The sequence below is a fragment of the Agromyces sp. NPDC052230 genome (genome assembly GCF_040679595.1).
Taxonomy (GTDB): Bacteria; Actinomycetota; Actinomycetes; order Actinomycetales; family Microbacteriaceae; genus Agromyces.
In genome coordinates, this window is the sequence record NZ_JBFAVC010000001.1 from 113387 (window position 1) to 334985 (window position 221599).

The 221599-nt window shown below is 71.1% G+C and carries 225 protein-coding genes (2 of these 225 cut by a window edge); 114 read left to right on the forward strand and 111 right to left on the reverse strand.

The window, feature by feature from the left end; translation table 11 throughout:
* From AB0K73_RS00520 to AB0K73_RS00535, 4 genes are all read left to right on the forward strand, one after another.
* A protein-coding gene (locus AB0K73_RS00520; protein WP_364774743.1) for an aminotransferase crosses the window boundary here: on the forward strand, window positions 1-250 show its 3' portion. The gene continues 2678 nt to the left of window position 1, outside the view; 250 of the gene's 2928 nt are visible here — the last part of the coding sequence; the start codon falls outside the window, past its left edge; its stop codon occupies window positions 248-250.
* 203 nt (window positions 251-453) lie between these two features.
* Window positions 454-1530 carry a hypothetical protein gene (locus AB0K73_RS00525; RefSeq protein WP_360511144.1) on the forward strand — a complete coding sequence of 359 codons (1077 nt, stop codon included), beginning with the start codon at window positions 454-456 and terminating at the stop codon, window positions 1528-1530.
* Window positions 1527-2252 (forward strand): alpha/beta family hydrolase, encoded by a 726-nt coding sequence (locus AB0K73_RS00530; protein ID WP_360511143.1) that lies wholly within the window; start codon window positions 1527-1529, stop codon window positions 2250-2252. Before AB0K73_RS00525 ends, AB0K73_RS00530 begins: the two co-directional genes overlap by 4 nt.
* Window positions 2253-2364: 112 nt before the next feature.
* The gene (locus AB0K73_RS00535; protein ID WP_360511142.1) at window positions 2365-3996 is read left to right on the forward strand and encodes a molybdopterin-dependent oxidoreductase; all 1632 of its coding nucleotides are present in this window, start codon (window positions 2365-2367) and stop codon (window positions 3994-3996) included.
* Between the two features lie 34 nt (window positions 3997-4030).
* Here AB0K73_RS00535 and AB0K73_RS00540 read toward each other — a convergent pair whose 3' ends face one another.
* Window positions 4031-4402, reverse strand: coding sequence for an HNH endonuclease signature motif containing protein (locus AB0K73_RS00540; protein WP_360511141.1), 372 nt, complete (start codon window positions 4400-4402; stop codon window positions 4031-4033).
* Between the two features lie 134 nt (window positions 4403-4536).
* Between AB0K73_RS00540 and AB0K73_RS00545 the strand changes: the two genes are divergently transcribed.
* Window positions 4537-5007: a TM2 domain-containing protein gene (locus AB0K73_RS00545; RefSeq protein ID WP_360511140.1), complete on the forward strand. Its 471-nt coding sequence runs from the start codon at window positions 4537-4539 to the stop codon at window positions 5005-5007.
* Window positions 5008-5014: 7 nt separating this feature from the next.
* Here the strand turns inward: AB0K73_RS00545 and AB0K73_RS00550 are convergent, their stop codons facing one another.
* Together AB0K73_RS00550 and AB0K73_RS00555 are read right to left on the reverse strand one after the other, a co-directional pair.
* A complete protein-coding gene (locus AB0K73_RS00550; protein WP_360511139.1) occupies window positions 5015-6787 on the reverse strand; it encodes an amidase in 1773 nt (590 codons plus the stop codon).
* Between the two features lie 139 nt (window positions 6788-6926).
* Window positions 6927-7967, reverse strand: coding sequence for an agmatine deiminase family protein (locus AB0K73_RS00555; protein WP_360511138.1), 1041 nt, complete (start codon window positions 7965-7967; stop codon window positions 6927-6929).
* 78 nt (window positions 7968-8045) lie between these two features.
* On the opposite strand from AB0K73_RS00555, the gene AB0K73_RS00560 reads away from it, so the two are divergent.
* Both AB0K73_RS00560 and AB0K73_RS00565 read left to right on the forward strand, forming a co-directional pair.
* Window positions 8046-8726: a TetR family transcriptional regulator C-terminal domain-containing protein gene (locus AB0K73_RS00560; protein WP_360511137.1), complete on the forward strand. Its 681-nt coding sequence runs from the start codon at window positions 8046-8048 to the stop codon at window positions 8724-8726.
* Window positions 8727-8777: 51 nt separating this feature from the next.
* Window positions 8778-12452, forward strand: a complete 3675-nt coding sequence (locus AB0K73_RS00565) for a TM0106 family RecB-like putative nuclease (RefSeq protein ID WP_360511136.1) — start codon at window positions 8778-8780, stop codon at window positions 12450-12452.
* Here AB0K73_RS00565 and AB0K73_RS00570 read toward each other — a convergent pair.
* Window positions 12442-12876, reverse strand: coding sequence for a YdeI/OmpD-associated family protein (locus AB0K73_RS00570; RefSeq protein WP_360511135.1), 435 nt, complete (start codon window positions 12874-12876; stop codon window positions 12442-12444). The genes AB0K73_RS00565 and AB0K73_RS00570 overlap by 11 nt on opposite strands.
* Window positions 12877-12985: 109 nt before the next feature.
* Here AB0K73_RS00570 and AB0K73_RS00575 point away from each other — a divergent pair, with 109 nt between their 5' ends.
* A complete protein-coding gene (locus AB0K73_RS00575; protein WP_360511317.1) occupies window positions 12986-13219 on the forward strand; it encodes a glutaredoxin domain-containing protein in 234 nt (77 codons plus the stop codon).
* A 16-nt stretch (window positions 13220-13235) separates the two neighbouring features.
* Here the strand turns inward: AB0K73_RS00575 and AB0K73_RS00580 are convergent, their stop codons facing one another.
* Window positions 13236-14234: an LLM class F420-dependent oxidoreductase gene (locus tag AB0K73_RS00580; RefSeq protein WP_360511134.1), complete on the reverse strand. Its 999-nt coding sequence runs from the start codon at window positions 14232-14234 to the stop codon at window positions 13236-13238.
* 133 nt (window positions 14235-14367) lie between these two features.
* Between AB0K73_RS00580 and AB0K73_RS00585 the strand changes: the two genes are divergently transcribed.
* Window positions 14368-14772: a hypothetical protein gene (locus tag AB0K73_RS00585; RefSeq protein ID WP_360511133.1), complete on the forward strand. Its 405-nt coding sequence runs from the start codon at window positions 14368-14370 to the stop codon at window positions 14770-14772.
* Between the two features lie 71 nt (window positions 14773-14843).
* On the opposite strand, the gene AB0K73_RS00590 is transcribed toward AB0K73_RS00585, so the two are convergent.
* The gene (locus AB0K73_RS00590; RefSeq protein ID WP_360511132.1) at window positions 14844-16028 is read right to left on the reverse strand and encodes a hypothetical protein; all 1185 of its coding nucleotides are present in this window, start codon (window positions 16026-16028) and stop codon (window positions 14844-14846) included.
* A gap of 82 nt (window positions 16029-16110) precedes the next feature.
* The gene (locus AB0K73_RS00595) at window positions 16111-16524 is read right to left on the reverse strand and encodes a BBE domain-containing protein (protein WP_360511131.1); all 414 of its coding nucleotides are present in this window, start codon (window positions 16522-16524) and stop codon (window positions 16111-16113) included.
* 156 nt (window positions 16525-16680) lie between these two features.
* On the opposite strand from AB0K73_RS00595, the gene AB0K73_RS00600 reads away from it, so the two are divergent.
* Window positions 16681-17730: an LLM class flavin-dependent oxidoreductase gene (locus AB0K73_RS00600; RefSeq protein ID WP_360511130.1), complete on the forward strand. Its 1050-nt coding sequence runs from the start codon at window positions 16681-16683 to the stop codon at window positions 17728-17730.
* 70 nt (window positions 17731-17800) lie between these two features.
* Here the strand turns inward: AB0K73_RS00600 and AB0K73_RS00605 are convergent, their stop codons facing one another.
* A complete protein-coding gene (locus AB0K73_RS00605; RefSeq protein WP_360511129.1) occupies window positions 17801-18217 on the reverse strand; it encodes a transferase in 417 nt (138 codons plus the stop codon).
* 273 nt (window positions 18218-18490) lie between these two features.
* Here AB0K73_RS00605 and AB0K73_RS00610 point away from each other — a divergent pair, with 273 nt between their 5' ends.
* From AB0K73_RS00610 to AB0K73_RS00620, 3 genes are all read left to right on the forward strand, one after another.
* A complete protein-coding gene (locus AB0K73_RS00610; RefSeq protein WP_360511128.1) occupies window positions 18491-19792 on the forward strand; it encodes a nucleotide disphospho-sugar-binding domain-containing protein in 1302 nt (433 codons plus the stop codon).
* An 84-nt stretch (window positions 19793-19876) separates the two neighbouring features.
* Window positions 19877-21601: an ATP-binding cassette domain-containing protein gene (locus tag AB0K73_RS00615; protein WP_360511127.1), complete on the forward strand. Its 1725-nt coding sequence runs from the start codon at window positions 19877-19879 to the stop codon at window positions 21599-21601.
* Window positions 21598-22443 carry an energy-coupling factor transporter transmembrane component T gene (locus AB0K73_RS00620; protein WP_360511126.1) on the forward strand — a complete coding sequence of 282 codons (846 nt, stop codon included), beginning with the start codon at window positions 21598-21600 and terminating at the stop codon, window positions 22441-22443. Before AB0K73_RS00615 ends, AB0K73_RS00620 begins: the two co-directional genes overlap by 4 nt.
* 49 nt (window positions 22444-22492) lie before the next feature.
* Here AB0K73_RS00620 and AB0K73_RS00625 read toward each other — a convergent pair whose 3' ends face one another.
* Window positions 22493-23452, reverse strand: coding sequence for an FKBP-type peptidyl-prolyl cis-trans isomerase (locus tag AB0K73_RS00625; RefSeq protein ID WP_360511125.1), 960 nt, complete (start codon window positions 23450-23452; stop codon window positions 22493-22495).
* Between the two features lie 110 nt (window positions 23453-23562).
* Between AB0K73_RS00625 and AB0K73_RS00630 the strand changes: the two genes are divergently transcribed.
* A complete protein-coding gene (locus AB0K73_RS00630; protein WP_360511124.1) occupies window positions 23563-24387 on the forward strand; it encodes a methyltransferase domain-containing protein in 825 nt (274 codons plus the stop codon).
* Here AB0K73_RS00630 and AB0K73_RS00635 read toward each other — a convergent pair.
* Window positions 24353-25243 carry a sulfurtransferase gene (locus tag AB0K73_RS00635; protein WP_360511123.1) on the reverse strand — a complete coding sequence of 297 codons (891 nt, stop codon included), beginning with the start codon at window positions 25241-25243 and terminating at the stop codon, window positions 24353-24355. The two genes, AB0K73_RS00630 and AB0K73_RS00635, sit on opposite strands and share 35 nt — an antisense overlap.
* A gap of 184 nt (window positions 25244-25427) precedes the next feature.
* Between AB0K73_RS00635 and AB0K73_RS00640 the strand changes: the two genes are divergently transcribed.
* The 10 genes from AB0K73_RS00640 (at window position 25428) to mnhG (ending at window position 37024) form a co-directional block, all read left to right on the forward strand.
* Window positions 25428-26627: an ABC transporter substrate-binding protein gene (locus tag AB0K73_RS00640; protein WP_360511122.1), complete on the forward strand. Its 1200-nt coding sequence runs from the start codon at window positions 25428-25430 to the stop codon at window positions 26625-26627.
* Between the two features lie 43 nt (window positions 26628-26670).
* Window positions 26671-27507 (forward strand): branched-chain amino acid ABC transporter permease, encoded by an 837-nt coding sequence (locus AB0K73_RS00645; RefSeq protein ID WP_360511121.1) that lies wholly within the window; start codon window positions 26671-26673, stop codon window positions 27505-27507.
* Between the two features lies 1 nt (window position 27508).
* Window positions 27509-29530 carry a branched-chain amino acid ABC transporter ATP-binding protein/permease gene (locus tag AB0K73_RS00650; protein WP_360511120.1) on the forward strand — a complete coding sequence of 674 codons (2022 nt, stop codon included), beginning with the start codon at window positions 27509-27511 and terminating at the stop codon, window positions 29528-29530.
* Window positions 29527-30231, forward strand: coding sequence for an ABC transporter ATP-binding protein (locus AB0K73_RS00655; protein ID WP_360511119.1), 705 nt, complete (start codon window positions 29527-29529; stop codon window positions 30229-30231). The genes AB0K73_RS00650 and AB0K73_RS00655 overlap by 4 nt, the downstream gene beginning before the upstream one ends.
* Window positions 30232-30393: 162 nt before the next feature.
* Window positions 30394-33426 (forward strand): Na+/H+ antiporter subunit A, encoded by a 3033-nt coding sequence (locus AB0K73_RS00660; RefSeq protein ID WP_360511118.1) that lies wholly within the window; start codon window positions 30394-30396, stop codon window positions 33424-33426.
* Window positions 33423-33974: an NADH-quinone oxidoreductase subunit K gene (locus AB0K73_RS00665; protein ID WP_360511117.1), complete on the forward strand. Its 552-nt coding sequence runs from the start codon at window positions 33423-33425 to the stop codon at window positions 33972-33974. Before AB0K73_RS00660 ends, AB0K73_RS00665 begins: the two co-directional genes overlap by 4 nt.
* On the forward strand, window positions 33971-35587 hold the full coding sequence (locus AB0K73_RS00670) for a Na+/H+ antiporter subunit D (protein WP_360511116.1): 1617 nt from the start codon (window positions 33971-33973) through the stop codon (window positions 35585-35587). The genes AB0K73_RS00665 and AB0K73_RS00670 overlap by 4 nt, the downstream gene beginning before the upstream one ends.
* Window positions 35584-36396, forward strand: a complete 813-nt coding sequence (locus AB0K73_RS00675) for a Na+/H+ antiporter subunit E (protein ID WP_360511115.1) — start codon at window positions 35584-35586, stop codon at window positions 36394-36396. Before AB0K73_RS00670 ends, AB0K73_RS00675 begins: the two co-directional genes overlap by 4 nt.
* The gene (locus AB0K73_RS00680) at window positions 36393-36665 is read left to right on the forward strand and encodes a monovalent cation/H+ antiporter complex subunit F (RefSeq protein ID WP_360511114.1); all 273 of its coding nucleotides are present in this window, start codon (window positions 36393-36395) and stop codon (window positions 36663-36665) included. The genes AB0K73_RS00675 and AB0K73_RS00680 overlap by 4 nt, the downstream gene beginning before the upstream one ends.
* Window positions 36662-37024 carry a monovalent cation/H(+) antiporter subunit G gene (gene mnhG / locus AB0K73_RS00685; RefSeq protein ID WP_360511113.1) on the forward strand — a complete coding sequence of 121 codons (363 nt, stop codon included), beginning with the start codon at window positions 36662-36664 and terminating at the stop codon, window positions 37022-37024. The genes AB0K73_RS00680 and mnhG overlap by 4 nt, the downstream gene beginning before the upstream one ends.
* 27 nt (window positions 37025-37051) lie before the next feature.
* Here mnhG and AB0K73_RS00690 read toward each other — a convergent pair whose 3' ends face one another.
* The 6 genes from AB0K73_RS00690 to paaA all read right to left on the reverse strand — a co-directional run bounded on the left by AB0K73_RS00690 (window position 37052) and on the right by paaA (window position 41832).
* Window positions 37052-37837, reverse strand: a complete 786-nt coding sequence (locus AB0K73_RS00690; protein ID WP_360511112.1) for an enoyl-CoA hydratase-related protein — start codon at window positions 37835-37837, stop codon at window positions 37052-37054.
* A gap of 108 nt (window positions 37838-37945) precedes the next feature.
* Complete coding sequence (paaE, locus tag AB0K73_RS00695; protein ID WP_360511111.1) at window positions 37946-39160, reverse strand: 1,2-phenylacetyl-CoA epoxidase subunit PaaE; 1215 nt, start codon at window positions 39158-39160, stop codon at window positions 37946-37948.
* Window positions 39160-39657: a 1,2-phenylacetyl-CoA epoxidase subunit PaaD gene (paaD, locus tag AB0K73_RS00700; RefSeq protein ID WP_360511315.1), complete on the reverse strand. Its 498-nt coding sequence runs from the start codon at window positions 39655-39657 to the stop codon at window positions 39160-39162. The genes paaE and paaD overlap by 1 nt, the downstream gene beginning before the upstream one ends.
* A gap of 38 nt (window positions 39658-39695) precedes the next feature.
* Complete coding sequence (gene paaC / locus AB0K73_RS00705; protein WP_360511110.1) at window positions 39696-40553, reverse strand: 1,2-phenylacetyl-CoA epoxidase subunit PaaC; 858 nt, start codon at window positions 40551-40553, stop codon at window positions 39696-39698.
* Window positions 40550-40855: a 1,2-phenylacetyl-CoA epoxidase subunit PaaB gene (gene paaB, locus AB0K73_RS00710; protein ID WP_360511109.1), complete on the reverse strand. Its 306-nt coding sequence runs from the start codon at window positions 40853-40855 to the stop codon at window positions 40550-40552. The genes paaC and paaB overlap by 4 nt, the downstream gene beginning before the upstream one ends.
* Window positions 40855-41832, reverse strand: a complete 978-nt coding sequence (paaA, locus tag AB0K73_RS00715) for a 1,2-phenylacetyl-CoA epoxidase subunit PaaA (RefSeq protein ID WP_360511108.1) — start codon at window positions 41830-41832, stop codon at window positions 40855-40857. The genes paaB and paaA overlap by 1 nt, the downstream gene beginning before the upstream one ends.
* Before the next feature lie 131 nt (window positions 41833-41963).
* Here paaA and paaI point away from each other — a divergent pair, with 131 nt between their 5' ends.
* A complete protein-coding gene (gene paaI / locus AB0K73_RS00720; RefSeq protein ID WP_360511107.1) occupies window positions 41964-42440 on the forward strand; it encodes a hydroxyphenylacetyl-CoA thioesterase PaaI in 477 nt (158 codons plus the stop codon).
* 134 nt (window positions 42441-42574) lie between these two features.
* Window positions 42575-43831 (forward strand): phenylacetate--CoA ligase PaaK, encoded by a 1257-nt coding sequence (gene paaK, locus AB0K73_RS00725; RefSeq protein WP_360511313.1) that lies wholly within the window; start codon window positions 42575-42577, stop codon window positions 43829-43831.
* A gap of 174 nt (window positions 43832-44005) precedes the next feature.
* Here the strand turns inward: paaK and AB0K73_RS00730 are convergent, their stop codons facing one another.
* The 6 genes from AB0K73_RS00730 to AB0K73_RS00755 all read right to left on the reverse strand — a co-directional run bounded on the left by AB0K73_RS00730 (window position 44006) and on the right by AB0K73_RS00755 (window position 52729).
* On the reverse strand, window positions 44006-45049 hold the full coding sequence (locus AB0K73_RS00730; protein WP_360511106.1) for an alcohol dehydrogenase catalytic domain-containing protein: 1044 nt from the start codon (window positions 45047-45049) through the stop codon (window positions 44006-44008).
* 72 nt (window positions 45050-45121) lie between these two features.
* Window positions 45122-47182 carry a hydantoinase B/oxoprolinase family protein gene (locus AB0K73_RS00735; RefSeq protein WP_360511105.1) on the reverse strand — a complete coding sequence of 687 codons (2061 nt, stop codon included), beginning with the start codon at window positions 47180-47182 and terminating at the stop codon, window positions 45122-45124.
* Window positions 47179-49338, reverse strand: a complete 2160-nt coding sequence (locus AB0K73_RS00740; RefSeq protein WP_360511104.1) for a hydantoinase/oxoprolinase family protein — start codon at window positions 49336-49338, stop codon at window positions 47179-47181. Before AB0K73_RS00740 ends, AB0K73_RS00735 begins: the two co-directional genes overlap by 4 nt.
* A gap of 81 nt (window positions 49339-49419) precedes the next feature.
* On the reverse strand, window positions 49420-50268 hold the full coding sequence (locus tag AB0K73_RS00745) for a uroporphyrinogen decarboxylase family protein (protein WP_360511103.1): 849 nt from the start codon (window positions 50266-50268) through the stop codon (window positions 49420-49422).
* Window positions 50265-50603, reverse strand: coding sequence for an acetone carboxylase subunit gamma (locus AB0K73_RS00750; RefSeq protein ID WP_360511102.1), 339 nt, complete (start codon window positions 50601-50603; stop codon window positions 50265-50267). The genes AB0K73_RS00745 and AB0K73_RS00750 overlap by 4 nt, the downstream gene beginning before the upstream one ends.
* Window positions 50600-52729: a hydantoinase/oxoprolinase family protein gene (locus AB0K73_RS00755; protein ID WP_360511311.1), complete on the reverse strand. Its 2130-nt coding sequence runs from the start codon at window positions 52727-52729 to the stop codon at window positions 50600-50602. The genes AB0K73_RS00750 and AB0K73_RS00755 overlap by 4 nt, the downstream gene beginning before the upstream one ends.
* A 238-nt stretch (window positions 52730-52967) precedes the next feature.
* Between AB0K73_RS00755 and AB0K73_RS00760 the strand changes: the two genes are divergently transcribed.
* From AB0K73_RS00760 to AB0K73_RS00785, 6 genes are read left to right on the forward strand one after another with little or no spacing between them, the layout of a single operon-like run.
* Window positions 52968-54299 (forward strand): hypothetical protein, encoded by a 1332-nt coding sequence (locus AB0K73_RS00760; protein ID WP_360511101.1) that lies wholly within the window; start codon window positions 52968-52970, stop codon window positions 54297-54299.
* The gene (locus AB0K73_RS00765; protein WP_360511100.1) at window positions 54296-54889 is read left to right on the forward strand and encodes a TetR/AcrR family transcriptional regulator; all 594 of its coding nucleotides are present in this window, start codon (window positions 54296-54298) and stop codon (window positions 54887-54889) included. Before AB0K73_RS00760 ends, AB0K73_RS00765 begins: the two co-directional genes overlap by 4 nt.
* On the forward strand, window positions 54886-55101 hold the full coding sequence (locus AB0K73_RS00770) for an OB-fold domain-containing protein (RefSeq protein WP_360511099.1): 216 nt from the start codon (window positions 54886-54888) through the stop codon (window positions 55099-55101). Before AB0K73_RS00765 ends, AB0K73_RS00770 begins: the two co-directional genes overlap by 4 nt.
* Complete coding sequence (locus AB0K73_RS00775) at window positions 55098-56243, forward strand: thiolase family protein (RefSeq protein ID WP_360511098.1); 1146 nt, start codon at window positions 55098-55100, stop codon at window positions 56241-56243. The genes AB0K73_RS00770 and AB0K73_RS00775 overlap by 4 nt, the downstream gene beginning before the upstream one ends.
* A complete protein-coding gene (locus tag AB0K73_RS00780; RefSeq protein WP_360511097.1) occupies window positions 56240-56683 on the forward strand; it encodes a PaaI family thioesterase in 444 nt (147 codons plus the stop codon). The genes AB0K73_RS00775 and AB0K73_RS00780 overlap by 4 nt, the downstream gene beginning before the upstream one ends.
* A 7-nt stretch (window positions 56684-56690) precedes the next feature.
* Window positions 56691-57320, forward strand: a complete 630-nt coding sequence (locus AB0K73_RS00785; protein ID WP_360511096.1) for a TetR/AcrR family transcriptional regulator — start codon at window positions 56691-56693, stop codon at window positions 57318-57320.
* Between the two features lie 54 nt (window positions 57321-57374).
* Here the strand turns inward: AB0K73_RS00785 and AB0K73_RS00790 are convergent, their stop codons facing one another.
* Window positions 57375-57938 (reverse strand): carboxymuconolactone decarboxylase family protein, encoded by a 564-nt coding sequence (locus tag AB0K73_RS00790; RefSeq protein WP_360511095.1) that lies wholly within the window; start codon window positions 57936-57938, stop codon window positions 57375-57377.
* Between the two features lie 120 nt (window positions 57939-58058).
* Here AB0K73_RS00790 and AB0K73_RS00795 point away from each other — a divergent pair, with 120 nt between their 5' ends.
* Window positions 58059-58685 (forward strand): CGNR zinc finger domain-containing protein, encoded by a 627-nt coding sequence (locus tag AB0K73_RS00795; protein ID WP_360511094.1) that lies wholly within the window; start codon window positions 58059-58061, stop codon window positions 58683-58685.
* 6 nt (window positions 58686-58691) lie between these two features.
* On the opposite strand, the gene AB0K73_RS00800 is transcribed toward AB0K73_RS00795, so the two are convergent.
* The 4 genes from AB0K73_RS00800 to AB0K73_RS00815 are packed head-to-tail and all read right to left on the reverse strand — an operon-like array spanning window position 58692 to window position 61015.
* Window positions 58692-59456 (reverse strand): ABC transporter permease, encoded by a 765-nt coding sequence (locus tag AB0K73_RS00800; protein WP_360511093.1) that lies wholly within the window; start codon window positions 59454-59456, stop codon window positions 58692-58694.
* Window positions 59453-60193 carry an ABC transporter ATP-binding protein gene (locus AB0K73_RS00805; RefSeq protein ID WP_360511092.1) on the reverse strand — a complete coding sequence of 247 codons (741 nt, stop codon included), beginning with the start codon at window positions 60191-60193 and terminating at the stop codon, window positions 59453-59455. The genes AB0K73_RS00800 and AB0K73_RS00805 overlap by 4 nt, the downstream gene beginning before the upstream one ends.
* Window positions 60186-60764, reverse strand: a complete 579-nt coding sequence (locus AB0K73_RS00810; RefSeq protein WP_360511091.1) for a helix-turn-helix domain-containing protein — start codon at window positions 60762-60764, stop codon at window positions 60186-60188. The genes AB0K73_RS00805 and AB0K73_RS00810 overlap by 8 nt, the downstream gene beginning before the upstream one ends.
* 32 nt (window positions 60765-60796) lie before the next feature.
* A complete protein-coding gene (locus AB0K73_RS00815) occupies window positions 60797-61015 on the reverse strand; it encodes a hypothetical protein (RefSeq protein ID WP_360511090.1) in 219 nt (72 codons plus the stop codon).
* A 114-nt stretch (window positions 61016-61129) separates the two neighbouring features.
* Between AB0K73_RS00815 and AB0K73_RS00820 the strand changes: the two genes are divergently transcribed.
* Entirely contained in the window at window positions 61130-62203 is a 1074-nt protein-coding gene (locus AB0K73_RS00820) for an LLM class flavin-dependent oxidoreductase (protein WP_360511089.1), read from the forward strand.
* Window positions 62204-62290: 87 nt separating this feature from the next.
* Here AB0K73_RS00820 and mftF read toward each other — a convergent pair whose 3' ends face one another.
* The 13 genes from mftF to mftA all read right to left on the reverse strand — a co-directional run bounded on the left by mftF (window position 62291) and on the right by mftA (window position 73955).
* Entirely contained in the window at window positions 62291-63688 is a 1398-nt protein-coding gene (mftF, locus tag AB0K73_RS00825; RefSeq protein ID WP_360511088.1) for a mycofactocin biosynthesis glycosyltransferase MftF, read from the reverse strand.
* A complete protein-coding gene (gene mftE / locus AB0K73_RS00830) occupies window positions 63685-64431 on the reverse strand; it encodes a mycofactocin biosynthesis peptidyl-dipeptidase MftE (RefSeq protein ID WP_360511087.1) in 747 nt (248 codons plus the stop codon). Before mftE ends, mftF begins: the two co-directional genes overlap by 4 nt.
* 9 nt (window positions 64432-64440) lie before the next feature.
* Window positions 64441-65742, reverse strand: coding sequence for a pre-mycofactocin synthase MftD (gene mftD, locus AB0K73_RS00835; protein ID WP_360511086.1), 1302 nt, complete (start codon window positions 65740-65742; stop codon window positions 64441-64443).
* Between the two features lie 76 nt (window positions 65743-65818).
* Window positions 65819-66736, reverse strand: coding sequence for a VWA domain-containing protein (locus AB0K73_RS00840; protein WP_360511085.1), 918 nt, complete (start codon window positions 66734-66736; stop codon window positions 65819-65821).
* A gap of 69 nt (window positions 66737-66805) precedes the next feature.
* The gene (locus AB0K73_RS00845) at window positions 66806-67741 is read right to left on the reverse strand and encodes a MoxR family ATPase (protein WP_360511084.1); all 936 of its coding nucleotides are present in this window, start codon (window positions 67739-67741) and stop codon (window positions 66806-66808) included.
* Between the two features lie 12 nt (window positions 67742-67753).
* A complete protein-coding gene (locus AB0K73_RS00850) occupies window positions 67754-68590 on the reverse strand; it encodes a mycofactocin-coupled SDR family oxidoreductase (protein WP_360511083.1) in 837 nt (278 codons plus the stop codon).
* A 27-nt stretch (window positions 68591-68617) separates the two neighbouring features.
* Window positions 68618-69451: a mycofactocin-coupled SDR family oxidoreductase gene (locus tag AB0K73_RS00855; RefSeq protein ID WP_360511082.1), complete on the reverse strand. Its 834-nt coding sequence runs from the start codon at window positions 69449-69451 to the stop codon at window positions 68618-68620.
* A gap of 75 nt (window positions 69452-69526) precedes the next feature.
* Entirely contained in the window at window positions 69527-70351 is an 825-nt protein-coding gene (locus AB0K73_RS00860) for a mycofactocin-coupled SDR family oxidoreductase (protein ID WP_360511081.1), read from the reverse strand.
* A gap of 30 nt (window positions 70352-70381) precedes the next feature.
* Entirely contained in the window at window positions 70382-71197 is an 816-nt protein-coding gene (locus AB0K73_RS00865; protein WP_360511080.1) for a mycofactocin-coupled SDR family oxidoreductase, read from the reverse strand.
* Between the two features lie 56 nt (window positions 71198-71253).
* Complete coding sequence (locus tag AB0K73_RS00870; RefSeq protein ID WP_360511079.1) at window positions 71254-72114, reverse strand: mycofactocin-coupled SDR family oxidoreductase; 861 nt, start codon at window positions 72112-72114, stop codon at window positions 71254-71256.
* Window positions 72115-72212: 98 nt separating this feature from the next.
* Window positions 72213-73535 (reverse strand): mycofactocin radical SAM maturase, encoded by a 1323-nt coding sequence (mftC, locus tag AB0K73_RS00875; RefSeq protein WP_360511078.1) that lies wholly within the window; start codon window positions 73533-73535, stop codon window positions 72213-72215.
* Complete coding sequence (gene mftB, locus AB0K73_RS00880; protein ID WP_360511077.1) at window positions 73532-73807, reverse strand: mycofactocin biosynthesis chaperone MftB; 276 nt, start codon at window positions 73805-73807, stop codon at window positions 73532-73534. Before mftB ends, mftC begins: the two co-directional genes overlap by 4 nt.
* A gap of 37 nt (window positions 73808-73844) precedes the next feature.
* Window positions 73845-73955 (reverse strand): mycofactocin precursor MftA, encoded by a 111-nt coding sequence (mftA, locus tag AB0K73_RS00885; RefSeq protein WP_360511076.1) that lies wholly within the window; start codon window positions 73953-73955, stop codon window positions 73845-73847.
* A 97-nt stretch (window positions 73956-74052) separates the two neighbouring features.
* On the opposite strand from mftA, the gene mftR reads away from it, so the two are divergent.
* The 5 genes from mftR (at window position 74053) to AB0K73_RS00910 (ending at window position 79341) form a co-directional block, all read left to right on the forward strand.
* The gene (mftR, locus tag AB0K73_RS00890; RefSeq protein WP_364774748.1) at window positions 74053-74694 is read left to right on the forward strand and encodes a mycofactocin system transcriptional regulator; all 642 of its coding nucleotides are present in this window, start codon (window positions 74053-74055) and stop codon (window positions 74692-74694) included.
* A 4-nt stretch (window positions 74695-74698) separates the two neighbouring features.
* Complete coding sequence (locus tag AB0K73_RS00895) at window positions 74699-76387, forward strand: GMC family oxidoreductase N-terminal domain-containing protein (protein WP_360511074.1); 1689 nt, start codon at window positions 74699-74701, stop codon at window positions 76385-76387.
* A gap of 54 nt (window positions 76388-76441) precedes the next feature.
* Window positions 76442-76702, forward strand: a complete 261-nt coding sequence (locus AB0K73_RS00900) for a CopG family transcriptional regulator (protein ID WP_360511073.1) — start codon at window positions 76442-76444, stop codon at window positions 76700-76702.
* Complete coding sequence (locus AB0K73_RS00905) at window positions 76702-77112, forward strand: type II toxin-antitoxin system VapC family toxin (RefSeq protein ID WP_360511072.1); 411 nt, start codon at window positions 76702-76704, stop codon at window positions 77110-77112. The genes AB0K73_RS00900 and AB0K73_RS00905 overlap by 1 nt, the downstream gene beginning before the upstream one ends.
* Window positions 77113-77238: 126 nt before the next feature.
* Entirely contained in the window at window positions 77239-79341 is a 2103-nt protein-coding gene (locus AB0K73_RS00910) for a RecQ family ATP-dependent DNA helicase (RefSeq protein WP_360511071.1), read from the forward strand.
* Between the two features lie 49 nt (window positions 79342-79390).
* On the opposite strand, the gene AB0K73_RS00915 is transcribed toward AB0K73_RS00910, so the two are convergent.
* From AB0K73_RS00915 to AB0K73_RS00935, 5 genes are read right to left on the reverse strand one after another with little or no spacing between them, the layout of a single operon-like run.
* A complete protein-coding gene (locus AB0K73_RS00915; RefSeq protein WP_360511070.1) occupies window positions 79391-79786 on the reverse strand; it encodes a RidA family protein in 396 nt (131 codons plus the stop codon).
* An 11-nt stretch (window positions 79787-79797) separates the two neighbouring features.
* Window positions 79798-81894 carry a phenylacetic acid degradation bifunctional protein PaaZ gene (gene paaZ / locus AB0K73_RS00920; RefSeq protein ID WP_360511069.1) on the reverse strand — a complete coding sequence of 699 codons (2097 nt, stop codon included), beginning with the start codon at window positions 81892-81894 and terminating at the stop codon, window positions 79798-79800.
* A gap of 60 nt (window positions 81895-81954) precedes the next feature.
* The gene (locus AB0K73_RS00925) at window positions 81955-82851 is read right to left on the reverse strand and encodes a 3-hydroxyacyl-CoA dehydrogenase family protein (RefSeq protein ID WP_360511068.1); all 897 of its coding nucleotides are present in this window, start codon (window positions 82849-82851) and stop codon (window positions 81955-81957) included.
* On the reverse strand, window positions 82848-83642 hold the full coding sequence (locus AB0K73_RS00930; protein ID WP_360511067.1) for an enoyl-CoA hydratase/isomerase family protein: 795 nt from the start codon (window positions 83640-83642) through the stop codon (window positions 82848-82850). The genes AB0K73_RS00925 and AB0K73_RS00930 overlap by 4 nt, the downstream gene beginning before the upstream one ends.
* Window positions 83642-84841, reverse strand: coding sequence for an acetyl-CoA C-acyltransferase (locus tag AB0K73_RS00935; protein WP_360511066.1), 1200 nt, complete (start codon window positions 84839-84841; stop codon window positions 83642-83644). Before AB0K73_RS00935 ends, AB0K73_RS00930 begins: the two co-directional genes overlap by 1 nt.
* Before the next feature lie 248 nt (window positions 84842-85089).
* On the opposite strand from AB0K73_RS00935, the gene rhuM reads away from it, so the two are divergent.
* A complete protein-coding gene (rhuM, locus tag AB0K73_RS00940; protein WP_360511065.1) occupies window positions 85090-86031 on the forward strand; it encodes a RhuM family protein in 942 nt (313 codons plus the stop codon).
* Window positions 86032-86134: 103 nt separating this feature from the next.
* On the opposite strand, the gene AB0K73_RS00945 is transcribed toward rhuM, so the two are convergent.
* Window positions 86135-86512: a hypothetical protein gene (locus AB0K73_RS00945; RefSeq protein ID WP_360511064.1), complete on the reverse strand. Its 378-nt coding sequence runs from the start codon at window positions 86510-86512 to the stop codon at window positions 86135-86137.
* A 189-nt stretch (window positions 86513-86701) separates the two neighbouring features.
* Here AB0K73_RS00945 and AB0K73_RS00950 point away from each other — a divergent pair, with 189 nt between their 5' ends.
* Entirely contained in the window at window positions 86702-86824 is a 123-nt protein-coding gene (locus AB0K73_RS00950; RefSeq protein WP_360511063.1) for a hypothetical protein, read from the forward strand.
* Window positions 86825-86906: 82 nt separating this feature from the next.
* Here the strand turns inward: AB0K73_RS00950 and AB0K73_RS00955 are convergent, their stop codons facing one another.
* On the reverse strand, window positions 86907-88847 hold the full coding sequence (locus tag AB0K73_RS00955) for a DEAD/DEAH box helicase (protein ID WP_360511062.1): 1941 nt from the start codon (window positions 88845-88847) through the stop codon (window positions 86907-86909).
* Window positions 88848-89767: 920 nt separating this feature from the next.
* Between AB0K73_RS00955 and AB0K73_RS00960 the strand changes: the two genes are divergently transcribed.
* Window positions 89768-90781 (forward strand): alpha/beta hydrolase, encoded by a 1014-nt coding sequence (locus AB0K73_RS00960; protein ID WP_360511061.1) that lies wholly within the window; start codon window positions 89768-89770, stop codon window positions 90779-90781.
* Between the two features lie 25 nt (window positions 90782-90806).
* Here the strand turns inward: AB0K73_RS00960 and AB0K73_RS00965 are convergent, their stop codons facing one another.
* Both AB0K73_RS00965 and AB0K73_RS00970 read right to left on the reverse strand, forming a co-directional pair.
* A complete protein-coding gene (locus tag AB0K73_RS00965; RefSeq protein WP_360511060.1) occupies window positions 90807-91736 on the reverse strand; it encodes an NAD-dependent epimerase/dehydratase family protein in 930 nt (309 codons plus the stop codon).
* Window positions 91733-92389: a MerR family transcriptional regulator gene (locus AB0K73_RS00970; RefSeq protein WP_360511059.1), complete on the reverse strand. Its 657-nt coding sequence runs from the start codon at window positions 92387-92389 to the stop codon at window positions 91733-91735. The genes AB0K73_RS00965 and AB0K73_RS00970 overlap by 4 nt, the downstream gene beginning before the upstream one ends.
* Before the next feature lie 165 nt (window positions 92390-92554).
* Between AB0K73_RS00970 and AB0K73_RS00975 the strand changes: the two genes are divergently transcribed.
* Window positions 92555-93559 carry a YihY/virulence factor BrkB family protein gene (locus AB0K73_RS00975; RefSeq protein ID WP_360511058.1) on the forward strand — a complete coding sequence of 335 codons (1005 nt, stop codon included), beginning with the start codon at window positions 92555-92557 and terminating at the stop codon, window positions 93557-93559.
* A gap of 19 nt (window positions 93560-93578) precedes the next feature.
* Here AB0K73_RS00975 and AB0K73_RS00980 read toward each other — a convergent pair whose 3' ends face one another.
* Both AB0K73_RS00980 and AB0K73_RS00985 read right to left on the reverse strand, forming a co-directional pair.
* Window positions 93579-93746, reverse strand: a complete 168-nt coding sequence (locus AB0K73_RS00980; RefSeq protein WP_360511057.1) for a methionine/alanine import family NSS transporter small subunit — start codon at window positions 93744-93746, stop codon at window positions 93579-93581.
* Window positions 93743-95359, reverse strand: coding sequence for a sodium-dependent transporter (locus tag AB0K73_RS00985; protein WP_360511056.1), 1617 nt, complete (start codon window positions 95357-95359; stop codon window positions 93743-93745). The genes AB0K73_RS00980 and AB0K73_RS00985 overlap by 4 nt, the downstream gene beginning before the upstream one ends.
* Window positions 95360-95520: 161 nt before the next feature.
* Between AB0K73_RS00985 and AB0K73_RS00990 the strand changes: the two genes are divergently transcribed.
* From AB0K73_RS00990 to AB0K73_RS01000, 3 genes are all read left to right on the forward strand, one after another.
* The gene (locus AB0K73_RS00990; protein ID WP_360511055.1) at window positions 95521-96759 is read left to right on the forward strand and encodes a histidine kinase; all 1239 of its coding nucleotides are present in this window, start codon (window positions 95521-95523) and stop codon (window positions 96757-96759) included.
* Window positions 96756-97427: a response regulator transcription factor gene (locus AB0K73_RS00995; RefSeq protein WP_360511054.1), complete on the forward strand. Its 672-nt coding sequence runs from the start codon at window positions 96756-96758 to the stop codon at window positions 97425-97427. The genes AB0K73_RS00990 and AB0K73_RS00995 overlap by 4 nt, the downstream gene beginning before the upstream one ends.
* Window positions 97428-97541: 114 nt before the next feature.
* Window positions 97542-98945, forward strand: a complete 1404-nt coding sequence (locus tag AB0K73_RS01000; protein WP_360511053.1) for an acyltransferase — start codon at window positions 97542-97544, stop codon at window positions 98943-98945.
* Between the two features lie 10 nt (window positions 98946-98955).
* On the opposite strand, the gene AB0K73_RS01005 is transcribed toward AB0K73_RS01000, so the two are convergent.
* Together AB0K73_RS01005 and AB0K73_RS01010 are read right to left on the reverse strand one after the other, a co-directional pair.
* Window positions 98956-99900: an NADP-dependent oxidoreductase gene (locus AB0K73_RS01005; protein ID WP_360511052.1), complete on the reverse strand. Its 945-nt coding sequence runs from the start codon at window positions 99898-99900 to the stop codon at window positions 98956-98958.
* A gap of 84 nt (window positions 99901-99984) precedes the next feature.
* A complete protein-coding gene (locus tag AB0K73_RS01010) occupies window positions 99985-100764 on the reverse strand; it encodes an IclR family transcriptional regulator (protein ID WP_360511051.1) in 780 nt (259 codons plus the stop codon).
* Between the two features lie 111 nt (window positions 100765-100875).
* Between AB0K73_RS01010 and hutH the strand changes: the two genes are divergently transcribed.
* The 5 genes from hutH (at window position 100876) to AB0K73_RS01035 (ending at window position 107878) form a co-directional block, all read left to right on the forward strand.
* The gene (gene hutH / locus AB0K73_RS01015; RefSeq protein WP_360511050.1) at window positions 100876-102450 is read left to right on the forward strand and encodes a histidine ammonia-lyase; all 1575 of its coding nucleotides are present in this window, start codon (window positions 100876-100878) and stop codon (window positions 102448-102450) included.
* Window positions 102451-102654: 204 nt separating this feature from the next.
* The gene (locus AB0K73_RS01020) at window positions 102655-104088 is read left to right on the forward strand and encodes a M23 family metallopeptidase (RefSeq protein ID WP_360511049.1); all 1434 of its coding nucleotides are present in this window, start codon (window positions 102655-102657) and stop codon (window positions 104086-104088) included.
* 145 nt (window positions 104089-104233) lie between these two features.
* On the forward strand, window positions 104234-105937 hold the full coding sequence (gene hutU, locus AB0K73_RS01025) for a urocanate hydratase (protein WP_360511048.1): 1704 nt from the start codon (window positions 104234-104236) through the stop codon (window positions 105935-105937).
* The gene (gene hutI / locus AB0K73_RS01030) at window positions 105934-107196 is read left to right on the forward strand and encodes an imidazolonepropionase (RefSeq protein WP_360511047.1); all 1263 of its coding nucleotides are present in this window, start codon (window positions 105934-105936) and stop codon (window positions 107194-107196) included. Before hutU ends, hutI begins: the two co-directional genes overlap by 4 nt.
* Before the next feature lie 52 nt (window positions 107197-107248).
* On the forward strand, window positions 107249-107878 hold the full coding sequence (locus AB0K73_RS01035) for a hypothetical protein (RefSeq protein ID WP_360511046.1): 630 nt from the start codon (window positions 107249-107251) through the stop codon (window positions 107876-107878).
* Window positions 107879-107889: 11 nt separating this feature from the next.
* Here AB0K73_RS01035 and AB0K73_RS01040 read toward each other — a convergent pair whose 3' ends face one another.
* The 4 genes from AB0K73_RS01040 to AB0K73_RS01055 all read right to left on the reverse strand — a co-directional run bounded on the left by AB0K73_RS01040 (window position 107890) and on the right by AB0K73_RS01055 (window position 110032).
* A complete protein-coding gene (locus tag AB0K73_RS01040) occupies window positions 107890-108186 on the reverse strand; it encodes a DUF503 domain-containing protein (protein ID WP_360511045.1) in 297 nt (98 codons plus the stop codon).
* Window positions 108187-108348: 162 nt separating this feature from the next.
* The gene (locus tag AB0K73_RS01045; RefSeq protein ID WP_360511044.1) at window positions 108349-108636 is read right to left on the reverse strand and encodes a DUF6510 family protein; all 288 of its coding nucleotides are present in this window, start codon (window positions 108634-108636) and stop codon (window positions 108349-108351) included.
* Window positions 108636-109445 carry a ferredoxin reductase gene (locus tag AB0K73_RS01050; protein WP_360511043.1) on the reverse strand — a complete coding sequence of 270 codons (810 nt, stop codon included), beginning with the start codon at window positions 109443-109445 and terminating at the stop codon, window positions 108636-108638. Before AB0K73_RS01050 ends, AB0K73_RS01045 begins: the two co-directional genes overlap by 1 nt.
* Window positions 109442-110032, reverse strand: coding sequence for a sulfite oxidase-like oxidoreductase (locus AB0K73_RS01055; RefSeq protein WP_360511042.1), 591 nt, complete (start codon window positions 110030-110032; stop codon window positions 109442-109444). The genes AB0K73_RS01050 and AB0K73_RS01055 overlap by 4 nt, the downstream gene beginning before the upstream one ends.
* A gap of 91 nt (window positions 110033-110123) precedes the next feature.
* Between AB0K73_RS01055 and glp (AB0K73_RS01060) the strand changes: the two genes are divergently transcribed.
* Both glp (AB0K73_RS01060) and AB0K73_RS01065 read left to right on the forward strand, forming a co-directional pair.
* Complete coding sequence (gene glp, locus AB0K73_RS01060) at window positions 110124-111380, forward strand: gephyrin-like molybdotransferase Glp (RefSeq protein WP_360511041.1); 1257 nt, start codon at window positions 110124-110126, stop codon at window positions 111378-111380.
* A complete protein-coding gene (locus AB0K73_RS01065) occupies window positions 111377-112243 on the forward strand; it encodes an NTP transferase domain-containing protein (RefSeq protein WP_360511040.1) in 867 nt (288 codons plus the stop codon). The genes glp (AB0K73_RS01060) and AB0K73_RS01065 overlap by 4 nt, the downstream gene beginning before the upstream one ends.
* A 30-nt stretch (window positions 112244-112273) precedes the next feature.
* Here AB0K73_RS01065 and AB0K73_RS01070 read toward each other — a convergent pair whose 3' ends face one another.
* Window positions 112274-113491, reverse strand: coding sequence for an MFS transporter (locus tag AB0K73_RS01070; RefSeq protein ID WP_360511039.1), 1218 nt, complete (start codon window positions 113489-113491; stop codon window positions 112274-112276).
* 296 nt (window positions 113492-113787) lie between these two features.
* Here AB0K73_RS01070 and AB0K73_RS01075 point away from each other — a divergent pair, with 296 nt between their 5' ends.
* The 6 genes from AB0K73_RS01075 to AB0K73_RS01100 all read left to right on the forward strand — a co-directional run bounded on the left by AB0K73_RS01075 (window position 113788) and on the right by AB0K73_RS01100 (window position 122012).
* Window positions 113788-117471, forward strand: coding sequence for a nitrate reductase subunit alpha (locus tag AB0K73_RS01075; RefSeq protein ID WP_360511309.1), 3684 nt, complete (start codon window positions 113788-113790; stop codon window positions 117469-117471).
* Window positions 117471-119147, forward strand: a complete 1677-nt coding sequence (gene narH / locus AB0K73_RS01080; RefSeq protein WP_360511038.1) for a nitrate reductase subunit beta — start codon at window positions 117471-117473, stop codon at window positions 119145-119147. The genes AB0K73_RS01075 and narH overlap by 1 nt, the downstream gene beginning before the upstream one ends.
* Complete coding sequence (narJ, locus tag AB0K73_RS01085; protein WP_360511037.1) at window positions 119144-119854, forward strand: nitrate reductase molybdenum cofactor assembly chaperone; 711 nt, start codon at window positions 119144-119146, stop codon at window positions 119852-119854. The genes narH and narJ overlap by 4 nt, the downstream gene beginning before the upstream one ends.
* Entirely contained in the window at window positions 119854-120618 is a 765-nt protein-coding gene (narI, locus tag AB0K73_RS01090) for a respiratory nitrate reductase subunit gamma (RefSeq protein WP_360511036.1), read from the forward strand. Before narJ ends, narI begins: the two co-directional genes overlap by 1 nt.
* A 73-nt stretch (window positions 120619-120691) precedes the next feature.
* A complete protein-coding gene (gene moaA / locus AB0K73_RS01095) occupies window positions 120692-121759 on the forward strand; it encodes a GTP 3',8-cyclase MoaA (RefSeq protein WP_360511035.1) in 1068 nt (355 codons plus the stop codon).
* Window position 121760: 1 nt separating this feature from the next.
* Entirely contained in the window at window positions 121761-122012 is a 252-nt protein-coding gene (locus tag AB0K73_RS01100) for a MoaD/ThiS family protein (protein ID WP_360511034.1), read from the forward strand.
* A 382-nt stretch (window positions 122013-122394) separates the two neighbouring features.
* Here the strand turns inward: AB0K73_RS01100 and AB0K73_RS01105 are convergent, their stop codons facing one another.
* The 6 genes from AB0K73_RS01105 to AB0K73_RS01130 all read right to left on the reverse strand — a co-directional run bounded on the left by AB0K73_RS01105 (window position 122395) and on the right by AB0K73_RS01130 (window position 127670).
* Window positions 122395-122814 (reverse strand): molybdenum cofactor biosynthesis protein MoaE, encoded by a 420-nt coding sequence (locus AB0K73_RS01105; protein WP_360511033.1) that lies wholly within the window; start codon window positions 122812-122814, stop codon window positions 122395-122397.
* The gene (gene moaCB / locus AB0K73_RS01110) at window positions 122807-123841 is read right to left on the reverse strand and encodes a bifunctional molybdenum cofactor biosynthesis protein MoaC/MoaB (RefSeq protein ID WP_360511032.1); all 1035 of its coding nucleotides are present in this window, start codon (window positions 123839-123841) and stop codon (window positions 122807-122809) included. The genes AB0K73_RS01105 and moaCB overlap by 8 nt, the downstream gene beginning before the upstream one ends.
* Window positions 123838-125040, reverse strand: coding sequence for a gephyrin-like molybdotransferase Glp (gene glp / locus AB0K73_RS01115; protein ID WP_360511031.1), 1203 nt, complete (start codon window positions 125038-125040; stop codon window positions 123838-123840). Before glp (AB0K73_RS01115) ends, moaCB begins: the two co-directional genes overlap by 4 nt.
* Window positions 125040-126152 carry a ThiF family adenylyltransferase gene (locus tag AB0K73_RS01120; protein ID WP_360511030.1) on the reverse strand — a complete coding sequence of 371 codons (1113 nt, stop codon included), beginning with the start codon at window positions 126150-126152 and terminating at the stop codon, window positions 125040-125042. The genes glp (AB0K73_RS01115) and AB0K73_RS01120 overlap by 1 nt, the downstream gene beginning before the upstream one ends.
* 70 nt (window positions 126153-126222) lie before the next feature.
* A complete protein-coding gene (locus tag AB0K73_RS01125) occupies window positions 126223-126879 on the reverse strand; it encodes an SRPBCC family protein (protein ID WP_360511029.1) in 657 nt (218 codons plus the stop codon).
* A gap of 83 nt (window positions 126880-126962) precedes the next feature.
* Window positions 126963-127670 (reverse strand): hypothetical protein, encoded by a 708-nt coding sequence (locus AB0K73_RS01130; protein ID WP_360511028.1) that lies wholly within the window; start codon window positions 127668-127670, stop codon window positions 126963-126965.
* Between the two features lie 128 nt (window positions 127671-127798).
* On the opposite strand from AB0K73_RS01130, the gene AB0K73_RS01135 reads away from it, so the two are divergent.
* From AB0K73_RS01135 to AB0K73_RS01150, 4 genes are all read left to right on the forward strand, one after another.
* Window positions 127799-128215 carry a helix-turn-helix transcriptional regulator gene (locus AB0K73_RS01135; RefSeq protein ID WP_360511027.1) on the forward strand — a complete coding sequence of 139 codons (417 nt, stop codon included), beginning with the start codon at window positions 127799-127801 and terminating at the stop codon, window positions 128213-128215.
* Window positions 128212-129009 carry a molybdate ABC transporter substrate-binding protein gene (gene modA, locus AB0K73_RS01140; RefSeq protein WP_360511026.1) on the forward strand — a complete coding sequence of 266 codons (798 nt, stop codon included), beginning with the start codon at window positions 128212-128214 and terminating at the stop codon, window positions 129007-129009. Before AB0K73_RS01135 ends, modA begins: the two co-directional genes overlap by 4 nt.
* Window positions 129010-129083: 74 nt before the next feature.
* Complete coding sequence (locus tag AB0K73_RS01145; RefSeq protein WP_360511307.1) at window positions 129084-129848, forward strand: ABC transporter permease; 765 nt, start codon at window positions 129084-129086, stop codon at window positions 129846-129848.
* 23 nt (window positions 129849-129871) lie between these two features.
* Window positions 129872-130588, forward strand: a complete 717-nt coding sequence (locus tag AB0K73_RS01150; protein ID WP_360511025.1) for an ATP-binding cassette domain-containing protein — start codon at window positions 129872-129874, stop codon at window positions 130586-130588.
* A gap of 82 nt (window positions 130589-130670) precedes the next feature.
* Here AB0K73_RS01150 and AB0K73_RS01155 read toward each other — a convergent pair whose 3' ends face one another.
* The 5 genes from AB0K73_RS01155 to AB0K73_RS01175 form a co-directional block, all read right to left on the reverse strand.
* Window positions 130671-131156 carry a histidine phosphatase family protein gene (locus AB0K73_RS01155; RefSeq protein ID WP_360511024.1) on the reverse strand — a complete coding sequence of 162 codons (486 nt, stop codon included), beginning with the start codon at window positions 131154-131156 and terminating at the stop codon, window positions 130671-130673.
* Window positions 131157-131172: 16 nt separating this feature from the next.
* Complete coding sequence (locus tag AB0K73_RS01160; protein WP_360511305.1) at window positions 131173-132093, reverse strand: arginase family protein; 921 nt, start codon at window positions 132091-132093, stop codon at window positions 131173-131175.
* A gap of 20 nt (window positions 132094-132113) precedes the next feature.
* A complete protein-coding gene (locus AB0K73_RS01165; protein ID WP_360511023.1) occupies window positions 132114-132653 on the reverse strand; it encodes a GNAT family protein in 540 nt (179 codons plus the stop codon).
* A 106-nt stretch (window positions 132654-132759) separates the two neighbouring features.
* Window positions 132760-133746, reverse strand: a complete 987-nt coding sequence (locus AB0K73_RS01170; protein ID WP_360511022.1) for an NAD-dependent epimerase/dehydratase family protein — start codon at window positions 133744-133746, stop codon at window positions 132760-132762.
* A 61-nt stretch (window positions 133747-133807) separates the two neighbouring features.
* Window positions 133808-136660 (reverse strand): cation-translocating P-type ATPase, encoded by a 2853-nt coding sequence (locus tag AB0K73_RS01175; protein ID WP_360511021.1) that lies wholly within the window; start codon window positions 136658-136660, stop codon window positions 133808-133810.
* Between the two features lie 348 nt (window positions 136661-137008).
* Here AB0K73_RS01175 and AB0K73_RS01180 point away from each other — a divergent pair, with 348 nt between their 5' ends.
* Together AB0K73_RS01180 and AB0K73_RS01185 are read left to right on the forward strand one after the other, a co-directional pair.
* Window positions 137009-139075, forward strand: a complete 2067-nt coding sequence (locus AB0K73_RS01180; protein ID WP_360511303.1) for a heavy metal translocating P-type ATPase — start codon at window positions 137009-137011, stop codon at window positions 139073-139075.
* A 124-nt stretch (window positions 139076-139199) separates the two neighbouring features.
* Window positions 139200-139568: a nuclear transport factor 2 family protein gene (locus tag AB0K73_RS01185; RefSeq protein ID WP_360511020.1), complete on the forward strand. Its 369-nt coding sequence runs from the start codon at window positions 139200-139202 to the stop codon at window positions 139566-139568.
* Window positions 139569-139586: 18 nt separating this feature from the next.
* Here AB0K73_RS01185 and AB0K73_RS01190 read toward each other — a convergent pair whose 3' ends face one another.
* A complete protein-coding gene (locus tag AB0K73_RS01190; RefSeq protein ID WP_360511019.1) occupies window positions 139587-139730 on the reverse strand; it encodes a hypothetical protein in 144 nt (47 codons plus the stop codon).
* A gap of 171 nt (window positions 139731-139901) precedes the next feature.
* Between AB0K73_RS01190 and AB0K73_RS01195 the strand changes: the two genes are divergently transcribed.
* Window positions 139902-140339 carry a YciI family protein gene (locus tag AB0K73_RS01195; protein ID WP_360511018.1) on the forward strand — a complete coding sequence of 146 codons (438 nt, stop codon included), beginning with the start codon at window positions 139902-139904 and terminating at the stop codon, window positions 140337-140339.
* The gene (locus AB0K73_RS01200) at window positions 140339-141646 is read left to right on the forward strand and encodes an RNA polymerase sigma factor (protein ID WP_360511301.1); all 1308 of its coding nucleotides are present in this window, start codon (window positions 140339-140341) and stop codon (window positions 141644-141646) included. The genes AB0K73_RS01195 and AB0K73_RS01200 overlap by 1 nt, the downstream gene beginning before the upstream one ends.
* Here the strand turns inward: AB0K73_RS01200 and AB0K73_RS01205 are convergent.
* Entirely contained in the window at window positions 141643-144786 is a 3144-nt protein-coding gene (locus AB0K73_RS01205) for an efflux RND transporter permease subunit (RefSeq protein WP_360511017.1), read from the reverse strand. The genes AB0K73_RS01200 and AB0K73_RS01205 overlap by 4 nt on opposite strands.
* A gap of 125 nt (window positions 144787-144911) precedes the next feature.
* On the opposite strand from AB0K73_RS01205, the gene AB0K73_RS01210 reads away from it, so the two are divergent.
* A complete protein-coding gene (locus AB0K73_RS01210) occupies window positions 144912-145901 on the forward strand; it encodes a hypothetical protein (protein ID WP_360511016.1) in 990 nt (329 codons plus the stop codon).
* Between the two features lie 98 nt (window positions 145902-145999).
* Window positions 146000-146995, forward strand: coding sequence for a hypothetical protein (locus AB0K73_RS01215; RefSeq protein ID WP_360511015.1), 996 nt, complete (start codon window positions 146000-146002; stop codon window positions 146993-146995).
* A 170-nt stretch (window positions 146996-147165) separates the two neighbouring features.
* Here AB0K73_RS01215 and AB0K73_RS01220 read toward each other — a convergent pair whose 3' ends face one another.
* Entirely contained in the window at window positions 147166-148605 is a 1440-nt protein-coding gene (locus AB0K73_RS01220; RefSeq protein ID WP_360511014.1) for a PLP-dependent aminotransferase family protein, read from the reverse strand.
* A 61-nt stretch (window positions 148606-148666) separates the two neighbouring features.
* Between AB0K73_RS01220 and AB0K73_RS01225 the strand changes: the two genes are divergently transcribed.
* The gene (locus tag AB0K73_RS01225) at window positions 148667-149392 is read left to right on the forward strand and encodes a hypothetical protein (RefSeq protein WP_360511013.1); all 726 of its coding nucleotides are present in this window, start codon (window positions 148667-148669) and stop codon (window positions 149390-149392) included.
* A gap of 54 nt (window positions 149393-149446) precedes the next feature.
* On the opposite strand, the gene AB0K73_RS01230 is transcribed toward AB0K73_RS01225, so the two are convergent.
* On the reverse strand, window positions 149447-150205 hold the full coding sequence (locus AB0K73_RS01230; RefSeq protein ID WP_360511012.1) for a MerR family transcriptional regulator: 759 nt from the start codon (window positions 150203-150205) through the stop codon (window positions 149447-149449).
* A gap of 276 nt (window positions 150206-150481) precedes the next feature.
* Here AB0K73_RS01230 and AB0K73_RS01235 point away from each other — a divergent pair, with 276 nt between their 5' ends.
* The 5 genes from AB0K73_RS01235 to crcB all read left to right on the forward strand — a co-directional run bounded on the left by AB0K73_RS01235 (window position 150482) and on the right by crcB (window position 153514).
* A complete protein-coding gene (locus AB0K73_RS01235; protein WP_360511011.1) occupies window positions 150482-151438 on the forward strand; it encodes a DUF4097 family beta strand repeat-containing protein in 957 nt (318 codons plus the stop codon).
* Window positions 151435-152061, forward strand: a complete 627-nt coding sequence (locus AB0K73_RS01240) for a PadR family transcriptional regulator (protein ID WP_360511010.1) — start codon at window positions 151435-151437, stop codon at window positions 152059-152061. The genes AB0K73_RS01235 and AB0K73_RS01240 overlap by 4 nt, the downstream gene beginning before the upstream one ends.
* 131 nt (window positions 152062-152192) lie before the next feature.
* The gene (locus AB0K73_RS01245) at window positions 152193-152708 is read left to right on the forward strand and encodes a GNAT family N-acetyltransferase (RefSeq protein ID WP_360511009.1); all 516 of its coding nucleotides are present in this window, start codon (window positions 152193-152195) and stop codon (window positions 152706-152708) included.
* 9 nt (window positions 152709-152717) lie between these two features.
* Window positions 152718-153137: a CrcB family protein gene (locus AB0K73_RS01250; RefSeq protein ID WP_360511008.1), complete on the forward strand. Its 420-nt coding sequence runs from the start codon at window positions 152718-152720 to the stop codon at window positions 153135-153137.
* Entirely contained in the window at window positions 153134-153514 is a 381-nt protein-coding gene (crcB, locus tag AB0K73_RS01255; RefSeq protein ID WP_360511007.1) for a fluoride efflux transporter CrcB, read from the forward strand. The genes AB0K73_RS01250 and crcB overlap by 4 nt, the downstream gene beginning before the upstream one ends.
* A gap of 67 nt (window positions 153515-153581) precedes the next feature.
* Here crcB and AB0K73_RS01260 read toward each other — a convergent pair whose 3' ends face one another.
* The 4 genes from AB0K73_RS01260 to AB0K73_RS01275 all read right to left on the reverse strand — a co-directional run bounded on the left by AB0K73_RS01260 (window position 153582) and on the right by AB0K73_RS01275 (window position 156805).
* Window positions 153582-154847 carry a Dyp-type peroxidase gene (locus AB0K73_RS01260; RefSeq protein ID WP_360511006.1) on the reverse strand — a complete coding sequence of 422 codons (1266 nt, stop codon included), beginning with the start codon at window positions 154845-154847 and terminating at the stop codon, window positions 153582-153584.
* Window positions 154847-155383, reverse strand: coding sequence for a copper chaperone PCu(A)C (locus tag AB0K73_RS01265; RefSeq protein WP_360511005.1), 537 nt, complete (start codon window positions 155381-155383; stop codon window positions 154847-154849). Before AB0K73_RS01265 ends, AB0K73_RS01260 begins: the two co-directional genes overlap by 1 nt.
* A gap of 22 nt (window positions 155384-155405) precedes the next feature.
* Complete coding sequence (locus AB0K73_RS01270) at window positions 155406-156053, reverse strand: copper resistance CopC family protein (RefSeq protein WP_360511004.1); 648 nt, start codon at window positions 156051-156053, stop codon at window positions 155406-155408.
* A gap of 119 nt (window positions 156054-156172) precedes the next feature.
* The gene (locus AB0K73_RS01275) at window positions 156173-156805 is read right to left on the reverse strand and encodes a hypothetical protein (RefSeq protein WP_360511003.1); all 633 of its coding nucleotides are present in this window, start codon (window positions 156803-156805) and stop codon (window positions 156173-156175) included.
* Window positions 156806-156824: 19 nt separating this feature from the next.
* On the opposite strand from AB0K73_RS01275, the gene AB0K73_RS01280 reads away from it, so the two are divergent.
* From AB0K73_RS01280 to AB0K73_RS01290, 3 genes are read left to right on the forward strand one after another with little or no spacing between them, the layout of a single operon-like run.
* Complete coding sequence (locus AB0K73_RS01280; RefSeq protein ID WP_360511002.1) at window positions 156825-157229, forward strand: metalloregulator ArsR/SmtB family transcription factor; 405 nt, start codon at window positions 156825-156827, stop codon at window positions 157227-157229.
* A 2-nt stretch (window positions 157230-157231) separates the two neighbouring features.
* Window positions 157232-157621: a VOC family protein gene (locus tag AB0K73_RS01285; RefSeq protein WP_360511001.1), complete on the forward strand. Its 390-nt coding sequence runs from the start codon at window positions 157232-157234 to the stop codon at window positions 157619-157621.
* A gap of 25 nt (window positions 157622-157646) precedes the next feature.
* Entirely contained in the window at window positions 157647-158075 is a 429-nt protein-coding gene (locus AB0K73_RS01290; protein ID WP_360511000.1) for a DUF1801 domain-containing protein, read from the forward strand.
* A 34-nt stretch (window positions 158076-158109) separates the two neighbouring features.
* Here AB0K73_RS01290 and AB0K73_RS01295 read toward each other — a convergent pair whose 3' ends face one another.
* Window positions 158110-159285 (reverse strand): NAD(P)-binding domain-containing protein, encoded by a 1176-nt coding sequence (locus tag AB0K73_RS01295; protein ID WP_360510999.1) that lies wholly within the window; start codon window positions 159283-159285, stop codon window positions 158110-158112.
* Window positions 159286-159483: 198 nt separating this feature from the next.
* Here AB0K73_RS01295 and AB0K73_RS01300 point away from each other — a divergent pair, with 198 nt between their 5' ends.
* Complete coding sequence (locus tag AB0K73_RS01300; protein WP_360510998.1) at window positions 159484-159687, forward strand: DUF3073 domain-containing protein; 204 nt, start codon at window positions 159484-159486, stop codon at window positions 159685-159687.
* Here the strand turns inward: AB0K73_RS01300 and AB0K73_RS01305 are convergent.
* Genes AB0K73_RS01305 through purM form a run of 3 tightly spaced genes read right to left on the reverse strand, consistent with a single transcriptional unit; the run spans window position 159662 to window position 162231 of the window.
* Window positions 159662-160336 (reverse strand): hypothetical protein, encoded by a 675-nt coding sequence (locus AB0K73_RS01305; RefSeq protein ID WP_360510997.1) that lies wholly within the window; start codon window positions 160334-160336, stop codon window positions 159662-159664. The two genes, AB0K73_RS01300 and AB0K73_RS01305, sit on opposite strands and share 26 nt — an antisense overlap.
* Before the next feature lie 27 nt (window positions 160337-160363).
* Entirely contained in the window at window positions 160364-161119 is a 756-nt protein-coding gene (locus tag AB0K73_RS01310) for an LLM class flavin-dependent oxidoreductase (protein ID WP_360510996.1), read from the reverse strand.
* A gap of 5 nt (window positions 161120-161124) precedes the next feature.
* Window positions 161125-162231 (reverse strand): phosphoribosylformylglycinamidine cyclo-ligase, encoded by a 1107-nt coding sequence (purM, locus tag AB0K73_RS01315; protein ID WP_360510995.1) that lies wholly within the window; start codon window positions 162229-162231, stop codon window positions 161125-161127.
* Window positions 162232-162300: 69 nt separating this feature from the next.
* Between purM and AB0K73_RS01320 the strand changes: the two genes are divergently transcribed.
* Window positions 162301-162909, forward strand: a complete 609-nt coding sequence (locus tag AB0K73_RS01320) for a zinc-binding alcohol dehydrogenase (RefSeq protein ID WP_360510994.1) — start codon at window positions 162301-162303, stop codon at window positions 162907-162909.
* Between the two features lie 37 nt (window positions 162910-162946).
* Here the strand turns inward: AB0K73_RS01320 and AB0K73_RS01325 are convergent, their stop codons facing one another.
* On the reverse strand, window positions 162947-164320 hold the full coding sequence (locus AB0K73_RS01325) for an acyltransferase (protein ID WP_360510993.1): 1374 nt from the start codon (window positions 164318-164320) through the stop codon (window positions 162947-162949).
* 15 nt (window positions 164321-164335) lie between these two features.
* Here AB0K73_RS01325 and AB0K73_RS01330 point away from each other — a divergent pair, with 15 nt between their 5' ends.
* Window positions 164336-164770 (forward strand): hotdog fold thioesterase, encoded by a 435-nt coding sequence (locus AB0K73_RS01330; protein WP_360510992.1) that lies wholly within the window; start codon window positions 164336-164338, stop codon window positions 164768-164770.
* A 29-nt stretch (window positions 164771-164799) separates the two neighbouring features.
* Window positions 164800-165531 (forward strand): glutamine amidotransferase, encoded by a 732-nt coding sequence (locus AB0K73_RS01335; RefSeq protein ID WP_360510991.1) that lies wholly within the window; start codon window positions 164800-164802, stop codon window positions 165529-165531.
* A gap of 51 nt (window positions 165532-165582) precedes the next feature.
* Here AB0K73_RS01335 and AB0K73_RS01340 read toward each other — a convergent pair whose 3' ends face one another.
* Complete coding sequence (locus AB0K73_RS01340; protein ID WP_360510990.1) at window positions 165583-166161, reverse strand: TetR family transcriptional regulator; 579 nt, start codon at window positions 166159-166161, stop codon at window positions 165583-165585.
* A gap of 71 nt (window positions 166162-166232) precedes the next feature.
* On the opposite strand from AB0K73_RS01340, the gene AB0K73_RS01345 reads away from it, so the two are divergent.
* From AB0K73_RS01345 to AB0K73_RS01355, 3 genes are all read left to right on the forward strand, one after another.
* Window positions 166233-167627, forward strand: a complete 1395-nt coding sequence (locus tag AB0K73_RS01345; RefSeq protein WP_360510989.1) for an MFS transporter — start codon at window positions 166233-166235, stop codon at window positions 167625-167627.
* A gap of 143 nt (window positions 167628-167770) precedes the next feature.
* The gene (purF, locus tag AB0K73_RS01350) at window positions 167771-169228 is read left to right on the forward strand and encodes an amidophosphoribosyltransferase (RefSeq protein WP_360510988.1); all 1458 of its coding nucleotides are present in this window, start codon (window positions 167771-167773) and stop codon (window positions 169226-169228) included.
* Between the two features lie 49 nt (window positions 169229-169277).
* Entirely contained in the window at window positions 169278-170168 is an 891-nt protein-coding gene (locus tag AB0K73_RS01355; RefSeq protein WP_360510987.1) for an alpha/beta hydrolase, read from the forward strand.
* A 66-nt stretch (window positions 170169-170234) separates the two neighbouring features.
* Here AB0K73_RS01355 and AB0K73_RS01360 read toward each other — a convergent pair whose 3' ends face one another.
* The 3 genes from AB0K73_RS01360 to AB0K73_RS01370 are packed head-to-tail and all read right to left on the reverse strand — an operon-like array spanning window position 170235 to window position 171561.
* Complete coding sequence (locus AB0K73_RS01360; RefSeq protein WP_360510986.1) at window positions 170235-170696, reverse strand: hypothetical protein; 462 nt, start codon at window positions 170694-170696, stop codon at window positions 170235-170237.
* A 47-nt stretch (window positions 170697-170743) separates the two neighbouring features.
* Window positions 170744-171130 (reverse strand): hypothetical protein, encoded by a 387-nt coding sequence (locus AB0K73_RS01365; protein ID WP_360510985.1) that lies wholly within the window; start codon window positions 171128-171130, stop codon window positions 170744-170746.
* 26 nt (window positions 171131-171156) lie between these two features.
* A complete protein-coding gene (locus AB0K73_RS01370) occupies window positions 171157-171561 on the reverse strand; it encodes a sterol carrier family protein (protein WP_360510984.1) in 405 nt (134 codons plus the stop codon).
* A gap of 90 nt (window positions 171562-171651) precedes the next feature.
* Between AB0K73_RS01370 and AB0K73_RS01375 the strand changes: the two genes are divergently transcribed.
* Genes AB0K73_RS01375 through AB0K73_RS01385 form a run of 3 tightly spaced genes read left to right on the forward strand, consistent with a single transcriptional unit; the run spans window position 171652 to window position 174386 of the window.
* On the forward strand, window positions 171652-172104 hold the full coding sequence (locus tag AB0K73_RS01375) for a hypothetical protein (RefSeq protein ID WP_360510983.1): 453 nt from the start codon (window positions 171652-171654) through the stop codon (window positions 172102-172104).
* Between the two features lie 9 nt (window positions 172105-172113).
* A complete protein-coding gene (purD, locus tag AB0K73_RS01380) occupies window positions 172114-173427 on the forward strand; it encodes a phosphoribosylamine--glycine ligase (protein ID WP_360510982.1) in 1314 nt (437 codons plus the stop codon).
* 11 nt (window positions 173428-173438) lie between these two features.
* Window positions 173439-174386 carry a phosphoribosylaminoimidazolesuccinocarboxamide synthase gene (locus AB0K73_RS01385; RefSeq protein WP_360510981.1) on the forward strand — a complete coding sequence of 316 codons (948 nt, stop codon included), beginning with the start codon at window positions 173439-173441 and terminating at the stop codon, window positions 174384-174386.
* 40 nt (window positions 174387-174426) lie between these two features.
* Here AB0K73_RS01385 and AB0K73_RS01390 read toward each other — a convergent pair whose 3' ends face one another.
* A complete protein-coding gene (locus tag AB0K73_RS01390) occupies window positions 174427-175245 on the reverse strand; it encodes an SGNH/GDSL hydrolase family protein (RefSeq protein WP_360510980.1) in 819 nt (272 codons plus the stop codon).
* 134 nt (window positions 175246-175379) lie between these two features.
* Here AB0K73_RS01390 and AB0K73_RS01395 point away from each other — a divergent pair, with 134 nt between their 5' ends.
* Window positions 175380-176222 carry a VOC family protein gene (locus AB0K73_RS01395; protein ID WP_360511299.1) on the forward strand — a complete coding sequence of 281 codons (843 nt, stop codon included), beginning with the start codon at window positions 175380-175382 and terminating at the stop codon, window positions 176220-176222.
* A 128-nt stretch (window positions 176223-176350) separates the two neighbouring features.
* Here AB0K73_RS01395 and AB0K73_RS01400 read toward each other — a convergent pair whose 3' ends face one another.
* The gene (locus AB0K73_RS01400; protein WP_360510979.1) at window positions 176351-177004 is read right to left on the reverse strand and encodes a TetR/AcrR family transcriptional regulator; all 654 of its coding nucleotides are present in this window, start codon (window positions 177002-177004) and stop codon (window positions 176351-176353) included.
* 70 nt (window positions 177005-177074) lie between these two features.
* Between AB0K73_RS01400 and kynA the strand changes: the two genes are divergently transcribed.
* From kynA to AB0K73_RS01450, 10 genes are all read left to right on the forward strand, one after another.
* Window positions 177075-177953, forward strand: coding sequence for a tryptophan 2,3-dioxygenase (gene kynA / locus AB0K73_RS01405; protein WP_360510978.1), 879 nt, complete (start codon window positions 177075-177077; stop codon window positions 177951-177953).
* Between the two features lie 3 nt (window positions 177954-177956).
* Window positions 177957-179006: a hypothetical protein gene (locus AB0K73_RS01410; protein ID WP_360510977.1), complete on the forward strand. Its 1050-nt coding sequence runs from the start codon at window positions 177957-177959 to the stop codon at window positions 179004-179006.
* 32 nt (window positions 179007-179038) lie between these two features.
* The gene (locus AB0K73_RS01415; protein WP_360511297.1) at window positions 179039-180262 is read left to right on the forward strand and encodes an aminotransferase class V-fold PLP-dependent enzyme; all 1224 of its coding nucleotides are present in this window, start codon (window positions 179039-179041) and stop codon (window positions 180260-180262) included.
* A gap of 111 nt (window positions 180263-180373) precedes the next feature.
* Window positions 180374-180907: a hypothetical protein gene (locus AB0K73_RS01420; RefSeq protein ID WP_360510976.1), complete on the forward strand. Its 534-nt coding sequence runs from the start codon at window positions 180374-180376 to the stop codon at window positions 180905-180907.
* Window positions 180904-181185, forward strand: a complete 282-nt coding sequence (locus AB0K73_RS01425; RefSeq protein WP_360510975.1) for a hypothetical protein — start codon at window positions 180904-180906, stop codon at window positions 181183-181185. Before AB0K73_RS01420 ends, AB0K73_RS01425 begins: the two co-directional genes overlap by 4 nt.
* 1 nt (window position 181186) lies before the next feature.
* Window positions 181187-181537: a hypothetical protein gene (locus tag AB0K73_RS01430; protein ID WP_360510974.1), complete on the forward strand. Its 351-nt coding sequence runs from the start codon at window positions 181187-181189 to the stop codon at window positions 181535-181537.
* A gap of 10 nt (window positions 181538-181547) precedes the next feature.
* On the forward strand, window positions 181548-182840 hold the full coding sequence (locus AB0K73_RS01435) for an MFS transporter (RefSeq protein WP_360510973.1): 1293 nt from the start codon (window positions 181548-181550) through the stop codon (window positions 182838-182840).
* Window positions 182841-182994: 154 nt separating this feature from the next.
* Complete coding sequence (locus AB0K73_RS01440) at window positions 182995-183738, forward strand: hypothetical protein (protein ID WP_360510972.1); 744 nt, start codon at window positions 182995-182997, stop codon at window positions 183736-183738.
* Between the two features lie 60 nt (window positions 183739-183798).
* Window positions 183799-185604 (forward strand): ATP-binding protein, encoded by a 1806-nt coding sequence (locus AB0K73_RS01445; RefSeq protein WP_360510971.1) that lies wholly within the window; start codon window positions 183799-183801, stop codon window positions 185602-185604.
* A complete protein-coding gene (locus AB0K73_RS01450; protein ID WP_360510970.1) occupies window positions 185601-186230 on the forward strand; it encodes a response regulator transcription factor in 630 nt (209 codons plus the stop codon). The genes AB0K73_RS01445 and AB0K73_RS01450 overlap by 4 nt, the downstream gene beginning before the upstream one ends.
* 31 nt (window positions 186231-186261) lie before the next feature.
* Here AB0K73_RS01450 and AB0K73_RS01455 read toward each other — a convergent pair whose 3' ends face one another.
* On the reverse strand, window positions 186262-187566 hold the full coding sequence (locus AB0K73_RS01455) for a wax ester/triacylglycerol synthase domain-containing protein (protein WP_360510969.1): 1305 nt from the start codon (window positions 187564-187566) through the stop codon (window positions 186262-186264).
* Window positions 187567-187654: 88 nt separating this feature from the next.
* Here AB0K73_RS01455 and purS point away from each other — a divergent pair, with 88 nt between their 5' ends.
* From purS to lhgO, 4 genes are all read left to right on the forward strand, one after another.
* Window positions 187655-187990: a phosphoribosylformylglycinamidine synthase subunit PurS gene (gene purS, locus AB0K73_RS01460; RefSeq protein ID WP_360510968.1), complete on the forward strand. Its 336-nt coding sequence runs from the start codon at window positions 187655-187657 to the stop codon at window positions 187988-187990.
* A 10-nt stretch (window positions 187991-188000) separates the two neighbouring features.
* Window positions 188001-188699 carry a phosphoribosylformylglycinamidine synthase subunit PurQ gene (gene purQ / locus AB0K73_RS01465; RefSeq protein WP_360510967.1) on the forward strand — a complete coding sequence of 233 codons (699 nt, stop codon included), beginning with the start codon at window positions 188001-188003 and terminating at the stop codon, window positions 188697-188699.
* Between the two features lie 74 nt (window positions 188700-188773).
* On the forward strand, window positions 188774-190123 hold the full coding sequence (locus AB0K73_RS01470; RefSeq protein ID WP_360510966.1) for a DUF2254 domain-containing protein: 1350 nt from the start codon (window positions 188774-188776) through the stop codon (window positions 190121-190123).
* A gap of 12 nt (window positions 190124-190135) precedes the next feature.
* Complete coding sequence (lhgO, locus tag AB0K73_RS01475; RefSeq protein ID WP_360510965.1) at window positions 190136-191347, forward strand: L-2-hydroxyglutarate oxidase; 1212 nt, start codon at window positions 190136-190138, stop codon at window positions 191345-191347.
* A 60-nt stretch (window positions 191348-191407) separates the two neighbouring features.
* Here the strand turns inward: lhgO and AB0K73_RS01480 are convergent, their stop codons facing one another.
* Together AB0K73_RS01480 and AB0K73_RS01485 are read right to left on the reverse strand one after the other, a co-directional pair.
* Window positions 191408-192868, reverse strand: a complete 1461-nt coding sequence (locus tag AB0K73_RS01480; RefSeq protein ID WP_360510964.1) for a catalase — start codon at window positions 192866-192868, stop codon at window positions 191408-191410.
* Between the two features lie 99 nt (window positions 192869-192967).
* Entirely contained in the window at window positions 192968-193450 is a 483-nt protein-coding gene (locus tag AB0K73_RS01485) for a Fur family transcriptional regulator (RefSeq protein WP_360510963.1), read from the reverse strand.
* 81 nt (window positions 193451-193531) lie between these two features.
* Between AB0K73_RS01485 and AB0K73_RS01490 the strand changes: the two genes are divergently transcribed.
* The 5 genes from AB0K73_RS01490 (at window position 193532) to AB0K73_RS01510 (ending at window position 199679) form a co-directional block, all read left to right on the forward strand.
* A complete protein-coding gene (locus AB0K73_RS01490) occupies window positions 193532-194032 on the forward strand; it encodes a tetratricopeptide repeat protein (protein WP_360510962.1) in 501 nt (166 codons plus the stop codon).
* Between the two features lie 176 nt (window positions 194033-194208).
* Window positions 194209-194670 carry a DUF3817 domain-containing protein gene (locus AB0K73_RS01495; RefSeq protein ID WP_360510961.1) on the forward strand — a complete coding sequence of 154 codons (462 nt, stop codon included), beginning with the start codon at window positions 194209-194211 and terminating at the stop codon, window positions 194668-194670.
* Window positions 194671-194905: 235 nt separating this feature from the next.
* Window positions 194906-196729: an ATP-binding protein gene (locus tag AB0K73_RS01500; RefSeq protein ID WP_360510960.1), complete on the forward strand. Its 1824-nt coding sequence runs from the start codon at window positions 194906-194908 to the stop codon at window positions 196727-196729.
* A gap of 162 nt (window positions 196730-196891) precedes the next feature.
* The gene (purL, locus tag AB0K73_RS01505; RefSeq protein ID WP_360511295.1) at window positions 196892-199168 is read left to right on the forward strand and encodes a phosphoribosylformylglycinamidine synthase subunit PurL; all 2277 of its coding nucleotides are present in this window, start codon (window positions 196892-196894) and stop codon (window positions 199166-199168) included.
* A 7-nt stretch (window positions 199169-199175) separates the two neighbouring features.
* Window positions 199176-199679, forward strand: coding sequence for an NUDIX domain-containing protein (locus AB0K73_RS01510; RefSeq protein WP_360510959.1), 504 nt, complete (start codon window positions 199176-199178; stop codon window positions 199677-199679).
* Window positions 199680-199755: 76 nt separating this feature from the next.
* On the opposite strand, the gene AB0K73_RS01515 is transcribed toward AB0K73_RS01510, so the two are convergent.
* The 14 genes from AB0K73_RS01515 to AB0K73_RS01580 form a co-directional block, all read right to left on the reverse strand.
* Window positions 199756-200289 (reverse strand): hypothetical protein, encoded by a 534-nt coding sequence (locus tag AB0K73_RS01515; RefSeq protein WP_360510958.1) that lies wholly within the window; start codon window positions 200287-200289, stop codon window positions 199756-199758.
* Window positions 200286-200705, reverse strand: a complete 420-nt coding sequence (locus tag AB0K73_RS01520; protein ID WP_360510957.1) for a pilus assembly protein CpaE — start codon at window positions 200703-200705, stop codon at window positions 200286-200288. Before AB0K73_RS01520 ends, AB0K73_RS01515 begins: the two co-directional genes overlap by 4 nt.
* A 10-nt stretch (window positions 200706-200715) precedes the next feature.
* Entirely contained in the window at window positions 200716-201873 is a 1158-nt protein-coding gene (locus AB0K73_RS01525; protein ID WP_360510956.1) for an alcohol dehydrogenase catalytic domain-containing protein, read from the reverse strand.
* Between the two features lie 12 nt (window positions 201874-201885).
* The gene (locus AB0K73_RS01530; protein WP_360510955.1) at window positions 201886-202029 is read right to left on the reverse strand and encodes a hypothetical protein; all 144 of its coding nucleotides are present in this window, start codon (window positions 202027-202029) and stop codon (window positions 201886-201888) included.
* Between the two features lie 393 nt (window positions 202030-202422).
* Window positions 202423-202617 (reverse strand): hypothetical protein, encoded by a 195-nt coding sequence (locus AB0K73_RS01535; protein WP_360510954.1) that lies wholly within the window; start codon window positions 202615-202617, stop codon window positions 202423-202425.
* Window positions 202614-203534, reverse strand: coding sequence for an SDR family NAD(P)-dependent oxidoreductase (locus tag AB0K73_RS01540; RefSeq protein ID WP_360510953.1), 921 nt, complete (start codon window positions 203532-203534; stop codon window positions 202614-202616). Before AB0K73_RS01540 ends, AB0K73_RS01535 begins: the two co-directional genes overlap by 4 nt.
* Window positions 203531-203860: a chorismate mutase gene (locus tag AB0K73_RS01545; protein ID WP_360510952.1), complete on the reverse strand. Its 330-nt coding sequence runs from the start codon at window positions 203858-203860 to the stop codon at window positions 203531-203533. Before AB0K73_RS01545 ends, AB0K73_RS01540 begins: the two co-directional genes overlap by 4 nt.
* Window positions 203861-203913: 53 nt before the next feature.
* Window positions 203914-205233 (reverse strand): FtsX-like permease family protein, encoded by a 1320-nt coding sequence (locus AB0K73_RS01550; RefSeq protein WP_360510951.1) that lies wholly within the window; start codon window positions 205231-205233, stop codon window positions 203914-203916.
* Complete coding sequence (locus AB0K73_RS01555; protein ID WP_360510950.1) at window positions 205230-205922, reverse strand: ABC transporter ATP-binding protein; 693 nt, start codon at window positions 205920-205922, stop codon at window positions 205230-205232. The genes AB0K73_RS01550 and AB0K73_RS01555 overlap by 4 nt, the downstream gene beginning before the upstream one ends.
* Window positions 205923-206066: 144 nt before the next feature.
* Entirely contained in the window at window positions 206067-206834 is a 768-nt protein-coding gene (locus tag AB0K73_RS01560) for a hypothetical protein (RefSeq protein ID WP_360510949.1), read from the reverse strand.
* Window positions 206831-207739, reverse strand: a complete 909-nt coding sequence (locus tag AB0K73_RS01565) for an ABC transporter ATP-binding protein (RefSeq protein WP_360510948.1) — start codon at window positions 207737-207739, stop codon at window positions 206831-206833. Before AB0K73_RS01565 ends, AB0K73_RS01560 begins: the two co-directional genes overlap by 4 nt.
* Window positions 207736-208095, reverse strand: coding sequence for a GntR family transcriptional regulator (locus tag AB0K73_RS01570; protein ID WP_360511293.1), 360 nt, complete (start codon window positions 208093-208095; stop codon window positions 207736-207738). Before AB0K73_RS01570 ends, AB0K73_RS01565 begins: the two co-directional genes overlap by 4 nt.
* A 122-nt stretch (window positions 208096-208217) precedes the next feature.
* Window positions 208218-209129, reverse strand: coding sequence for a DMT family transporter (locus AB0K73_RS01575; protein WP_360511291.1), 912 nt, complete (start codon window positions 209127-209129; stop codon window positions 208218-208220).
* Window positions 209130-209340: 211 nt separating this feature from the next.
* A complete protein-coding gene (locus AB0K73_RS01580) occupies window positions 209341-210135 on the reverse strand; it encodes a zinc permease (protein WP_360510947.1) in 795 nt (264 codons plus the stop codon).
* 95 nt (window positions 210136-210230) lie between these two features.
* On the opposite strand from AB0K73_RS01580, the gene lpdA reads away from it, so the two are divergent.
* Window positions 210231-211631 (forward strand): dihydrolipoyl dehydrogenase, encoded by a 1401-nt coding sequence (gene lpdA / locus AB0K73_RS01585; RefSeq protein ID WP_360510946.1) that lies wholly within the window; start codon window positions 210231-210233, stop codon window positions 211629-211631.
* A 123-nt stretch (window positions 211632-211754) separates the two neighbouring features.
* Here lpdA and AB0K73_RS01590 read toward each other — a convergent pair whose 3' ends face one another.
* A complete protein-coding gene (locus tag AB0K73_RS01590) occupies window positions 211755-213368 on the reverse strand; it encodes a cation acetate symporter (protein WP_360510945.1) in 1614 nt (537 codons plus the stop codon).
* Entirely contained in the window at window positions 213368-213745 is a 378-nt protein-coding gene (locus tag AB0K73_RS01595) for a DUF485 domain-containing protein (RefSeq protein ID WP_360510944.1), read from the reverse strand. Before AB0K73_RS01595 ends, AB0K73_RS01590 begins: the two co-directional genes overlap by 1 nt.
* Window positions 213746-213926: 181 nt before the next feature.
* Between AB0K73_RS01595 and AB0K73_RS01600 the strand changes: the two genes are divergently transcribed.
* From AB0K73_RS01600 to AB0K73_RS01615, 4 genes are read left to right on the forward strand one after another with little or no spacing between them, the layout of a single operon-like run.
* The gene (locus AB0K73_RS01600; protein ID WP_360510943.1) at window positions 213927-215144 is read left to right on the forward strand and encodes a histidine kinase; all 1218 of its coding nucleotides are present in this window, start codon (window positions 213927-213929) and stop codon (window positions 215142-215144) included.
* Window positions 215141-215884 carry a LytTR family DNA-binding domain-containing protein gene (locus tag AB0K73_RS01605; protein WP_360510942.1) on the forward strand — a complete coding sequence of 248 codons (744 nt, stop codon included), beginning with the start codon at window positions 215141-215143 and terminating at the stop codon, window positions 215882-215884. Before AB0K73_RS01600 ends, AB0K73_RS01605 begins: the two co-directional genes overlap by 4 nt.
* Complete coding sequence (locus tag AB0K73_RS01610) at window positions 215881-216291, forward strand: DUF485 domain-containing protein (RefSeq protein WP_360510941.1); 411 nt, start codon at window positions 215881-215883, stop codon at window positions 216289-216291. Before AB0K73_RS01605 ends, AB0K73_RS01610 begins: the two co-directional genes overlap by 4 nt.
* Window positions 216288-217766: a cation acetate symporter gene (locus AB0K73_RS01615; RefSeq protein WP_360510940.1), complete on the forward strand. Its 1479-nt coding sequence runs from the start codon at window positions 216288-216290 to the stop codon at window positions 217764-217766. Before AB0K73_RS01610 ends, AB0K73_RS01615 begins: the two co-directional genes overlap by 4 nt.
* A gap of 4 nt (window positions 217767-217770) precedes the next feature.
* On the opposite strand, the gene AB0K73_RS01620 is transcribed toward AB0K73_RS01615, so the two are convergent.
* Window positions 217771-218436 (reverse strand): GNAT family protein, encoded by a 666-nt coding sequence (locus AB0K73_RS01620; RefSeq protein WP_360510939.1) that lies wholly within the window; start codon window positions 218434-218436, stop codon window positions 217771-217773.
* A 96-nt stretch (window positions 218437-218532) separates the two neighbouring features.
* On the opposite strand from AB0K73_RS01620, the gene AB0K73_RS01625 reads away from it, so the two are divergent.
* Entirely contained in the window at window positions 218533-218754 is a 222-nt protein-coding gene (locus AB0K73_RS01625; RefSeq protein WP_360510938.1) for a hypothetical protein, read from the forward strand.
* 12 nt (window positions 218755-218766) lie between these two features.
* Here the strand turns inward: AB0K73_RS01625 and AB0K73_RS01630 are convergent, their stop codons facing one another.
* The 3 genes in view from AB0K73_RS01630 to AB0K73_RS01640 are tightly spaced (each overlapping or abutting the next) and all read right to left on the reverse strand, a layout consistent with a single transcriptional unit that may run on beyond the window.
* Window positions 218767-219969, reverse strand: a complete 1203-nt coding sequence (locus AB0K73_RS01630) for an MFS transporter (RefSeq protein ID WP_360510937.1) — start codon at window positions 219967-219969, stop codon at window positions 218767-218769.
* Window positions 219969-221228, reverse strand: coding sequence for a 2-hydroxyacyl-CoA dehydratase family protein (locus tag AB0K73_RS01635; protein WP_360510936.1), 1260 nt, complete (start codon window positions 221226-221228; stop codon window positions 219969-219971). Before AB0K73_RS01635 ends, AB0K73_RS01630 begins: the two co-directional genes overlap by 1 nt.
* A protein-coding gene (locus AB0K73_RS01640; RefSeq protein ID WP_360510935.1) for a 2-hydroxyacyl-CoA dehydratase family protein crosses the window boundary here: on the reverse strand, window positions 221225-221599 show its end. It continues 816 nt past the right edge of the window; the window shows 375 of its 1191 coding nt (coding positions 817-1191); its start codon lies off the right edge, out of view — the gene reads right to left on this strand; it ends in the stop codon at window positions 221225-221227. Before AB0K73_RS01640 ends, AB0K73_RS01635 begins: the two co-directional genes overlap by 4 nt.

The window sequence follows — 221599 nt, forward strand, 5'->3', positions numbered from 1 at the left end:
GCTCATCGGCACCGTGCACGGACTGGGGCTGTACCTCGGGGTCGAGTTCGTACGCGACCGCGAGACCCTCGAGCCCGCGACCGAGGAGACCGCCGCGATCTGCAACCGGCTGCTCGAGCTCGGCGTCATCATGCAGCCGACCGGCGACCACCAGAACGTGCTGAAGACGAAGCCGCCGCTGTGCCTCGCTCGCGAGTCGGCCGACTTCTTCGTCGACATGCTCGACCGGGTGCTCGTCGAGGGCTGGTAGGCCCGGGCCCGATAGGGCACCCCCACGAGCCTGTCAAGTGAACAATCGCTGGGAATCAGTCAGAACGGGTGGGCGGGAACCGGGTCCACTCCCTATGCTGGGCGCCATCGGCCCTGATGGGTCGAGATCGGCGGGTCCGTGAAGGATATGCCCACATCCTCCACGGACCCGCTCCCTGCCCTCCGCGCTCCTAGACTGAGCCCGTGCTCATCGCCGTCATCCTGGTCGCGATCGTTCCGGCGTTCCTCATCCTCGGGCTCGGGATCGTGGCGCGCGCCGTCGCCGCGCAACGCGTGAGCGGGCGCATCGTGCAGTACGCACCCGAGCGCGGGTCGACGGTGCTGCGCGACGCGCTGCTCATGGGTGCCGACCGGCGGGCGGCATCCGCTGCCCTCATCGACCTCGCGGTGAAACGCAAGGTGCGGCTCCTCGCCGGCGGACGCTCGAAGCGCGAGCCCATCGGCGCCGAGCTCGTGCCCGGGGCGACGTTCGCCCTCGAGGAACTCGAGCTGCTCGAGGCGCTGTTCGGTCCCGACCACACCCACAGCCGGGTGCGGCGGTTCTCGGCAGACCGGCGCGCCCTCGCGGCACGACTTCGCGCGGTGGTGTCCGATGCCGAGCACGCCCTCGCACGCGACGGACTCATCGCCGAACGCCGCACCACGTGGCCCGGGATGACGCTCACGGTGCTCGCCTACCTCGGCATGTTCGTCGAGGCGCTGCTCATCGTCGTGACCCTCGTCAACGCCGACTGGCCTGCCCTCGTCGCCACCCTCATCGCGCTTGCAGCCACGATCGCGACCATCGTCGTGACGCCGTCGTCGTGGCGGCGATTCCTGCCGGCCGCGCGCCCGAGGCGGGAGCATCTCGACGGACTCCGTCAGTACCTCGCGCTCGCCGAGACCGAGCGGATGCGCGTGCTCCAGTCGCCGAGCGGCGCCGAGCTGCGGGCGACGGATGCCTCGACCACGCGCTCCGCCGCCGACCTCGCGACCGAGCCGGTGGCGCGATTCCACCTGCACGAACGGCTGCTGCCGTATGCGGTGCTGTTCGGGCTCGAGCGCGAGTGGATGGCGCAGCTCCGCCTCGAGCACGAAGCGCTCGAGCGCAGCAACCTCGACACGCTCATGGATGCCATCGACGTCACCGCCGACGTCGCGCTCGCCCTCGACGCGGCGGGTGGCGCCGTGGAGCTCGTCGCCGCCGTCGGCGACCTCTTCGACGCGGGCGGCGCCGTACTCGAGGGCGTCGGAAACCTCTTCGATGCGTTCAGCTCATGACCGACGAACAGCGGCAGGCGGGGGAGCCGCGGCGGGCCGACGAGCAGCGGATCACCGTCGACGTCGACGGCACGCCCGTCTCGGGGGTGTACGCCCGGCCCGCGGATGCCGCGGCCACGATCGTCGTCGCACACGGCGCGGGTGCCGGCATGGAGCACCCGTTCATGTCGGGATTCACGCGGGCGATGGACGCGCTCGGGTTCGCAACCCTGCGCTTCAACTTCCCGTACCGGGAGGCCGGACGCCGGTTCCCCGACCGACCGCCCGTGGCGATCGCGACCTGGCGCGCCGTGATGGCTGCCGCCACGGCTCGCGCCGCCGCGGCCGGCTCACCCGATGAGCCCATCTGGGCCTCGGGCAAGTCCTTCGGCGGCCGCATGGCGTCGATGGCCGTCGCCGACGGAATGCCCGCGGCGGGCCTCATCTACCTCGGGTACCCGTTGCACCCCCCCGGCAGGCCCGAGAAGGCGCGCGACGAGCACCTTGTGGGGGTCACCGTGCCGATGCTCTTCCTGCAGGGGCGCAACGACCCGTTCGCGATCCCGAACGAGCAGCTCGACGAGGTCGTGGCGCGCATCGGGCCGACGGCGACGCTGCAGTGGGTGGAGAACGCGAACCACTCGTTCGAGGTGAAGGGCGCGAAGCGTCCGGCCGCGGAGGTCGGTGCGGGGCTCGCCGCGCCGGTCGCGGCGTTCCTCGTGGCGCAGACGCCCGCCGGGTGACCCGGCGCCGCTCAGCGGCCCACGGGTGAAGGACGGTGCCGAGTCCTTACGGTCTGAGGAACTCGTTTCCGACCGTGGGCTGAGGCGCTCGCGACGCGCGTAGCCTGAACACATGAGCGAGGCGAACGGGCGCGCACGCCCATGGATGATGCCCGCCGCGGCGGGTGTGGCATCCGTCGCCTTCGGGACCGGCGTCGGCGAGCTGTCGGCGGCGCTGCTCGCACCGGCCTCGAGTCCCTTCGTCGTCGTCGGCGCGCTCCTCATCGACCTCGCGCCGTCGTGGGCGAAGGATGCCGCGATCGCGCTCTTCGGCACCGCCGACAAGGCCGCCCTGCTCGTCGGCATCGGCCTCGTGCTGCTCACCGTCGCGGGCGCTGCCGGGGTACTCGAGGTGCGCCGTCCGCCGTTCGGGCGCCTGCTGATCGCGCTCCTCGGCGCCGTCGGCGTGCTCGCGGCCGTGACCCGCGCGAATGCGACGATGCTCGCCTTCGCCCCGCCCGCGATCGCGGCCATCGCCGCCGTGCTCGCGCTGCAGCTCCTGCTGCGACGAGTGCCCGTGGCGCCGCTCGAGCGCGTGCCGAGTCGCAGGACGAACGACGCGACACGCGGGGCCGACGCCGGCGGGTCGCCCGATGCATCCTTCGACTCGAGAAGCGGAGCCGCGGACACCGCCGCGACGGTCGACCGGCGCCGCTTCCTCGGCTGGGCGGGCGGCGCCGTCGCGCTCGGCGCGATCGCCGCCATCGGTGGTTACGCGTTGCAGGCGGGCTCCCGCGCGGTCACCGCGATCCGCGACACCATCACGCTGCCCCGTGCCGCCGCCGCCGCGGAGGTGCCCGGCACGGCCGAGCTCGGCATCGACGGCCTCGCGCCCGTGATCACCCCGAACGCGCAGTTCTACCGCATCGACACGGCGCTCGCGGTGCCGGCGGTCGACCCTGAGAGCTGGGCCCTCCGCATCCACGGGATGGTCGAGCGCGAGGTCACCATCACGTGGGAGGAACTGCTGGCCCTCCCCCTCGAGGAGAGCGTGACGACGCTCGCCTGCGTCTCGAACGAGGTCGGCGGCGGCCTCATCGGCAACGCGGTGTGGCTCGGCCATCCCATCCGCGAAGTGCTCGCACGCGCGGCACCGAGCGCCGACGCCGACATGGTGCTCTCGCGCAGTGTCGACGGCTTCACGGCGTCCACGCCGCTCGCCGTGCTCCAGGACGACCGCAACGCGATCCTCGCGGTCGGCATGAACGGCGAGCCGTTGCCGGCCGAGCACGGGTTCCCGGTGCGGATGGTGGTGCCCGGACTGTACGGTTACGTCTCCGCGACGAAGTGGGTGGTCGATCTCGAGGTCACGCGCTTCGACCGCGCGACCGCCTACTGGACCGACCGGGGCTGGAGCGAGCGCGGCCCCATCAAGCTCTCGTCGCGCATCGACGTGCCCCGCCGTGGCCAGTCGCTGAGCGCCGGCCCGATCACGGTCGCGGGCGTGGCCTGGCACCAGCACGTCGGCATCGAGCGCGTCGAGGTGCAGGTCGATGACGGCGCGTGGGAGCCCACCACCCTCGCCACCGCGATCTCGGTCGACACGTGGGTGCAGTGGCGCTACGAGTGGGACGCGACATCCGGGACCCACACGCTGCGGGTGCGAGCCGTGAGCGCCGACGGCGAGGTGCAGACGGCCGACGTGCAGGGTGTCGTGCCCGACGGCGCGACGGGGCTGCACGAGCGCAGCGTGAGGGTCGGCTGACGCGCCGGGACTCGCGGGAACGAGCGTCCGCTCCTCAGGACGTCGCGGCACCCGGCGGGGCGAAGCGCGCGGCGAGCTCGAGTGCGATCTCGCGGTACCGGAGCAGGAAGGCGCGCTCGTCGAGCCGCTTGTGCCGCAGCCACGTGGTGACCTCGTCGTTGCACTTGCTCGCGTTGCACGACGCGCACGCGGGCACGACGTTCTCGAGTGTGTACCGACCCCCGCGCGAGATCGGCAGCACGCAGTCGCGCTGCAGCAGACCCCCGGTCGCGCCGCAGTAGGCGCAGCCGCTCCACTCCGCGGTGAGCGCCGCCCACTGCGCGTCGCTGAGGTCGTGCGAGACGCGCGCCATGCGACGCTTGCGCCGCCGCGCGTACACCGCCGAGCGGGAACGACTGACCGCCATGGCGGCAGACTAGCCCCCACGACCTGCGGAACCGGATCAGAGCCTCGGCGTGCTCGGATGCCGCGGCGGGACCTTCGACCCATCGCGAACGTCGGAGCGTCGCGCACACTGGGCGGGTCGAGGAGGTAACCGTCATGACCGCGTACCCGCCCGAAGATCCGAACCGACCACCCGCCTACCAGCCGCCCGCCGGTGCGCCCGTGCCGCCAAGGACGACGGGCACGGGATCGACCGAACCGTCGCCTCGCTCCTTCATCGCCACGTGGATGTTCGCCTGGCTCCTCGGGTTCTTCGGTGTCGACCGCTTCTACCTGGGCAAGATCGGCACCGGCATCCTGAAGCTGCTCACCATCGGCGGGCTCGGCATCTGGTGGCTCATCGACCTCATCCTCACGCTCGCCGGCGTGCAGCGCGACAAGGAGGAGCGCCTGCTTCCCGACTACGAGCAGCACAAGATGATCGCCTGGATCATCACGGCCGCCGGATTCGGGCTGTGGCTCCTGACTTCCACCATCTCCACCGCATTCGGCGGACTCTGGGACAACATGGGCCCCATGATGCCGGGCTGGGACTGGCAGGACTGGCAGGACTGGCGGAACGACTGACCCGACGTCAGTCGAGCCGGGGCGTACGCGGCGGCTCCGCGCGCCGCCGGCCGGTCGCCTCGAACGCGGCGGCGAGCACCAGGAGGGCCGTGTCGTCGTAGGCGCGTCCGGCGAACGTGAGGCCAACGGGCATCCGGATGTCCCGCAAGAGCCCCATGGGCACGGTCACGGTCGGGATGCCGAGGTGCCGCGGCACGAGGTTGCCGTTCGCGACCCACACGCCGTTGCGCCAGCCGAGGTCGGCGGAGGCGGGGTTCACGTCCATGTCGGCCGGCGCGACGTCCGCGACCGCGGGGAAGACGACCGCATCCAGGCCGAGTGCGTCCATCCACTCCTCGAGGTCGATGCGGCGGGTCTCCTCGAGTCCGCGCAGCCCCGACTCGAGCTCGGGCATACCCGCCCACGTCGCCCCGGGGTGCGACCGAACCCACTCGGGGTAGGCCGCGATGTCGTCGTCGAATCCGGAGTAGCGGTCGACCACGCCCTCGGGCCGCGGGAAGATGCGCGACCCGTCGACCTCGACGAGCGAATGCAGCGCCGGGTCGCCGTTCGCCTGCAGGAAGTCCTCCCAGGCCCACGCCGACAGGTCGAGGATCTCGCGCTTCAGGTACTCGGGGCTGACGAGCCCGCGCGTCGCGATCGTGGGCGCCCCGGGCCGGTCGCCCTCGTAGTTCGACACGACCGGGAAGTCGACCTCGATCACCTCGGCGCCCGCGGTCTCGAGGTCGCGCCGGGCGGCCTCCCAGAGCTCGATGACGGATGCCCGCGTCTCGATGCGCTGCCCGGTGGATCCGCCGATCCCCGGGGTGCGTCCCGGCTCGGCCGTTCCCGCATCCGGGTCGGCGTTGACGTACATGCGGGGGACGCCGAACCGCCTGCCGGCGAGCGCCCCGCGTGCTGCGACCGCCCCGCGTCCGGCCGCGGCCGCCCCGGCCGGATCGTCGCCGGGGAGCAATCCGACGTACGACGTCGGCCGCACCGACGATGCGGCCGGGATCTCGACCCACCGCTGCACGCGCCAGAAGTCGCCCCGGGTCTCGGGGTCGTCGGCGACGATGACGTCGAGCACCTCGAGCAGGTCGGCCATGGTGCGGGTGTGCGGCACGACCACGTCCATGGTCGGCACGAGCGGCCAGTTGCCGCGCACCGAGATGACACCCCTCGAGGGGGTGTACGCGCAGAGCGCGTTGTTCGACGCGGGCGCACGTCCGCTCGACCAGGTCTCCTCACCGAGACCGAACGCGGCGAACGACGCCGCGGTCGCGGTGCCCGATCCGTTCGACGACCCCGAGCCGAACGCGGCGGTGAGGTAGTCGGCGTTGTACGGGCTCTCGGCGCGGCCGTACAGGCCACGCTGCATGCCGCCGTTCGCCATGGGCGGCATGTTCGTGAGCCCGATGAGCACGGCGCCGGCGGCCCGGAGGCGCTCGATCGTGAACGCGTCGCACTGGGCGACGAGGTGCTCGAACGCGGGGGAGCCGGCCGCGGCGGTGAGGCCCCGCGAGAGGTAACTGTCCTTGGCGGTGTAGGGGATTCCGTCGAGTGGGCCGAGCGTCTCACCCCGGGCGCGGCGCTCGTCCGAGGCACGGGCGTCGGCCAGCGCCTCGGGGTTTCGCACGACGACGGCGTTGAGCGCCGTGGTTGTTCCCGGGGCGTCGTACGCGTCGATGCGTGCGAGGTACGCCTCGACGAGCTCGACCGCGGTCGTGCGCCGCTCCTCGAGCGCGCGTCGCAGTTCGGCCACGGATGCCTCGACCACGTCGAACCCCGAGCTGCTCATCGCCCGCCCCCGGCCATCCGACGTGCAGGAGATTGCCTCATTCGCAGGACGGTCGCGGGGGCTGTCGTCCTGCGAATCGGACGTCCTCCTGCGGACTGCAGGCGGAAGAGGGAGGCGAGCTGGGAATCGACTGCATCGCTCATCGCGCCGCCTCCACACGGGGCTGCTGCTGCGTGATGCAGTGGATACCGCCGCCACGCGCGAGGATCGGCCGGGCGTCGACGGTCACGACCTCGCGCCCCGGGTAGGCGGCCGCGAGCAGGTCGCGCGCCGCGGCATCCGCTCGCTCGTCGCCGTACCCGCACGCGATCACGCCGCCGTTCACGACGACGTGGTTCACGTAGTTCCAGTCGACGAAGCCCTCGTCGTCGCGCAGCTGCGCGGGCGCGGGCAGGTCGACGATCTCGAAGCGGCGGCCCGCGGCATCCGTCGCTTCCGACAGGAACGCCCGCAACTCGCGCATCACGACGTGATCGGGGTGCTCGGGATTCGGCTGCTCGTGCAGGAGCAGCGTGCCCGGCGACGCGATGGTCGCCACCATGTCGACGTGGCCGCGCGTGCCGAGGTCCTCGTAGTCGCGGGTCAGGCCGCGGGGGAGCCAGACGACCGTCGTCGCGCCGATCGTGCGGGCGAGCTCGGCCTCGACGCGAGCACTGTCGGCGTGGGGGTTGCGGCCGGGGTCGAGCTGCACGGTCTCGGTGACGAGCACGGTGCCCTCGCCGTCGGCGTGGATCGCGCCACCCTCGTTGACGAGCACCGACGACACGAGCTCGGCGCCCGCGGCATCCGTCACGAAACGGCCGATCTCGCGGTCGTTCGCCCACGACGCCCACTTCGGCGCCCCCCAGCCGTTGAAGATCCAGTCGACGCCGCCGAGCACGCCTGGGCGTTCGTCGTCGACGACGAACGTTGGGCCCATGTCGCGCATCCAGTAGTCGTCGAGCGGCGCCTCGAGTTGCTCGATGTCGGCCGAGAGCATGCGGCGGGCGCGATCGCGCTCGACCGGGTCGATCACCATCGTCACGGGCTCGAACCGGGCGACGGCGTGCGCGACGGCCGTCCATGCGGCGTACGCCTCCTCGGGCGACGCGGCGTCGTCGCCGAGCGTCAGACCCGGGCGGGGGAACGCCATCCACGTGCGCTCGTGCGGCGCGGTCTCTGCTGGCATGCGCCACGACATGGCCACCTCCTGTGCGGGTTACGGATGCTGCGGCATCCGTTCGACTATTATTGATCATACGATCAACAAGAGGTGCGGATGTCAAGAGCGCAGCCCCGGCCGTCGGCCCGCAAGTCGCCCACCGAGCGCGCCGTCGAGATCACGGATGCCGCGCGCGTCCTCGCCCTCGAACACGGGCTCACCGCCGTGACCCTGCGGAGCGTCGCCGCCCGAGTGGGCGTGACCCCGGCGCTCGTCGCCCACTACGAGCCGAGCATGGACGCGCTCCTCGCCGCCACCTTCACGACGATCGTCTCGGCCGAGATCGACGAGGTCGAACGGCTCATCGGCGACGCGCCGACGCCGACGGCGCGCCTCGCCGCCCTCATCGACACGCTCCTCGACGGCACGCGCGACGACGTGACCGTCGTGTGGGTCGAGGCGTGGGCACTCGGACGGCGCAACGAGGTGCTCGCGGCATCGGTGCGCGCGCAGATGGACGCCTGGCAGGCCGTCGTGCAGGGCATCGTCGAGGCGGGTGTCGCGGGCGGGGAGTTCCAGGCGACGGATGCCGCGGCCGTCGCCTGGCAGGTCCTCGGCATGATCGACGGGCTCAACGCGCTGGCGCTCGTGCGCTGGGGGGATGCGGCAGCACGCGGTTCGCTGATCGGGGCGGCCGTCGAGGGGATGCTCGGGCTCGCGCGCGGTGCGCTCGCGGCCGCACGGGCAGCCGAGCCCGCGGCCGGGCGCGTGGTCGAGGCATCCGATCGCGGCCGATGATGTCGGATGCTCGGGCTACGGTGAAGAACTGAGGCGACGGGAGGAAGCCGAATGTACCTGGTCGACGGCACCGTCGTCACGAGCGCGAGTGACCTGAAGAAGGCCTCCGACTGCGAGTTCGCGTTCCTGCGCGAGCTCGACGTGAAGCTCGGCCGCGACACGCTCTTCGAGCCCGTCGCCGACCCCATGCTCGAGCGGGCGGGCCGCCTCGGCGACGAACACGAGCTCCGTGTGCTCGCGTCGTACCGCGAGCGTTTCGGCGCGGGCGTGGCCGAGATCGAGCGACCCGACCTGCGCGACGCCGACCAGGTGGCCGAGGCGGTCGCCGCGACACTGGCGGCCTTCGAGTCGGGCGCACCCGTGGTGTTCCAGGCGACGTTCGTCGACGACGGCTTCGTCGGGTTCGCCGACTTCATCGTGCGCCAGCCCGACGGCCGCTACCTCGTGCAGGACTCGAAGCTCGCCCGCCGTGCCCGCGTCACGGCGCTGCTGCAGCTCGCCGCCTACGCGACGCAGCTCGATCGGCTCGGCATCCCCCGCGCCGACACCGTCGAGCTGCTGCTCGGCGACGGCACCACGAGCTCGCACCGGCTCGACGACATCGAGCCCGTCTACCTGTTGCGGCGAGCGCGCCTCGAGCAGATCGTGGCCGACCGCGTCGCCGACGACGGCCCGGTTCGGTGGGGCGACCCGCGCTACACGCTCGACGGCCGGTGCCCCACGTGCGACCTCGAGGTGCAGGCCCACCGCGACCCACTCCTCGTCGCCGGCATGCGCACGACGCAGCGCGTGCACCTCTTCGAGGCGGGCATCGCGACGATCGACGAGTTCGCCGCCTCTGAAGGCCCGATCGACGGCATCCTCGAAGCCACGCTCGACGGCCTGCGGCTGCAGGCGAAGCTGCAACTCGCCGCCGAGGCGGCCACCGCCGCGGCCGAGGCGGCCGGGCAGCTCACTCCCGACGACCCGCCGCTGCCGCCGCCCGTCGTCGTCCGCGAACCCGGCGCGCTCGCCGCCATCCCGACACCCGACGCCGGCGACCTCTTCTTCGACTTCGAGGGCGACCCCCTCTACACCGAGGGGCCGGCCACCGACTGGGGGCTCGATTACCTCTTCGGCATGATCGACACCGACGAGCAGTTCACGCCGCTCTGGGCGCACAGCTTCGCGGAGGAGCGCGAGGCGCTCGTGCGCTTCCTCGAACTCGTGAAGCTGCGTCGGGCGGCGCACCCCGACATGCACATCTACCATTACGCGAGCTACGAACGCACGCACCTCACGTCGATCGCAGCGCGCCACAGCGTCGGCGAGGCCGAGGTCGATCAGCTGCTCGCCGACGGCGTGCTCGTCGACCTCTATCCGGTCGTGAAGCGCGCGGCGCGGGTGGGCAGCCGGTCGTATTCCATCAAGAAGCTCGAGCCGCTCTACATGGGCGACGAACTGCGTCAGGCCGACGTGAAGTCGGGCGGGGATTCGATCCTCGAATACGTGCGGGCACGCGAGCTCCTCGCGACCGGCAGCGTCGACCCCGCCACGGGCCTGGCCGGTGCCGCCGCTGCGCAGCACGTGCTCGACGACCTCGCCGAGTACAACCGCTACGACTGCGTCTCGACGCTGCGGCTGCGCGACTGGCTCCTCGACATCGCGCGTCGCGAGCACATCGAGCCGGTGCCGGCACTGCTCCTCGCCGAGCCCACGGGCAAGCAGTACGGGGCGAGCCCCCTTGCGGTGCAGCTGCAACGGATCGCCGGCCCGGCAGACGACCCCGAGCGAGACGCCGACCACACGGCGCTCGCCCTCGCGGCCGCCGCGATCGACTACCACGACCGCGAGTCGAAGACGTTCTGGTGGGGCCACTTCTTCCGCGTGGAGCAGCCGCTCGAGGCATGGGAGGACCACCGCGACGTGCTCGTCGTCGACCCCGCGCGCACCGTCGTGCTGCAGGACTGGTACCGCGACGGGCGGCAGCAGTTCGACCGCCGCGAGCTCCTGCTGCGCGGCCGCATCGCGCCGGGCTCGAAGTTCAGCCCCGGAGCCGACGTCTTCGTGCTCTACGAGTGGCCGGCACCGTTCCCCTCGAACTCGCGTCGGCCGGGCTCGCGCGCGTCGGCGAACGCGACCGTCATCGAGGCGACTGCAGACGGTGTCCGCATTCAGGAGCGATCGGTCGCCGGCGAGACCTGGCGTGGCCTGCCCATGGCGCTCGTTCCGGGAACTCCCCCGCCCGCCGGGCGACAGAAGGATGCGATCGCCGAGTGGGCCGCACCGCTCGCCTCCGCGTATCCGTCGTGGCCGCAGGATCCGGCCGTCGACCTGCTCCGACGCATCCCGCCGCGCACCCGCTCGGGAGCGCTCGCGCCGCTTCCCGACCACGAGTACGTGGGCGCCGTCGTGCGCTCCCTCGGCGACCTCGACGACTCGTACCTGGCCGTGCAGGGCCCGCCCGGTACCGGTAAGACGTACGTCGCCTCCCGGGTCATCGCCCGGCTCGTCGGCCACCACGGCTGGAAGATCGGCGTGGTCGCGCAGTCGCATGCCGTCGTCGAGCACCTGCTCGATGCCGTCGTCGGCGCCGGACTCGACCCTCGCCTCGTCGCGAAGGCGCCGAAAGACCGAGACGACGGCGTCGAGCGTGGATGGACCGTCATCGAGAAGAACGGGGCATCCGCCTTTCTCGCGGCGAACGAGGCGAGCGGCTTCGTCTACGGCGGCACCGCCTGGGACTTCGCGAATGCCGACCGGGTGGGCCGGCGAGCACTCGACCTCCTCGTGGTCGACGAAGCGGGGCAGTTCTCGATCGCGGCCACCATCGCGGCGTCCGTCGCGGCGCGCCGCCTGCTCCTGCTCGGCGATCCGCAGCAGCTTCCGCAGGTGAGTCAGGGCACCCACCCCGAGCCCGTCGACACCTCGGCGCTCGGGTGGATCGCCGACGGCCATGACGTGCTGCCCGCCGAGTACGGGTACTTCCTCGCCGAGAGCCGCCGGATGCATCCGGCACTCGCGGCCCCCGTCTCGCACCTCTCCTACGAGGGCGAGCTGCGGTCGCACGACTGCGCGGCACTGCGCGGCATCGAGGGCGTCGCACCCGGACTCACGCCCGTGCCCGTCGAGCACGACGGCAACACCACCGAGTCGATCGAGGAGGCACGTGAGGTCGTGCGCCTCGTGGGCGACCTGCTCGGCCGGGCGTACACCGGCACCCGGGAGTCGCCCGACGGCCCCGTCCAGGCTCCCCCGCGGCCACTGCGGCAGACCGACCTCATCGTGGTCACGCCCTACAACGCGCAGCTCGCGCTCGTGCGCGAGCTGCTCGACCGGGCAGGACACACCGACGTGCCTGTCGGCACCGTCGACAAGTTCCAGGGCCAGGAGGCCGCCGTCGCGATCGTCTCCCTCGCCGCGTCGTCGGCGACCGTCGCACCGCGCGGGGTCGAGTTCCTGCTCCTGAAGAACCGGCTCAACGTCGCCATCTCGCGCGCGAAGATCGCCGCGTTCCTCGTCTACTCGCCGGGCCTGCTCGACGCACTCCCCCGCACGCCGCAGGGCGTGGCGCAGCTCAGCGCGTTCGCGCGGCTCGTGGGTGTCGAGCTCCCCCGGTTCGGCCGGGGATCCGCAGCGGAGGCTGCGACGACGAGTGCGTCGACCGATGCGTCGTCGACCGATGCGTCGACGACGGATGCGTCGACGACGGATGCCGCGACGGAGCCGGTGGCCGCTACTCAGTGAGCTTGGCGACCGCCGCCGCGATGCGACGCTGCCGGGTCTCCTCGGTCTTCGCCCCCTCGACCGCCGTCACGTGTGCCTTCCGATGACTCGGTGCCAGCCGATCCCACGCCTCTCGCGCTCCGGGTGCCGCGTCGAGCGCCGCCGCGAGGTCGTCGGGAACCTCGACGGTGCGCGGCGCCGTGTCCACCTCGAGGTCGACCACGATGTGGTCGCCACCCTGGATCCCGGTTGCCGCCCGCTTGTCGGAGCTGAACGGGATGAGGTAGCGACCGCCCATCACGGCGACCGTGCTGCGGTACTCGTAGCCGTTGACCGTGACGACCACCGGCGGCTTGCGCCCCGCGCCGAGGGCGTCGATCACGTCAGGGGGCACCTCGATGCCGGTGTTGTTGCCCGACAGGTACATCGTCGTCTCGAACCGCATGGGCCGAGTCTGCCAGTGCCGCGCGAAGCTGGGAATACCGCACAGGCTCGATACGTAGGGTAACGACGTGACTTCCCCCACGACTGACCTCAGCCCTGCCCGCATCACGATGTACGGCGCCGACTGGTGCGGCGACTGCCGCCGCTCGAAGGCGCTCCTCGAGCGCCACGGCATCGACTACGAGTACATCGATCTCGAACGGGTCGTCGAGGCCGCCGCGCGCGCCAAGGCGATCTCGGGCCGCACGAACATCCCGGTCATCGTGTTCCCCGACGGCACGCACCTCACCGAGCCCACCGACGCGCAGCTCCGGGCGAAGCTCGACGAGGCCGAAGCCGCGTAGGCGGGCCGCCGAGGGCTCAGCGGAGCGCGGGCATGACCTCCGAGGCGAAGAGCTCCAGACCCGAGCGGTCGTAGGCCGCCTCGGGGAAGTAGTGGATCGCGTACGAGAGCCCGAGCTCCCGACGCTCCGCGAGCTTCGCCGCCACCTGCGACGGGGTGCCGACGAGCGCCAGCGGTCCATGCAGGTCGGCCATGTAGCCCGCCATCTTCTCGGTGCCGAGGAATGGCGCGAGCCGCGCCTCGATGGCGTCGAGCCGGCGCGCGACATCCGCGTCATCCGTGCCGATCACGGTGTTGAAGTTCGACGAACGCACGATCGCGTCGAAGTCGGTGCCGAGCGCCTCGCAGTGCCCGCGCAGCACGTCGCTCTTGTGCGCGAACACCTCGGGCGTTCCGGTGAAGTTCGTGTACGACGCGTACTTCGCGGCGATCCTGAGCGTGACCTTCTCGCCGCCACCCGCGATCCAGAACGGGAGTCCGCCCTCCTGCAGAGGCAGCGGCCGCACGATGGCGCCATCGACCTGGTAGTGCTTGCCGTCGAGCGTGGCCGTCCCGGTGGTCCAGGCCTGACGCATGATCTCGACGCCCTCGCGCAGCATCGCGAGCCGGTCGGGCACCGGCGGGAAGCCGTAGCCGTAGGCCCGCCACTCGTGCTCGTACCATCCGCCGCCGATGCCCATCTCGACCCGCCCGCCCGACACGATGTCGACGGTCGCGGCGACCTTCGCGAGGTACGCGGGATTGCGGTACCCCATGCACGTGCACATCTGGCCGAGCCGCACGCGTGACGTCGACGCGGCGAAGGCCGACATCAGCGACCACGCCTCGTGCGTCGCCTCGGTCTCGCTCGGCACCGGGGTGGTGTGGAAGTGGTCGTACACCCAGATGGACTCCCACCCCGAGTCGGGCGCGTCGGCGGACTGGGCGAGGGAGCGCATCACCTCCCAGTGGTCGGCCGGCTCGATGCCGACGAGATCGTGACGCCAACCCTGGGGAATGAACATTCCGAATCGCATGCGCTCCAGCCTAGGGCCGGCGATGCCACCCAGAAAGCGCTTCCCGGCAAGCTACCCGGGAACGCGGGAGCACGACGGAGAATCAGCGCCAGCCCTGAGGACGCCGACGCCGCGCATCCGTAGCTTCGGTTGAATGACGACCCCCATCCACTGCGATTTCTCGCCGTACGACTTCAGCGCCACCGCCATCCGCACCTCCGACGGCCGGCTCGTGCAGGTCAGCGGGTCGGGTCTCTGCCCCACCGCCGGCTGGGAGCTGCGTCTGGTCGCCGCCGGGCGCGGAGGCCTGCCGCACCCCGGCCGCCTGCGGCTCGAACTCCGCGAGGCTCCGCCGCGCACGGCGCCGCGCCTCCTCACCGAGACCACGGTCGACGTCACCATCGAGGACACGCGTGCCGTCGAGGTCGAGATCCGGTTCGGCTGGCGCGAGGGCTTCGTCATCCCGGTGCGCGAGGGCGCGCCGCGACGCGGGGTCAGGTCGCCGCTGCGCGGGCGAGCGGATGCCGCATCCGATCGCGTCGCGACATCCGTTCGCTGATCACCGCTGCGCGGTCGGCGCCGTCAGCACGCCGACAGCCGCCGTCCCAGCCGTCCCAGCCGTCCCAGCCGTCAGCCGAGCGCGAACCGCAGCTCGGCCATCGCCGGACCCGACCAGACCGCCCCGTCGAGGTCCTCGCCACGTACCGTGACCACCTTGCCGCCCTTCGCGATGACGAGAAGCGCGAGCTGGGGCAGCACGTCGCCCGCGACCGTGCCGTCGGAGAGGTGCTCGCCGCTGCCGTTGCCCGTGGCGAACTCGATGGCGCCTGACTCCTGGTCGAGCGTGCCGTTGACCGAACTCGTGAAGTCGAACCAGAGCGTCTCGACCGCGCCATCGGCGGCGAGCCGGCCGATCGCCGCGAGGTCTCGTTCGACGCGACCGGCGCTGCCTTCGGTGAGGCCGCGGAGCGCCTCGTGCGCCTCGTTGACGTTGAGCCGGGCGAGCTCCTCCCGGATGGCCTCGTCGATGTCGGCGGGGCTCAACCGGTCGGGTCCGCCGTGCACCGCCGCCATGCGTCGGCCGTTGCGAGCGCGCTCCATGAACTGGCTGAGCATGGGCTCGGCCGCGAAGACGAAGAGCGGCACCCGCTCGTCGGGATCATGCACGGCGAGCTCCTGCCGCACCGCATCGGCGACCCGCTTGGCATAGGTGTCGAGCGTGGCGGGTTTGCGATCCTCCTCGTTCACACCCCGATCGCCGTGGCCGCCGCCGCGACGGCGGCCCGTGTAGCCGGGCGCGCGGTTCGCGGCATCGTCGGCGTTCTTCGGCAGCGACGGGTCCACCGGCATCTGCACGGCACGGTCGGTGGCGGTCGCGTGCCAGAGCGACCACTCGTTCCCCGAGATCGCGACGGCGAACGCCTCCTGGTCCTGGCTGGGAGCCCGCAGGAGCTGCCCGAGCGTGAAGTGGGTGCCCACGTGCACGGCGTCGTCGAGGCGGTTGGGCAGCACGTACACCTCGCTGAATCCGGGAGCGACGAAGATCGCCAGCGACCTCGACAGTCGCCCCCAAAGCTTCTGGTCGAGGAGGATGGCGTCGCGCCCGCGTCGCAGGTCGTCGATCACGTGCCCCGGGGCATCCGTCGCCTTCACCTGCTCGATCGCGGCGTCGAACGCGCTCTTCACCGCGACCTCGGCACGCTCGCGTTCGCTCACGACGGGTGAGGTCGAGGCATAGATGGTGACGGCCGGATGCTGCGGACCCGCCAGCTTGGCGAAATCGGCGGTCGTGGGCAGTTCGTAGTGGAGCGTCATTCAGTCCCTCCCCCAGGATCACGCGACAGCGGTGTCGCTCGCCCCCAGCCTATGAAGGCCCGAGCGCGAGCGACACCCCCCGTCAGCGAGCCACGGGGTGGTTCGACCGGATGACGCCGGTCGGGTCGAACCGGCGCTTGATGTCGCGCAGACGTTCGACCCGGTCGCCGAACAACTGGGCCGCGGAGCGGCCGTGCTCGGCGAAGTTGAGGTAGTCGAGCTCGGCTCGCCAGGGCTCGACCCGCGAGAGCAGCCGGCCGAGGGATGCCGCAAGCGCCTCGCCCGCGCCCGGCATCGCGAGGCCCACGCCGAACACGAGGTATGCCGCGTCGAGACCGGCCACGACGCCCGGCTCGGGCGTGCCGCGACCGATCGCCGACACGCGCGCGACCTCGGGCCGGACGCCGCCTCCGAGGTGGCGGATCTCGGCCGAGAGCAGGGCGCAGTCGGCGTCCGGGCCGACCGCGTCGGCCGCGGAGAATCCGACGGCGCACACGAACGCGATTCCCATCCAACGGCGGGGGCGACGCCCGGACGACAGGGTGCGCCCTCCGATCACCTCAGGGTTATCCCGCGGTCGGGCCCCAGCTGGGCCGCGGCCTCGCCTCGGGCTCGCGGAATACCGCCGACGGCGTGCCGGTTGCCGTTGTGGATGGCTTCCTCCCTCCGACTCTCCGTGCTCGATCTCGTTCCCGTGCGCAGCGGCCAGCCCAGTTCGGGCGCGGTCGCGGCATCCGTTCGCCTCGCGCAGGTCGCCGACCGGCTCGGATACACGCGCTACTGGTTCGCCGAACACCACAACATGCCCGCGGTCGCCTCCACGACCCCGCCGGTGCTCGTCGCCGCGGCCGTGTCGCGGACGGAGCGGATCCGGGTCGGTTCCGGCGGCGTCATGCTGCCGAATCACGCACCGCTCGTGGTCGCCGAGCAGTTCGCGGCACTCGAGGCGCTCGCTCCGGGCCGCATCGACCTCGGCATCGGCCGGGCGCCGGGGAGCGACCCCGTCATCACGCAGCTGCTGCGCATCTCGGGTCCGACCGCCGACGTCGACCGGTTCCCCGACCACGTCGCCGACATCCTGAGCCTGCTCTCACCCGACGGCGCGACGCTGCGGCTCACGAGCGGGCGCGAGTACGCGATCACCGCGACACCGGCGGCGACGGATGTCCCCACGCTCTGGCTCCTGGGTTCGAGCGACTACTCGGCGAAGCTCGCCGCCGAGCTCGGGCTGCCGTACGTGTTCGCGAACCACTTCTCGGGCGAGGGACTCGAGCGGGCGCTCGAGCTGTACCGCACCGGGTACCGGCCGAGCGAGCGGCATCCGACGCCCGAGACGTTCCTGACGGTGAACGCGTCGGTCGCCCCCACCGTCGAGGAGGCCCGCGCCCGCGCGCTGCCGCAGCTGCGCTCGATGGCGCGCCTGCGCACCAACCGGCCCATGCGGCCGCTCGAGACGGTGGAGGAGGCGCAGTCGGCGCCCGCCGATTCGGTCGTCGACGAGCTCATCGCCGGCATGGAGCGTCGCTGGATCATCGCCGACGCCGACGGCGCCGCGAGCGAACTGCGCGCGCTCGCCGAGCGGCACGGCATCGACGAGGTCATGGTGTCGCCGATCGCGGGTTCCTTCGGGGCCGAGGCGACGGATGCCGCGCCCGGTCGTGAGCAGACGCTCACGCTGCTCGCCGAGGAGCTGCTGGCTTGACGACATGGCGATGCCCCGGGCCATTCGGCCCGGGGCACCCGTCTGCCTCGATGTCGTCGGCAGGGCTCGCTCAGGCGGCGAGGCCGAGCCGGCGCAGGTCCTCGGTCGACGCGCGGTACTCGTCGCCGTCGGCCACGGTGGTCTCGCGCGGTACCCGGGCGCCGTTCTGCACGCGCGCATCGGCGCCGACCGTCGCATAGGGGCCGATGACGGCGTTGCGGCCGACGACCGCGTGGCGGCCGACGTGCGCGTTGACGCCGACGACGGCGCGCTCGGCGACGATGGCGTCGCGATCGACCCAGGCACGCGGCCCGATCTGCGCCCCGCGCTGCACTTCGGCACCGGGATCGACGTAGGCCGTCGGGTCGACGAAGGCCGTCGGGTCGACCTTGGCGGTCGTGGCGACGAGGCCGCGACCGTTCACGTGCTTGCGGTAGCGACGCAGGACCCCGGCTTCGTCTTCGAACTCGACGTAACTGATGCCCACGTTCTCCTCCTTCCGACGTGGTGGCTCCACGCCCGGACACTGGTACAACACCCCCCGTGACCGGCACATTCCCGGAATCCTTCGACATCGAGACACCGTGCGACAGCCCAGCTCGGTGCCAGCCCTGAAATCCCGTGGTGGCAGCACTGGACGGCACCGGAGTAGCTTGTCGAGAAAACCTCGTCTTGCTAGCTTCGCTGCTCGTACACGGCTTCGGCCGCATGGCGCGGCGCGGCCCCGCGCCGGTCGGAATCCAACCCGAAAGACCAGCTGATGTCGACCTACCTCCTGTGCGCGAACCCCATCCAGGGCCACGTCGCCCCCATCATCGCGATCGCACGCCACCTCGTCTCGCGAGGCCACGACGTCACCGTGCTCACCGGCTCGCGCTTCCGGGATGCCGTCACGGCCACGGGCGCCGACCACCGCTCGCTCGCCGGCATCGCGGACTTCGACGACCGCGTGGTGCAGGACCACCTGCCCGACCGCGACCAGCACCGCGGCATCGCGAGGCTCCGGTACGACGTCGAGACCATCTTCATCCGCCCTGTGCCCGACCAGACGCGCGCGCTCGAGGCGGCCATCGCCGAGTTGGATCCCGACGCCGTGCTCGTCGAGGCGGCCTTCGCGGGCATCCTCCCGCTGCTCCTCGACGATCCCGCCAGCCGTCCGCCGGTGCTGGCCGCGGGCGTCATCCCACTGAGCCAGTCGAGCACGGATGCCGCACCGTACGGCCTCGGGCTCGCGCCGAGCGCGTCGCCCATCGGACGGATGCGCAACCGCGCACTGAACGCGTTCGTGCAGAAGGTGGTGTTCCGCCGCACCCAGGAGCTCGCCGACGACATCATGGCCGAACTCGGCCGGCCGCAGCTCTCGAACTTCGTGCTCGACCTCTCACGCCTGTTCGACCGGTTCCTGCAGCTCTCGCCCGAGGAATTCGAGTATCCGCGTCGCGACCTGTCGCCGAACCTGAGGTTCGTCGGCACCGTGCTGCCGCCGGCGCCCGTGACCGGTTCACTGCCGGAGTGGTGGCCCGAGCTCGACGGCGACCGACCGGTCGTGCACGTCACGCAGGGCACGATCGACAACAAGGACTTCGGCCGCGTCGTGCGCCCGACCCTCGACGCCCTCGTCGACCGCGACGTGCTCGTGGTGGTGGCGACCGGCGGTCGCCCCGTCGAGGAACTCGGCCCGCTGCCCGCGAACGCCCGCGCGGCGGAGTTCCTCCCCTACCACCGGCTGATGCCGAAGACCGACGTGTTCGTCTCCAACGCCGGCTACGGCGGCACGCAGTACGCCCTGAGCCACGGCGTTCCGCTCGTGACGGCGGGTGACACCGAAGACAAGCCCGAGGTGTCGAGACGCGCCGAATGGGCCCGAGTGGGCGTGAACCTCCGCACCGGCACGCCGACGGCGGGCGCCGTGCAGCGCGCCGTCGACACGGTGCTCAACGACCACGGGTACCGCGTCCGCGCACAGGTGCTCGCCGCGCGGATCCGCCAGTACGACACGTTCCGCCTCATCGAGTCCGAACTCGAGGCCGCCTCCGGCGCGACTCGACCGCACCTCGTGTGAGGCGGTTAGGCTGGCCTGAGCCGACGCCATGCCGTCGGCTTCGTCTCCGCCGGCTCCCGTGCCGGCCCGATCCGGGACCCGCCCATGCCAGCCGCCCCGCTGCTCGAGCTGGATGCCGTGCGCATCCGCCACGAGGGAGCGACGCGTGCCACGCCCGACGGGGTGTCGCTCGAGATCCGCCCCGGCGAGGTCGTGCTGCTGCTCGGGCCGTCGGGCTGCGGCAAGTCGACGCTGACGCTCGCGCTCGACGGCCTGGTGCCGCACGCGATCGCCGCGCACCTCGACGGCACCGTGCGGGTCGCGGGGCTCGACACCCGCGAGCACCCGGTGGCCCGGCTCAGCGAGCACGTCGCCATGGTCTTCCAGGATCCCGACGCGCAGGTCGTCACGGGGACCGTGCTCGACGAGGTCGCCTTCGGCCCCGAGAACCTGCTCCTCCCGGCCGAGGCGGTGCTGGAGCGGGCCGAGCGCGCCCTCAAGCTCGTCGGCCTCTGGGACCGCCGCGGCGACAACCCCGACGTGCTCTCGGGCGGCGGACGCCAGCGGCTCGCCATCGCGTGCGCCCTCGCCCTCGCCTCCCCCGTGCTCGTGCTCGACGAGCCCACCGCGAACCTCGACCCGGCCGGCATCGACGAGGTGTACGCGGTGCTCCGCGAACTCGCCAACGAGCGCGACCACGCCATCGTGCTCGTCGAGCACAACCTCGACGCCGCCGTCGACATCGTCGACCGCGTGGTGGTGCTCGACGCCGCAGGCCACATGGTGGCCGACGGATCCGTCGACGACGTGCTGCGGGATCGCGCCGAGGAGCTCGTCGCGCTCGGCGTATGGCTTCCCGTCTCCACGCTCGCCGGCATGCGGCTGCGCGCGGCCGGCGTGCCGATCGGCGCCCTGCCGCTCACCCCGTCGGAGCTCGCCGCCGCCCTCGAGGCCGTGGAGGCGCTGCCCGCACCCGTCGCCGAGTCCGCGCGCGATGAGTCCGCTGCCGCCTCGCCCGCGATCACCGTGCGCGACTGCTCGGTGCGCCGCGGCGGACGGCGCGGGCCGGTCGTCGTCGACGGGGTCGACCTCGACGTGGCATCCGGCGATTTCCTCGCCGTCGTCGGCACCAACGGCGCCGGCAAGACCACCCTCGTGCAGGCCATCGCCGGAGTGATCCCGGCGCCGCGCGGCACGGTCGACGTGCTCGGCATGGACCCCTCGCGAACCTCCGCACGCGAGCGGGCGCGCCGCATCGGCTTCGTCTTCCAGAACCCCGAGCACCAGTTCGTCGCGCACACCGTGGCCGAGGAACTCGACCTCGGGTTCCGGCTGCAGGGCGTGCCCGACGACGAGCGCCCGGCCGAGGTCGAGCGGATGCTGCGCCGCTTCGGCCTCGAGGAGCTGCGCGACCAACATCCGTTCCTGCTCTCGGGCGGGCAGAAGCGGCGGCTCTCGGTGGGCACGGCGCTCGTCGCCGGCGCCCCCGTGCTCGTGCTCGACGAGCCGACGTTCGGCCAGGACCGCGCTCGCGCCGCGGAGCTCCTGGGCATCCTCGGCCGGCTGAACGCCGAGGGCACCACGGTCATCGTCGTCACCCACGACCTGCAGCTCGTCGCCGACCACGCGACCCGCGTCGCGGTCATGCAGGGCGGGCGCGTCATCGGCGCGGGCCCCACCGGCGAGGTGCTCGAGGGCCCGCTCATCGAGGCTGCGGGGCTGCGTCATCCGCCGCTCGCGCGGGCGACCCGCAGCCTCGTACGGCATCCCGAATGGCAGCAGGTGACCCGGATGTCGCAGCTGCCGCACTCGGTCGGTGCGGTCTCGTGAGCACGGCCGCGTCGACCGTGGCGACCTCGCCCAACCCGTACGCCGAGCAGGCGCCCGTGCCTCCCGCGCGCTTCCTGCACGCGCTCAATCCCCTCGCGAAGCTCGTCGCGCCGCTGCCCGCGATGATCCTCATCGTGTTCACCCGCGACCACGCCACCCCGCTCGCGTTCGTCGTGCTCGCCCTCGTGCTGCTCCTCGTCGGCGCGCGGCTCCGGGTTGCGGTCGTCGCGGCACTCGTCGTGGGCACGGTCGCGGGGGTCGCCGTGCTCGGTGCGACGTTCGGCGTGTGGGTCGACCCGTCGCGCATCGACGACACGACGGCCGGGGCATCCCTCGTGCTCATGCAGGTCGGCGGCTGGCGCTTCACGCTCGCGGCCTACCTCATCGGACTCGCGACGGCGCTGCGCGTCGCGGCCATCGTGCTGCTGTCGCTCATCGCCGGACTCACCACCTCGGGGCCCGAACTCGTGCGCGCGCTCGTGCAGAACCTCCGGGTGCCGTACCGGGTGGGCTACACCGCGCTCGCGGCCCTCCGCTTCGTGCCGAGATTCCGGCACGAGCTCGAGGTCATCAGGGCCGCGCACCGGGTGCGCGGCATCGACACGGGCCGCGGCCCGGTGGACGCGGTGCGGCGGTTCATCTCGTACTCGATCCCGCTGCTCGCGAGCGCGATCCGTCACGCCGAACGCGTCGCCCTGGCGATGGAGGCTCGCGCGTTCGGCGCGCACGACGCTCGCACCGAGCGGATCCTCAGCCGGTGGCGGCTGCGCGACACGGCGTTCGTGGCCGTGTTCTGGCTCGCCACGGCCGCGATCGTGTGGGCGGGCCTGCTCGCCGCATGATCCGGGGCTGGCCGAAGCGCGTCGTTCGTTCGGGGCCCAGCCGGCCTGTCTACTCGACGGACGCGGTGTCCTCGATCTCGACGAGGAACACGAGCGTCTGGCCGCCGAGCGGGTTCTGCTCGCTCTGCTCCGCTCCGTAGGCGTACTGCGGCGGGATGGTGACGATGAGCTTCGTGCCGACCTGCTGGCCGACGAGCGCCGCACCGAAGCCCTGGATGACCTGGTCGGTCGGGAACTGCGCCGGCTCGCCGCCATAGCTCTCGTCGAAGACCTCGCCCGTGTCCCAGCTCGTGCCCTGGTAGTGCAGCGTGACGTTGTCGCCGGCCTGCACCTCGTCGCCGTCGCCCTTCTCGAGCACCCTCAACTGGAGCTCGGCCGGCGGCGGCGTCGCGGGCAGCGTCACGGTGGGCGCCTCGCCCTCGGCGCCGAACTTCACCTCGGGCACGTTCTCGGTCCACTCGGAGGGCTTCAGCGCCTCCTGCACCTCGACGACATCGACGACGATGACGACGGTCTCACCCGGGGCCACACCGATCGTCTCGTTGCCGGCATCCCCGTAGAGCGTCGCAGCAGGTGCGACCGTGACGGTGCGCGTACCGATCGGCACGCAGTCGATGCCGGCGAGGAAGGCCTCGAACACGGTGCTGTCGCCGGCGGTGATGGTGGCCGGCTGCGAGAACAGCTGCTCGCCACTCACGCCCGAGAATGCGCTGACGATGGCGTTGACGGGGTCACCGGCGACCGTCTCATCGCCGTCGCCCTCGATGGCGATCGTCCGCTCGAGGTCGTCGGCCTCGAGCGGAGTCGTGAAGGTGGCGGCGGGCACGTCGGTGAACTCGCCCTCGACCGTGACGCCGTCGCTCAGCGACCCGGAGGAGAGATCCATGCAGTCCGCCGCGGCGGTCGTCTCGGGGGCTTCCGGCTCGGACCCGCCCGCGCAGCCGGCGAGGACGAGGGCGGTTGCGGCGGCGAGTGCGACGGGCGCGGCACGGCGCAGGGCACGATTCATGACGGGAGGTCTCGTTTCGATCGGAAAAAGGCGGGAGTCCCAGTCTGCCCGCTCCGGCTTTCGATTGCCTGAGTCTTCGCGTTCTGCCAGATCAGGGCGACAATGGGCGAATGGGGGACACGACGACGGTACCCGATTTCGCGGAGGAGTTCGCCAGGGGGGCGGCGGCGTTCGCGGAATTGGACGAGGTGCTCTGGAATCCGATCTCGACCGCGGCGGTGGCGCGATCACGCCCGCAGTTCGATGAACGCGTGCTCGACGCGTGCTGCGGCGACGGGGCATCCGCCCTGCCGACCGCGGAGCTCGTGAGCGTCGGCGGCCTGGTGGATGCCGTCGACCTCTCGGAGCCGCTCATCGATCTGGTACGGGAGCGAGCGGGCGAGCGGATGCCGCAACTGCATCTGCACGTCGCGGATGTCACGACCTGGGAGCCCACGGGATACGACCTGGTGCAGTGCGTGCTCGGCGTCTTCTTCTTCCCCGATATCGAAGCCGGCACCCGGCATCTCATCGAGCGAGCGCGCCCCGGCGGCCGCGTGATGGTGACCGTGTGGGCGCGCGGCGCCATCGAGCCGCTGCCCGAGCTGCTCGTGCAGGCGCTGCCCGATGACGCGGCATCCGAGCTCGATCTCGAGGAGCTGACCAGGCCGACGATCGAGGACGCCGACACCGCAGGCAGCCTGGCTCGCTGGCTCACGGACCTCGGGCTCACCGACGTGCGCGCCGAATCCGTGAAGCGGCATCTGGACCTCACACCGGAGCTCGCCTGGATGCTCGTGCGCGGCACCGGGCTCCGAGCGATCGTGTCGGGGGTCGACGACGCGGAGCTCGAAGGTGTGCGCGAGCGTTACCTCGCCGCGCTCGACGACGGCGAGGTGCGGACGGCCGACATCACGACGCTCATCGCGGTGGGGCATCGGCCGGAGGAGGAGTAGGGCCCGCATCGGGGCCTGTGGCGACGGGCCGGTCGGGGTCGTTCGACCACTGGCTCCAGGAGCCCGGATAGAGTGCCGCATCGACGCCCGCGATGGCGAGGGCCGCGACCTCGTGCGCCGCGGTGACGCCCGAACCGCAGTACGCCGCAACGGGCGATCCGGGCTCGACGCCGCGTGCGGCGAACCGCGCGCGCAGCGTCTCGGCTGGCAGGAACCGGCCCTCGCCGTCGAGGTTGCCCGCGCTCGGCGCCGACCGTGCACCCGGGATGTGTCCCGCCTTCGGGTCGACGGGCTCGACCTCACCGCGATACCGCTCGGCGGCGCGCGCATCGAGGAGCACGCCGCGGAGCGGGAGGGCCGCGGCGCCGTCGGCGTCGATCACGGGCATGCTTCCGAAGCGCGCGGTCGCGTCACCTGGCGCGGGCTCGGTGTCTCCGGTCTCGAGCGGATGCCCCGCGCCGGCCCATGCGGTAAGCCCGCCGTCGAGCATGCGAACGTCCCCGACGCCGGCGTGGCGGAGCAGCCACCACGCCCGGGCCGCCGACTGGTTGCCGAGGTCGTCCATCACCACGACGGTGTCGCCGTCGCTGATCCCCCATGAACGCATGGCGCGGGTGAAGTCCGCCTCCGACGGCAGCGGATGTCTCCCCTGGCCACGTGCGGCGTGGTCGGCCAGCTCGTGATCGAGGTCGACGTACACGGCTCCCGGGACGTGACCGTCGCGGAATGCCGGGGCGCCGTCGGGCTGCGAGAGACTCCAGCGCACGTCGAGCACCACGGTGCGGGCGCCCGTTCGTCGGGCGCGCTCGTCGTCGAGTCGGCCTGCGAGTTCGTCGGCGGAGATGAGCAGCGGCATGGCCCCATCCTCTCCCGTGCGCTGCACGCGGGATGATGTGTATCAGTTGCATCACGACGGCTTGCCAGCGCTCCTGACGCAACGTATCGTCGGAAGAACCGAAATAGTGACCGAATGGTCGGTCATGAACTCGGACCCTGCTCAGCGACGAGATCCCGACTCGGGCTCAAAGGAGAGTTCTACCATGCACCGTGCGCAGCGCCGCCTGCTCATTCCCGCCGCCGTCGCGGCATCCATCGCGCTCGCCTTCACCGGCTGCTCATCGTCGAACTTCGGCGGCGGCGGCGGAGACAACGGTGACGGCGCCGCCGAAGAAGGCCCCATCAAGATCGGCGCCGTGCTCGACATCACCGGTGTCGGTGCGAACCTCGGCGTTCCCGAGCAGAACACGCTCAACATGCTCTCCGAGCAGCTCAACGAAGACGGCGGCATCAACGGCCGCGAGGTCGAGCTGATCATCAAGGACAACCAGTCCACCGAGGATGGCGCCGCCAAGGCCACGACGGAACTCATCGAGAACGAGCAGGTCGACCTCATCATCGGAGCGTCGCGCACCGGCCCCTCGCTGGCCATGCGTCCGCTCGTCGAGGCGGCGCAGCTGCCCACGATCTCGATCGCGGCGAACGCCGCCATCGTCGAGGGCTCCGAGTGGGTCTTCAAGACCGCGCAGAACGACGTCGTCGTGCTCGAGCGCATTCTCGACCACGCCGAGTCGCAGGGGTACACCAAGATCGCCCTCGCCCGCGACGCCACCGGCTTCGGTGAGGGCATCGCCGACATCATCACGGAGCTCGGCGCCGAGCGCGGCATCACGCTGACCGCGACCGAGGCCTTCGAGCCGAGCGCGACCGACTTCACCGCCCAGATGACGAACCTGCGCGGCGCGGACGCCGACGCGGTCATCATCTGGGGCATCACGCCGTCGGCCGGCCTGGCACAGGCTGCCTACGTGCAGATCGGTGTCGGCAAGCCCGCCTACCAGTCGCACGGTGTCGCGAACGCCGCGTTCTTCGAGGCCGCGGGCGACGCCGCCGAGGGTGCCATCGCGCCGATGGGCCGCCTGCTCGTCGCCGACCAGCTCGAAGAGGACGACCCGCAGAAGGAGGTCATCGACGAGTTCATCGCGGACTACACCGAGGCCTTCGGCAACCCGCCCTCGAGCTTCGCGGGCCACGCGTACGATGCCTGGAAGATCGGCGTCGCGGCGATCGAGGAGGCCGGCACCGACCCCGAGGAGCTGCGCGACGCGATCGAGGCGACGAGCGACTTCGTCGGCATCTCAGGCGTCTTCACGATGACCCCCGAGAACCACTCGGGCCTCACCGCCGATGCGCTGATCCTGGCCATCGCCGAGGGCGGCCGCTGGAACCTCCACGAAGAGTGAGCCACGTCCGTTGACTGATTTCCTCCAGCTGACGGCGGCAGGGTTGTCACAGGGTTCTGTGTACGCCCTGCTCGCCGTCGGCCTCATCGCCACGTACACCGTGCGGCACGTCGTGAACATCGCCCAGGGCGACTACGCGATGCTGGCCGGCCTGGGGACCATCTCCCTCCTCAGCGCCGGCCTGCCGCTGCCCATCGCCATCCTCATCGCGCTCATCTCCGTCACGCTCGCCTCGGTGCTCATCGAACGCGTCGTGATCGCGCGCGTGAAGAACCTCACCACGCTCGTGTCCATCATCCTCACGCTCGGCGTCTCGACGCTGCTGCAGGCGATCATGCTGCTGGTGTGGGGCGCCGAGGGGCGCCGAGTGCCCGCCTTCCCCGGTGACGACCTCCTCATCGGTGGCGTCAGCATCCGCTCGCAGGAGCTCTGGATGCTCGGCACGCTCGTCGTCGTCGGCGGCGGGATCCTGCTGTTCTACGAGAAGACCCGCTGGGGCAAGGCGCTCCGCGCATCGGCGGAGCAACCCGTCGCCGCTCGGATCGTGGGCATCTCACCTGCCCTGGCATCCGTGATCGCGTTCGCCATCGCCGGTCTCGCCGGTGCCGCAGCGGGCGTCGTCTCCTCGCCCATCTACCTCTCGATCTGGTCGGGCGGCCTGCTGCTCGGTCTCAAGGGGTTCGTGGCGGCGGTGCTCGGCGGCCTCGTGTCGTTCCGGGCCGCGATCGTCGGCGCACTGCTGCTCGGCGTGCTCGAGTCGTACGTCGCCGGGTACGTGGCATCCGGCTGGAAGGACGGCGTCGCGTTCGTCATCCTCATCGTCGTGCTCATCATCCGTCCGGCCGGCCTCATGCTGCGCCCCAGTGCCGTAAGGGTCTGACGTGTCGCTCCTCGAGAAATCCTCCCCGGCCGTCCGGTCGAAGACCGGGTTCTGGCCCAACAACCGCTCGACCATCATCGGCGTGGCGATCCTCGTGATCATCGTGATCCTCGTGCCGTTCACGGCGAGCTCGACGATGATGAACATCGCCGTCTTCTCGATGATCTTCGCGCTGCCCGCGATCGGACTGTCACTGCTCATGGGCCTCGCGGGCCAGGTGTCGCTCGGCCAGGCCGCGTTCTTCGCAATCGGCGCCTACACGCACGCGATCCTGCTCCAGAAGTTCGAGATGCCGGGCGTCGTCGCCGCCACCGGCGGGGTCGTCGCCGCCATGCTGGCGGCGCTCCTCGTCGGGCTGCCGATGCTCCGCCTGCGCGGGCACTACCTGGCGCTCGCGACCCTCGGACTCGGTTTCATCGTCATGATCGCCGTGCGCGAATGGGAGTTCACGGGTCGCACGACCGGCATCTACGGGTTCGGACGACCCGAGGTCTTCGGCATCCCGATCGACAACAACGGGCTGTTCTTCTGGTACGTCGCCCCGTTCGTGATCATCGGCCTCGTGCTCGCGCTGAACCTCACCCGTTCACGGGCGGGCCGAGCGCTCTCGGCCGTCAACGACTCCGAGCTGGCGGCCGAGTCGCTCGGCGTGAACACCTACGCCCTGCGCGTGAAGGTCTTCACGCTCTCGGCGGGTTTCGCCGGCCTCGGTGGCGTGTTCTACGCCTACCAGGTGCAGATCGTGTCGCCGCAGATGGCGGAGTTCCACGTGTCGGTGGAGCTGCTCCTCATGGTGGTCATCGGCGGCCTCGGTTCGGTGTGGGGCGCCGTCGCCGGCGCCTTCATCGTCGAACTCCTCTCCGAGGGCCTCCGCGACGTCATCCCTGCGCTGATCCCCGGCGCAACCGGCGAGGTGCAGCTGATCGGCTACGGGCTCGTGCTCGTCCTCGTCATCTTGCTGCTTCCCGGTGGTCTCTACCAGGCGGTGCAAACCATCTGGGCGGGCATCCGACGTCGTACTGAGGCGCGACGCACCACGGCGGCCGCGAAAGCCGCGGCGAAGACCGCCGACGGCACGGCCGACGCCGGCACCGGCGAACCGCCGACGCGCGCGTTCGGCGGAGTACCGGGCGAGCCGGTCGTGCCCCAGGGCGCTGCGCCGGTCGAGGACGAGGTCGAGGCCGTGCTCAACGTGCCGACCGTTTCGACCCCGCTCACCGCTGGTGAGCCGATCCTCGAGGTGAAGGGGCTCACGAAGCGCTACGGCGGCGTCGTGGCCGTCGACGACGTGAGCTTCTCGGTTCCCGCCGGACGCATCATGGGGCTCATCGGACCGAACGGCGCCGGCAAGACCACGTGCTTCAACATGATCACGGGTGCGATCACGCCGACGGCCGGCACGGTGACGTTCCTCGGCGAGGAGGTGCAGGGCCGGAAGCCGCACGTCGGCGCCGTTCGCGGGTTGTCGCGCACCTTCCAGAACCTGCAGGTGTTCTCGTCGACCGACGTGCTCGGCAACGTGTACATGGGTCGCTACCGCAAGGGCCGCGCCGGCATCATCCGGGGCATGCTCGGCCTGCAGGGTCGCGAGCAGTACCGCAATGAGGAGATCGCGCGCGACATCCTCGACATCATGAACCTCGGCGACGTCGCCACGCTGCCGGCCGGTGACCTGCCGTTCGGCCGCCAGCGCATGATGGAGGTCTGTCGCGCGCTCGCCTCCGAGCCCGCACTGCTGCTGCTCGACGAGCCGATGGCGGGCCTCTCGGGCCGGGAGCGCGACATGCTCGCGAACCTGCTGCGGGCGCTCCGCGATGCCGGCCTCACGATCGTGCTCGTCGAGCACGACGTGGCGCAGGTCCTGGCGCTCGCCGACAGCGTCGCGGTGCTCGACGACGGCGTGCTCATCGCGCACGGCGACCCCGAGTCGGTGCGCAACGATCCCGCGGTCATCGTCGCGTACCTCGGCACCGACGCCGAAGAGGCGAAGCACGAACTCGAGGAACTGGAGGAGCACGCATGACCCTCGTCGTCAATTCGCTCGACGCGGGCTACGGCAAGCTCGCGATCCTGCACGAGGTCAGCCTCGAGGTCTCGGAGGGCGAGATCCTGACGGTCGTCGGCTCCAACGGCGCCGGAAAGACCACCCTGCTGCGCGCGCTGAACGGCATCATCCGGCCGACGTCCGGTACGGTCACGCTCGACGGCAAGGACATCACGGGCCGGTCGACGGAGCGGATGGCGGCGCTCGGGCTGATGCACGTTCCCGAGAACCGACTCTGCTTCCCATCGCTCACGGTGCGCGACAACCTCATGCTCGGCGCGTGGAGCAAGGGCGGCAAGGGCGACCTCGATGCCGTGCTCGAGCTCTTTCCGCGGCTGCAGCCGCGGCTCGGGCAGGCGGCGGGCACGCTCTCGGGCGGCGAGCAGCAGATGGTCGCCATCGGCCGCGGCCTGATGGCTTCGCCGAAGGCGATCATGCTCGACGAGCCCTCGATCGGCCTCGCGCCGAAGGTCGTCGCCGAGATCATGAAGGTGCTCACGCAACTGCGCGAGCGGGGCCTCGCGGTGCTCCTCGTCGAGCAGAACGTACGTGCCTCGTTCGGCATCGCCGACCGCGCGATCGTCATGCAGCGCGGACGAGTGGTGCTCGAGGGCACCCCAGCCGAGCTCGTCGAGCTGCCCGAGGTGCGCAACGCCTACCTCGGAGGCGCGGCCGCCTAGGTACCGCCCACCACGCACGGCGACGGATGCCGCGGTGATGTCCCGCCGGCGGCATCCGTCGCCGTTCTCGATTCCGCTCTGAGCATGCGACTCGCCGATTCGGGCCGCGGTGCGCCCCGGTAAACTGGCCGGACGGGACGTTGCGAGCGCGGGGAGAGTGGGATGATCACCAGCCTCGCTGTCTTCGCCGCCGTCGCACTGCTGACTCCCCTGCTGACGAGGTGGCTCGGCCGCCGTGTGTTCCCCGTCATCGCGCTCGTACCCGCCGTCGTCTTCGTGCTGCTGCTCACGTGGCTTCCCGGCGTCCTCGCGGGGGATCCCGTCGTCGAGGTCGTTCCGTGGATCCCGCAGCTCGACCTGGCCATCTCGTTCCGGCTCGACGCGCTGGCGCTGCTGCTCGCCCTCATCGTCACGGGTGTCGGCGCACTCGTGCTGCTGTACTGCACGCAGTACTTCGACGACGACGAGCCCGCCCTGGGCCGGTTCGCGGCGTTGCTCCTCGCGTTCGCGGGCGTCATGCTCGGCCTCGTCACCGCCGACGATGTGTTCCTGCTGTTCACGTTCTGGGAGGCCACGAGCGTGCTCTCGTACCTCCTGATCGGCCACTACACCGGTCGCAAGGAGAGCCGTGGTGCGGCGCTCCAGGCGCTCACCGTGACGACCTTCGGCGGGCTCACGATGCTCGTCGGGCTCGTGGTGCTCGTCGTCGCCGGCGGAACGACGTCGCTGGCGGAACTCATCGCCGATCCGGTCGCCGGGCCCGCGGCCGAGTGGGGCATCGCGCTCGTGCTCGTGGGCGCGATCTCGAAGAGCGCGCTCGTGCCGTTCCACTTCTGGCTGCCCGCCGCAATGGCCGCGCCGACGCCGGTCTCCGCCTACCTGCACGCCGCGGCGATGGTGAAGGCGGGCGTGTACCTCGTCGCCCGGCTCTCGCCCGGCTACGCCGACATCTCGGTGTGGCATCCGCTCATCATCGTGATCGGTGGATTCACGATGCTCGTCGGTGGCTGGCGTGCGCTGCGGCAGTCCGATCTCAAACTGCTGCTCGCCTACGGCACGGTGAGCCAACTGGGTTTCCTCGTGCTCGTCACCGGCTTCGGTACCCGTGACGCGGCACTCGCCGGCGTGGCACTGCTCATCGCGCACGCGCTGTTCAAGGCGGCGCTCTTCCTCGTCGTCGGAATCGTCGACCACGCCGCGGGCACCCGCGACCTCCGCCGACTCTCGGCGGTCGGCCGTCGCATGCCGGTGATCGCGACCATCGCGTTCCTCGCCGCCGCATCGATGGCCGGCCTTCCGCCGCTCCTGGGCTTCGTGGCCAAGGAGGGCGTGTTCACCGCGTTCCTCGAGGCAGCGGTGGACGGCGACGTGTGGGCATGGGCGGCCCTCGCCGGGGCGTTCCTCGGCTCGGTGCTCACGGTGGCGTACACGGCCAGGTTCCTCTGGGGTGCGTTCTTCGCCAAGCACGGAGCCGGGCCCACGACGCTGCACCCCACGGGCCCGCTGATCGGCATCGCGCCGGGCGCGCTCGCCATCGCGAGCCTCGCCTTCGCCCTCGCGGTCCCGTTCGTCGAGCCGCTGCTCGCCGCCTACGCCGACGAACTGCCCGGCCCGAACGAGTACCACCTCGCGCTGTGGCACGGATTCGAGCCCGCACTTGCGATCTCCGCGCTGGTCTTCGCCCTCGGCGCGTTGCTCGTCTGGACGCGCGTGAGCGTCGCACGCCTCCAGTCGTCGGTGCCCCACGCCATCGACTCGGGTCGCGGATACCTCGTGATCGTCGGGGCGCTCGACCGGTTCGCCGCCGCCCTCACCACGTTCATCCAGGCACGCGGCGTCGCCGGCTACGTCGCCGTCATCACCACCGTGTTCGTCGCGGGGCTCGGCGTCGCCACGCTGCGCAACTCGACCTGGCCCGCCGACGTCCGTCTCTGGGATGCGCCCGGGCAAGCCCTCATCGCGGCCGTCATCGCCATCGCGGCGATCGCCGCGGCCATCGTGCGGCAACGGATGACCGCGGTGCTGCTCGCGGGTGTCACCGGCTACGGGCTCGTCCTCCTGTTCGGCACGACCGGCGCACCCGATCTGGCCCTCACCCAGGCGCTCGTCGAGACGATCACGGTTGTGGTCTTCGTACTCGTGCTGCGCCGTCTCCCCCGCCAGGTGGCCGTGCGCAGCCAAGGGGTCGGCACGCCGGTGCGCATCGCGATCGGCGTGTTCTCGGGCACGGTCATGGCGGTGATCGGGTTCGTCGCGCTCGGCGCTCGCGTGCGACCCACCATCGCCGAAGGACTGCCCGCCCTCGCCGTCGAGGCGCACGGCAAGAACATCGTGAACGTGATGCTCGTCGACATCCGGGCGTGGGACACGCTCGGCGAGATCTCGGTGCTGGTCGCGGTGGCGACGGGTGTCGCGAGCCTCATCTTCATCTCGGGCAGAACCGGGGGTGCGCCGCGCCTCGACGTGCCCACGATGCGCCGCGAACGGCTGCGACCGCTCCCCGAACCGGCCGACACCATGCGCGGCGCGCGGGCGAGCCTCGCCGACACGGCGGACGAGACGGATGTCGCCGGGGAGGCCGCAGCGACGCGCCAGACCTGGCTCCTCGCGGGCCGCACGCTCTCGCCTCGCAATCGCTCCATCCTGGTCGAGGTGCTCGTACGGCTGCTCTTCCACCCGGCCATCGTGATCTCGGTGTACCTGCTCTTCGTGGGGCACAACGCGCCGGGCGGCGGGTTCGCGGGAGGTCTGGTGGCGGGACTCGCGTTGGTCGCGCGCTATCTCGCCGGCGGTCGATACGAACTGGGCGAGGCGGCTCCGATCGATGCCGGCCGTCTCCTCGGCGTCGGCCTCCTGCTCGCCGCCGGAACGGCGACGCTGCCCCTGTTCTTCGGTGCCACCGCATTCGAGTCGTCGTGGTTCGAGGCCGACGTGCCGGTACTGGGGACGCTTTCGATCGGCACCTCGACGCTCTTCGACATCGGGGTGTACCTGGTGGTCGTCGGACTCGTACTCGACATCCTCCGCTCGCTCGGCGCCGAGATCGACCGCCAGCGGGAAGACGCCGACGAACACGGGCTGCCCGATGCCATCGCCCCGGAAGACGACTCGCTCCACCCCGACACCCCGCACGACGAGCGCCGGGCCGCGCCCGCCTCCATGGGTACCGCTGCCGACGAGGAGGCCCGCACATGACCGCCTCGTTCACCCTCGTGCTGGTCATGGGCGTGCTCTTCGGCTCGGGCATCGCCATCATGATGGAGCGGAGCCTCACCCGCGTGCTCATCGGCTTCCTGCTCGTCGGCAACGGCGTCAACCTGCTCATCTACGTCATGAGCGGCACGCCCGGACTGGCGCCCATCCTCAGCGAGGGCGTGGAGGCATCCGAGATCTCCGATCCGCTGCCGCAGGCGTTCATCCTCACGGCGATCGTCATCAACCTCGGCATCACGGCCTTCCTGCTGGCGCTGCTGTACCGCAGCTGGTGGCTCGCGCAGCTCGGCGCGCGCGGCGACCTCGTCGACGACTCGGCCGAGCACGTCGAGGACGCCGAGGAGACCGCCGACCTCATCCGCAGCTCCGCCGCCGACGATCAGGCGGTGCAGGAGATCATCGACGCGAGCGACGAGGAGTTCCGCGCCGTCGACGAGGAATTCGATCCGTCCGCAGGACCTGGCGGCGATGAGCGAAGCGCGAAACGCGAACGCGCGTCCGATCGCCGGCGTGGAAGGAGGACCCCGTGACCAGCGCCGCCCTCGTTCCCCTCGTCGTGCTCCTCCCGCTCCTCGGGGCTGCCTCCGCCCTGATCCTCGGCAGGTACCGGCGCGCCCAGATGATCGTGAGCAGCACCGTGCTCACCGCCGTCGCGGCCATCGCCGCGGTGCTCCTCGCCGAGGTGGACCGATCGGGCACCGGTGTCGCGGTCGTGCTCGGTGCCTGGCCGGCGCCGTACGGCATCGTGCTGGTGGTCGACCGGTTGAGCGCGATCATGATCATCATCTCGGCGCTCATGCTCCTCGGCGTGCTCCTCTACGCCGTCGGGCAGGGCGTCGCCGACCGGAACCGCGAGACGCCCGTCTCGATCTTCCACCCCACCTACCTGATCCTGTCGGCGGGCGTCTTCAACGCGTTCATCGCGGGCGACCTGTTCAACCTCTACGTCGGGTTCGAGATCCTGCTGTCGGCGAGCTACGTGCTGCTCACCCTCGGCGGCACCGGCGAGCGCATCCGGGCCGGCGTCACCTACATCATCGTGAGCCTCGTCTCGTCGCTGTTCTTCCTGAGCGCGATCGCCCTCATCTACGGCGCCACGGGCACCGCGAACATCGCGCAGCTCTCAGTGCGTCTGGCCGAGCTTCCCCAGGACGTGCAGCTGATCCTGCACCTGCTGCTCCTCATCGCGTTCGGCATCAAGGCGGCCGTGTTCCCGCTCTCGTTCTGGCTGCCCGACTCCTACCCGACCGCGCCTGCGCCGGTGACGGCGGTCTTCGCGGGTCTCCTCACGAAGGTCGGCGTGTACGCGATCATCCGCGCCGAGACGGTGATCTTCGCCGAGAACGACCTCACGCCGCTCCTCATGGTCCTCGGCGGACTCACGATGCTCATCGGCATCCTCGGCGCGCTCACGCAGGCCGACATCAAGCGTCTGCTGTCGTTCACGCTCGTCAGCCACATCGGCTACATGATCTTCGGCATCGCGCTCGCGAGCGTGTTCGGCCTCGCGGCCACCGTGTACTACGTCGTGCACCACATCACCGTGCAGACGACGCTCTTCCTCACGACAGGTCTCATCGAGCGGTTCGGCGGGGCCACGTCGATCAACCGGCTCGCGGGCCTGCTCGCGGCATCCCCCCTGCTCGCGATCCTGTTCTTCGTGCCGGCGCTGAACCTCGGCGGCATCCCGCCGTTCTCCGGGTTCCTCGGCAAGGTGGGCCTGTTCGTCGCCGGGGCGGAGGCGGCCGGGGGTGCGGATGCCGCGGACGCGATCGGCCCAGGCACGTCCGCGCCGGGCTGGCTCATCTGGATGGTCATCGCGGTGGGTGCGCTCACCTCGCTCATCACGCTCTACGCGCTCGCGCGCTTCTGGAACATGGCGTTCTGGCGCGGCCGTGACGAGCTGGCGGGCTACGAGTCGGTGCTGCTCTCGTCCGTGCAGGAGGCACCCGACGGCGGCGTCGTCACCGCCACCCGCACCACGCCCTGGCTGATGGTGGGGGTCACCACCGGCATGGTGATGCTGACGCTGCTGCTCACGGTCTTCGCCGGGCCCCTGTTCGACCTCGCGACCCGGGCCGCCGAGAACCTGCGCGACCCGGCGGTGTACGTGTCGCTCGTGTTCCCGGGAGGTGTCGAATGAGCAGAGCGGATGCCACGGCGTCGCCGGCTGAACCACGCGACGGCCTGCCGGCCGACGGCCTGCCGGCCGACCACCTGCCCGACGAGCCCGACGCCCCCGAGTTCTCCCGCTGGGAGGCGGTGTGGCGCCAGCTCCCCCTGCTCATCGCGCTCGTGGTGCTGTGGGTGTTCCTGTGGGACCACGTCGACGTGCTCACCATCACCACGGGCGTGCTGCTCGGCGTGCTCGTGACCCGCTTCCTGTACCTGCCGCCCGTGCTCCTCAGCGGCCGGTTCCATCCGGGGCGTGCGCTGGTGCTCGGGTTCAGGATGATGTTCGACGTCGCGGTCGCCTCGATCCAGGTCGCCGCCCGCGCGGTCTGGCCGACCTGGCAGCCGATGAACGCGATCATCGCCGTGCAGCTCCTCACCCGCTCCGACCTCATCACGACGCTCACGGCCGAGGCGATCACGGTCGTGCCCGGCACGGTCGTCGTCGACATCGACCGCGAGCGCGGGCTGCTCTACCTGCACGCCTTCGGCACCCGCACGCAGGCCGACCTCGACAAGGTGAGGAAACACGTGCTCGGCATCGAGGAGCTCATCGTGCTGGCGATGGGCACCGGCGAGCAGGCGGCATCCGTGCGGCACGCGCGTCGGGAGCGCCGCAAGGGTCGGTCCACGCCGATCGAGCCACCGAGGCCGCGCGGGGTTCGCGAGGTGGCGCCGCATGAGACGGCGGAGCGGCATCCGCTCGACGACGACGACCCCCGCACCGGCGGCCGCGGCCGCGGCCGCGGCGACGATCCCACGAAGGGAGACCGCAAATGACCCCGCTCGAGCTCATCGGCCTCGTGGCCGGCGCGATGTTCGTCATCGGTGCGGTCGCCGCGGTGGTGCGGATCATCCGCGGCCCGTCGATCCTCGACCGGGCGCTCGCAACCGACGTGCTGCTCGCCATCGCCATCTGCGCCCTCGGCACCGAGATGGCCGTCAACCGGCACACCGACACGCTCGTGGTGCTGCTCGTGCTCGCGGTGTTCGCGATCCTCGGCTCGATCGCGATCGCCCGGTTCATCGGACAGCAGGACGAATCATGACGCCCGCAGAGCTCGGGATCAGCGCGCTCCTCCTGCTGAGCGGCTTTCTCTCGATGTCCGCCGGCATCGGCGTGCTGCGCTTCCCCGACGTGCTCACGCGCCTGCACGCCGCGACCAAGCCGCAGGTGCTGGGACTCGCGGTGGTGCTCCTCGCGATCGTGCTGCGCGTTCCGTCATGGGGCGTGCTGTCGACCGTGGTGCTCATCATGACGTTCCAGCTGCTCACGCAGCCCATGACGGCGCACATGCTCGGCCGCTCGGCCTACCGCAGCGACCACGTTCGCTTCGACCTCCTGATCGAGGACGACCTCGGCCGCGACATCGCCGAGCACGATCGCGGGCCGGGCTCGGCGGGCTGACGCGTTGAAGCCGCCCGCCGACGCGCCTCAGGCGCGCCCGGTGAACGTCGGCGTGCGCTTCTCCTGGAACGCGGCGAACCCCTCGCGGTAGTCATCGGTATCGCAGAGCTCGGCCTGCGCGCGGTTCTCGTTCGCCATCGACGTCCACAGGCCGAGACGCTCGTCGCGGAGTTCGGCGACGAGCCGCTTCGACGCCGCGAAGGCGAGGGTGGGGCCGGATGCCGCGGCGTGGGCCGCCGTGCGGGTGGCATCCGTTACCTCATCGGCGGGGAACACCTGCGAGAACAGGCCCGCGGCCACGGCCTCGGACCCCGACATGAGCCGGCCGGTGACGATGAGGTCCATCGTGCGGTGCGCGCCGAGCCGCTCGACGAAGAGCGCGTGACCGCCCGAGTCGAGGGTGGCGCCGAGGTTCTTGAACGGGGATCCGATCTTGGCGTTGTCGGCGACGTAGACGATGTCGCTCGCGATGAGGAGCCCGAGCCCCACGCCGAGGCACGCGCCGTGCGCGACGGCGAACGTCGGCACCGGAAGGCGCGACATCCGCTGCAGCAGCGGCTCGACCTTGCCGCCGAGGTACCCCTGCACGTCGTCGTTGCGCGGGTCGACGCCCGAGATGTCGCGGCCGGCGCAGAACGCGCGCCCCTCGCCGCGCAGCACGAGCGCGCGCACGCGTCCTTCGGATGCCGCAGCCTCGACCTGCTCGTACGCGGCGGCGAGTTCGGCGAGCGCCGCCTCGTCGAGCGCGTTGAGCTTGTCGGGAGCGTTCAGCACCACTTCGGCGACGCCGCCGTGGATCTCCAGTTCGATCATGCGGGTTCCTCCAGTTCGATCACGCATCGGGGTCGCTTCCGGCCTTCCGCGCAACGCCCGCGCGATCATTCTGGCCGGAAACGACCCTCGGGAATGGAATCGCCCCGCCTAGACGTCGTAGTCCACCACGACGCGGTCGGACTTGGGGTGCGACTGGCACGTGAGCACGTATCCACGCTCGAGCTCCTCGGGCTCCAGCGCGTAGTTCTCGGTCATGTTCACGCTGCCCTCGACCACGCGGGCCCGGCAGGTGCCGCACACGCCGCCCGCGCAGGCGAACGGGACATCCGACCGCACCCGCAGGGCGGCGTTGAGGATCGACTCGTTCGCCGAGACCGGGCTCTCGACGCTCGAGGTCACCCCATCGAGGTTGAACTCGATCGCGACCGTGGGCTCGCCACGCTGCACGACGACGGGACGCCCGTGCTCGCCCTCGACGCGGTCGGCGGAGTCGGTCGTGAACAGCTCGTAACGCACGTGCTTCGTCGGCACACCCGCCGTCTCGAGCGTGTCGCGCGCGAGCTGCACGAGCTCGAACGGCCCGCACAGGAACCACTCGTCGACCGTCTCGGGGTGGATGAGCATCTCGAGCATCTTCTGCAGCTTCTCGGCGTCGATGCGACCCGAGAGGAGCGGCGCGGTGCGCTGCTCGCGCGAGAGCACGTGGTGCAGCGCGAGCCGCGACGGGTAACGGTCCTTCAGCTCGGCGAGTTCCTCGAGGAACATCACGTCGCGCGTCGAGCGGTTCGTGTAGACGAGGGTGAACCGGGCCGAGTCCGAACGAGCGAGCACCGTGTGGGCGAGCGCCATCAGCGGCGTGATGCCCGATCCGGCGGCGATGCCGACGATGTGCTTGCCGTCGAGCGCCTCGAGCCCCGACGTGAAGGTGCCCTGCGGGCTCATCACGTCGAGCGAGTCACCCGCCTTCAGCTCGGAGTTCGCCCACGTCGAGAAGCGGCCGCCGAGGTCGCGCTTGATCGCGACCGAGATGCTGCCACGGCTCGGCTGCCGGCACAGCGAGTAGCTGCGTCGCAGCTCCTTGCCCTCGAGCGTCGCACGGATCGCGACGTACTGGCCCGGCAGGTACGCGTAGTCGTCGGCGAGCTTGTCGGGCACGTCGAAGGTGACCTCGACCGCGTCATCCGTGAGCGGTCGCACCTCGGCGACGTCGAGCGTGTGGAACCGGGCACGGTGGCGCTTGGCCACGTGCTCGCCCCCGACCGCGCTCTGCAGGAAGGCGGACGCCGTCGCGGCATCCGCTTCGGCCCCCTTGGCGCTCGCCGAAGGGCGGGCAGCGAAGGACCCGAGATTACGTGCAGCCATCAGAGCACCTTGAAGTAGTCGAAGGGCTCGAGGCAGTCACGGCACTCGTAGAGCGCCTTGCACGAGGTCGAGCCGAAGCGGGCGATCTCTTTCGTGTTGATCGAGTTGCAGCGGGGGCACTTGACCGCCATCTGCACGCGCACGGGTCCGCCGCGCACGGCCGCGTGGCCGGTCGGAGCCTGGATGCCGTACTCCCGGAGCTTCTGCTTGCCGTCCTCGCTCATCCAGTCGGTGGTCCACGCCGGTGCCAGCACGAGGTGCACGTCGACGTCGGGGTAGCCGGCGTGGGTGAGGGCGAGCACGACGTCGTCGCGCATGGCGTCCATGGCGGGGCATCCGCTGTACGTCGGAGTCAGCTCGACGTGCACGGCGCCGCCATCCTCGACCGACACGGAGCGCAGCACGCCGAGGTCTTCGATCGTGAGCACGGGGATCTCGGGGTCGGTCACGGTCGCGGCGATATCCCACGCCCGGCGGGCGGCCGGGTCGGTGGGCAGCGGACGTGCGACGGTCTCTGAGCCTGTCGAATGCGCGGTCACCACGATGCCCCCGGGTGTGCACGGGCCAGCACCTGCATCTCGGCCAACAGCGGCCCGAGGTGCTCGGTGTGCTTGCCCTGACGGCCACCGCCGGACGCGATGTACGCGTGCCGGCCGGTGGGCAGTTCGAGCTTCGCCTCGGCGAAGATGTCGGCGATCGCGGCGTCGAACCCGGCGCGGAGCGACGACGGCAGCACCGCGATGCCCTGGGCCGCGAGCCGCTCGACGAGCTCGTCGTCGTGGAACAGCTCCTCGACGTACGGCCACGTGTCGCCGATCGCCACGATCATGCGGCGACGCGACTCGTCGGTGCCGCCGGCGAGGCGGAGCGTCCACTGGATCGCGTGGTCGCGGTGGTAGTCGACCTCCTTCGCCGACTTCGCGGCGATGGCCGCGAGCGTCGGGTCGGTCGAGTCGGTCAGCGCGGCGTAGAGCTCGACGAGGTAGACGGATGCCACGAGCCCACGTGCGATCGTGTGCGCGAAGTCGCCGTTCGGCTGCTCGAAGAGCCACGCGTTGCGGAAGTCGGGCTCGTGGCGGAAGTACGCGAGGTCGTCTTCGCTGCGCCCGGACGCGGTGCCCGCGAAGTGCAGCAGCGAGCGTGCGTGGCCGATGAGGTCGAGCGCGATGTTGCCGAGCGCGACGTCCTCCTCGAGCTCCGGCGCGCGGGAGACCCAGTCGCCGAGGTGCTGAGCGAGCACGAGGGCGTCGTCGCCGAGACGCATGGCGTACTCCGCGACATCCGGCGACGCGACCGCGCCGTGGCGCGCGCTGTCGCCCGCGTACTCGTCGGCGAGCCGGAGCCGGTCGACCGACACCTCGCCGTGCAGGTCGAGGTCGTGCTGGTCGCTCACAGGTGCTTCACCCCTTCGCTCTTCGTGTAGTACACGGCGTGCCGGTAGTTCTTGCCGGCGGGGCTCTCGAAGTACGCGCCCTTCGCGTCGGGGTCGCTCGTGGTGATCGCGTCGGCGGGCATCACCCAGATCGACACGCCCTCGTTGCGGCGCGTGTAGAGGTCGCGGGCGTTGCGCACGGCCATGTCGGCGTCGGGCGCGTGCAGCGAGCCGACGTGCACGTGGCTGAGGCCGCGGTTGGCCCGCACGAAGACCTCCCAGAGTGGCCAGGACTCGGTTCCCATCTCACCGGGCGTCGACATCACGCCACCACCTTCTGCTTCGCGGCCTGCTTGGCGGCGTAGGCCGCGGCGGCCTCCCGCACCCAGGCGCCGTTGTCGTGGGCCTCGCGACGACGGCGCATCCGCTCGGCGTTGGCGGGCCCACGGCCGGCGATGACCTCGTGGAACTCGTCCCAGTCGATCTCGCTCATGTCGTAGGCCTGCTTCTCCTCGTTCCACTTGAGGTTCGGGTCGGGCAGCGTCACGCCGAGCACTTCGGCCTGCGGCACGAGCATGCCGACGAACCGCTGGCGCAGCTCGTCGTTCGAGAAGCGCTTGATCTTCCATGCCATCGACTGCGCCGAGTTCGGCGACTCGTCGTCGGGCGGACCGAACATCATGAGCGCGGGCCAGTACCAGCGGTTCACGGACTCCTGGGCCATGCGGCGCTGCTCCTCGGTGCCCTGCATCAGTTCGAGGAGGATCTCGAAGCCCTGACGCTGGTGGAACGACTCCTCCTTGCAGATGCGCACCATCGCCCGGCCGTAGGGGCCGTAGGAGGCACGGCAGAGCGGCACCTGGTTGGCGATCGCGGCGCCGTCGACGAGCCAGCCGATGGAGCCCATGTCGGCCCAGGTCGGGGTCGTGTAGTTGAAGATCGAGGAGTACTTGGCCTTGCCCGAGATCAGCTGGTCCGTCATCTCCTCGCGGGTGATACCGAGCGTCTGGGCGGCCGAGTAGAGGTACAGCCCGTGGCCGGCCTCGTCCTGCACCTTGGCGATGAGGATCGCCTTGCGCTTGAGGCTCGGCGCGCGCGAGATCCAGTTCGACTCGGGCTGCATTCCGATGATCTCGGAGTGCGCGTGCTGCGAGATCTGGCGGATCAGCGTCTTGCGGTAGGCGTCGGGCATCCAGTCGCGGGGCTCGATGCGCGAGTCCTTCTCGATGAGGTCGTTGAACTGGGCCTCCTCGGGGGAGAGCTCGCGCTCGACCAGGCTGAGGTCTGCGGGAGAGGTCATCGTCGACTCCTGTAGTGTTCGCGGCATCCGGGCACGTCGGGTACTCGGTATTACTAACCGATCGTTCAGTTAGTATATAGTCGAATGCAGCGCCACTGCAACGGCGTGCGAACTCGATGAGGAGCTTCAAGATGACGGATGCCGCCACAGAGGCGACGACCACCGATGCCGCTGCTGCCGAGGCGGCGTCACCTGCCGCCAATCGCGCCATGATGGACCGCGACCTCGCGTCGTCATCGCTCGGCATGGTCGTGGAACGCGACGACCCGGGTCACGCCGTGGTCACCATGCGCGTGCGCGAGGACATGACCAACGGATTCAAGATCACCCACGGCGGCCTCGTGTTCACGCTTGCCGACACCGCGTTCGCGATCGCGTGCAACGAGGACGACAACATCACCGTCGCCGCGGGCGCCGACATCACCTTCCTGAAGTCCACCGTCGCCGGGCAGACGCTCACCGCCACGGCGGTGCGCCGCACCCGCAGCGGCCGCACCGGGCTCTACGACGTGTCGGTCGTCGACGAGCACGGCGACGCCGTCGCCGAGTTCCGCGGCCGATCCATCACCACCAACCGTTCACTGCAGGCCGAGCAGCGGGGCGCGTAGCGCGCCGCATCCACAGCCACTTCTCACCCCTGGAGCACACCGTGTCGACGTCGACCACCCCCAGCACCGTCTCCTCCGCGACCGTCTCGGGCATCCGCCCGCCCACCCTCGACGAACTCGATCCCGAGGAGCGGATGAGCCGCGCCGAGCTCGAGGCGCTGCAGCTCGAGCGCCTCCAGCGCACCGTGCGCCACGCCTACGAGAACGTGCCGCTCTACACGAAGAAGTTCGACGACGCGGGCGTGCACCCCGACGACATCCGCTCGCTCGACGACGTCGTGAAGCTGCCGTTCACGACCAAGGAGGACCTGCGCCAGACCTACCCGTTCGGCATGTTCGCCGTGCCGATGGAGCGGGTCGCGCGCATCCACGCCTCCTCGGGCACGACCGGCCGGCCCACGGTCGTCGGGTACACCAAGCAGGACCTCGAGCACTGGGCGACGCTCATCGCGCGCTCGCTGCGCGCCTCGGGCGTGCGTCCGGGCATGAAGGTGCACAACGCCTACGGCTACGGCCTGTTCACCGGCGGACTCGGGGCGCACGGCGGCATCGAGAAGCTCGGCGCCACGGTCATCCCGGTCTCGGGTGGCCAGACCGCGCGACAGGTGCAGCTGATCCGCGACTTCGAGCCCGACGCGATCCTGTGCACGCCCAGCTACCTGCTGACGATCGCCGACGCCATGGTCGCCGCGGGCATCGATCCGCACTCGACGAGCCTCAAGGTCGGCGTGCTCGGTGCCGAGCCGTGGACCAATGAGCTGCGTCGCGAGCTGCAGCAGCGCATGGGCCTCGACGCGGTCGACATCTACGGCCTCAGCGAGGTCATGGGCCCGGGCGTCGGCAACGAGTGCATCGAGACGAAGGACGGCCCCCACATCTGGGAGGACCACTTCCTCCCCGAGATCATCGACGACAACCTCGACCGCGTGCCCGACGGCACCATGGGCGAGCTCGTGTTCACGACGCTCACCAAGGAGGCGTTCCCGGTCATCCGGTACCGCACGCGCGACCTCACGCGGCTGCTGCCCGGCACCGCCCGTCCGTCGATGCGGCGCATCGAGAAGATCACCGGCCGCAACGACGACATGATCATCCTGCGCGGCGTGAACCTGTTCCCGACGCAGATCGAGGAGATCGTGCTCGGCCTCGAGGAGCTCACCCCGCACTTCATCCTCGAACTCACCCGCAAGGGCACCATGGACGACCTCACCGTGCGCATCGAACGCCACCCCGACCTGTCCGTCGAGGACAGCCGGGGCGCCACGGTCGTGCTCGCCGAGCGCATCAAGGAATTCGTCGGCTCGTCGGTCGCCGTGGTCCTCGAGGAGCCGGGCACGCTGCCCCGCAGCGAGGGCAAGTACAAGCGCGTCTACGACCTGCGCAACCAGTAGGGCACGCGGGGGCATCCGCAACAACACATGAGCATCCGGTGTTCGCCCGCTGTGGGCGGCGACGTAACCCGGATTCTCATGTGTTCTCACGTGTGATTCGAACGAAGCGGATGCCGCGGCCGGCGACGATCGGCCGCGGCATCCGCGTCTCTGCGCTGCGTCTCTCCGAGGCTCCTAGCCGACCGAGACGGCGTACTTGACGACGCCGTTTGCGGGGTCGGAGAACCGCTCGATCGCACCGACGAGGTCGTCGAGCGACACTCGGTCGGTGATCATCGGCGACGGGTCGAGCACGCCCCGGGCGACCTGGTCGAGCAGCGTGTCGATGTGTCCGAGGTCGCCGAGACCGGTCCAGAGCGTCAGGTTCTTGAACAGCATCTGCGGCATCGGCAGCTCGACCGGTCCGGGCGCGATGCCGACCACGGCGATGCGTCCGCCGACGCCCGCGAGGTCGACCGCCTGGGCGATCGTCGCGGGCAGACCCACGGCCTCGACGACGCCGTCGGCACCGCGGCTGCCGGTGAGCTCGCCGACGATCGCCGGGACGTCCTCGGATGAGGCGTCGATCGTGCGGGTGGCGCCGAGTTGCTCGGCGACGCGCAGGCGTCCGGGCACGCGATCGATGGCGATGATCTCGCTGGGCGCGAACAGTCGTGCGGTGTGCACGGCCGAGAGGCCCACCGGTCCGCAGCCGACCACCACGAGCACGCCGCCAGGTCCGGCGAGCGCGTGCCGCACGCCGGTCATGCCGGTCGAGACCACGTCGCCGAGGAGCAACGCCTGCTCGTCGGTGACAGCGTCGGGGATCTTCGAGAGCACGGTGTCGGCGTGCGGCACCCGGAGGAACTCGGCCATGGCGCCGCCGAGTCCACCGAAGGTCGGACCGCTGCCGAAGACGCCGCCGCGCTGGCACAGCTGGATCTGGCCGCGACGGCACATCGCGCAGGCACCGCACCACGGTGCGGCCGGGCCGACGACCCGCTCGCCGACCGCGATGCCGTGCACGCCGGCGCCGACCTCCGCGACCACGCCGACGTACTCGTGTCCGAGCACGTACGGCGGCTTGCTCGGCAGGGCGCCGTGCATGAGGTGCAGGTCGGAGCCGCAGATCGAGGTGGACGTGACCCGCACGACGGCGTCACCGGCATCCGTCGCCTCGGGGTCGGGGACCTGCTGCAGGGAGACCGCTCCCCCTTCGTCGAGGACGAGGGCTTTCATTCGGGGTTCCTTTCTCGGCGTCGCGCGCTCCGTTGCGCCGACGTCATGCTGAATATCGCGGATGCCGCGTGGTCAGAGCATCGCCGGTGCGGGCAGTTCCGCCTCGGCCGGGTTCGGCCACGCGCCGTAGTGGCGCGTCACCCACGGGTCGGGCCGGCGCTCGTTCCAGTCCGCCTCGAACTCGGCGAGCGGGCGCCCACGCTCGAGGCGACGGCGGCGAACGGCCTCGCGGGCCGCCTGAGTCCCGGCCTCGTCGACCTCGAGCGTCTCGGGGTCGAAGGCCACGTGGTAGAGCTCGGCAGCCGCCCACTGGCTGGTGATCCCCCACCGCACGTCCTCCATGATCGGGGCCGGCTCGCGCTCGAGCACGTCGCCGTACCCGGTGCCGCCGCCGGTCGCCACCATGAGCACGTCGCCCTCGGCGCTCGGCTGCATCGGTGCCGAGACCGACTGGAAGGACACGGTGCCCGTGACGTCGTCGCCCCGGATCAGCTCCTCCGCATTGGTCGGCACCGACGCGCTGCCCGAGGCCATGAGCTCGAGCAGGTTGGTGTTGCTGCGACGCACCGCCGGGATCGACGCCGAGGCGTAGCCGCCGAAGAGCCCGAGCGACACCGGATGCTTCGAGCCGAACCCGAAGGCGCCGAGCAGCACCCACGGCACCCCGTGCACCATGTAGGCCGTGTCCATGCCGGCGCCGCCACGGTGCTTCCCGTGGCCGCACGAGTCGGCCAGGAACTGGCTGCGGAACGGGTACAGCACGGGAGCGCCGTTCTCGATGATCTCGACCTCGCCCGAGTCCGACAGCGTCGCGAAGTACGACCCCGCGACGTTCACGCCGTCGCTCGTGGGCCGGCCGCCGCTGCCGCCGCCGTTGATCTCGCTGAAGATGTCGCCGACGGGCTCGCCCCACTGGTTCAGGCCGCCGTACACCGGCATGTTGAACCCGTTGAACCACGGCGCGACCGCGCGTTCGGGGATCTGCGAGTAGATGAGCTTCGCGCAGGCCATCGAGAACGCCAGGTTGAAGGTCGCCATCACGTTGGGCGCGAGCGAGATCGGCGCGTCGGGGCTCGGCGACACGAAGGTGCCCTGCCGGAACGTCCAGTCGCAGACCTCGCTCAGGCCGCTGTTGATCGGCAGGTCGGGGAACAGGTAACTGCAGAGGAAGTTCGCCGACTTGCCGATGATGGTGTGCGCGAAGCTGTTCGCCGGGTGACCGACGACCTCGGGGGAGCTGTTGCTGAGGTCGCAGTGGATCGTGTCACCCGTCTTCGTGAGCACGAGGTCGAGCTTGATCAGCGCGTCCTCGGTGCCGACCGTGTCCATGAACGCGACCTGGCGCACGGTGGCGTCGGGCAGCGACGCGATCCGGTCGCGTGCGGCATCCGTCGCATCCTGGATCAGGGTGCGCAGGGCGCCGACGACGAAGTCGGCACCGCGCTCGGCGGCGACCTCCTTCAGCCGCTCCTCGCCACGGCGACACGCCGCGAGGCGCGCCTTGATGTCGAGCATGAGCAGGCGCGGGTCGCGCACGCCGTTGGCGAGGAGGTTCAGCACGTCCTCGCGCATCCGGTACTTCGAGGCCACCTTCACGGGCGGGATGTGCAGGCCCTCCTCGTAGCGGCTGCGCGCCTGGAGGGTCACGCCGCCGGGCACGTTCGCACCGCACTCGCCCGTATGGATGACCGCACCGGTCCACGCGATGAGCTCGCCGTCGACGAACACGGGCACGAACAGCGTCATGTCGGGTGCGTGCACGCCGCCGTAGAGCGGGTCGTTCGAGAAGAACGCGTCACCCTCCTCGACGCCGACCGTGAGGTCGTTCGTCCAGTGCTTCACGGTGTACTTGATGGGGATCTGCTGCAGGAACGCGTGGAAGTAGATGCCCGTGGAGCACACCGAGATGTCGCCCTGCGCCGTGTAGAACGCGAAGCCGGAGTCGCCCCAGCGGGCGCCCGTCGACGCGCCGAGCCGCGCGAGCAGCTCCTGGCACTCGACCGTGGTGGTCTCGAGCTTGTGGCTGAAGATCGACAGCTCGAGCCGGTCGAGGTCGACCGCCGCCTGCTGCTCGCGCTCCGTCCACGCCTCCGGCTTGAGCCGGGTGATGACCTCGAGGTCCCTGCCGCTCATCGTTCCGTTCCCTTCCGAGCGTCGCCGTGGAGGCCACGCTCGATCACGCCATTGCCGTACTCGTCGATGCGGTAGTGCCAGCCGATCGGCACGACCGTGGTGGTGTCGTCGGACTCGACGATCGCCGGGCCCGCGAACGCGTCGCCCGGCACCAGTCGCAGGCGGTCGTACACCCCGGTCGCGACGGTGCCCGCCGGTCCCCAGTACACGTGCCGCTCGCCGGTCTTCGCCGCGCCGCCGTCGCCGGGCACGAGCTCCTGCGTCACCGCGGGCTCGTGGTCGGCGGGCACCCACACCTTGAGGTGGAACTCCTCGATGTCGATGCCGGCCTGCGGGAAGGCCGCCTCGGGGCTGTACTGCCTGGCGTACGCCTCGTTGAAGACGTCGCAGAGCTCGCGCACGTCGTCGTCGCCCTCGAGGAACGCCTTCGGCACCGTGACGCGCGTCTGGTTGAGCTGCGTCTTGTAGCGCATGTCGAGCTCGAGCGAATAGTGCAGGCGGTCGGCGGCGTAGCCTTCGAGTTCGAAGTCCTGCTTCGCGTCGTCGAGCAGCTGCGCCACGATCGCGTTGAACGTCTCGGTGTCGAGCGCGAAGCCGGGCTGCATGAACTGGGTCACCGTGAGGTGGCGCGAACGCTCGTAGATGTGCAGCACGTCGGTGGTCGACGCGCCGAATGCGCAGAACACCGAGCTGAACGGGAACGTCATCACGCTCGTCGCACCGACGGCCTCGGCGTAGCCCGCGGCGTGCGTGGCTCCCGCGCCCCCCGCGGCGAAGATCGTGAAGGTTCGCGGGTCGTGACCCTTGAGCGCGAGTTCCTTGAAGATCTCCTGGCCCATCGTCGCGTCGACGAGTCGGCGGATCTGCCACGCGGCCTCCTCGACGGAGATGCCGAGCGGCTCGGCCACGTCGGCCTCGATCGCGTCGCGCGCCGCTTCGATGTCGAGCTGCATGCGGCCGCCGAGGTAATTGTCGGCGTCGAGGAGCCCGAGCACGAGGTCGGCGTCGGTGACCGTCGCACGCTCGCCGCCGAGGCCGTAGCACGCCGGTCCGGGCATCGAGCCCGCGCTGGCCGGTCCGACCTTCAGCCGGCCCAGGCTCGAGTCGACCGAGGCGATGGAACCGCCGCCGGCGCCGATCGAGCGGGTCTCCACGAACGAGCCCTGCACGCGCCAGCGGTCGAGCACCGGACGGAACTCGTAGCTCGACACGCTGCCGTCGGTGACGACCCCGAGGTCGAAGCTCGTGCCGCCGACATCCGTGAACACCACCCGGTCGAGGCCGTACTGCCTCGCCAGGTACGCGCTGCCGAGCACACCCGCGACGGGTCCCGCGCCGTGCGTGTCGATGGCGCGGGTGCGGGCGACCTTCTTCGAACCGCCGTTGTTGTGAACGAGGGCGAGCGGCTTCGTGTAGCCGGCGTCTCGCACCATCTCGCCGATCGTCCACAGCTGGGAGGAGATCTGCTGGTGCGTGTAGGCGTCGACGATGGATGTCATGGTGCGCGTGTACTCGCCGCCGCGCGGCGAGATCTGGTGCGAGCAGACCACCGGCACGTTGCCGAGGTAGGTGTCGGGATACTCCGACCGGATGATGTCGAGGATCTCGAGCTCGTGCTGCGGGTTCAGGAACGACCACAGGAGCGACACCACGAAGCCGCGCGCGCCGCGGTCGACGAGAGCCTGCACCTGCTCGCGCACGTCGTCGGCGTCGAGCGGCATCAGCACGTTGCCGAAGCAGTCGACGCGCTCGCGCACGCCGACGACCATCGACTTGTCGAGCAGCGGCACGGGCTTCTGGATGCGCGAGAGGTCGCGCGTCTCCTCGATGGGGATGCCGTCGGCCCACTGGCGTGAGCGTCCGATGAACACCGTGTCCTCGAAGCCGCGGGTCGTGATGAGCCCGAGGGCCGGCCCCGTGCGCTCGATGAGCGAGTTGATGCCGATGGTCGTCGAGTAGCGGATCAGCTCGGTGTCGGAGAGCAGGGCGGCGACGTCGACGCCCGACCTCTCGGCACCGGTCTCGATGGCCTGGCGGAAGCACACGGACAGGTCGTAGTGGGTCGTCGGCACCTTCGCCGTGATCACCTGCGAGCCGCGCCGCATATAGCAGTCGGTGAACGTTCCGCCGACATCGATGTCGATTGTGTTGCCCATCGGGCGTCCTTTCCTTCGGTCGTGGGTCGGGCGGCGGGCGCCGCCTCAGGGTGTGGTCGGGCGACGGATGCCGCGCCGGGATCAGGCGTCGGTGCGGAGCGCCCCGACGAGGTCGTGGAGGAGTTCTGGCGGCAGCGCCGGGTCGAGCTCTCCCGCGCTCGTGTACCACGCGGACGGCACCGAGACGGGCTCGCCGGGGGTGACGGGCACAGCGCTCGGCACGCCGGTCACCGGCTCGTCGGCCGGCAGCGCCGCGTGCGCGGGGGCGATGCGCTCGGCGTCGGCGTCGGCTCCGGCCGGCACCGAGCGCAGCAGCGGGATGTCGAAGAACCGCGCCGTGTTCGCGAGCACGCGCTCCGCGCGCCGCACGGCCGCGGACTCCGCCGTGGCGAACCCCTCCGCGTCGTCGAGCACGAGCAGGGCGGCGACCCTGACCTCGCCGTAGCCGCGCGCGGCCTCGATCACGAGACGGGCGGCGAGTCGCTCCGCGGCATCGGGTGCGCTCTGCTCATCACCGGCGAGCAGCCGTGCGAGCGTCGCGACGCCGGGCACCACGCCGATCACGTCGGTGACCCCGCCGAGGGTCTGGCCGAGGCGCAGCGCCACATCGAGCACGGTCGTGGCACCCGGGTCGAGGCTCAGCTCGGCGTCGGCCGCCGGCACGCCCGACGTCACGATGCCACGCCCGGTCGACCAGTCGACCTCGGCGCCCGCGGCCTCGGCGAGCGCCGCCGGGTCGAGGCCCACGGTGATCGCGTCGAGTCCGAAGAGGCGCGCCGTCTCGGCGAGGGCGGCCGCCTGGGCAGGTGCCGAGCGCCAGAACGTCTCGGGCGAGGTCTGCGTGATGGTCGCCGCGAACCCGCCGACGAGCGGCGTGAAGATCGGCGCGGGGAGCGCGTCTCCCCGCACGACGCTCGCGATGCGGCTCATCGTCCGGCCGAAGCCCGCAGGGAGGCGAGGTCGAACACGAGGTCGCGCGTGATCGGATGCCCCGGCGGGAGGTATTCCACCTCGACGAGCACGGCGCATCCGGGGCAGTAGAACTCGAGCACGCGGCACCACTCGGGGTCGGGCGCGAACGAGTACGCGGAGCCCTCGGGCGCGCGCCGCGGGTGCACCTCCTCGGGATCGCGCTCGGCGACCAGGAGGCCCTCCTTGTAGCTGTGCTCGGCGTCGCCGATGTCCTGACCGCAGCGGTTGCAGGTCCAGCGACCCGCGTCGAGGTCGATGTCGAGCGTCTCGGTGACGCGGACCCTCTCGGTCATCGTGCTCCTCCTTCGGAGTTGGCTTCGGAGTTGTCGGAATCGGCTGCGGAGTCGGCGCCGGAGACGGTGAGGATGTCGTCGTTCCACTCGTCGACCGCGAGGTGCTGGCCGGGCGGCACGACGATGGTGGTGTCCGAGCCCTGCACGAGGGCGGGGCCCTCGAGCACGTTGCCCGGCAGGAGGCGGTCGCGGTCGTAGACGGGCGCGGTCGCGAGGCCGGTCTCGGGCCCCCAGTACGCCTCGCGCTCGCCCACGATCGCCTCGGAGGCATCCTCGTCGCCGAGCGGGGCGGCGGTGACCTCGTGATGCGGCACGCCGGCGGTGGCTTCGAGCGCGAGGAGCTGCACCTCGGCGCCGGCCTCGGCGAGCGAGCGGTGCACCTGCTCGAGCGACGCCGACTCGGCACCGAGCTCGAGGGGGACCTTCACGCTGGTGGAGCGGCCGTCGCCGTCGCGTCCGAGCGCGTGCAACCGGTATCGCAGCGAGCCGGCCGCGAATCCCTCGCCGCGCATGTCGCGCTCGGCGCGGGCCATGCGGTCGGGCAGGTCGGTCGCGATCGACGAGGCCCACGCCGTGGCATCCGACCCGGTGGACTCGGGCGCGGGCACCGGGTACTGGTGCAGCACGTCCATCGAGGCGCTCGAGAAGGCACTGAAGACCGAGGCGGTGCGCGTCATCACGGCTCGACGTGCGCCGACGTGCGACAGGATGCCGCCGCCGTGCACCGGTCCGGCGCCGCCGTAGAGGAGGAGCGTCGCCGTGGATGCCTCGCCCGCGGCCGCCTCGCCGACGTGCGTGCCGATCTCCTCGGCGGTCTGCCGGTCGACCGCGTCCTTGATGCGCCAGGCGGCTTCGACGAGGTCGATGCCGAGCTCGTCGGCGATGGTCGCCACCGCTGCCTCGGCGCGTGCGCGGTCGAGTCGCATGCGGCCGCCGAGGAAGCCGGCGGGGTCGACGTAGCCGAGCACGAGATCGGCGTCGGTGACCGTGGGAAGCGTGCCGCCGAGGCCGAAGCACGCGGGCCCGGGCCGGGCGCCGGCGCTGTCGGGGCCGACGCGCACCTCGCCGTCGACGACGCGCGCGATCGAGCCGCCGGCGCCGCCGACCGCCTCGACGCGCACGGTGGGCAGTCGCACGGGCAGGCCCGCGAGCTCCCACTCGAGCACCTGCGGCAGCACGGCTCCGGCGATGACGCCGATGTCGACGCTCGTGCCGCCCATGTCGATGGTGACGGCGAGGTCGTCGCCGCGGCGCTCGGCGAGGGCGCGTGCGCCCTGCAGGCCGCTCACGGGGCCGGAGTTGTACGTGTCGAGCGCGTGCGTCTTGGCCACGCGGGTGACACCGCCGTCGGCGTGCACGACGAGCAGCGGGCGGTTGAGGCCGGCGGCGCGCAGGCGCTCCTCGGCTCGGAACAGGTACCTGGCGAGGTGGTGGTGCACGTAGGCGGCGAGGAACGCGGTGTTCACCCGGAGCGCATCGTCACCGCCCGAGACGATCTCCGCCGTCGTGAAGACGGGAGCCGCACCGAGGTAGTGCGCGGGGTACTGGACGCGGATGGCGCGCTTCGCGGCGCGCTCGGCGGTCTCGTCGCCACCGGAGCCGGCGAAGGCGATGAGCACCGTTTGCGCACCCGCCTCGACGAGACGCTGGAACGCACCGACCACGGCGCCCGCGTCGGGCTCGCCGTCGCTCGGCACCGCGACGGTCGTGACGAGCTCGGGCCGAAGGAAGCCCTGGACGACGAGCGGCCGGCGGTCACCGCTCAGGCCGAGCGCCTCCTCGGTGCCCTCGGCCACGAGCAGGCCGACGCGCAGGCCCCGGTGCTCGATGATCGCGTTCGTCGAGATGGTGCTCGAGTACCGCACGACGCCGGCACCCTGGAGCAACTCGCGCAGCTCGATGCCGAGCTCAGCGGCCGCGAAGGCGGTGCAGTCCAGCAGGCTCTGCGAAGGGTCGTGCGGGGTGCTCGGCACCTTCGAGAGCACGACGCGCCCCGTCTGGTGATCGGCGATGAATCCGTCGGTGAATGTCCCGCCGGTGTCGATGTCGATCGTGTACCGTCCGCGGTGCGCGCTCGGCTCGGACTCGGTGCGTGCCGTCGGCACGGTCACCGCCTCCAGGGTCATTGCGGCCACAGCCAACCTCCTTGTCAGCTCGTCAACTCGTCACACTCGCGATTCGGATGTCGAGTGAACGATCGTTCGGTGCCAAGGTAACCCGAGGGCGGAACAGTGTCAAGCGCGAGTTTCTCGATGAAGTCGGGCGGAAACATGCGGATTGTGCGGCCAGCAGGTGAGTCGGGGTTGACGAGGCGTATCGCGATCCGTACCTTGAGACCAAACGAACGTTCTAACGGATTGGACCATGACTACAGACATTTCGCCAACGGCGGCGAACCTGGACTCCGGCGCTCTCGTCGAGAAGCAGCTCGCCGCGCTCCGCACTCAGCTCGCGTACCTCATCGAGCGCAGCCCGTTCTACCGCGACCGCCTGGCCGGCATCGATCCCACGTCGATCCGCACGCTGGCCGACCTCGCGGTCATCCCCACGTTCGACAAGACGCAGCACCGGATGTCGCAGGAGACGTCGATGCGGGAGTCGGGGCATCCGTACGGTGCGCACCTCACGGCCGACGTCGGCGACGTGCGCTACGTCAACGCCACCTCGGGCACGAGCGGCGAGCCGACGTTCTACACGTTCACGACGCACGATGCCGAGGTCAACGACGAGGTGCTCGGCCGCGCGTTCACCGCGATGGGCCTGCGCCGCGGCGACACGGTGCTGCACGCGTACGCCCTCTCGATGTTCGTCGGCGGCGTGCCGTGGCTGCGGGCACTCGACCGCGCGGGCATCCGCGCGCTCCCCGTGGGCGCCGAGGGCGGCACGGCACGCCTCCTCACGATCGCGAGGCTCACCCGGCCGACCGCGCTGTTCTGCACGCCGTCATTCGCCGAACACCTCATCGAGCGGGCGCCCGAGGTCATCGGCGCCGACGTCTCCTCGCTCGGCATCCGCATCATCCAGTGCGGCGGCGAGCCCGGCGCCGGCGACCCGGCCGTGCGCGCACGCATCGCCGAGGCGTACGGTGCCCGGGTGTTCGACGGGATGGGCGGCGCGTGGGGGCACTTCATGCTCTCCTGCGAGCATCAGACGGGCATGCATCCGATGGCGCCCGAGCACCACCTCATCGAACTGCTCGACGGCGAGACCGGCGCACCGCTGCCGCTCGCAGACGGCGTCGTCGGACAGATGACGCACACGTCGCTCGACTGGCAGGCGGGCCCCATCCTGCGCTACAACATGGGCGACGACGTGCAGGTCGTCACCGATCCGTGTCCCTGCGGTCGAACCGGCCCCAGGTACCGCATCCTGGGACGCGCCGACGACATGCTCATCGTCAACGGCATCAACGTGCACCCCGCGGCCGTGCGCGACGTCGTCGCGCAGTTCGCGCCGCAGGTCACCGGGGCCATCCGCATTCTCGCCCCCGGCGATGGCCCACGGGTCGCCCCGCCGCTGCACGTTCGCATCGAGTCGCACGACGAGCCCGACCGCGCCGCCGAGTCGGGCCTCGCCGAGACCATCGAGGGCCGGATTCGCGATCTGCTGCGGTTCCGTGCCACGGTCGAGTTCGTCCCGGCCGGTTCGCTCGGCCGCTCGAGCCACAAGACGAAGATCCTGGAGCGCACGCCATGACGATCCCCGAACTCGCCCCCGACGAGGCCTCGCGCAGCACCCGCATCCTCGAGAACGCGGCCCGGCTGTTCAGCCAGCAGGGCTTCGGCGAGGCATCCATGCGCGACCTCGCGGCCATCAACGACATCAGCATCGCCGGGCTCTACCACTACTTCCCCTCGAAGGGCGCGATCCTGGCGGCCATCGTGGACACCGCGGTGAACCACCTCGTCGAGGCGCTCCGCGATGCGGTGGCGTCGACGGATGCCCCTGAAGACCGCGTGCGGGCGATCGTGAAGGCCCTCGTGGCCACCGCCATCGAGCATCGCGAGGCGGTGCACACCCTCTTCGAGAACACCGACAAGCTCACGCCCGAGCACCAGGCGGAGGTGCGAGCGAAGCAGCACGAGGCCACCGTGCTCCTGCAGAGCGAGCTCAACACCCTGAAGCGACGCGGCATGCTCGCCGACCTCGACGTGCCGGTGGCCGCGTTCGCGCTCATCGGCATGACGAACTGGACGCATTTCTGGTTCCGCGAGGACGGCCCTCGCACCGCCGAGCAGGTCGGCGACGAGATGGCCGAGATCTTCCTGCACGGAGTGCTCAGATGACCGACCGGCCCGGCGTCGTCTACGCCACCACCACGATCCACGTGGGCCTGCCCGGCCACGTGGCGCCGTACACGCTCGCGTACGTCGACTTCGACGGCGGCCGCGTGCTCGCGCCCGTCGACGGGCGGGTCGAGGTCGGCGAACGGGTCGCGCTCGTCGACGACCCGGCCTCGGCGTCTGGCCTCGTGGCGACGCATCGGAGAAGCGCATGATCGACGTGGCGATCGCGGGCGTCGGCATGACCCCGTTCGGCCGGTTCCCCGACCGGCGCATCGAGGTCATGGGCGTCGGTGCCGTCGCCGATGCGCTGACCGACGCCGGGCTCACCGCGGGCGACCTCGACGCCGTCTGGTGCGGCAATGTGCTGGGCGGCGGTGCGGCCGCGCAACGCTCGCTCGCCGGGACCGACATCCAGGGCATCCCCGTGCAGAACATCGAGAACGCCTGCGCGAGCGGCTCGCACGCGTTCGCCGAGGCGTTCCACGCGGTCCGCACCGGCCGGGTCCGCGCTGCGCTCGTGCTCGGCGTGGAGTCGGCGACGACCGCGTTCGACGGCGGCCTCATCACCCTCGACCGCGACGACGAGCCGACCCGGCTCGGACTCAACCTGCCGGGCATCTACGCCATGAACGCGAGCCGTTACCTCGCCCAGTACGACGCCGACCCGCGTGCGCTCGCGGCGGTCTCGGTGAAGAACCACGCGGCCGGCGTGAACAACCCGCGCGCACGATTCCGCGAGCCCGTCACGATCGACGAGGTGCTCGCCTCCAAGCCGATCGCCGAGCCGCTCACGCTGCTGCAGTGCTGCGCCAACGCCGATGGGGCGGCGGCGGTCGTGCTCCTGCCGGCCGACGACGCCCGGCCCGACGCGGTCCGCGTGCTCGGCACCGGCGTCTCCTCGGGGTTCCGCATCGACGCCGACTACGACCTCTCCCACTCCCGCATCACCGCAGCCGCCGGCGATCGCGCCTTCGCCGACGCGGGCATCGAACGCTCGCGCGTCGACATCGCCGAGGTGCACGACGCGTTCACGATCGGCGAGCTCATCGCGATCGAATCGCTCGGCCTCGTCGAGCGGGGCGCGGCCTGGCGGATGACCCTCGACGGCGAGACCTCGCCCGGTGGTGCGCTGCCCGTGAACACGAGCGGCGGGCTGCTGAGCCGCGGACACGCGGTCGGGGCATCCGGTGTCGCACAGGTCGTCGAGCTGAGCCGGCAGTTGCAGGGCCGCTCGGAGAACCCGACCCCGGGAGCCGGCGTCGCGCTCGCGCACACCGTCGGCGGCGGGGTGGCCACGCACGACGGCATCGCGGCGGTCGTGAGCCTGCTCGCTCTCCCGGACGCAGCTCGATGACGCCCGCCGCGGCCGGCGAGCTGATCGCATCCGACCCGGTGTGCCGCTCTGCGGGTATCGAGGTCGTCGACGTCGACGAGGGCAGCGCGACCCTGCGGATGCCGGTCGACCCTGAGATGGCCACCAGCCTGGGCTTCGCGCACGCGGGCTTCGTCATGATGCTCGCCGACACCGCAAGCGGCGCGGTTGCGATCGCCGTCGACCAGACCGCGATGACCACGGGGGCGGATGTCTCGTTCCTCTCCCCCGCCCGAGTCGGCGACGTCCTGGTCGCCACCGCGCGGCTGCGCTCCCGATCGGGACGCTCGCTGCTCATCGACGTGGCCATCGCAACGGACGACGGCGATCGCGACGGCGCCGGCGGTCGACTCGTCGCCGAGTTCCGCGCCCGCGCGCGGACCCGTTCGGCTGGGCCGGGCGGCGCGAGCATGCGAGACTGAGAAAACGATGTCTGAGAATGGAACCCTTCGGCGAGGCCGACCCGGCTACGACCAGCAGGGCATCCTCGAGGTCGCCGTCGCCGCCTTCAACCAGTACGGCTACGACGCGACCTCAATGGGCGTGCTCGCCGACCGGCTCGGCCTGTCGAAGTCGGCGATCTATCACCACTTCGACTCGAAGGACGAGATCCTCGAGCGGGCGCTCGACGAAGCACTGGGCGGACTCGAGGGCGTGCTGCAGGAGCACGAGTCCACCCACGGGCGCGCCGCAGACCGCCTCGACCACGTGCTGCGTGGCGGCGTGCACGTGCTCGTCGACAAGCTCCCCTACGTGACCCTGCTGCTGCGAGTCCGCGGCAACACCGAGATCGAGCGTCGTGCGCTCGCCCGCCGACGTGCCTTCGACCGCGCGGTCACCGCGCTCGTCGAGGAGGCGCAGGCCGAGGGATCGCTCCGCAGCGACATCGACGCGAGCGTCGTCTCACGTCTCGTCTTCGGCATGATCAACTCGATCGTCGAGTGGTATCGCACCGGCGGCCGCGAAGACGCCGACCGCCTGGCCGACGACGTCATCGCGGTCGCGCTCGACGGCCTCCGCATGCCCACCTCGAACCGCGTCGAGGAACTGCTCGGCTGAGCGACCGGCGGGGACGGGGCGTGTGGCGGCCCGCCCCCCACCGGTCGCACGCATTCACGCGGCGATGCGCCGCGTGCTGCGCGGGGTCACGACCGGCCAGTCGTTCTCGACGTCGGCCATCACGTTGAAGTAGTTGGTCAGCACGTTGAGCGCGATGTGTCCGACGATCTCGCCGATCTCGGCGTCGGTCACCCCCGCGGCCCGCGCGGTGGGAATCGCGTCTGCGCTCACCGAGCCCCGACTGCGCAGGATCTCATCCGACAGGCGGAGGAGGGCGGCGGTGTGCGGGTCAGTGGACGTCGCTTCTCGAGCGGCCTCGAGCTCGGACTCGGGGAGCTTCGCCACCGCGCCGCCGACGTACGTGTGTGCCGACAGGCAATAGGCGCAGCCGTTCGCCTCGGCGGTCGCGATCGCGAGCTGCTCGCGAACGGGCGCCTTGAGGGCGCCCGTGGCCAGGGCTCCGGACAGGGCGAGGTATCCGCGGAGCAGCGCCGGGCTGTTCGCCATGACCTTCGTCATGTTCGGTGTCACGCCCAGCGCCTTCTGGACCTGGTCGAGCAGTTCCTTGGGGGCGCCGGTCGCGGTGGCCGGGTCAACGGGAGTGAGCGTGGTGTTCATGGTGATCTCCGTAGTTCTAATGGTTAATTGATCTTTCTGCCGTTAGAACATAGCAACACTCCCACGGCGATGTCAACGGTTGAATGTGGCACTACCCATTAGAAGCGCTAGAATGGGATCATGACCGGCTCGCAGCTCCCCGACGCTCCACTCCTGGGGCAGGCCCTGCCGGTCGAGCTGATGAACACGTTCTGGTCCGACCGGCATGGCGTTCACGACTCACTCGGCTCGCTCGGAGACGCGCAGCGTTGGATCACCGCCGTGAACCCACGCCTCGAGGCCCCCGTTCGGGCCAACGCCCAATCACTGGACGAAGACGGTCTCACCCGCCTGCGTGACCTTCGCGATGCGGTGCGTCGGATCGCCGCGGAACGCACCGGTGATCCCCGGGAGCAGGCGAGGTCGGCGATGGCAGACCTTGGAACGGCCGTGCAGACGGTCAACGAAGGTGCACGCCTGGCGCAGATCCGGCCGATGCTCGAACTGACCGAAGGCGGTGGCATCGTCGAGCGGCCCGAAACCACCGGAGCTCCCGACGCGCTGCTCATGAGCGCGATCGCCAACGAGGCGATCGAACTCTTCGGGCCATGGGATGACCTCGACCTGCGCGCGTGTCTCGCGCCCGGCTGCGTGCTCTACTTCATCAAGGACCACCCCCGTCGCGAATGGTGCTCGAACGGCTGCGGCAACCGCGCCCGCGCGGCTCGGCACTACGCACGCCATGGTCGAGCCGACGAGGTCGAATGAGCGAGCCTAGCGGTCGAGCTGCAGCCGCGCCCACGCGAGCGCGCAGAGCCCGCCGAACACGATCGGCACCGACGGCACGGTGAGGAGCGCGGCCGCGGGCACCGACTGGGGCGCGATCGCCCAGAGCGCGGGCGCGACGATCGGGATCCACGCTCCGGCATCCGCGATGGCGAAGACCTGTGCCACGACGATGATGCCGACCGTGGCGGCGATGCCGGGCAGCAGCCCTCGCCCGAGGGTCGACGCCCACGCGGCAGGCACCGCGATGAGCGCGGTCAGCACCACGAGCACCGGGATCCGGAGGAGGCCGACGACGCCCGCGGCATCCGTCACCCCGTAGCCCATCGCGTACCCCAGCACCGCAACGACGCCCGTGAGCACCAGCGCGACGCCGATCGCCCATGCCAGGTAGACCACGAGCTTCGCCATCGCGATGGCCGGCCTCGAGACGGGCAGCGCGAAGAGCGCGGCGACCGTGCCGTCGGCGAACTCGCGCCCGAAGAGCCAGCTGAGGGCGACGCCGAACGCCAGCAGGCCACCGGCCGCGGTGATCTGCAGCACGACGCCGATGAGCCCACCCCACCCGCCGTCGTCGGCGAGCGGACCGAGCTTGGCGAGCACCTGCTCGTCGCCGGATGCCGCGGCGAGGAGCATCCCGAGTGAGAGCGCCCCGACCCCGAGCACGAGCAGCGCCGTGACCGACGCCATGACGCGCGAGGCCGCCGCCTTGCGTGCCTCCACGGCGATGGCGGAACCGAGCCCCGCGCTCATGCGACCCTCCCGGCGGCATCGGCGTGCACCTGCGCGAAGAACGCGCGCTCCAGGTCGACGCCGGCGGGGTCGAGCCCGCCGATCACGCGGCCGTCGTTGATCACCGTGATGCGGTGCGCGATACGCGCGACCTCGTCGAGGTGGTGGCTCGAGACGAGGATGCCGGCGCCCGCGGCGGCGCGGCGCACGAGCGACTCGCGCAGGAGGATGACGCCCGCCGGGTCGAGCGCGTTCGTCGGCTCGTCGAGCACGACGAACGACGGCTCGTGCAGGAGCGCGGCGGCGAGGCCGAGGCGCTGCCGATTGCCGAGCGAGAGCCGGCTCGCCCGCACGTTCGCGTACCGCGCGAGGTCGAATTCATCGATGACCCGGTCGACGGCCGCGTCGAGGTCGTCGCGTCGCTCGCCGTGCAGGCGGGCGGCGATGGCGAGGTTCCCCCGCCCCGTGAGCTCGGCGTAGGCGAGCGGGTGCTCGACGACATGGCCCACGCGGCGCCACGTCCCGGGCCCGGCCGAGCGGACGTCGACGCCGTCGATGCGCACCTCGCCGTGGTCGGCTCGCAGCATGCCGAGGAGGAGCCGCAGGAGGGTGGTCTTCCCGGCGCCGTTCAGTCCGACGAGCGCGTGGACCTCGCCCGGGAGGACATCGAGGTCGATGCCGTGGACGCCGGCACCGCCGCGGAACTCGCGCACGAGACCGCGCGCTTCGAGGCGCGGAGCACCTGCCGGCTCAGTCATGGCACACGTCGATCACGTCGAGTGCATGTTCGATCGCAGCCGCGAGCGTGCCCGTGCCATCTTCCTCGTCAGCCCACGAGTACAGGCCGGCGACGAGTGCCGCGAGCACGGATGCCGCGGCCACTCGTGCCTCGTCGGCGGGCGCTCCGTCGGCCACGAGCTGGTCGACGATCGCACGCTCGGTGTTGCCGGTCGACCGCCACATCGCCCCACGCAGCGCCGCCGTGCGCGCGACGATGCGCACGCGGCGACGGATGATCGGCGTCTCGGGCTCGGGCAGGGCGTGCCACGCCGCCCGGAGGCCACGGGCTGCCCTCACGAAGGGGGGCAACGTGCGCGGCTGGTCGGCGATCGCGGCGGTGAGCACGGGGTCGTACGGGTCGTCGAGGAGCAGATGCTCCTTCGCCGGGAAGTAGCGGAAGAACGTCATCTCGGTGACGCCGGCCGCACGTGCGATCTGCGCGACGGTTGTCCGGTGGTAACCCTGCTGCTCGAACAGATCGAGCCCGTGCTCGACGAGCGCCGCGAGCGTGCGTTCGCGCTTCGAGGGGCGCCGCGTGTCGGTGGCCACGCAAGAATGTTAGTCGCTCACATTCTTACAGGTCAAGTGGTGGCGTCGCGCACGCGGGCCGGGTGACGTCGCCACCGGCGCAGCCATGCCCGCCCCGACGGCGCCGCGCCTCCCGCCCCAGTGGTCGCCGCTGCGGCGTCCGCCACGTCGGCACGACGCTCGTCGGCGATGCGTCGCCACTCGCGTTCGCGCGTGAGGCGCGCCTCGCGATCCGCCTGCAGGTGCGGGAAACTCATGTCCGAGACGTACATGTCTGACTCCGATTGCTCGTGGTCCTTCCCCCAAGCTCCTCCCTGAGGCCACCGCGCGGCATCCGTAGGATCACGGAGTTTCTCTCGGGTTTCCGTGCTGGAGGGAATGGGTGGATGCCTGAGACCGCTGTACCCGATGTGAAGAAGCGCATCGGGTTCCTGTCGTTCGGCCACTGGCATCCGTCGCCGCAGTCGCAGACGAGAAGCGGCCGCGACGCGCTCGTGCAGTCGATCGAGCTCGCGGTGGCCGCCGAGGAGCTCGGCATCGACGGCGCGTTCTACCGCGTGCACCACTTCGCGCGCCAGCTCGCGAGCCCGTTCCCGCTGCTCGCCGCCATCGCGGCGCGCACCAGCCGCATCGAGATCGGCACGGGCGTCATCGACATGCGCTATGAGAACCCGCTCTACATGGCCGAGGAGGCGGCGGCCGCCGACCTCATCAGCTCCCACTCGAGCAGCGAGGGCCGGCTGCAACTCGGTGTGAGCCGCGGGTCCCCCGAGCCCGCGGCCGACGGCGCACACAGCTTCGGGTACGTGCCGCCCGAAGGCCAGGACGACGCCGCGCTCGCACGTGCCAAGACCGAGACGTTCCGGCTCGCCATCTCGGGCGCCGGGGTCGTGCCCGCCAACCCGAAGATGACGGGCACGACCGGTCTCCTGCCCATCCAGCCGCAGTCGCCGGGCCTCGCCGACCGCATCTGGTGGGGCAGCGGCACGCGAGCCACCGCCACGTGGACCGCGGAGCAGGGCATGAACCTCATGAGCTCGACCCTCCTCACCGAGGACACGGGCGTGCCGTTCGACGAGCTGCAGGCCGAGCAGATCCAGCTCTACCGCGACGCGTGGGCCCTGGCCGGCTGGGAGCGCACGCCGCGGGTGTCGGTCTCGCGCAGCGTCATCCCGCTCGTCACCGACGAGGATCGCCAGGTCTTCGGCGGCCGTCTCGGCCACGACACGCAGGACCAGGTGGGCTTCCTCGACGGCGGCCTCGCCCGGTTCGGGAAGAGCTACATCGGCGAGCCCGATGAGATCGCGGCCGACCTCGCGCAGGATGCCGCCGTGGCCGCGGCCGACACCGTGCTCCTCACGGTGCCGAACCAGCTCGGCGTCGACTACAACACGCGGCTGCTCGCCACGGTCGCCGAGCACGTGGCGCCCGCCATCGGCTGGGAGCCCGCCCGACGGTAGCTCGTGCAGGAGAATGGGCCCCATGCCCCCGCCACGGGCGACATGCGGCCCATTCTCCTGCACCAGCCGACTGACCGGCAGGTCAGGTCAGCGGCGGCGCCGCAGGTCGGGCAGCAACGCCTTGGGCGAGCGCGCGCGGATCGCGCTCCACCATACGCCCGCCCCGTACGACGCGTCGTCGAGTCGCCGAGCGAGCGCGAACCGCATCGGGTCGAGACGCGGCTTCGTACGCGCGTACTCGATCACGGTGTCGGCGAGGGCCGCCACGAGCACCGCTCGCCGCACGCGGCGCGACACGAGGCATCCGATCGCCGCGAGCGGCCACCAGTGCCGCAGCAGCAGCGCGAACCCCTGCGTGACCGCGGCGATCGCACCGTAGCCGGTGAGCCGTCCGGCGAGGCGGTACGGATGCCGCACACCGGCCGCCCGGCGCCCGATGCGCGCGATCGTCACGCCCGCGATGACGCCCGCGACGGGCAGCGACCAGCGCCGCTGCGCCATCAGTGCGACGAGGAGCCCGGCGCCCCACGGCGCCAGCACCACGGGCGCGATGTCGTCGGGATGCCGCACGGCGAGCGGGTGCGCCCCGGTGCCGTAGAACGCCTTGCGCGCCATCCATGCGCGCAGGGTCGAACGGTGCTCGTGTCGCACGGATGCCGCGGGCTCGAAGCGCACTCGCCGACCCTCGTCGACGAGCCGCCATACGAGGTCCACGTCCTCCCCGACGCGCATCGACGCGTCGAACCCGCTTCCGAGCGTGTCGACGCGGGCGACGAGGCACGTGCTCGAAACCCAGGTCACCGGCGAGCGCGGCCGCACGATCGACGAGTCACTGCCGAGGTCCAGTGATGAGCGCGCATCCTCGTAGCGCGTGATCCAATTGGGCCGGTCGCTCTCGAGGCCGAGCACCCGGGGCGCCACCATCGCGAGTTCGGGATCGGCGAAGTGTCGCAGCATCGTCTCGATGGCCGCCGGCTCGACGACCACGTCGGAGTCGACGAACACCACGTACGGCGTGGTGACGCGCGCGAGCCCGGCGTTGCGCGCACCAGCGGGCCCGACGTTCTCGGCGAGGGGCAGCAGCTCTGCACCGTGCCGGACGGCGACGGCCGCGACGGCCGGGCGGTCGATCGAGTCGTCGTCGACGACGATCACGCGCAGCGCGCCACCCAGGCCGGCGAGCAGGCGCTCGAGCTGGCGCGGCCGGTCGCGCACGGGGATGACCACGGTCGCGAGCGCCAGGTCGGCGGTCGGCAGCTCGACGACCACCGGGTCGGCCATGCCCGTCACGAGGAGGTGGTCGGCGAGCGCGCGGCTCGAGGCATCCGTCACCGTGATGAAGCGGCCCCGGATGGCGCGGCGGGCGAGTGGCTTCAGGCGCGAGATGCGGGTCGGCGAGCCGCCCACGAGCACCGCGCCGTCGTCGATGACGCGCGTGTGCCGGTTGAGGCGCACCACGAAGCCGTCGGGGAGCCGCGCCGTCACGAGACAGCCCCCGGCCGCGCGTCGGGCACGAGGCATCCGCGTCCATCGACCGCGCCCTTGGAGAGCCGCAACCAGGCGTGCGCCACCATCGCGCCGAGCAGCTGCTCGCCCTCCTCGGCCGTCGCGCCGCGCGGGTCGCCCAGCACGCCGTTGGGTGAAACATGGCGTACGCCCCCGGCCCGCAGGTCCGCCATGAGCTCGGCGAGCGGCGCGTCGTTGCCCGCCGCGATGCGCCTGGCCCGCACCCGCGCCGGATCCGTCGCGAGCATCAGCGACGTCTCGGTGCGACCCGCGTGCGGATCGCCGGGCACGTCGGCCGCGCAGGGCAGCCACGCCGCGGGGCGGCCCTCGGCGATGAGCTTCGGCACGGCCGCCGTGAGTGCCTCGACGTTGCCGCCGTGCCCGTTGACGAACACGACCCGGGCGGCCCACTCGCACGCCGAGCGTCCGTATTCGACGAGCAGCATCGTGAGGGCCTCGGTGCCGATCGAGATCGTGCCGGGGAAGTCCTGGTGCTCGCCGCTCGCGCCGTAGGCGATCGCGGGCGCCACGACGGCATCGACACCGGTGCCGCCGAGACGCGCGGCGAGCGCGTCGGCGACGACGGATGCCACGGTCGTGTCGGTGTCGAGCGGCAGGTGCGGCCCGTGCTGCTCGGTCGATCCGAGCGGTACGAGCAGCACCGGTCGCGCGATGTCGGGCCACGGCCGATCCGCGAGGCGCCTCGCGTCGCCCCGGGTCACGCTGCCGCCCTAGACGTTGCCGAGGGCGACCGCGTCGTCGGGCCGGGGCTCCGCAGGCTCGGGCTTGGTGCGACGCGTCGTCGCGGGCCGCGCCTTGCGGGGCTCGGGCTTCGTCGCCGGCTTCTCGGCCGTGGCACCGGTGCCGAGGTCGCGCCGGAACGACGGCGGCATGTAGAAGTCGGCCGGGCTGAGCTCGTCGATCGAGGAGTGCCCGAGGCCGAGCACGGCCGAGTCGAGCCCGCCGCGCAGCACGTCGAAGACGTTCTCGACCCCAGCCTGTCCATTCGCCGCCAGCCCCCAGAGGTACGCTCGACCGATCATCACCGCGCGCGCGCCGAGCGCGAGCGCCTTCGCGACATCCCCGCCACGTCGGATGCCGCCGTCGAGGAGCACCTCGACCTGGTCGCCGACCGCATCCGCGATGCCCGGGAGCATGCGGATCGACGCCGGCGTCGTGTCAAGGTTATTGCCGCCGTGGTTCGATACGGAGATCGCGGTGACCCCGGCGTCGACCGCGCGCTTGGCGTCGTCGAGTCGGGTGATGCCCTTCAGCATGAACGGGCCGCCCCACTCCTCTCGGAGCCACGCCACGTCGTCCCAGGTCGCGGGCGGGGTCGACATCCATTCGCCGTAGGCACCGAAGAACGTCGGCGGCGGTCCGCCGTCGGCGGGCGCGAGGTTCGGCGTCGAGAGGTCGGGAACCCGCCCGGTCTTCAGGAAGTCGAGCAGCCACGCCGGCCGCGTCACCGCCTGCGGGGCGAATCGCATCGCGGCCTGGAGGGTCAGCTTCTCGGGGATCCACGGGCTCCCCCAGTCGCGACCGTTGGAGAACGACCAGTCGAGGGTCAGGATGACGCCCTTGGCGCCCGCGGCCCTCGCCCGCTCGAGCCGGTGCAGCATCGCATCGCGCGTGCCGCTCCAATACACCTGGAACAGCGTGTTGCCGTTGGCCGCGACGACGTCCTCGACGGGCTTCGACGCGTACGACGAGAGGCCCATGATGGTTCCCCGGTTCGCGGCCGCCCTGGCCACGGCCACCTCGCCCTCGGGGTGCACGGCCTGCACGCCCGTCGGCGAGATGATCACGGGCAGCGAGATCGGGATGCCCATGACCGTCGTGTCGAGGCGCCGCTCGGCCGCGTGCCCCGCGACGTGCGGAGCCCACTGCAGTTCGCCGTACGCCTTCATGTTGTCCTGATAGGTCTGGCCGCGCTCGGATCCTGCGATCAGCGCCCCGTACACCGACTTCGGCAGCCGTCGCTTTGCGCGGCGCTGTGCCACGGCCACGGTCTCGAACCAGTCGTTGCTCATCGTCTCTCTCCTTGTTCCACCCGCGAAGTTCAACCCGCGAAGTATCTGTCTGAGGTTCTCGTGCTCGTTCTCGTGCTCATCCGCCGAAGATGGCGCTGATCGCGGGGGCGACCCCTCGATAGTCGTGCACGACGTGCAGCGTGCCGTGGCCGATCCTCGCGAGGTCGCGTCCGAGCTCCACGTCCTTCTCACCGCTCGCGTCGAGCAGCACGTCGAGCCGCGGCAGCCGCCCGGCGAACTGCCGCGGGTCGGGTCCGGCGTTATGCACGCAGTCGGAGAGCAGCACGACACGGGCATCGCGCACGGCAACGCGCGCGAGTTGCTTCGCCGCGAGCTCGAGCGGGAACGCCACGTTGGTGAGGCCCTGCGCCGGGATCCGCATGATCGCGTCGAGCAGTTCCATGGGCTTCACGAGCTCGCCGAGGTTCAGCAGGATCGCGGCATCCGACCAGAATGCGACCACCGCGAGGTCATCGTGCTCCAGCTCCCCGGCGAGCGCGCCGACCGTCGCCGCGGCCGTCGCGATGCGCTCGCCCTTCATCGACCCCGACACGTCGACCGCGAGCACCACCGAGCGCTTGGTGCGGATGCGGTCGCGCACGACGATGTCCTCGTCTTCGGGCACCGGTCGTTCAGCGAGCACCTCGATCGTGGCGTCGAGATCGATCTCGTCGGAGCCGGCCCGGTACGGCAGGCTGCCGAGCTCGCCGATGCCGCGCCGACTCGTCGCATCGCGTCGGGGCCGCCGGATGGCGAGGCGCGACGCGATCTGCCGAGCCCGGGTTCGCGCGACCGGGTCGATCGCCACGTTCGCATCCGGTACGACGACGGATGCCGCCTCGTCAGTGAATCCCATCGCGCTGCTTCCCGGCATCGGCTTCGCCGCCGCCCGCCCGCCCTCGCCGCTCGGGCGGAGCAGCATTCCGCCGCCCGCGCCGGCCGTCGCCTCGAACACGGTCGGGTCCTCGTCGAGCTGCTTCGGCTTGCGGCGCAACGGCTTGCCGTGCGCACCGCGCCGGTCGGGCCGTTCGCGCTGCAGCGGCGAGTCCGCCGGAACCTCCCTTCATCCCGGCGCCGCCGCAGCCGGCTCGAGGATGAATCGGTCCTCCCAGATCTCACGCAGCACCCTCTCGGGCGTCGTCTCGATCGCCTCGTCGATGTGGATGCGTCCCGAGAGCGACACGATCATCGCGTCGAACACGAGTTCCGCGTAGCCCTCCTGCTCCGGCGAACGGATGCCGCGAAGCTCCGCGAGCTGCAGCGCCACGAGCACGCAGTCGATCGCGCCTCGCACGCTCGATCCCTGGCGGATGTCGGGGTGCGTCCGCGTCGCCCTGGTGACCGCGACCGCATCGCCGACAAGTCGATCGCCGAGCGCGCCCTTCGCTCCCGTGCGGAGTCGGACGATGGCCTCCTCACTTGGGGCGTCCTGATAGCCGACCGCCAGCCGGTTGAGCCGGTCGTGCACGCTCGTCGACAGCCGCGTCGTGCCGACGTTGTCGTACGGATTCATCGAGGCGATGACCCGGAACGTCGGCTCGGCCTTGATCTTCCCCACGCGCGGCACCGCGATCGACCGGTCGGCCATCGCGGTGAGCAGCGTGTTGAGGGTGTCCTCGGGGGCCCGGTTGAACTCCTCGATGTAGAGGAACCCGCCCTTCGACATCGCCTCCACGAGCGGCCCGGCCACGAAGTTCTCCGCGCTGTAGTCCTCCTTCAGCACGCGAGCCGGATTGTGGTGGCCGACCAACTTCGCCGGAGTGAGATCGGCATTGCCCTCGACGAAGAGCAGCGGGATGCCCCACTCCTCCGTGATCGCCGTCAGCATCGTCGTCTTGCTCGTGCCGGGCGGCCCCTCGAGCAGGATGTCGCGCCCGGCCGCGACGGCCGCGAGCGTGAGCTCCAATTCGCGTTCTCGCCCCACGATGTGCGTGGCGATGCGTTCTCGGTTCGCCGCGAGCTCGCCGGGCGCGGCATCCGCTCGAGTGGTGTCGGTCACGTTTGCTTCCTCCTACTTGGTGGTCTGCCCGGCATCGACGGGCAGGGTCACACCGGTGATGTATCGCGCCTCGTCGGAGGCGAGGAACAGGACGGCGTTGGAGATGTCGACAGCCTCGACCCACGGGATCGGAAGCGCGTTCAGCGTCGTGAACCGTTCGGCGAGCGCCTCGCGGGTGCGCTGCTCGGGTGCGAGGTCGGGAGCGAAGAGCGCGTAGATCACATCGTTCTGGATCATGTCGGTGTCGACGCTGGTCGGATGCACGGAGTTGACCCGGATCATGTCGGGCGCGAGCTCGAGCGCGAGCGTGCGCATCAGGCCCACGACGCCGTGCTTGGCCGATACGTAGTGCGCGAGGTTCTGGTACGCGTTCAGTCCTGCAGTCGAGCTCGTGATGATGATCGAACCCCCGCCGGCTGCCCGGAGATGCGGAATCGCCGCCTTGCAGCTTCGCCACACCCCCGTGAGGTTGACGTCGATCATCGTCTCCCAGTCGACATCGGGAAGATCCTCGGCCTTGGCCGGGGTGCCCGCGATGCCGGCGTTGGCAGCGACGATGTCGAGCCGGCCGAGCTCGGCGACACCCGCGTCGACCGCGGCCTTCACCGCCTGGTAGTCGCGGACATCGGCCTTCGTCGCGATGATCCGCCGATCGAGCGCCTCCACCTGGCGCACCGTTTCGGCCATGTCCTCCTCGGTCGCCGGCGGGATGTCGTTCGTCGGCACCGCCTCGCAGATGTCGACGCCGATGATGTCGGCGCCCTCCTGCGCGAGGCGCAACGCGTGCGACCGGCCCTGCCCACGAGCCACGCCCGTGATGAACGCGACCTTGCCGTCAAGACGTCCCATGATGATTCCCCCTTCAGTCGTCTTCTGTCACTTCACCGCGGCGCCGGCGTCGACCGGCAGCGGAACGCCCGTGATGTACCGGGCCTCGTCGGACGCCAGGAACAGCAGGGCGTTCGAGATGTCACGTGCCTCGACCCAGGGGATCGGCAAGGCGTTGATGCCACCGGCCGCCTCCTTGAAGTCGTCGACCGTGGGGTTCTCGAGGTCGGGCCGGAACAGCTTGAACGTCGCCTCGTTGTTGACCATGGGCGTGTCGACCACGGTCGGGTGCACCGAGTTGACGCGGATCATGTCGGGCGCGAGCTCGAGCGCGAGCGTGCGCATCAGCCCGACCACGCCGTGCTTCGCGGACACGTAATGCGCGATGTTCGGGAACGCGAAGAGTCCCGCATCCGAACTCGTGAGAATGATCGAGCCGCCGCGACCTCCGGCGCGGATGTGCGGGATGGCGGCCTTGCAGGTGCGCCACACGCCCGAGAGGTTGATCTCCTGCATGTTGACCCACTCGTCATCGGGGATGTCCTCCGCCTTGTTGAACGATCCGGCGATGCCCGCGTTCGCAGAGACGATGTCGAGCCGTCCAAGCTCGGCCACGCCCTTGTCGACCGCCGCCTTGAGCTGATCGAAATTGCGCACATCGGCCTTCTCGGCCACGATCCGACGGTCGAGCGCCTCGACCATCCGCACCGTCTCGGCCAGGTCCTCCTCAGTGGCAGGTGGGTAGTTGTTCTCCGGGATCGCCTCGCAGATGTCGATGGCGATGATGTCGGCGCCCTCTTCGGCCAGCCGGAGCGCGTGGCTCCGACCCTGTCCGCGTGCCGCGCCCGTGATGAACGCGACCTTTCCCTCTACTCGTCCCATGTCGTGCTCCCTTCTTGTGGTTCCGGATGCCGCGGCCGATTCCTCATCGGATGTCGCGGCCGCGGCATCCGTCGGTCAGTACTGCGTCATGCCGCCGTCGACGGCCAGCGCGTGGCCGGTGACCCACGCCGATTCCTCGGAGGCGAGGAAGAGGACCGCGTTCGAGATCTCGCGAGCGGGCATCATGCCGGGGATCCACTGCGTGAGCATCCCGACGAGGTCGGGGTTCGCCGCCATGCCCTTGGTGAACCCGCTGTCCTCGACACCCATGATCCCCTGCGCCATCGGGGTGTCGACGCCGCCGGGGTGGACGCTGTTGACCCGGATGTTGTGCTTCGCCAACTCCTGGGCGAACGACTTCGCCAACCCGGTCACGCCGTACTTCGACATGTTGTAGGCGATGTTCCATGGGCCCGCCTTCAGGCCGTTCGCCGAACTCGTCAAGATGATCGATCCGCCGCGACCGCCGTCGATCATGTGCGGCAGCGACGCCATCACCGTGTTCCACACGCCGATGAGGTTGATGTCGAGGGTCGTGCGCACGATCTCGGGTGTCATCGAATCCCACGGGCCCACGATGTCGACGCCCGCGTTGGCCGAGACGATGTCGAGTCGACCGAGCTCGGCGACGCCCTTCTCGAGCACCGACTTCATGTTCTCGAGTTCGCGCACGTCGCAGTTCTCCGCGACGATCCGGCGGTCGAGGGCCTCGACCTGCCGCACGGTCTCCTGCAGATCTTCGGCCCGCGCCGTGTCGTACGGCACGCCCTCGACCTGCTCCGAGATGTCGATCGCGATGATGTCGGCGCCCTCTTCGGCGAGCCGCAGCGCGTGCGCCCGGCCCTGCCCTCGTGCCGCGCCCGTGATGAACGCGACCTTGCCCTCTACTCGTCCAGCCATGTTGTGTCCTTCCTCTCGTGGTCCCGTTGGTCACTTCTTGTTGGTGAAGCCCGCATCGACGGGCAGCGTCACGCCGGTGACATACCGTCCGGCGTCCGACACGAGGAAGAGGATCGCGTTCGAGATGTCCACGGCGTCGATCATGGGCACGGGAAGGGCGTTCGCCATGGCCTGGCTCAACTGCGGGTCGGTCTCCAAGAACTTCTGCATGGCCTCGTTGACCACCATGGGTGTGTCCACGCCGGTCGGATGCACGGTGTTGACCCGGATCGAGTGCTCTGCAAGCTGATTGGCATAACTGCGCATCAGCCCGACCACGCCGTGCTTCGCCGCGGTGTACCCCAGGCCTCCAGGCGTCGCTCCGCCGATGCCGTTCAGCCCGGCGGTCGAGCTCGTGATCACGATCGCGCCACCCCCGCCGTCGATCAACGACTGCTTTGCCACTTCCACGGTGTAGTAGACGCCGGTGAGGTTCACGTCGAGGACGTCCTGCCACTCCTTCGGCTGCGGGTCGGCCGACAGTGGCGCGATGCCCGCGTTGGCGAGCACGATATCGACCCGACCGAGCTCGGCGATACCCGCGTCGAATGCGGCCTGCAGTGCGTCGCGGTCGCGCACGTCGGCCTCGACCGCGTGGATACGACGGTCGAGCGCCTCGACCTGCTTCACGGTCTCGCTCAGGTCGTCGGGCGTCGACATCGGGTACGGCACCGTGTCGATCTGCTTGCAGATGTCGACGGCGATGATGTTCGCGCCCTCTTGGGCGAGGCGGATCGCGTGCGACCTGCCCTGTCCGCGTGCGGCACCGGTGATGAAGGCGACCTTGCCTTCGAGTTGGCCTGCCATGGATGACTCCTTCGTCTCGTGGCGGTTGTGGATGATGGCCGTGATGGTGCGACCGGCTACTTCACCGGGTCGGGGTTGTAGCCCGGCAGCAGCAGGTGGCCGGCGTCGACCGGGATCGAGACACCCGTCACCGACGACGCGAGGTCGGAGTTGAGGTAGAGCGCGGTGTCGGCGATGCGCTGCGGGTCGAGGAATCCGTTGCCCTTCAGCGCATGGAAGGCGTACCCGGCCTGGAGCATGTCCTCCTCGGTGCCCTCGCCGGCGGGCTTGCCGCTCATCATGTCCCAGGCGCCCTGCCAGCTCGTCATGGGCGTGAGGATCGCTCCCGGGTGGATCGCGTTCACGCGGATCCCGTGGCGGGCGTACTCGAGCGCGAGCGTCTTCATGATGCCGACGACGCCGAACTTCGCGGCGCAGTAGTGCACGTAGTTCGCGCCGGGCTCGAGGCCGTTGATCGACGAGGTCATGACGATCGACCCGCCGCCCTGCTCCATCATCTGGGGGAGCACGGCCTTCGCCGACTTCCAGACGCCCGTGAGGTTGACCGCGATCATGTCGTCCCACATCTCGTCGGTCAGCTCGTGCGCCGGGGCGAGCGAGAAGATGCCGGCATTGGCGATGAGGATGTCGATGCGGCCGAGTTCGGCGATGCCACGGCTCACGGCCTCGTCGAGGTCGGCCTGCTTGCGCACGTCACCGACCACGCTGATGATGCGTCGATCGAGGGCTTCGACCTGCCGGACGGTCTCGTCGAGGTCCTCCTGCTTCGCCATCGGGTACTGCACGGTCTCGATCTGCGTGAGCGTGTCGATGATCACCACGTCGGCGCCCTCGCGCGCGCAGGTCACCGCATGCGCGCGGCCCTGGCCACGCGATCCGCCCGTGATGAGGGCGACCTTGCCATCGAGCATTCCCATGACTCGTTCCTCCTGTCTCAGGGCACGCCGAACCACCTCGTGCGAGCGGCACGACCAACCGCGACCGCGCCATCACGGTCGTCGAGGTGAGTCGGACGTCACGCGAGTTCGGAGCGGATGCCTCCCTGGTGGCGCCGGTCGGCGCCGGGTTCCTTCGTTGCGAAGTCGTCGGTTGCGGCGGTGAAGCCGGCGAGCGGGTCCTCGGCGCATGCGTTCACGGGCGGAGCCTGGAGGTCTTCCCGTCGCGAGAGGGTGAGCTTGACCGGGCCCATGCCGGTGCGGGGGCGCGGCGGCGAGGTGCGGTGCGAGTGGTCGCCGGCATGCTTGGGCACGCTGAGCTTGTCGGCCCGTTCCGCGAGCAGCTGCTCGCCGTAGCCCTGCACGCACTCGGGGTCGGGTCCGTCGAGCGGCAGGCCGGTGAAGAACTTGGCGGCCATGCACCCGCCCTTGCAGGTGTCGAAGAACTGGCACGACGTGCACGCGCCACCCGACTGCGGCTCGCGCAGCCTGGTGAACAACTCCGACTCGCGCCAGACCTCCTGGAAGCCGCCCTCGCCGCGCACGTTGCCGGCGAGGAACTCGTCGTGGATCGCGAACGGGCAGGCGTACACGTCGCCGATCGGGTCGATCAGGCACACCACTCGGCCCGCACCGCAGAGGTTCAGGCCCGGCAGGGCCTGCCCGTACGCGGAGAGGTGGAAGAACGAGTCCCCGGTGAGCACGTTGTCGCCGTGCGCGACGAGCCAGTCGTACAGCTCGCGCTGCTGCGCCTGCGTGGGGTGCAGCTCGTCCCAGACATCCGCCCCGCGACCAGACGGACGCAGGCGGGTCAGCCGCAGCTGCGCACCGTACCGGTCGGCGATCGCCTTGAACTCGTCGAGCTGCGGGATGTTCTGCCGGGTGCAGACCACCGAGATCTTGAAGTTGCGCATCCCGGCATCCGACAGGTTCTGCAGCGCCCGCAACGCCGTCTCGTACGAACGCGGCCCGCGCACGAAGTCGTTCACCTCGGCGGTGGCGCCGTCGAGCGAGATCTGCACGTCGACGTAGTCGTTCGCAGCGAGCTTCGCCGCGACCTCTGGCGTGATCTTCACGCCGTTCGTCGAGAACTTCACGCCCACGTGGTGCGCGGTCGCGTAGTCGAGCAGCTCCCAGAAGTCGCTGCGCACGGTCGGCTCCCCGCCGCCGATGTTCACGTAGAACACCTGCATCCGCTCGAGCTCGTCGATGACCGCCTTGCACTCCTCGGTCGAGAGCTCGCGCGGATCCCGCCGGCCAGAGCTCGACAGGCAATGCACGCACGACAGGTTGCACGCGTACGTGAGCTCCCAGGTCAGACAGATCGGGGCGTCGAGTCCGCGCTCGAAGTGGTCGACCAGGCGCATCGACGCCGGCGGTGGTGCTGTCGTCAGGGTGGTCATGCCGTACGCTCCACGATCATCTTCGAATCGGCGAGCGTGCCCAGCGCCCGGAGGTAGGTGGGCAGGTGCTCATGGGCGATGCCGGCGCCTTCGCACGCGGCACGCGCGCTCGTGGCATCCGCCAGGCCCTCGACGACCGTGAGCAGCGTGCGGTCCTTGAGGAACGACAGCTTGCGGGTGCCGAAGTGATACAGCAACGCCCCGAACGGCTCTGGACGAACCGAGACCTGGGGATGCAGCTGCCAGGCGGATTCAGGATCGATGGCGCTCATGGCGTCGACGTCAGTGTCGGTGGCGATGGCGTGGGCGTCAGTAGACGCCGCACATGCCGTCGATCGAGACCTCTTCGACGAGTGAATCCGTCTCGATCACATCCTCGATCTCAGCCTGCGGTTCGACGAGCTGGTCGGTTCGAGTCATGGGATGCTCCTCATGTGCAGGATCGCCGCCCTTGGCGATCTCTCGTGTGAGGACGATACTAATGACACTCAGTGCCGTTGGGAAGGGGGTTGCGGCTGTGACGGTCGGCAGCGAGGATGGGCCGGTTCGAGCAAGACTCGGACGCGCCCCCTCCACCACGCACGCCGAGATCAGCCACGTGGCACTCACGCTGTTCATGGAGCGGGGCTTCGACCACACGACGATCGACGACATCGCCCGCGAGGCCGGCATCGGGCGACGCACGCTGTTCCGTTACTTCCCCTCGAAGAACGACCTGCCGTGGGGCGACTTCGACACGCTCCTCGATCGCATGCGCGTACACCTGGCCGGCATGCCCGACGACATCCCGATGATGGAGCAGCTGCGGGTCGCGATCGTCGAGTTCAACCGCGTGCCCGAGGAGGAGTGGCACTACCACCGGCGCCGGATGGACCTGCTGCTGCACGTGCCGACGCTCCTCGCCCACTCGACGCTGCGATACGCGTCGTGGCGGCAGGTCGTGGCCGAGCACGTCGCGCGCCGACTCGAACTGCCCGAGCACGACCTCATTCCGCAGACCATGGCCTGGACCTGCCTCGGCGTGTGCCTTGCTGCCTACGAGCAGTGGCTCGATGACGGCGAGACGCCGTTGCTCGACATCCTCGACGAGGCGTTCCGGCTCATCGACGAGCGCATCGACACCAAGGTGGTGCAGGCGCACCGGGACGTGCAGGCGTGACGCGGTGAGCGACGCCGCGACAGGGGCGACCCGCACGACGATCGTGGTCGGTGCGGGTGCCGCCGGGGCGGCGCTCGCGGCGCGGCTGAGCGAGGACCCCGACCACCGCGTCGTCCTCCTCGAGGCGGGGGCCGTGCCACGGTCTCGGGGCGAGTTCCCGCCCGAGCTGCTCGACGCCTCGACGGTGCAGGGCGCGATGCCGGGGCATCCGGCGAACTGGTCGTACCTCGGCCACCTCACGCCCGACCTGCCGTACACGATCGCGCGCGGCCGCATCATCGGCGGCTCGTCGACCATCAACGGCGGCTACTTCGTGCGCGCCCGCCCCGAGGACTTCGCCAGGTGGGCGGATGCCGCGGGCCCCGACTGGACGTACGAGCGCGTGCTGCCCGTGCTGCGCGACCTCGAACGCGACCTCGACCTCGGCGCGGGTCCAGCGCACGGGGATGCAGGGCCGATGCCCGTGCAGCGTGCCTCCCAGGCGAACCTCGCCGCCCGCGCGTTCAGGGCCGCCGCGCTCGAGCTCGGATTCCCCGCGGAACCCGACAAGAACGCGTCCGGCACGCCCGGCGTCGGGCCCGTGCCGCAGAACGTCGTCGACGGCGTGCGCATCAACACGGGCCTCGCCTACCTGGAACCCGTGCGCGATCGGCCGAACCTCGAGGTGATCGGCGGATGCCGCGTGCTGCGCGTCGTGTTCGACGGCACGCGGGCGGTCGGGGTCGAGGTCGCGGGCGGCGGTGACGCCGCGGGGAGCGCGCGCGCCGGGGCATCCGCTCGGGTGATCGACGCCGACGAGGTCGTGCTGTGCGCCGGCGGCATCGGCACGCCGCACCTGCTGCTCGTCTCGGGCGTCGGGCCCGCCGAGCAGCTGCGCACCCACGGGGTTGCCGTGGTGCGCGACGCGCCGGGCGTCGGGCGCGCGTTCAGCGACCACCCCGACCTGTCGGTCGGCTGGCGCGCCCGGCGAGAGATCATGGATCCGCACACGCCCGAGACGTTCACGACCGCGCTGAACTTCTCGTCGCCCGGCGGGGATCCCGCGGGCGACCTCGAGATCATGGTCTCGGTCAAGACCATGAACCACCTGCTCACCGGGTCGCCCGGCATGGTGGCCGGCGGCGCCCGATCGGCGCTGCGGCATCCGATCGCCACTGTGCGAGCCCTGCGCGGAGCGTCGCTCTCGCGGCTGCGGGAGCAGGCGGTGCACGGGCGCGACCTCGTGCTCCTCGTCGGGCTGCAGGGCGAGGAGGCGCGCGGTTCGATCACGCTCGAGTCCGGCGACCCGACCGTGTACCCCCGCATCGACTACCGGTACCTGTCGACCGCGCACGACCGGGAGCGCCTGCGGCTCGGCATCCGCACCGCCGCGGCACTGCTGCGCACGCGCGCGTTCGCCGAGCTGTTCGAGCGGCTCACCGAGCTCGACGACGCCACGCTCGACGATGACGACGCGCTCGACGGGTGGATGCGCACGCACCTCGGCACCGCGATCCACCTGTGCGGCAGCGCCCCGATGGGGCCCGCGGCGGCCCCCTTCGCGGTGGTCGACGGCTTCGGACGCGTGCACGGGGTCGCGGGGCTGCGGGTCGCCGACACGTCCATGCTCCCGGATGCCCCGTCGCGCGGGCCGGCCGCGACCGCTGTGCTCATCGGGGAGCTCGTGGCGCGCTTCATCCGCCGCGGCGACTGAGTCGTCTGTCGCAGCCGGGTTATCATCCGGCGGTACCACTCGGTACCATGTGGTATGGCCCTCAACCTGCGTCTGAGTGACGACCTCGCCGAGGACCTCCGCGAGCGTTCACGTGAGACCGGCGTGAGCCAGCAGGAGATCCTCCGACGAGCGCTGGAACGTTTCCTCCACGCCGAGGCGCCTGCACCCCCCGCATCCGGCTATCGATCGAAAGTGCTCCCGGCCCGCCGCCCCTTCGCAACCACGACCGAGCGTCTCACGCTCCCACACGGCCTGAGCTCGGAGTCGCTGCTCGACCGCGATGACCGGATCTGATGCTCATCTACGTCGACAGCAGTGCGCTGCTCAAGCGCGCCGTCGATGAGGCCGAGTCGGCAGCCGTCGAGGCCGCACTCGAATCCGCCGTTGCGGCCGGCGACGTGATCGCCTCCTCCACGCTCGCGTGGATCGAGGTCACCCGAGCGCTCCGCACACGACTCGATTCGACGGACCCCCGATTGATCGCCAGGCTCAGCGATCATGCCCTCTCCGGTCTGCAGGAGGCACCGATCGGGCCCGAGGTCACGGCGGTGGCGCGGCGCATCGGACCGCCGACGCTTCGCTCGCTCGATGCGATACATCTCGCGACGGCGACGCTCCTCGAGGCCGACCAGGTCTGGGCCTATGGCCGACGCCTGCTCGACGCGGCCGACGGACTCGGGCTCGTGACGGCCTCGCCGGCCTGAGGTCCGTGCGAGCCGCTCGGCCGGAACCGAAACGGCGGTCGCCTCGGCGGGCGCCTCACGTCGACTCGAGCCCACCGGGCCTGATGCGGGGAGGCGACTGTCAGGGGGATCGACCAGAGTGGGGTGATGACCACCGTCGCTCCCTCCACCGACCTCCGCGCCTCCGCCCTCGCGGCGCTGCGCGAACTCGTCGGGCGCGACGACGCCGACTTCCACGACGGCCAGTTCGAGGCCGTCGAAGCGCTCGTCGCCGGGCGGCGCCGGGCGCTCGTCGTGCAGCGCACGGGGTGGGGCAAGTCGGCCGTGTACTTCGTGGCGACGCTGCTGCTCCGGCGGCTGGGGGCGGGGCCCACCGTGCTCGTGTCGCCACTGCTCGCCCTCATGCGCGACCAGATCACAGCCGCCGAGCGCGCCGGGGTGCGTGCCGTCGCGATCAACTCGACCAACCCGCACGAGTGGGCCGACGTGCAGGCACGACTCGCCGCCGACGACGTCGACGTGCTGCTCGTCTCGCCCGAGCGGCTCAACAACCCGGCGTTCCGCGAGCAGCAGCTGCCCGCCCTCGTGCGCCGCATCGGCATGCTCGTGGTCGACGAGGCGCACTGCATCAGCGACTGGGGCCACGACTTCCGGCCCGACTACCGGCGGCTCCGCGACCTCATCGCCGAGATCCCGGCCGACGTGCCGGTGCTCGCGACGACGGCCACCGCGAACAGCCGGGTGGTGGCGGATGTCGCGGAGCAGCTCGGCTCGTCGGGCGACGTGCTCACCATCCGCGGGCCGCTCGCCCGCACCTCGCTGCGGCTCGGCGTACTGCGGCTGCCCGACGCGCCGACGCGGCTCGCGTGGCTGCTCAGCCACCTCGACGACCTGCCCGGATCGGGCATCATCTACACCCTCACGGTCTCGGCGGCGAACGACACCGCACGATTGCTGCGCGAACGCGGACACGACGTTCGCGTCTACACGGGCCAGACCGACCCCGACGAGCGCGAGGAGTCAGAGGGCATGCTCAAGCGCAACGAGGTCAAGGCGCTCGTCGCCACGAGCGCGCTCGGCATGGGATTCGACAAACCCGACCTCGGCTTCGTGCTGCACCTCGGCGCACCCTCGTCGCCGGTGGCGTACTACCAGCAGGTCGGCCGTGCGGGTCGCGCGAGCGAGAGCGCCGACGTGCTGCTCCTGCCCGGCACCGAGGACCGCGCGATCTGGCACTACTTCGCGACAGCCTCGATGCCCGACGAGGAGCGCGCCCGGCGGGTCATCGACGAGCTCTCCGACGTGCCGCTCTCGACACCGGCCCTCGAGGCGCGGGTCGACATCCGGCGCACGCCGCTCGAGCTGCTGCTCAAGGTGCTCGATGTCGACGGCGCCGTGCGCCGGGTGCAGGGCGGCTGGGTCGCCACCGGTGCCCCGTGGACGTACGACGCCGAGCGGTACGGCCGCATCGCCGCCGAGCGCGAGGCCGAGCAGCAGCACATGATCGAGTACGAGACGACGGGCGGATGCCGCATGGAGTTCCTGCAGCGCTCGCTCGACGACGAGACGGCCGCACCGTGCGGCCGCTGCGACTCCTGCGCGGGCGCCTGGTATCCGGGCGATCTCGCCGAGGGAGCCGCGGACGCGGCATCCGTCGCCCTCGACCGGGTCGGCGTGCCGATCGAACCTCGCCGCGCGTGGCCGACCGGAGCCGACCGGCTCGGCGTGCCCGTGAAGGGACGCATCGCACCGGCCGAGCAGGCGGGCGAGGGTCGCGCGCTCGCCCGGCTCACCGATCTCGGCTGGGGCGGCACGCTGCGCGAGCTCTTCGCCGCGGGCGCGCCCGATGCCCCGGTGCCCCAGCAGGTGCTTGCGGCGTGCGTGCGCGTGCTCGCCGAGTGGGGGTGGGCGGAGCGTCCGGTGGCGGTCGTCTCGGTGCCGTCGCGCTCGCGCCCGCTGCTCGTCGACTCCTTGGCCCGCGGACTCGCGGAGGTCGGCCGTCTCCCCTACCTGGGCGAGCTTTCGGCCGTCGACGGTGGACCGATGGGTCAGCCGGGCGGCAACAGCGCGTTCCGGCTCGCCGGCGTGTGGAACCGCTTCTCGGCCGACGGCCTCGACGTGCCGGCCGGCGGGGTGCTGCTCGTCGACGATCAGGCCGACAGCCGCTGGACCCTCACGGTCGCCGCACGCGCGCTGCGCCAGGCCGGAGCGACCGAGGTGCTCCCGTTCGTGCTCGCGCTCCGCGGCTGACCGTCGGCGTCGGGCACCCCGAGAGCCGACGCCTCGGCAGCGTCCTCGCTCAGTGCGTCGGGAGCGCCGCGATCGCGTCGATCTCGACGGTCGCTCCCATGACCAGCGACTGCACGCCGATCAACGAGCTCGCCGGAGGGTTCTCCACGTCCATGATCCGGTCGCGCACCTCGCGGAACACCCTGAGCCGTTCATCGTCGAGCTGCGTGATGTAGATGTTGATGCGCACCACATCGGCGAACTCCGCGCCTCCGCTGTTCAGCGCGCGCTGCAACTCGCGAAGGGTCAGCTCGACGGCCCGCGCGAAGTCGCCGGGTACCGAGCCGTCCTCTTCGAATCCCACGGCTCCTGAGACGAAGAGGAGGTCGCCCGCGGAAACGCGGACGCTGTCGGAGATCCCCGGAAACGTCGATGACCGAATCCGCTCGATGCGTTCAGCGCTCATGGCCCCAGATCCTACGCGGGCTGCGGCGCGAGCTCCTTCGCCACGAGCGTGAGCACGTCGTACGTCGCCACGATCTCGTCGTTCTGGTTCTTCAGCACCGCATCCCAGCGCACCTCGCCGTACTCGTCGGTCTCGCGCGGCGAGATCTCCTTGGCGGTGAGCTCGACGCGGATCGAGTCGCCGGGCGAGACGGGCGTGATGAACCGCAGGTTCTCGAGGCCGTAGTTCGCGAGCACCGGTCCGGGCGCGGCATCCACGAAGAGCCCGGCCGCCCACGACACGAGCAGGTAGCCGTGCGCGACCCGACCCGGGAAGAACGGGTTCGCGGCCGCCGCCTCTTCGTCCATGTGGGCGTAGAACGTGTCGCCGGTGAACTTCGCGAACGTCTCGATGTCCTCGAGCGTCACGGTGCGCGACTCGCTGACCACCTGATCGCCGATGCGCAGCTCGGCGAGCGACTTGCGGAACGGGTGCTCGCCGCCGGGGCGCGACTCCGCACCCTGGTGCCAGACGCCCGTGAGCGCCGTCAGCATCTCGGGCGAGCCCTGCACGGCCGTGCGCTGCATGTGGTGCAGCACCGCACGGATGCCGCCGAGCTCCTCGCCACCGCCGGCGCGACCCGGCCCGCCGTGCACGAGGTTCGGGAGCGGCGATCCGTGGCCGGTCGACGAGCGAGCGTCGTCACGGTCGAGGAAGAGCACGCGGCCGTTGTAGGCGGCGATGCCGCCGGCGATCGCCATGGCGACCTCGGGGTCGTGCGTCGCGACACTCGTCACGAGGGAACCGCCACCGCGGGCCACGAGCCGTACAGCGTCGTCGGTGGTGTCGTAGCCCACGATCGAGGCGACCGGTCCGAACGCCTCCACCTCGTGCAGCGCGGGGCTCGAGGCATCCGTGAACCGAAGCAGCATGGGGGCGACGAAGGCGCCGTCGGATGCCGCGCCGGACTCTCCGTCGGCACGTATCACGCTCGGGGCATCCGTCGAACCGATCACGAGCTCGCCACCGGCCGCCTCGAGCTTGCCGACCTGACGCAGCACCTCATCACGTTGACCGACCGACGCGAGCGGACCCATGGTGACACCCTCGGCGCGCGGATCGCCGAGCACGACACGCTCCTCGATGCGCGCCCGCACCGCGTCGATCACGGCGTCGACGGATGCCGCGGGCACGATCGCCCGACGGATCGCCGTGCACTTCTGCCCCGCCTTCGACGTCATCTCGACGACGAGTTGCTTCACGTACGCGTCGAACTCGGGCGTGCCTTGCGCGGCATCCGTGCCCAGCACCGACGCGTTGATCGAGTCGGTCTCGACGGTGAACCGCACGCCTCCGGTCTGCACCGACTCGTGCTGTCGCAGCCGCTCGGCGGTGGACGCTGAGCCGGTGAAGGCGACGAGGTCGCCGAGGCGCAGGTGGTCGAACAGGTCGGGCACGCTGCCCGACACCAACTGCAGCGATCCCTCTGGCAGCAGGCCCGACTCGGCGAGGATGCGCACGAACGCCTCGGCCAGGTAGCCGGTGGGCGTTGCGGGCTTCACGAGCGTGGGCATGCCGGCGAGGAACGCCGGCGCGAACTTCTCGAGGGAGCCCCACACCGGGAAGTTGAACGCGTTGATCTGCACGGCCACGCCGGGCAGGCGGGTGTAGATATGCCGTCCGAGGAATGAGCCGTCCTTCGACAGGTTCTCGACGTTGCCGTCGACATACACCTTCGAGTTCGGCATCTCCCGGCGACCCTTGGAGGAGTACGTGAAGAGCACGCCGATACCGCCGTCGATATCGACCCACGAGTCCTGCTTGGTGGCGCCCGTGCGGCTCGAGATCTCGTAGAGCTCGGCCTTGCGCTCGGTGAGCGCGAGCGCCATCTGCTTGAGGAGCACGGCGCGCTGGTGGAACGTCATGGCTCCGAGCGAGCGCTGACCCACCGTGCGCGCGTACTCGAGCGCGGCGCCGAGGTCGAGCCCCTCGGTCGAGACGCGCGCGACCACCTCGCCCGTCGACGCGTCGCGCACCTCGGTTGCGGAGGTCGCCGCCGCACCAGCTGAAGCCGGCACCGTCGGGGTCCACCACTGGCCGTTCACGTAGCTCGGCAGGATCTCGTTCATCGTTCGTCCCTCTTCTTCGTCTTCGTCTTCGTCTTCATCGAGTCGCTGGGCATGACTGCGTCACGGGGCGTCCCACAGGTAGAAGCCCTCGCCGCTCTTCCGGCCGAGCTTGCCCTCGGCGACCATGCGGCGCAGCAGCGTGGGCGGGTCGAATCGCTCGCCGAGCGTCGACGAGAGGTACTCGGCGATGCCGAGTCGCACGTCGAGTCCGACGATGTCGGTGAGCCGCAGCGGGCCGATCGGATGCTTGTACCCGAGCGTCATCGCGTTGTCGATGTCCTCGGCGCTCGCGACGCCGTCCTCGAGCATGCGGATGGCCTCGAGGCCGAGGGCGACGCCCAGTCGCGACGACGCGAAGCCCGGGGCATCCGTGACGACGATGGGCGTCTTGCCGATGGCATCGACCCACTCCCGGGCCTCGGCCACGAGCACGCCGCCGGTCGCGTCGCCGCGAACGATCTCGACGAGCTGCGACGCGGGCACGGGGTTGAAGAAGTGCATGCCGAGGAACCGCGACGGACGCTCGAGGAGCGCCGCCAGCTGGTCGATCGAGATCGACGACGTGTTCGACGCGAGCGCTGCGTCGGGCCCGAGCACCGCCTCGACGCGGGTGAGCGCGTCGATCTTCAGGTCCAGGTCTTCGGGCACCGCCTCGACCACGAGGTCGCAGCGGGCGAAGTCGGCCACGTCGGTGCTCGTCGCGAATCGCGCGCCGATGACGCGTGCGTCCTCGTCGGCGGTGCCGCGGGCGGCGGATGCCTCGACGGACTCGAGCACCCGCTTCGACGCCGCGGCCGCGGCATCCGCGTCACGCTCGACGACCGTGACCCGCGAGCCGGCCAGCAGGAATGCGTGCGCGATGCCCGCGCCCATGCGCCCGCCGCCGAGCACGCCGACGTCGGACGGTGCTCCGCTCGCCGTTCGCCTCGCGGGGGCCCCGCCGTTGGAGTCGCTCACGTCTTCCGCCTCTCGAGGAACTCGGTCATGCGTCGGTACTTCTCGGGGCTCTCGAAGAGCACGGCCTGCTCCTCGAGGTCGACGGCGGGGTGCGCCTCCCGGGGCGCGCGGAACACGCGCTTCGTGGCGATCGTCGCGGCGCGGTCGTTGCGGGCGATCCGGTCGGCGATGGCGTGCGCGGCCGGCAGCAGCTCGTCGGCGGGGTGCAGTTCGGTCACGAGGCCGATCTCGAGCGCCTCCCCGGCGCCGATCGCCCGGCCGGTGAGCAGCAGTTCGATGGCGCGCGCCTCGCCCACGATCTCCTTGAGACGCCAGCTCGCGCCTGCGGCCGCGATGATGCCGAGACCGGTCTCGGGGTTGCCGATCTTCAGCGACGGCGTGGCGATGCGGATGTCGGCGGCATACGCGAGTTCGGCACCGCCGCCCAGCGCGAAGCCGTCGAGCGCGGCGATCACGGGCATCGGCAGTTCGGCGACCCGCACGAACGCGTTGGCGTTGATCCCCGCGCGAGCGTCGTCGGCGCGGCGGTCGCGCAGTTGGGAGATGTCGGCGCCCGACGCGAACACGCCGGCCGCACCGGTGAGGACGAGGATGCGCGGGTCGGCCTCGAGCTCGGCACAGAGCGCGTGCAGTGCGTCGATGGTCGCCTGGTCGATCGCATTGCGCACTTCGGGGCGATTGAGGGTCGCAACGACGCGGTCGTCCCGCCGCTCGATGAGCAACGGCGCGGTCCCACCCTCGTCGCCGGCCGCGGAGGAATGACGTGCCGCCGCGGCATCCGTCGCCGACATCACATGCGCTCCACGATGAGCGCCGAGCCCTGTCCGACGCCCACGCACATGGTCGCGAGCCCGTAGCGCGAGTCCTCGCGCTCCATGCGGCCGAGGAGCGTCACGACGAGGCGCGAACCCGACGAGCCGAGCGGATGCCCGAGAGCGATGGCCCCACCGTCGGCGTTCACGCGCGTGGCGTCGAGGTGGAGGCGCCGCATCGAGGCGATCGACTGCGTCGCGAACGCCTCGTTGAGCTCGATCGACCCGAGGTCGTGCACCGTCAGGCCCGAACGGGCGAGCGCCTTCTGGGTCGCGGGCACCGGGCCCAGTCCCATGATCTCGGGGGCGATTCCCGCCGAGGCACCGACGACGATGCGCGCGCGCGGTGTGAGCCCGTACCGCTCGACGGCCTCGGCACTCGCGACGACGATGGCGGATGCCCCGTCGTTGAGCGAGCTCGAATTGCCGGCCGTCACGACCGAGCCGCCGGGGACGACCGCACGCAGGCCCGAGAGGGCCTCCATCGTGGTGTCGGGACGCGGCCCCTCGTCGACGAGGACCTCGCCGCGTGCGGTGGGCACGCCGACGATCTCGGCCTCGAAACGACCGGCCTCGATCGCCGCGACGGCTCGCTGCTGCGAGAGCAGGGCGAAGGCGTCGGCTTCACCACGCGTGATGCCGTCGACCCGGGCGACCTCCTCGGCCGTCTCGGGCATGGAGTACGTCGCCTTGTCGCGGGCGAGGAGCTTGGGGTTCGGGAACCGCCATCCGATCGAGGTGTCGTACGCCGCACCGGGCTTGGCCCACGCCTTCTCGGGCTTGGCCTGCACCCACGGGGCGCGCGTCATGGACTCGACGCCGCCGGCCACGATGAGGTCGGCGTCGCCCGCGCGAATCGCCTGCGCGGCCATGGTGATGGCCGACATGCCCGAAGCGCAGAGGCGGTTCACGGTGATGCCGGGCACCGAGTCGGGAAGGCCGGCGAGCAGCACCGACATCCGTGCGACGTTGCGGTTGTCTTCACCGGCCTGGTTCGCGGCGCCGAGGATGACCTCGTCGATGGCGCCCGAGGCGATCTCGTCGGTGTCGAGACCCGCACGGCGCAGCGCTTCGCCGACCACGAGCGCGGCGAGGTCATCGGGCCGCACGCTCCCGAGCACACCCCCGTAACGACCGACCGGGGTGCGCACTCCGCCGACGAGGTAGGCCTCCGCCATGTCTCACTCCTGACCGCATTGTCTGTGATGGATCGCTCACGCCCAGACTAGGCGTCCGCCCCGCAATCAGGGCAGGAATTAGTGACCGACCGTTCAGGTAGTAATTATGGCAAACGGATGCCCCGACCGCCACTCGGTCGGGGCATCGCTCCCACGCCGCGAGCCGGTCACGCTGTGGGTGCCGGCCGATACGCTGACTCAACGCAGTGCCGGACACCCGAGAGAACGCCACCAGAACGAAGGAAGCCATGGACGAGCCTGCCCACGTCGAGTTCTACCGTTCGAAGGACGGATCCATCACCCTCGAAGTCCGTTCGGACGCCGAGACGGTATGGCTCACGCGTCTGCAGATGGCGGCCCTGTTCGGTCGCGATGTGAAGACTATCGGGAAGCATCTCTCCAACGCTCGGCGGGAGGAACTCGACGGGATCCCAGTTGTCGCAAAATATGCGACAACTGCCACCGACGGCAAGACCTACCAAGTCGAGCACTACAACCTCGATGCCGTGCTCTCGATCGGCTATCGCGTGAAATCGCCCGAGGGCATCCATTTCCGTCGGTGGGCGAATGAGACATTGAAACGCTACGTGATCGAGGGCGCCGCCCTCAACGAGCGCCGGCTCGAACAACTCGGGTCCATCGTGCGGGTCCTCGCCAGATCCAGCGACCAGCTGGTCTCCGGTGTCGCCGATGTGCTCGCGGGGTACCTGCCCGGGCTCACAGCGCTCCGCGACTACGACGAGGGCACCATCACCTCCCCCACCGGTGATGCGCCCAGCTGGGTGCTGAGCTACGGCGAAGCGCGTTCGGTGATCGCTCAGGTCGGCGCCGAATTTTCCGACGATCAGCTCTTCGGCAGGGAACGCGGGGACGCGCTCAAGGGCGTCGTCGCCGCGATCTACCAGACATTCGGCGGTCAGCAACTTTATCCGACGGTGCAAGACCAAGCGGCGAACCTGCTGTACCTGGTCGTCAAGGATCACCCGCTTTCCGACGGGAACAAGCGGAGCGCCGCCGCGCTCTTCGTGCACTTCCTGTCGAAGAACGGCACCCTCATTGACCATCGGGGACTGCCGCGCATCACGAACAACGCGCTCGCCGCCATCACGCTCATGGTCGCCATGAGCGACCCGAAGGAGAAGGACCTCATGGTCGCGCTCGTCATACGCATGCTCTCCGACGAGCCGTGAGAGATGTGAGACGAGAATCACAGGCGCATGGCAAACGGATGCCCCGACCGCCACTCGGTCGGGGCATCCGTCTCATCCATGCCGACGGAACGCCGGCGCCCGGTCAGCCGGCGCTGGCCAGATTCTCGTCGGCGGCGGCGACGCGCGCTGCCCGGCCCACCGCCGAATCCCACACCGACGTCAGCGCGGAGTACTCCTCCGCGCTGAGCTCGGCCTCGAACGCGCGCGCGAGACCCGTCCACCACGACGCTGTGATGGCCGGGAGCTGCTCGCCCGAGTAGCCGCTCTCGCGGATCGACTCGAGCACCGCCTCGCGGATCATGATGCCGACAGCGCCGCCGTCGTCGAGGCGCGTGAGCTTCTCGCGCGCCGCCCGATACGCAGGATCGCGACGACGTCGTCGCGTGTTGGTCTGCTCCTGGGCGAGGCGTGCGAAATCGTCCGCGTCGAGCGTCCGCAGTTTCCGAAGGAATCCTTCCATCGTTGCGACCTTCCTTTCACGTGACCCACCAGAATAGCCCAGATCGTAGGAAATTTCCCGGTCAGCACGGAAATGACTTTCTCTCGTGGGTGGGCTATGGTCGAGGGTTCATGCCGGGAGTCCGGCATCACGCAATGTGATGGAGGTTCGTGCCCGCGAGGGCATGGACGCGAAGTGAACGGAGCGAACATGGCCAAGTCGGCGCGCCGCGACGGCGCGAAGAAGCAAGCCCAGACCACCCTCAAGGACAAGCGAGCTGCGAAGCGCGAGAAGGCGCAGGAGAACGTGCTCCGCCCCCGCAAGGGAGCCTGACGCGCGACCGGGCGGTTGCGCCCGACGCCGAAGGCTCGCCCACGTGGGAGCGAGCCTTCGGCGGATCAGTCGGGCGGATGCCTCAGACGGCCAGCTGCTCGCCGGCGGGCTCCGCCTGGGCGAACGGGTCGTCGCCGAGCGCCACGCGCTCGAAGGCCACGTCGATCTCGGCACGACCGAGCAGGTCGGTCATCCGACGCTGGCGGTTTCCCGGGATGAGCGTCACGACGCGACCTTCCTTGCCGGCGCGTCCGGTGCGGCCCGACCGGTGCAGGTAGGTCTTGTACTCGTCGGGAGCGTCGGCCTGGATCACGAGATCGATGTCGTCGACATGGATGCCGCGGGCCGCGACATCCGTCGCCACCAGCACGTTGACCCGACCCGAGGTGAGCTGCTGCAGGTTGCGCGTGCGGCGCGACTGGTTGAGGTCGCCGTGCAGGGCGACGGCGCGGATGCCGTAGTCCTCGAGGTGCTCGGTGAGATCCTCGGCGAACGCGCGCGTGCGGCTGAACACGAGGGTCTTGCCCTCGCGGTTGGCCAGTTGGGCGACGATGTCGCGCTTCTCGCGGTTCTCGATGATGAACACGCGGTGCTCGATCGTCGACGACGCCTGGTCTTCGCCCGCGACCTCATGCACCGCCGGATCGACGAGGAACTCATTGACGAGCTCCGCGACGCCCGAGTCGAGGGTCGCCGAGAAGAGCAGCTTCTGGCCCCCATCGGCCGTGTGACGCAGGATGCGCTGCACGGGCTCGAGGAAGCCGAGGTCGCACATGTGGTCGGCCTCGTCGACCACGGTGACGACGACCTCGGAGAGGTCGAGGCGACGCTGCTCGATGAGGTCCTCGATGCGGCCGGGCGTGCCGATCACGATGTCGACGCCGCGTTGCAGCGCGCCGACCTGGCGACCCTGGGGCACGCCGCCGTAGATCTGGGTGGTGAAGAGGCCGACGCTCTGCGCGATGGGCTGCACCGTGCGGTCGATCTGCAGGGCCAGCTCGCGGGTCGGGGCGAGGATGAGCGCGCGGGGCTTGCGGCCCATCTGACGCTTGCCGCCCGACTTGCCCGACTCCGTCCAGAGCTGCATGAGCCGCTCCACGGCGGGAGCACCGAACGCGATGGTCTTGCCGGAGCCGGTCTTGCCGCGGCCGAGCACGTCGCGACCTTCGAGCACTGCGGGGATCGTGGCGGCCTGGATCGGGAACGGCGACTCGGCGCCGAGATCCTTGAGCGCGCGCACGACGTTGCCGCCGAGCCCGAGGTCGGCGAACGTCACGCCGTCGACCGCCTCGGCCTGGATGGCCTCGGCCTCGAGGCGCTCGAGCACGACGTCGTCGGCCGGCGTGAAACGGGCCTGGTCCTTGGCGGGGTAGAAGTCGGAGGCGCGGCGGCCCGACTCGTTGAATCCGGGGCGATCGAACTCGTCGCGGGGAGCCCGGTCGTCCCGACGGGCCGGGCGGTCGGCGCGGTCGAAACGGTCGAACGATCGCGCAGGACGGTCGCTGCGATCGTACGAGCGCGCGGGGCGATCGTTCCGGTTGTTCCGGTTGTTCCGGTCGTTCCGGTCGTTCCGGTCGTTCCGGTCGTTCCGGTCGTACGACCGTGCGGGGCGAACGTTCCGGTCGGTGCGGTCGAACGAGCGGGCGGGGCGATCGTTCCGATCATTCCGGTCGTACGAGCGGGCGGGGCGATCGTCGCGGTCGCGGCGGGGCGCACGGTCATCACGGTCGAAGGAGCGGGTGGGACGGTCCTCGCGGTAGTGCGGGCGGGCCGGGCGGATGTCGCGGCCTTCACGGTCGGCGCGGTGCGGCGTGCGTCCGGAGGCGACGCGCTCGTCTCGCGACCAGCGCTCCTTGCGGGGGGCATCCGCCTCCTCGGGGCGATAGCCGCGGTGCCCGGCGCTGCGCGAGCCGGGCTTGGCCGATCCGGCGCGGGCCGGACCGCCCTTCGAGCCGCCCTTCGCGTACGAGGGGTCGAAGTTCCTGGCGGGGCGTCCACCCGCGGGTTTCTTGTTCTTGGGCATGGTCGTGCTTCCTGGGTTGTACTCGTGTACATGGCAGTACCGCTGCGGGGGCAGCACACTGAGAACCCGGAACATCGTCGACCGGGGCCGTTCACATACGGTGACTATCCGAGGCCCATGCCTCGAAACCGGCCCTTTGGACTCACAAACCCATCCGCGCACAGCGCGGTGTCCAGAACCGACTCGGCAACGATACCGGATTTCGGCTGGGAAAGCGCCCCGAGGTCGCGGCGCCACCGCCGTTCGAGATCCGACATCGCGGCTATCGTGAGCGCATCCGACGGGTACCGCGGCGACCTTCGATCACGGGCCCGGACGCCCGACGTCGCGCGAGGTGCCCATGACGACTCCCGTTTCGCCAGAGCCCGATCCGCCGCCGACTGCCTCCGGCTCCGACGCCGCGCCGGATCCCTCCCCGCTGCGGCTCATCAGCGCTCACGATTTCGCGGCTGGTGGACCCCCGCAGGCGTCTCCGCCATGACCGGCGTGAACAGACCGCCCTCGAATCGGGACTGTTCGCACCCATTCCGGTGCAGACGCATACCGGGCAGGCAGCCACGGCCTGGGAGTGGATCGGCGCGACCGACGGACTGCCCCCGATCGACGCATGGGACGGGTCGACGGCGGACTACGGGCAGGCCGTCGACATCCGCTCACCGTCGGTGACTGCTTCACCGACTCCGACGGAACGGCGACCGCCCCGAAGACACCGAGTTCGCCATCGAGCGGTTCCTTCCCACGAAGGAGGAATGGGAGTCCGGAGACCGAGTCGTCGTCTGCGCCGTGTCCCAGCCGGGGTCCCTCCTGAGCGGTGCCCTCGGCGACGAGTCCGCGGGTTGAGGAGCGCCGACGCGGCCGACAGGTCTCGACAGCGCCCGAACGTGAGATAGCATCACTCCACCCCTGAACCCGGAGCCGGTGTGACCTCGACCCGAATCACAGGCGGCTCCGGCATCCGCGCCAGGCGGATCACGGCGGCCGCGCTTGCCGTCATGGCGGCCATCGTGGGCGTCAGCGCACTCTCGGGCTTCCACCTGCCGCTGCGGGAGATCGATCCGCAGGGTCCCGATGTCGCGAGCGAGATCGCGAGCGCGCAGATGATCGGCATCCGCACGTTCACGGCACCGGCGGGGCTCGACGTGCAGGCCGACCTCGAGTACGGCACCCGGGAGGACGGCACGCTCCTCACGCTCGACGTGTGCGCTCCTCCCGCCGAGGCGCTCACGCCGACACGTCCCGCGGTGGTGTCGATCCACGGGGGCAGTTGGGCGCGGGGCGACAAGGCGAACACCGACTGGCGCAACGTGTGCCTGTGGCTGGCCAGCGAGGGCTTCGTCGCGGCATCCGTCAACTACCGGCTCGTGCCCGACGTGCGATTCCCGGCCGCCATCGAGGACGTCGCCCTGGCGGTCGAGTGGTTGCGCGCCCCAGAGCAAGTTGAACGGTTCGGCATCGACCCGGCTCGAATCGGGGTGTTCGGCGGGTCGGCCGGCGGCAACCTCGCCGCGCTCCTCGGCGCCACGGGCGAAGGACCGCTCGACGAGGGCTCCCGCGTCGCGGCGGTCGCCGAGCTGTCGGGCCCGGTCGGGCTCACCCCAGCCGAGCTCGCGGCCGATGCCGCCACCCCGTGGCTCCACGGCATCGTCGCCGACTACCTCGACTGCGAGCCCGGCGCGAGCCTCGAGGCGTGCCCGCAGGCGGCGGATGCCTCCCCCGCGACATTCCTCGACCCCAGCGACCCGCCCGTCTTCATCGGGCACGCCCAGCAGGAGGCGGTGCCTCTGGGGCAGTCGCAGCGCTTCGCCACAGCCTTGACCACGGCAGGCATCCCGGTCGAGTTCGCCATCGTGCCGGGCGACGAGCATTCGATCGGCATCCTCGATGAGACGCTTCGCGCAAGCGTCGCGGCCTTTTTGCACGCACACCTCGGCTGATCGCCGAGCGTCCACTCACGACGCGCTACGCTCCCGCCCCGACCCGCGCGCGGCCGAGCGCCGCCGCGATCCCGTCGCGATACGGTGTCGGCGCCATCTCGAACGTCCTCTCGAACGCGCTGGAGTCGAACACGTACGGCGCGGTGTACTGGTACGCCATCTCGAGCGACTCGCGCGCCGCGCCGACGAACAGGGCGCCCAGGCGCATCGTGGCCATGGACATCGTCGTGCCGCGCAGTGCGCCGTCGCTCGCGAGCTCGAGGTATTCCGCTCCGGTCAGGGCGGGCGCGGTCGGCAGGTGCCACGTCCGCGCGAGGGCGCGCTCGTCGATTCCCAGTACGGCGAGGGCTTCACCGATGTCGGGCGTGTACGTCATCGAGTGCGGCTGGTGCGAGTCGAAGAGCCACACCGGGCGCTTTCCGTCGACCACACGGTCGATCGCGTACATGTTGAACGCGCTCGTTGCGGCATCCGGACCGTAGAAGTCCGCGCTTCGCCCGATCGTGAGCTCGAGTCCGCGCTCGCGAACGGCGGTGTCGAGCAACGCGAGCAGCGAGGCGCGCACCTCGCCCTTCCCGCTGCTGGGCCGAATGGGCGTCGACTCCGTCATCGGCCCATCCACCTTGCCGTAGGCGTAGACATTGTCGAAGTACACGAGCCGCGTGCCGTTCGCGAGGCAGGCGTCGATCGTGTTCCGCATGACGATCGGCCAGTCGTGGCGCCACGCTTTCGTCGAGTACGGCAGGCCTACCGTGAGGTAGGCGGCGTGGGCGCCGCGCAGGGCGTTCACGGCGGACTCCGCATCGAGAAGATCGGCGGCGACGGAGGTCACGCCGTCGATGGCCCGTCGCGATCGCGCGACCGCCGTGACCGCGAGTCCTCTCGCGCGAAGCGCCGCGGTCGTCTCCCGGCCGACCACGCCGTTCGCTCCGAGCACGACATGTGTGATGGTCATTTCGCTTCCTCCTGGTCGTCGAGTCCGGTGGGCACCGGAAAGAACTGCGTGGTCTCGTGCTCCTGCGCAAGCCGGCGGAGCCCCGCGATGAGCGCATCGCCGAGCACGGTTCCGACCACCATGAGCTCGGCGACGAGGTCGGGCCGAGTGCGGGTCGTCAGGGCCTCCAGGTCGGCCCTGGCGATGACGGATGCCGCGGACGCGTACGCGTCGAGGAACCCGCGGGACGGCTCGTACCCGGTCGCGGCGAAGGCGTCGAGCACCTGCGCCGCCACAGCGAAGCCCGGGTTCTCGGGGGTCGTGCGCCAGCCGTGGGCGGCTGCCAAGGTCGCGATCCGTTCGCGTGCGCCCGCGTCGGATGCCCCGGCAGCCGCGCCGCCCACGCTGATGGCCCGGCACGCCACGTCGAAGGTGTCGGCGAGCGACGAGTCGTCGGCGTCGAGTGTGGCGAGCACCTCCTTGGCGGCTGCGATCGACAGGCCTCCCGTTTCGATCAGCGCCCGCACGAGTCGTACCCGTTGCACATGCGTGTCGTCGTATGCGGTCTGGTTGCGCTCGACGCGCTCGCCCGCATGGACGAGGCCCTCGCGAAGGTAGTACTTCACCGTCGTGGGGGGAACCCCTGTCAGTCGCGATACCTCCGAGATCTTCACCTACTGAGAGTAACACTATCGATAGCGTCACTTTCTATTTGTTCCGCACGATCCCGCCGCGGCTCGCACGCGCACCTCGGCTCACGCGTCGCGCAAGCCCTGCCGCAGGGAGTGGCCGCGGGCGTAGGCTCTCGTCAGCCACTTCGGCGAGGAGGCGCCCGCACCATGACCGACACCGACTCCCCGGTGCAACTCTCGCGCGAGGACTGGCGGGTCATCCTCACCCGTACGGTGCACGAATACCGCATCCACCAGGTCGTCGACCTTGCGTCCGCCCTCACCTACACGGCGGTGCTCGCGATCTTCCCGGCGCTCCTCGCGCTCCTCGCCCTCATCGGGATCGTGGGTGACGCCGAGGCGGTCGCGACCGATGTGCTGCGAGTGATCGACACCCTGGCCGTGGCATCCGCCATGGGTCCGGTCCGCGAGGTCGTCGAGGAACTGCTGGATGCCTCGCACGCGGCGACGGCGTTCGTGATCGGCGTGGTCGGCGCGGTGTGGGCGACGTCGGGATTCGTCGGCACCTTCGGTCGCGGCATGAACCGCATCTACCGGGTCGAGGAGGGCCGGAGGTACTGGTTCATGCAGCTCAAGATGAGCGGCGTCGCCGCGATCGTGGTCGTGCTGATGACCGCCGCGGCGCTCGCACTGCTGCTCACCGGCCCGGCAGCGGAGTCCGCCGCCCGGACGCTGGGTCTCGACGAGGGTGTCGTGTTCTGGTGGGACCTCGGCAAGCTCCCTGTGCTCGCCGCCATCGGCATCGTCGTGATCGCACTGCTCTATTGGGCAGCACCGAACGTGAAGCGGCGTCACCTGCGCTGGTTCAGCGTCGGCGCAGGTGTGGCGCTCCTGTCGTGGGTCGGGACCACGACCCTGTTCGGCGCGTTCGTGTTCAGCTTCGGCACCTTCGAGGGGACGTATCGTGGCCTCGGCGTCGTGGTGGCCTTCCTCCTGTGGGTCTGGCTCTCGAACCTCGCCCTGCTGTTCGGCGCCGTGCTCGACACCGAGGTCGAGCGGGCCCGCCAGCTCCGCGCCGGCATCGCGGCGGAAGAGCGCATGCAGCTCCCGCTCCGGAGCGAGCGTCGCATCGAGAAGAACCGGAAGCAGCGTGAGGCCGACATCCGGGCCTCCGCCGAAATGCGCGCCGCCGCCGCCGAGCAGGATACGTAGGCGGGCGGACGCGGGCGATTCAGGTGTCGCGCTCGACGGGCGCGTCGTCTTCGCGGTGGTCGTCCTCGCCGCCGGGCGGCATGCCCTCGGCATGCGGACGTCGACGCAGGAAGAGCGCGCTCGCCATGAGTCCACCCCAGACGAGCACCAACGCGAGCACGAGGAAGAAGACGGCGAGCGGGCTCATGACGCTCCTCCATTCGAGGTCGGGCCTTCAGGTCGTGTCGCTGCCCCGGCGGCGACTTCGGCTCGGGGCCCCGGCGGGTACGGCGGCCACACGTCGAACCGGTCGGGATCGAAACGCCACCGCGTCGCGGTGAGCACGAGCGCGCCCACGACGATCACGAGGATCGCCCCCCATCCGATCGCAAGCAGGTACCAGCCGGGCAGATCCGCGTAGCCTTCGACCGTCAGGGTGATGATGCGCGAGATGAGCATGTAGCCGAGCACGACCGGCGCGAGCACGGAGACGAGCACCACCCAGATGCGACCCACGCGGAACGTCGAGACCGAGTTCAGGTGATACTCCAACTCTCGCCCACGCCGAAGCACCCACAGCACGAGCACGCTCATGAGCACCGCGGATGCCACGATGCCGATGTTGTTCGCCCACTGATCGGTGACGTCGAGGGCGAGGAGGCCCGTCGTCGTCGAGAAGAGCAGGATGGAGAGCACGGCGGCGACCCCGCCCACCCAGGCAGCCGCCTGCCGCGGCGAGAGCCCGAACTTCTCCTGGAAGCCCGCCGACACCACCTGCAGCACCGAGAGCAGCGAGGTGAAGCCCGCCATCGTGAGCGAGCCGAAGAACAGCACCCCGAAGATCTCGCCGCCGGGCATCTGCGAGACGATCGCCGGGAAGGTCACGAACGAGAGTCCGACGCCCGTGAGTCCCTCGAGCTCGCCGACCGCGATGCCCTGCTGGAACGCGAAGAACCCGAGCGTCGCGAAGACGCCGATCCCCGCGAGGATCTCGAACGACGAGTTCGCGAAGGCGACCACGAGCCCGGGGGTCGTGAGGTTGGCCCTGCGGGTGCGGTAGGACGCGTAGGTGATCATGATGCCGAACGCGATGGAGAGCGAGAAGAAGATCTGGCTGTAGGCGGCGATCCAGACGTCGGGGTCGGCGAGTGCCGCCCAGTCGGGCGTGAACAGCGCGTTGAGGCCGTCCGCCGCGCCGTCGAGGAAGAGCGAGCGCACCACGAGCACGAGGAACGCGACGAACAGCAGCGGCAGGAAGATCACGTTCGCCCGCTGCACGCCCTTCGCGATGCCTGCGGCGAGGACGAGGATCGTCACCGCCCAGACGAAGACCAGCGGGATGAGCACGCTCGGCACGAATTCGAAGCTGAGGCCCGGCTCGCCGACCTGCAGGTAGTCGCCCGTGAGGAAGGCGGCCGGGTCGTCGCCCCAGCGCAGATCGAACGAGAACACGAAGTAGCTGAGCGCCCACGCGATCACGACCGTGTAGTACAGGGCGATCACGAAGCAGATCATCACCTGGAACCAGCCGAGGCTCTCGAGGGCCTTGCCGCCGAGACGGCGGAACGACATCGGCGCGGACCCGCGGAACCGATGCCCGATCGCGTAGTCGAGGAACAGGATCGGGATACCGGCGGTGAGCAGCGCCACGAGGTACGGGATGAGGAACGCGCCCCCGCCGTTCTCGTACGCCACGCCCGGGAACCGCCAGATGTTGCCGAGTCCGACGGCCGACCCGATGGCCGAGAGGATGAATCCGACCTGACCCGTCCACTGCTCGCGTGGACGCGATGGCAATCTGTCGACCTGTACTTCGGACACGTGACCCCTTCCGGACCTCCACCCGTGGGTATCACGGGCGCGCATCGACCGTTTACGGGCCACACGCTAGCAGAGACCAGCCCCCCGTACCGAGGTAGGGATCCCGGATGGCTCCGCGGAGGGATGCACCCATGCGCCGCGCATGACAGGCTGCTGCCACCATGGACCACCAGCACCGGAACCCGACCCACCACGAGCGGATGACGCCGCCGCCCGTTCCGCCTGCTCCCAGGACGGTCGACGAACGGCTGTTCCGCGCGTGGGCGTGGGTCGCGACATCCCTGTTCGCCGTCCTGCTCGTGGCGGTCTCGGTGCCGCTCGCGGCGACCCTCTACGGCGTGCACCTGCTCGCCGCGTTCGCCACCAGCCTCATGCTCGCCGGCGCGCTGCCGTTGGCGGTGCGCTGGCCATGGGCCGCGGGCGTGGTCGCGACCGCGGGCCTGCTCTGGTTCGCGATCCTGTCGATCGACTCCGCGGGTGCCCCGTGGCCCTGGCCGGTCACGACGATCATCACGCAGGGCGCTCTGCTCATCGTGCTCGGCGTCATGCGCACCTGGTGGGTGGGCCTCTCCGTGTGGATCGCGGGCGTCGTGGTCACCACGCCGTTCGCCTTCGTCGATCTCGGTGCGGCCGCGAACCTCGTCACCGCCGGGGCGGTCACCGCGCTCGCCTTGGCCGTGGCGCTGCTCATCGCCCAGCGCCGGCTCATCGGCGACGAGCTCTTCCGCGCACGGGCCGACACCGCGTCCGAGCAGCAGCGTCGCATGCTCGTCGAGGAGCGTAACCGCATCGCGCGCGAGCTGCACGACGTCGTCGCGCACGGGCTCTCGATCATCCACGTACAGGCGACGAGCGCGCCCTACCGCGTGGCGGGGCTGAACGATGCGGCGAAGGCCGAGTTCGACGAGATCGCGACGTCCGCCCGCTCGGCGATGACCGAGATGCGGCAACTGCTCGGGGTGCTCCGCAGCGCCGAGGCGGCGCCCGACACCGCGCCGCAACCCGGGGTGCGCGAGCTGCCCGCGCTCGTGGCATCCGTCGACCGCGCCGGAGTCCCCGTGACGCTCGAACTCGGCGACGGGCTGCCCGCGTCGGGACTCGCCGCGACCTCCGCCTACCGCATCGTGCAGGAGGCGCTCTCGAACGTCGTGCGCCACGCGCCGGGTGCGAGGACCCACGTGACGGTCGAGGTGCTCGCGGGCGACCTGATCGTCTCGGTCGAGAACGAGCAGGCGACCGATGCCCCGGGGCCCGACACGAACGGCGGTGGACACGGTCTCATCGGCATCGGCGAGCGCGCGGCGCTCCTCGGCGGACACGCCGAGTACGGGGAGAGGCCGGGTGGGGGCTACCGTGTTCTCGCGACCCTTCCGCTCGGGTCGGACGGAGGAACGACGTGACGATCTCGGTGCTCGTCGCCGACGACCAGGCGATGGTGCGTGCCGGGTTCGCGGCGGTGCTGGCCGCGCAGCCCGGCATCGACGTCGTCGGCCAGGCCGCCGACGGCGCCGAGGCGGTCGCGCTCGCACGCGAGCTGCGACCCGACGTCGTCGTCATGGACGTGCGGATGCCGCAGCTGAACGGCATCGAGGCGACCCGTGCCCTGCAGACCCCGCCGCGGAGTTCCGACTACGTGCCGCGCGTGCTCATGTTGACCACCTTCGACATCGACGAGTACGTGTACGAGGCACTGCGTGCCGGAGCGAGCGGGTTCCTGTTGAAGGATGCCACGCCCGACGAACTCACCACGGCCGTCCGCATCGTGGCGGCGGGCGACGCACTGCTCGCGCCGAGTGTGACCCGACGGCTCATCGAGGATTTCGCCCGTTCGGCACCGCCCGCGCGACCCTCGACGACGCGGCTCAACGAGCTCACCGAGCGCGAACGCGAGGTGCTGACGCTCGTGGGCCGCGGCATGTCGAACAGCGAGATCGCGACGGCGCTCTTCATCGCCGAGCAGACCGTGAAGACGCACGTCTCGAAGATCCTGCAGAAGCTCGGCCTGCGCGACCGCGTGCACGCCGTGGTGCTCGCCTACGACACGGGACTCGTGCAGCCAGGCGGCTGACCCCCATACCGGGGTACGGGGGCGGAACGCCCCCACCGGGGGATGTGACGGCCGGAACCGCGTTCGTAACCTGCTCACGCATGGGCGGAGGGGCCGCCCGGATGGGGCACGATCATGACCGACACCCTGGCACGTCCGGCAGGGGCATCCGTTCGCGGCGAAGCATCCGCTCGGCAACGCTCAGGCGTCGCGCGCGACTCGAGTGTCGACGCGATCCGCGTGGTGCTGCTCGTGGTCGTCTTCGGCCTGCACGCCATGATGTTCGGCGTGACCATGGGCCCCGAGGGGCCGGTGCTCGAGAACGCTCTCGCGAACCAGGCCTGGTTCGGCCCGGTCAGCTGGGTCGTGCAGATCATGCCGCTCTTCTTCATCGCGGGGGGCTTCTCGAGCTTCCACCATTGGCGCTCGATGCGCTCGCGAGGTGCGGCGCCGGCCGAGTACGTCCGGGGCCGGCTGGGCCGGCTGGTGCGTCCGCTGATCGCGGTCGTGGCCGTGGTCGCCACCGGACTCGTCGCGCTCTCGCTCGCCGGCGTGCCGGCCGATGTCGTGGCCACCGCGGGCTTCCGCGTCGGCCAGCCGCTGTGGTTCCTGGCCGTGTACGTCGGCCTCTCGGCGCTGGTGCCGCTCATGGTGCGCGCGCACGAACGAGCCCGCGTGCTCACGCCGCTCGCACTCCTCGCTGCGGTCGTCGCCGTCGACGTCACGCGTCTCTCGACGGGCATCGAGGCCATCGGCCTCGCGAATCTCCTGCTCGTGTGGCTGCTCGTGCAGCAGTTGGGCTTCCACCTCGCCGACGGCGGCCTCGACCGGCTCTCGCGCCGCACCCTGTGGGGCATCGCCGCGGGCGCCCTCGCGCTCCTCGCCGTGCTCACGGTCGTGGGTCCGTACCCCGTCGACATGTACGAGAACCTCAACCCGCCCTCGGTCGGCCTGGTCGTGCTCGGCGTCGCGCAGCTCGCGCTCTTCCAGCTGGCACGCCCGCGCCTCCGCGCCTGGGTCCAGCGAGCGGATGCCTCGCGCGCCATCGCCGCGATCGGCGATCGTGCCATGACCATCTACCTGTGGCACATGCCCATGCTCGTCGCGCTGGCCGGTGTGCTGCTCGTCGCGAACGCGACGTTCGGATTCGCGCTGCCCGAGCCGATGAGCTTCGCGTGGTGGGCCTCCCGTCCGCTGTGGCTCGGGGTGGGCGCGGCCGTCGTCGTGCCCGCGGTGCTCGTATTCGCCCGGTTCGAGCGAGGGCGTCGGATGTCTCGCGCCGGCTCGCCGAGCGCGTCGACCGCCGTGCTCGGGGCATCCGGCTGGTGGACCGCCATCGACGCCGTGTCCGGCACCGCCGGCGTGGCCGTCGTGCTCGTCATGGGATTCGGGCCGTTGCAGGCGGTCGCCGCGCTCGTGCTGTTGACGATCGCGCTGCAGGGCAGCCACGCGATCTCGGCGGTGGTTCAGCGCAGGTCGCGCCGCAGCGGGATGGCGATGTCCGCGCGTGGCGGCGCTGCACCGGCCGCCGCCGCCTAGCGAAACCGGTTCAGGGGATCAGCACGATCTTTCCGCGCGGATGTCCCGTCTCGCTCTCGCGCTGCGCGTCGGCGGCCTCGGCGAGCGGGTAGCGCGAGGCGATCTCGACGTGGAACCGGCCCTCGGCGGCGAGACGAGCCGCCTCGGCGACGCCCTCGGCACGCAGCCGGAGCTCCTCGGGACCCATGGTGGAGGGGATGGCGCTCGACCACGTGCGGATCCCGAGGGCGTCGGCGTCGGCCATGCGCACGATGGTCGCGATGCGCGAGTGGTCGGGGACGAGTTCGAGGCAGGCCTCGATGGCCTCGTCGGTGCCGGCCCCGTCGAGCGCGACGTCGTAGCCCTCGGGCGAGGCCGTGCGCAGCCGGTCGAGGAGGCCCGGCCCGTAGGCCACGGGCACGGCGCCGAGCCGGCGGAGCCGTTCGTGGTTCGCGGGCGACGCCGTGGCGACGACCTTCGCGCCCCACTCCTGCGCGAACTGGATGGCGGCCAGGCCGACCGCTCCGGATCCGGCGTGCAGGAGGAGCGTCTCACCCTCGCGCAGGCCGAGTGACCGCAGCACCTGGTAGGCGGTCCCAGCCGGGATGCCGAGCGCCGCAGCCTCCTCGAAGCCGAGCCCCGCGGGCATCGGCAGGAGCTTGGCGGGCTTCACGACCACGTGGCTCGCGTACGTGCCCGAAGCGCCGTGCACGATGACCTCGTCGCCCTCCCGCACCCCGTCGACGCCCTCGCCGACGGCGACGACGACGCCCGCGGCATCCGCGCCGATGCCGGCGGGCTCGCTGAAGTCGAGGCTGCCGCGCTTCCCGCTGCGGATCTTGGAGTCGACCGGGTTCACACCGGCCGCGCGAACCTCCACGACCACGGCGTCAGCGGGGGCTTCGGGCGCCGGGCCCTCGAGCTGCGTGAGCACCTCGGGACCACCGTGCTCGCTGAATCGGATGAACCGGGCCATCGTCGCCTCCTCGTCGTGTCGCCGCACCGGCTTTCCACGCTAGCCCGTTTCTCACGCGGCCCATACGCGCGCATGCTCGCCGGCCTATTGCCGTGCGCCGAGGATCCGCTTCGAGAGCGTGGCCGCCGCATCCTGCACCGCCGGCACGACGAGCGGCTGCAGTTCGGGCGAGGAAGCCTCGGGGTACGTCACCGCGATCGCCGCGGCCGGCCACCCCAGGTGGTCGAGCACGGGCACCCCGACCGAGGCGAGTCCCTCGGTGACCTCGCCGTGCTCGCCCGCCCAGCCCTGCTCGCGCACCGTGGCGAGCACGCGCTTCAACCGGCCATAGCTCCATTCGTCGGTCTCGGCGAGCGGATGCCGCGAAGCGAACGCCTCCCGGTCGGGATACAGGGCGCGCAGCTGGGCTGCCGGCAGCGCGGCGAGCATCGCCCGCCCGGTCGCCGTGAGGTGTGCGGGCAGACGCACGCCGACGTCGGTCACGAGTGACGGACGGCGGGGCGCCCGCTCCTCGACGAGGTAGAGCACGTCGCGTCCGTGCAGCACCCCGAGGTGGCCCGACTCGCCGAGTCGGTCGACGAGTCCCGCCACGAGCGGACGCCCGAGCCGCGCGAGCGGCTGCTGACGGCTGAACCCGCTCGAGAGCTCGAACGCGGCGATCCCGAGGCCGTACCGGCGCTCCTCGGGGAGGTGCACGACGAAACCGCGGTGCTGCAGCACGGAGAGCAGGTGGTACACGGTCGAGCGGGGCAGGCCGAGCGCGGTCGCGATGGTCGCCGCCGGCACCGGGCCGCGCTGCGACGAGAGGTGCGTGAGGATCGCCAGCGCCTGGTCGGCCGCCGGCACCTTCGATGCCGGTTCCATCGTCCGCTCCTTCCTCGAGGCACGCCCAGCCTACGCTTGCGTCTGGGATCCCGGACGGATGCCACGGGCCCACCGTTTCCCACGGCGGGGGCGCGGTGTGGAATCGGAGGCATGAGCACCATCGCGCCCACGCCCGCCCGCGCCGCCGCGGCATCCGTCACCGTCGGCGCCGGGCCGCTCACGATCGACGACGTCGTCGCGGTGGCCCGCCACGGGGCATCCGTCGCCCTCGACCCGGCCGCGCTCGACGGTGTGGCCGCGAGTCGCGCGATCATCGAGGGACTCGCCGCCGATCCCGAGCCGCACTACGGCATCTCGACCGGCTTCGGCGCGCTCGCGACCACGTTCATCGCCGAGGACCGCCGCGCCCAGCTGCAGGCGAGCCTCGTGCGCTCGCACGCCGCAGGATCGGGCGCCGAGGTCGAGACGGAGGTGGTGCGCGCGCTCATGCTGCTGCGCCTGTCGACGCTCATGACCGGACGCACGGGCGTGCGCCGCGAGACGGCGGAGACGTATGCGGCGATCCTCAACGCCGGCATCACCCCCGTCGTGCGCGAGTACGGGTCACTCGGCTGCTCGGGCGATCTCGCGCCGCTCGCGCACTGCGCACTGGTGGCCATGGGCGAGGGCGAGGTGCGGGTGACGTCCGGCGGTGTGTCGGATGCGGCGTCCGCCCTCGCCGCCGCAGGCATCACTCCGCTGCGGCTCGGCGCCAAGGAGGGCCTCGCGCTCATCAACGGCACCGACGGCATGCTCGGCATGCTCGCGCTCGCGATCGACGACCTCCGGATGCTCCTCATCACCGCCGACATCGCCGCGGCCATGAGCATCGAGGGGCTCCTCGGCACCGACGCCGTGTTCGCCGAGGACCTGCATGCACTGCGCCCGCAGCGCGGGCAGGCGGCATCCGCGTCGAACCTGCGACGGCTGCTCGCCGGGTCGCCGATCGTGGCGAGCCACAAGGGTCCCGAGTGCACGCGTGTGCAGGACGCGTACTCGCTGCGGTGCGCTCCACAGGTGCACGGCGCCGCACGGGACACGGTCGCGCACGCGACATCCGTCGCCGAGGCCGAGCTCGCGAGCGCGATCGACAACCCTGTGCTCACGCTCGACGGGCGCGTCGAGTCGAACGGCAACTTCCACGGCGCCCCCGTCGGGTACGTGCTCGACTTCCTGGCCATCGCGGTAGCGGATGTCGCGAGCATGAGCGAGCGGCGCACCGACCGGTTCCTCGACCGCGCGCGCAATCAGGGGCTGCCACCGTTCCTCGCGCACGAGGTCGGCGTCGACTCGGGGCTCATGATCGCGCAGTACACCGCGGCGGGCATCGTGTCGGAACTGAAGCGACTCGCCGTACCGGCATCCGTCGATTCGATTCCGTCCTCGGCGATGCAGGAGGACCACGTGTCCATGGGCTGGGCGGCCGCTCGCAAGCTGCGGCGGGCGATCGACGGACTCACCCGCGTGTTGGCGATCGAGGTCATGACGGCGGCGCGCGGGCTCGCGCTGCGAGCGCCACTGTCGCCGGGCCCGGCGACGGGCGCGGTGGTGTCGCTCGTGGCGGAGGTCGGCAGCGTGCCCGGACCCGACCGGTTCCTCTCCCCGGAGATCGAGGCGATCAGCGGGCTCGTGGCGTCCGGAACTGTACGCGATCGCGCCGCATCCGCCGCGGGCCGGCTCGACTGAGTCGATCCCGCCTTCCCGCCCGTGTGCCCCGAACTGGGCGAAATCGGGCGGATGAGGGTGTTGTCTCCATCGGGACCCGGTGTAAGACTGGACGAGATCGGCTCCCGGGCCGACCGCCGAACGGATCATATGACGCCCGATCGCCTGGACTTCGCCCCACAACGCCCGTGGTACGCACGCGGCGGCGGTCGTCGAGGTGCAGTGGTGGCCACGGTCACCGCGGTCGCGCTGTTCGGGTTCTGCGGGGTCAGCCCGGCGTATGCGGAAGAGGTCGTGCCCACCGATCCGGCGCTTTCGTCGGAGACCCCGAGCCCCGAGCCGACGGCCCCCGCTCCGACCGAGGAACCGGCACCGACGCCGACCGAGGAGCCGGCGCCGACGGAAGAGCCACCTCCTCCCACGGAGGAACCGCCGCCTCCGACCGAGGAACCACCTCCACCCACCGAGGAACCGCCGCCGACGGAGCCGCCGCCGACCGAGGTTCCGCCGACGGAACCTCCGCCCACGGAACCTCCGCCCGCCACCGGCGAGCCGACGCCGCCGCCGGCCAGTGTTCCGCCCGCAACGGGCGCGCCGCTGCCGAGCGCGCCGCTGACCTTCTCCGGCGACGGACCCGTCGTGCGGGCGACGACGTCGACCACCACGCCGACGGTGGAGTCGGCTGCGATCGTCTCCGCCCGTGCGAAGCTCGACCGAGCCCTGGCCACGCTCCGCGAGGCCGAGGCGACACTCGCCGACGCCCGCTCCACGCGTGAGGCGGCCCGTGCGGTGGCCGGGGTCCTGCAGGAGGCGGCCGACGAAGCGCAGCTCCGAGCCGACGCGGCCGGGCGCGTGTACTTCGCCGCCGCACAGGGTGACGGCACCACCATCTCGTCGATGGACGCCGTCTTCGGCGCCGGCAACGATCTGCTCGCGGGCCTCGGCGGTGTCGCCCGAGTCGCCCAGGTGCACGGCGACGCCGCGAAGCTCCTCGAGATCGCCGAGGCACGTGCGAAGGACGCCGACGCCGCTCAGGAGCGAGCCGATGCCGCGCTGGCCGCCGTGGACGCGGTACCCGTGGAGGCGCTCGAGTCCGAGGTCGCCGCAGCCGAGCGTGCGGTGGCCGAGGCGCGACGAGCCCTCGACGACGCACAGTCCCAGGCGAGCGACCAGAGCAGGCTGGCCTCGAGCAGCAGCACCGCCCTGATCGCGTCACTGCCCACCGACGCCGGCCAGCTCAGCGACCAGGGTTGGGCACTTCCCGTCGCGGGCCGACTCACCGACGGGTTCGGCCCGAGGCCGAACAAGCCGGTCGCGGGCGTCAACGACTTCCATCGCGGCACCGACCTCTCGGCGTCGTGCGGCGCGCCCATCTTCGCCGCGACGAGCGGCACCGTCGTCCAGGCGGCTCGCAACGGCACCTACGGCAACTGGGTCCTGATCGACCACGGCTCCAACGTCGCAACCGGATACGCGCACCTCATCGATGGCGGCATCGCCGTGTCGCCCGGCGAGAGCGTCGCTGCGGGGCAGCTCATCGGCGCCGTGGGCTCGACGGGCGCCTCCACCGGATGCCACCTGCACTTCGAGGTGCGGCTCGGCGGCATCGCGGTCGACGCCATCCCGTTCATGGCGGCCCGCGGCATCACGCTCGGCTGAGCGGGCCCTCGACGGTCGAGAGGCGCGCCTGCGCCGGCGTCCAGACCAAGCACTCGTCGATCACGGGAGCACCGCGTCTGGGATCCCGGACGCGCGCCACGCGGCATCCGTTGTCGCCGGATGCCGGGTGCGGTGTGATCGAGGCATGACCGACGCACCCACCGCCCCCGCGCGCACCGTCCGGGCCGCCCGCGGCTCGCAGCTAACCGCGAAGAGCTGGCAGACCGAGGCGCCGCTGCGCATGCTCATGAACAACCTCGATCCCGAGGTGGCCGAGCGCCCCGAGGACCTCATCGTCTACGGCGGCACCGGCAAGGCCGCCCGCAACTGGGAGGCGTACGACGCGATCGTGCGCACGCTCGAGGACCTCGAGTCCGACGAGACGCTGCTCGTGCAGTCGGGCAAACCCGTCGGCGTCTTCCGCACGCACGAATGGGCGCCGCGCGTGCTCATCGCGAACTCGAACCTCGTGGGCGACTGGGCGACGTGGCCCGAGTTCCGCCGGCTCGAGGCGCTGGGCCTCACCATGTACGGCCAGATGACCGCCGGCTCGTGGATCTACATCGGCACGCAGGGCATCCTGCAGGGAACGTACGAGACGTTCGGCGCCGTCGCGCGTTCGCTCGCCGCCAAGCGGGGCGAGAGCGCAGCGGATGCCGCAGCCGCAACCCTCGCGGGCACGCTCACGCTCACGGCGGGCTGCGGTGGCATGGGCGGCGCGCAACCGCTCGCCGTGACCATGAACGGCGGCGCCGTGCTCATCGTCGACGTCGACGAGACGCGCCTCCGCCGCCGCGTCGACCACGGCTACCTCGACGAGCTGGCCGACGACCTCGACGATGCCGTCGCTCGCGTGCTCGCCGCGAAGGCGTCGGGCACCCCGCTCAGCGTCGGACTCGTCGGCAACGCCGCGACGGTGTTCCCCGAGCTGCTCGCGCGGGGCGTCGCGATCGACATCGTCACCGACCAGACGAGCGCGCACGATCCGCTGTCGTACCTGCCTGAAGGGGTGTCGGTCGCGGAATGGCACGCGCTCGCGGCATCCGACCCCGAAGGGTTCACCACACGAGCCCGGGCGAGCATGGCCAGGCACGTCGAGGCCATGGTCGGCTTCATGGACGCGGGCTCCGAGGTCTTCGACTACGGCAACTCGATCCGGCGCGAGGCCGAGCTCGGCGGCTACGAGCGCGCGTTCGCCTTCCCCGGCTTCGTGCCCGCGTACATCCGCCCGCTGTTCGCCGAGGGCAAGGGGCCGTTCCGCTGGGCGGCGCTCTCGGGGGACCCCGCCGACATCGCCGCGACCGACCGCGCGATCCTCGAACTCTTCCCCGAGGACGAGCACCTGCGGCGCTGGATCACCCAGGCCGGCGAGAAGGTGCACTTCGAGGGCCTGCCCGCGCGTATCTGCTGGCTCGGCTACCAGGAGCGCCACCTCGCCGGGCTGAAGTTCAACGAGATGGTCGCGTCGGGCGAGCTTTCGGCGCCGGTGGTCATCGGCCGTGACCACCTCGACTCGGGTTCGGTCGCCTCGCCGTATCGCGAGACCGAGGCGATGGCCGACGGCTCGGACGCGATCGCCGACTGGCCGCTCCTGAATGCGCTGCTCAATACCGCCTCGGGCGCCACGTGGGTGTCGATCCACCACGGCGGCGGCGTGGGCATCGGACGCTCGATCCACGCCGGGCAGGTCGTCGTCGCCGACGGCACCGACCTCGCCGCCGAGAAGATCGCGCGCGTGCTCGTGAACGACCCGGGCTCGGGCGTCATGCGCCACGTCGACGCGGGATACAAGCGCGCCATCGAGGTCGCCCGCGAGCGCGGGCTGCGCGTGCCTATGCTCGACGCATGAGCGACGGCGCTGCCACGGAACGCATGCTCCTCACGGGCATCGGGGAACTCGTCACGAATGAACCGGCGCCCGACCGTCAGGGCGGACCACTCGGCATCGTCCGCGACGCTGCCGTGCTCGTCGAAGACGGCCGCATCGCCTGGGTGGGCCGGGGAACGCAGGCGACCGAGCATCTCGCCAGACGCGACGAGCGCGAGGACCGACGCGAGGGCGACGAGCACCGCACCCTCTGGGACGCGGACGTCGAGGTCGTCGACGTCGGCGGGCGGGCCGTCATCCCCGGCTTCGTCGACAGCCACACGCACCTCGTGTTCGGCGGCGACCGCGCCGAGGAGTTCGCCGCGCGCATGGCGGGGCGCCCATATGAGGCGGGCGGCATCCGCTCCACGGTCGCCGCGACGAGGGCTGCCACCGACGACGACCTGCGCACGCGGCTGGCGGGATTCGTCGCCGAGCTGCATGCGCAGGGCACGACGACGTTCGAGGTGAAGAGCGGCTACGGCCTCTCGGTGGGCGAGGAGGAGCGGCTCCTCCGACTCGCGCGCGAGGTCACCGACGAGGTCACATTCCTCGGCGCGCATGTGGTGCCCGCCGAGTATGCCGATCAGTCCGACGCCTACGTCGACCTCGTCGTGGGCGAGATGCTCGCCGCGTGCGCTCCGCACGCACGCTGGGTGGACGCCTTCTGCGAGCGCGGCGCGTTCACAGCCGAGCAGTCCCGTCGCGTCCTCGCGGCCGGGGCGGCCGCCGGGCTCGGCGTCCGGGTGCACGGCAATCAACTCGGTGAGGGTCACGGAGTTCTGCTCGCGGTCGAGCTCGGCGCGGCATCCGTCGACCACTGCACCTACCTCAGCGAGGCGGATGTCGCGGCGCTCGCGGCATCCGACACCGTCGCCACCCTGCTGCCGGGCGTCGAGTTCTCGACCCGCCAGCCCTACCCGGATGCGCGGCGCCTCATCGACGCGGGCGTCACCGTCGCGCTCGCGAGCGACTGCAATCCGGGGTCCAGCTTCACGAGCTCGATGCCGTTCTGCATCGCCGTCGCCGTGCGTGACATGGGCATGACCCCGGCTGAGGCGGTGTGGGCCTCGACCGCGGGTGGTGCGGCGGCGCTCCGGCGAACGGATGTCGGGGCGATCCGTCCGGGCGCGCGCGCCGACCTCGCGCTCCTCCACGCCCCGAGCCACGTGCACCTCGCGTACCGGCCGGGCGTGCCGCTCGTCGCGCGCGTGTGGAAGGACGGGGCGCTCGTCGCGTGACATCACGGTCGTTCGGGTGGACGATCGGCGGTGAGTCCGGAAGGTGCGAATCATGGAGGTCGCCGCCATCGAACCCGTCGTGTCGAGCGAGCAGGTGCGCGTCTGGGCGGGCCTGCAGGGATTCCTGAGCCTCGCCGCACTCATCGCCCTGGCGCTCTTCTTCCTGCTCGCCACGCCGTTCGGCACCCCGCAGACCCGGTGGGCGTGGCTCGGGCCGGTCAACGACTGGCTCGCGGTGCTCGGCGCCGGCCCCTGGGTGGTGGCGATGATCCTGTTGACCTTGTACGTGGGCGGAGGTCCGTGGCTCTGGACCTTGACGATCGCTGCGTCGGTCGGAGCGGCGGCGATTGCGATCGTGACTCTGCTCATGATCACGGGCGTGGTCGGCCTGTCGGTGCAGTCCGTCGTCGCGGTGGGTGCGACCCTCGTCACGTTCGTCTGGGCGGCCGTCGCCGCCGGCGCGGCGAACGTCGCCGGTGCCCTCCCGTCGTGGGTCTCGGTTGTCGCGGTCGCCATGGTGGCCGCGCTCATCGTGGCGACCGTCATCGCGAGCGTTGGGTACGCCGCACCGGCCGGGTCCATGCTTCAGACGACGCTCTACGTCTTCGGCGCCGCGATCGCCGGCCTGGCTTGGCTCGCGTTCCCGGCGTGGTGGCTCGTCGTCGCCTCGACGCTCGCCTGAACGCGTCGTCGTCAGTCGTCGTCGCTGCGCCGCATTCGCCGTCTCGCCGACAGCAGCATGATGTCGGGCCGCGCGGCCACGAGCCGCTCGGCGCGGTCGAGCACGTCGGTGATCCGATCGGCGCTCGACGCGACGACGCCGACGCCGATCTCCGCGCGCCGATGCAGGTCTTGATCACCCACCTCGGCGACGCTCGACTCGGTCACCCTGCGCAACTCGGCGAGGATGGGACGGAGCACCGCGCGCTTCTCCTTCAGCGAGTGCACGTCGCCGAGCAGCAGGTCGAACGCGATCCAGCCGATCCACATGGTTCAAGCCTCGCAGAAGCCGCTCTCGCCGGCGAAGTGCACGTTCTGGCGGATATACGATCCGGCGCGCCGCGCATCCAGCCGACGAGCCGGGGTGGCGGATCGTATATCCGCCGATTCGTGCGTCATGCGGCTCGCGGGCGCGCGCGTGGCCGGCGCGCTTCAGATTGAGGAGGAGGAGGAGGAGGAGGAGGGCTCCCGCCGCACCTCGATCGTGGTCACGCCGCTGAACCCGATCCACGCGCGGTCGTCCGACTCCACGAGGGTCGCGAGCACCTCGTCGCACGAGCCGCACCGCACGACCATGCCGGCGCCGCTCGGGTAGACCATCGCCCGCGCGAGCTCGGCCACCTCGCCGCATCCGCCGCAGCGCGCCCGGGCCATCGTGACGTCGAACGTGAAGAACTCGGCGAGCGGACCGGCGAGGGAATTACCGTCGAGGTGCTCCATCACATGCCTCCGTAACGCTCGGTGCGGATCGACCGCGCCTCATGGCCGAGCTCCACCAACCAGTCCGCGACGCGCTCGACGAACCCGGTGGACCCGCAGACGTAGACGAGCGGGCGCTCGCCGGCGGGGATCACCGCGTCCTCCAACGCCTTGCGCGTGATGCGTCCCGCCGGTTTCGACCAGCCCTCGGGAGTGCGCCGCGTGTAGACGAGGTCGAGCCGGAGCGGCGCGGATGCCGCGACGAGCTCGCGCAGCTCGTCGGCGAAGTAGACGTCTTCGGGCGTGCGCACCGAATACAGCAGCCGGAACGGCGCGAGGTCGCCGGCGTCGGCGTGCGCCTGCGCGATCGCGTACAGCGGCACGACGCCCGAGCCGCCGGCGATGAGCTGCACCGGGCGCGCATCGGCCGCGGCGCCGAGTCGTGAACCGGGCCGCCACACGAAGAACGCGCCGAGCGGGCCGTGCACCTCGAGCTGGTCGCCCGCACGCACCTCGTCGACGAGGAACGGCGACACCTCGCCGTCGGGGAGCTTGTCGATCGCGAGCACCACCCGCGTCGAAGGCCCGGATGAGGCGATCGAGTACGACCTCGTGGCTGTGTAGCCGTCGGGCGCCGTGAGCCGCACGTCGAGGTGCTGGCCGGGCGCGTTGCCGGGCCAGCCGTCGACGTCGAGCTCGAGCCGCGTCGCATTCGGAGTCTCGCGGCGCGTCGCGGCGACCGTTGCAGCATGCCAGCCGGCGCGGGGCACCGCCCGCAGCGCCGCACCTGGCGAGGCCACCTGCGTCGACCCGCCCGCCGCGTCGCTCACCAGTACCGCTCCTCCTTCCACGGATCTCCGTGGAGGTGGTAGCCGTTCTGCTCCCAGAAGCCGGGCTCGTCCTGGTCCATCATCTCGAGCCCGCGCACCCATTTCGCGCTCTTCCAGAAGTAGAGGTGCGGCACGAGCAGCCGCGCGGGCCCGCCGTGCTCGGGATCCAGCGGCTCGCCGTCGAACTCGAACGCCACCCACGCCTGCCCGTCGAGCAGCTCCTCGAGGGGCACGTTCGTGGTGTAACCCCCATAGCTGTGCGCCATGACGTACTCCAGCTCGGTCTCGACGTCGGCGAAGAGCGTGTCGAGCGAGACGCCGCGCCAGCTCGTACCGAGCTTCGACCAGTGCGTCACGCAATGGATGTCGGTCGACACGTCCTCGATGTCGAGCGCCATGAACTCGTCCCAATTCCAGCGGTGCTCACCCGACTCGGTGCGGATCGTGAACTCCCAGTCGGCGGTGTCCACGTCGGGCGTCGGGCCGGCCGACAGCACGGGGAAATCGTGCACGAGCGTCTGGCCGGGAGGCAGGCGATCGTCGCGCTCGCGGCTGCGTCCGCTGAACCCTCGAGTGATGAATGACATCGCGTCTCCTCCCGCTGGGGCTGCGCTTCGTGCGCTTCACATTAGTGACGTCGACGCCTGCTGTCACGGGTCGGCGACTAGCGTGGAGCGTATGTCGACGTTCCAGTCGGCGCCCGACGGCGTGGCGCCCCTCGTTCCGGTGTCGACGCACCTCGAGCGGATCCTCGCCACCGTCGTACCCCTCAGCGGCGTCGAGGTCGTACGACTTGCGGATGCCGCCGGCCGCACGCTCGCGAGCGATATCGACGCCCTCGTCGACCTGCCCTCCTTCGACAACTCGGCGATGGACGGCTACGCCGTACGGCGAGCGGATGTCGCGGCCGCCGACGACGACGCACCGGTCGTGCTCGACGTGGTCGCCGACCTGCCGGCGGGCACCGCCGAGGAGGTGACCATCGGCCCGGGCCAGGCGGCCCGCATCATGACCGGCGCGCCCGTCCCTGCCGGCGCCGACGCGGTCGTGCCCGTCGAGCGCACGGATGCCGGCACCGCGCGCGTCGCGATCCATGCGGCCCCTCGGCCCGGCCACCACATCCGCCTCCGCGGCGAGGACCTCCGCGCCGGCGACCGCCTGCTCTCGGCGGGCATGGCACTCGACGCACGCCGCGTCGCCGCGGCCGCAGCCGCCGGACTCGCCGAGTTGCCCGTGGTCGCCGTGCCCCGGGTCGCGGTCGTGGCAACGGGCAGCGAGCTCGTGGAACCGGGCGCCCCGCTCGCCCGGGGCCTCATCCACGACTCGAACTCGCTGTTGCTCGCGGCACTCGTGGCCGAGGCCGGATGCGTCGTGACCGAGGCGCTGCACCTGCCCGACGATCCGCACGACCTGCGCGACTGGCTCGAGACGCGCGCCGAGTGCGACGCGGTGGTCTTCTCGGGCGGCGTGAGCGTGGGCGCGTACGACGTCGTCCGGCACGTGCTCGGTGAGCTCGGCACGGTCGACTTCCCGCGGGTGGCCATGCAGCCCGGCAAGCCGCAGGCGTTCGGCGTGCTGCCCGACGGCACCCCGGTCTTCGGCCTGCCGGGCAACCCGGTCGCCGTCGCCGTGTCGTTCGAGGCGTTCGTGCGCCCGGCGCTGCTGCGCCTCGCGGGCCGTGCCGAGGTGCGGCGACCGACCTGGCGCGTGAAAGCCGACCTCGGCTGGCGGTCCCCGTCGGGTCGTCGTCAGTACATGCCCATCGCACTCGGCAGCGACCGCGACGGCACACCGACGGTGCGGCCCGCGACCGGCGGCGGCTCGGGCTCCCACCTGGTCGGCGGACTCGCCATGGCCGACGGGTTCGCGATCGTCCCAGAGGACGTCGTCGAGGTCGCGGCCGGCGATGTGGTCGAGGTGGCGGTCACCCGGTGAGCGGCCTCGATGCGATCATCCTCGCGGGCGGCCGCGCCGCACGCCTGGACGGCGCGTCGAAGCCCGACCTGGTCGTGGGGGGCCGGCGGCTGCTCGAGACGGCGATCGAGGCGGCCCGGTCGGTCGGATGCCGCGAGGTCGTCGTCGTGGGTCCGCCCACGCTCGACGCGCCCGGCTGCCTCCTGGTGCGCGAGGACCCGCCGTTCGGCGGGCCCGTCGCGGGGCTCGCCGTCGGCCTGGCGGCCCTCGACGGGCTCCCCGACGAGCCGGGGCACGATGTGCTCGTCCTCGCCTGCGACATGCCCGAAGCGCGATCAGCGGCGCAGCTCCTGGTTGCGGCGCGCGGAGCGAACCCCGGGTCCGACGGCGTCTGCCTCGTCGACGAATCCGGCCGCGAGCAGTGGCTCGCTGCGATCTACTCGAGCTCGGCCCTGGGCCGGGCATTCGACGCGCTTGCGAGCGACATCGACGGTGCCTCCATGCGCCGCCTCGCGGCATCCGTCGACCTCACCGCCGTGGCCGACGACGGCACGACGCACGACATCGACACGTGGGACGACCTCTCACGCACGACCCGACAGGAGGAGCACGACATGTCAGACGACACCCCGCAGTCCCCCGAGACGCTCGACCGATGGCTCGCCGCCCTGGCGACCGACCTCGGGATCGACCCGGCCTCCGTTCCCGTCGGCGCGGTCCTCGACCTCGCGCGCGACGTCGCGCACGGGGTGGCGCGGCCCGCCGCTCCGCTCAGCACCTTCGTCGTCGGGCTCGCGGTCGGTGCCGGCAAGGGCTCGCTCGACGAGCTGTCCGCGCGGGCGACCGCGCTCGCCGACGGCTGGTCGCCCGACGAGACGGCCTGATCACCGCTCGCCCCGACCGCACGCTCCCGCTCAGGCCGCCGGCCGCGCGTCGCGCAGCATCCCGGCGACGACGAGCGCGACGGCACCGACGAGCACGAGCAGCCACAGCCCGAGGGCGTAGGAGTTCGTCTCGGCGGAGTACGTGGCACCCATCACGAGGGGCGGGAAGTACCCGCCGAGGCCGCCCGCCGCGGCGACGACCCCCGTGACGGCACCCACCTTGTCCTTCGGCGTCGACGGGCCGACCCACGCGAAGACCGCACCCATGCCGAGGCCCATCGCCCCGGCCATGGCGATGAAGGTCATCCCGGTGACGATGCCCTCAGGCGGCTGCTGGCCCACCACGTAGGCGAGCGACACGATGCCGGCCAGCGACACGAGCGAGACGATCTTCGCCCCGAAACGGTCCGAGAGCACGCCGCCGATCGGGCGGGCGATCACCGCCGCCACCGCGAACAGTGCGGTGCGGGTACCGGCCCCGATCGGATCGACGTCGTCGGGGTAGATCGTCGTGAGGTACTTCGGCAGGAAGGTCGCGAAGGCCACGAAGCCGCCGAAGACGATCGCGTAGAGGAACGACATCTCCCACGTGATGCGGAGTCGCAGCGCGCCCATGACCTTCGGGATGAGCGCCTGGCGGCTCGGCTCCCAGGCGGGCGAGTCCCGCAGGAACACCCACACCGCGATGGCCGTCGCCACCATGATCGCCGCGATGAGCAGGTGCGTCGGCACGTATCCGATGCTCTCGGCCAGTCGCGGCGTGAAGAACGCCGAGACCGCAGTGCCGATCATGCCCATGCCGAACACGCCCGTCGCGAAGCCGCGGCGCTTGGCGTCGTACCAGGCGCTCGAGAACGGCACGCCGACGGCGAAGATCGTGCCCGCCACGCCGAGGAGGAAGCCGGCCACCAGGAGGAGCGGGAAGCTCCGCAGGCTGCCCGCCAGGGCGACGAGCAGCACGGGCGGCACCGCCGCGAGCAGCACGATGGCGAACATCCTGCGTCCGCCGAACCGGTCAGCGAGTGCGCCCACGACGATCCGGCCGAGCGCGCCGACGAGCACCGGCATGGCGAGCATCAGCGAGATCTGCCCCTCGTCGAGCCCGAGTTCGGTGGCGTAGGTCTTCTGGAGGGGCGCGATCACCATCCATGCCCAGAAGCCGATCGTCGACGCGAAGGTCGCCAGCAGGACCTGGCCGAACTGGCCCCGCAGGGCGGTGCGTTCCGATTGCGTCGACGTCGACTGCATGGTGCTCCCTTGCTCCTCGGGAATCGTACGGCCCCGCTGCCTCGTGCCGACGATATCCGTGCGCCGCGTACTGCGCCAGCACCATCTGCCGGGTGTTTCGCACGGGATCGTCAGTTGCGGGCGGGTCCCTTCCGACTCTGCATGAACACGTCCATAATGGGCAGGACCGCGGCAGCATCGCCGAGCTTCATGGTGACACTGCCGCCCGTTCAGAGGAGGCCTCCGTGAGCCAAGCGCCCAGCAGCACCTCGACGGAACCGGCGACCGACGGGCCGCTCGCTTCAACCCTGCTGTCGATGGGCAGGTTCCTCCGGCCCGGGGAATTCTCGGACGACCAGCGATCGGTGTTCCTCGAGGGCGGGCGTCAGGGCGACGCGTTCTACCGTGACCGCTGGTCGCACGACAAGGTCGTGCGCTCCACGCACGGCGTGAACTGCACGGGCTCCTGTTCCTGGAAGGTGTACGTCAAGGACGGCATCATCACGTGGGAGACGCAGCAGACCGACTACCCGAGCGTGGGTCCCGACTCACCCGAGTACGAGCCTCGCGGATGCCCACGCGGTGCCGCCTTCAGCTGGTACACGTACTCCCCGACCCGCGTTCGCTACCCCTACATCCGGGACACCCTCGCGGCCGCGTATCGCGAGGCGAAGTCCCGGCTGGGGGATCCGGTGCTGGCCTGGGCCGACATCACGTCCAACCCCGAGACCTCCCGCCGCTACAAGAGCGCGCGGGGCAAGGGCGGCCTGGTGCGCACCACGTGGGACGAGGCATCCGAGATCGTCGCGGCCGCCCACGTGCACACCATCAAGCAGTACGGCCCCGACCGCATCGCGGGCTTCTCGCCGATTCCGGCGATGTCGATGGTCTCGCACGGCGTCGGCGCGCGCTTCATCAACCTCATCGGCGGCACCATGCTGTCGTTCTACGACTGGTACGCCGACCTGCCAGTCGCGAGCCCGCAGGTGTTCGGCGACCAGACCGACGTGCCCGAATCGGCCGACTGGTGGAACTCGTCGTACCTCATGATGTGGGGCTCGAACGTGCCGGTCACGCGTACCCCTGACGCGCACTTCATGACCGAGGCCCGGTACCGCGGCCAGAAGGTCGTGACGGTCTCGCCCGACTACGCCGACAACACGAAGTTCGCCGACGAGTGGCTGGCGCCGCACCCCGGCACCGACGGCGCCCTGGCCATGGCGATGGGGCACGTCATCCTCAAGGAGTTCCTCGTCGACCGCCGCACCGAGCGGTTCGTGGACTACCTGAAGCGGTTCTCGGATGCCCCGTACCTCATCTCGCTCGAGCAGCGCGGCGACGCGTGGGTGCCGGGCAAGTTCCTCACCGCCGCCGATCTCGGCGGCTTCGGAGCGCGGGTCGCCAACGCCGCCTTCAAGACCGTGCTCCTCAGCGAGGACAGCGAACCGGTCGTGCCGAACGGCTCGCTCGGCCATCGGTTCGACACCGAGAACACGGGCGAATGGAACCTCGACCTCGGCGACGTCGACCCCCTGCTGTCGGTCGCCGACGGGGAGGTCTGGCGCGGGGCATCCGTCGCCGTCGACCTGCCCAGGTTCGACGTGGCCCCCGAGCCGGGCGCCGAGCACGAGGGCGGCGCCGGCACGATGCGCCGCGGCGTGCCCGTCGCACAGGTCGCCGGACGCACCGTGACCACCGTGTTCGACCTGCTGCTCGCCCAGTACGGCGTGGGCCGCGAAGGCCTTCCCGGGGAGTGGCCGACGGGCTACGACGACGCGAGCTCGCCCGGTACGCCCGCCTGGCAGGAGGAGATCACCTCGGTGCCGGCGGCGAAGGCCGAGCGCATCGGCCGCGAGTTCGCCGACAACGCCGAACGCTCCGGCGGCCGATCGATGATCATCATGGGCGCCGGCGTGAATCACTGGTTCCACGCCGACACGATCTACCGCACCTTCCTCGCGCTCACGACGATGACCGGATGCCAGGGCATCAACGGCGGCGGCTGGGCGCATTACGTGGGGCAGGAGAAGGTTCGCCCCGTCACCGGCTCGAACCAGTACGGCGGGGCCGCCGACTGGGTCCGACCGCCCCGCGCGATGATCGGCACGGCATTCTGGTACCTCGCCACCGACCAGTGGCGCTACGACGGACTCCCGGCCGATCAGCTCGCGTCTCCGCTCGCGAAGGGCCTGTTCGAGGGTCGCACCACGGCCGACTGCCTCGTCGAGTCGGCCAAGCGCGGTTGGATGCCGAGCTACCCCACCTTCGACCGCAATCCACTCGACCTCGTCGACGAGGCGGATGCCGCGGGCATCGATCCGGCCCAGTACGTGGTCGACCGAGTGAACGACGGCACGCTGCACTTCGCCGCCGAGGACCCCGACGCACCCGAGAACTTCCCACGGGTCATCAACATCTGGCGCGCGAACATCCTGGGCTCCTCGGGCAAGGGCAACGAGTACTTCCTCAAGCACCTGCTGGGGGCGGATGCCGCGGTGCTGGCCTCCGAGTCGGCTCCCGATCGACGACCCCGCGACGTCCGCTGGCGCGACGACGCTCCCACCGGCAAGCTCGACCTGCTCGTCACGAGCGACTTCCGGATGACGAGCACGACGCTCTTCTCCGACGTCGTGCTGCCGGCCGCGACCTGGTACGAGAAGCACGACCTCTCGTCGACCGACATGCACCCGTTCGTGCACGCGTTCAACCCGGCCATCAAGCCGCCGTGGCAGACGCGCACCGACTTCGAGATCTTCCACACGATCGCCGCGAAGCTCAGCGAGCTCGCCGAGGTCCACCTCGGCGTACGACGCGACCTCGTCGCCGCCCCGCTCACGCACGACACGCCCGATGCGATGGCGACACCGCACGGCACCGTCGTCGAAGGTGCGCCGCTGAAGCCGGGCGTGACGATGCCGAAGCTCGTCGTGGTCGAGCGCGACTACCCGGCGACCGCCGCGCGGCTGGGGTCGCTCGGGCCTTTGACCGAGAAGCTCGGCATGGTGACGAAGGGCATCATCTTCCATCCCGAGCCCGAACTCGCCGACCTCGCACGGCGCAACGGCACGTTCACCTCGGGGCCGACGGCCGGCGCCACGCGGCTCGACACCGATATGCGTGTCTGCGAGATGATCCTCGCCCTGTCGGGCACGACGAACGGACGACTGGCCGTACAGGGCTTCCGGCAGCTCGAGCAGAAGACCGGACAGAAGATCGCGCAGCTCGCGCTCGACCACGAGGCATCCCGCATCACCTTCGCCGACGTGCAGTCGCGCCCGGTGAGCGTGATGACCTCGCCCGAGTGGTCGGGCTCGGAGCACGGCGGACGCCGGTACACGGCCTTCTCGATCAACGTCGAGCACCTGAAACCGTGGCACACCCTCACGGGCCGCATGCACTTCTACCTCGACCACGACTGGATGAGCGAGCTCGGCGAGCAGTTGCCGATCTTCCGCCCGCCACTCGACCTGCACCGCCTGTTCGAGGACTCCCCCGAGGTCGGTTCGACCGCCCCGAGTGGCGCGCCGAACTCCGCCGGCCACGCGGAAGTGGCGGTGCGCTACCTCACGCCGCACTCCAAGTGGTCGATCCACTCGGAGTACCAGGACAACCTGTTCATGCTCTCGCTCTCGCGAGGCGGGCCGACGATCTGGATGAGTCCGCAGGACGCCACGAAGATCGGCGTGCGCGACAACGAGTGGATCGAGTCCTACAACCGCAACGGCGTCGTCGTCGCCCGCGCGATCGTGTCGCACCGCATGCCAGAGGGCACGGTGTACATGTACCACGCGAAGGATCGCACGGTCGACGTGCCGCGCACCGAGACGAGCGGGCTTCGGGGCGGCATCCACAACTCGCTCACGCGAATCCTGCTGAAGCCGAGCCACCTCATCGGCGGCTACGCGCAGCTGTCGTGGGCGTTCAACTACCTCGGCCCGACGGGCAACCAACGAGACGAGGTCACCGTCATCCGCCGCCGAAGCCAGGAGGTCACGTACTGATGAAGGTCATGGCGCAGATGTCGATGGTGATGAACCTCGACAAGTGCATCGGATGCCACACCTGCAGCGTCACCTGCAAGCAGGCGTGGACGAACCGCACCGGTGTCGAGTACGTCTGGTTCAACAACGTCGAGACCCGTCCGGGCATCGGCTACCCGCGAGGCTACGAGGACCAGGAGCAGTGGCAGGGCGGCTGGGAGCGCACGAAGCGCGGTCGCCTGAAGCTCAAGGCGGGGGGCCGGTTCTCGAAGCTCTCGAAGATCTTCTCCAACCCGAAGCTCCCCGAGATCTCCGACTACTACGAGCCGTGGACGTACGAGTACGACATGCTCCTGAACGCCCCCGCCGGCGATCACACGCCCGTCGCGAGGCCGAAGAGCCTCATCACCGGCGACGACATGAACATCTCGTGGTCGGCGAACTGGGACGACAACCTCGGCGGCTCCACCGCGACCGCGGTCGACGACCCGATCCTCCAGCACATGAGCGAGCACGTCGCCATGGAGTTCGAGCAGACCTTCATGTTCTACCTGCCGCGCATCTGCGAGCACTGCCTGAACCCGTCGTGCGTGGCGTCCTGCCCGTCGGGCGCGATGTACAAGCGCGTCGAGGACGGCATCGTGCTCGTCGACCAGGACGCCTGCCGCGGCTGGCGCATGTGCGTGACCGGATGCCCCTACAAGAAGGTCTACTTCAACCACAAGACCGGCAAGGCGGAGAAGTGCACGCTCTGCTATCCGCGCATCGAGGTGGGCCTGCCCACCGTGTGCTCGGAGACGTGCGTGGGGCGCCTGCGCTACCTCGGCCTCGTGCTGTACGACGCCGACAAGGTCGCGGCCGCGGCATCCGTCGAGGACGAGCATGAGCTCCTCGAGTCGCAGCGTGCCGTCTTCCTCGACCCGCACGACCCGTCGGTGATCGCCGCGGCACGCGCCGAGGGCATCCCCGAGGACTGGATCGACGCGGCGCAGCGCAGCCCGATCTGGAAGCTCATCCAGGAATACCGGGTCGCACTGCCGCTGCATCCCGAGTACCGCACGATGCCGATGGTCTGGTACATCCCGCCGCTCTCGCCCGTCGTCGACGTCGTCGCCGACTCTGGCGCCGACGGCGAGGACGCACGCAACCTGTTCGCGGCGATCGACAAGCTCCGCATCCCGATCGAGTATCTGGCCGGCCTCTTCACGGCGGGTGATGTGCAGCCGGTGCAGGCGACACTGCGCAAGCTCGCGGCGATGCGCTCGTACATGCGGGACCTCAACCTCGGCGAGGAGCCGAACGAGGCGATCGCGACATCCGTCGGCATGACCGGGGCGGAGGTGCAGGAGATGTACCGCCTGCTCGCGATCGCGAAGTACGAGGACCGGTACGTGATCCCGACCGCGCACGTCGAGCAGGCGGAAGCCCTCGAGGAGCTCGCGTGCTCGCTCGACTTCGAGGGCGGGCCGGGCATGGGCGGTGCCGGGCCGTTCGGCTCGTCGAGCGGGCCGACGGTGCCGGTCGCAGTGGAGACGTTCCACGCGCTGCAGAAGCGCCAGACGGCCGATCGCCCGTCGACACCCGGCCGCGTGAACCTGCTCAACTGGGACGGGCTCGGGGATCCGCCCGATGGGCTGTTCCCGCCGAAGTCCGACGCTCCTGAGAACCCTGCGTCCGGTTCGGGGTCGACGTCGTGAGCGGCATCCGGACTCCGCAGATCCGCGTGCGGCAGGTGCCCGAGCCCGTACGGTCGGTGCGGATGTCGCGGTCCGAGCGAGCGACGACGCAGATGGCGGTCTCGTTGCTGCTCGACTACCCCGACGAGGCGTTCGACGCTCGGTTGCGGATGCTCCGGGCCGAGGTGCTGGCGCTGCCGGCGCCGGTGCGCAGCGCCATCGTGGAGTTCCTCGACGCCATCGAGCCGCTCGAGGTGGCGGAACGGGAGCGCCGCTACGTCGCGACGTTCGACCTCAAGCGCAAGTGCTGCATGTATCTGACCTACTACGCGGCCGGCGACACCCGACGTCGGGGGGCGGCGCTCGTCGCGTTCCACGAGGCGTATCGTGCCGCGGGCTGGGAGTTCGAGGCCGAAGAGCTGCCCGACTACCTGCCGGCCGTGCTGGAGTTCGCGGCACGCAGTGGATCGCCGATCGCCGACCGGTTGCTCGCCTCCCACCGGGAGGGCATCGAGGTGTTGCGCGCGGCGCTCCTCGCGGTGGGCAGCCCGTACGCGAGGCTCATCGAGGCGGTGGGGATGTCGCTCGCCGAGATCGACGAGGCGACGCGTGAGCGTTACCTGCGTCTGATCAACGAGGGCCCGCCGTCGGAGTCGGTCGGGATCGGCGGCCCGGTGGACCTGCCACCGTTCATCCCCGTGGGTCGTGCTGCACAGGAGGTCCGCTGATGACACCGCTCGACGTGCTTCTCTGGGTGGCGTTCCCGTATGCCGCGGCCGCGGTGTTCATCGTGGGCCACATCTGGCGGTACCGCTACGACCAGTTCGGCTGGACGACCCGATCGAGCCAGGTGTATGAGAACCGCCTGCTGCGCATCGGGTCGCCGGCGTTCCATCTCGGCATCCTGTTCGTCCTCGTCGGCCACGCGGGCGGGCTGCTCGTGCCGGCCGAGTGGCTCGAAGCCATCGGGATCACGCACGAGATGTACCACATCGCCGCCACGGTGCTCGGAACGGCCGCCGCGGTGCTGACGATCGTGGGGCTCGTCATCCTCATCTACCGTCGGCGAACCACCGGGCCCGTGTTCCTCGCGACGACGCGCATGGACAAGACCATGTACGTCTTCCTCGGCCTGACGATCGCGTTCGGCACGGCGGCGACGGTGCTCTACCAGGTGTTCGGCGCGGGCTACGAATACCGCGGGACGGTGGGTCCGTGGACCCGGAGCCTGCTCCTGTTCCAGCCGCAGCCCGAGCTCATGATGGAGGTGCCGCTCGCGTTCCAGCTGCACGTGCTCACCGCGACGGCGCTGTTCGCGCTGTGGCCGTTCACGCGGCTCGTGCACGTGTTCTCGGCGCCGGTCGGTTATCTCTTCCGTCCGTACATCGTGTATCGCTCGCGCGACGGCGGCCGCGCGTCGCAGCCCGCACGTCGTGGCTGGGAGCCGATGGCGCCGCCGGAGCATCGCCAGCGCACACGCGTTCGCCGCTGAGGCCGTGCCCGCGGCACTTCGGCAGGTGGAAACGCACGGACCAGTTCCCGCATCGGGCGCTTAGGGTGGAGGCATGACAACGCTCGCGCTCGGGATGCCGACGGTTCGGCGGTCGCCCTCGGTGGCACCGTCGGTCGACGGTCGTCCCGACGTGCCCGGGCTCGTCGACCGCTTCGGCCGGGTCGCCCAGGACCTGCGGGTCTCGATCACGACCGCGTGTTCCCTGCGATGCACGTACTGCATGCCGGCCGAGGGGCTTCCGCTCGTCCCGCGTGACGAATTGCTGTCGGCGGCTGAGATCGCCCGCCTGGTCGGCATCGCAGTGAACAACCTGGGCGTCCGCGAGGTGCGGTTCACGGGCGGGGAGCCGCTCACACGGCCTGACCTCGTCGAGATCATCGCGCTCAGCGCGGCGGCCGCGCCCGGCACCCCGCTCGCCCTGACGACGAACGGGATCGGGCTGGACGCCAAGGCGGAGGCCCTCGTCGCTGCCGGTCTGACCCGCGTGAACGTGTCGCTCGACACCCTCGACCGCGAGCACTTCACCCGGCTCACCCGCCGCGACCGGCTCCCGCGGGTGCTCGCCGGAATCGCCGCGGCGCATGGCGCTGGCCTCGGGCCGCTGAAGGTCAACGCCGTCGCGATGCGGGAGACGCTGCACGACGCGCCCGCACTGCTGGCGTGGGCGATCGAGCACAGTTGCCGGCTCCGATTCATCGAGCAGATGCCCCTCGACGCCGACGAGACCTGGGCGCGCGAGAACATGGTCGACGCCGAGGAGTTGCTACGCGTACTGGGCGAGCAGTTCACGCTCGAGCCGGTCGGCCGCGAGGACCCGTCGGCACCCGCCGAGGAGTGGCTCGTCGACGGCGGGCCGGCGACGGTCGGCATCATCGCCTCGGTGACGCGTTCGTTCTGCGGCGCGTGCGATCGCACCCGCCTCACCGCCGAGGGTTCGGTGAGGGCCTGCCTGTTCGGCGACGACGAGACCGACCTGCGCGGACTGATGCGCGGCGGCGCCGACGACGCCGAGATCGCCGACCGCTGGCGTGCCGCCATGTGGGGCAAGAAGGCCGGACACGGCATCGACGACGAGGACTTCGTGCGCCCGGTGCGCTCGATGGGCGGGATCGGTGGCTGACATGACTTCGCTGACCGTGCGGTATTTCGCGGCGGCCGCCGAGGCGGCGGGTGTCGAGGAGGAGACGTTCGCTCCCGACGCCGTCGGTGGCACGGTCGGCGAGCTGCGCGACCTGTTGGTGCACCGCTACGGTGCCGCGATGGCCCGGGTGGTCGCGAACGGCTCGTTCCTCGTCGACGGCATCGTGCAGCGCGACCCCGCCGCTCGGCTCGGCGGAAGCGTCGACGTGCTGCCGCCCTTCGCCGGCGGCTGACGCGCTCGGACTCGCCCGAGCTCCGGTCGATCGCGCGTAGCCGGCCTGTTCGAGCGATCCGAAGAACCTTCCCTCCCGCGATCCCGGTGCCGAAGTGCCACAATGCCCGAGTGCCGAAGTGCCGAAGTGCCCGAGTGCCGCGGTGCCGGAGTGCCGAAGTGTCGAAGTGCCGAAGTGCCGCGGTGCCGGAGTGCCGAAGTGTCGAAGTGCCGAAGTGCCGAAGTGCCGAAGTGTCACGGTGCCGAAGTGCCCGAGTGCCGCGGTGCCGAAGTGCCGAAGTGGGTCGGGTTCGAGAAGGAAACTGTCGCTCGGGACGGCTCGCGGGCCGAACGGACGCGTCGCCCGTCGAGGATGCCGGCAAGGCGCCGACCCGATCATCAGGTCAGAGGTTGACCCACTCCGTGGCCCCGCCCTCGAGGTACTGGCGCTTCCAGATGGGAGTGCGCTCCTTGATGCGGTCGACGAGCAGCGCGCACGCGGCGAACGCCTCGGCGCGGTGCGGAGCGGCGACACAGGCGACGAGAGCGACATCGCCGATGGCGAGCGCACCAACCCGGTGCGCGGCTCCGACGCGGAGCCCCGTCTCGCGCGCGACGTCGACACACGTCTCGCGGAGGAACCGCTGCGCCTCGGGGTGCGCCTCGTAGTCGAGCGCGGTGACCGATTGGTCGCGGTCGTGGTCGCGGATCACGCCCTCGAACGACACGACTGCGCCGTCCTGCCGGGTGGTGACGAACGACTCGATCGCCACTCGATCGAGCGGCTCGGTCGTGACCAAGGCGAAGACGTCGGGCTCAGACATCCGGAACCTCCGAGTGTGCGGGGCGGAGCGCGTGGTCGCCGCCCGCGAGCTGGTCGATGAGGTGCGGCAGCAGCTCGTCGAGCACGGCGAGTCCGTCGGCGACGCCGCCGCGCGATCCGGGCAGGTTGACGACGACCGTACGTCCGGCGATGCCCGCTCGTGCGCGGCTGAGCGCGGCCGTCGGGGTCGCCGCGCGACCGGCGGCACGGATCGCCTCAGCGACGCCCGGCAGCTCCTGATCGAGCACGGCCAGGGTGGCCTCGGGCGTCAGGTCAGTGGGATTCACGCCAGTCCCCCCGGTCGTGATGAGCACCGCCGGCGAAGCGGCGACCGCACGACGCACGGCGTCAGCCACGTCGGCGTCCGCGACCACGACCGGCTCGGCGGTGTCGAAGCCTCGCTCCCGCAGCCACTCGGCGATGACCGGACCGGTCGCATCAACCGCGATCCCCGCGGCCGCGCGCGTCGAGGCCACGAGCACGAGGGCGTTGCGACCCTCCGTCATCGCAGCGGTCGGAGCGGCATCCGTGGGCACAGCCGTCGAAGGCTCGGCCGCGGCATCCGCTCGCCAGACGCCTCGCTTGCCGCCGCGCTTCTCGACGAGGTGGATGTCACCGAGGCGGGCGGCCGGGTCTACGGCCTTCACCATGTCGTGCAGCGTGAGCCCGGCGATCGCCACAGCAGTGAGCGCCTCCATCTCGATGCCCGTGCGCGCCGTCGTGGATGCGGTCGCGCGGATCGTCACCGCGCTCTCCTCGAAGCCGAAGTCGATCGACACCGCGTCGAGTGGCACGATGTGCGCCAGCGGGATCAGCTCGCTCGTGCGCTTCGCCCCGGCAATGCCGGCGACTCGGGCGGTCGGCAGTACGTCGGCCTTCTTCAGCCCGTCGCTGCGCACGAGCGCGACGACCTCCGCCGTCGTGTCGAGCCGACCCTCGGCGACGGCCACGCGCCGCGTGACGGGCTTCGCGCCGACGTCGACCATGCGTGCACGTCCGTCATCGTCGAGATGGGTGAGCGAAGTCATAACACCACGGTATCGACCAGGGCGCCGGCGTCGAGCTCCGTGACGTCCTCGGGCACGACGATGAGCAGGTCGGATGCCGCGAGCGCCGCCACGAGATGCGAACCGGGCCCGCCGACCATGATCGCCTTCCCGTCTTCGTCGCGTCGTCCGCGGAGGAACTGCCGACGACCGGGCACCGAGGTCAGCCGCTCGGCGAGCTCGAGTCGCTCGGTCGCGGCCTGCGGCAACCCGGCGATGGCGCGCAGCGTCGGCGCGACGAACAACTCGAACGAGAGCTGCGCGCTCACCGGATTCCCCGGGAAACCGATCACGGGCATGCCGCGGTACGCGCCCGTCGCCTGCGGTCCGCCCGGTTGCATGGCCACACTGCCGACCCAGCCGCCCGCCGGTTCGAGGAGCTCGCGCACCACCTCGTACGCCCCCTTCGACACCCCGCCGCTCGTCAGCACGAGCTCGGCACCCGCCTCTCGGGCAGCGTCGAACTCCGCGCGCAGGCGCTCGACATCGTCGCGCACGCGCCCCTCGTGCATCACCACCGCGCCGGTCGCCCGCACGGCGGCGGTGAGCGCGACGCCGTTCGCGTCGGGGATCTCCCCCGGCCCGAGCGGCGCGCCCGGCGGCACGAGTTCGCTCCCCGTGCTCACGACCGCCACCCGCACCCGCTCGCGCACGAGCAGTTCGGTGAGCCCCGATGCCGCGGCCGCCGCGAGGTGCCGCGGGGCGAGGCGGACCCCGGCGGGCAGCACGTCGGCCCCGGCGTCGAGGTCGGATCCGGCCTCGCGCACGTACTCGCCCGCGGCGCGCGGATGGAGCACCAGCACGCCATCCACGTCCCCGCCGACCGGCTCGGTGTCCTCGACGGGCACGACGGCATCGGCACCGTCGGGCACGGGAGCGCCCGTCATGATCCGCACGGCCGTTCCGGGCGACAGCGGGGCGGGTGCGCCCGGCGCCGCGGCGACCTCGCCGACGACCGGCAGGCTCACCGGGGCATCCGTCACGTCGGAGGAACGCACGGCGAATCCGTCCATCTGCGAGTTCCGGAAGGGCGGCAGCGCGATGGGCGATTCCACGGGCGAGGCCGTGATGCGCCCGAGCGCATCGGCGAGCACGACTCGCTCGGTGGGCCGAGCGCCCAGACCTGCGAGCAGCGACCGCACGAACGCGGCGTGCTCGTCGACCGGGACGCGCGCCCCCATCAGTACCTCACCACGGCGGGGTCGACGGTGCGCGACCAGGCGTCGATGCCGCCCGCAAGATTGCGCACGTCGGCGAACCCGCTGCTGGCGAGCTGCTGGGCCGCGCGCTGCGAGCGCACGCCGAGGTGACAGTAGACGACGACGGATGCCTCGGGGTCGAGCTCGCCGACGCGATCGTCGAGCTCGCCGAGCGGAATGAGCACCGAACCGGGGAGGGCAACGATCTCGGCCTCCCACGTCTCGCGCACGTCGAGGAGAAGCGGCGGGGAGTCGGACGCGAGCTCATCGGCGAGCGCGGGCGCCTCCACGGCGCCGGGCGGCGGCAACGGTGGTTGAGTTGGTACGCCGGCGCCGTCTGGAGACCTGGAGGGCGCGGACGCAGCATCCGTCGCCCGCTGATAGCGGATCTCCCTGGTGCGTCCGCTGAGCGCGTCGTAGACGAGCGCGCGCCCGATGAGCGGTTCGCCGATGCCCGTGAGGAGCTTCAGCGCCTCGCCCGCCATCATGCCGCCGGTCACGGTGCAGACCGTCGGGAGGATCCCGTCGACCTCGCAGCTGAGACCGCCGTCTGCGGGCGGATCGGGGAACAGGTCGCGATACGAGATGCCCCGTTCCTCCCACGAGACGCCGACCTGGCCCGAGAATCGCGCGGCGGAGCCCCACACGAGCGGGATACCGGCGCGCGCGGCCGCCTCGTCGGCGACGTAGAGGGTGGGCAGGTCGTCGGTGCCGTCGATCACGAGGTCGGCGTCGGCGAGCAGCTCATCGGCGTTCTCGGCGGTGAACCGGTACGCCACGGGCCGCACGGTCGTCTCGGGCGAGAGGGCGGCCGCGGCATCCGTCGCCGACTCGACCTTGGTGCGACCGACGTCGGCTGGCGCGTGCAGCAGCTGGCGGTGCAGGTTCGTGACGTCGACGGTGTCGTCGTCGATGATCGTCAGGCGACCGACGCCCGCCGCGACGAGCACGGGCACGACCGCGCTGCCCAGTCCCCCGGCGCCGAGCACCACGACGTGCGCGTCGGCGAGCCGCTTCTGGCCCGCGGTCCCGAAGCCCGGCAGCACGCGCTGGCGTGCGTACCGGAGGGAGTCGGGATCGATCACGTCGTCCATCCTTCGATTCTCGCAGGCGGCAACGGTGCCGGGGCCGGGATGGGTGGCGCCGGTCGGGCGGGATCGGCGGTCAGGTCGTCGGATGCAGCGGCGCCGCGCGCTCGGCGCGGTCGCGGATGCCCCGCAGCATCCGCTCGGTCATCACGAAGCTCAGCATCTCGATCGGCTCGACCATGGCCCCCGCCCAACTGGTGAGATACGCGTACCGCTCGCGCACGACCAGTCGCGTGGACCCGTCGGGACGCGGAAGGAGCACGAACGCCCACGTGAAGTCGTACGGTGCGCCCCCACCCGTGCCGTCGAGCGCCACGGCGCCGCGCAGCACGAGATGCCGATCCTCCTCGAGCGCCGCGACCGACAGCGCCACCTCGGGCGCGAGGTTGACGGTATCGCCGACGGCGCGAACGCGGAGCTCGGGCCTGATGCGGTCGGCGGTGCGGATGTCGACGCCGACGAGGTTCTCGAGCCAGTCGTAGCTGTAGAATCCGCCGCGATTCTGCCCGAGCTGTGCGATCCACGGCCACACCTCGGCCGGCGTCGCGTCGATGGAGATCGCTCGCGTGGCCTGCAGGTCGGGCCGGGGCAGCAGGTGATCTCCGGGTAGGGCCATCCCCACTTCGTCATCGCTCGCGCCCCAGCGCAACGACGCCTTCCGGATCAGCACGACCGCCCCCGTCACCGCCGCGGCGATCGCCGTTCCTACTGCCAGCCCTCGCATCATCCCCATCGGGCCAGTATCTCGACCCGAGGATCACAGGGCAACGGATGCCGCGAGCTGCACGTACGCGAGGCGCGGCGCCGTCCACCGCCTCAGAACGTGACCGGGCCGAGCGAAACCGTGCCGGTCGGGTCGAGCAGCGCCGCCGAGAGTCCGTACGCCTGCGCTCCATACAGGATGCTCAGACCGCCGGTCGGCAGGTGCCCGTCCACCGTGCATTCGCTGCGCGTGGGAGCGTCGGGCAGCACGAGCACGAGACACACGTCCTCCCCATCGACCGTGCGGGCCAGGTACGCCGCGGGCCCGTCCACCCGGGTGGCGAGGAGCCGCACGGACTCGGGGTCGACCACGTCGACCAGGCGCGCGACCTGTGCCGACGCCGCGGCCGGCGGCAGTCGATCGAACACGGCGAACAGGTCGGTGTCCTCGAGCGGCGTTCCGGGGTCCGCCGGATCCAGCGGCGCGGTCGGGGTGGTGACGACGGACTCGGTCGGGACATCTCGTCCCACGACCCAGCCGAGCGCGCCACCGACGAGGAGCCCCAGGCCGCCCGCGGCCGCGGTCCAGCGGACGATCCGGCTCCGGCCGGCCGCGCGCAGCCACGGCGAAGCACCCTGCGGCTGCTCGTCGGGTGCGGCATCGGCAACCTCGCCGGGCTCCCCCTCGTGGCGGGCACCGCGGGCCGCGAGTGCCGCCAGTGCCGCGAGCTCGGCGACAGCCCGCGCACGCTCGGCGTCGGTCGCGTCGGCGCCGTATGCCATGCGCTGAAGCGTGCCGATGCGGTCTTCGCTGGCGTCCACTCCGGTCCCCTTGCCGCCAGCATGCACCGCCGCCCGTTCGAGGGCAAGCGGCAGGCACGGAGTGGCTGATGCTCGAACCGCATTCGCGGGTAGCATCGAAGTATGGACACTCACATGCGGACGTACTCGTGACGCAGTTCCGCATCAGCGAAGCCGCGGCGCTCTTGGGCGTGAGCGACGACACCGTGCGACGCTGGGCCGATCAGGGCCGACTCGCAACCTCCCGCGGCGCCAACGGCATGCGCGTCGTCGAGGGCGCCGACCTCGTTCCACTGATGGAGGAACTCGGTTCGGGCGGGGCGCTCGCCGAGGCCTTCCCCCTCGCCAGGGCATCGGCACGCAACCGCTTCGTCGGGCTGGTGACGCGCGTGCAGCGCGACGGCGTCATGGCGCAGGTCGACCTGCAGGCGGGCCCGTTCCGCATCGTCTCGCTCATGAGCGCGGAGGCCGCCGACGAGCTCGGCCTCGAGCCCGGCATGCTGGCCGCCGCGAGCGCCAAGGCCACCACCGTGTCGATCGAACTGCCGCCGGGGCCCGACTCGTGAGCCGACGCACCCGACGCACCCGTCGCGCCGCCCCCGTGTCCGCGCTCGCGCTCGCTGCCGCCGCCGCGTTGGCCGGGTGCGCGACCACCGACGCATCCGAGGCCGGGTCGACGGATGCCGTACCCACGACGGTCACCGTCTTCGCCGCTGCCTCCCTGGCGAACGTGTTCGACTCCCTCGCCGAACGGTTCGAGGCGACGCATCCGGATGTCGACATCGTGCTCAGCTCGGGGGGCAGCGGGGCGCTCGCCCAGCAGATCGTGGCCGGCGCACCCGCCGACGTATTCGCCTCATCGGCCGAGGCGCCCATGGATACGGTCGTCGACGCCCGACTGGCCGCGTCGCCGACCGTGTTCGCGACGAACACGCTGGAGCTCGTCGTGCCCGCCGGCAACCCGGCCGGCGTCGCGGGCCTCGACGACCTCGGCCGGGCCGAACTCAGGGTCGCCCTCTGCGACGTCTCCGTGCCGTGCGGTGCCGCCACTTCCGACCTGCTCGAGCGTGAGGGCGTCACCGCCGCACCCGACACGCTCGAGGCCGACGTCACGAGCGTGGTCACGAAGGTGATGCTCGGCGAGGTCGACGCCGCCGTCGTCTACCGCACCGACGTGATCGCCGCGGGCGACGCGGTCGAGGGCATCGAGGTGCCGGGCGCGGCATCCGTCGTCAATCGCTACCCGATCGCGGTGATGGCGGATGCCGCGAGCCCCGGCTCCGCCGCCGAGTTCGTCGCGTTCGTGACCGGCGCCGACGGGCGTGCCGCGCTCGATGCCGCGGGATTCGGCGCACCATGACGGCGGCATCCTCCCGCTCGTCCCGGCGCCGGATCGCGCATTCGGCCGGCCGTCTCGCGTGGCCGATCGCCGTCATGGCGGCCGCCGCGTTGGCGCTGCTGGTGCTGCCGCTCCTCGCGCTCGTGCTGCGGGCCCCCTGGGCCGACCTGCCCGGTCTTCTCGTTCGCGAGTCCGTGCTGCAGGCCCTCGTGCTCTCGTTCGGCACGGCACTCGCGGCGACGGCGCTGTGCCTCGTGCTCGGGGTTCCGCTCGCGGCCGTGCTCGCGCGCGCGAGCGGCTGGCCGACGCTGCCGAGGCGGCTGCTGCGCGCCGCCGTCACCGTGCCGCTCGTGCTCCCGCCCGTGGTCGGCGGCATCGCGCTCCTGCAACTCCTCGGACGCCGGGGCCTGGTCGGCGGCGTGCTCGAGGACGCGTTCGGCATCACGGTGCCGTTCACGACCGGCGCGGTCGTCGTCGCGCAGGTCTTCGTGGCGCTGCCGTTCCTCGTGTTCGCCGTCGAGGGCTCGCTGCGCTCCGCCAACCGTCGCACCGAGCTCGCCGCGGCGACACTCGGGGCGTCGCGGTGGCAGGTGTTCCGGCACGTGACGCTGCCGCTCGTCGCGCCCGGCGTGGCGGCCGGCGCCGTGCTCTGCTTCAGCCGCGCGCTGGGGGAGTTCGGTGCCACCATCACGTTCGCCGGCTCGCTGCCGGGCGTCACGCGCACCCTGCCGATCGCGAGCTACCTGGCGATGCAGTCCGATCCCGACGAGGCGATCGCGCTCGCCCTGCTGCTGCTCGCGGTGTCGATCGCGGTGCTCGTGGGGCTCCGCGACCGGTGGTTGCCGGGAGTGCGGGCATGACGCAGGCACCCGGGACGATACGGATGCCGCGGCCCGCCCTTCACGTCGACGTGCAGGTCGCACGCGGCGACCAGCAGATCGCGGCCGCATTCGACGTGGCACCGGGGCATCCGCTCGCCGTCATCGGACCCAACGGAGCGGGCAAGTCGACCGTGCTCGCCTCGATCGCCGGACTCGTGCCGCTCGAGGCCGGGGGCGTGCGCATCGGCGATCGGGCGGTCGACGCCGAGCCGCCCGAGGCGAGGCGTATCGGCGTGGTGTTCCAGGACTACGTGCTCTTCCCGCACCTCGACGTGCGCGACAACGTGGCCTTCGCCGCCCGCATGCGGGGCGGGTCGCGCGCCGCCGCCCGCGCCGCTGCGGAACCCTGGCTCGACCGCTACGGGCTGGCCCCGCTCGCCGATCGGCTGCCTGCCGAGCTCTCGGGCGGACAGGCGCAACGTGTGGCGCTCGCCCGAGCCCTCGCCGCGGAGCCCGAGGTGCTGCTCCTCGACGAGCCGATGTCGGCGCTCGACGTGGAGGTGCGGGCCGAGATGCGGGCCGAGCTGGCGACGCACGTGCGCGAGTTCGGCGGCGCCACGGTGCTCGTCACGCACAGTCCGGCGGATGCCGCAGCCCTCACCGACTCGGTGCTCGTGCTCGAGGCGGGGCGGGTGACCCAGCGCGGCACGCTCGACGAGCTGCGCGCCGCCCCGGCGACCCCGTACGTGCAGCGCATGCTCGCGGCATCCGCCGAATAGCTGGTGCAGGAGAATTGCGGCGACATGCCCTCACAGGAGGCATACCGCCCATTCTCCTGCACGAGCTTCAGGGCGGCGGATGCTACGACCGTGGCGTCTCGACGTGCACGTCGCGCACGAGTCCCTCGTCGAGCTCGTCCCACGCGTCGGCGGCGAACCGGAACTCGGCCACGGCGCACGTCGGCAGGTGCCCGAGCTCGTCGGTGAGGCGTTGGGCGAGGGACGTCATCTCGGGATTGTGCCCGACGATCATGGCCGTGCCCACCCCGGCGTCGAGTTCGGCGACGACGTCGAGGATGGCGCCGGCCGAGGTCGCGTAGAGCCGCTCGTCGGCGATGATCCGGTCGGCGTCGAGCCCGAGCGCCTCGGCGAGGAGCTGCGCCGTCGTCAGCGCCCGTACCGCCGTGCTCGAGAGGATCACGTCGGGTGCCAGCCCGCGCTCGGCGAGACGGCGCCCCATCTTCGGCGCATCCCGCAGGCCGCGCTCGTTGAGCGGCCGCTCGTGGTCGTCGAGACCGGGATGATCCCAGCTCGACTTCGCGTGGCGCACCAGCACGAGGGTCTTCATCAGCAACTCGCCTTCATCAGCGCGACCCCACCCCGGTCGCGACCTCGAGCACGCACAACGCCGCGAGCCGCACGGTGCGACCGTCGGGGGCATCGGCCGTGGCATCCACCTCGGCCAGGTCGACCGAGGCGACCGCAGCGGATGTCCCGGCCGCACGTGCGGCGACCCGTAGCTCCCACGCCGAGATACCACCGGGCATCGAGGCGGGGCATCCGGGCGCCACCGACCGGTCGCACACGTCGACGTCGAGGTCGACGTGGACGGGACCGCCGGCCGAGCCGGCGATCTCGAGCGCCTCGGCGAACACGTCGGCCATCGGCCGCCGCTGCAATTCGTCGCGGTGCACGACCGTGATGCCGAACTCGCCGGCGCGGTCGGCGTAGTGGCGGGAGTTGGCGAAGTCGGCGATGCCGATCTGCACCACCCGGCGGCCGTCGAGGCCGGCCTCGATGAGCCGTCGCACGGGGGATCCGTTGCTGACGCCGTCGCGCAGGTCGTAATGGGCGTCGAGCGTGATGAGGCCGGCGGTCGCGATCCGCTCGCCCCAGACGCCGAGTGCCACCGGCACGGTGAGGGAGTTGTCACCGCCGAGCGCCATGACGACGCTCGAGCGCGCACCGGCAGCGGCGGCGGCGCCGCGCGCCCGGTACTCCCCCTCCTCCCCGTCGGGCTCTTCGACGTCGCCGGCGTCGACGAGCGTCAGCACGTCGAGGTCCTCGGGCGTCTCGCGCACTCCGCGGTCGGGCATGATTCCCGGGCTGTACCGGGCGAGCGCCTCGCGGATCGCCGCAGGGGTCGAGTTCGCGCCCGTCGGCGAGAGCGAGGTGCGCCAGGTCGGCACGCCGAGGAGCGCCAGATCGGCGGTCTCCTCGGGCTCGAGGTCGGCGAGCGCCGGCCATCCACCCGCGCGGGGCCAGAGGGGGTCGTGCGAGAGCATCACCATGTCACGACGCTAGCTCAACGCCTCACATGCCACGGGCGCGGATCCGTGCGCACCAATCCGTACAGCTCCACGTCGTGATTGCGGCCGCCATTGAAGAACGCCCCGCGCACCAGCCCTTCGTAGGTGAACCCGCACTTCTCGGCGATGCGTTTGCTCGCGACATTGTCGGGAACGATGACGAGCTGGATGCGGTGCTTCTTCTTGCTGGCGAACAGGTAGTCGACGAGCAGTTGCACCGCCTCGGTCGTGTATCCGCGACCTGCGCCGGCGGCGTCATAGAGCTGATACGACAGCTCGAAGGCGTCCCAATAGCCGACCGGTGGGAAGAACTCGATGTGACCGACCATCTCGCCGTCGAGGTTCCGGATGAGCAGCGTGCCCTCCTCCGGCTCCCAGAACCCGGTCTCGGCGAACCGGGACCGCACCGTGGACTCCGAGAGCACCCCCAGCGGGAAGAATGCGCCGCGATTGCGGATGTCGACGTGCGCGTCGTAGAACGCGGGCAGATCCGCCTCGCGCACCGGCGTGAGCACGACCTTCTCGCCGGTCAGCACGGGACCGCTCCGTGACGGGGCCGCTTGGCCATGCTCGCAGCGTACTCCGCGGTCGACGAACGGTCGACCGCGAGGCCGGTGCCGGGGCCGGGCCGGGATTCGGCCGTCAGCCCCGCAGTGTTGCGAGGAGTTCGCGCTCGCGATCCGCGGTGAGGCCGGCCCCTCGCTCGCGATCGAGACCCTGCTCCCGTTCCCACGCGAGCACGTCCTCGAGCAGGTCGTCGAGCGGGCGCAGGCGAAGGCCGGCTGCCTTCGCCGCCGCGTTCGATCGGTCGAGGAACGCGTGCCATTCGGGGTCGGCGATCCAGAGCGGCAGCGAGTCATGTCCCGACCACTCGGCGACACCCTGCTCGACGAGCCAGTCGGTCGAGGCGGCGACCACCTCGCCCCGGTGCCCGCCGATGGACCGGGAGCGCTCGAGCCAGTCGCCGAAGGTGACTCGATCGCCCTCCGCGTTGAAGGCACCGGTGAGTCCGCGCCCGATCGAGTCCAGCGTGAAGCGCACGAGGTCGCCGACATGGATCACCTGCACGGGAGCATCGGGGATGTCGGGCACGAGCATCGGTTCGTCGTCGCGAGCGGCCCTCGCCACCCAGTAGCCACCGCGGCCCGACGCATCTCCGGCGCCCGCGATGAGTCCGGGTCGGATGACGAGCAGGCGGTCGCCGAGCGCCTCGCGATAGGCGAGCTCGATGGCCGACTTCGCCTCGCCGTAGGTCTCTGGGGTCGACTCGTCGGCCTCGAGCGGCGGCATGAGCTCGGCCGACTCGTCGGCGCCCGGCTCATCGTGCCGGGCGTACACGTTCCCCGATGAGATGAACGTCCAGTGCCGGGCGTGCGCCCCGAGATCGGCTGCGGCGCGGCGCGCGAACCCCGGCTGTCGGGTCACGTCGACCACCGCGTCCCACTCATGGCCCGCGACCCCGTCGTAGGCTGCGGGTTGCGAACGATCGGCCCGCACGAGCTCGGCCCCATCGGCGACGGCCCCCGCCTCGCCGCGGGCCAGGCAGATCACGCGGTGACCCCGCGCGAGCGCCTCTCTCGCGAGTTCGCGTCCGAGCCATTGCGTGCCGCCGAGGATGAGCAGGTCCATGCAGTCATCCCAGCACGAGCGGATGCCCCGCGCCCGCGTGTTCTCCGACCGCGAACCCTCGTCAGCCGGCCCGGCCCGCCGCATCCGCTCGCCGACGCTCGAGCATGCGGATGCCGAGCTTGCGCAGCTCCTCGAACCAGAGCACGACCGAGGCCATCGCCGCGCATACGAGCCAGTGCTGGAGATCGAGGTCGCGCGTGCCGAACGCCACCTGCAGCGGCGGCAGCGACACGACGGCGATCTGCAGCAGCACGGCGAGCACGACCGCGCCCCAGAGCCACCGATTCGCGAACACGGCGCGGAACGCGCTCGACGTGGCCGAGCGTGCGTTGAACGCGGTGAAGAGCCCGGCGAACACGAGCGTCGTGAACCCGGCGGTGCGAGCGGTCTCGAAGGAGTCCGTGCCGCCGGGGACGAGACCGCCGGGCAGGAAGATGTCGATCGTGAGCAGCGTGGTGATCGAGATCACTAGGCCCGTGGTGGCGATGCCGATCCACATGCCGAGGTCGATGGCCCGATCGTGGATGCCGCGCGGCGGGCGCTTCATGACGTCGTCGATCTCGGGGTCGACGCCCATCGCGAGCGCCGGACCCGAATCGGTGACGAGGTTGATCCACAGGATCTGCGTCGCGAGGAGTGGCAGCACCAGGCCGTCGCCGACGGCATCGGTGAACCCGAGCACACCCGCGAAGACCACGCCGAGGAAGACGGTGAGCACCTCGCCCATGTTCGAGTAGAGCAGGTAGCGCAGGAACTTGCGGATGTTGTCGAAGATCACGCGGCCCTCGCGCACGGCGTGCACGATCGTGGCGAAGTCGTCGTCGGCGAGCACCATCTTGGCCGCCTCCTTGGTGACCTCGGTGCCGGTGATGCCCATGGCGATACCGATGTCAGCCGACTTCAGCGCAGGCGCGTCGTTCACACCGTCGCCGGTCATTGCGACGATCCTCCCCTCGGCCTGCAGCGCGTCGACGATGCGGAGCTTGTGCTCGGGCGCCACGCGCGCGAACACCGACACGGTGCGCACGGCGTCGCGCAGCTGGTGTTCGTCCATGCCGTCGATGCGGGCGCCGGGCAGCGCGATGCCCTCGTCGTCGATGATGCCGAGGTCCCGCGCGATGCGAGCGGCGGTGGCGGGGTGGTCGCCCGTGATCATGATGATCCGGATACCGGCGGCGTGCGCCTCGGCGATCGCGGGTCGCACCTCGGGGCGCGGCGGGTCGATGATGCCCACGACACCCGCGTAGACGAGGTCCTCCTCCGAGGACTCGTCGAAGGACGCGGCATCCGCTGCCCCGCTCGTGGCGGCGAGCTCGGGCGCCTGCCGGTACGCGACCCCGAGGGTTCGGAACGCCTCCTCCGAGAGCGCCTCCATGTCGGCGAGCGCCTTCCGACGGCGGACCGGGTCGAGCGTCACGATCTCGGTGCCGACCTGCATCCTCGTGCAGTGCCGGAGCAGCACGTCTGGCGCACCCTTGCTGAGCACGACCAGGTCGCCGCTCTCGTTGCGGTGCGCCGTCGACATCATCTTGCGCTCCGAGCTGAACGGCACCTCGCCCACGCGCCCGTACCGCGCCGACTCCTCGTTGGTGCCGGCGAGCTTGCCCGCGGCGACGAGGAACGCCGCCTCGGTGGGGTCGCCCTCGATCTCCCAGACGCCGTTGCGCTCGGTGAGCTGCGCGTCGTTCGCGAGCGAGCCGACGCCGAGCACGAGCTGCGCCTCCGCACGCAGCGGACCGTCGCCGAGCTCGACGCCCTTCGACGTCGCCGGACCGTACGGCGCGTACCCGACGCCGCCGAGATCGACGGTGCCCGAGGCTGTGACGATCCGCTGGATGGTCATCTGGTTCGTCGTGAGCGTGCCGGTCTTGTCGGTGCAGATGACGGTTGCCGATCCGAGCGTCTCGACACTCGAGAGCTTCTTCACGACGGCGTTGCGCTTCGCCATGCGCTGCACGCCCAGGGCGAGCACGAGTGAGAGGATCGCGGGCAGGCCCTCGGGCACCGCAGCGACCGCGAGGGAAACGCCGAGCAGCAGCACGGTGACGAGGTCGGCAGGCGAGTCGATGCCCTGCACGAGCGCGACGGTGACCATCACGACGATCGCGATGACGACGACGATGCGGCCGAGCATCCGGCCGAGGTGGCCGACCTCGTCCTGCAGCGGCGTCGGCTCCTCCACGGTCTCGTCGAGCATGGTGGCTATCGCGCCCATCTCGGTGGACATGCCCGTCGCGGTCACGATGGCACGTCCGGTGCCGCGGCTCACGGCCGTGCCCTTGTAGACCATGTCGCGGCGGTCGCCGAGCGGCACCACCTGGTGGATCGTTTCGACGCGCTTCTCGACGGCCTCGCTCTCGCCCGTCAGCGACGCCTCGGCGACCCGCAGCGAGCTGGCGCGGAACAGCCGTGCGTCGGCGCCCACCTGGTCGCCCTCGGCGAGCACGAGCACGTCGCCCGGCACGAGCTCGGCACTCGGCACGGTGCGGAGTTCGCCGTCGCGGAGCACGGAGGAGTGCGCGCGCGTCATCACGGCGAGCGCGGCGACGGCTCGCTCGGCGCGCGATTCCTGAACGAGGCCGAGTGCGGCGTTCAGCAGGATGATCGCGAGGATCACGATCGCGTCGATCGGCCAACCCTCTGCGCCCTCGACGATCCACGCGATGAGCGAGATGACGACCGCGGCGACGAGCAGCAGGATGAGCGGGTCGTTGAACTGCGCCACCACGCGACGCCAGAGCGGGTTTCGCGCGGTGCTGCGCAGCTCGTTCGGTCCGTTCCGCGAGCGGCGAGCGGATGCCTCGGCCGACGTGAGCCCGCGATCGGGGTCTGCGCCCATGACGCGGGCGACCTCGGCGGCATCCGTTCGCACCGGATCGAACGTGTCGGCGAACGCTTCCCGGGGGCTCGACATGCCTCCATCCTCGCAAGGTCCGCTCGGGCTCGCCGGAATTCCCTCGCCGCAGCGGGAACAGATCGCCGAGATGGTGCGTTGTCGTGAATGTGCGATACCCATAGGGGGTATTCGCCACCGGGTGGCAACGGAGGAAGATCGATGAGCATGACCCGAGATGACATGCACGACGGCCACGACGCTCACGGGGGCCATGACGGCCACGACATGACCGGCCACGACATGCATGAGATGACCGATCACGCCGGGCACGCGCAGCACGGCATGTCCGCCCCCGGCGCCCCCGTCGGGAACGACGATCACGCCGGACACGACACGGCAGGCCATAGCGGGCACGCCGGCCACGACATGGCGGGCCATAGCGGGCACGCCGGCCACGACATGGCGGGCCACGGCGGCCACGGCGGGCACGGCGACCACGTCGGCCAGTTCCGCCGCCTGTTCTGGATCATGCTCGTCATCGCGATCCCGACGATCGTGTTAAGCCCGATGTTCGCCGGCATCCTCGGCTATCAGCTGCCCGACTCCCCGTTCATCCAGTGGATCTCCCCGGTGCTCGGCACCGTCCTGTACGTCTGGGGCGGAAAGCCGTTCCTGACCGGTGCCTGGTCGGAGCTCAAGGCCCGCAAGCCCGGCATGATGCTCCTCATCGGCCTCGCCATCACCGTGGGGTACTTCGCCTCACTCGGCGCAACCCTCGGCATCCTGCCCCACCACCTCGACTTCTGGTGGGAGCTCGCGCTCCTGATCGTGATCATGCTGCTCGGCCACTGGATCGAGATGCGTTCGATCGCGGCCACCTCGTCGGCGCTCGACGCCCTCGCCGCGCTGCTGCCCGACGAGGCTGAGCGCGTGGTCCCGGGCACCGCCGGTGAGCAGACGACGACCGAGACCGTCTCGCCCTCCGACCTCGTCCTCGGCGACGTCGTGATCGTGCGCCCCGGCGGCCGCGTCCCCGCCGACGGCGACGTCATCGAGGGCACGGCCGCGATGGACGAGTCGATGATCACGGGCGAGTCCGTCGCGGTGAGCCGCGGGCCCGGCGACCACGTCGTCGCCGGCACCGTCGCCACCGACACGGCGATCCGCGTGCGTGTCGACGCGATCGGCGACGACACCGCGCTCGCCGGCATTCAGCGCCTTGTCGCCGAGGCCCAGGCCTCGAGCTCGCGCGCGCAGCGCATCGCCGACCGGGCGGCCGGCTGGCTGTTCTGGTTCGCGCTCGGCGCGGCCGCGATCACGGCCGCGGTCTGGTGGGCCGTCGGCCTGCCCGACGAGGGCGTCATCCACACCGTGACCGTGCTCGTGATCGCCTGCCCGCACGCCCTGGGCCTCGCCATCCCGCTCGTCGTGTCGATCGCGACCGAGCGTGCCGCCCGCGGCGGCGTGCTCATCACCGACCGCCTCGCGCTCGAGACCATGCGCACGGTCGACGCGGTGCTCTTCGACAAGACCGGCACGCTCACCAAGGGCGAGCCGGCGGTGACGGATGCCGCGCCGGCGCCGGGTCACGACCTCGACGAGGTGCTCGCACTCGCGGCATCCGCCGAGGCCGACTCGGAGCACCCGCTCGCGAAGGCCATCGTGGCGCACGCCGGCCACCGGCAGCTCGCGACGGTCGCGGCATCCGGGTTCGAGGCCTCCGCTGCCATCGGTGTCCGCGCCGAGGTGGGCGGACGCACCGTGCACGTCGGCGGACCGGGCATGCTGACCCGCGAAGGACTCCAGGCGCTGCCCGAATCCACGGAGTGGGCCGAGCGCGGCTCGACCGTGCTGCACGTCGTCGTCGACGGCGAGGTGGCCGGCGCGATCGCCCTGGCCGATGAGGTGCGAGCCGAGTCGAAGGAGGCCGTCGACGCGCTCCACGCCCTCGGCCTGCGCGTGGTGATGATCACCGGCGACGCCGAGCCCGTCGCCCGTACCGTCGCCGCAAAGCTCGGCATCGACCGCGTCTTCGCCGGCGTGCGCCCCGAGGACAAGTCGGCCAAGGTGCAGGAGCTCCAGCACGAGGGCCTCAGTGTCGCGATGGTCGGCGACGGCGTGAACGACGCCCCGGCGCTCGCGCAGGCCGATGTCGGCATCGCCATCGGTGCGGGCACGGATGTCGCGATCGCGTCCGCCGGCGTGATCCTCGCGTCATCCGACCCGCGTTCGGTGGTCTCGGTGATCGAGCTGTCTCGCGCGAGCTACCGCAAGATGAAGCAGAACCTGTGGTGGGCCGCCGGCTACAACCTCGTCTCGGTGCCGCTCGCCGCGGGCGTCCTGGCCCCGATCGGGTTCGTGCTGCCGATGTCGGTCGGCGCCATCCTGATGTCGCTGTCGACGGTCATCGTCGCGGCGAACGCACAACTGCTGCGTCGTCTCGACCTGCGGCCCGAGGCATCCACCCGGGCGGTGCTCGAGCGCGCGAGCTGATCCCCGAGCTCGTGCAGGAGAATGGGCCCCATCCCCCCGTCAGGGCGAGGATCGGGCCCATTCTCCTGCGCAAGCCGAACGAAAGGGAGTCGCCCGCGCTGCACCGGGCGGGTAGCGTGGCGTCATGGACGACTCGATCGCGGTGCTCGTCGCGGGCGCCGAACGCAGGCTGCTGGAACCCGAGGTGCGTCGCGACCCCGAGTCGCTCGGCGAGCTGCTGGGCGACTCGTTCCGCGAGATCGGCAAGAGCGGCCGGCTCTGGAAGCGCGACGAGCTCATCGACGTGATGACGGGCTCGGACGCGGTCGAGCTGCAGTCCGCCGTCGTCACCGGGGAGCACGTGGAACTCGTGGGTCCCGACCTGGCGCTCTACACCTACACGCTCGACGCGAATGGGGAGCGCAGCCGCCGCAGTTCGCTGTGGCGCATCTCCGACGGGCGTCCGCAGCTGGTGTTCCACCAGGGGACGCCGATCGGCCACGGCGTGGCCTGAGCCCGCGGCATCCGTCGGTCAGCGCGCGTCGTTGACGTAGACGCTGAGGTGGCGTTGCTGCTCGGCGAGGCCGACGAGGAACCAGTCGACGGATGCCCCGCGCGGCCGCGGCTGGGTGATGCCGCCGTACCCGACGATGCGCTGCTCGGTGCCGCCCCACATCGGGCCCTCGTGGTGGTGCGATGGTGCCTCGTCGAAGGCTATTCCGCCCTCGCCCTTCGTGGAAGCATGGCGCTCGGAAGAAAGTTCGCGGCCATGTCGATCCGGGACCCCTCCCGTTCGACGCCAGGGTGAGGCGGGCGCTTCGGCCCGCACCGACGAAGGAGGACGACCATGAAGTACATGCTGATCATGCGGGCCAACGACCAGGGCATCGAGGCATACCAGGACATGGATTTCAACGAGATCATCGCCGCGATGGGCCGCTACAACGAATCGCTCATCAAGGCGGGCGTGCTGCTCGCCGGCGAAGGCCTGACCGACGCGAAGGAGGGCTTCGTGGTCGACTTCGACTCCACGCCGCCGGTCGTCACCGATGGACCCTACGCCGAGGCGAAGGAACTCTTCAACGGGTTCTGGATCATCCAGGTCTCGAGCAAGGAGGAGGCCGCGGAATGGGCCAAGCGCTGCCCGCTCGGTCCGGGCGCCCGACTCGAGGTGCGTCGCGTCACCGAGCTCGAGGACTTCCCGCAGGACAACGAGTGGATCCAGAAGGAGGCCCAGTGGCGCGCCGACGCCGAGGCCGTCCAGTCGGCACGGTCGGCTGAATGATGCAGGCGGATGCCTCGGGCCCGGTCGAGTCGGCGCGTGACGCCGACGCCGACCGGGCCCGGCGCGCCATCGCCGCCGTCTGGCGCATCGAATCCGCCCGCATCGTGGCGACGCTGACGCGCTTCACCGGTGACGTCGGACAGGCCGAGGACCTCGCCCAGGAGGCGATGCTCGAGGCGCTCCGGCAGTGGCCGGTCGAAGGTGTTCCGAACAGCCCCGGCGCGTGGCTCACGGCGGTCGCGAAACGTCGGGCCATCGACGGGTGGCGCCGCCGCGAGCGGCTCGACGAACGCTACGCCGCGATGGCGCACGACCTCGAGCAGCAGGGCGGCGAGGCATCCGGCGACTTCTTCGACCCCGACACCATCGACGACGACGTGCTGCGCCTCGTCTTCGTGGCCTGCCACCCGGTGCTCTCGCGGGAGGCGCAGATCGCCCTCACGCTCCGCATCGTCGGCGGCCTCTCGAGCGAGGAGATCGCCCGGGCGTTCCTCGTGCCGGTCGCCACCGTGCAGCAACGCATCGTGCGGGCGAAGAAGACCCTCGCAGCCGCGAAGGTGCCGTTCGCGGTGCCCGAACCGCAGGACTACGCCGAGCGTCTGGGCTCGGTGCTGAGCGTGATCTACCTCGTGTTCAACGAGGGGTACCTTCCCGCGGCGGGTACGGAATGGGTGCGACCGGATGTCTCGGCCGAGGCGTTGCGGCTCGCGCGCATGGTGGCGAACCTCATGCCACGCGAGCCCGAGGCGTGGTCGCTCGTGGCGCTGATGGAGTTCCAGGCGTCGCGATTCGCCGCCCGCGTCGCGAGGGACGGCACCCCGATCCCGCTCGACGAGCAGGATCGCAGCCGCTGGGATCGTGCCCAGATCGAGCGCGGACGCATCGCCCTCGCCCGCGCCGACCGGCTCGGCCGGGGCCGCGCCTCGTACGGGCTGCAAGCGGCCATCGCCGAGTGCCATGCCGTCGCCCCGACCGCCGCCGAGACCGACTGGGCACGCATCGTGGTGCTCTACGAGGCGCTGGGGCGCCTCGCACCCTCGCCCGTGGTCGAGCTGAACCGCGCCGTCGCCGTGGCGATGTCCACCGGACCGGCGAGCGCGCTGCGGGTGGTCGATGACCTGGAGCGCAGCGGCAGGCTCGCGGGATATCCGGGCCTCCCCGCCGTTCGCGGCGAGCTGCTCGCCCGGCTCGGGCGCACACTGGAGGCACGCGGCGAGCTCGAGACCGCCGCGCGCCTCACGGGCAACGAGCGTGAGCGCGCGGCGCTCCTCGCGAAGGCCGCGTCCCTGCGTGGCCCCGCCGGCTAACGCCGCCGCAGCGCCCGTCGCTCGCGGGCACCCTCGACGAGGTTGTACAGCACGGGCAGCACGATGAGCGTGAGCGCCGTCGACGACACGAGTCCGCCGATGACCACGAGCGCGAGCGGCTGCGAGATGAACCCGCTGTGGCCGGTGACGCCGAGCGCCATCGGCAGCAGCGCGAAGATCGTCGCGAGCGCCGTCATGAGGATCGGCCGCAGACGTCGTGACGAGCCGTGCAGCAGCGCTTCGCGCACGTTCATGCCCCGGTCGCGGTACTGGTTCACGAGGTCGACGAGCACGATCGCGTTCGTCACGACGATGCCGACGAGCATGAGCACGCCCACGAGCGACGCGACGCCCAGCGGGATGCCGGTGATCACCTGCAGCGCGATCGCGCCGGTGGCGGCGAACGGCACCGACACGAGCAGCAGCAGCGGCTGCAGGAGCGACCGGAATGTCGCCACCATCACGATGTACACGATGAGGATGGCCGCGAGCAGCGCGAGCCCGAGCTGCGAGAACGACTCCGCCTGGTCGGCCGAGACACCGCCGATCGACGCGGTCGCCCCGGCCGGCAGGTCGGCGCGTTCGATGGCCGCCGTCACCTGCGCGGTGGCCGTGCCGAGGTCCTCGTCGTTCGGCGTCGCCGAGACGGTCGCGCTGCGCAGGCCCTGCACGGTCGTGACCGTCGACGGCCCGTCGACCTCGCCGACCGAGGCCAGCGAGTCGAGGCGCACGAGCCCGGCGGGGGTGGGCACCTGCAGGGCGGAGAGCTCCTCCACCGTCTCGGGCGGGTTCTCGGTCGCCAGGTAGATCGTCAGCGTCTTCTCGTCGATCACGACCGAGCCGGCGGACTGCGGCTGCATGGCGGCCGACACGAAGCCGCCGAGCGCGACCTCGGAGTAGCCCGCGGCTGCGGCATCCGCTCGGTTCACCTCGACCGCGATGTAGCGACGCGACTCCGACAGGTTCGACGTGGTCTGCGCGAGCGAGTCGAGCCCGTCGAGCTCCTCCTCCAGCGACTCGGTCGCCGCTGCGAGGTCCTCGGCGTTCGACGCGGTCACGTCGACCTCGATGTCGGTCGAGGCACCGAATCCGCGGGATGCGGCGAGGGTCGTCTCCCCGACGTCCTCGAGGTCGTCGAGCTCCGAGCGCACCGAGGCCTGCAGTGCATCCTGATCGGCGCCCTCGTCGGTGGTGACCGAGTAGGTCACGGTCGCGCCGCCTCCGCCGCCGAGCACCGCGGCGAGTCCGCGCCCGCCCGACCCGATCGACGTCTGCACCGTCTCGACGCCCTCGGTCTCGCGGATCACCCGCTCGACGGGCTCGGATGCCTCGTCCATGGCATCGAGGCTCGACCCGACGGGCAGCTCCTGCGTGACCTGGAACGTGTTCTGCCCCGATGAACCGAGGAAGTTCGTCTTCATGAAGGGCGTCAACGCGATCGTGCCGCCGAGGATGAGCACGGCGATGATGATCGTCACCACGCTGTGCCGGAGCGTCCACTCGATGATCGGCAGGTACCCGCGCTGCAGGCGCGACGGGTGCTCGAGCTCGTCGACGGTTGCCGCGGGGCTCGTCTCGTCGACGAAGGCGGCCGCCTCGGCGGCGTCCTCGTGCTTGTGGATCTTCGCCGGCTTCAGGAACCAGTACGCGAGCACGGGCACGATCGTGAGCGACACGAGCAGCGACGCGAGCAGCGCGATGGTGACCGTGAGCGAGAAGGGCCGGAACAGCTCGCCGGTCACGCCCTCGACGAGGGCGATCGGCAGGAACACGGCGACCGTGGTGATGGTCGAGGCGGTGATGGCACCGGCCACCTCGCGCACCGCGCGGATGATGGTCGACGCCTTGTCGGAGCCCTCGACGAGGTGCCGCTTGATGTTCTCGATGACGACGATCGAGTCGTCGACCACGCGCCCGATGGCGATCGTGAGCGCCCCGAGCGTGAGGATGTTGAGGGTGTAGTCGGCGGCCTGCAAGCCGATGAACGTGATGAGCACCGACGTCGGGATCGAGATCGCGGTGACGAGCGTCGCCCGGATCGAGAGCAGGAACACGAGGATGACGATGACCGCGAACGCGAGGCCGAGCAGGCCCTCGGTGGCGAGCGATTCGATCGACTGCTGGATGTAGGGCGCCTGGTCGAACACGACCGTGAAGGTCGCGCCGGGGTTGGTGGTGTCGAGCGACGACGCGAGGTCGGGCAGCAGCGCCTTCACCGCGTTCGACACCTCGACCGTGTTGGCGGCGGGCAGCTTCGTGACCGAGATGGTGAGCGCCGGTTCGCCGTTCACGCGCGAGAGGCTCGTGACCGGGTTGTCGGTGAGTTCGACGGATGCCACGTCGCCGACGGTCGTGGCCGCGGTGGCGGGGCCGGTCGAAGGGCCCGAAGGCGCCGCGCCGCGCCCGAGCACCGGAAGCTCCGCGATGTCGTCGACGCTCTCGAGCCGGGCGCCGGCCTGCACCGCGAACGTGGAGTCGCCCTCGGTGATGGTGCCCGCCGGCACGAGGAGGCCGTTCTGCTGCAGCGTGTCGCGGATCGCCTGCTGGGTGAGCCCCCGGCCCGCCAGTGCGGCAGGGTCGGGCGTGATGGTGACGCGCTGCCCGATGTCGCCGATGAGGGATGCCTCGCGCACGCCGTCGATGTCGTTGATCTCGCCGAGCGTGGTGCGGGTGATCTCGTCGGAGAGCGCGCTCACGTCGTCGGCTCCCGTGACCGCGACGGCGACGACCGGGAAATCGGCGAGGCTCAGCGCGAGTACCTGCGGCTCGGCGTCCTCGGGCAGGTCGCCGGCGATCCGGTTGACCGCCGAGAGGAGCTTCTGCTCGGCGAACGCGAGGTCGGTGCCGTACGTGAAGCTCGCCGTGACGCGGGAGAGCCCCGTCGAACTCGTCGTCGAGGTCGTCTCGAGGCCGGTGATGCCCTGGATGGCGGTCTCGATGGGCGTCGAGACATCCGTGTTGACGACGTCTGGCGAGGCCCCGGGGTAGGCCGTGACGATCGACAGCTGCGGGAAGGCGATCGACGGCGCGAGCTCCTGCTTGAGGCTCGTCAGCGAGATGCCGCCGAAGATCGCGACGACGACGGTGACGAGTGCGATGAGCGCCCGGTTCTTCATGCTGAGGGCGGCAAGCAGGTGCATGTCCCCGATTCTCGCAGGGGCATGATGGCGCGGATGTCACGGGCCGCTGTGAATCCGCTCGGCGGGGATGCTGGACTCCGGAGTGCCGCCGCCGGTAACGTCGGACGAGCGTGGGGGGAGAGCGGATGACGTCAGCGGTCGCCGTGCGGCAGACGCCGTGGCTCCGCTACGCCCTGCTCGGCGCCGTCCTCTCGGCGCTCTGGCTCGCGATCAGCCTCTTCTCCACCGCCTCGGGCGCGTCGGCCGACGCGCCGGAACCGAGCGGGCTGCTCGGCACGGCAGGGGCCCTGCTCGGCGGTGCGACGGAGGTCACCTCAACGGTCGGCGACGCGGTCGGCGAGGCGGTCGGCGACGCGGTCGGCGAGGTCCTGCCGGTCGACGAGACGTCGACGGATGCCGCGAACGGCACGATCTCGGGCGTGAACACGACGGTCGCCACGGTCGTCAACGGCGTGACCGACACGCTCTCCGACGTCGCGGCCGGTGGCACGGTCGGCGCGGTCGTCACGCCGGTCACCGGCGCCCTCGACGGCGTGGTCGACAGCGTCCCCGTGCTCGGCGACGTGCTCGGCGGCGACTCCCTCGGCAGCGTGGTCGGCCCGCTCACCGGCGCGGTCGACGGCACACTCGCGGCGGTCGTCGGGTCCACGAGCGGCCTGCCGACCGACGGCACCGGCGTGCTCCCCCACCTTCCCGGCCTCCCGCTCCTGCCCGGAGGTTCGGATGTCCCCGGCGAGCCCGCGGCATCCGGCGATTCGGGTGCGCCCGGCCTCGTGACGAACTCGCCCGCCGGTACAGCTCCCCACGCCGCCCTTTCCGGAGCGTCCGAGCGATCGGGCTTCCTTGTCGACGACGCCGCGTCCGGCCTCGCCGGGGCGGTGCTGCCCGGCAACGGCGGATCTCCGCTGAACGGCTTCCTTCCGCCGAGTCCTGCTGCGCCCGCCGGCGGCGCGGGTGCCGGCGGCGCCGCGCCGACCGGTGCGGGCGGGGCATCCGGAACCTCGGACGCGGCGTTCGCCGCCCTCGAGCTCGACGCACTCGCGTCGCTGGTGCTGCATACGGTCGACGACGAACTGCCGTCGTCGGTGTACGACACCGACTCCACCCCTGACTGACGGGAACCGCTCCGCCTGCACGCGCCCGCGTGCACGTGGACACGGTCATCGCTCCCTGCCCGGGAGCGACATTTCCCAACAGTCAGGAGAACTGGATCATGAAGCGATTGATGCTGAGGGCGCTGTACGCGACCCTCTTCACCGGGGGGCTCACGCTCCTCGGAGCCGGCGTCGCGCACGCCTCGGAGACGAGCGGCGACGACGGCATCCTGTCGGGCACCCAGATCGGAATCTCGATCGAGGCGCCGATCACGCTGGCCGGCAACGCGATCTCCATCATCGGGGATTCGTCATCATCGGATACCACGACCGAGGTCGTGACCGACGGCGGCGACGCGGGGCCGGTGGCCGTCACGAGCGGTGACGGCTCGATCCTCGGCGGCACGCAGGCGCTCGTCGACGTCTCGGCGCCGATCACGGTCGCCGGCAACGCCCTCTCGGTGATCGGCGACTCGTCCAGCGAGGACGCCGTCACCGTCGTGGAGTCGGGTTCCGGCGGCACCGACGCCACCACCAGCGGTGACAACTCGATCCTCGGCGGCACGCAGGCGCTCGTCGACGTCTCGGCGCCGATCACGGTCGCCGGCAACGCCATCTCGGTGATCGGCGACAGCAGGTCATCGGATGCGCAGACGGTGGTCGTGACGGGAACCGGGGGCGGTTCCGCGACGACGGATGGAACGGACGCGCTGCTCGGGGGAACACAGCTCATTCCGAACCTGTCCCTGCCCGTCACGATCGGCGGCAACGCGATCTCGGTGATCGGCGACAGCACGACCGACGGTTCGACGGTCGTCGTCGGCCCGGGCACGCCGGGCACGCCGGGCACGCCGGGCACGCCGGGCACCCCGGGCACCCCGGGCACCCCCGGCACCCCGGGCACCCCGGGCACCCCGGGAGCACCGGGCACGTCGGGCACGCCCGGTGGCGGCACCTCGTCGACGGCGAGCTCGAATGGCGTGACCTCGGTCGCGGCATCCGCAGGACTGGCCTCGACCGGCCTCGACTCGGGATTCTGGGAGCGGCTCGCGCTGATGCTCGTCCTCATGGGTCTGGCCCTCGTCGCGGTGCGGAAGCTCGCGTTCCGCCGCTGATCGGATGAGGCCCGGTGCCGCCCTACCGGCGCCGGGTTTCCCGTGGCAGATGATGTGCCCCAAAGACTCCGTGCTGCCACCGGGGCAGCACGGGAGGCCGCGCCCGCCCACGGCGCGGCCGGTCGGGGCGGCGGCGGCTCGGTGCCCCGCCGCCCCGCACCTCCGATCGGTCAGACGACCGAGGCCAGCAGCTCTGGCTCCGACTCGGCGACCGGCGCGCCTGCGAGCGACCGCCACGTGCGGGCCAGCGCCTGCACCGCGGCATCCGTCAGCTCGGGGGAGTAGCAGATGGGCAGGCGGATGAACCGCTCGAACGCGCCGTCGATACCGAACCGCGGCCCGGCCGCCACGATGAGACCTTCGCGTCGCGCGGCAAGCGCGAGCTGCGAACTGACGGGTGCGCCGAGGCCCACCCAGGTGACGATGCCGCCGTCGACGTGGGGCACGTCCCACTCCGGGATCTCGCGCGCGAGGAGCGCCTCGAGGCGATCACGACCGGCGCGCAGCTGCTCGCGACGGAGGTCGAGGATCTCGTCCATGCGGGCGAGCGCCCGCGTGATCATGAGCTGCTCGAGGATGGGCGTGCCGAGGTCGCCCGGTGAGCGCACCGCGAGCAGGCGACGGATGAGCGGGCGCTCCGCGCGGATCCAGCCCACGCGCACGCCGCCCCAGATCGTCTTGCCGACCGAGCCGATCATCACGGCCTGGCCATCGGCGGCCATGGGCGGGAACTCGCCCACCCGGTCGATCGAGAGCTCTGCCGTGGTCTCGTCGGCCACCACCACGGTGCCCTGGCTGGCGGCCGCGTCGAGGACGCGCTGCCGGGCCGAGCGGCTGAGGGTGCGGCCCGTCGGGTTCTGGAAGTCGGGCATGAGGTAGGCCATGGCGGGATTGGAGTGCCGGATCGCCTGCACGAGCGCCGCCGTCTCCTCGCGCTCATCGGCGCCGGAGCCGCACGGCGGAGCGGGCACGGGCACGAGCCGGGCACCCGCGGCCCGGAGCGCCTCGTAGGCGTGCGGATACGTGGGCACCTCGATCAGCGCCCGGTCGCCTCGGCCGATGATCGCGCGGGAGAGCAGCGCGATGGCGTGCTGAGCGCCGATCGTCACCATGATCTGCTCGGGCGTGGTCGGGAGCCCGCGCGCCGTGTACCGGTCGGCGATCGCCGCACGGAGCCCGGGGGTTCCGATGGGGTCGTAGCCCGCGTCCGAGAGGTGCGCCGGCAGGTCGTCGGCCGCCTGTCGAGCGAGCTCGGGCAGCCACGGCAGCGCAGGCGGTGCCGCCTTGGAGAAGTCGAGGTAGTCGGTCTCGAGCGGCGCGGGCAGCATCGCGGGGGCCCCAGGAAGTCGCGCGATGCTGCCAGATCCTCGAACCGACTGCAGGAGTCCATGCTCGCGCAGGTGCCGGTAGGCGGCCGTCACCGTGGTACGGCTGAGCCCCAGTCGCTGGGCGAGGTCGCGCTCGGCGGGAAGTCGGGTGTCGACGGCGATGCGGCCGTCGAGGATGAGCAGGCGGATGCGCTCGGCGAGCGCCTCGTAGGCACTGCCGGTGCCGCGCCAGTCGCCGAGGAGCAGTTCGAGTGAGCGTGCGGTGAGCGTGAGGTCCGCCATGAGGCCACTCTAGGCGAATTGGCTTCTTGCGATAAGGCCAATTTGCGAATTGGATTGCACCATGCCCCGCCTCCTCGCTCGCCCCTCCGATTCCGCCGCGGTGCTCGCGCGTCGCCTCGCGCAGCTCTTCGCCGGCTTGTTCCTCTACGGAATCGGGATCGCGCTCATCGTGCGCGGCGAGCTCGGCGTCGCCCCGTGGGACGTCCTCACCCAAGGCATCGCGAAGCAGACCGGATGGACCTTCGGCATCATCACGGTGGTCACCAGCGCCGTCGTCCTGCTGTTCTGGATTCCGATCCGCCAGAAGCCCGGCTTCGGCACCGTCATGAACGCCCTGCTCGTCGGCCCCTTCGCCGACGTCGGGCTCTGGCTCATCCCGCCGGGCCTCGACCTCTGGGTGCGCGTGCTGCTGCTTCCGGCCGGCATCGTCGTGCTCGCCATCGCCACGGGCCTCTACATCGGCGCCCACTTCGGCCCAGGGCCCCGCGACGGCCTCATGACGGGCCTGCACCGCGTGACCGGCTGGAAGATCTGGATCGTACGCACCGGCATCGAGGTCATCGTGCTCGCCGCGGGCTGGCTGCTCGGCGGCAACGTCGGCATCGGCACGCTGGCCTTCGCGCTCCTCATCGGTCCACTCTGCGGATACACGATCCCGCTGTTCGCGATCAAGCGGTCGCACCGGATGCCGCAGCCGGCGGCCGCCCGCGCGAAGGTCGCCGAAACGATCGAAGCGGATGCCTCGGCACTGACCGAGCCCGTGGCATCCGTCACCGCCGCATCCTGACGACGGTCGGCCCCCGGGGCGGGACACCTCGAGGGCCGATCGTGCCGCGCAGGCCTACAGGTTGCGCTCGGCGTAGACGGTCATCGCGTCGCGCACGAACTCGGCGCCGTCCTGGCCGCCGTAGTTCGCGCCGAAGCGCTCGTCGGCCACGTACATCTCGGCGAGGCCGAGGAAGTACTCCTTCGTCGGGCCGGTCGCGCCGCCCCCGGGCGTGCCCGGGATGCTGCGCAGCCACTCGAAGTGCCGCTGCGCAAGCGCCTGGGCCTCGTCGCCGGCGGGGTCGATGCCCCGCTCGAACGCCGCCGTCCAGTCGCTGCCGAGCTGGGCGGCCCGCTGCTGCCACGCCGACTTCTCGTCGGCGCCCATCGAGCGCCACCACGCGTCGCTCTTTGCGTATGCGTCGGCGCCCCAGCGTTCCTCGACCTCCTCCTTGTACTGCGTGTGGTCGAAACCGTCGAACATCTGCTCTGCCATGAGTCGTTCACCTCCTTCCAATGCTCCGATGGTTCGTTCGACCGACGCGATCTGTCGCGCCAGCCGGGTCTGCTCCTCCTGCAGCCACCCGAGATGGGCGCGCAGGGCGTGCGGGGCGTCCTCCTCGCGGTCGAGCACCTCCGCGATCACCGGCAGGCCGAGCCCGAGCTGGCGGAGCAACATGATGCGCTGCAACCGCACGAGCGCCGGGTCGTCGTAGTACCGGTAGCCGTTGCCGCCGATGCGGCTGGGCGGCAGCAGGCCGATGTCGTCGTAGTGACGGAGCGTGCGGCTCGTCGTACCCGCGAGCTTTGCGATCTCCTGGATCGACCAGTCCACAGCGCTCGCCTCCTTTCGTCTTGCGGCTCCTGCGCGTCGGTGTCGCGCCCCATGACAGCCACGGTAGAGGTTGACGCTACGTCAAGGTCAAGGCGCGCGGCATCCGCTTCCCGCCCATTTCTGCGGATATACGATCCGACACCCCGCGCCTGCGGCCTGATCTGCGGCGCGCCCGATCGTATATCCGCAGAATGAGGCAGTTGCGCAGAGCCAAGACGCGATATATCGTGAGTGTGATTGCAGACGCGATATATCGCGAGAAGAGGGGAAGCAACCATGGCGATCGAGAAGTGGGTCATCGCACCCGGAGAGTCCCGGGTCATCGACCTCGAACTTGTCCGCAAGCTCAAGGTGAGCCTCATCGGCGGCAAGGTCGACGTCATCGCGCACGACGAGCCGGGCGCTCGCATCGAGATCCGCGGCGTCACCGGCAAGGACCTCAGGGTCCAGATCGACGGCGATGTGCTCGAGGTCGACCACCCGCAGCTGCGCTGGGACAACTTCATCGAGGCGTTCAAGGGCTTCGTGGGCAGCGCCAAGGCCGAGGTCTCGATCCTCGCGCCGCGCACCGTCGCACTGAAGCTCGGCGTGGTCTCGGGCGACGCGCTCGTCTCGGGCTTCGCGGGCGACGCCAGGCTCAACACGGTCTCGGGCGACGTCGTGGTCGACAGCCACGAGGGCGACGTCGAGCTGTCGAGCGTGTCGGGCGAGGTCTCGGCGGGCAACCACACCGGCCGCATCACAGCACACTCCGTCTCGGGCGACGTCGTCGCGACGGGCGACATCGTGTCGTTCAACGCCGACACCGTCTCGGGCAACATGATCGTCGACACCGAGGGCACGCCCGACCGCATCGACACCAACACCGTCTCGGGCGACCTCACGGTGCGCTTCGAGCCCGGCACCGGTGCGCGCTACCGCATCAACACCGTCGGCGGCACGGTGCTGCTCGATGACGTGACCATGAAGGGCATGCTCGGCAAGGGCTTCGAGCGCGTCGTCGGCGAGTTGGCCGGCCGCTGGCTCGACCTGGGCGCGAACAGCGTCTCGGGCAACATCTCGATCATGCGGCGCGAGGGCGGCAAGAGCGGCGCGGCGGATGCCTCGGCCGGCGCACCGTCGCAGGCCGGCACGTCGCAGGCAGGCACGTCGCAGGCCGGCACGTCGCAGGCACAGGGTGACACGTCGTCGCAGTGGCAGTCGGGGACGAACGAGGGCGAGGCGTCGGCATGACTCCGCCCGTCTTCGCCCACGGCAATCTGCGCCTGTACCTGCTGGCGCTGCTCGAGGAGCGTCCGCGGCACGGGTACGAGCTCATCCAGGCGCTGTCCGACCAGTTCGGCGGCACCTACAGCCCCAGCGCCGGCACCATCTACCCGCGGCTCTCGAAGCTCGAGGAGGAGGGGCTGGTCACGAAGTCGACCGACGGCCGCAAGACCGTCTACGAGATCACGGATGCCGGTCGAGCCGAGCTCGACTCGAGGCGCCATGAGCTCGACGCCATCGAGGACGACCTCACCGACTCGGTGCGCCGACTCGCCGACGGCGTGCGCGCCGAGGTGAACGGCGCGATGCGGTCGCTGCGCGCCGAGCTCGCATCGGCGGCGCGCGAGGCGAAGCGGCAGGCCACCAGCGCGACGGCGACCGCATCGGCCGCGGCGAACGCGGCTCATGTCGAGTCCGCCCGGGCGGTGCACGAGGCCGACCTCGTCATCAACGAGTTCCGGCAGCAGTTGCGCACCGACCTTCGCTCGCACGCGCATCAGGGCAGCCTCAGCTCCGAATCGGTGGCGCTGTTGAAGACGCGGCTCGCCGAGGTTCGCGCCGACGTGCTCGCCACGCTCAGCGGCCGCTGAGCCGCGCCGGAGTCGAGAAGCGAGCGCAGGGACGTCTCGAGACCCCCTTGCTTCGGCGAGGCGGGTCTCGAGACGGCGCTGCGCGCCCCTCAGTCCGCCGCGATGTCGGCGGCGCGTGCTTCGATCGCTCCATGACCGACATCACGCTCCGCCCCTGGTCGGTCGACGACCTCGACCTGCTGCGGCGAGCGAACACCCCCGAACTCATGGACCAGCTCGGCGGCGTCGAGTCCGACGAGCAGGTGATCGCACGGCACGAGCGGTACCTCCGCATGCAGCGCGAGGGCACGGCCTTCCAGTTCCGCATCGAGATCCCGGGCCACCCCGAGGGCGTCGGCGTCATCGGCTACTGGCAGCACGAATACCACGGTGAGCCGGCGCTCGAGGCCGGGTGGTCGGTCGAGTCCGCGTATCGCGGGCAGGGAATCGCGCCGGCCGCGGTCGCCGCCATGCTCGAACACGCGCGCGCCACGGGCGAGACCCTCCCGGTCTTCGCCTACCCTCGGGTCGACAACCCCGCCTCCAACGCGGTCTGCCGCAAGGCCGGCTTCACACTGCGAGGCGAGGAGGACTTCGAGGTGAAGCCCGGTCTCGTGCTGCACACGAACGTGTGGGTCGCCGAGCTCGCCGAGGCCCCCGCCGCGTAGTCTCGACGCGTGCGCGCATACCTCGCCGTCGCCCTCGGCGGCCTCATCGGCACCGGCCTGCGTCTCGCGTGCGACCTCGCGTTCCCCCACGCCGACGACGAGTTCCCCATCGAGACGCTCAGCGTGAACCTCGTCGGCGCGCTCGCGCTCGGCTGGCTCGTGGGCGGCCTGTGGACGCGCCCGTCCATGCCGCACTGGCTGAAGGCCGGCCTCGGTCCGGGCGTGCTCGGCTCGTTCAGCACCCTGTCCGCGGTCTTGGCCTCCGTGCTCGTGCTCTCCCGCGAGGGTGAGCCGACGCTCGCCGCGCTCTACGTCGGCGTCTCGGTCGTCGGAGGCCTCGCGCTGGCCGCGGCCGGCCTCCGGCTCGGTTCGCTCATCGCACACCGGCCGATGCCCACCGAGGTGACGGATGCCGGGGAGACGCTGTGACCGGCGCCCTCACCCCGCTCGTCCTGGCCGCCGTGCTCGTCGCGGGCGCGGTCGGCGCCCTGCTCCGCTACGCGCTCTCGCGCGCCTTCCCCGTGCGCCCCGGACACCTGCCGGGCGGCATCCTCATCGTGAACGTGCTCGGCTCGGGGCTCGCGGGCGCGCTCATCGGCCTCGCCGAGCGAGCCGAGCTGACCGGCGACCTGCGGCTCATCCTCGTCACCGGGTTCTGCGGCGGCCTCACGACCTTCAGCACGTGGACCGTCGAGACCATCGAGCTGTTCGACGGCGGCCGCTGGCGCGCGGCGATCCTCAACGTGGTCGTGACCCTCATGTTGGGCCTCGGGGCGGCGGCCGCCGGGTACCTCGCGGTGCGCTGAGCACCGAGCCGTTGAGCAGGAGCGAGCGGATGGCGCGGCACGCCGCCGCGGCATCCGCTCATCGAACTCAGACGAGCGTCTCGCCGATGTACCCGCCCTCGTCGCACCCCGGCGGGATCGCGAACACGGCCGAGCCGATGGGTGTCGTCCACTGGTTGAGCAGGTCGGCCTCGTCGAGGCGTCGCTGGATCGGCACGAACTGCCGGTCGACGTCGGCCTGGTACGAGGCGAAGAGCAGGCCCGCGTCCGACACCGAGGCGCCGACCGGCGCGTCGTCGTAGTTGTAGCCGCGCCGGAAGATCCGCTCGCGCGGCTCCTCGCTCCGCGAGCGCCGCAGGTGCGACACCTCCGAGATCACCGGGAAGCCGAGCTTCGTCACGGCCTCGAAGTCGGGTTCGTCGTGCTCGGCGTCACCCGTGAGCGGTGCCCCCGTGTCGAGCCGGCGCCCGACGGAGAACTCGCGCCCCGGGCGATCGATGCGGTCCCACCCGTCGAGGTCCATGGCGATGCGGCGCAGCACCATGCCGGTGCCGCGAGCGAGCCATCGCGGGCCGTCACCGACCCAGACGACCTGGTCGAAGTCCGCGCTCCCGGGAGCCGGGTTGACGGTTCCGTCGAGCTGCCCGAAGAGGTTGCGCATGGTGGTGCCGGATGCCTCGGCGCCGGCCGCCCGCCGGAATCCACGCTGCGACCACCGCACGGTGGCGAAGCTCCGCGCGTCCTTGAGGAGCATGCGCGCGGCGTGAGCGAGGGTCACCGGATCGTCGGCGCCGAGCTGGACGAGCAGGTCGCCGTCGCTCCACACGGACTGCAGCCGGTCGATGCTGAATGCGGGCAGCGGTCGCAGCCAGGCCGGCGCCGCCGCGTCGCCGGCACGCGCGACGAGGGCCGGCCCGAATCCGAACGTGACGGTGAGCCGTGCCGGAATGAGTGCCAGCTCGGGCTCGGTGTCGGCGAGAGCGGGCTCGCCGCGCGTGAGGCGAGCCGCGTCGTCACTGAGGATGCGCATCAGTCGGCGGAGCCCGGCCGCGTCGACCTCAGGCAGCAGGTCGAGTGCGACGAAGAGCGCGTGCGCCTGCGGCGTCGTCTCGATGCCGGCCTGGCGCGCGCCGTGGAACGGCACGACGGCGTCGCCGACCGCGGTCGCCGAGGCAGCCTCGGCCTCCGCCGACGACGTGCCGGACGCGCCAGGCGCGCCAGCGCCCGCGGCGGCGGCTCTCCACGCGGCTTCCGCTCCGAGCGCGGTCGCGGCACCGGCGCCCGCGGCGGCAGCTCCCCCGAGCAGGAGCTGCCGTCGCGAGAACCCGCCGCAGGCGGATTCACGCGCCGCCATCAGTGCGCCTCGTGCTCGCCGTCGTCGTAGCTCTCGTTTGCGCCGTCGTAGTCCTTGACGGGCACGGTGGCCTCGAGCGTCGATCCGTCGTCGAACGTGATGGTGACGGCCACCTCGTCGCCCGCGAGGAGCGGCGCGGCGATGCCGAGCAGCATGATGTGGTTCCCGCCCGGCTCGAGGTGCAGGTGGTCGCCCGCGTCGAGAGGGAACCCGCCGTCCTTCTCGCGCATGGTCATCGTGCCGCCCCCGTCGTCGACCATCTCGTGGAGCTCGGCCGACTGCGCGGCATCCGTCTCGACCGCGACGACGACGAGATCCTCGGATCCGGTGTTCTCGAGCTCACCGAACACGGCGGTCATGCCGGTCTCGGCCGCCTTCGCCCAGCCGTCGGTGAGGGTGACGGATGTCTCGGCCACCGAGCCTGCCCCTGCACCGGCGGCGTTCGTCGCGGTGGTGGCGGCGCCGGCGCCCGCGCACCCCACGAGGGCGAGTGCGGCCGCGAGGGCGAGGGCGGAGGTGGTGAGGGATCGCTTCATGGTTCGCATGGTCACCCTCCGCTCAGGACGCGTCGCCACGGCGACGGGTGCGGACGATGAGGGCGACGACGAGCGCGATCGCGGCGAGCACCGCGGCCACACCGACGATGATGCCGATGGTCGGGTCGGCGTCGGAGGCCGCCGAGGCCTCATCGGTGTCGTGCTCGGCGTCGGCGTCGTGCTCGGCGTCGTCGGCATGCTCGGCGTCGTCGCCGTTCACCGGGTACTCGCCCGACGCGTCGGAGCCGACGCCGAAGTCGATGGTCCCCTCGATGGGGTGTCCGTCGGCGGACACGGCACGCCAGCGCGCCTGGTACTCGCCGTCGGCGACGCCCGTCGGAAGGGTGGCGGTCACCGTGCGACCCGAGATCACGGGCTCCTCGACCTCGAGTTCCTCCCCGACGGCATCGACGACGATGACGGCCGTGCCCATCTCGATGATGTCGTTGGAGAACTCGAGCTCGATGGCGGCAGGGGCGTCGTCGAGCACCTCGCCGTGCTCGGGGCTGGAGCCGAGCAGCTCGTCGTGCGCGAAGGCCGGCGCGGCATCGGCGAGCCCGATGGTGACGGCGGCGAGCAGGGCGCCGGCGAGCAGGGCGCCTCGAAGCCGGTTCCTGCGGGCGGGGGTCGGGTCGACGGTGATGGCGTCGACGGTGGTCTGGTCGGTCATATGGTCAGGTTCCTCGTCTTCGTGACGGATGCGCGGGCGGCTGGCTGCGCGGCGGGCGGCCCGCGTGCGCCCATGCCGGGGCATCCGGATGCAGTGGATCGCCGCGGAGGCGGCAGGGATCAGGCGAAGGCGAGGCGTGCCGGCGGACCGCGGTAGCGCAGCGCCGAGTTGAGCAGCCGAGACCGTGGCAGCGCGGGCGTCGCGTCGACCGCCGGCCCCGGCACGGTGACGACCACCGGAGCGAGCGCGACGGCGCCCGTGAGCCGGACGACGAGCCGGCGTGCGCTGCCGGCGAGCGCGCGCCACACGACGCCCTCCGCGGCGAGGAGGTAGACGATGGTGAGCACCGCCGCGAGCGCGTGGGCCGCGAGCATGGCGACGTCGGCATGCTCGGAGTGCGCGGCGGTTGCTGCGCCGTCGGCGATGGTGACCACCTGGTGGTGGCCGGTGCCGCTCACGACGAGACTGCCGCCACTGCCTGCGCCGACACCGAAGAGCAGGTGGAACGCGCCCTGGCTCACGATCACGGCGAGCGCGACCCGCACCGGGGTGGTGCGACGGCCGATGAGGGCGACGGATGCCGCGAGCGCAACAAGCGAGGCGAACACGAGCCCGACGCCGCCGGGAGCCTCGCCGGCGGCGACACCGTGCGAGAAGGCCGCGAGGAAGAGGGCGATCGCCGCGGTGGTCGCGCCACGCGCAAGCTGCGTCGCACGGTTCACGTCGGGGCCCCTCGTTCGGTCGGGATTCATGCCAACTCTATCAATCCCCATGACCGGCGAATCGTTGACAGGTAACCATTTGGTTGCCTATGCTGCTGCCGTGGACGACGTGTTCAGGGCGCTGGCCGATCCGACGAGGCGCATCCTCATCGATGAGCTCGCCGAGCGTGACGACCAGACCCTGTTCGAGCTGTGCACGCGAGTCATCATGCGCCACGGCCTGGAGGTGTCGCGCCAGGCCGTGGCGAAGCATCTCGACGTGCTCGAACGGGCCGGTCTCGTCGAGACTCACCGCGACGGACGCTTCCGCCGCCACACCCTGAACCGCGAGCCCCTCCGGGCCGCGTGGCAGGACTGGCTGCGGGCGCACGTCGACCACCCCGACCACCGGGATCCCGCCCGACCGGCGGCTCCCTCCGATCCATCCGAAGCGACACGACAAGTGAAGGAATGACCATGCGCATCAACGTGACGAGCGTCTTCGTGGACGACCAGGACAAGGCCCTCGACTTCTACACCCGGGTACTCGGGTTCCAGAAGAAGAACGACATCCCTGCCGGCGAGCACCGCTGGCTCACCGTCGTCTCTCCAGAAGCCCCCGACGCCGTCGAGCTCCTGCTCGAGCCCGATGAGCACCCCGCGGCCGGCCCGTTCAAGCGGGCACTCGTCGCCGACGGCATCCCGTTCACCTCGTTCGCGGTCGACGACGTGAACGCCGAGCACGCCCGCATGGTCGCCGAGGGCGTCGAGTTCACCCAGCCGCCGACCGAGATGGGCCCCGTCACCACCGCCGTCTTCGACGACACCTGCGGCAACCTCATCCAGATCGCGAGCATGGCCGGGTAGCGGCATCCGGTCGTAGACTCCCGGCATGGTGACGGATGCCGCGGTGCGGGAGTTCCTCGACCGGGTCGAGCACCCCGTGCGTCGGCGCGACGCCGACACGATGCTCGAGCTCATGACACGCGCGACCGGCCGGTCCGCCGAGATGTGGGGCCGCTCGATCGTGGGCTTCGGCTCCTACCACTACGAATACGAGAGCGGACGCGAGGGCGACGCGCCTGCGGCGGCCTTCTCACCGCGCAAGACCGCCACGACGGTGTACCTCGCCGATGGCATCGGCGCGCACGCCGCGCTGGTCGAGCGGCTGGGCCCGCACACCACGGGCGTCGGATGCCTCTACCTCAAGAACCTCGACGAGATCGATCTCGCGGCGCTCGAGGAGATCGTCGTCGCGTCGTACCGCACGGTCACCTCGGGCACGTTCGGGCAGCGCGCCCGCGAGGGCGGCGGCGACTGAGGCATCCGCTCGGCCATCGCCGCGGAGCGTTCCGCTAGATCATCGCCATGATCTGGCGTGCGATCATGCGGCCCGCGCGGCTGGCGCCGATGGTCGAGGCCTGGGGACCGTAGCCGGCGAGGAAGATGCGCGGGTCGTTCCATGCCGCGCCCTGCCCCACCTGCACGCCGCCGGCCTTCTCGCGCAGCTTCAGCGGTGCCAGGTGGCGCAGTTCGGGGCGGAAGCCCGTCGCCCAGATGATCGCGTCGGCGCGGGCCATGCCGCCCTCGGGGCCGTCCCACACGACGCGGTCGGGCTCGATGCGGTCGAACATCGGCCTTGCGACGAGCAGCCCCCGCTCGATGCCCGCGGCGATGCGCCGGCTCCTCGGGACACCCGTGCCGCTCACGACCGATGGCAGCGCCCGGCCCGAGCGAGCGGCCTCGTCCTGCTTTGCGACGGCGGCGGATGCGCCCTCGAGATCGAGCTCCTGCCGGTCGAGCCAGTCGATCGGCCGCCGCGACACCCAGGTGAGCCCGGCCGCGACCTCCTCGAGTTCGAGCATGAAGCCGATCGCGGACGTGCCGCCGCCGACGACCACGACGTGCTTGTCGCGGAAGTCCTCCGCGGTCGTGTAATCGGACGTATGCACGTGGCGGCCCGCGAAATCGGCCATGCCGGGGTAGTAGGGCACGAACGGCGAACCCCACGTGCCCGTGGCGTTCACGAGGAATTGCGTGGTGAGCTCGTGGCGCGGCTGCGGCGGCGGCCCCGACTCCTCGAGCGCACGACGCCGTCGGCCGAACAGGCTGCTCCGGGTCTTCGGCTCCTCGATGGGCTGCGGCGTGAGGTCCTCGTAGTGCACGAGCAGGTCGACGCCGGCGTTCTCGACGCTGCGAACGTTCATCGGACGCCGCACCTTCAGGTCGAAGTGCTCCTCGAACCGCCCGTAGTAGTCGGCCACCACCTCCTTGGCCGGCAGCGACCGGTCGGCGGTGTCGAAGCTGAGCCCGAGTTCGGACATGCCGGGCAGGTCGTTCACCCGGTGCGCCGTGCCGAGCCGCAGCGACGACCAGCGATGCTGCCACGCGCCGCCCGGCCCCGGAGCCCGGTCGAGCATCACGAAGTCCTCGTCGGCGACGAGCTCGAAGCGTCGAAGATAGAACGCGACCGACAGTCCGGCCTGCCCGGCGCCGATCACCACGACCTTCACGCGCTCAGGGCTCGACATCACGTTCATCATCTCAGCACGTGCGGCTGTATGCGCGCACAACGGGAACGGCCGGGGATCGGTCGGCCGCGTCGATTGTGGATGACGCCTGAGTGCGCGATGTGCGGTGCTAAACTGGCCTTCGGACGAATTTCATTTATCAGATGAGCGCCGGGTGAAGACCATCCCACCCGGCCAGATGTCGTAAGGGGGTCACGCATGGGGCGCGGCCGTCAGAAAGCCAAGCACACCAAGGTCGCACGGGAGCTGAAGTACTTCAGCCCGAACACCGACTACACGGCGCTTGAGCGCGAGCTCACCGGCTCGAAACATGACGATTTCAGTGACGAGGCGGCGAAATGGGCAGACTACGCCGCCGATGACGACGACACGTACGTCACAGGCGACGAGCAGCGCGCGTAACCACCGCTTCCCTGCGTGACATCCGGCGCAGTCCCAGCCCGGTGAGCACGGCGACCGTCGTCGCCATGAGCACCCCGCCGACCGCGAACAGCGCGAACGTGATCCAGCCCGGCGTGGACTCGTCGATGAGCGGCGACGGCAGGAACGTGAACACGAGTCCGACGAGCCACGCGCCCATGTTGAGCGGGATCCATCGCCACGCCCGCGGCACGCTCCCGGCGAGCACCGGCCACTGCGCGACCGGGATGGTCGCGAGCAGCACGAGAGCGGCCACGCCGGCGACCGTCCAGGTGACGGGCGACCCCCAGTCGATCCCGATGCCGAGGTCGTTGAGCGTCGGCGGGAGCATCCCGATGGACCACGCGACGGATGCCGCGACCGTCGTCGCGGCGACCCAGCGCCCGACCGGCACCGCGGCACTCGAACCCCGCAACGCGAGCGACTGGCCGAGCCCCAGCAGCGCGCCCTCGCCGGCGCCCATGACGACGAGGAGCGCCCACGCCGACCACGCCTGCAGCCCGAGGGTCGCGGCGAGCGCGAACCCGGTGACCGGCACGAGGAACCCGAGGCTCTCCCCGGCGACCATGTAGCCGATCCATCGGCCGAGCCGCGGCGGGGCGGCCTCGTCGGATACACGGTCGGCGGTCATGGCCACACGATAGCGGCCGAGCGGAAGTTACGCCCCGACCCGCCAGCGCGCGGTCTCCTCGACGAACCGCTCGAGCTCGGCGAGCGACCCCGCTGGCGTGACTGCCCGCAGCACGACCTCGTCGACCACGTCGTACGCCGGCAGGTCGGCCGGGGCCGAGATGGTCGTGTCGATCGGCTGCACGCCGAGGCGCACGAAGTTCGCGGCGTACGACGGCACCCGCGCGTAGCGATCGGCCTCCCGCTCGAGCGCCGGTCGGGCCGCTTCCTCTGCGATGGTGCGCACGTAGAGCACCCCGCGCACCGCACGGCCGGCGCCAGCGTCGCGCAACTCCGACATCGCCTCGGTCGCCGCCGCGGGCGTGAGCCAGTTGTAGAGCACGCCGTCGGAATGCTCGGCGGCCAGCCGCCGCATGCGCGGGCCCAGCGCACCCACGACGATCGCGGCATCCGTCGCCTGACGCAACGTCTCGATGCGGTCACGCACCAGAGCGAGCGGATGCCGGGCACCGCCCGAGCCGATGCCGATCGTGGTGCGGCCCACGGGGAGGCCCGCGAGATCGAGCGTGTCGGCGGGGCGGCGGTCGAGCGGGATCACGCCCGTCGCGAGGCGCAGCACGTCGGTTCCTGCGGCGGCGACGCGCAGCCCGGCGAGCGAATCGCCGCCCGGGATGTCGTTCAGCCACAGCGCCGAGAAACCCAGGCGTTCGATGCGCGGAGCGAGCGCGCGGATGATGGCGACATCCGTGGTGCCGGGGAGCCCGAGGGAGAGGTCGGCGCGCATGCCGGTCAGCTCGCGTACGAGCCGACGAGTCGAACGGCGCCGCCGTCGACGCCCTTGGCGCCCTGCTCGAAACCCGAGAGCTCGCGATCGCCGATGGTCACGCTGCCGACCTGCCACGCGGGGAGCCCCAGCGCGCCGAGCTCGGCGATGACGTCGGCCGCGGCATCCGCCGCCACGACCGCGAAGAAGCCGATGCCGAGGTTCCACGTGCCCTCGTTCGACTCGAGCGTGGTGCCGGCCAGGTCGTTCAGCACGCGGAAGACGGGTGCGGGCGACCACGTCGATCGGTCGACCTCGACCCACGAGCCCTGCGGCAGCACGCGAGCGAGGTTGGCCGCGATCCCGCCGCCGGTCACGTGCGAGAGCGAGTGCACGGATGTCCCGAGTCGGTCGTGCTCGAGGAGACGCACGAGCTGGCCCGTGTACAACCGCGTGGGCTCGAGGAGGGCTTCGCCCCAGCTCGTGCCGAGATCGGGCGCGGCATCCGTGTACGACAGGCCGGCGTTCTGGAGGATGTGGCGGACGAGCGAGAACCCGTTGGAGTGCAACCCGCTCGACGCGATCGCGAGCACGGCGTCGCCCTCGTCCACGCGCTCGGCGCCGAGCAGCCGGTCGGCCTCGACGACGCCCACCGCGGCTCCCGCGACGTCGTAGTCGTCGACGCCCATGAGCCCGGGGTGTTCGGCGGTCTCGCCGCCGACGAGCGCGGTGCCGGTCTCGGCGCACGCGCGCGCGATGCCCGTGACGATCGCGGCGATGCGGTCGGGCACGACCTTGCCGCAGGCGATGTAGTCGGTCATGAAGAGGGGCTTCGCGCCCACCACGACGATGTCGTCGACGACCATGCCGACGAGGTCCTGGCCGATTGTGTCGTGGAGGTCGAGCGCCTGCGCGATCGCGATCTTGGTGCCGACGCCGTCGGTGGAGGTCGCCAGCAACGGCCGCTCGTACGCCTTGACGAAGGAGAGGTCGAACAGGCCCGCGAAGCCGCCGACACCGCCGAGCACGTTGGGCCCGTGGGTCTTCGCGACCGCCTCCTTCATGAGCTCGACGGCGAGGTCGCCGGCCGCGGTGTCGACTCCGGCGGCGGCATAGGACGAGTTCGCGGTCACTCGACAAGCGTACCCGCGGCCCGCGCGGCGAACGGCGGTGTGCCCCCGACCCGGGACTAAAATGAGCACATGTCGGGCGCCACGCCGTCGTGGGTGATTCGTGAGAACGCGAGTCGCTCGGTTCTCCTCGCCCTCTACCTGCGTGAGGTGCTCGGCGTCGCCTCGCCCGTCGAGCTTCCACGGCTCCGGGATGTCGGTCCCGTGGGGGCGCGACTCGAGATGGACGAGCACGACCTGCTCGAGCGTCAGTGGCGCGCCTGGTGGGCGATGACCGTCGAGCCCGAGGCGCATCCGTCGCCCGTGCCGCTCGAGCTCGTCGAGGCGTACGAGACCGAGGTCGCGCTGCCCGTGTCCGACGCCGAACTCCTCGCCGCCGCGATCGTGCCGCACGCCGAGGCCGCCCGGGCCTGGGCGGAATGGGCGCATCAGGCCTACCGCTCGGCGTCGGCAGCTCGTCGCGGCGACTCCTACCGCGCCTACGCGGGAACCATCGCCGAGCACGAACGCGAGGTGGGCCGTCGTGCGCACTCGTTCGAGCTCAACGTGGAGGTGCTGCCCTTCACGGCGCCGGGCGTCTGGTGGATCGGGGCGATGACGGTCGCGGTCACCGACTCGCTGCGGTCGGATGCCTCGGCGTTCGACGACGCCATCCACCCGATCATCGCCGAGCTGGCGTAACGGCCCCGACGCCACCGTCAGCGGACTGGCCGGCCATTCACCGAGTGGGCGGCGGCGCGGCGGCGCCCACCCGGAGCCGGCGCGGCCGGTCGAGCACGACGGATGCCGCGAGCAGCACGCCGCCGCCGGCCGCGAGCAGCAGGTCGAGGAACCACTCCATGACCGCGAACGGTGGAACGAACGCGAGCACGGCGGCGATCACCACCGCGGTCGCGGCCGGACGGCGGAAGCCCTCGGGAACGGCGGCGGAGACCGACTCGAAGCGCGCGAGCGGCATGGAGATGAGCCACACCCCGGCGAGGACCACGAGGAACACCACCGGCCTGCCGGCCCACCAGGCCGCACTCGCCGGCTCCGGGGCCGCGCCGGGAACGAGGAGCGACAGCCCCGCGATGACGATGATGACCGGCAGGTGCCAGAGGTACACCGTCATGGCCCGGCTCCCGATCAGGAACACCGCCCCTTGGGCGGCGCGTGATGACATGAGCATCGACAGCGGCGCGTGCAGCAGGCTGAGCAGGCTGACCTGGGCCACGCCGAGCAGCATCAGCGGCACGGTCGGCGGGTTCAGGTTCGTCAGCATGTCGGCGGAGTACCACCCGGCTGCGACACCGGGCCACATGAGCAGGTAGGCCGCGACCGCGAGTGCGACGAGTTGCGGCGCGGTGCGCCCGCGGAACCAGCCGTCGGCGTACCAGAAGCCCAACTGCTGCGCGAAACCCCACACGAACACGAGGTTGACGAGTCCGACGTCGACGACCCCGGTGGCGACTCGGACTGCATCGACGAGCGCCGCTGCGCCGGCCAGCGCCGCGATGGTCAGCAACGGCGCGCGGTCGTGGCATCGCGCGAGCAGCGGCACGAGGCACTGGACCAGCAGGAAGGCGGCGAGGAACCAGAGCGGCGTTCCGGCGCCGGCCGCGACCGTCTCGAGCAGCGTCGGGTCGACGCCGGCGAGCGTCGCGGCCCCGAGCACGACGGCGAAGAAGACGAACAGGGCGAGCGCCGGAGTGGCGAGTCGCATCGTGCGCGACCGGATGAAGTCGACGACGGTGCCACCTCGGCGCTGCAGGCTCCGCCAACTCGTCATGCCGGTGAATCCGCCGAGCGCGAAGAAGAGCGGCATGATCTGCCCCGCCCAGGTGGCCGCGTCGAACCACGACTGCGCCTCGAGCGGGCGGGAGACGACGATCGCGCCCGACGAATCGAGGCCGACGCCGATCATGAGCAGGTGGATGACCACGACGAGGAGCACGCACGCCACACGCGCGAGATCCACCACGAGGTCGCGGCGGGCGAGCAGGGCGGCGCGTGCTGCGCGGATGTCGCCGTCGACGTCGACGGCGCCGTTCTGGTCGGGCATGAGGAACATCATGTCGGTGGGCGACGCCGGAGGGAACACCCGGGTCATGCCAGACTCGACCGCATGAGCATCTGGTTCGGCCAGCCCTCCATCGAGTGGGCGAACTCCCGCTGCGACGGCACCGCGATCCGCGCACTCGGCATCGAGATGACCGAGGTCACGGTCGACTCCCTCAAGGGCCGCATGCCCGTCGACGAGCGCACGCGCCAACCCGGCGGCGTGCTGCACGGCGGGGCATCCGTGCTCCTCGCCGAAACCCTCGCGAGCTGGGGGGCGAGCTTCACCGTCGACCCCGACGCCAACTACTGCGTCGGCATGGAGATCAACGCGAACCACCTGCGCCCGGTCGCCGACGGCTGGGTCACCGGCGAGGCCCGCCCGATCTCACGCGGGCGCACGACGCAGGTGTGGGACGTCCGCATCACCGACGAGCAGGGGAGGCTCGTGTGCATCTCGCGGTGCACGATGGCCGTGCTGCCCAAGCCGTCGGAGTACTGACCGGGCCTGCACGTGCGTATCGTGGGGCCGTGAAGCCGTTCGTTCTCCTCGCCACTCGTGCCGAGGACGTGCCCGCCGACGAGGAGTACGCGCTCTTCCTGCGGGAAACCGGGCTCGACGAGCGCGACCTCCTTCGGGTGCGGCTCGAGGCGGGACCGATGCCGAGGCTGGACCTCGACGCGTTGTCGGGCATCTTCGTCGGCGGCGGCCCGTTCAACGCCTCCGACCCGCCGGAGCGGAAGTCGCCCATCCAGCATCGGGTCGAGGCCGAATTCGCGACGCTCCTCGATGAGGTCGTCGCCCGGGACTTCCCCTTCCTCGGCGCCTGCTACGGCGTCGGCACCCTCGGCGTGCACCAGGGCGCGACGATCGATCGCACCTACGCGGAGCCGATCGGCGTCGTCCCGGTCGCCTTGACCGACGCCGGGGCATCCGATCCCCTGCTCACCGGGATGCCGCCGACGTTCAACGCGTTCGTCGGACACAAGGAGGCCATCCGTTCGCTGCCCCCTTCCGCGACCCTGCTCGGATCATCGCCGACGTGCCCGGTGCAGATGTTCCGGGTGCGGTCGAACGTCTACGCCACGCAGTTCCACCCCGAGCTCGACCTCGACGGCATCATCGTGCGCATCCACGCGTACGCCGGGCACGGCTACTTCGCCGCCGACGAGCTCGAGCTCACCCTCGCGTCGGTGCGACGCGCCGAGGTGTCGCACCCGAGCCGCATGCTCCGTACCTTCGTGGAGCTGTACGCCCGGTAAGGGTGGCCGGATGTCGCCGGCCCTCCCGGCGCGGCGCGCCACCCGGGCCCGCTACGCCGGCCGCGCCGTGACCAACGACACGACGGTGGCCGCGACGACCCGATCGGCATCCGACTCGGCGAGCCGGCCGGCACGAAGCTCCGCTGCAGCGGCGTGCAGCAGCGCCGTGTAGCAGCTCGTCAGCCACTCGGCGCTGAGGTCGCGCCGCATGGACCCGTCGCGCTGGCCGCGCTCGATGAGCGCCCGCACGCGCGCCATCGGCTCGGCGTGGTGGGCGACGATGCGCTCGTTCGGGAGCGCCTCCTCGGCCGCGCCGAGCAGCCGGTGGAACGTGTCGACGATGCGCCACGATCGGCGCACCAGCCGGTCGAGGGCCGCCACCGGCTCACCGTCGAGGTCGATCTCGGCGAGCTCCGCCTCCGAGCGCTCGATCGTGCGGATGAGCACCGCCTCGATGAGCTGCTCGCGTGACGCGAAGTGACCGTAGATGGTGACGCGCACGACTCCCGCCGCCTTGGCGATATCGGCCATGCTGGCGCCCGGGTCCTCGCTCAGGCGCGCGACCGCGGCCTCGAGGATGGCATCGCGATTCCGCAGGGCGTCGCTGCGCGTCGACCGGTTGCTCGTCATGGCTTGATCTTATCGACGACATAGGTGTATAAGTTAATTCTTGACAGCCGTGTCAAAGATAGGACGCCCAGATGACCCAGACGCATACCCACCCGATCGCCCCAGCCAGGAGTCCGAGCCGTCTCGACACCGTGACGCTCGTCGTGCTCGCGCTCGCCCAGGCGATGCTCGTGCTCGACGTCACCGTGGTGAACGTCGCCCTGCCGGTGATGAGCGCCGAACTCGGGCTCGCCACCGACCTCGCCGGGTGGGCGGTCGCGGCGTACGCCGTGCCGTTCGGCGGCCTCCTCCTCTTCGGCGGACGACTCGCCGACGTCGTCGGCAGCCGACGGATGCTCCTCACCGGCCTCCTCGCCTTCACGCTCGCCTCCCTGGCCGCCGGGCTGGCCACGAGCGCCGAGTGGTTCCTTGCCGCGCGAGCGCTGCAGGGGGTCGGAGCCGCACTGCTCTCGCCCGCCGCCCTCGCCACGCTGCTGCACCGCTTCCAGGGCAGGGAGCGGCACCGGGCCCTGGCCGTGTGGGGCGCGGTCGGCGGCGCAGGCGCCGCCGTGGGCGTGCTCCTCGGTGGCCTCCTCACCGGCGGGCCGGGCTGGCGCTGGATCTTCTTCGTCAATGTGCCCGTGGGCATCCTCGTCGCCGTCGCCATCGTCGCGTTCGCCGTCGCACCGCGCGTGACCCGGCGACGGGAGCGCGTCGACCTTGCCGGCGCGCTGCTCGCGACCGCCGGCATCGGCAGCCTCGTGGCGGCGCTCTCGGCCATCACCACGGGCGAGGTCGTGATGCCTGCCGGCCTCGCCGCCCTCGGCATCGCCCTGCTCGTCGCCTTCGTCTTCGTCGAGCGCCGCTCCACGCAGCCGCTCGTGCGCCTCGGGCTCGTACGAACCCGGTCGGTCGCCACCGGCTCGCTGCTCATGCTCGTGGCGACGGGCCTTCTCGTCGGCGGCCTGTTCATGTTCTCGTTCGAACTGCAGGCCGGGGCCGGCTGGTCGCCCATCGCGACCGGACTCGCGTTCCTCCCCATCTCGGTCGCGATCGTCGCCGGGTCGCACACCGCGGGGCGGCTCGTCGGCCGGCTCGGGCCGCGCATCGTGGGGTCGGTCTCCCTGCTCGTCGCGGCGATCGGCCTCGGTTACGCTGCGGCCGCGATCACGGCAGGCTGGCCGGAAGCCTCCGCGATCGTCGGCATGACCGTGGCGGCGCTCGGCCTCGGCGGCGCGTTCGTCTGTGCGAGCACCACCGCGCTCGGCGGCGTCGACGAGCGGGAGGCGGGCGCGGCATCCGGTCTGCTGAACTCCTTCCACGAGCTCGGAAGTGCGGCCGGTGTCGCCGGTCTCGGGGCGATCGCGGCGGCCGGCATCGGCGTCGGGTTCCAGGCCGCGGCGGGCGTCGCGGTCGTCGCGGCCATGATCGCCGTGGCCCTCATCGCCCCGGGCGTGCCTCGCAGGAGCGGCCGTTTCGTGCACTGATCCACCTCGAGTCGGCCGTCGGCCACGGGGCATCCGCTCACGTGCGCACCGGCGGCCACTCAGGCGGCTCACACGCGCAGGTATGGGATGATGAATCGTCCAGCTCGGACGCTTCCCCACCCCACGAGGAGCCATCGTCTCGCATGTGCGGCATCGTCGGCATCGTCTCAACAGAGCCCGTCAACCAGCAGATCTACGACAGCCTGCTCCTCCTGCAGCACCGAGGCCAGGACTCCACGGGCATCGCGACCGCCGACGGGCCGGTGTTCCACATGGCGAAGGCACGCGGGCAGGTGCGTGAGGCGTTCCGTACGCGCGACATGCGGGCGCTGCTCGGCAACATGGGCCTCGGGCACGTGCGCTACACCACGAAGGGCGCGGCCGAGCGCGAGGAGGAGGCGCAGCCGTTCTACGTGAACGCGCCGTACGGCATCATCCTCGTGCACAACGGCAACCTCACGAACACACGCGAGCTTTCGGAAGACCTCTTCCGCATCGACCGTCGACACGTGAACTCCACGAGCGACACCGAGATGCTGCTCAACGTACTCGCCACCGAACTGCAGGGCCAGATCACCGGCCTCGAGCTCGACCCCGACCAGGTGTTCCGCGCCGTCGAGCTCATGCACGAGCGCGTCGAGGGCTCCTACGCGGTCATCGCGTTGATCGCCGGCTACGGACTGCTCGCGTTCCGCGACCCGTTCGGCATCCGCCCGCTCATCCTCGGCAAGCGGCTGACGGATGCCGGCAAAGAGGAGTGGATCGTGGCATCCGAGTCGCTCGTGCTCGAGAACGGCGACTACGAGATCGTGCGCGATGTCGAACCGGGTGAGGCGATCTTCATCACGCTCGACGGCCAGATGATCTCGCGACAGTGCGCGAAGAACCCCCGGCTCGTGCCGTGCTCGTTCGAGTACGTCTACCTCGCCCGCCCCGACTCCGTCATGAACGGCATCTCGGTGTACGAGGCCCGCCTGCGCATGGGCGACCGCCTCGCCACCACCATCGAGACCCACATGGACAAGGGCGACATCGACGTCGTCATGCCCATCCCCGACTCGTCTCGCCCGGCCGCCATGCAGGTCGCGCAGAAGCTCGGCATCGAGTACCGCGAGGGCTTCTACAAGAACCGGTACGTCGGCCGCACGTTCATCATGCCCGGGCAGGCGCAGCGCCGCCGTTCGGTGCGCCAGAAGCTCAACGCCATGGGCACCGAGTTCAAGGGCAAGAACATCCTCATCGTCGACGACTCGATCGTGCGCGGCACGACCTCGAAGGAGATCGTCGAGATGGCGCGGGCCGCCGGCGCCAACAAGGTCACGTTCACCTCGGCGGCTCCCCCGGTGCGCTACCCGCACGTGTACGGCATCAACATGCCGAGCCGACAGGAACTCGTCGCGCACGACCGCAAGATCCCCGAGATCGCGCGCGAGCTCGATGCCGACCACATGATCTACCAGGAGGTCGTCGACCTGCAGGCCGCGATCACCGAGGGCACGTCCATCGAGCAGCTCGAGATGTCGTGCTTCAACGGCGAGTACGTCACCGGCACGGTCACCGAGGAGTACCTCGGCTGGGTGGAGAAGACCCAGCTGAGCTGAGCGGATGCCGCGGCATCCGTTCGTCGGCGGTCTGCGCCAGACTGGCCCCATGGGGTTCGAACGCCGCAGCACCGTCCGGACGCCCGTGCTCGAGATCGCGTACGAGGAGGCGGGTCCGGCCGACGGCCCGGTCGCGGTGCTCTCGCACGGGTTCCCCTACGACGTGCGCGCCTACGACGAGGTCGCCGGCCTGCTGGCGGCATCCGGTGTGCGCGTCATCGCTCCGTACCTGCGCGGCTACGGCCCGACGCGGTTCACGGATGCCGCGACGCCGCGCTCGGGCGAACAGGGCGCGCTCGCGCAGGACCTCCTCGACCTGCTCGACGCGCTCGAGATCGATCGCGCCGTCGTCGGCGGATACGACTGGGGCGGACGCGCGTCGTGCATCGTCGCGGCCCTGCATCCCGAGCGCGTCGTCGGGCTCGTCACGGTGGGCGGCTACAACATCTTCAATCCGGCGTTCGCGCAGGAGCCCACCCGTCCCGAGTGGGAGCGCACGTACTGGTACAAGTACTACTTCCACTCCGAGGCCGGGCGGCGCGGACTCGAACGCTTCCGCCACGAGCTGTGCGAGCTGCTGTGGACGACGTGGTCTCCCGAGTGGGCGGATGCCGCGACCGCGTATCGTGCGAGCGCGCCGAGCCTCGAGAACCCCGACTTCGTCGACGTGGTGATCCACTCGTACCGGCACCGGTCAGGGCTCGTCGCGGGCGACCCGCGATACGCGGCGATCGAGCACGCGATGGGGGCGGAGCCGCCGATCGCGGTGCCGACGGTGGTGCTGGAGTCGGGGGCAGACGGACTCGGCGGGCCGAGCGGCGCCGAGGATCGAGAGCACTTCACCGGGTCGTACGCGTTCCGCGAACTGCCGGGCGCCGGCCACAACCTGCCCCAGGAGGCGCCGCGCGAGTTCGCCGACGCCGTGCTGAGCCTGATCTGAGCTCAGCCTGACCTGAGCCGAGCGGATGCCGCGGCCCGCTGCCGAGAGGGCAGGCCGCCGCCAGTGCTACTCGTCGACGTGGTGCGTCGACTCGTGCTCGGCGATGCCGGCCTCGGCGCGTCGGGCGAGCGCGCGGTCGATGACGAGCGCCACGACCGCGCCGAGCCCGACGCCGACGGCCGCGCAGATGAGGAGCAGGAAGCCGAAGACCTGGCCCTTGTCGAACTGCACGAGCTCGTTCTCGGGCGCCTGGCCGTCGAACGCGAGCGTGAGGATGAGCGCGACGATCGCGCCGAGGATCGCCCCGAGCGTGAGGAACCTGCCGTAGCGCGGGGCGCGCCGCACCATCACCGCGTCGCTCGTGACCTCGGTCTCGACCGGCTCCACGTGCTCGACTGGCTCCACGTGCTCCACTGGCTCCACGTGCTCGGCAGCGGCGCCGCGGGCCGAGGGCACGACGCCGTCGCGGCTGACACTCGCCGCGGAGATGGGCTCGGGCGTGTCGGGGGAGTTCTGCGTGTCGCTCACCACACCATTCTCCCGCACGACGGGGGCAGCGACATCGGTCGCACGGCTCAGCCGAGGGCCACGATCAACGAGAGCGCCGCGAGCACGACCGACAGGGGCGTCATCGTGTACCGCTCGGGCTTGCTGCGTGAGATGGCGTTCATCGCGATGCCGAGGACGAAGTAGCCGAAGACGACCCACGCGGCGACCACCACCACGATCTCGGGGAGCACGAGCGGCGCGAGGTCGGCCCGCATCAGGAAGATCCACGCGAATACGGCGTAGAGCACGATCGCGACGACACTGCCGATCCGTTTGGACTTCGGCAGCACCCGGTCGGCGCCACCCCATGCGAAATGACCGAGTGGGGCGCCGAAGATGAGGGCGACCTGGCCGACGGCGAGGACGCCGAGGAGGACACAGAGGACGATGGCCGCGATGGCTGCAAAACTCACGGTGGGAGCCTAGACCCGCCAACGACTCAGGGGATTCGCAGCACCGGCAGTTGTCCGTCGAGATCCGCACGTTGGCCGGATGCATGCACTCGGCCGGACGCCCGGGCGTCGGCCCACGACAGGTCGCCCACCGCCAGGGCGAGCCACGTGGCGGCATCCGTCTCGACGACGTTCGGCGGCGTGCCGCGCGTGTGCTTCGGACCCTCGATGCACTGCACCGCGCCGTGCGGCGGCACGCGCACCTCGACGGTGCCACCGGGTGCCTGCTCGGCGAGGAGCTGCAGCGTGTACCGCACCGCGATGGCGAGCGTCGAACGGTCGACGGATGCCCCGAGCGCCGCGCCTGCGCCATCGCCGCGCTGTGCGGCGATCGCCTGCACCGTGCTCACCGCTGCTCGCCCCAACCCATCGTCGATCCGTGCCCGTGCCATGCCTCCATCCTCCACCCCTACCCGGGTATCACCCGAAGATCGCTCCGGGGAGTGATGACCGCGAGTACCGCCGCTTCGTACCGTCTCGGCATGACACCTCCGAACACTGTGAAACTCGCCGCCGTCGCCTGGTCGGGAGCCATCGCCGCCGGCGTGGTCGAGGCGGCCATCGCCGTCACCCGTCTCGCCGCCGAGGGCCCACTGACCGGCCCCATCTGGTTGAACCTCGGACTGCGGGTCGTCGTCTTCGCCGTCGCCGCCGCACTCATCGTCGGCCTCGTGCGCGGCTCCCGAGCCGCCCGCATCGCCCTGACCGCACTCCTCAGCGTGCTCGGGCTCGCGTCGCTCGTCGTGCCCGCGGTGCTCCAGCTCGCTCAAGGCGGCACGCTGTACGCCGCGCTCGACGAGTTCGGCGCGGTGCGCGTCGTCCACGTCCTGCTCGTGATCGTTGCGACGATCGTCATGTACCTACCCAGCGCGAACGCGTACTTCCGCCGCGGGCGGGGGGTTCGCGCCCCGGTCGGCGCAAATCCCATCGGGTAGCCTGAACCGGTGAGAATCCTCGTCCTCGGCTCGGGCGCGCGCGAGCACGCCATCATCCTCGCGCTGCTCGACGAGGAGGCCCGGCACGAGATCATCGCCGCCCCCGGCAACGCCGGCATCGCGGCATCCGCCACCTCGTCGGCCCGCGGCAGCGTGACCACGATCGCGCTCGACCCGACCGACCCGGTGCTCGTCGCCGACTACGCGTTCGACAACGACATCGAGCTCGTCGTGATCGGTCCCGAGGCGCCGCTCGTGGCCGGCGTCGCCGACGCCCTGCGCCCGCGCGGTATCGCCGTGTTCGGGCCTGGCAAGGCCGCGGCCGCGCTCGAGGGCTCGAAGACGTTCGCCAAGCGCATCATGGAGGCCGCGGGCGTGCCGACGGGCCGCGCGAAGCTCGCCGACACCCTCGCCGAGGTCGAAGCGACGCTCGACGACTTCGGCGCCCCGTTCGTCGTGAAGGCCGACGGCCTCGCAGCCGGCAAGGGCGTGCTCGTCACCGGCGACCGCGACGCCGCGCTCGCGCACGCCACCCACTACCTGCAGCAGGGCCCGGTGCTCGTCGAGGAGTTCCTCGAAGGCCAGGAGGTCTCGCTCTTCCTGCTCTCCGACGGCACGAACGTGGTACCGCTCTCGCCCGCACAGGACTACAAGCGCCTCCGCGACGGCGACCGCGGCCCGAACACGGGCGGGATGGGCGCGTACTCGCCGCTGTCCTGGCTCGCCGACCGCTTCGGCAGCGAGCAGGCCTTCGTCGACGAGGTCATCGACACGATCGCGAGGCCCACCGTGAAGCAGCTCGCCGAGGAGCAGACGCCGTTCATCGGCCTGCTCTATGCGGGCCTCATCCTGACCTCGCGCGGCATCCGCGTCATCGAGTTCAACGCTCGCTTCGGCGATCCCGAGACGCAGGTGGTGCTGCCGCGGCTCGAGACGCCGCTGTCGGGCCTGCTGTTCGCCGCGGCGACGGGGGCGCTGGCCGCGACGCCGCGCCCGGTGTTCCGAGCGGATGCCGCGGTCACGGTCGTGCTCGCGAGCGAGGGATACCCCGAGTCCCCCGAGACCGGCCGCGTGATCGAGGGCGTGGATGCCGCGGCATCCGTGCCCGGAGTGCACCTCGCGCACGCCGCGACGGCCATCGGCTCCCCCGCCGAGCCAGGGGCCATGCCGCCGTTGGTGGCGACCGGCGGACGCGTGCTCAATGTCGTGGCGATCGGCGCGGACCTCGCCGAGGCCCGGCGACGTGCGTACGAGGCGCTCGGCCACCTCCGTCTCGAGGGTGGGCAGTACCGCACCGACATCGCCGCGCGCGTCGCGGAGTGAGGGGAACCCCGATGAGGAGCGACGCGAAGGAGCTGCCCGGCTGGACCCACGTCTACTCGGGCAAGGTGCGAGACCTGTACGTGCCCGCGACGACGCCCGACGATGACGACGAGTGGACCGGCGATCCGCTGCGCCGCTCGCGTGTCGTGCTGGTCGTCGCGAGTGACCGCGTCAGCGCGTTCGACCACGTGCTCGAGCCCGCCATCCCCGGCAAGGGCGCCATGCTCACGAAGCTCACGCGCTGGTGGTTCGACCAGCTGCCCGAGGTGCCGAACCACCTCGCCTACGCCGAGGACGATCGGCTCGCCGACCTCCCCGAGATCCCGGCCGAGGTGGCCGAGCGCGCGACCCTCTGCCGCACGCTCGACATGTTCCCGATCGAGTGCGTCGTTCGCGGGTACCTCACGGGCGGCGGCTGGAAGGAGTACCAGGCCACGGGCGCCATCGGCGGCATCCGACTGCCCGAGGGCCTGTCGAACGGCGACCGGCTGCCCGAGCCGATCTACACGCCCGCATGGAAGGCGCCCCTCGGCGAGCACGACGAGAACATCTCGTACGAGCGCACCGTCGAAATCGTCGGCGAGACCGTCGCCGGGCAGCTCCGGGCGATGTCGCTGGAGATCTTCGAGCACGCCTCCGAGGTCGCCGTGGACCGCGGGGTGATCCTCGCCGACACCAAGTTCGAATTCGGCGCCGACCGCGACACGGGCATCGTCACGCTCGCCGACGAGGTGCTCACGAGTGACTCGAGCCGGTACTGGGATGCCGAGGCGTACCTCACGGCCGCCACGCCCGAACTGCGCATGGCGAGCTTCGACAAGCAGATCGTGCGCGACTGGCTCGCCGCGAATTGGGACGAGCAGGAACTCGAGGAGCCGCCGACGCTGCCGCACGAGATCGTCGAGCGCACCGCCGAGCGCTACCGTGCCCTGCTCGAGCGACTGACGCTCGGACTGTGACCCGGCGGGCGGCGACCGCGCGGCGCGGTCACCCGATGACTCAGCCTGCGGGCGAGAAGCCGGCCGCCCGGATCGCGTCGGCGTAGGCCGCGTAGCCGGCCGTGTTCGGGTGGAACGGCGCGGCGTCGGACAGCCCGTTGATCCATGGGGTTGCCGAACCGATGCCGTGCCCGGCGAACGCCTGCGTCACGTCGACGTAGACGAATCCCGGTCCGGCCGCCGTAACGGCGGCTTGGATCACACTGTTGAGCGCCATGATGCCCGCGTTCACGGCCGCGATCCTCGGGTCCGCCGACGGCTCGAAGAGCAGCGGGTAACCGGTGACGTAGACCGTGGCCTTCGGCGCGGCCTCGCGGATGGCCGCGAGGGTGGTCGCGAGATCCGTCGCGAGCCCCGGGAGCAGGACGGTCTGAGCATATTGGACGGCCGCCAGGCACTGCTCGGGGGTGCCCGTCAGGCAGGTCTGGGCCAGCGCCGCGACGCCGAGGTCGTTCGCGCCCACCGTCAGCGTCACCGACTTGGTGCGATGATCGAGACCCTCCAGCTGCCCGAGCACGTCGGCGGTCGTCGCGCCCGCGCACCCGCGAAGGTCGGTGAGCACCTGCCCGGGATCGTCGGCGAGGAGGGCGGCGTATCCGTTCGGGGTCGTTCCGCAGAGGTCGATCGGGACGCCACCACCGACGCCGGCGGCGTACGAGTCGCCGAGTGCGACGTACGAGATCTTGGCGTTGGCGGCGTGGTCGGGCGGGCCGCCGGCGACTGCCTGCGCGGGCGCGACGGCGAAGCCCGTCGAGAGGACGGCGACGATGGCGACGCTGAGAAGGGACGCCCGGTTGCGAGGACGTGTCATGGCGGTCATGCGCCGGAACCTACCCTCCGTATGCCGATGCCGCCACCCCTCCGGGAATGTTCGGCAGCTGGGCCGGGTTATCATTAGTTGTGACTACAACCAATACGCCCTCGACAACGGCCCTCCTCGCCGCGGACACGGGCATGGGCGCCGTGACCCTGAAGGTGGGCGATCTCGATGCGATGATCCGCTACTACCGCGACGGCGTGACCCTCGAGCTGCTCCGCCACGACGGCCCGGTCGCCGTGCTCGGCCGCGGCACGACCCCCATCGTGATCCTCGAGGTCGCGCCCGAACTGAAGCACGCCGATCCTCGCAGTGCGGGGCTGTACCACACCGCGATCCTCTTCGACTCACGCGAGGCGCTCGCATCCGCCGTCTACTCGGTCGCCCTGAAGCATCCGGGAACCTTCACCGGCAGTTCCGACCACCTCGTGAGCGAGGCGTTCTACTTCACGGACCCCGAGGGCAACGGCGTCGAGCTCTACTTCGACCGCGACCGCTCGCAGTGGAGTTGGACGCACGGCCAGATCGAGATGTCCACGATGTTCCTCGACCCGAATCGCTACCTCAGCGAGCACCTGACGCCCGGTGCAGCGGAGGCCGCGACCGCGGGCACCGGCCTCGGCGACGCGATCGTCGGCCACGTGCACCTCTCGGTCGGCGACATCCCGAGCGCTCGCGAGTTCTACGTCGACCGCCTCGGCTTCGACCAGACGACGATGTACGGCAGCCAGGCCCTCTTCGTGTCGGCCGGCGGCTATCACCACCACATGGCCATGAATACGTGGAACAGTGCCGGCGCCGGTCGTCGCGGCCCGGCGCTCGGGCTCGGCAAGATCGAGATCGTCGTGCCCGGCGCCGACGACCTCGGCGAGATCGGCGAGCGGATGTCGCATTACGGCGTGGCGACGCGCGACGACGGCCTCACCCTCGCCTTCGACGACCCCTGGGCGAACCTCATCGAGGTCCGCGCCGCCGGCTGACCCCCGAGTACCTCCCTGCGGATATACGATCCGGCGCGCCGAGGATCGGCTGATCCGGTCGGGGTGTCGGATCGTATATCCGCAGAAACGAACGCGACCGGAGGGCCAGCCGAAGCCCAGCGCCCGCGTCAGGATTCCGGTGCGGGGCCCGGACCCTTGCGGTGCGACATGTCGTGGAAGGCGTCGAACTCGAGGCCCACGCCGGGCAGCGGCGTGAGGTCGGGGCGGGCGCGCAGTCCGTCGAGGACGACGGCGAGCTGACGACGCCAGTAGGGCAGGTAGGTGCCGCCGTACTGCCCGAGTGAGCCGAGCATGTCGACCAGCACGGCGAGGTCGACCGCCGTGACATCCGCACGCAACGAGCCCTCGGCCTGGGCGCGAGCGACGAGCCCGTCGAGCGGTTCCGCCAACTCGGCTCCGGGTCGATGATCGGGATCGATCTCGGCCATCCGACGCATGACCGCCGGCACATAGGGCGAATGCGCGAGCCACGTGGCGTAACGCTCGAGGTAGAGCTCGACCGAGCGCCATCCGGTCTCGGCGGCGAGGATCTCGGGCGTGAGGTCGCGGAGCTCGCCGACGCCGAGGTCGTACAGCTCGCGCACGAGCGCGTCGCGGTTGGGGAAGTGCCGGTACACCGTGCCCGCGCCGACGCCGGCCCGTGTGGCCAGCTCGTCGAGCGGCGCCTCGATGCCGCGCTCGGCGAAGAGCACCCTCGCCTCGGCGAGGAGTCGCTCGTGATTGCGCCGGGCATCCCGCCGCGGCGATGTGGGCGGGTTCACGGTATCCACCCTATCCGCCGATCCTCCGTCGTCCCCGTGCACCGGATCGGCGCGCGGCTAGGCTGATCGCGTGTCCGACACCGACCAGCACGAGCAGCCCGTCGCCGACAACACGCGACGGATCGAGGCATCCGTCGTCACCGACTTCCGTGACCGGATGAGCTACGGGGGCTACCTCGACCTCGACACTCTGCTCTCGGCGCAGCGGCCGATCTCGCAGCCCGAGCACCACGACGAGCTGCTGTTCATCATCCAGCACCAGACCACCGAGCTCTGGCTGAAGCTCGTGTTGCACGAGCTCAGCACGGCGTGCGACCTGATGCGCGCCGACGAGCTCGCGCCCGCCCTCAAGTGCATCGCCCGCGTCAAGCACATCCAGAAGACCCTCACCGAGCAGTGGTCGGTGCTCGCGACGCTCACGCCGACCGAGTACGGGCAGTTCCGCGGCGTGCTCGGCAACGCCAGCGGGTTCCAGTCGTCCCAGTATCGGGCGGTCGAGTTCATGCTCGGCAACAAGAACGCGAAGATGCTGCAGGTCTTCGAAGCGGATGCCGCGGCCGCCGCGATCGTGCGGCGCGCACTCGAGGCGCCGAGCCTCTACGACGAGTTCCTGCGCCTGCTCGCGCGGGCCGGTTACGACATCCCCGCCGACATCCTCGAGCGGGACGTGACCCGGGCGTGGACGTTCCGGCCGGAGCTCGTCGAGGTGTTCGCCCGCATCTACGCCGACCCCGAGCACAACTGGGCGGCCTACGAGACCTGCGAGGAACTCGTCGACCTCGAGGACAACTTCCAGCTCTGGCGCTTCCGGCACCTGAAGACGGTCGAGCGCATCATCGGCTCGAAGACCGGCACGGGCGGGTCGAGCGGCGCCCCCTTCCTGAAACGCGCCCTCGAGCTCACGTTCTTCCCCGAGCTCTACGCCGTGCGCACCGAGATCCCGGGTTGACGGATGTCGCACGCCGCCCCGTTCCCTGAGCCGGTCGAAGGACCCGAGCACGTCGGAGGGCCCGAGCACGTCGCCGCGCTCGACCTCGGTCCGCTCGCCGCACCCGTACGACGGTCGATGAACGGCGAGCACCCGGGCGACACCGGCACGAGGCTGCCGCCCCTCGTCGACCATCACGTGCACCTCATGATCGTGGGCGCCCACGCGCTCGCCGATACGGCACTGGCCGGCGTGGTCGACCTCGGCGCGCCGCTCGACCTGCTGACCGAGCGACGCGCCCACGACGGGCTACCGCACGTCGAGTTCGCGGGCACCTTCCTCACGGCGCCGGGCGGGTATCCGATCGGACGCGCGTGGGCCGCGCCGGGCTGCGCGCGGGAGGTCACCGCCGCGACGGGTGGGGGCCGGGGGTCGCTGCCGGCGCCCGCCGAGACGGCCGTGTCCGAGCAGCAGGGGTTCGGGGCATCCGTCATCAAGGTGGCCCTCAACTCGGCGGCCGGACCGGTGTTCGACCGCGCCACCCTCGATGCCATCGTGGCCGCCGCGCACGAACGCCGGATGCCCGTGGTCGCGCATGTCGAGGGCGACGGGATGACCCGGCTTGCGATCGACGCGGGCGTCGACGTGCTCGCGCACACGCCCTTCACCGAGCGCGTCGACGACGAGCTCCTCGCGCGCGCGGCGGACGCCGGGCAGCGGTGGATCTCGACGCTCTTCGTCACGAGCTACGGCGAGCCGTCGCCTGAGCGCGACCAGGCCCTCGACAACCTTCGCCGGTTCCACGCGGCGGGCGGCCGGGTGCTCTACGGCACCGATCTCGGCAACGGCGACCAGCCGCTCGGCGTGAACCCGGCCGAGGTCGACCTGCTCACGATGGCCGGCCTCGGGGCATCCGACGTGCTCGCCGCGATCTGCGACCCGTGGCCGCTGGACGAACGCGACGACGCCGTCGCGACCTTCGTGCGCGGCGCGCCGCCCACCACGCTCGACGAACTCGCAAGCTGGCTCGCGACGGCCTGCCTCGTGCCGGCCGAGGAACTGGAGGCCCTGTGACGCACGATCCGCACCTCGCCTACGCCCGCCGGATGGATCGCGCCGACGGGCTCGCGCATTACCGCAAGCGGTTCGCGGGCGCCGAAACCGACCTCGTCTACTTCGACGGGAACTCGCTCGGACGCCCCCCGCTGTCGGCCATCGAGCGCATGGAGCGGTTCCTGCACGACGAGTGGGGCAGGCGGCTCATCCGCGGCTGGGATGAGTCGTGGATGCAGCTGCCGTTCGAGATCGGCGACCTCATCGGCCGTGCGGTGATCGAGGCCAAGGCTGGGCAGACGGTCGTCGGCGACTCGACGACCGTGCTCCTCTACAAGCTCGCGCGTGCGGCCGTCGACGCGCAGCTGGTGCGCGATTCGGGGCGCCGCGAGATCATCGTCGACAGCGACAACTTCCCCACCGACCGGTACGTGATCGAGGGCATCGCCCGCGAGCGTGGCATGCACGTGCGTTGGATCCAGGTCGACACCGCCTCGGGCGTGACGAGCGAGCAGCTCGCCGAGAAGGCAGGACCCGACACGGCGCTCGTCGTGCTCAGCCACGTGGCCTACCGCTCGGGCTACCTCGCCGATGCCCGCGAGCTCACGCGCATCGCCCACGACGCCGGCGCGCTCATCCTCTGGGACCTCTGCCACTCCGCCGGCTCCGTGCCCGTGCATGCCGACCTGTGGGGCTTCGACCTGGCCGTCGGATGCACCTACAAGTACCTGAACGGCGGTCCGGGTTCGCCCGCCTTCGCCTACGTGCGCGACGACCTCCAGGACGTGCTCGCGCAGCCGATCCAGGGGTGGATGGGCGCGGCGGACGTGTTCGCGATGGGCCCCGAATACGTTCCGGGGCGGGGCATCCGCCGCTTCCTCAGCGGTACGCCGCCGATCGTGGGCATGCTCGCCATGCAGGAGACCCTCGCCATGATCGCCGAGGCCGGCATGCCCGCCATCCGGGAGAAGTCCGTTGCCCTCACGGAGTTCGCGATCTCTGTTGCCGAGGAGTGGCTCGCCCCGCTCGGCGTCACGCTCGCCTCACCGCTGGACCCCGCGCGGCGCGGCGGCCACGTGACGCTGCGGCATCCGGCCATGCGAGAGGTGACGGCGCGGCTCTGGCAGCAGGACGTGATTCCCGACTACCGAGACCCGAGCGGCCTGCGCATCGGGCTCTCACCGCTGTCGACGAGTTTCGAGGAGGTGCACCGGGGACTCGCGGCCGCCCGGGACACGCTGCGGACCGTGCTGACCGAGCGGGCGGGGCTCGCGTAGGCCCTGCGGATCGACCTGTCAACGCCCTCGACTCGACGCGAGAACGGGGTGAGACTGCTCCGAGAGGCGCCCCCTGCCCCGGGGGGCGTGCCGACCGAAGGAGCGACGAGCATGAGCGACGAGCAGACGACACGCACCGACGCCGAGAAGACGACCGGGACCGCGAAGACGGTGCCGCCCACTCCGCCCGTGGCCTCCGAGGCGGCAGCTGGAGGGACGGCTCCCTCCGCCACGACCTCCGCGACGTCGACGGGTGCGTCGACTACGCCGAGCACCTCGACCACCGGCGCATCCGGCGCATCGACGGGCGGCGCCCCGACCGCCGCTCCGGCCGGCCCCGGTGAGGACGTGAACAGCGGCAACCGGGAGGCGGTGGACTCCACGGGCGCCACCACGGGTTCGCCGTTCGACAAGGCCGTGGACGCTGCCACGGAGGCCGCGAAGAAGGCCACCGCCCGCCTCAAGGAGGCGGCCGAGAGCGCCGACCTCGACCATTTCGCCGACGAGGCCAAGCGCGTCACGGGCACGTGGAGCGAGAAGGTCAAGAGCGAGTACGAGCGCCGCCCCGGCGTGGTGATCGGCGCCGCCGTCGCGGGTGCCGTGGTGCTCGGCGCGATCGCCCGGGCGATCGGGCGGCGGCGATGAGCGACGTCGACGGCGCCGACGGCATGGGCGGTTCGGACGGAACGGAACAGGCCGGACGTTCACCGGGCAGCACCGGCTCGTACGGCACGCCCGGCCATACGGTGCCCGATCCGAAGCAGCCGGTGACCTCGATGGACGCGGCCGATGCCGACGCGGACGCCGACTCCCCCGAGGATCCGGCCGCCCACGGCGGCCCGAGACTGCGCGATCTTCCCTCGACCGAGACCGGCGTGGTGGACGACGACGCGTCCAAGGACCACGGCGTGGGGCCCGAGTAGCATGCGCGCCGAGAACGACCGCGACGCGCCCGTCGAGCAGGCCATCGACGAGGCGACGGCAGCGGCCGACCGCGCGTCGCGAGCGACCGAGGAGACCCTCGACGCGATGCGGGCCGCTGCCGCCGACGCCGCCGCGCGTGGCGCCGAGGCGGTCTCGAGCGCGTCGGCAACGTTCGAGGCGGTCACCGAGGACGCGCTCGACGACGCCGAAGACCTCGCCGAGGACGCCGCTGCGTGGCTCGACGGGAAGTACCGCGAGAATCCGACGCTCGTGATCGCGCTCGCGGCCGCGGCGGGCCTGGCCCTGCTGATCGGCGCGGGCGCGATCATCCGGGCGGTGCTCCGGCGGTAGTCTCGCCGACGTGACGAGCCCTGCTCCGCGCCGTCGTGCGGGCCTCAGCCCCTGGTCGATGGTGGTCGGCCTCGGCTTCGTGAGCCTCACCATCGACATGGTGTCCGATGGCGCCATCTCGGTGAGCGGTGCGCTGCTCGAGGAGCTCGGGGCATCCGCGGTGCTCGTCGGCACCGTCACGGGTACGGCCACGGCGATCGCACTCGTGCTGCGGCTCGTCACCGGGCCATGGTCCGACCGCAGCGGGTCCTACTGGGCATTCACGATCGTCGGCTATGCGATGAGCGCGGTGAGCGTGCCACTCCTGGCGCTCACGCCCGTGCTCGGCTCCGCGTCCCTCGCCGCCGCGAGCGCGCTCCTGATCACCGAGCGCACGGGCAAGGCCGTGCGCGGGCCCGCCAAGACCGTGCTCCTCGCCGACGCGGCGGGCGCCGTGGGACGCGGGCGCGGCTTCGGCGTGCACAAGCTGCTCGATCAGATCGGCGCCTTCGCCGGGCCGCTCGTGGTGGCCGGCGTCGCCGGGATCACGGGCGCGCTGTGGCCCGCCTTCCTCGTCCTCCTCATTCCCGCAGCGGTGGCGATGGTGCTGCTGTTCTGGCTTCGCGCGCGGGTGCCCGATCCCAGCGTGTACCGCCCGGCCACGACGCCCGAGGTGGGCGGGACGCCTTTCGAGGCATCCGCTGATCCGGCGCGGATGTCGCTCGCCGCCCGTCTGTCGGGCCTGGCCGCGATCCCGGGCCGGGTGCGCACGACCTTCCTCCTGTTCGCCGCCTTCGCGGCCGTCACCACATTCGGACTGCTGAGCTTCGGGATCGTGTCGTACCACCTGGCCGCCACGGACCTCGTGCCGATCGCGGCAGTGCCGCTCGTGTACGCGGCCGGCATGGCGACTGCCGCCGTCGGGGCCATCCTCACGGGATGGGCGTACGACCGATTGGGGACCTCAGTGCTCCTGGGCGTGCCGCTCCTCACCGCGTTCGTCCCGGGTCTCGCGCTCGGCGGCACGATCTCGATGGTGGTCAGCGGCGTCCTCATCTGGGGACTTGCCACCGGCGTGCAGGATTCCACCGTGAAGGCGCTCGTCGCCGATCTCGTTCCCGTCGACCAACTCGGTTCGGCGTACGGGTGGTTCGCCGTGTTCCAGGGACTCGGCGCGCTGGCCGGCGCCGTCGCAGCCGGGGCGCTGTACGCGAACCTGCCGGTCCTCGTCGCGCTCGTGGCGGTGACGCAGGTCGCGGCATCCGTGCTGCTCGTGTTGGTGTTGCGACGCCACCGGGGCCGGCTGCCGGTCAGCACGGCCTGAGGGCGTACGACCGGGGCGGCTCCACCCGCGCTCGGATCGCCGGCCGCGCCTCAGCGTGATCGGGACGCTCGGTCACTGGTGTCCCGGGATCGCGGGGCGCGACCCTGACGGCAGCGGCGCCGCCGGCGCCCGGCCGACCGAGAGGAGCCGAACAATGTCCACGTCATCCGCATCCGCTTCCGGAGCCGTCCATTCCGACCCCGAGCCCTCGGCGGTGCTCCACCACTCGCACGAGCGCCGGTTGTACCGAGCGGCCGGGCTCGGCGGCATCCTCGCCTTCGCCTCCTGGCTCGGGCAGCCCGTCGTGGTCGCGGTGCTCTCCGCGGCCGAAGGCGACGAGGTCCCGACCATCGAGCTGCTCCGGTCGCGTCCGTATTCCGGCGTGATCGAGGCGGTGATCTTCCTCGGGATGGCCGTGGGCCTGTTGGCGTTCGTCCAGGCGTCGGCCTCGCTGGTCCGGAACCGGACCGGCCCCGAACCATCGGTCTGGGCCGGGATCGGTGCGGCCTTCGGGTGGGTCGGCGCGGCGTCCTGGATCCTGGTCGCCACCGCCAGCCTGTCGCCGTTCACCTCCATCGGGCTGGGGGTCGCGGAGGCCCTGCCCGACCAGGCGGGGCAGACGGCGGTCCTCGAGGCGAACGCCCTCCTGATCACCGCCTTCGTCATCGCGGGCGCCCTCGGGTTGGCCGGCCACGCGCTGTTCCTCGCCACCGCGGGGCGCCGAGCGGGCATCCTCGGCTGGCCGCTGGCGGTGACGGCGTTCGCCGCGGTGGCCGCCCTCGCGCTGCCGTTCCTGATGCCGTTCACTCCGCCATGGGGACTGATCGGGGTGCTGCTCTTCGTGCTGGTCGCCGGCATCGTGTTCCTGTTCCGGAGCCGGCGTGGCGCGACCCGGTGAGCACGCGGAGCGACCGACGTGCATCTGGTCGCCCGCCCGACGTGGTGGGAGGATCGGGTCATGACGGGCGGGCAGGTCGCGCTCCTCGCATCGCAGGCCATCGTCGTGGCGGTGGGCACGATCGGCGCCGTGCTCGTCGTCGTGTCCGTCGCCCGCGGCCGGCACGTCGAGCCCAACCGACGGGTCTGGCTGCCCGCCCTCGCGGTGATCGCCGTGCTGGTGGGAGCGGCCGTGGCCGTGACCGGTCCTGACGCCGAGCTCGCGGCCGCCACGTGGTTCGGCGCCTTCCCGCTGCTCGCCGCAACCTACCCCGACGGTCGCTTCGTCCCCAGGTGGCTCGCCGGCCCGGTCGCCGTCTACGTCGCGTTCATGCTGATCGCCTTCGCCACGGGCGGCGCCGTCACCGACGAGCCCTGGTGGTTCCTCGTCGGCACCTCGAGCCTGCTCCTCGTCATCGGGCAGGTCTATCGCTACCGATACCGATCCGACACCCGTCAACGTGAGCGTCTGCGATGGGCGCTCCTCGGCATCGTGACGAGCCTCGAGCTCTACGTCGTGGTCGCCATCATCGAAGGCGGCACGATCGGGGAACGCTCCCCTGCCTTCGTCGCTGCGGCGAACGTCGCGATCCTTCCGGCGCTCATCGGCTTCGTGATCGGCCTCGTGCGTCCCCGACTGTGGAACGTCGACCCGCCGCTCCAGGCCCTGCTGGGCTTCGCCGTGGCGGCACCGGTGCTCGCCGCGGCGTACGGGGTCACCAGCTGGCTCGCCGGCGGACTCGGAGACGGCGCAGGATGGCTCGGCGCCGCCGTCGTCGCCGTCGTCGCCGTGCCCGTGATCCGCGCCGCGTCCCGGCTCGCCGCATGGGTGGTGTACCGCGGACGGGTGGATCCCGCCGCCGCGGTCGGCGCCCTCGGCCGGGCGGTCGCCGACGAACCGGATGCCGTGCACGTGCCGCAGGCGATCCTGCGCAGCGCGGTCGACAGCCTCTTCCTCGACGGGGCGGCCCTCCGCGGCGCTGACGTCAGCGCGCAGGTCGGCTCCATCGAGGGCCGGGTCGAGGAGTTCCCGGTGGTCCACCTGGGCACGGAGCTGGCTCGCCTGGTGATTCCGCCCCGTGCGGGCGAGTCGGAGCTGACCGCACGCGATCGGGCGGTCGCGGAGGCCCTTGCGCTGCACGCCGGCCCCGCGCTGCACGGCGTCCGTGCGCTCGCGCGGCTCACCGAGTCGCATGCGCTGCTCGTCTCCGCTCGGGAGGAGGAGCGGCGCCGGCTGCGCCGCGACCTCCACGACGACCTGTCGCCGAGCCTTGCCGGCCTCGCGCTGAGCGCCGCCGCGCTCGCCCGGCGCATCACGAGCACCGACGCCGACCCGCAGCTGGCGCACATCGCCGACGAGCTCCACCGCGACATCCGTTCGGTGATCGTGCGTGCCCGCGAGATCTCGCACGGCCTGCGACCGGCCGTGCTCGACGAGCAGGGCCTCGTCGCCGCGATCCGGTCCCGCGTGACGGCACCCCGTCCCGATGACCTCGAGGTGCGACTCGAGGTCGACGATGAGCGGATGCCGCTTCCGGCGGCGGTCGACGTCGCCGCGCTGCGCATCGTCCAGGAGGCGGTCTCGAACGTGCGGCGGCACGCGTCCGCGCGGACCTGCACCATCTCCCTCCGCCTCGAGACCGACCATCTCGACGTCACGGTGCTCGACGACGGGATCGGGCTACCCGAGCGGCGTCCGGACGGGCTCGGCATCCCGTCAATTCGGGAACGGGCGCGCGAGCTCGGCGGCATCGCCGAGATCGGAAACGATCCGGGTGGCGGAAGCCGTGTCCACGTCCGCCTGCCGCTGGAGTGGGGTGCGATGTGACCAGCCTCGTGGTCGTGGACGATCATCCGCTGTTCCGGAAGGGCATCGTGGCCCTGCTCGAGGCGAGCGGCTTCGACGTCGTCGCCGAGGCGGCGAGCGCGGCCGAGGCGATCGAGGTGGTGATGGCCGTGCGACCCGACGTGGTGCTCATGGACCTCGGCCTGCCCGACCGAAGCGGGCTCGCTGCGACGGCGCACCTCTCGGCCGCACTGCCCGCCACCCGCTTCGTGGTCATCACGATGTACGACGATGCGGAGACGGTCCGGCGTGCGCTCGAGGCCGGCGCCGACGCCTACGTGACGAAGGACGCCTCACCCGACCAGGTTGTGGCAGCCGTCGAGGCGGTGCTGATGGGAGCCCAGTGGCTCGGCAGCGGCGTCCCTCGCCCGACCGCCGACCCCGGTACGGCCGCGACGCACGGTGCCGCGGACCTGCCGGGGCTGACGCCGCGGGAGCGTTCGATCGCCGAGCTCGTGGGCAGGGGCCTGCCGAACGAGGCGATCGCCGAGCGCCTCGGCCTCTCGCGCAAGACCGTCGCGAACTACGTGTCGAGCGTGCTCCTCAAGCTGGGCGCGGTCGACCGGCTCGAAGCGGCACGTATCGTGCGGCGGTCGACCGACCGGTGAGCGGCGGCAGCGGCGCGAACGTTGCCCCTCGTCACGCGAGCGCCGCGATCCGCGCGAACTGCTCCCGCAGGGTGTCGGCGAAGACCTCGGCCGGCAACGCGTCGGCATCGCAGTGCACGGCGCATCGCAGCATGCCGTCGTACGAGAGCGCGGCCACGCCGAGCCGCACGTTCCCCTGGATCGCGGCGAGCGGCCACACGCGTTCGAGTGGCGCGCCGGCGAGGGCGAGCGGATGCCGCGGCCCTTGCACGTTCGTCACGAACATGACGATCAGCCGCTGGTACCGCACGAACCGCTTGAAGAGCCGGGAGCCGAACCGGGTCCTGGTGAGCTCGTACTGCCCGCGCGAACGGGCGTCCTCCTTGCGCACGCGGGTGAGCTCCGCGATGCGACGGAGGCGTACGGCGGGGTCCGCCTCGCCCGTGGGCATCGGCACGAGCATCACGCCGACGGCGTTGCCTGACCGCCCGCGTTCGCGGAGCGCCACGGGCACGCTCGCGGGCAGGGCCGGCGGCACCGGCTCGCCACGGGCGCGGAGTGCCGCCTCCGCCGCCGCGGCCGCCGCCGCGAGCAACGCGTCGTTCACGGTCGCCCCCACCGTGGCGGCTCCCGCCGCCAGGGCGTCGAGCGGTGTGTCGACGAAGGCGACTCCGCGGCGCGGCCCGATCGGCCCGAGCAGCACGGTACGGGGCACGGCGCGGCGGAACACGGCGATCGTTCGCACCCAACCCGACGCGAGCATGCGGAGGCGAGCGCGCAGCCCTCGACGGGACCGGGTCGCGGCGGGACGGGGCGGGGCAGGGGCGCCGGCGGATGCGGATGTCGCTGCGGCATCCGTCACGTCCGCCTCGCCGTCTCGCAACAACTCTTCGACGAGCCGCACGGCCGCCACGCCGTCGGCCATCGCGTGGTGGATGCGCAGGACCATGCCCGCCCGCCCAGGAGCGACACCCGGCACCACGAGTACCTCCCAGAGCGGCCGATCGAGCGGAAACGGCGTCACCATGAGCCGCGCGCAGAGCGCCTCGAACCCGACCTGCCCGTCGACGGGATCGATCTGCCGCACGTGCTGTTCGAACTCGACGTGCGCGGACTCCCACACGAGGGTTCGTCCGTCGTTCACGACCCGCTGCGACAGGCGCGGCAACCCCGGGATGCGTTCGGCCAGCGCCGAGCGCAGCGCCGCAAGATCGACGGCGCCATCGCGCCCGACGGGCCCACCGGGTGCGAGCACGCCCGCCATCAGGAAGGCGTTCACCTGGTCGGGCGCGTCGATCTCGATGTTCGAGGCATCGGCGGCGGAGAGCCGCTCTCGCCACTCCGCCGGGTCGGCCATGTCGGCAGTCTACGGACGGCGACGCCGCACCACCGGGTGCCCGGTAGAATCGAGGCATCCACCCCCCGACACCGGACGGAGAACCTCGGTGCCCACCATCGTCGTCGACGTGATGCCCAAGGCCGAACTGCTCGACCCCCAGGGGAAGGCCCTCGCCGGTGCCCTCGCCCGCACCGGGCACTCCGGCTTCACGGGCGTGCGCATCGGCAAGCGCTTCGAACTCACGGTCGACCGGCCGGTCGACGACGAACTGCGCGCCAGCGTGAAGCAGATCGCCGAGGAGATCCTCTCGAATTCGGTCATCGAGGACGTCGTCGGCATCCATTACCTGGAGTCGAACGCCGAGCTCGCCGAGGAGGCCACGCACGTGGCATCCGCGCACGCCGACGAAGGCTACGTCGCGCCCGCCGGCGAGACCCACTGAGGAGACCGCTATGCGCATCGGCGTCATCACCTTCCCCGGCTCGCTCGACGACCGCGACGCGCAGCGTGCGGTTCGGCTCGCGGGCGCCGAGCCCGTCGCCCTCTGGCACGGCTCGCATGACCTCGAGGGCGTCGACGCGCTCATCCTGCCGGGCGGCTTCAGCTACGGCGACTACCTTCGCGCCGGCGCCATCGCCTCGCTCAGCCCCATCATGAGCGAGGTGACGGATGCCGCGAACAAAGGTGTGCCCGTGCTCGGCATCTGCAATGGCTTCCAGATGCTCACCGAGGCGCACCTGCTCGAAGGTGGACTGATCCGCAACGACCACGGCTCGTTCATCCGCCGCGACCAGAAGCTGCGCGTCGAGAACACGTCGACCGACTGGACGACCGGATTCGAGCAGGGCCAGGAAATCACCATCCCGCTGAAGAACGGCGAGGGCGGCTTCATCGCCTCCGACGAGACGCTCGACCGGCTCGAGGGCGAGGGGCGCGTGGTATTCCGCTACCTCGACGTGAACCCCAACGGATCGCTCCGCGATATCGCGGGCATCTCGAATGAGCGCGGCAACGTCGTCGGCCTCATGCCGCACCCCGAGCACGCGGTCGAGCCGGGCTTCGGCCCCGACACTGCCGTGGCCATGCGCTCGGGCGTCGACGGGCTCGGGCTCTTCACGAGCGTCATCCGTCACGCGCTCGTCGAGGCGTAGGCGCCGCTCCCGACCATCGGACGGCTTTCGCGGCCGCCGGCCTCCCGCGTCTACGGTGGACGTAGGGGGCACGAATGAGACCAGGCAGCGGCAACGGACTCCGCCGACGATGGGCCGTGCTGTCCGAGGCGATCGCGTCACGGCTCTGGCCGATCCCCCTGGCTGCCGTCATCGCCGGTGTGCTGCTCGGCATCGCATTACCCGAGCTCGATCGGGCCGTCGACGAGTCGCTGCCCGAGACCGTGACAGCGCTGCTCTTCGGCGGCGGCACCGAAGCGGCGCGTGCCGTGCTCTCGGTGATCGCCGGATCGCTCATCACGGCGACCTCGCTGACCTTCTCGTTGACGGTCGTCGCGCTGCAACTGGCCAGCAGTCAGGCATCCCCCCGCTTGCTGCGCATGTTCGCATCCGACCGCATGGTGCACGCGACCCTCGCACTGTTCCTAGGCACCTTCGCCTTCGCTCTCGCCGTGCTCCGAACGGTGGCAGACGCCGATGGCGATCCCTTCGTTCCGCGCATCGCGGTGACCGTCGCATCGGTGCTGACGCTCGCGAGTGTCATCATGCTCACGTTCTTCCTCGCCCATCTGGCTCGGCTGCTCCGCGTGGAGACGATGCTGCGCGATGTGCACGGCGAGACGCAACGCACGATCCGGCTCGCCTCGGAGACCTCGCACCCGGCCGCCGACCGGGCGCCGGCTCTCGCGGCCACCGGTGCGCGGAGCGTTCTCGCGCCACGCTCTGGATTCATCACCGGCGTCGACCGGACGACCATCATCGAGATCGCCGCGAAGCACGACCTCGTGGTGCGCGAACTCCGTACCGTCGGGTCGAGCGTGATCAAGGGTGGCCCACTGCTCGAGTGGTGGACTCGAGCCCCCGACGCGTCGCTCGACCGCGACACGATCCAACAGGTCGATGACGCTCTCGCGGACACCACTCGGCTCGCCTACGAGCGCACCCCGACCCAGGACATCGGATTCGGCTTGCGCCAACTGGTCGACATCGCCGTGCGGGCGCTTTCGCCGGGAGTGAACGACCCGACCACCGCCGTGCATGCCCTCAGCCACGTGTCCGCGATACTCGCGGAGATCGACGGGTTGCCCGCCGAGCCGCCCGCGCTCGCCGATGAACACGGGGAACCGCGGCTGGTGCCGTCACGGCACGACTTCGTCGACCTGCTGGAGCTCGCGGTCGAGCAGCCCCGGCGCTACGGCGCGTCCGACCCCGACCTCGCCGCCCGCCTCTTCCAGTTGCTCGAGGAGCTTGCCGGGAGCGTGCAGCGAGCGGACCGGCGATCGGCGATCGGTGCGCAGCTCGAGCGGCTCGAGGCATCCGTCGCCCGTGCCGACTACGACGGCGAGGAACGCGAGCGGTTCGCCCGACTGGGGCGACAGGTCCGGGAGCGGCTCACAGCACTCTGAAATGCTTGACGCGTGACGACAGAGCGCATCGGCATCATCGGCGGCGGCATCATCGGCGTCGCCCTCGCGCGCGAGCTCGCCCTCCGCGGGCTCGGCGAGGTGACCGTGTTCGAGAAGGAGCGGCGGCTTGCCGAGCACCAGACCGGGCGCAACTCCGGCGTCGTGCACGCCGGCCTCTACTACCAGCCCGGCTCGCTCAAGGCGGAGCTCTGCGCTGCGGGCCGCGTGGCGATCCGGGAGTACTGCGAGGAGAAGCAGCTCCCCTACCGCGAACTCGGCAAGCTCGTCGTCGCCGTCGACGAGTCCGAGCTCCCCGCCCTCGCCGAGATCGAACGACGCTCGATCGCGAACGGCGTGCCCGATCTCGCCAGGATCGACGACGTCGCCCCGCTACGTGAGATCGAACCGCACGTCGCCGGAGTCGCCGCCGTGCACTCCCCGCACACGGCAGCGGTCGACTACGTCGAGATCACCGAGGCGATGGCGCAGGATGTCCGCGCCGCCGGCGGCGACATCCGTCTCGGCCAGAAGGTCGTTGCGCTCGATCTGGAGCACGGGCGAGTGCGTCTTCGCACGGGGACGTCGGACCACGTGTTCGACCGCGTCATCGCGTGCGCGGGCCTGCAGTCCGACGTCGTGGCGCGGATGGTGGGTGCCGACCCGTCGCCGAAGATCCTGCCGTTCCGCGGCGAGTACTGGGCGCTCGCGCCCGAGCGAACCCACCTCGTGAAGGGCATGATCTACCCGGTGCCCGATCCGCGGTTTCCCTTCCTCGGCGTGCACTTCACGCGTGGCGTGTACGACGACGTGCACGTCGGTCCGAACGCGGTGCCGGCGCTTGCGCGCGAGGGCTACGGGTGGCTCACGATCTCGCCGCGCGACACGTGGGAGTCGCTGACCTGGCCGGGTGCCGGCGCGCTCACTCGGCAGCATTGGCGCATGGGCGTCGACGAGATCAGCGCGTCGCTGATCAAGTCGCGGTACTTCCGGAAGGCGCGACGCTTCGTGCCCGAGCTGCGGCGCTCCGACCTCGTCGCGAAGACGGCGGCAGGCGTGCGCGCGCAGGCTTGGGGACGCGACGGATCGCTCCTCGACGACTTCGCGGTCGATCAGGTCGGTCCGGTGACGCTGCTGCGCAATGCCCCATCGCCGGCCGCGACGTCGTCGATCGCGATCGCGCGGTACGTGATCGAGCACCACCTCGGCTCGCGAGCGGCTGGCTGAGGCGGACGAGCGCCCGTCCTCTCCCAGGAGACCGGGCGCTCGCGGCATTCGCTCGATTGATTATGCGGCGGATGCCTCGGTGCCGACCGCGGCGCGAAGCGCGATGCCGAGCCCGGCGTCGACGTTCGTCCAGTACTGGAAGAAGCGCTCGCGGATCGCGTCGACCGTGATGGCGTTGCCCTGGCCGGTGAGCGTCGCGAGGAAGCGCGCCTTCGCCTCGACCGTGAACACCTCGCGGTAGAGCGTGCCGGCCTGGCCGAAGTCGTCGTCTTCGGCGTGCAGGGTCGCGGCGGCACGCGTGAGCGCACCGTCGGACTCCCAGCTGCCCTCGCCCGCACGAGCCGGGTCGGCGACGGGGCCGCCGAACGAGTTCGGCGCGTACACCGGCACGTCGGGGTGGTTGAAGCCGTGCCGTTGAGCGCCGTCCTGCGAGGAATTGTGGACGGATGCCGCGTGCGGCGCGTTCACGGGGATCTGGTTGTAGTTCGTGCCGACGCGGTAGCGCTGCGCGTCGGGGTAGCTGAACACGCGCGCCATGAGCATCTTGTCGGGGCTGATGTCGATGCCCGGCACGACGTTCGCGGGCGAGAACGCCGCCTGCTCGATCTCGGCGAAGAAGTTCTGCGGGTTGCGGTTGAGCGTGAAGTGGCCGACCTTGATGCGGGGGTAGTCCTTCTTCGACCAGGTCTTCGTGAGGTCGAACGGGTTGAAGCGGGAGGTCGTCGCCTCCTCGTACGGCATGACCTGCACGTAGACGTCCCACGTCGGGAACTCGCCGCGCTCGATCGCCTCGTGGAGATCGCGGCGGTAGTAATCGGCGTCGACCCCGGCGATCGCCTCGGCTTCGTCGGCGCGGAGGTGCAGGTCGCCCTGGCGGGTGAGGAAGTGGTATTGCACCCAGAACCGCTCGCCGTCGGCGTTGATCCACTGGTACGTGTGCGAGCCGTAGCCGTTCATGGTGCGCCACGACTGGGGGAGACCGCGGTCGCCCATGAGGTAGGTCACCTGGTGCGCCGACTCGGGTGAGAGCGTCCAGAAGTCCCACTGCATGTCGGCGTCGCGCAGGCCCGAGCCCGGGAGGCGCTTCTGCGAGTGAATGAAGTCGGGGAACTTGATGGCGTCGCGGATGAAGAACACCGGGGTGTTGTTGCCGACGATGTCGTAGTTGCCCTCGGTCGTGTAGAACTTCAGCGCGTAGCCGCGCACGTCGCGCCACGTGTCGGGCGAGCCCTGCTCACCGGCCACCGACGAGAAGCGCAGCAGCATCTCGCTCGTCGCGCCGGGCTGGAACACGGCGGCGCGCGTGTACCGCGAGACATCCTCGGTCACGACGAACTCGCCGAACGCGCCGCCGCCCTTCGCGTGCACGATGCGCTCGGGGATGCGCTCGCGGTTGAACTGGGCGAGCTTCTCGACGAGGTAGCGGTCGTGCAGCACGGTGGCGCCGTCGGCGCCGGCCGTGAGGGAGTGCGCGTCGCTGGCGACCGGGGCTCCGGTCTGCGTGGTCGTGTAGTCCGTCATGACTTCCTTTTCTCTCGGGCCCAGGGGGTTTCCGGGCACGTCAGTGCGACCGGGTCGACGGTGATCCGGTCAGGTCTTCAGGCGTAGCGGATGCTACGACTACGTCGGCTCGGCGATCGCCGCGGCCGCTTCGGCGCAGGCGGGGCACGTGCCCCAGAAGGTCACCTCGGCCTCGGAGACCTGGAATCCGTGGGTGTCGCCCGGCGTCAGGCAGGCGCTCTCGCCGACGACGCAGTCGACGTCCTCGACCCGCCCGCAGTCGCGGCACACGAGGTGGTGGTGGTTGTCGCCGACTCGACGTTCGTAGCGAGCGGATGACCCGGCCGGCTCGATGCGGCGTACGAGTCCGGCGTCGGCGAAGGCGCCGAGCACGCCGTAGACAGCCTGCAGCGAGGTCGTGGGGAGCTCGGCCTGCACCATCCGGAACACCGTGTCGGCGTCAGCGTGCGGATGCTCCGCGAGCGCGCGCAACGCCGCGAGTCGCGGCGCCGTGACCTTGAGCCCGGCATCGCGGAGCGTGTGTGCGAGCTCGTCGTCACCGCGCAGCGCGGCCGCGTTCGCGGCGACATCCGTCGAGGTCATGCCCTCACCGTACTGGTTGTCTTGAATCACTCAAAACAACTGTGGAACGCTCAGGTCTCACTGGAGCAGCATGATGGAGCGATGACCTCGGCCGAGCTCCAGCCCACCCTGCGCACGATCTTCGACGCCCGCGACCGCGCGAACATGCAGCCGACCATCGACGCATTCCTCGCCGTGCTCGCCGGGCATCCCGACGAGCCTGAGGTGCTCTACGAGGTCGGCGGCGCGTATGACACGGCCGGCGACGAGGAGCGCGCCCTCGGCTACTACGAGCGGGCCATGACCCAGGGACTCGGCGGCGACGCACTGCGCCGGTGCCTGCTGCAATACGGTTCGACACTGCGCAACCTCGGGCGCCACGACGAGTCGATCGCCGCGTTCGAGCGGGCCCGCGCCGAATTCCCCGAGTCGGACTCGCTGCGCGTGTTCCACGCGCTGACGCTGCACGCCGCCGGGCGGAGCGACGCCGCAGTGGCCACGCTGCTCGAACTCGTCGCCGATCGCGTCGCCACGCCTGAGCTCGCGCGGTACGAGGCTGCCATCCGCGGCAATGCCGCCTACTTGGCGGGCCCCAGTACCTGAGCAGCGAGAAGAACTCGGACCGGCCGCCGAGCGACCCGAGCTCGAGTGCGGATGGCTCAGTCACGGCACAGGCTATCGCGCCGGGGCCGGCGCTTCGGCCCGGGTCAACCCTTCGTTCGACGCGCGGCCCACGACCGACCTGCGACGATGGAAGTACCCCCGACCTTGGAGCATCCGTGTCCCCGAAGCGCCTCTTCCGCACGCTCGCCTTCGCCGAAGCCGTCACCTGGACCGGCCTCATCATCGCCCTCATCCTGAAGTACGCCGCCGGATTCGACGGCGCGCTCTTCCCCGCGGGATCGGTGCACGGGTTCGTGTTCCTCGCCTACGCGTTCACAGCGGTGCTCGTGGGCGTCAATCAGCGCTGGAGCGTCGGACTCATGACGCTCGGGGTGCTCACCGCGATCGTGCCCTACGCGACCATCCCGTTCGAGGGTTGGCTCATCCGCCGCGGCCGACTCGAGGGCGACTGGCGGCGCGCGCCCACCGAGCACCCGGCCGACGGCAACTGGGTGAACCGGATCCTCCGCTGGTTCCTCGCACGTCCGGTGCTGCTCTCCGTGGGCGCCGTGCTCGGCATCGCCGCGGTGTTCACGGTGCTCCTCATCATCGGCCCGCCCGGAGGCCGCGAGGCCTGAGCCGCGGCGGTCGTCGCAGCGTTCCGCGGTGCGGGCTTCGGCTCGCTTAGGTGCTTGCGCGCAACGAGGCTGCCGGACGGGTTCGAGTGCTTTCGCGGCTGCGATCCGCAATATCCGGCCGCCCGCGGTCCGATGCGCAACTGTCACTGACCTCGTCACTTGCCAGATCACTGTCGAACTTCACTGTCACCGTATAGTGATCGATATAGTGACAGACTGACGCATCGGAGGCGGGATGGAGACATCGCTCGGAGATCTCAGCGAACTCGTACTTCGGTTGCGGACTATCGGCGCAGAGCTCACCAACGTCGAAGTCAAGGCTTCCGTAGGCGCTCTCCCGAAAAGCATCTGGCCTACGGTAAGTGCTTTCAGCAATCATGGCGGCGGCGTCCTGCTCCTCGGCCTTCAAGAAGACAACGATTTCGCGCCGGCCCCGGGGTTCGACGCCGAGGCGATACGTGACGCAGTCGCCGACGCATTCCGCCCACGGCGTCATAACGAGGTCGCAGGTCCCATCACCCCGCGACCTATCGGTGCGATCGAGATCGGTGAGGTGGACGGACGCCCGATCGTCGTCGTCGACGTCGAGGAGCTTCCTCCGGGTCAGAAGCCCGCATTCGTGACAACCCAAGGCAAGGAGTCCGGTACATACGAACGCGTCGGCGACGGTGACCGTCGCATGAGCACATACGGAGTGTTCCTGCTCTCGACCTCGGGCCAACAGCCGAGAGACGATGCGAGACCAGTCGACGGCGCTACCCTCACCGACTTGGATCGGAACGAAGTACTTCGATTCATCGAACAGCTCAAGCGAACTCGACCGAGGTCGATAGCCGATCTCCACACGACCGAGCAGATCCTCCGCCGCCATAACGTACTCTCGCAAGACGAATCCACGCCCAGCGTCGCCGGGCTGCTTGCGCTCGGACGGTATCCCCAGCAGTTCTTGCCGCAGGCCATGATCACGTTCGCGGTCTATCCCGGTCGTTCGAAGAGCAACATCGTCGGCGACGTGAGAATGCTCGATCGAAAGGTGATCGAAGGTCCGATCCCGGTGATGGTGGAAGACGCAGTGCGCGCTGTCCTCGCCAACCTCAAGACTCGGCGCGTCTCACGCGGCGCAGGCGCATATGACGAGCCAGAGGTACCGGTCGATGCCATACGCGAAGCAGTGGTCAACGCGCTCACTCATCGTGACTACAGTGAGTGGGCTCTCGGCGAGCAAGTTCGAATCGAGATGTACCCGGACCGCATCGAATTCGCGAATCCAGGGGACATCTGGGGCGGCAGGAGCGTTGTCGACCTCTTCGACGGTGTTTCGAGGTCAAGGAACGCGGTTCTGGCCGCACTCCTGACCGAGGTCCCCCTTCCGGGTCGCGAGGAGACCGTTTCGGAGAACGCGGGATCAGGCGTACCCCGGATGGCCGGTGCGATGGGGCGCGCGGGTCTCGGTGCACCAGTCTTCGACGTCACTGCGACGAACGTCATACTCACCCTGGAACGGCACGGCTTGCTGGACCCGGAGACGGCCTACTGGCTCGACAATATCGGAGCGTCGCGTCTCGACGCGGATTCGCAGATGGCCCTTGTCATGGTCCATCGCAACGTGCCGATCGATGATCAGGTGCTGCGAACGACATTCGGAATGGACAGCGGCGATGCTCGCAGCTTGCTGCAACGTCTGGCACAGGCGGGTTGGCTCCGCTACCCAGTCCGACCTGCGGAACCGTATCGTCGCGGTCCACGGTTCGAAGCGGCCGAGCGGAACGCAGGCAGCCTGTTGGGCGAATCGGGAACCGAATTCGAGGTCGGCAACCAGCCCACCCCGCTGGATGAACGCATACTCCGTGCCGTCCGAGGGGCCGGAGAACTCAGCGTGTCTGACATTGCCGAGCGAGTAAACAGCACACCCAATGCCGTGCGACCACGACTACGCGTCCTCGTCGCGCAAGGGGCGCTCATCCCCACGGCGCCACCGACAAGTCGCCGACGGCGATACCGGTTGGGGAGCCGCTCGGCAGGTGACTTCCGTTCTGGCGACCACGACCTGCTCACGTGAGCAGCGCGGGTAGACTTGCACGGTCAGGCATCCGCCCCGCGGCATCCGCCCGCCGCCGTTCTCTGGAGCTCGCCACTCGTGACCACCGAAGCACCCGCCACGACCGCTGCCCCGACGCCCCCTTCGACCGGCTCAGGCGCCGGCGCGCCGGCGCTCGACACCGTGGGGGTCGCCGCGACGACGCCCGAGAAAGAGCAGCCGTACGCCGCGCTGGGCCTCAAGCCCGACGAGTACGAGCGGATCCGCAACATCCTCGGGCGGCGCCCGACGAGCGCCGAGCTCGCGATGTACTCCGTCATGTGGAGCGAGCACGCCTCATACAAGTCGTCGAAGATCTACCTGCGTCAGTTCGGCAAGAAGGTCACCCCCGACATGAAGCGGCACCTCATGGTCGGCATCGGTGAGAACGCCGGCGTGCTCGACATCGGCGAGGGCTGGGCCGTGACGTTCAAGATCGAGTCGCACAACCACCCGAGCTTCATCGAGCCGTTCCAGGGTGCGGCGACCGGCGTCGGCGGCATCGTGCGCGACATCATCTCGATGGGCGCGCGCCCCGTCGCGGTCATGGACGCGCTGCGCTTCGGCGCGATCGACCACCCCGACACCGCCCGCGTCGTGCACGGCGTGGTCTCGGGCATCAGCTTCTACGGCAACTGCCTCGGCCTGCCGAACATCGGCGGCGAGACCTGGTTCGACCCGACCTACCAGAAGAACCCGCTCGTGAACGCGCTCGCGGTGGGCGTGCTCCGCCACGAGGACCTGCACCTCGCCAACGCCAAGGGCGTGGGCAACAAGGTCGTGCTCTTCGGCGCCCGCACCGGCGGCGACGGCATCGGCGGCACGTCGATCCTCGCGTCCGACACGTTCGCCGAGGGCGGCCCCACGAAGCGCCCTGCGGTGCAGGTCGGCGACCCGTTCGCCGAGAAGGTGCTCATCGAGTGCTGCCTCGAGCTCTTCAAGGGCGACCTCGTCGAGGGCATCCAAGACCTCGGGGCGGCCGGCATCTCGTGCGCCACCTCCGAGCTCGCGGCGAACGGCGACGGCGGCATGTCGATCGTGCTCGACGAGGTGCTGCTGCGCGACCCGACGCTCACGCCCGAGGAGATCCTCATGAGCGAGAGCCAGGAGCGCATGATGGCGATCGTGAAGCCCGAGAAGCTCGACGGCTTCATGGAGGTCGTGAAGAAGTGGGACGTCGAGACGAGCGTGCTCGGCGAGGTCACCGACACCGGCCGCCTCTCGATCACGTGGCGCGGCGAGGAGATCGTCAACGTCGACCCGCGCACCGTCGCCGTCGACGGCCCCGTGTACGAGCGCCCGGTCGTCTACCCGTCGTATCAGGACGCGCTGCAGGCCGACGGGGCATCCGACCTCGCTCGACCGCAGTCCCCCGACGAACTGCGCGCGCAGTTCCTCCAGCTCGTCGGATCGGCCAACCAGGCGGATGCCGCGTGGGTCACGAACCAGTACGACACGTACGTGATGGGCAACACCGCGCTCAGCCACCCCGACGACGCCGGCATGATCCGCGTCGATGAGGAGTCGGGCCTCGGCGTCGCGCTCGCCACCGACGCGAACGGCCGGTACTCCCAGCTCGACCCGCGCGAGGGAGCGAAGCTCGCGCTCGCCGAGGCCTACCGCAACGTCGCCGTCACGGGCGCGGTGCCCATGGGCGTCAGCGACTGCCTGAACTTCGGCTCCCCCGAGAACCCCGAGGTCATGTGGCAGTTCTCCGAGACCATCGAGGGTCTGAGCGACGGATGCCTCGAGCTCGGCATTCCCGTCACCGGCGGCAACGTGTCGTTCTACAACCAGACGGGCGACGTGCCGATCCACCCGACGCCCGTGATCGCCGTGCTCGGCGTGATCGACGACGTCGCTCGCCGCGTACCCAGCGGCTGGCAGGACGACGGCCACAACATCTACCTCCTCGGCGACACCGCGCTCGAGCTCGACGGCTCGGCGTGGGCGGGCGTCGTGCACGACCACCTCGGCGGTCGTCCGCCGGCCGTCGACCTGCAGCGTGAGAAGGCCCTCGCCGAGTTGCTCAACGCGGCCGCGGTCGAGGGACTCTTCGACTCCGCCCACGACCTCAGCGACGGCGGCCTCGCGGTCGCGCTGGCCGAGGCGGTCGGACGCTTCGGGGTCGGCGCACGCATCGTGCTCGACGAGGTGCTGCAGGACGCCGGCATCGACGCCGCCACCGGGCTCTTCTCCGAGTCGACGGGCCGGGTCATCGTGTCGGTTCCCCGCGAAGACGACGTGAAGTTCCGCGGCCTCTGCGAGGGTCGGGGCTACCCGGTGCGTCGCATCGGGGTGACCGATGCCGCGTCGGGCGCACTCGAGGTGCAGGGCGTGTTCACCGTGCCGGTCGACGAGCTCCGCACCGTGAACCGCGCGCCGCTGGCCGACGCGTTCGGCCCGATCGTCGGCTACTGACGACCCCATGACCGACCCGCGTGACGCCCGTCAGACGTATCCGGCACTCTATGCGGCGGAGCACGGCGGGTTCAGCGTGGTGCCGGCCGCGTACGTGTTCCTCGTCGAGGGCGACCGCGTGCTCCTGCAGCTGCGGGCGGGCACGGGATACTACGACGACTGGTGGGCGGCGTCGGCCGCCGGTCACGTCGAGGCGGGCGAGCCCGTGACCCTGGCGATCGTGCGCGAGGCATCCGAGGAGCTCGGCGTCACCCTCACCGAGCGCGATCTCGAGCCGCTCACGACCATGCATCGCACCGCCCCCACCGGGCTCGCCGTCGACCAGCGCGTCGACTTCTTCTTCGCGTGCCGCCGCTGGAGCGGCACCCCTGCGCTGCAGGAGGAGAAGGCCGCCGACCTGCGCTGGTTCGACCTCGACGCACTGCCCGAGCAGACCGTGCACCACGAGCGGTTCGTGCTCGACGGTTGGCGCGAGGGCACGCTGCCCGCCATCACGGCCTTCGGGTTCTGAGCATGGAGCTCCTGTTGTCGATCCAGGAGTCCGAGCTGCGCCCGTCACGCACCGACGGCCGCGCCCGCTGAGCAACTCACGCACCCTCGGGCGGGTGCGCGAGCAGGTCGGCACGGTCGCGCAGGTACGCGTCGAGCGGCGTGAGGGCATCGGGCTGCGACGGGCTCCAGCGCACCCGTACCTCACCCGCGGCCGCGTCGAGCACGAGCGGGCCGGATGCCCCGTCGCGGCCGAGCTCGTCGAGGTCGATCGGCGTCGTATGGAAGTTCACGGTCTCGCCCTCGGGGATTCCGCCCTTCGCGGCGGCCGCGCGGAACGCGCGCTGCTGAGCCACGGACTCGGCGGTCACGCTCTTGCGGGCCGGACGCTCGGCGCGCACCACGCGTCCGGTCGCGTAGAGGGTGGCGTCGTCGTCGAGGAGCAGCACGCCGAGCCGCCACACCCGGCCGACCGGCGTCATGCGCGCGGCACGCGGGATCCCGAGCACCCGGCGTTCGGACACGAACTCGGCGAGCGCCTCCTGTCGCGCGCCGCTCGAGCGCAGCTCCTCGGCGGTCTGGGTGAGCAGCTCACGGGCCCGCGCGATCGCCGACCCCGCGGCATCCGTCATCGCGATCTCCCGACGAGTTCGAGCAGGGCGAGGCCGTACGCCTCCGCGACATCCGGATGCTCGAACCGCAGCTCATGGCCACGCACCTCGATACGCACCTCGAAGGAATCCGCGAGCCGGGTGAGCGACCGGAACGTCGCCCGCAGGAGTTCGCGCAGCTGGTCCTCACGCGGCAGCCACACCGCGTCGGCGAAGGCGACGGAGTCGAGCGCCCACTCCGTGGTGCCGTTGAAGGCGAGGATCGTGCCGGTGGGGTACCGACGCGCTTCGATGGTCATCTCGCTCACCGTGAACACGTCGGCCTCGACCTCGGAGTCGACCTGGTCGGGCAGGTCGAGCTGGAAGCGGTCGCCCGACTCGGGGTGCCACACGAGACCCGCGTCCCGCAGGGCGAGCGCGAGGTCCCGGGAGATCATCCCCCCATGCTCACACGGGGCGACGCCCGGGCGCCACGCCGACCCGCACGAACGAGCCCGACGCCGCCTCGGCCATTGCCAGGTCGAGGTCGGCGAGCGGATGCGTCGAGCCGACGAGCTCGTCGAACGGGAACGAACGCCACGACCGCTCGAGGAACGCGACCGCGTGCCGCAACTGCGCGCCCGTCGCGTCGCGCACCGACTCGATGGTGACGAGCCGTCGCACCAAGGAGCCCGCGTCGAGGCATTCCTCCGACCCGCGCGGCACGCTCCCCACGAGCACCGCGACACCGCCGGTTCCGAGCACCTGCACGGCGGTGCGCACGGCGGACGCGGCTCCGGATGCCTCGATCGCGACGAGCACCTCACCCAGTCCGCGCCGCTCGATTGCGACGAGCGCGGCGCCGAGGCTGTCGGGCGACGCGGAGCGCGCCCCCGGGTCCACGGGCACCGCACCGAACCGGCGGGCGAACTCGCGGCGCGAGGCATCCGGATCGGACACGATCACCTCCGCGCCCGCCTCGATCGCCATGGCCGCGGCCGTGAGCCCGAGGAGCCCCGCGCCCGTGATGAGCACCACCGTCCCGTCGAGATCCACCCGAGCGGATGCCGCGTCGAGGGCGGCGAACGCGGTCGCCGCCGTGCACGCCGCCGGCGCGAGCACGCGGCTCGGTACGTCCTCGGGTGCGCGCACGATCGCGGTGCCCGGGCGGAGCTGCACGTGCGTCGCGAAGCCGCCCGAGAGCTCCCAGCCACGGTGCACGCGCTCGTGTCCGTAGCGTCCGAGCGAGCGGCAGGCCTGCGGCATGCTCCGCGCGCAGCGGTCGCACTGGCCGCAGCTCACGGTGGTCGACCAGACCACGCGATCGCCGAGTTCGAGCGGCACGCCGTCGAACCGGGTCACGCCCTCGCCGACGGCGACGACGCGGCCGACCTGCTCGTGACCGAGCACCAGCGGCACCGGCGCGGACTGCTCACCGCGGACGACGCGCACGTCGGGGCCGCAGATCGTGGCGAGCTCCACCTCGACGAGCGCCTCGCCCGGGGCGAGGCGCACGCCCGGCGCCGCGAGGGCGTCGTGCGGCCGCCCCGGCTCGTTCCACACCATCGCGACGGGTGCGGGTTTCACGATGACGTCCAGGTCGCCGACCCGGGTGATGGTGTGCATGAGGCGCTCCGGTTATCGGCGACGGCGGCGCACGCCGGGCACGAGTCCGAGCAGGTCGACCATGACGTCGACGTCGTGCTCGTCGACGTCGTCGGCCCCCCACCGCTCGAACAGGTCGACGATCGCGGCATCCGCCGCACTGCGCTGTGTGGGCATGCCGAACACGGTATGCAGTGGCCGGCAACACCGCCCGACGGCACGGTTGCGCGCAGGTGAACCGCATGCGTCCGGTCGGCGCGACTCCGAGCTCCCAGCACATCGAACGTCGCGGATGCAGGATCCGACCCTGCAATCGAGACTTCTGTTCCTGCACCGCGACGACCTCGTCGAAGCCTGGGATTACTCGGTGTTCCTCGATGTTCCCTTTCGCGAGACCGCGCGGGGCATGCCGCGTCATCGCCCCGGAATCCACGAGCGGTGCCGGGTGAAACCACAGGGTTTTCGAGCGCAGATCCAAACGTCGCGGATGCAGCGCACGACCCTGCAATCGCGACTTCTCGATTCCGAGGGGTCAGAGCCTGCCAGCGCCCGCCCGAATGCCGACTGGGGTCAGCGGCGACGAATGCGAGCCGGCCCCAACGCTGCGCCGAGCCCGATGATGATGATGCCCGCGAAGAGGAGTCCCCACCGGGCGGTGAGCAGTCCGATCAGGCCGACTACGATGCCGACCACCACGACGATGCGCGCGAGGACCCGGCGCACCCGCGGCGACGAGAACCACCCCCTGCGATTGCCCTGCGTCATCCGCCGACCGTGAACGCCCGGCCCGTCACCCCCTCGGCGAACGTCCAGAACCGCGCGGCGATTTCGCGATCGGTCGAGACCCGCGTCGGGGTCTGCAGCGTGGGCTCGCCGCGCGTGAGGTACCGCGGGCCCCAGTACTGCCCGCCCTCGACCTCAGGGTCGGTGAGGGCGTGCAGGGCGACCTCTGCGCCGCGGTGCTTGCCCTGCGCCCAGGCCGACTGGAGTGCGTCGGCGAAGCGGCCGCCGCGACTGGGCTCGTTGACGCCGGGCACGTACGGCGTGCGCCCGCTGATCGAGTATCCGGGGTGCGCGACCACGCTCGCGACCGGCGTTCCTGCGGTACGGAGCCGCCGATCGAGCTCGAAGCCGAACACCTGGGTCGCGATCTTCGACTGCGCGTACGCACGCCACGGGTCGTAGCCTCGCTCGAGCTGCAGGTCGGCGATGCGGAAGGACGACAACCGGGTCGCCAGCGAGCCGAGCGAGACGATACGAGCGCCCGGTGCCAGGTGCGGGAGGAGCCGGCCGAGGAGCGTGAAGTGCCCAAGCACGTTCGTCGCCAGCACGAGTTCGTTGCCGTCGACGGATTCCTGTCGGGTCATCGGCGGATGCACCATGCCGGCGTTGGCGACCACGCCGTCGAGCGGGGGCGCATCGGCGAGCCGCTCCGCGCCCGCCGCCACGGATGCGAGCGACGCCACGTCGATCACGAGGGTCTCGACGGATGCCTTGGACCGCACGCCGCGGATCGCCGCTGCCGCCGCCTCGAGCCGCTCGGAGCTGCGGCCGCTCAGCACGACGTGCGCCCCGGCACCGGCGAGCCGCGCCGCCGTGAAGAAGCCGAGGCCGGCGTTCGCGCCGGTCACGAGGACCCGTCGCCCGGCCTGGGGCGGCAGGTCGATGGGGTACCAGCTCACAGTTCGCCGGACGTGCCGTTGCCGGCCAGTTCCTCGTGGTGCTGGATCACCTCGGCGACCACGAAGTTGAACCACTTCTCGGCGAACGCGGGGTCGAGGTGAGCGTCGATCGCCAGCGCCCGGAGTCGCGCGATCTGACGTCGCTCGCGCTCGGGATCGCTCGGGGGCAGGCCGTGCTCGGCCTTCAACCGGCCGACCTGCTGCGTGAACTTGAAGCGCTCCGCCAGCAGGTGGATGAGGGCGGCGTCGATGTTGTCGATGCTCGAGCGGATGCCGAGCAACTCCGTCATCGCGGCATCCCGTTCGTCGATGGATCCGTCGCTCATACCTCGACCCTACCCGCGCGCCAGGCGCCCGACTCCGCGGGTTGAGGCGCGGCTCACCCCGCGGCGACGCGCACGAGCAGCGGTCGCGTCGCGAACAGCCCGAGCCACACCACGCCGATCCCCGCCGCGAGCACGGCCGCGATGACGAGCAGCGACACCGGCGCGACGATGAGGGTGATCCCCGTCAGCGGCAACATGACGACCGCGGCGGTGAGCGCCGACCCGATCGCGGTGACGCGCAGCGGCGACATGACCGAGCGGCGGCGCGCGGCATCCGCGATGCTCACCGGCATGCCCAGCTTGCCGAGCGCCTCGTGCAGGTCGCGTCGGTCGAGGATGGCGGCGGCCTGGTTCACGCCCACCGAGCAGGCCACCATGAGGAACGAGCCGATCACGGTGATCAGGATGCCGGTGCGGATGTCGGCGAGGAGCAGCTCCGACTCCCGGTCGGGCACGCCCTCGCCCATCGAGCTCACGACGGCGATCCCGGAGCCCGCGAACACGGCCATGAAGCTCGTCATCGCGACGCCCGACACCTGCCGCCACGCGGCCTTCGGCGACTCGAGCACGGTGCGCGCTGCGAGCAGCTTGGCGGGCGTCCTCGCCGAACGCGCCTGCGCCTGGGCGACCAGCCGGATGACCCACGGGCCGACGAGGTTCTGCACGGCGAGCGCCCCGCCGAATGCGAGCGCGAGCATGGCGAGGATCATGATCGCGGATGCCGCGACCTGCAGCACCGCCATCAGGCCCGCGCCGAGCGCGACCACCACGAGCGCCACGGCCGCGCGCAACCAGTGCAGCTTCGGCGCATCCTGCCGGGTGCGCACGCCGAGCGGTGAGATCACCACGAGCCGGAGCCCGAGCACGGCGCTCACGACCGCGAGCAGCACGACGCCGAGGGGCACCGCCACCAGCGGGATCCAGCCGAGCAGCACGCCCTCGACGCCGAGCGCCTCGCCCCGGAACGGGATGAGCGCGAGCGCCGGCACGAGCGCGACGTAGAGGGCGACGCCGACGACCGCACCGGTCGCGGCGAGCACCGCCGATTCGATCACGGCGAGCGCCGACACCGTCGCCGGCGTCGCCCCGAGCAGGCGGAGGGTGGCGAGCCGGTCGTCGCGGCGCCGCGCCGAGAGCCGCGCCGCGGCCCCGCCGAGCGAGGCGAGCGGTACGACGAGCAGCACGAGCGCGATCACGGCGAGCGCCTGGTAGGTGACGGCCCACTCGTCGGTCCAGCTCCAGAACGTCTGGGCGCCGCCGAGCACGGTGAGCAGCAGCGCCGTGACGATGGTGAACGCGGCGACGGGCAGTGCCGTCGCGGCCATGCCCGTGGTGCCGGGCCGCGCGAGCAGCCAGGCGACCCGGCCGATCACGCCGCCACCCGCTCGCCCACGATGCGGCCGTCGCGCATGTCGACCGTGCGCGAGCAGCGTGCGGCGACTCCCGGGTCGTGCGTCACGAGCACGAGCGTGCGTCCCTGCCCGGTGGTCGAGTCCAGCAGCGCGCTCATCACGTCGGCCGAGGTCACCGAGTCGAGCGCTCCGGTGGGCTCGTCGGCGAAGACGACGGATGCCCCGGTGACCTGCGCCCTGGCGATGGCGACGCGCTGCGCCTGCCCGCCCGAGAGCTGCCCGATGCGCCGCTCCTCGAGCCCTGCGAGGCCGAGGGCGGCGAGCCAGCCGCGCCCGTACTCCTCGGCCCTGGCGCGGGGCATGCCGTTCAGCATGAGCGCGAGCGCGACGTTCTCGACCGCGGTGAGCTCCGGAATGAGGAGCCCCTGCTGGAAGACGAACCCGAACGCCTCCCGGCGCAGTCGAGAACGCTCGCGCTCGCTGAGTCCCGTGACCTCCACGCGCCCGGCGCCCGACAGGAAGCCGACCGTGCCGGTGTCCGGGCGCGTGATCCCCGCGAGGCAGTGCAGCAGCGTCGTCTTGCCCGAACCCGATGCGCCCATGATGGCGAGTGACTCGCCGGTACGCACCGCGAGGTCGACGCCCGCGAGTGCGCGCGCCTGACCGAATGACTTGCTGAGGCCTGATGCCTCGATCACGAAGGAACTCATACCCTCGAGCCTGCCGGGGCCGGCCGTGGCACGGCGTCGCACCGGAGGCGGATTCCGGGCTGCCCGGGTCATCCTCCGGTATGAGATGCGGCGCGGCATCCGGCCCCCACCGGATGCCGCGCCGCGGCCTGTGTGCGCTCGTTCTCAGCGGGGCGTGGCCCGGCGGATCACCACGTAGCCGAGCAACGCGAAGCCGGCGGCGAGGATCAGCACGATGGTGAACGCGCCGATGATGCCGACGCCGGCGAACCATTCGACGACGGCCGGCCAGCTGCCGCTCAGCGTCGTCACGGCGAGCGCCGACAGCCCGAGCACGATCGCCGCGGCCGAGAGGACCATCATGCCGCGCATGCGCCACCGCAGGTACACCGTCGTGACGCTGGCCCCGATGAAGAGCACGAGGAGCTGCAGCGCGAGCGTCGTGTAGAAGTCGACGAGCCAGCCGCTCTGCCCGTACCAGAGCGCATCGAACATCGCGATGCCGATCCACCAGCCCTCGGTCGCCTTCTCGATCTGCACGAGCGTGGCGATCGCGATGCCGTTCAGCACCGAGACGATCGCGAACATGAGGCTCGTGCCGAGCCAGAAGTCCCGTCGCGTGGCACCGAAGCCGAGCGCGAACGAGAACGTCATGCCGACGGCCTGCACGCCCACGGCGACGAGGTACCACTGGGGCGACAGCACCGCCCAGCTGTAGCGCATGCCCTCCATCACCTCCGCCTGGTCGGCACCGGCGCCCGACGTGATGAGCCCGATGGTGAGCATCACGACCAGGGCGCCGCCGAGGATGATCCACGGGATCCCGAAGAAGACCGACGGCGTCACGGCGTGCAGGCGCACGATGCGCCAGACCTCCTGGACGCGTGAGCGCGGCTCGGTGCTGACGATCTGCTGGTCGATGACGGCGGTCATGCCGCGACCTCCTGTTCGGTCGAGTGGGCACGCAGGTCGGTGCCGGTCATGTGCACGATGAGTTGCTGCAGTGAGACGGGAGCGAGCTCGAGGCCCAGCTCGGCCGCGCGGACCCGGTCGGCCCGATCCAGTCGGCCGTCGACGGTCACGGAGGCCAGGCCGCCGAGGCCCTCGCGGCCGATGACCGGCCGATCGGCGACGAACGCGTCGACCGCCGCCCTGGCGCCCGCCACCGTGGTGGCCGAACCGCGCACCTCGTCGGCGTCGCGGTCGAGCAGGATCCGGCCCTGGTCGATGACGATCACGTGCTCGAGGAGGTTCGCGACCTCGTCGATCAGGTGGGTCGACAGCACGATGGTGCGCGGATGCTCGGCGTAGTCCTCGAGCAGGCGGTCGTAGAAGACGTGGCGTGCGACCGCATCCAGACCGAGGTACGGCTCGTCGAAGAAGGTGAGCGGCGCACGCGAGGCGAGGCCGACGATCACCCCCACCGCCGACAACTGCCCTCGCGAAAGCTTCTTGATCGGGCGCCGCGTCGGCAGCCGGAAGTCGTCGATGAGCCGTTCGGCGAACTCGGCGTCCCAGTGCTCGAAGAACCACGGTGCGGCCCTGAACACGTGCGAGGCGTGGAAGCTGTCGGGGTAGCGCTGGGCCTCCGCGATGAAGCAGATGCGACGCAGCACGTCGGCGTGCTCCGCCGGGGTGCGGCCGAACACCTCGAGCTCGCCCGCATCGGGGAACAGCTGACCGGTGAGGAGTTGCATCACGGTGGTCTTGCCGGCCCCGTTCCGCCCGAGCAGCCCGTAGATGCGGTTCTCTTCGAGGGTGAGGTCGACGGCGTCCACCGCCGTGAACGAGCCGTAGCGCTTGGTGAGCCCGTTGGCGCGGACCACGGTGCGGGTCATGACTGGATCCTTTCTGCGCGGAGCAGCCCCGCGAGTTCGTCGATGTCGATGCCGAGCTTCTCGGCCTCGATGATGAGGGGCCGCAGGTACTCGGCGGCGAAGTCGGCCCGCCGACGCTCGATGAGGCGAGCACGGGCTCCCGGGGTCACGAACATGCCGATCCCCCTCCGCTTCGCCACGATTCCGTCGTCGACAAGGCGATTCACCCCTTTCAATGCGGTGGCCGGGTTGATACGGAAGAAGGCGGCGAGCTCGTTCGTCGACGGGATCTGCTCGTCCTCCTTGAGGACGCCGTCGATGATGTCGTTCTCCACCTGCTCCGCGATCTGCAGGAAGATCGGCCGCGATTCGTCCACTGTCACCCGGTTCTTTGGTTCATTACTTGTGTAACTAACCAACCATGCAAGCGCACGACGTGTCAAGACCCGTTCCTCGAACGAGACTGACGGATGTCTCGGTGTTGCGCGCGCCCCAGGCGTCAGGCGGTGTCGGATGCCGCGACGCGACGCTGCGGCATCCGGAGCCTGCCCTGCGCCAGCAGGATGCCGAGCAGCACGAGCACGGCGCCGACCGGCTCATGCCACGAGAACCGCTCACCGAGCAGGATCACGCCGAGGGCGACGCCGACGACCGGCGTCACGTAGGTGACGGTGGACACCCCCGTGGGACCCCAGGCGCGGAGCACGTTGATGTTCCAGATGTAGGCGAGGCCCGTGCCGAGCACGCCGAGCCCGAGGAGCGAGCCGGCGACGCGCCAGTCCAGCTCGACGGGTGCGATGGCGACCCACGGGGTGAGCGCGAGCATCACCACGGCCGAGACGCCGATCGAGAGGAACGCGAAGGTCGCAGGCGCGATCGGGCGGTGACTCAGGAATCGCCGCTGGTAGCCGAACGTGAACCCGTAGCAGAGCGTCGCCACGAGGCAGGCGAGCTGCCCCGCGAGACTCCCGGTGAGCGCCTGGTACTGCCATGGGCCGATGATGACGAGCACGCCTGCGATGCCGACGCCGACGCCGGCCCACCGGCTGAGGCCGAGTCGTTCGACCCGGAACACGGCCGTGGCCATGAGCGCGGTCATGATCGGCGTTGTCGCGTTGTAGATCGACGCGAGGCTCGACGAGACGTACTGCTCCGCCCACGCGAAGCACAGGTAGGGGATCACGCACGTCGTGAGCGAGACCACGAGGAAGTGCAGCCACACGACCCGCTCGCGGGGCAGCACCGGCCCGGGCGTGCCGTCGGCCCGGGGCACCCGTGGCCGCGTCATGAGCACGATGACCCCGAGCGCGAGCGCCCCGAGCAGCGTGCGCGACCAGGCGATCTGACCGAACTCGACGCCCTCGAGCGCCACCTTCATGAAGAGGAAGCTCGAGCCCCAGACGATGCCCATGGCGAGGAACTGCGCCCACGTCGAGAGCCGTCCGGGCCGCTTTGGGCCGGATGCCGCAGCCGGCGCTGCCGGGGATCGAGGTGTCGTGGCGGTGCTCACGGGTCGAGCGTACGTCGCGCGAAGTGCCGCCCACGAGGGTTCCGGATCTGCATGTCCGGAATCCGCCGCAGGTCGGCAGTCCCGGACCGCGCCGGATAGTGGCGGCCTCGACTCAGGCGAGCGAGAGCACGAACGAGAGCACGAACCCCGCGGCCGTGCTGAGCGCCACCGCCGGTCCCCCATGCTCGTACGCCTCGGGCATGAGGGTGTCGGCGAGCGAGGCGATCACGGCGCCGGCGGCGAACGCGAGCGGCAGCGAGATCGTCGCGGGGTCGGTGTTCGCGAGCGGTCCCGCCCCGAGCACGGCGGCGAGCACGAGCAGCGCGGCGCATCCCGTCCACAGGGCGATGATGCTCGCCGAGGAACGCCCTTGGCTCTTCATCGACGACGCCCCCACGAGCGCCTCGGGGAGGTTCGAGACGAAGATCGCGGCGAGCAGGGCGAGGCCGCCCGAGCCGGCCTCCCCGAGGGCGACGCCCAGGGCGAGGTTCTCGGGCACGCCGTCCAGCGTCACCGCGGCGAGCAGCGCCAGCCCGGCGGCGCCGCGAGTGGAGGCCGCCGTGGGTGGGCGATCGGCGGCTGCGGCATCCGTGTCGAGCTTCACGCTCCCCTCGACCTCGGCGGTCGGCTTCGACCTCGAACCGGGCTGGGCCCATCGGTCGAGCAGTGCGCTCAGGACGGCGAACACGACGGCACCGAGCAGCAGCCCGCCGGCCGCGCGCACGATGCCGCCCTGCTCGTAGGCATCCTCGAAGAGCTCGAACGCCAGTGCCGTCATCAACGCCCCCGCGGCGAACGACAGCAGGATCGCCAACAGGCGCTTCGGGAGCTGGAATCGCACCCCGACGATCGCGCCGATCAGCAGGGCGCTCGAGGCGACCAGTCCGAACCACACCGCGGTCATCACGCGGCCAGTATGGAACCGGATCGACCGTCAGCGGAAGGGATTGACGCGAGCGCCGGCGTTTCCGGCTCGCCGGGGCCCACGCCTAGGCTGGCAGCATGACCAGCCACTTCGATGTCGTCGTCCTCGGCGCCGGCCCCGGCGGGTATGTCGCCGCCGTCCGCGCCGCTCAACTCGGCCTCCGCACCGCGGTGATCGAGGAACGCTACTGGGGCGGCGTGTGCCTCAACGTCGGATGCATCCCCTCGAAGGCGCTCCTGCGAAACGCCGAGCTCGCGCACATCTTCCACGCTCAGGCGAAGACCTTCGGCATCTCGGGCGAGGCGACGTTCGACTACGGCGCCGCGTTCGACCGCAGCCGCCAGGTGGCCGACGGCCGCGTCAAGGGCGTGCACTTCCTCATGAAGAAGAACGGCATCACCGAGTTCGACGGCCGTGGCACGTTCCGCGACGCGAACACGATCGACGTCGCGAAGGCCGACGGGTCCACCGAGACGCTCACCTTCGACAACGCGATCATCGCGACCGGCTCCCGTGTGCGACTCCTGCCGGGCGTGCAGCTCTCCGACAACATCGTCACCTACGAGACGCAGATCCTGAGCCGCGAGCTTCCGCGCTCGATCGCGATCGTCGGCGCCGGTGCCATCGGCATGGAGTTCGCCTACGTGCTGCGCAACTACGGCGTCGACGTGACGATCATCGAGTTCCTCGACCGGGCGCTCCCCAACGAGGACGTCGACGTCTCGAAGGAGATCACGAAGCAGTACCGCAAGCTCGGCGTGCCGATCCTCACCTCCACGAAGGTGCAGACGGTCACCGACAACGGCTCGAGCGTCACCGTCGCCTACGAGGGAGCCGAGGGCCAGCCCGGCTCGCTCGAGGTCGAGCGCGTGCTCATGGCCGTGGGCTTCGCGCCGAACGTCGAGAACTTCGGGCTCGAGGCGGCGGGCGTGCAGCTCACCGACCGCGGCGCGATCGCCATCGACGACGTCATGCGCACCAACGTGCCGCACATCTACGCCATCGGCGACGTCACCGCGAAGCTCATGCTCGCGCACGTCGCCGAGGCGATGGGCGTGGTCGCGGCCGAGACGATCGGCGGCGCCGAGACGATGGGGTTCGACGACTACCGCATGATGCCGCGCGCGACCTTCTGCTCGCCCCAGGTCGCGAGCTTCGGCCTCACCGAGCAGCAGGCCCGCGACGAGGGCTACGACGTGAAGGTCGCGACGTTCCCGTTCTCGGCGAACGGCAAGGCGCACGGCCTCGGCGACCCGGTCGGCTTCGTGAAGCTCGTGGCCGACGCGAAGTACCTCGAGCTCCTGGGCGGCCACATCATCGGGCCGGATGCCTCGGAGCTCCTGCCCGAGCTCACCCTCGCGCAGAAGTGGGATCTCGGCGCCCTCGAGCTGGCGCGCAACGTGCACACGCACCCGACTCTCTCGGAAGGGCTGCAGGAGGCGTTCCACGGACTCGTCGGCCACATGATCAACATGTAGCGGACGCGCCGCCCGCCACGAGCAACGGGGGCGGATGCCGCGACTCACCGTCGTGGCATCCGCCCCCGTCTGTTCATTCGACGCGGCCGGGCAGGCGTTCCTGCCGCGTCGAAGCTGTGCTCGCTAGTGGCTGACCGCCTTCTCGGCGCCGATGCCCGTGAGCGAGCGGACCTCCATCTCGGACTGCTTGGCCGCGTCCTCGCGACGGTTGTCGATCACGCTGACGATCCACCCGAGGAGGAAGGCGAGCGGGATCGAGACGATGCCCGGGTTCGACAGCGGGAAGATCGCGAAGTTGATCGCCTCGGTCTTCAGCATCGACGTCGCCGAACCCGACACGACCGGCGAGAACGCGATGAGCACGATCGCCGAGATCAGGCCGCCGTACATGCTCCAGAGCGCGCCGCGGGTCGTGAAGCGCTTCCAGAAGAGCGAGTAGACGATGGTCGGGAGGTTCGCCGATGCCGCGACCGCGAACGCCAGTGCAACGAGGAACGCGATGTTCTGGCCGTTGGCGCCGATTCCGCCGATGATCGCGACGATGCCGATGATGACCACCGTGCGACGCGCCACCTTGACCTCGGCGCCCGGCTCGGGCTTGCCCTTCTTCACGACCGACGCGTAGATGTCGTGCGCGAACGAGGCCGCGGCGGTGATCGTGAGTCCCGCCACGACCGCGAGGATCGTCGCGAACGCGACCGCCGAGATGATGCCGAGCAGCACCGGACCGCCGAGCGCGAACGCGAGGAGCGGAGCCGCCGAGTTCGGGCCGCCGGGTGCGGCGGCGATGACCTCGGGGCCGACGAGCGCCGCGGCGCCGTAGCCGAGCACCAGCGTGAACACGTAGAAGATGCCGATCAGCCAGATCGCCCAGACGACCGACTTGCGGGCCTCCTTGGCCGTGGGCACCGTGTAGAAGCGCATGAGCACGTGCGGCAGCGCCGCGGTGCCGAGCACGAGGGCGAGGCCGAGCGAGAGGAAGTCGACCTTCGCGAGCTCGGAGACGCCGTACTTCAGGCCCGGATCGAGGATCGCGGGGTTCTCGGCGACCGCGACCGCACGGTCGAGCAGGGCCGAGAAGTCGAAGTTGTTGATCGCGAGCACCCAAACCGTCATGATGCCGGCACCGGCGATGAGCATCACGGCCTTGATGATCTGCACCCAGGTGGTGCCCTTCATGCCGCCGACGAGCACGTAGAGGATCATGAGGCCGCCGACCACGGTGATGACCACGGCCTGGCCGATGCCGTCGCCGATGCCGAGCAGCAGCGACACGAGGCCGCCGGCGCCCGCCATCTGCGCGAGCAGGTAGAAGAACGACACCGCGAGCGTCGTGATGGCCGCCGCGATGCGGACCGGCCGCTGCTTGAGACGGAACGAGAGCACGTCGCCCATGGTGAACTTGCCCGTGTTGCGCAGGAGCTCGGCCACGAGGAGCAGGGCGACGAGCCAGGCGACGAGGAAGCCGATGGAGTAGAGGAAGCCGTCGTAACCGGTCATCGCGATGGCGCCGACGATGCCGAGGAACGATGCCGCCGAGAGGTAGTCGCCCGCGATGGCGGAACCGTTCTGGCCGCCCGTGAACGAGCGACCGGCCGCGTAGTAGTCGGCCGCGGTCTTGTTGTTCCGGCTGGCGCGGAACACGATGACCATCGTGATGGCGACGAAGGCGCCGAAGATGCCGATGTTGAGCCAGGGGTTGCCGGGCGAGGAGCTCGCCGCTTCGAGGTGCAGCATCAGCGCGCCACCCCCTCGTCGGCCTTGTCGAAGAACACGCCCGACTCGATCTCGTCGCGGATCAGCTCCGACTTCGGGTCGAGGTGCTTGTTCGTCCACTGCACGTACCACATGGTCACCGCGAAGGTCGTGACGACCTGCGCGAGGCCGAGCAGCATGGCGACGTTGATGCTGCCGAACACGCGCGTCGACATGAAGTCGACCGCGTACACCGCGAGCAGCACGTAGGCGAGGTACCAGACCAGGCACGCGGCGAGGACGGGGAAGACGAAGCTCCGGTGAGTGCGTCGGAGCTGTTGGAACTCTGGCGATTGCTGCACGGCGTGGTAGTCGACCTTGCTGAGGTCGAGCTCCGCGCTCAGGGCGTCGTTGCCCATGGCGTCTCTCCTTCGAGGGGTTTCGGCGGGCCGACCGCCGCGCCGCCTGCGTTCGCAGTGGACCTATGCTCGCCTCCCGGAACGGCCGCCGGGGGCGTCGACCGTTCGTCGTCGGTGAACGGCGTCCACGGTGCGACGAACGGCTCGGCTGCGACGACGAACGACGGCTACGCTGGCCTCCATGCCCGAGTCGATGCTGCTCGCCGCTGCCGCCGGCGTCGTCGCCGGGGCGCTCGCCGTCGGCGTCGTACTGCTGCTCCGTCGGCTCGTGGTGACGTCGCGCGAGCTCGGCACCGACGTCGAGCGGGCGACGTACCAGACGCTGCATCTTGCGAGCCGTGCCGCCAAGCACCTGCGCGGCGGCATCGGCGAGACCGACGCGATCCGGGCGGGCCGGCACCTGCGGGCGCTCCTCGGCTGCGAGAGCCTCGCGCTCGTCGATCCGGCGGGCACGGTCACGGTCGAGGGCGACGACGCCGTGCGCGCGGTCGCCGGCCGGCTCGCCGCCGAGGCGAGCGCGTCGGGCAAGCCGCAGGTGCAGCGGCGCATCCGCATCGGTGACGAGGAGACGGATGCCGTCGCCGCGCCGATCCGCGCGAGCGGCGTGCCGGCGGGGGCCATCGTGGCCTTCGCGGCACCCGTGCGGGCCGGGCTCGTTCGTGCGACGGGGGAGGTCGCCGACTGGGTTGCCGCCCAGGTCGAACTCGGAGAGCTCGACGCGTCGCGGGCGGCGCTCGCCGAGGCGGAGGTGCGCGCGCTCCGCGCGCAGATCAGCCCGCACTTCATCTACAACTCGCTGAACGCGATCGCGTCGTTCATCAACACCGATCCGGCGAAGGCGCGCGACCTCGTGCTCGAGTTCGCCGACTTCACGCGCTACTCCTTCCGCCGCCACGGCGACTTCACGACCGTCGCCGAGGAACTCCGCTCGATCGACAGCTACCTCAAGCTCGAGCGAGCGCGCTTCGGCGAACGGCTGCGGGTGTCGCTCCAGATCGCGCCCGAGGTGCTCTCGACGGTGGTGCCGTTCCTCTCGATCCAGCCGCTCGTCGAGAACGCGGTGCGGCACGGCCTCGAGTCGAAGGAAGGCGGCGGTCGCATCTCGATCACGGCCGCCGACTCGGGCGCGTTCGCCGAGATCAGCGTCGAGGACGACGGCGTCGGCATCGACCCCGCCGTGCTCGAGACGGTGCTCGCCGGTGGCGCGCCCGGTGAGCATGTGGGGCTCCGCAACGTGGATGCGCGCCTCCGGCAGGTGTACGGCGACGAGCACGGGCTCGTGGTCGAGACGAACGTGGGCGCCGGAACGCTGGTGCGGATGCGCATTCCGAAGTCGCAGCCCGGCCGTGTCGCGGCATCCGCCGACGGCCTCGGAGCCGATGGGAGACTGGCACCGTGATCTCCGTGCTCATCGCCGACGACGAGCAGCCCGCGATCGACGAGCTCGCGTTCCTGCTCGGCCAGGACCCGCGCATCGGGGTGATCCACCAGGCGAGTTCGGGTTCCGAGGCGATCCGGCTGCTCACGCGCGAGCCCGTCGACGCGGCGTTCCTCGACATCCACATGCCGGGACTCACGGGCTTCGATCTCGCACGGGCGCTGCAGCGCTTCGAGCGACGGCCCGCGCTCGTCTTCGTCACCGCCGACGAGGAGGGCGCGCTCGAGGCGTTCGACCTCGCGGCCGTCGACTACCTGCTGAAGCCCGTGCGGTCCGAGCGCCTGCACCGCTCGGTGAGCCGCGTCGTCGAGGCGTTGAAATCGTCGTCGACGCCGGCTCCGGATGCCGCAGCCGCCTCGCAGACCGAGATGATCGCCGTGACCCTCGGGGGGACCACCCGGATGATCCGCCGCGACGAGGTGCGCTACGTGCAGGCGCAGGGCGACTACGCGCGCTTGCACACCGAGGAGGCGAGCTACCTCGTGCGCGTGCCGATGTCCGACCTCGAGCGCCAGTGGGCCGACACCTTCGTGCGGATCCACCGGTCGTACCTGGTCGCGATCCCGCACCTCACCCGCATCCGACTCGGCACCGATCACCCGAGCGTCATCGTCGGGGCGGCTGAGCTCCCGGTGAGTCGCCGCCTCCTGCCCGGGCTGCGGGAGCGGCTCGAGCAGGCCACGATCCGGCCGAGGCCATGAGCGACGAGGTGGAGGCGCGCGGCGGCGGGGTGCCGGATGCCGCGCCACCGCGAGTGCGGGTGACCGCACCACGAGCCGATGCTGCGGCATCCGCTCGCCCGACGGCGCACGCGGGCACCGACGCCCCGACGAGCGACATCTCGGGCGTCTACGTGCGCTCGCTCATCCGATCGCAGCTCCGGCTCGGCGTCGTCATGGCGGTGGGCTTCGTGGTGGCGACCGCCGTCTTCGTGCTGGCGATCGCGTTCACGCCCGTGCTCGACGAGACGTTCGTCGCCGGCGTGCCTCTCTCGTGGCTCCTCCTCGGCGTCGGCGTGTATCCGCTGGCCATCACGGTCGGCGGGCTCTACGTGCGGGCCGCGACCCGCAACGAGGCGCGCTACCGCTCGCTGACGGAGGACGAGTGAACCCCGCGATCGGCTACACGGCGATCGTCGCCGTCGCCGTGGCCTCCGCGCTCATCGGCTTCTACGGGCTGCGGGTCTCGCGCACGACGAGCGACTTCTACGTCGCGTCGCGCACCGTCCGCCCGTGGTGGAACGCGTCGGCGATCGGCGGCGAGTACCTCTCGGCCGCGTCGTTCCTCGGCATCGCCGGACTCATCCTGCTCACGGGCTCGGCGGGCCTCTGGTTCCCGATCGGCTACACCGCGGGATACCTCATGCTACTGCTGTTCGTGGCCGCGCCGCTGCGCCGCTCGGGCGCGTACACGATCCCCGACTTCACCGAGGCGCGACTCGAGTCGGTGTGGGCGCGCCGCGTGACGAGCACCCTGGTCATCGTGATCGGCTGGTTCTACATCGTGCCGCAGCTGCAGGGCGCCGCCCTCACGGTGCGCATCACCACGGGGCTGCCGTCGTGGGCGGGCTCACTCGCGGTCGCCGTGATCGTCGCGGTGGTCGTGGCCGCCGGCGGCATGCGCTCGATCACCTTCGTGCAGGCATTCCAGTTCTGGCTGAAGCTCACGGCGCTCGCGGTGCCCGTCGTCGTGCTGCTCATCATGGTCGGCGGCGTGGAGCCCGAGCTGCCGCCCATCCAGGCATTCCCGGCGGCGGCCGGCCCCGGTGACCTCGACGTCTACCGCACGGTCTCGCTCATGGTCGCGCTCCTCCTCGGCACCCTCGGCCTGCCGCACGTCCTCGTGCGCTTCTACACGAACCCCGACGGCACCGCCGCGCGGCGCACCACCGTCATCGTGCTCGTGCTGCTCTCGGTGTTCTACCTGTTCCCGACCGCGTTCGGCCTGCTCGGCCGTGCCTTCGCCCCCGACCTCGCGGCCTCGGGCGAGGCGGATGCGCTGGTGCTGCTCCTGCCCGGGCGGCTGGTGCCCGGCCCGGTCGGCGACCTGCTCACGGCCTTCGTCATCGCGGGGGCGTTCGCTGCATTCCTCTCGACCTCGTCGGGCTTGGTGGTGTCGCTCGCGGGCGTGATCAGCCAGGACCTCATCGGCGGCAGCGTGCGCGGGTTCCGCATCGCGGCCGTCGCGTCGTCGTTCGTGCCGCTCCTCGTCGCCCTGGCGACCGAGTCGGCGGGGCTCGCGGGCAGTGTGGGGCTCGTGTTCGCGTTCACGGCGTCGACCCTCTGCCCCATGCTGCTGCTCGGCATCTGGTGGCGTGGGCTCACCGCGCGCGGCGCCATCGCGGGCATGCTGACCGGCGCCGTGCTCTCGGGGGCGGCCATCCTCGGCGGCTCCCTGCTCGGGGCGGCGGCCCCCGGCATCCGCCCGTTCCTCGAGCAGCCGGCCGCCTGGACGGTGCCGCTGGCCATGCTCGTCACCGTGCTGGCATCACGCGCCGATCGCCGCGGCGTGCCGCGCGGCGCCGACGCGTTCCTCACCCGGCTGCATGTGCCCGAGGCGGCACGGCGGCACCGCCAGGGCTGAACGCTCAGCGGGCGTCGAGGGCCCGGGCCCGATCGCCTGCGAGCGTGACCGGACGATCACCCCAGGCCGTCAGCCGCGCCTCCAACCCGGCCCGCACGGCCGGCCAGTCGTCGATCGTCACCGAGTAGATGGCGGTGTCGCGCCACGAGCCGTCGGCACGCTGCCGGTCGCGCCGCGCGATGCCCTCGAAGTGCGCCCCGAGTTTCGTGATCGCCGCCCGCGAGCGCGCGTTCACGGCATCCGCCTGGATCTTCACCCGACCGAACCCGTGGTCGAAGGCGAGGCCGAGCAGGAGGAGCTTGGCCTCGGGGTTCACCGCCGTGCCCCAGACGCGTGGGTCGTAGCCGGTCCATCCGATGTGGCCGTACTCCTGCTGCAGGTCGAAGTCGGCGAACTTCGTGGCTCCGATGACGATGCCGTGGTCGGGCCCGCCCTCGATCCGCAGCGTCCACGGCATCGCGTCGGCGCCACCCGAGTACGACTCGATCGCGAACCGCTCGAACGCCTCGAGGTCCGGCGTGAACCCGCCCGGCCCGCCGCCGTACCCACCGGCGAACACCTCGGGGTGCCCGAGCGCCCGGAAGAGGTCGGGCACGTCGGCTTCGGAGAACGGCGTCAGGCTGATGAAGCGGCCGATGAGGGGGCGATCTGGGGGTCGAATGGCGGTCATCCCATGAGTCTTCCACGATCGACCGACGCCTTCCGCCGCCCACGGCTCGGGGCATACGATGACGAACGAGGACGAACGGATTGGATGGTGGGGGACATGGGAGCTCTTGACGATCTCACGGGCAAGGCGAAGGACTTCGTCGAGGAGAACAAGGACAAGATCGAAGAGGCGCTGAACAGCGAGAAGGCCGAGGACATCAGCGACAAGGTGTTCGACGCCGTCGCCGACGCGGCCAAGAAGGTCCTGCCCGACGAGCACGACGCGAAGGTCGACGAGGTGCGGGCGAACCTCGACAAGAAGATCGGCAACGAGCCGTAAGCCGCTCTCGAATCACGCATCCTCGCGTCGGAGCACGGCGGCGACGAACCCCGCGCACACGACGCAGGCGACGGCGCCGATCGCGAGCGCAACGCGACCCGAACTCGCGTCGATCACGAATCCCATGAGCACCGCGCCGAACGGCACGACCCCGTAGCTGCCGAGGGTGACGAGCGACATCGTGCGCCCGAGCTGCGCTGGCGCGACCGCCCCCTGGGCGGCGCCGTGCAGCACGCCCTGGTAGTACCCGACCCCCAGCCCGAGCACGGGCGCCATGGCGAGGAACACCGCGAGCCCCGGTGCCGCGGCGTTCGCGCCGAGTGCCGCGGCGAACGCGAGGCAGGCGCCGACGAGGGTGTGCACCCCGGTGTGGCGCCGGCTCGCGGCGATGAGGCCGCCGACGATCGCGCCGACCGCGTTGATGGCATGCGCCGCGCCCAGGCTCACCGCGTCGCCGGCGAACGTGAGCGTCACGGTCGCCGTGACCACGACCATGAGGTTCAGCGCGAAGAGCGACACGACGACGTTGACCACGAGCAGCACCACGATGGGACGGTTCTTCCCCGCCGTGCGCATCGCATCGGCCATCGACCCCGATTCCTGCACCGGATGTCGCGGGTACAGCCGCGACGGTCTGATGGCGAGCACGAACGCGAACACCACGAGGTACGACGCCGCGTTCACCGCCAGGCACGCGCCCGCGCCGAATCCGGCGAATGCCAGCCCGGCGAGGCCGGGACCGATCGACCTCGCCGCCGCCAGTGCGAGAGTGCTGAGCGACGCGGCGCGGCGCAGCCGGCTCGGCCCGACCAGTTCGTACACGATCGCCTGCGAGGCCACGCGGTCGAACGCGTTCGCGGTGCCGAGCAGCACGATGCCGGCGAAGATCACGGGCAGCGAGGCATCCGCCGTCGCCACCTGCAGCGCCAACACCGCGACGACCACCGCCGACGCGAATGAGGTGATGAGCAGGATGTCGCGTGGGCGCGCCCGATCGGCGAGCCGGCCGGCGGGCACGCTCAACAGCAGCAGCGGTGCGAACTGCGCGGCCATCACCGCGCTGAGCGCCGCGGCGCTGCCCGACACCTCGAGCACCACCAGCGACAGGGCGAGGCTCTGGAACCAGGTGCCCGTGTTCGAGATCACCTGGCCGGCGAAGAACAGCCCGAAGCGGCGCTCGCGGAACGGGTCGAGCGCCGGCCAGCTCGGCACCATCAGGTGAGCGCCGGCACTCGCGCCTCGAGGAACGTCGCGATGCGCTCGCGCAGCCGCGCCGCCTCGACCGACCGGGGGTCGGTGTTGTCGGCCGCGATCTCGAGCACCGGCACGCCCGCCGCCTCGAGCGCTTGGGTGATGAAGACGCTACCGGGGGTGTCGCTCGCGGCGAGATGCACGACGCCGTCGACGCCGTGCGCGAGCGCCTCCTTCACATACCATTCCGCCGACCACGGCGGCATGTAGAGCTGGTCGGTGATGCCGACGAACCGGGCGGCGAGCGCACGGACGGGGTCGTCGCCATAGCGGACGTACCCGTCGGCCGCGATCGCAAGGTACATCGACCAGACGAACACCGCACCGAACTCCTCCTGGAAGTGCCGGTAGAGGTCGAGATCGCCCCACACGCCGCGGCCGATCCACATGAGGCGGCGTCGCTCGCGGTCGGCGACGCCGACCCCGGCCTCGACCCGCTCCTGCACCTCGCGGTACAGCCGCTCGGCCGCGTCGACCGCCCAGCGGGTGCCGCGGTGCCACTGCGGGATCATCACGGCAGGGATCGAATCGGTGACCTCGATCGGCGTCGGCCGGGCGCTCGCAATGAGGTCGCGCGTGCGCCGGTTCCACTCCGCCTGCTCGTTCGTCAGCGCCATGACCTCGGCCAGGCGGGCGCGATCGAGGCGGCGGCCCGTGCGCCGCTCGAGCCATTCGATGAGCTGCTCGTTCTCAGCGGCGAGGAGGTCGATGCGCTCGCGGCCGAACGCCTCCTCCCACCGGTGCGGCACGAGCTCCCACCACCGGTGCGGCGCCGGGTCGCCGCCCGTGCGCGAGTAGCAGAAGAACTCCGTCTCGGCGTGCTCGGTCCACAGCTCGAAGATCTTGTGCGCGACGTCGCCGCCGCGCTCGCAGACGACGAAGTCGGGTCGCGGCAGACCTCCCCACGGCGCCCCCTCGGCCGGCAGCCCCTGGGCTCCGAGCGCGAGCGCGTCGTACTGGCGGCTGTCGTCGGGGTAGCCCTGCTCGGCGAGCACCGCGAGGCTCGCCTCGGCCTGCCGTTTCGCGGAGATCACCGAGGCCCACCACTGGTTGACGACGTAGGGGATGTCCATGGCGCGCAGGATCTCCTGCGGCGCGTCGGCGTTCACGAGGGCGGACGGGGAGCCGGCCGTGACCCGGCGGCGGTGCTCGGCGAACCATTCGCGCTGGTATTCCGTGGCGGCGAGGGCCGCGGCGAGTCGTGGGCGGTGGCTCGGCGTCATGGGCGTGCCCGCTCATGGGAGGCCCGGGCGACCCCGGCACGAAGACGGACGAGCGCGGCGTCGATGGCCGTCATCGCGTCGCCGGCACCGTCGTCGATGGACCGCAGGAGCTCCGCGGGGATGCCGTCGGCGGCAAGGGCGCGACGCAGCGCCGGGAAGTCCCAGAGCGGCGCTTCGTCGTGTCGTCGCGTCAACACGAGCACGGCGTCGGCGCCGGTGTCCGACGTGTGGCGTCGCATCCACTCGACGCGTGCGACGATCGTCGCCGTGGCCGACTCGGGCGGCCTGGCCTCGTGCAAGGCGAGCAGGCCCTCGACGATGTCGGTGCCGGATGCCGCGGCCACGCCGAGCCACGCGCCCTCGCCGGTGCC

Excerpts from the sequence above, each read along its gene's own strand:
- AB0K73_RS00530 (WP_360511143.1), top strand. The coding sequence starts at position 1,527 with ATGACCGACGAACAGCGGCAGGCGGGGGAGCCGCGGCGGGCCGACGAG.
- AB0K73_RS00535 (WP_360511142.1), top strand. The coding sequence starts at position 2,365 with ATGAGCGAGGCGAACGGGCGCGCACGCCCATGGATGATGCCCGCCGCG.
- AB0K73_RS00540 (WP_360511141.1), bottom strand. The coding sequence starts at position 4,402 with ATGGCGGTCAGTCGTTCCCGCTCGGCGGTGTACGCGCGGCGGCGCAAG.
- AB0K73_RS00545 (WP_360511140.1), top strand. The coding sequence starts at position 4,537 with ATGACCGCGTACCCGCCCGAAGATCCGAACCGACCACCCGCCTACCAG.
- AB0K73_RS00550 (WP_360511139.1), bottom strand. The coding sequence starts at position 6,787 with ATGAGCAGCTCGGGGTTCGACGTGGTCGAGGCATCCGTGGCCGAACTG.
- AB0K73_RS00555 (WP_360511138.1), bottom strand. The coding sequence starts at position 7,967 with ATGTCGTGGCGCATGCCAGCAGAGACCGCGCCGCACGAGCGCACGTGG.
- AB0K73_RS00560 (WP_360511137.1), top strand. The coding sequence starts at position 8,046 with ATGTCAAGAGCGCAGCCCCGGCCGTCGGCCCGCAAGTCGCCCACCGAG.
- AB0K73_RS00565 (WP_360511136.1), top strand. The coding sequence starts at position 8,778 with ATGTACCTGGTCGACGGCACCGTCGTCACGAGCGCGAGTGACCTGAAG.
- AB0K73_RS00570 (WP_360511135.1), bottom strand. The coding sequence starts at position 12,876 with ATGCGGTTCGAGACGACGATGTACCTGTCGGGCAACAACACCGGCATC.
- AB0K73_RS00575 (WP_360511317.1), top strand. The coding sequence starts at position 12,986 with ATGTACGGCGCCGACTGGTGCGGCGACTGCCGCCGCTCGAAGGCGCTC.
- AB0K73_RS00580 (WP_360511134.1), bottom strand. The coding sequence starts at position 14,234 with ATGCGATTCGGAATGTTCATTCCCCAGGGTTGGCGTCACGATCTCGTC.
- AB0K73_RS00585 (WP_360511133.1), top strand. The coding sequence starts at position 14,368 with ATGACGACCCCCATCCACTGCGATTTCTCGCCGTACGACTTCAGCGCC.
- AB0K73_RS00590 (WP_360511132.1), bottom strand. The coding sequence starts at position 16,028 with ATGACGCTCCACTACGAACTGCCCACGACCGCCGATTTCGCCAAGCTG.
- AB0K73_RS00600 (WP_360511130.1), top strand. The coding sequence starts at position 16,681 with ATGGCTTCCTCCCTCCGACTCTCCGTGCTCGATCTCGTTCCCGTGCGC.
- AB0K73_RS00610 (WP_360511128.1), top strand. The coding sequence starts at position 18,491 with ATGTCGACCTACCTCCTGTGCGCGAACCCCATCCAGGGCCACGTCGCC.
- AB0K73_RS00615 (WP_360511127.1), top strand. The coding sequence starts at position 19,877 with ATGCCAGCCGCCCCGCTGCTCGAGCTGGATGCCGTGCGCATCCGCCAC.
- AB0K73_RS00625 (WP_360511125.1), bottom strand. The coding sequence starts at position 23,452 with ATGAATCGTGCCCTGCGCCGTGCCGCGCCCGTCGCACTCGCCGCCGCA.
- AB0K73_RS00630 (WP_360511124.1), top strand. The coding sequence starts at position 23,563 with ATGGGGGACACGACGACGGTACCCGATTTCGCGGAGGAGTTCGCCAGG.
- AB0K73_RS00635 (WP_360511123.1), bottom strand. The coding sequence starts at position 25,243 with ATGCCGCTGCTCATCTCCGCCGACGAACTCGCAGGCCGACTCGACGAC.
- AB0K73_RS00640 (WP_360511122.1), top strand. The coding sequence starts at position 25,428 with ATGCACCGTGCGCAGCGCCGCCTGCTCATTCCCGCCGCCGTCGCGGCA.
- AB0K73_RS00655 (WP_360511119.1), top strand. The coding sequence starts at position 29,527 with ATGACCCTCGTCGTCAATTCGCTCGACGCGGGCTACGGCAAGCTCGCG.
- AB0K73_RS00660 (WP_360511118.1), top strand. The coding sequence starts at position 30,394 with ATGATCACCAGCCTCGCTGTCTTCGCCGCCGTCGCACTGCTGACTCCC.
- AB0K73_RS00665 (WP_360511117.1), top strand. The coding sequence starts at position 33,423 with ATGACCGCCTCGTTCACCCTCGTGCTGGTCATGGGCGTGCTCTTCGGC.
- AB0K73_RS00675 (WP_360511115.1), top strand. The coding sequence starts at position 35,584 with ATGAGCAGAGCGGATGCCACGGCGTCGCCGGCTGAACCACGCGACGGC.
- AB0K73_RS00680 (WP_360511114.1), top strand. The coding sequence starts at position 36,393 with ATGACCCCGCTCGAGCTCATCGGCCTCGTGGCCGGCGCGATGTTCGTC.
- mnhG (WP_360511113.1), top strand. The coding sequence starts at position 36,662 with ATGACGCCCGCAGAGCTCGGGATCAGCGCGCTCCTCCTGCTGAGCGGC.
- AB0K73_RS00690 (WP_360511112.1), bottom strand. The coding sequence starts at position 37,837 with ATGATCGAACTGGAGATCCACGGCGGCGTCGCCGAAGTGGTGCTGAAC.
- paaE (WP_360511111.1), bottom strand. The coding sequence starts at position 39,160 with ATGGCTGCACGTAATCTCGGGTCCTTCGCTGCCCGCCCTTCGGCGAGC.
- paaB (WP_360511109.1), bottom strand. The coding sequence starts at position 40,855 with ATGTCGACGCCCGGTGAGATGGGAACCGAGTCCTGGCCACTCTGGGAG.
- paaA (WP_360511108.1), bottom strand. The coding sequence starts at position 41,832 with ATGACCTCTCCCGCAGACCTCAGCCTGGTCGAGCGCGAGCTCTCCCCC.
- paaI (WP_360511107.1), top strand. The coding sequence starts at position 41,964 with ATGACGGATGCCGCCACAGAGGCGACGACCACCGATGCCGCTGCTGCC.
- paaK (WP_360511313.1), top strand. The coding sequence starts at position 42,575 with ATGAGCCGCGCCGAGCTCGAGGCGCTGCAGCTCGAGCGCCTCCAGCGC.
- AB0K73_RS00730 (WP_360511106.1), bottom strand. The coding sequence starts at position 45,049 with ATGAAAGCCCTCGTCCTCGACGAAGGGGGAGCGGTCTCCCTGCAGCAG.
- AB0K73_RS00735 (WP_360511105.1), bottom strand. The coding sequence starts at position 47,182 with ATGAGCGGCAGGGACCTCGAGGTCATCACCCGGCTCAAGCCGGAGGCG.
- AB0K73_RS00740 (WP_360511104.1), bottom strand. The coding sequence starts at position 49,338 with ATGGGCAACACAATCGACATCGATGTCGGCGGAACGTTCACCGACTGC.
- AB0K73_RS00745 (WP_360511103.1), bottom strand. The coding sequence starts at position 50,268 with ATGAGCCGCATCGCGAGCGTCGTGCGGGGAGACGCGCTCCCCGCGCCG.
- AB0K73_RS00750 (WP_360511102.1), bottom strand. The coding sequence starts at position 50,603 with ATGACCGAGAGGGTCCGCGTCACCGAGACGCTCGACATCGACCTCGAC.
- AB0K73_RS00755 (WP_360511311.1), bottom strand. The coding sequence starts at position 52,729 with ATGACCCTGGAGGCGGTGACCGTGCCGACGGCACGCACCGAGTCCGAG.
- AB0K73_RS00760 (WP_360511101.1), top strand. The coding sequence starts at position 52,968 with ATGACTACAGACATTTCGCCAACGGCGGCGAACCTGGACTCCGGCGCT.
- AB0K73_RS00765 (WP_360511100.1), top strand. The coding sequence starts at position 54,296 with ATGACGATCCCCGAACTCGCCCCCGACGAGGCCTCGCGCAGCACCCGC.
- AB0K73_RS00770 (WP_360511099.1), top strand. The coding sequence starts at position 54,886 with ATGACCGACCGGCCCGGCGTCGTCTACGCCACCACCACGATCCACGTG.
- AB0K73_RS00775 (WP_360511098.1), top strand. The coding sequence starts at position 55,098 with ATGATCGACGTGGCGATCGCGGGCGTCGGCATGACCCCGTTCGGCCGG.
- AB0K73_RS00780 (WP_360511097.1), top strand. The coding sequence starts at position 56,240 with ATGACGCCCGCCGCGGCCGGCGAGCTGATCGCATCCGACCCGGTGTGC.
- AB0K73_RS00785 (WP_360511096.1), top strand. The coding sequence starts at position 56,691 with ATGTCTGAGAATGGAACCCTTCGGCGAGGCCGACCCGGCTACGACCAG.
- AB0K73_RS00790 (WP_360511095.1), bottom strand. The coding sequence starts at position 57,938 with ATGAACACCACGCTCACTCCCGTTGACCCGGCCACCGCGACCGGCGCC.
- AB0K73_RS00795 (WP_360511094.1), top strand. The coding sequence starts at position 58,059 with ATGACCGGCTCGCAGCTCCCCGACGCTCCACTCCTGGGGCAGGCCCTG.
- AB0K73_RS00800 (WP_360511093.1), bottom strand. The coding sequence starts at position 59,456 with ATGAGCGCGGGGCTCGGTTCCGCCATCGCCGTGGAGGCACGCAAGGCG.
- AB0K73_RS00805 (WP_360511092.1), bottom strand. The coding sequence starts at position 60,193 with ATGACTGAGCCGGCAGGTGCTCCGCGCCTCGAAGCGCGCGGTCTCGTG.
- AB0K73_RS00815 (WP_360511090.1), bottom strand. The coding sequence starts at position 61,015 with ATGTACGTCTCGGACATGAGTTTCCCGCACCTGCAGGCGGATCGCGAG.
- AB0K73_RS00820 (WP_360511089.1), top strand. The coding sequence starts at position 61,130 with ATGCCTGAGACCGCTGTACCCGATGTGAAGAAGCGCATCGGGTTCCTG.
- mftD (WP_360511086.1), bottom strand. The coding sequence starts at position 65,742 with ATGAGCAACGACTGGTTCGAGACCGTGGCCGTGGCACAGCGCCGCGCA.
- AB0K73_RS00850 (WP_360511083.1), bottom strand. The coding sequence starts at position 68,590 with ATGGGACGTCTTGACGGCAAGGTCGCGTTCATCACGGGCGTGGCTCGT.
- AB0K73_RS00855 (WP_360511082.1), bottom strand. The coding sequence starts at position 69,451 with ATGGGACGAGTAGAGGGAAAGGTCGCGTTCATCACGGGCGCGGCACGC.
- AB0K73_RS00860 (WP_360511081.1), bottom strand. The coding sequence starts at position 70,351 with ATGGCTGGACGAGTAGAGGGCAAGGTCGCGTTCATCACGGGCGCGGCA.
- AB0K73_RS00865 (WP_360511080.1), bottom strand. The coding sequence starts at position 71,197 with ATGGCAGGCCAACTCGAAGGCAAGGTCGCCTTCATCACCGGTGCCGCA.
- AB0K73_RS00870 (WP_360511079.1), bottom strand. The coding sequence starts at position 72,114 with ATGGGAATGCTCGATGGCAAGGTCGCCCTCATCACGGGCGGATCGCGT.
- mftC (WP_360511078.1), bottom strand. The coding sequence starts at position 73,535 with ATGACCACCCTGACGACAGCACCACCGCCGGCGTCGATGCGCCTGGTC.
- mftB (WP_360511077.1), bottom strand. The coding sequence starts at position 73,807 with ATGAGCGCCATCGATCCTGAATCCGCCTGGCAGCTGCATCCCCAGGTC.
- mftA (WP_360511076.1), bottom strand. The coding sequence starts at position 73,955 with ATGACTCGAACCGACCAGCTCGTCGAACCGCAGGCTGAGATCGAGGAT.
- AB0K73_RS00900 (WP_360511073.1), top strand. The coding sequence starts at position 76,442 with ATGGCCCTCAACCTGCGTCTGAGTGACGACCTCGCCGAGGACCTCCGC.
- AB0K73_RS00905 (WP_360511072.1), top strand. The coding sequence starts at position 76,702 with ATGCTCATCTACGTCGACAGCAGTGCGCTGCTCAAGCGCGCCGTCGAT.
- AB0K73_RS00910 (WP_360511071.1), top strand. The coding sequence starts at position 77,239 with ATGACCACCGTCGCTCCCTCCACCGACCTCCGCGCCTCCGCCCTCGCG.
- AB0K73_RS00915 (WP_360511070.1), bottom strand. The coding sequence starts at position 79,786 with ATGAGCGCTGAACGCATCGAGCGGATTCGGTCATCGACGTTTCCGGGG.
- paaZ (WP_360511069.1), bottom strand. The coding sequence starts at position 81,894 with ATGAACGAGATCCTGCCGAGCTACGTGAACGGCCAGTGGTGGACCCCG.
- AB0K73_RS00930 (WP_360511067.1), bottom strand. The coding sequence starts at position 83,642 with ATGTCGGCGACGGATGCCGCGGCGGCACGTCATTCCTCCGCGGCCGGC.
- AB0K73_RS00935 (WP_360511066.1), bottom strand. The coding sequence starts at position 84,841 with ATGGCGGAGGCCTACCTCGTCGGCGGAGTGCGCACCCCGGTCGGTCGT.
- rhuM (WP_360511065.1), top strand. The coding sequence starts at position 85,090 with ATGGACGAGCCTGCCCACGTCGAGTTCTACCGTTCGAAGGACGGATCC.
- AB0K73_RS00945 (WP_360511064.1), bottom strand. The coding sequence starts at position 86,512 with ATGGAAGGATTCCTTCGGAAACTGCGGACGCTCGACGCGGACGATTTC.
- AB0K73_RS00950 (WP_360511063.1), top strand. The coding sequence starts at position 86,702 with ATGGCCAAGTCGGCGCGCCGCGACGGCGCGAAGAAGCAAGCCCAGACC.
- AB0K73_RS00955 (WP_360511062.1), bottom strand. The coding sequence starts at position 88,847 with ATGCCCAAGAACAAGAAACCCGCGGGTGGACGCCCCGCCAGGAACTTC.
- AB0K73_RS00965 (WP_360511060.1), bottom strand. The coding sequence starts at position 91,736 with ATGACCATCACACATGTCGTGCTCGGAGCGAACGGCGTGGTCGGCCGG.
- AB0K73_RS00975 (WP_360511058.1), top strand. The coding sequence starts at position 92,555 with ATGACCGACACCGACTCCCCGGTGCAACTCTCGCGCGAGGACTGGCGG.
- AB0K73_RS00980 (WP_360511057.1), bottom strand. The coding sequence starts at position 93,746 with ATGAGCCCGCTCGCCGTCTTCTTCCTCGTGCTCGCGTTGGTGCTCGTC.
- AB0K73_RS00990 (WP_360511055.1), top strand. The coding sequence starts at position 95,521 with ATGGACCACCAGCACCGGAACCCGACCCACCACGAGCGGATGACGCCG.
- AB0K73_RS01000 (WP_360511053.1), top strand. The coding sequence starts at position 97,542 with ATGACCGACACCCTGGCACGTCCGGCAGGGGCATCCGTTCGCGGCGAA.
- AB0K73_RS01005 (WP_360511052.1), bottom strand. The coding sequence starts at position 99,900 with ATGGCCCGGTTCATCCGATTCAGCGAGCACGGTGGTCCCGAGGTGCTC.
- AB0K73_RS01010 (WP_360511051.1), bottom strand. The coding sequence starts at position 100,764 with ATGGAACCGGCATCGAAGGTGCCGGCGGCCGACCAGGCGCTGGCGATC.
- hutH (WP_360511050.1), top strand. The coding sequence starts at position 100,876 with ATGAGCACCATCGCGCCCACGCCCGCCCGCGCCGCCGCGGCATCCGTC.
- hutU (WP_360511048.1), top strand. The coding sequence starts at position 104,234 with ATGACCGACGCACCCACCGCCCCCGCGCGCACCGTCCGGGCCGCCCGC.
- hutI (WP_360511047.1), top strand. The coding sequence starts at position 105,934 with ATGAGCGACGGCGCTGCCACGGAACGCATGCTCCTCACGGGCATCGGG.
- AB0K73_RS01035 (WP_360511046.1), top strand. The coding sequence starts at position 107,249 with ATGGAGGTCGCCGCCATCGAACCCGTCGTGTCGAGCGAGCAGGTGCGC.
- AB0K73_RS01040 (WP_360511045.1), bottom strand. The coding sequence starts at position 108,186 with ATGTGGATCGGCTGGATCGCGTTCGACCTGCTGCTCGGCGACGTGCAC.
- AB0K73_RS01045 (WP_360511044.1), bottom strand. The coding sequence starts at position 108,636 with ATGGAGCACCTCGACGGTAATTCCCTCGCCGGTCCGCTCGCCGAGTTC.
- AB0K73_RS01055 (WP_360511042.1), bottom strand. The coding sequence starts at position 110,032 with ATGTCATTCATCACTCGAGGGTTCAGCGGACGCAGCCGCGAGCGCGAC.
- glp (WP_360511041.1), top strand. The coding sequence starts at position 110,124 with ATGTCGACGTTCCAGTCGGCGCCCGACGGCGTGGCGCCCCTCGTTCCG.
- AB0K73_RS01070 (WP_360511039.1), bottom strand. The coding sequence starts at position 113,491 with ATGCAGTCGACGTCGACGCAATCGGAACGCACCGCCCTGCGGGGCCAG.
- AB0K73_RS01075 (WP_360511309.1), top strand. The coding sequence starts at position 113,788 with ATGGGCAGGTTCCTCCGGCCCGGGGAATTCTCGGACGACCAGCGATCG.
- narH (WP_360511038.1), top strand. The coding sequence starts at position 117,471 with ATGAAGGTCATGGCGCAGATGTCGATGGTGATGAACCTCGACAAGTGC.
- narI (WP_360511036.1), top strand. The coding sequence starts at position 119,854 with ATGACACCGCTCGACGTGCTTCTCTGGGTGGCGTTCCCGTATGCCGCG.
- moaA (WP_360511035.1), top strand. The coding sequence starts at position 120,692 with ATGACAACGCTCGCGCTCGGGATGCCGACGGTTCGGCGGTCGCCCTCG.
- AB0K73_RS01100 (WP_360511034.1), top strand. The coding sequence starts at position 121,761 with ATGACTTCGCTGACCGTGCGGTATTTCGCGGCGGCCGCCGAGGCGGCG.
- AB0K73_RS01105 (WP_360511033.1), bottom strand. The coding sequence starts at position 122,814 with ATGTCTGAGCCCGACGTCTTCGCCTTGGTCACGACCGAGCCGCTCGAT.
- moaCB (WP_360511032.1), bottom strand. The coding sequence starts at position 123,841 with ATGACTTCGCTCACCCATCTCGACGATGACGGACGTGCACGCATGGTC.
- glp (WP_360511031.1), bottom strand. The coding sequence starts at position 125,040 with ATGGGGGCGCGCGTCCCGGTCGACGAGCACGCCGCGTTCGTGCGGTCG.
- AB0K73_RS01120 (WP_360511030.1), bottom strand. The coding sequence starts at position 126,152 with ATGGACGACGTGATCGATCCCGACTCCCTCCGGTACGCACGCCAGCGC.
- AB0K73_RS01125 (WP_360511029.1), bottom strand. The coding sequence starts at position 126,879 with ATGGGGATGATGCGAGGGCTGGCAGTAGGAACGGCGATCGCCGCGGCG.
- AB0K73_RS01145 (WP_360511307.1), top strand. The coding sequence starts at position 129,084 with ATGGCGGCCGCCGCGTTGGCGCTGCTGGTGCTGCCGCTCCTCGCGCTC.
- AB0K73_RS01150 (WP_360511025.1), top strand. The coding sequence starts at position 129,872 with ATGCCGCGGCCCGCCCTTCACGTCGACGTGCAGGTCGCACGCGGCGAC.
- AB0K73_RS01155 (WP_360511024.1), bottom strand. The coding sequence starts at position 131,156 with ATGAAGACCCTCGTGCTGGTGCGCCACGCGAAGTCGAGCTGGGATCAT.
- AB0K73_RS01160 (WP_360511305.1), bottom strand. The coding sequence starts at position 132,093 with ATGCTCTCGCACGACCCCCTCTGGCCCCGCGCGGGTGGATGGCCGGCG.
- AB0K73_RS01170 (WP_360511022.1), bottom strand. The coding sequence starts at position 133,746 with ATGGACCTGCTCATCCTCGGCGGCACGCAATGGCTCGGACGCGAACTC.
- AB0K73_RS01175 (WP_360511021.1), bottom strand. The coding sequence starts at position 136,660 with ATGTCGAGCCCCCGGGAAGCGTTCGCCGACACGTTCGATCCGGTGCGA.
- AB0K73_RS01180 (WP_360511303.1), top strand. The coding sequence starts at position 137,009 with ATGGCGGGCCATAGCGGGCACGCCGGCCACGACATGGCGGGCCACGGC.
- AB0K73_RS01185 (WP_360511020.1), top strand. The coding sequence starts at position 139,200 with ATGGACGACTCGATCGCGGTGCTCGTCGCGGGCGCCGAACGCAGGCTG.
- AB0K73_RS01190 (WP_360511019.1), bottom strand. The coding sequence starts at position 139,730 with ATGTGGGGCGGCACCGAGCAGCGCATCGTCGGGTACGGCGGCATCACC.
- AB0K73_RS01195 (WP_360511018.1), top strand. The coding sequence starts at position 139,902 with ATGAAGTACATGCTGATCATGCGGGCCAACGACCAGGGCATCGAGGCA.
- AB0K73_RS01200 (WP_360511301.1), top strand. The coding sequence starts at position 140,339 with ATGCAGGCGGATGCCTCGGGCCCGGTCGAGTCGGCGCGTGACGCCGAC.
- AB0K73_RS01205 (WP_360511017.1), bottom strand. The coding sequence starts at position 144,786 with ATGCACCTGCTTGCCGCCCTCAGCATGAAGAACCGGGCGCTCATCGCA.
- AB0K73_RS01210 (WP_360511016.1), top strand. The coding sequence starts at position 144,912 with ATGACGTCAGCGGTCGCCGTGCGGCAGACGCCGTGGCTCCGCTACGCC.
- AB0K73_RS01215 (WP_360511015.1), top strand. The coding sequence starts at position 146,000 with ATGAAGCGATTGATGCTGAGGGCGCTGTACGCGACCCTCTTCACCGGG.
- AB0K73_RS01220 (WP_360511014.1), bottom strand. The coding sequence starts at position 148,605 with ATGGCGGACCTCACGCTCACCGCACGCTCACTCGAACTGCTCCTCGGC.
- AB0K73_RS01225 (WP_360511013.1), top strand. The coding sequence starts at position 148,667 with ATGCCCCGCCTCCTCGCTCGCCCCTCCGATTCCGCCGCGGTGCTCGCG.
- AB0K73_RS01235 (WP_360511011.1), top strand. The coding sequence starts at position 150,482 with ATGGCGATCGAGAAGTGGGTCATCGCACCCGGAGAGTCCCGGGTCATC.
- AB0K73_RS01240 (WP_360511010.1), top strand. The coding sequence starts at position 151,435 with ATGACTCCGCCCGTCTTCGCCCACGGCAATCTGCGCCTGTACCTGCTG.
- AB0K73_RS01245 (WP_360511009.1), top strand. The coding sequence starts at position 152,193 with ATGACCGACATCACGCTCCGCCCCTGGTCGGTCGACGACCTCGACCTG.
- AB0K73_RS01260 (WP_360511006.1), bottom strand. The coding sequence starts at position 154,847 with ATGGCGGCGCGTGAATCCGCCTGCGGCGGGTTCTCGCGACGGCAGCTC.
- AB0K73_RS01265 (WP_360511005.1), bottom strand. The coding sequence starts at position 155,383 with ATGAAGCGATCCCTCACCACCTCCGCCCTCGCCCTCGCGGCCGCACTC.
- AB0K73_RS01270 (WP_360511004.1), bottom strand. The coding sequence starts at position 156,053 with ATGACCGACCAGACCACCGTCGACGCCATCACCGTCGACCCGACCCCC.
- AB0K73_RS01275 (WP_360511003.1), bottom strand. The coding sequence starts at position 156,805 with ATGAATCCCGACCGAACGAGGGGCCCCGACGTGAACCGTGCGACGCAG.
- AB0K73_RS01280 (WP_360511002.1), top strand. The coding sequence starts at position 156,825 with ATGACCGGCGAATCGTTGACAGGTAACCATTTGGTTGCCTATGCTGCT.
- AB0K73_RS01285 (WP_360511001.1), top strand. The coding sequence starts at position 157,232 with ATGCGCATCAACGTGACGAGCGTCTTCGTGGACGACCAGGACAAGGCC.
- AB0K73_RS01290 (WP_360511000.1), top strand. The coding sequence starts at position 157,647 with ATGGTGACGGATGCCGCGGTGCGGGAGTTCCTCGACCGGGTCGAGCAC.
- AB0K73_RS01295 (WP_360510999.1), bottom strand. The coding sequence starts at position 159,285 with ATGTCGAGCCCTGAGCGCGTGAAGGTCGTGGTGATCGGCGCCGGGCAG.
- AB0K73_RS01300 (WP_360510998.1), top strand. The coding sequence starts at position 159,484 with ATGGGGCGCGGCCGTCAGAAAGCCAAGCACACCAAGGTCGCACGGGAG.
- AB0K73_RS01305 (WP_360510997.1), bottom strand. The coding sequence starts at position 160,336 with ATGACCGCCGACCGTGTATCCGACGAGGCCGCCCCGCCGCGGCTCGGC.
- AB0K73_RS01310 (WP_360510996.1), bottom strand. The coding sequence starts at position 161,119 with ATGCGCGCCGACCTCTCCCTCGGGCTCCCCGGCACCACGGATGTCGCC.
- AB0K73_RS01320 (WP_360510994.1), top strand. The coding sequence starts at position 162,301 with ATGTCGGGCGCCACGCCGTCGTGGGTGATTCGTGAGAACGCGAGTCGC.
- AB0K73_RS01325 (WP_360510993.1), bottom strand. The coding sequence starts at position 164,320 with ATGACCCGGGTGTTCCCTCCGGCGTCGCCCACCGACATGATGTTCCTC.
- AB0K73_RS01330 (WP_360510992.1), top strand. The coding sequence starts at position 164,336 with ATGAGCATCTGGTTCGGCCAGCCCTCCATCGAGTGGGCGAACTCCCGC.
- AB0K73_RS01340 (WP_360510990.1), bottom strand. The coding sequence starts at position 166,161 with ATGACGAGCAACCGGTCGACGCGCAGCGACGCCCTGCGGAATCGCGAT.
- AB0K73_RS01345 (WP_360510989.1), top strand. The coding sequence starts at position 166,233 with ATGACCCAGACGCATACCCACCCGATCGCCCCAGCCAGGAGTCCGAGC.
- purF (WP_360510988.1), top strand. The coding sequence starts at position 167,771 with ATGTGCGGCATCGTCGGCATCGTCTCAACAGAGCCCGTCAACCAGCAG.
- AB0K73_RS01355 (WP_360510987.1), top strand. The coding sequence starts at position 169,278 with ATGGGGTTCGAACGCCGCAGCACCGTCCGGACGCCCGTGCTCGAGATC.
- AB0K73_RS01370 (WP_360510984.1), bottom strand. The coding sequence starts at position 171,561 with ATGGCACGGGCACGGATCGACGATGGGTTGGGGCGAGCAGCGGTGAGC.
- AB0K73_RS01375 (WP_360510983.1), top strand. The coding sequence starts at position 171,652 with ATGACACCTCCGAACACTGTGAAACTCGCCGCCGTCGCCTGGTCGGGA.
- AB0K73_RS01385 (WP_360510981.1), top strand. The coding sequence starts at position 173,439 with ATGAGGAGCGACGCGAAGGAGCTGCCCGGCTGGACCCACGTCTACTCG.
- AB0K73_RS01390 (WP_360510980.1), bottom strand. The coding sequence starts at position 175,245 with ATGACCGCCATGACACGTCCTCGCAACCGGGCGTCCCTTCTCAGCGTC.
- AB0K73_RS01395 (WP_360511299.1), top strand. The coding sequence starts at position 175,380 with ATGGGCGCCGTGACCCTGAAGGTGGGCGATCTCGATGCGATGATCCGC.
- AB0K73_RS01410 (WP_360510977.1), top strand. The coding sequence starts at position 177,957 with ATGTCGCACGCCGCCCCGTTCCCTGAGCCGGTCGAAGGACCCGAGCAC.
- AB0K73_RS01415 (WP_360511297.1), top strand. The coding sequence starts at position 179,039 with ATGGATCGCGCCGACGGGCTCGCGCATTACCGCAAGCGGTTCGCGGGC.
- AB0K73_RS01420 (WP_360510976.1), top strand. The coding sequence starts at position 180,374 with ATGAGCGACGAGCAGACGACACGCACCGACGCCGAGAAGACGACCGGG.
- AB0K73_RS01425 (WP_360510975.1), top strand. The coding sequence starts at position 180,904 with ATGAGCGACGTCGACGGCGCCGACGGCATGGGCGGTTCGGACGGAACG.
- AB0K73_RS01430 (WP_360510974.1), top strand. The coding sequence starts at position 181,187 with ATGCGCGCCGAGAACGACCGCGACGCGCCCGTCGAGCAGGCCATCGAC.
- AB0K73_RS01440 (WP_360510972.1), top strand. The coding sequence starts at position 182,995 with ATGTCCACGTCATCCGCATCCGCTTCCGGAGCCGTCCATTCCGACCCC.
- AB0K73_RS01445 (WP_360510971.1), top strand. The coding sequence starts at position 183,799 with ATGACGGGCGGGCAGGTCGCGCTCCTCGCATCGCAGGCCATCGTCGTG.
- AB0K73_RS01455 (WP_360510969.1), bottom strand. The coding sequence starts at position 187,566 with ATGGCCGACCCGGCGGAGTGGCGAGAGCGGCTCTCCGCCGCCGATGCC.
- purQ (WP_360510967.1), top strand. The coding sequence starts at position 188,001 with ATGCGCATCGGCGTCATCACCTTCCCCGGCTCGCTCGACGACCGCGAC.
- AB0K73_RS01470 (WP_360510966.1), top strand. The coding sequence starts at position 188,774 with ATGAGACCAGGCAGCGGCAACGGACTCCGCCGACGATGGGCCGTGCTG.
- AB0K73_RS01480 (WP_360510964.1), bottom strand. The coding sequence starts at position 192,868 with ATGACGGACTACACGACCACGCAGACCGGAGCCCCGGTCGCCAGCGAC.
- AB0K73_RS01485 (WP_360510963.1), bottom strand. The coding sequence starts at position 193,450 with ATGACCTCGACGGATGTCGCCGCGAACGCGGCCGCGCTGCGCGGTGAC.
- AB0K73_RS01490 (WP_360510962.1), top strand. The coding sequence starts at position 193,532 with ATGACCTCGGCCGAGCTCCAGCCCACCCTGCGCACGATCTTCGACGCC.
- AB0K73_RS01500 (WP_360510960.1), top strand. The coding sequence starts at position 194,906 with ATGGAGACATCGCTCGGAGATCTCAGCGAACTCGTACTTCGGTTGCGG.
- AB0K73_RS01510 (WP_360510959.1), top strand. The coding sequence starts at position 199,176 with ATGACCGACCCGCGTGACGCCCGTCAGACGTATCCGGCACTCTATGCG.
- AB0K73_RS01515 (WP_360510958.1), bottom strand. The coding sequence starts at position 200,289 with ATGACGGATGCCGCGGGGTCGGCGATCGCGCGGGCCCGTGAGCTGCTC.
- AB0K73_RS01520 (WP_360510957.1), bottom strand. The coding sequence starts at position 200,705 with ATGATCTCCCGGGACCTCGCGCTCGCCCTGCGGGACGCGGGTCTCGTG.
- AB0K73_RS01525 (WP_360510956.1), bottom strand. The coding sequence starts at position 201,873 with ATGCACACCATCACCCGGGTCGGCGACCTGGACGTCATCGTGAAACCC.
- AB0K73_RS01530 (WP_360510955.1), bottom strand. The coding sequence starts at position 202,029 with ATGCCCACACAGCGCAGTGCGGCGGATGCCGCGATCGTCGACCTGTTC.
- AB0K73_RS01535 (WP_360510954.1), bottom strand. The coding sequence starts at position 202,617 with ATGACGCAGGGCAATCGCAGGGGGTGGTTCTCGTCGCCGCGGGTGCGC.
- AB0K73_RS01545 (WP_360510952.1), bottom strand. The coding sequence starts at position 203,860 with ATGAGCGACGGATCCATCGACGAACGGGATGCCGCGATGACGGAGTTG.
- AB0K73_RS01555 (WP_360510950.1), bottom strand. The coding sequence starts at position 205,922 with ATGAGTTCCTTCGTGATCGAGGCATCAGGCCTCAGCAAGTCATTCGGT.
- AB0K73_RS01560 (WP_360510949.1), bottom strand. The coding sequence starts at position 206,834 with ATGACCGCCGTCATCGACCAGCAGATCGTCAGCACCGAGCCGCGCTCA.
- AB0K73_RS01565 (WP_360510948.1), bottom strand. The coding sequence starts at position 207,739 with ATGACCCGCACCGTGGTCCGCGCCAACGGGCTCACCAAGCGCTACGGC.
- AB0K73_RS01575 (WP_360511291.1), bottom strand. The coding sequence starts at position 209,129 with ATGGGCATCGTCTGGGGCTCGAGCTTCCTCTTCATGAAGGTGGCGCTC.
- lpdA (WP_360510946.1), top strand. The coding sequence starts at position 210,231 with ATGACCAGCCACTTCGATGTCGTCGTCCTCGGCGCCGGCCCCGGCGGG.
- AB0K73_RS01590 (WP_360510945.1), bottom strand. The coding sequence starts at position 213,368 with ATGCTGCACCTCGAAGCGGCGAGCTCCTCGCCCGGCAACCCCTGGCTC.
- AB0K73_RS01595 (WP_360510944.1), bottom strand. The coding sequence starts at position 213,745 with ATGGGCAACGACGCCCTGAGCGCGGAGCTCGACCTCAGCAAGGTCGAC.
- AB0K73_RS01600 (WP_360510943.1), top strand. The coding sequence starts at position 213,927 with ATGCCCGAGTCGATGCTGCTCGCCGCTGCCGCCGGCGTCGTCGCCGGG.
- AB0K73_RS01610 (WP_360510941.1), top strand. The coding sequence starts at position 215,881 with ATGAGCGACGAGGTGGAGGCGCGCGGCGGCGGGGTGCCGGATGCCGCG.
- AB0K73_RS01620 (WP_360510939.1), bottom strand. The coding sequence starts at position 218,436 with ATGACCGCCATTCGACCCCCAGATCGCCCCCTCATCGGCCGCTTCATC.
- AB0K73_RS01625 (WP_360510938.1), top strand. The coding sequence starts at position 218,533 with ATGGGAGCTCTTGACGATCTCACGGGCAAGGCGAAGGACTTCGTCGAG.
- AB0K73_RS01630 (WP_360510937.1), bottom strand. The coding sequence starts at position 219,969 with ATGGTGCCGAGCTGGCCGGCGCTCGACCCGTTCCGCGAGCGCCGCTTC.
- AB0K73_RS01635 (WP_360510936.1), bottom strand. The coding sequence starts at position 221,228 with ATGACGCCGAGCCACCGCCCACGACTCGCCGCGGCCCTCGCCGCCACG.